At 63.3% G+C, this 228,238-nt stretch carries 202 protein-coding genes, 5 tRNA genes, 3 rRNA genes and 2 pseudogenes (1 of these 212 cut by a window edge); 89 read left to right on the top strand and 123 right to left on the bottom strand.

The genetic code is table 11. The features are described from left to right. Positions 1-590 precede the first annotated feature (590 nt). Positions 591-1,928: a 3-phosphoshikimate 1-carboxyvinyltransferase gene (aroA, locus tag Q0718_RS07000; protein ID WP_298915493.1), complete on the bottom strand. Its 1,338-nt coding sequence runs from the start codon at positions 1,926-1,928 to the stop codon at positions 591-593. A gap of 176 nt (positions 1,929-2,104) precedes the next feature. Between aroA and Q0718_RS06995 the strand changes: the two genes are divergently transcribed. From Q0718_RS06995 to Q0718_RS06985, 3 genes are all read left to right on the top strand, one after another. Beyond that, positions 2,105-2,602, top strand: coding sequence for a TIGR02300 family protein (locus Q0718_RS06995; RefSeq protein WP_298915491.1), 498 nt, complete (start codon positions 2,105-2,107; stop codon positions 2,600-2,602). Between the two features lie 158 nt (positions 2,603-2,760). Next, positions 2,761-2,836 (top strand) — tRNA-Ala (locus tag Q0718_RS06990). A 291-nt stretch (positions 2,837-3,127) separates the two neighbouring features. Next, positions 3,128-3,532, top strand: a complete 405-nt coding sequence (locus Q0718_RS06985; protein WP_298915488.1) for a hypothetical protein — start codon at positions 3,128-3,130, stop codon at positions 3,530-3,532. A gap of 25 nt (positions 3,533-3,557) precedes the next feature. Here Q0718_RS06985 and Q0718_RS06980 read toward each other — a convergent pair whose 3' ends face one another. The 5 genes from Q0718_RS06980 to Q0718_RS06960 form a co-directional block, all read right to left on the bottom strand. Then, complete coding sequence (locus tag Q0718_RS06980) at positions 3,558-4,424, bottom strand: hypothetical protein (RefSeq protein ID WP_298915486.1); 867 nt, start codon at positions 4,422-4,424, stop codon at positions 3,558-3,560. Beyond that, positions 4,421-6,889, bottom strand: coding sequence for a hypothetical protein (locus Q0718_RS06975; protein WP_298915483.1), 2,469 nt, complete (start codon positions 6,887-6,889; stop codon positions 4,421-4,423). The genes Q0718_RS06980 and Q0718_RS06975 overlap by 4 nt, the downstream gene beginning before the upstream one ends. A 40-nt stretch (positions 6,890-6,929) precedes the next feature. After that, positions 6,930-7,649 (bottom strand): fimbria/pilus periplasmic chaperone, encoded by a 720-nt coding sequence (locus Q0718_RS06970; protein ID WP_298915480.1) that lies wholly within the window; start codon positions 7,647-7,649, stop codon positions 6,930-6,932. Between the two features lie 86 nt (positions 7,650-7,735). After that, positions 7,736-8,221 (bottom strand): hypothetical protein, encoded by a 486-nt coding sequence (locus Q0718_RS06965; protein ID WP_298915477.1) that lies wholly within the window; start codon positions 8,219-8,221, stop codon positions 7,736-7,738. Between the two features lie 139 nt (positions 8,222-8,360). Then, positions 8,361-8,912, bottom strand: a complete 552-nt coding sequence (locus Q0718_RS06960) for a hypothetical protein (protein ID WP_298915475.1) — start codon at positions 8,910-8,912, stop codon at positions 8,361-8,363. A gap of 898 nt (positions 8,913-9,810) precedes the next feature. On the opposite strand from Q0718_RS06960, the gene Q0718_RS06955 reads away from it, so the two are divergent. Genes Q0718_RS06955 through Q0718_RS06945 form a run of 3 tightly spaced genes read left to right on the top strand, consistent with a single transcriptional unit; the run spans position 9,811 to position 15,438 of the window. Beyond that, positions 9,811-10,866: an efflux RND transporter periplasmic adaptor subunit gene (locus Q0718_RS06955; protein WP_298915473.1), complete on the top strand. Its 1,056-nt coding sequence runs from the start codon at positions 9,811-9,813 to the stop codon at positions 10,864-10,866. A 2-nt stretch (positions 10,867-10,868) separates the two neighbouring features. Beyond that, positions 10,869-14,009, top strand: coding sequence for an efflux RND transporter permease subunit (locus Q0718_RS06950; RefSeq protein WP_298915470.1), 3,141 nt, complete (start codon positions 10,869-10,871; stop codon positions 14,007-14,009). Between the two features lie 4 nt (positions 14,010-14,013). Then, positions 14,014-15,438, top strand: a complete 1,425-nt coding sequence (locus Q0718_RS06945; RefSeq protein ID WP_298915468.1) for a TolC family protein — start codon at positions 14,014-14,016, stop codon at positions 15,436-15,438. Positions 15,439-15,834: 396 nt separating this feature from the next. On the opposite strand, the gene Q0718_RS06940 is transcribed toward Q0718_RS06945, so the two are convergent. From Q0718_RS06940 to Q0718_RS06930, 3 genes are all read right to left on the bottom strand, one after another. After that, a complete protein-coding gene (locus Q0718_RS06940) occupies positions 15,835-18,345 on the bottom strand; it encodes a DUF305 domain-containing protein (protein ID WP_298915465.1) in 2,511 nt (836 codons plus the stop codon). A gap of 62 nt (positions 18,346-18,407) precedes the next feature. Then, on the bottom strand, positions 18,408-19,901 hold the full coding sequence (locus Q0718_RS06935; RefSeq protein WP_298915462.1) for a CoA-acylating methylmalonate-semialdehyde dehydrogenase: 1,494 nt from the start codon (positions 19,899-19,901) through the stop codon (positions 18,408-18,410). A gap of 189 nt (positions 19,902-20,090) precedes the next feature. After that, on the bottom strand, positions 20,091-20,513 hold the full coding sequence (locus Q0718_RS06930) for a hypothetical protein (RefSeq protein ID WP_298915460.1): 423 nt from the start codon (positions 20,511-20,513) through the stop codon (positions 20,091-20,093). A 185-nt stretch (positions 20,514-20,698) separates the two neighbouring features. Here Q0718_RS06930 and Q0718_RS06925 point away from each other — a divergent pair, with 185 nt between their 5' ends. Then, on the top strand, positions 20,699-21,859 hold the full coding sequence (locus Q0718_RS06925; protein ID WP_298915457.1) for a DNA repair exonuclease: 1,161 nt from the start codon (positions 20,699-20,701) through the stop codon (positions 21,857-21,859). After that, positions 21,856-24,468, top strand: coding sequence for an AAA family ATPase (locus tag Q0718_RS06920; protein ID WP_298915454.1), 2,613 nt, complete (start codon positions 21,856-21,858; stop codon positions 24,466-24,468). The genes Q0718_RS06925 and Q0718_RS06920 overlap by 4 nt, the downstream gene beginning before the upstream one ends. A 38-nt stretch (positions 24,469-24,506) precedes the next feature. Here the strand turns inward: Q0718_RS06920 and Q0718_RS06915 are convergent, their stop codons facing one another. After that, complete coding sequence (locus tag Q0718_RS06915) at positions 24,507-25,385, bottom strand: hypothetical protein (RefSeq protein WP_298915452.1); 879 nt, start codon at positions 25,383-25,385, stop codon at positions 24,507-24,509. Positions 25,386-25,433: 48 nt separating this feature from the next. Continuing rightward, entirely contained in the window at positions 25,434-25,889 is a 456-nt protein-coding gene (locus Q0718_RS06910) for an Lrp/AsnC family transcriptional regulator (protein WP_298915449.1), read from the bottom strand. Positions 25,890-26,028: 139 nt separating this feature from the next. On the opposite strand from Q0718_RS06910, the gene ald reads away from it, so the two are divergent. The 4 genes from ald to Q0718_RS06890 all read left to right on the top strand — a co-directional run bounded on the left by ald (position 26,029) and on the right by Q0718_RS06890 (position 29,634). Next, on the top strand, positions 26,029-27,141 hold the full coding sequence (gene ald / locus Q0718_RS06905) for an alanine dehydrogenase (RefSeq protein WP_298915446.1): 1,113 nt from the start codon (positions 26,029-26,031) through the stop codon (positions 27,139-27,141). 74 nt (positions 27,142-27,215) lie between these two features. Continuing rightward, entirely contained in the window at positions 27,216-28,286 is a 1,071-nt protein-coding gene (locus Q0718_RS06900; protein ID WP_298915443.1) for a dihydrofolate reductase family protein, read from the top strand. After that, positions 28,283-29,059, top strand: a complete 777-nt coding sequence (gene kdsB, locus Q0718_RS06895; protein ID WP_298915440.1) for a 3-deoxy-manno-octulosonate cytidylyltransferase — start codon at positions 28,283-28,285, stop codon at positions 29,057-29,059. Before Q0718_RS06900 ends, kdsB begins: the two co-directional genes overlap by 4 nt. Continuing rightward, a complete protein-coding gene (locus Q0718_RS06890) occupies positions 29,056-29,634 on the top strand; it encodes a histidine phosphatase family protein (protein WP_298915437.1) in 579 nt (192 codons plus the stop codon). Before kdsB ends, Q0718_RS06890 begins: the two co-directional genes overlap by 4 nt. On the opposite strand, the gene Q0718_RS06885 is transcribed toward Q0718_RS06890, so the two are convergent. From Q0718_RS06885 to Q0718_RS06875, 3 genes are all read right to left on the bottom strand, one after another. Continuing rightward, on the bottom strand, positions 29,631-30,605 hold the full coding sequence (locus Q0718_RS06885; RefSeq protein ID WP_298915434.1) for a KpsF/GutQ family sugar-phosphate isomerase: 975 nt from the start codon (positions 30,603-30,605) through the stop codon (positions 29,631-29,633). The two genes, Q0718_RS06890 and Q0718_RS06885, sit on opposite strands and share 4 nt — an antisense overlap. 730 nt (positions 30,606-31,335) lie before the next feature. Next, positions 31,336-32,532, bottom strand: coding sequence for an aspartate aminotransferase family protein (locus tag Q0718_RS06880; RefSeq protein WP_298915431.1), 1,197 nt, complete (start codon positions 32,530-32,532; stop codon positions 31,336-31,338). A 32-nt stretch (positions 32,533-32,564) separates the two neighbouring features. Next, positions 32,565-33,404, bottom strand: a complete 840-nt coding sequence (locus Q0718_RS06875; protein ID WP_298915427.1) for an ABC transporter permease — start codon at positions 33,402-33,404, stop codon at positions 32,565-32,567. Positions 33,405-33,660: 256 nt separating this feature from the next. Here Q0718_RS06875 and Q0718_RS06870 point away from each other — a divergent pair, with 256 nt between their 5' ends. The 3 genes from Q0718_RS06870 to Q0718_RS06860 all read left to right on the top strand — a co-directional run bounded on the left by Q0718_RS06870 (position 33,661) and on the right by Q0718_RS06860 (position 36,275). Next, positions 33,661-34,200 carry a GcrA family cell cycle regulator gene (locus tag Q0718_RS06870; RefSeq protein WP_298915424.1) on the top strand — a complete coding sequence of 180 codons (540 nt, stop codon included), beginning with the start codon at positions 33,661-33,663 and terminating at the stop codon, positions 34,198-34,200. Positions 34,201-34,269: 69 nt separating this feature from the next. Then, a complete protein-coding gene (locus Q0718_RS06865) occupies positions 34,270-35,670 on the top strand; it encodes a HAMP domain-containing sensor histidine kinase (protein WP_298915421.1) in 1,401 nt (466 codons plus the stop codon). A 53-nt stretch (positions 35,671-35,723) separates the two neighbouring features. Beyond that, on the top strand, positions 35,724-36,275 hold the full coding sequence (locus Q0718_RS06860; RefSeq protein WP_298915418.1) for a YetF domain-containing protein: 552 nt from the start codon (positions 35,724-35,726) through the stop codon (positions 36,273-36,275). Positions 36,276-36,299: 24 nt separating this feature from the next. Here the strand turns inward: Q0718_RS06860 and ggt are convergent, their stop codons facing one another. The 18 genes from ggt to Q0718_RS06770 all read right to left on the bottom strand — a co-directional run bounded on the left by ggt (position 36,300) and on the right by Q0718_RS06770 (position 52,678). After that, on the bottom strand, positions 36,300-38,129 hold the full coding sequence (gene ggt / locus Q0718_RS06855) for a gamma-glutamyltransferase (RefSeq protein WP_298915415.1): 1,830 nt from the start codon (positions 38,127-38,129) through the stop codon (positions 36,300-36,302). A gap of 73 nt (positions 38,130-38,202) precedes the next feature. Beyond that, positions 38,203-39,123 (bottom strand): ornithine carbamoyltransferase, encoded by a 921-nt coding sequence (gene argF, locus Q0718_RS06850; RefSeq protein WP_298915412.1) that lies wholly within the window; start codon positions 39,121-39,123, stop codon positions 38,203-38,205. 151 nt (positions 39,124-39,274) lie between these two features. Continuing rightward, on the bottom strand, positions 39,275-40,039 hold the full coding sequence (locus Q0718_RS06845; protein WP_298915408.1) for a hypothetical protein: 765 nt from the start codon (positions 40,037-40,039) through the stop codon (positions 39,275-39,277). A 2-nt stretch (positions 40,040-40,041) separates the two neighbouring features. Then, complete coding sequence (locus Q0718_RS06840) at positions 40,042-40,734, bottom strand: hypothetical protein (protein WP_298915405.1); 693 nt, start codon at positions 40,732-40,734, stop codon at positions 40,042-40,044. Further along, the gene (locus tag Q0718_RS06835; RefSeq protein ID WP_298915402.1) at positions 40,689-41,204 is read right to left on the bottom strand and encodes a hypothetical protein; all 516 of its coding nucleotides are present in this window, start codon (positions 41,202-41,204) and stop codon (positions 40,689-40,691) included. Before Q0718_RS06835 ends, Q0718_RS06840 begins: the two co-directional genes overlap by 46 nt. 134 nt (positions 41,205-41,338) lie before the next feature. Beyond that, positions 41,339-41,415, bottom strand: a tRNA-Met gene (locus Q0718_RS06830). Between the two features lie 77 nt (positions 41,416-41,492). Further along, positions 41,493-42,353, bottom strand: coding sequence for a hypothetical protein (locus Q0718_RS06825; RefSeq protein WP_298915399.1), 861 nt, complete (start codon positions 42,351-42,353; stop codon positions 41,493-41,495). A 216-nt stretch (positions 42,354-42,569) separates the two neighbouring features. Further along, on the bottom strand, positions 42,570-42,743 hold the full coding sequence (locus tag Q0718_RS06820) for a hypothetical protein (RefSeq protein ID WP_298915396.1): 174 nt from the start codon (positions 42,741-42,743) through the stop codon (positions 42,570-42,572). Beyond that, positions 42,740-42,979, bottom strand: a complete 240-nt coding sequence (locus Q0718_RS06815; RefSeq protein ID WP_298915393.1) for a hypothetical protein — start codon at positions 42,977-42,979, stop codon at positions 42,740-42,742. Before Q0718_RS06815 ends, Q0718_RS06820 begins: the two co-directional genes overlap by 4 nt. A gap of 305 nt (positions 42,980-43,284) precedes the next feature. Further along, positions 43,285-43,399: ribosomal RNA gene (gene rrf, locus Q0718_RS06810) — 5S ribosomal RNA — on the bottom strand. A gap of 109 nt (positions 43,400-43,508) precedes the next feature. Then, a 23S ribosomal RNA gene (locus Q0718_RS06805) occupies positions 43,509-46,296 on the bottom strand. A 299-nt stretch (positions 46,297-46,595) separates the two neighbouring features. Then, a tRNA-Ala gene (locus Q0718_RS06800) sits at positions 46,596-46,671 on the bottom strand. A gap of 45 nt (positions 46,672-46,716) precedes the next feature. After that, a tRNA-Ile gene (locus Q0718_RS06795) sits at positions 46,717-46,793 on the bottom strand. Between the two features lie 219 nt (positions 46,794-47,012). Continuing rightward, positions 47,013-48,493: ribosomal RNA gene (locus Q0718_RS06790) — 16S ribosomal RNA — on the bottom strand. Together the 16S, 23S and 5S rRNA genes with 2 tRNA genes alongside form the textbook arrangement of a ribosomal RNA operon. 709 nt (positions 48,494-49,202) lie before the next feature. Then, entirely contained in the window at positions 49,203-50,297 is a 1,095-nt protein-coding gene (locus Q0718_RS06785) for an FAD-dependent oxidoreductase (protein ID WP_298915390.1), read from the bottom strand. Positions 50,298-50,306: 9 nt separating this feature from the next. After that, positions 50,307-51,281 (bottom strand): alpha/beta hydrolase, encoded by a 975-nt coding sequence (locus Q0718_RS06780; RefSeq protein ID WP_298915387.1) that lies wholly within the window; start codon positions 51,279-51,281, stop codon positions 50,307-50,309. 59 nt (positions 51,282-51,340) lie between these two features. Continuing rightward, entirely contained in the window at positions 51,341-51,637 is a 297-nt protein-coding gene (locus Q0718_RS06775; RefSeq protein WP_298915384.1) for an SCP2 sterol-binding domain-containing protein, read from the bottom strand. A 153-nt stretch (positions 51,638-51,790) separates the two neighbouring features. After that, complete coding sequence (locus Q0718_RS06770; RefSeq protein ID WP_298915381.1) at positions 51,791-52,678, bottom strand: methyltransferase domain-containing protein; 888 nt, start codon at positions 52,676-52,678, stop codon at positions 51,791-51,793. Between the two features lie 207 nt (positions 52,679-52,885). Between Q0718_RS06770 and Q0718_RS06765 the strand changes: the two genes are divergently transcribed. Next, the gene (locus Q0718_RS06765) at positions 52,886-53,398 is read left to right on the top strand and encodes an Hsp20 family protein (RefSeq protein WP_298915378.1); all 513 of its coding nucleotides are present in this window, start codon (positions 52,886-52,888) and stop codon (positions 53,396-53,398) included. A gap of 111 nt (positions 53,399-53,509) precedes the next feature. On the opposite strand, the gene Q0718_RS06760 is transcribed toward Q0718_RS06765, so the two are convergent. Beyond that, positions 53,510-54,511: a 2-dehydropantoate 2-reductase gene (locus Q0718_RS06760; protein WP_298915375.1), complete on the bottom strand. Its 1,002-nt coding sequence runs from the start codon at positions 54,509-54,511 to the stop codon at positions 53,510-53,512. Continuing rightward, entirely contained in the window at positions 54,508-55,128 is a 621-nt protein-coding gene (locus Q0718_RS06755) for a 2-hydroxychromene-2-carboxylate isomerase (protein ID WP_298915372.1), read from the bottom strand. The genes Q0718_RS06760 and Q0718_RS06755 overlap by 4 nt, the downstream gene beginning before the upstream one ends. A gap of 131 nt (positions 55,129-55,259) precedes the next feature. On the opposite strand from Q0718_RS06755, the gene Q0718_RS06750 reads away from it, so the two are divergent. After that, the gene (locus Q0718_RS06750) at positions 55,260-56,039 is read left to right on the top strand and encodes a thioesterase family protein (protein ID WP_298915370.1); all 780 of its coding nucleotides are present in this window, start codon (positions 55,260-55,262) and stop codon (positions 56,037-56,039) included. A 39-nt stretch (positions 56,040-56,078) separates the two neighbouring features. Here Q0718_RS06750 and Q0718_RS06745 read toward each other — a convergent pair whose 3' ends face one another. The 3 genes from Q0718_RS06745 to Q0718_RS06735 form a co-directional block, all read right to left on the bottom strand. Continuing rightward, a complete protein-coding gene (locus Q0718_RS06745) occupies positions 56,079-57,134 on the bottom strand; it encodes a lysylphosphatidylglycerol synthase transmembrane domain-containing protein (RefSeq protein ID WP_298915367.1) in 1,056 nt (351 codons plus the stop codon). Between the two features lies 1 nt (position 57,135). After that, entirely contained in the window at positions 57,136-57,366 is a 231-nt protein-coding gene (locus Q0718_RS06740; RefSeq protein ID WP_298915364.1) for a hypothetical protein, read from the bottom strand. Between the two features lie 73 nt (positions 57,367-57,439). Further along, positions 57,440-59,134 (bottom strand): hypothetical protein, encoded by a 1,695-nt coding sequence (locus Q0718_RS06735; RefSeq protein WP_298915360.1) that lies wholly within the window; start codon positions 59,132-59,134, stop codon positions 57,440-57,442. 74 nt (positions 59,135-59,208) lie between these two features. On the opposite strand from Q0718_RS06735, the gene Q0718_RS06730 reads away from it, so the two are divergent. After that, complete coding sequence (locus Q0718_RS06730; RefSeq protein ID WP_298915357.1) at positions 59,209-60,204, top strand: polysaccharide deacetylase family protein; 996 nt, start codon at positions 59,209-59,211, stop codon at positions 60,202-60,204. On the opposite strand, the gene Q0718_RS06725 is transcribed toward Q0718_RS06730, so the two are convergent. After that, on the bottom strand, positions 60,201-61,073 hold the full coding sequence (locus Q0718_RS06725) for a tetratricopeptide repeat protein (protein WP_298915354.1): 873 nt from the start codon (positions 61,071-61,073) through the stop codon (positions 60,201-60,203). The genes Q0718_RS06730 and Q0718_RS06725 overlap by 4 nt on opposite strands. A 58-nt stretch (positions 61,074-61,131) precedes the next feature. Beyond that, positions 61,132-61,257 carry a type B 50S ribosomal protein L36 gene (gene ykgO / locus Q0718_RS06720; protein ID WP_284373277.1) on the bottom strand — a complete coding sequence of 42 codons (126 nt, stop codon included), beginning with the start codon at positions 61,255-61,257 and terminating at the stop codon, positions 61,132-61,134. Positions 61,258-61,476: 219 nt separating this feature from the next. Between ykgO and Q0718_RS06715 the strand changes: the two genes are divergently transcribed. Continuing rightward, positions 61,477-62,754: a lytic murein transglycosylase gene (locus Q0718_RS06715; protein ID WP_298915342.1), complete on the top strand. Its 1,278-nt coding sequence runs from the start codon at positions 61,477-61,479 to the stop codon at positions 62,752-62,754. A 43-nt stretch (positions 62,755-62,797) separates the two neighbouring features. Continuing rightward, a complete protein-coding gene (mnmD, locus tag Q0718_RS06710; protein WP_298915339.1) occupies positions 62,798-64,471 on the top strand; it encodes a tRNA (5-methylaminomethyl-2-thiouridine)(34)-methyltransferase MnmD in 1,674 nt (557 codons plus the stop codon). On the opposite strand, the gene Q0718_RS06705 is transcribed toward mnmD, so the two are convergent. The 7 genes from Q0718_RS06705 to Q0718_RS06675 form a co-directional block, all read right to left on the bottom strand. Then, positions 64,452-65,348 (bottom strand): DUF2807 domain-containing protein, encoded by an 897-nt coding sequence (locus Q0718_RS06705; RefSeq protein WP_298915337.1) that lies wholly within the window; start codon positions 65,346-65,348, stop codon positions 64,452-64,454. The two genes, mnmD and Q0718_RS06705, sit on opposite strands and share 20 nt — an antisense overlap. Beyond that, positions 65,345-65,572: a hypothetical protein gene (locus Q0718_RS06700; protein ID WP_298915334.1), complete on the bottom strand. Its 228-nt coding sequence runs from the start codon at positions 65,570-65,572 to the stop codon at positions 65,345-65,347. The genes Q0718_RS06705 and Q0718_RS06700 overlap by 4 nt, the downstream gene beginning before the upstream one ends. A 71-nt stretch (positions 65,573-65,643) precedes the next feature. Next, positions 65,644-66,126 (bottom strand): PspC domain-containing protein, encoded by a 483-nt coding sequence (locus tag Q0718_RS06695; RefSeq protein ID WP_298915332.1) that lies wholly within the window; start codon positions 66,124-66,126, stop codon positions 65,644-65,646. Then, complete coding sequence (locus tag Q0718_RS06690; protein WP_298915329.1) at positions 66,123-66,371, bottom strand: envelope stress response membrane protein PspB; 249 nt, start codon at positions 66,369-66,371, stop codon at positions 66,123-66,125. Before Q0718_RS06690 ends, Q0718_RS06695 begins: the two co-directional genes overlap by 4 nt. A gap of 139 nt (positions 66,372-66,510) precedes the next feature. Next, entirely contained in the window at positions 66,511-67,218 is a 708-nt protein-coding gene (gene pspA, locus Q0718_RS06685) for a phage shock protein PspA (protein ID WP_298915326.1), read from the bottom strand. Between the two features lie 43 nt (positions 67,219-67,261). After that, positions 67,262-67,396 carry a hypothetical protein gene (locus tag Q0718_RS06680; protein ID WP_298915323.1) on the bottom strand — a complete coding sequence of 45 codons (135 nt, stop codon included), beginning with the start codon at positions 67,394-67,396 and terminating at the stop codon, positions 67,262-67,264. Continuing rightward, entirely contained in the window at positions 67,396-67,575 is a 180-nt protein-coding gene (locus tag Q0718_RS06675; RefSeq protein ID WP_298915321.1) for a hypothetical protein, read from the bottom strand. The genes Q0718_RS06680 and Q0718_RS06675 overlap by 1 nt, the downstream gene beginning before the upstream one ends. A gap of 244 nt (positions 67,576-67,819) precedes the next feature. Between Q0718_RS06675 and Q0718_RS06670 the strand changes: the two genes are divergently transcribed. From Q0718_RS06670 to Q0718_RS06660, 3 genes are all read left to right on the top strand, one after another. Continuing rightward, a complete protein-coding gene (locus Q0718_RS06670; RefSeq protein WP_298915318.1) occupies positions 67,820-68,863 on the top strand; it encodes a sigma 54-interacting transcriptional regulator in 1,044 nt (347 codons plus the stop codon). Between the two features lie 363 nt (positions 68,864-69,226). Beyond that, positions 69,227-71,410, top strand: a complete 2,184-nt coding sequence (katG, locus tag Q0718_RS06665) for a catalase/peroxidase HPI (RefSeq protein WP_298915315.1) — start codon at positions 69,227-69,229, stop codon at positions 71,408-71,410. 174 nt (positions 71,411-71,584) lie between these two features. Beyond that, positions 71,585-71,914: a hypothetical protein gene (locus Q0718_RS06660; protein WP_298915312.1), complete on the top strand. Its 330-nt coding sequence runs from the start codon at positions 71,585-71,587 to the stop codon at positions 71,912-71,914. Positions 71,915-71,916: 2 nt separating this feature from the next. Here Q0718_RS06660 and Q0718_RS06655 read toward each other — a convergent pair whose 3' ends face one another. Then, a complete protein-coding gene (locus Q0718_RS06655; RefSeq protein ID WP_298915309.1) occupies positions 71,917-73,362 on the bottom strand; it encodes a S41 family peptidase in 1,446 nt (481 codons plus the stop codon). Between the two features lie 207 nt (positions 73,363-73,569). On the opposite strand from Q0718_RS06655, the gene Q0718_RS06650 reads away from it, so the two are divergent. Then, positions 73,570-74,871 carry a tetratricopeptide repeat protein gene (locus Q0718_RS06650; protein ID WP_298915306.1) on the top strand — a complete coding sequence of 434 codons (1,302 nt, stop codon included), beginning with the start codon at positions 73,570-73,572 and terminating at the stop codon, positions 74,869-74,871. 15 nt (positions 74,872-74,886) lie between these two features. Here the strand turns inward: Q0718_RS06650 and Q0718_RS06645 are convergent, their stop codons facing one another. The 4 genes from Q0718_RS06645 to Q0718_RS06630 form a co-directional block, all read right to left on the bottom strand. After that, entirely contained in the window at positions 74,887-76,122 is a 1,236-nt protein-coding gene (locus Q0718_RS06645; protein ID WP_298915303.1) for an HlyD family efflux transporter periplasmic adaptor subunit, read from the bottom strand. Further along, positions 76,119-78,269, bottom strand: coding sequence for a peptidase domain-containing ABC transporter (locus Q0718_RS06640; RefSeq protein ID WP_298915301.1), 2,151 nt, complete (start codon positions 78,267-78,269; stop codon positions 76,119-76,121). The genes Q0718_RS06645 and Q0718_RS06640 overlap by 4 nt, the downstream gene beginning before the upstream one ends. 1,106 nt (positions 78,270-79,375) lie before the next feature. Then, the gene (locus Q0718_RS06635) at positions 79,376-80,509 is read right to left on the bottom strand and encodes an MBL fold metallo-hydrolase (RefSeq protein WP_298915299.1); all 1,134 of its coding nucleotides are present in this window, start codon (positions 80,507-80,509) and stop codon (positions 79,376-79,378) included. 65 nt (positions 80,510-80,574) lie between these two features. Then, positions 80,575-80,805 carry a hypothetical protein gene (locus Q0718_RS06630; RefSeq protein ID WP_298915297.1) on the bottom strand — a complete coding sequence of 77 codons (231 nt, stop codon included), beginning with the start codon at positions 80,803-80,805 and terminating at the stop codon, positions 80,575-80,577. Positions 80,806-80,919: 114 nt separating this feature from the next. Between Q0718_RS06630 and Q0718_RS06625 the strand changes: the two genes are divergently transcribed. After that, a complete protein-coding gene (locus Q0718_RS06625) occupies positions 80,920-82,512 on the top strand; it encodes a carboxyl transferase domain-containing protein (protein WP_366523839.1) in 1,593 nt (530 codons plus the stop codon). Between the two features lie 231 nt (positions 82,513-82,743). Continuing rightward, positions 82,744-84,561: an acetyl/propionyl/methylcrotonyl-CoA carboxylase subunit alpha gene (locus tag Q0718_RS06620; protein ID WP_298915292.1), complete on the top strand. Its 1,818-nt coding sequence runs from the start codon at positions 82,744-82,746 to the stop codon at positions 84,559-84,561. Between the two features lie 282 nt (positions 84,562-84,843). Here the strand turns inward: Q0718_RS06620 and Q0718_RS06615 are convergent, their stop codons facing one another. Genes Q0718_RS06615 through Q0718_RS06605 form a run of 3 tightly spaced genes read right to left on the bottom strand, consistent with a single transcriptional unit; the run spans position 84,844 to position 87,973 of the window. Next, the gene (locus Q0718_RS06615; RefSeq protein ID WP_298915289.1) at positions 84,844-86,673 is read right to left on the bottom strand and encodes a hypothetical protein; all 1,830 of its coding nucleotides are present in this window, start codon (positions 86,671-86,673) and stop codon (positions 84,844-84,846) included. Positions 86,674-86,676: 3 nt separating this feature from the next. Further along, a complete protein-coding gene (gene nth / locus Q0718_RS06610) occupies positions 86,677-87,360 on the bottom strand; it encodes an endonuclease III (protein WP_298915286.1) in 684 nt (227 codons plus the stop codon). Between the two features lie 10 nt (positions 87,361-87,370). Beyond that, entirely contained in the window at positions 87,371-87,973 is a 603-nt protein-coding gene (locus tag Q0718_RS06605; RefSeq protein WP_298915283.1) for an NADPH-dependent FMN reductase, read from the bottom strand. Positions 87,974-88,018: 45 nt separating this feature from the next. Between Q0718_RS06605 and Q0718_RS06600 the strand changes: the two genes are divergently transcribed. Continuing rightward, positions 88,019-88,528, top strand: a complete 510-nt coding sequence (locus Q0718_RS06600; RefSeq protein ID WP_298915280.1) for a hypothetical protein — start codon at positions 88,019-88,021, stop codon at positions 88,526-88,528. Here the strand turns inward: Q0718_RS06600 and dapB are convergent. Then, positions 88,503-89,228, bottom strand: coding sequence for a 4-hydroxy-tetrahydrodipicolinate reductase (gene dapB, locus Q0718_RS06595; RefSeq protein ID WP_298915277.1), 726 nt, complete (start codon positions 89,226-89,228; stop codon positions 88,503-88,505). The two genes, Q0718_RS06600 and dapB, sit on opposite strands and share 26 nt — an antisense overlap. 87 nt (positions 89,229-89,315) lie before the next feature. On the opposite strand from dapB, the gene Q0718_RS06590 reads away from it, so the two are divergent. Further along, positions 89,316-90,002: an outer membrane lipoprotein carrier protein LolA gene (locus Q0718_RS06590; protein ID WP_298915274.1), complete on the top strand. Its 687-nt coding sequence runs from the start codon at positions 89,316-89,318 to the stop codon at positions 90,000-90,002. A 12-nt stretch (positions 90,003-90,014) separates the two neighbouring features. Here the strand turns inward: Q0718_RS06590 and Q0718_RS06585 are convergent, their stop codons facing one another. After that, positions 90,015-90,308: a hypothetical protein gene (locus tag Q0718_RS06585; RefSeq protein ID WP_298915271.1), complete on the bottom strand. Its 294-nt coding sequence runs from the start codon at positions 90,306-90,308 to the stop codon at positions 90,015-90,017. Between the two features lie 62 nt (positions 90,309-90,370). Between Q0718_RS06585 and Q0718_RS06580 the strand changes: the two genes are divergently transcribed. Next, positions 90,371-91,222: an exodeoxyribonuclease III gene (locus Q0718_RS06580; RefSeq protein WP_298915268.1), complete on the top strand. Its 852-nt coding sequence runs from the start codon at positions 90,371-90,373 to the stop codon at positions 91,220-91,222. 81 nt (positions 91,223-91,303) lie between these two features. Here Q0718_RS06580 and Q0718_RS06575 read toward each other — a convergent pair whose 3' ends face one another. Beyond that, positions 91,304-92,185 carry a bacteriorhodopsin gene (locus Q0718_RS06575; protein ID WP_298915266.1) on the bottom strand — a complete coding sequence of 294 codons (882 nt, stop codon included), beginning with the start codon at positions 92,183-92,185 and terminating at the stop codon, positions 91,304-91,306. Positions 92,186-92,364: 179 nt separating this feature from the next. Here Q0718_RS06575 and Q0718_RS06570 point away from each other — a divergent pair, with 179 nt between their 5' ends. Further along, positions 92,365-93,264, top strand: a complete 900-nt coding sequence (locus tag Q0718_RS06570; RefSeq protein WP_298915263.1) for a Brp/Blh family beta-carotene 15,15'-dioxygenase — start codon at positions 92,365-92,367, stop codon at positions 93,262-93,264. Between the two features lie 9 nt (positions 93,265-93,273). On the opposite strand, the gene Q0718_RS06565 is transcribed toward Q0718_RS06570, so the two are convergent. Beyond that, positions 93,274-94,515: a cation:dicarboxylase symporter family transporter gene (locus Q0718_RS06565; RefSeq protein ID WP_298915261.1), complete on the bottom strand. Its 1,242-nt coding sequence runs from the start codon at positions 94,513-94,515 to the stop codon at positions 93,274-93,276. A 180-nt stretch (positions 94,516-94,695) separates the two neighbouring features. After that, positions 94,696-95,472 (bottom strand): YebC/PmpR family DNA-binding transcriptional regulator, encoded by a 777-nt coding sequence (locus tag Q0718_RS06560; RefSeq protein ID WP_298915259.1) that lies wholly within the window; start codon positions 95,470-95,472, stop codon positions 94,696-94,698. Positions 95,473-95,593: 121 nt separating this feature from the next. Here Q0718_RS06560 and Q0718_RS06555 point away from each other — a divergent pair, with 121 nt between their 5' ends. Genes Q0718_RS06555 through Q0718_RS06545 form a run of 3 tightly spaced genes read left to right on the top strand, consistent with a single transcriptional unit; the run spans position 95,594 to position 96,893 of the window. Beyond that, on the top strand, positions 95,594-95,755 hold the full coding sequence (locus tag Q0718_RS06555; RefSeq protein ID WP_298915257.1) for a hypothetical protein: 162 nt from the start codon (positions 95,594-95,596) through the stop codon (positions 95,753-95,755). After that, positions 95,752-96,396, top strand: coding sequence for a TetR/AcrR family transcriptional regulator (locus Q0718_RS06550; RefSeq protein WP_298915255.1), 645 nt, complete (start codon positions 95,752-95,754; stop codon positions 96,394-96,396). Before Q0718_RS06555 ends, Q0718_RS06550 begins: the two co-directional genes overlap by 4 nt. Before the next feature lie 11 nt (positions 96,397-96,407). After that, positions 96,408-96,893 carry a hypothetical protein gene (locus Q0718_RS06545; protein WP_298915252.1) on the top strand — a complete coding sequence of 162 codons (486 nt, stop codon included), beginning with the start codon at positions 96,408-96,410 and terminating at the stop codon, positions 96,891-96,893. Here the strand turns inward: Q0718_RS06545 and Q0718_RS06540 are convergent. The 5 genes and pseudogenes from Q0718_RS06540 to Q0718_RS06525 all read right to left on the bottom strand — a co-directional run bounded on the left by Q0718_RS06540 (position 96,862) and on the right by Q0718_RS06525 (position 100,698). Continuing rightward, positions 96,862-97,668 carry a hypothetical protein gene (locus tag Q0718_RS06540; RefSeq protein WP_298915249.1) on the bottom strand — a complete coding sequence of 269 codons (807 nt, stop codon included), beginning with the start codon at positions 97,666-97,668 and terminating at the stop codon, positions 96,862-96,864. The genes Q0718_RS06545 and Q0718_RS06540 overlap by 32 nt on opposite strands. A 91-nt stretch (positions 97,669-97,759) precedes the next feature. After that, on the bottom strand, positions 97,760-98,569 hold the full coding sequence (locus Q0718_RS06535; RefSeq protein ID WP_298915246.1) for a TIGR00282 family metallophosphoesterase: 810 nt from the start codon (positions 98,567-98,569) through the stop codon (positions 97,760-97,762). Beyond that, positions 98,566-99,621 (bottom strand): PhoH family protein, encoded by a 1,056-nt coding sequence (locus Q0718_RS06530; RefSeq protein WP_298915219.1) that lies wholly within the window; start codon positions 99,619-99,621, stop codon positions 98,566-98,568. The genes Q0718_RS06535 and Q0718_RS06530 overlap by 4 nt, the downstream gene beginning before the upstream one ends. A gap of 63 nt (positions 99,622-99,684) precedes the next feature. After that, positions 99,685-100,125 (bottom strand): annotated as a pseudogene (locus Q0718_RS13680) (restriction endonuclease). Positions 100,126-100,179: 54 nt separating this feature from the next. Next, positions 100,180-100,698: a hypothetical protein gene (locus tag Q0718_RS06525; protein ID WP_298915216.1), complete on the bottom strand. Its 519-nt coding sequence runs from the start codon at positions 100,696-100,698 to the stop codon at positions 100,180-100,182. A 113-nt stretch (positions 100,699-100,811) separates the two neighbouring features. Here Q0718_RS06525 and Q0718_RS06520 point away from each other — a divergent pair, with 113 nt between their 5' ends. The 4 genes and pseudogenes from Q0718_RS06520 (at position 100,812) to Q0718_RS06505 (ending at position 104,675) form a co-directional block, all read left to right on the top strand. Further along, the gene (locus tag Q0718_RS06520) at positions 100,812-102,443 is read left to right on the top strand and encodes an AbgT family transporter (protein ID WP_298915213.1); all 1,632 of its coding nucleotides are present in this window, start codon (positions 100,812-100,814) and stop codon (positions 102,441-102,443) included. Between the two features lie 105 nt (positions 102,444-102,548). Further along, positions 102,549-103,006 (top strand): annotated as a pseudogene (locus Q0718_RS06515) (hypothetical protein); the annotation flags it as partial. A 69-nt stretch (positions 103,007-103,075) separates the two neighbouring features. Beyond that, positions 103,076-103,642: an NnrU family protein gene (locus tag Q0718_RS06510; protein ID WP_298915506.1), complete on the top strand. Its 567-nt coding sequence runs from the start codon at positions 103,076-103,078 to the stop codon at positions 103,640-103,642. A gap of 76 nt (positions 103,643-103,718) precedes the next feature. Continuing rightward, positions 103,719-104,675, top strand: a complete 957-nt coding sequence (locus Q0718_RS06505) for a hypothetical protein (RefSeq protein WP_298915211.1) — start codon at positions 103,719-103,721, stop codon at positions 104,673-104,675. 60 nt (positions 104,676-104,735) lie between these two features. Here Q0718_RS06505 and Q0718_RS06500 read toward each other — a convergent pair whose 3' ends face one another. After that, the gene (locus Q0718_RS06500; protein WP_298915209.1) at positions 104,736-104,990 is read right to left on the bottom strand and encodes a GlsB/YeaQ/YmgE family stress response membrane protein; all 255 of its coding nucleotides are present in this window, start codon (positions 104,988-104,990) and stop codon (positions 104,736-104,738) included. 122 nt (positions 104,991-105,112) lie between these two features. On the opposite strand from Q0718_RS06500, the gene Q0718_RS06495 reads away from it, so the two are divergent. Then, positions 105,113-105,304 carry a type II toxin-antitoxin system VapB family antitoxin gene (locus Q0718_RS06495; protein WP_298915207.1) on the top strand — a complete coding sequence of 64 codons (192 nt, stop codon included), beginning with the start codon at positions 105,113-105,115 and terminating at the stop codon, positions 105,302-105,304. Further along, positions 105,301-105,654 carry a PIN domain-containing protein gene (locus tag Q0718_RS06490; RefSeq protein WP_298915206.1) on the top strand — a complete coding sequence of 118 codons (354 nt, stop codon included), beginning with the start codon at positions 105,301-105,303 and terminating at the stop codon, positions 105,652-105,654. Before Q0718_RS06495 ends, Q0718_RS06490 begins: the two co-directional genes overlap by 4 nt. Here the strand turns inward: Q0718_RS06490 and miaB are convergent. From miaB to Q0718_RS06475, 3 genes are read right to left on the bottom strand one after another with little or no spacing between them, the layout of a single operon-like run. Continuing rightward, entirely contained in the window at positions 105,646-107,148 is a 1,503-nt protein-coding gene (gene miaB, locus Q0718_RS06485; protein WP_298915203.1) for a tRNA (N6-isopentenyl adenosine(37)-C2)-methylthiotransferase MiaB, read from the bottom strand. The two genes, Q0718_RS06490 and miaB, sit on opposite strands and share 9 nt — an antisense overlap. 32 nt (positions 107,149-107,180) lie before the next feature. After that, positions 107,181-108,104: a hypothetical protein gene (locus tag Q0718_RS06480; RefSeq protein WP_298915200.1), complete on the bottom strand. Its 924-nt coding sequence runs from the start codon at positions 108,102-108,104 to the stop codon at positions 107,181-107,183. Between the two features lie 55 nt (positions 108,105-108,159). After that, the gene (locus Q0718_RS06475) at positions 108,160-109,230 is read right to left on the bottom strand and encodes a serine hydrolase (protein ID WP_298915198.1); all 1,071 of its coding nucleotides are present in this window, start codon (positions 109,228-109,230) and stop codon (positions 108,160-108,162) included. A gap of 237 nt (positions 109,231-109,467) precedes the next feature. On the opposite strand from Q0718_RS06475, the gene Q0718_RS06470 reads away from it, so the two are divergent. Together Q0718_RS06470 and rpoN are read left to right on the top strand one after the other, a co-directional pair. Further along, positions 109,468-110,499, top strand: a complete 1,032-nt coding sequence (locus tag Q0718_RS06470; protein ID WP_298915195.1) for an adenosine kinase — start codon at positions 109,468-109,470, stop codon at positions 110,497-110,499. Positions 110,500-110,640: 141 nt separating this feature from the next. Next, positions 110,641-112,152 (top strand): RNA polymerase factor sigma-54, encoded by a 1,512-nt coding sequence (rpoN, locus tag Q0718_RS06465; protein ID WP_298915192.1) that lies wholly within the window; start codon positions 110,641-110,643, stop codon positions 112,150-112,152. A 197-nt stretch (positions 112,153-112,349) separates the two neighbouring features. On the opposite strand, the gene Q0718_RS06460 is transcribed toward rpoN, so the two are convergent. After that, positions 112,350-113,108 carry a sterol desaturase family protein gene (locus tag Q0718_RS06460; RefSeq protein ID WP_298915189.1) on the bottom strand — a complete coding sequence of 253 codons (759 nt, stop codon included), beginning with the start codon at positions 113,106-113,108 and terminating at the stop codon, positions 112,350-112,352. Positions 113,109-113,223: 115 nt separating this feature from the next. Here Q0718_RS06460 and glpK point away from each other — a divergent pair, with 115 nt between their 5' ends. Then, a complete protein-coding gene (glpK, locus tag Q0718_RS06455) occupies positions 113,224-114,711 on the top strand; it encodes a glycerol kinase GlpK (RefSeq protein ID WP_298915187.1) in 1,488 nt (495 codons plus the stop codon). A 17-nt stretch (positions 114,712-114,728) separates the two neighbouring features. Beyond that, positions 114,729-114,802 (top strand) — tRNA-Ile (locus tag Q0718_RS06450). Between the two features lie 42 nt (positions 114,803-114,844). On the opposite strand, the gene Q0718_RS06445 is transcribed toward Q0718_RS06450, so the two are convergent. Both Q0718_RS06445 and Q0718_RS06440 read right to left on the bottom strand, forming a co-directional pair. Beyond that, complete coding sequence (locus Q0718_RS06445) at positions 114,845-115,336, bottom strand: hypothetical protein (RefSeq protein WP_298915184.1); 492 nt, start codon at positions 115,334-115,336, stop codon at positions 114,845-114,847. A gap of 118 nt (positions 115,337-115,454) precedes the next feature. Next, on the bottom strand, positions 115,455-116,045 hold the full coding sequence (locus Q0718_RS06440) for a YqgE/AlgH family protein (RefSeq protein WP_298915182.1): 591 nt from the start codon (positions 116,043-116,045) through the stop codon (positions 115,455-115,457). Between the two features lie 112 nt (positions 116,046-116,157). Between Q0718_RS06440 and Q0718_RS06435 the strand changes: the two genes are divergently transcribed. The 3 genes from Q0718_RS06435 to Q0718_RS06425 are packed head-to-tail and all read left to right on the top strand — an operon-like array spanning position 116,158 to position 118,073. Continuing rightward, positions 116,158-116,637 (top strand): peroxiredoxin, encoded by a 480-nt coding sequence (locus tag Q0718_RS06435; RefSeq protein ID WP_298915180.1) that lies wholly within the window; start codon positions 116,158-116,160, stop codon positions 116,635-116,637. A 41-nt stretch (positions 116,638-116,678) separates the two neighbouring features. Beyond that, a complete protein-coding gene (locus Q0718_RS06430; protein WP_298915179.1) occupies positions 116,679-117,605 on the top strand; it encodes an SPFH domain-containing protein in 927 nt (308 codons plus the stop codon). A 3-nt stretch (positions 117,606-117,608) separates the two neighbouring features. Then, positions 117,609-118,073, top strand: a complete 465-nt coding sequence (locus Q0718_RS06425) for an NfeD family protein (protein WP_298915176.1) — start codon at positions 117,609-117,611, stop codon at positions 118,071-118,073. 8 nt (positions 118,074-118,081) lie between these two features. On the opposite strand, the gene Q0718_RS06420 is transcribed toward Q0718_RS06425, so the two are convergent. Next, positions 118,082-118,840, bottom strand: a complete 759-nt coding sequence (locus Q0718_RS06420; RefSeq protein WP_298915173.1) for a hypothetical protein — start codon at positions 118,838-118,840, stop codon at positions 118,082-118,084. A 94-nt stretch (positions 118,841-118,934) separates the two neighbouring features. On the opposite strand from Q0718_RS06420, the gene Q0718_RS06415 reads away from it, so the two are divergent. From Q0718_RS06415 to Q0718_RS06405, 3 genes are all read left to right on the top strand, one after another. After that, positions 118,935-119,216, top strand: a complete 282-nt coding sequence (locus tag Q0718_RS06415; RefSeq protein WP_298915169.1) for a lipoprotein — start codon at positions 118,935-118,937, stop codon at positions 119,214-119,216. 42 nt (positions 119,217-119,258) lie between these two features. After that, a complete protein-coding gene (lysA, locus tag Q0718_RS06410) occupies positions 119,259-120,527 on the top strand; it encodes a diaminopimelate decarboxylase (protein WP_298915166.1) in 1,269 nt (422 codons plus the stop codon). 554 nt (positions 120,528-121,081) lie between these two features. Beyond that, entirely contained in the window at positions 121,082-122,311 is a 1,230-nt protein-coding gene (locus Q0718_RS06405) for an argininosuccinate synthase (protein WP_298915164.1), read from the top strand. Here the strand turns inward: Q0718_RS06405 and Q0718_RS06400 are convergent. Beyond that, entirely contained in the window at positions 122,308-122,892 is a 585-nt protein-coding gene (locus Q0718_RS06400) for a hypothetical protein (RefSeq protein WP_298915162.1), read from the bottom strand. The two genes, Q0718_RS06405 and Q0718_RS06400, sit on opposite strands and share 4 nt — an antisense overlap. 327 nt (positions 122,893-123,219) lie before the next feature. Between Q0718_RS06400 and Q0718_RS06395 the strand changes: the two genes are divergently transcribed. Further along, positions 123,220-124,653 (top strand): Glu/Leu/Phe/Val dehydrogenase dimerization domain-containing protein, encoded by a 1,434-nt coding sequence (locus Q0718_RS06395; RefSeq protein ID WP_298915159.1) that lies wholly within the window; start codon positions 123,220-123,222, stop codon positions 124,651-124,653. A 194-nt stretch (positions 124,654-124,847) separates the two neighbouring features. Continuing rightward, positions 124,848-126,905 (top strand): S9 family peptidase, encoded by a 2,058-nt coding sequence (locus Q0718_RS06390; RefSeq protein ID WP_298915157.1) that lies wholly within the window; start codon positions 124,848-124,850, stop codon positions 126,903-126,905. Between the two features lie 48 nt (positions 126,906-126,953). Here the strand turns inward: Q0718_RS06390 and Q0718_RS06385 are convergent, their stop codons facing one another. Then, positions 126,954-128,261, bottom strand: coding sequence for an NADH:flavin oxidoreductase/NADH oxidase family protein (locus Q0718_RS06385; protein ID WP_298915154.1), 1,308 nt, complete (start codon positions 128,259-128,261; stop codon positions 126,954-126,956). Between the two features lie 110 nt (positions 128,262-128,371). Between Q0718_RS06385 and Q0718_RS06380 the strand changes: the two genes are divergently transcribed. Then, a complete protein-coding gene (locus tag Q0718_RS06380) occupies positions 128,372-129,196 on the top strand; it encodes a hypothetical protein (RefSeq protein WP_298915152.1) in 825 nt (274 codons plus the stop codon). Between the two features lie 9 nt (positions 129,197-129,205). Here Q0718_RS06380 and Q0718_RS06375 read toward each other — a convergent pair whose 3' ends face one another. Beyond that, positions 129,206-129,727, bottom strand: coding sequence for a pyridoxamine 5'-phosphate oxidase family protein (locus Q0718_RS06375; RefSeq protein WP_298915149.1), 522 nt, complete (start codon positions 129,725-129,727; stop codon positions 129,206-129,208). Positions 129,728-129,780: 53 nt separating this feature from the next. Further along, positions 129,781-130,029, bottom strand: a complete 249-nt coding sequence (locus Q0718_RS06370; protein WP_298915146.1) for a hypothetical protein — start codon at positions 130,027-130,029, stop codon at positions 129,781-129,783. 75 nt (positions 130,030-130,104) lie between these two features. On the opposite strand from Q0718_RS06370, the gene Q0718_RS06365 reads away from it, so the two are divergent. Beyond that, on the top strand, positions 130,105-131,046 hold the full coding sequence (locus tag Q0718_RS06365; RefSeq protein ID WP_298915144.1) for a hypothetical protein: 942 nt from the start codon (positions 130,105-130,107) through the stop codon (positions 131,044-131,046). A gap of 3 nt (positions 131,047-131,049) precedes the next feature. Here Q0718_RS06365 and Q0718_RS06360 read toward each other — a convergent pair whose 3' ends face one another. Then, on the bottom strand, positions 131,050-131,682 hold the full coding sequence (locus Q0718_RS06360; protein WP_298915141.1) for an alpha-ketoglutarate-dependent dioxygenase AlkB: 633 nt from the start codon (positions 131,680-131,682) through the stop codon (positions 131,050-131,052). A gap of 287 nt (positions 131,683-131,969) precedes the next feature. Here Q0718_RS06360 and Q0718_RS06355 point away from each other — a divergent pair, with 287 nt between their 5' ends. The 6 genes from Q0718_RS06355 (at position 131,970) to Q0718_RS06330 (ending at position 138,289) form a co-directional block, all read left to right on the top strand. After that, positions 131,970-132,428, top strand: coding sequence for a hypothetical protein (locus Q0718_RS06355; protein WP_298915137.1), 459 nt, complete (start codon positions 131,970-131,972; stop codon positions 132,426-132,428). Positions 132,429-133,002: 574 nt separating this feature from the next. Next, positions 133,003-134,928 (top strand): molecular chaperone DnaK, encoded by a 1,926-nt coding sequence (dnaK, locus tag Q0718_RS06350; protein WP_298915135.1) that lies wholly within the window; start codon positions 133,003-133,005, stop codon positions 134,926-134,928. 84 nt (positions 134,929-135,012) lie between these two features. Next, entirely contained in the window at positions 135,013-135,858 is an 846-nt protein-coding gene (locus Q0718_RS06345) for an FkbM family methyltransferase (protein ID WP_298915132.1), read from the top strand. Continuing rightward, entirely contained in the window at positions 135,845-137,026 is a 1,182-nt protein-coding gene (gene dnaJ / locus Q0718_RS06340; RefSeq protein WP_298915130.1) for a molecular chaperone DnaJ, read from the top strand. Before Q0718_RS06345 ends, dnaJ begins: the two co-directional genes overlap by 14 nt. Next, the gene (locus Q0718_RS06335; RefSeq protein WP_298915129.1) at positions 137,023-137,535 is read left to right on the top strand and encodes a hypothetical protein; all 513 of its coding nucleotides are present in this window, start codon (positions 137,023-137,025) and stop codon (positions 137,533-137,535) included. Before dnaJ ends, Q0718_RS06335 begins: the two co-directional genes overlap by 4 nt. Positions 137,536-137,566: 31 nt before the next feature. Continuing rightward, positions 137,567-138,289 (top strand): flavodoxin family protein, encoded by a 723-nt coding sequence (locus Q0718_RS06330; RefSeq protein ID WP_298915127.1) that lies wholly within the window; start codon positions 137,567-137,569, stop codon positions 138,287-138,289. Here Q0718_RS06330 and Q0718_RS06325 read toward each other — a convergent pair. Next, the gene (locus Q0718_RS06325) at positions 138,286-138,720 is read right to left on the bottom strand and encodes an avidin/streptavidin family protein (protein ID WP_298915125.1); all 435 of its coding nucleotides are present in this window, start codon (positions 138,718-138,720) and stop codon (positions 138,286-138,288) included. The genes Q0718_RS06330 and Q0718_RS06325 overlap by 4 nt on opposite strands. Further along, positions 138,713-140,167, bottom strand: a complete 1,455-nt coding sequence (locus tag Q0718_RS06320) for a Na+/H+ antiporter NhaC family protein (RefSeq protein WP_298915123.1) — start codon at positions 140,165-140,167, stop codon at positions 138,713-138,715. The genes Q0718_RS06325 and Q0718_RS06320 overlap by 8 nt, the downstream gene beginning before the upstream one ends. An 83-nt stretch (positions 140,168-140,250) precedes the next feature. Between Q0718_RS06320 and Q0718_RS06315 the strand changes: the two genes are divergently transcribed. The 3 genes from Q0718_RS06315 (at position 140,251) to Q0718_RS06305 (ending at position 145,058) form a co-directional block, all read left to right on the top strand. After that, on the top strand, positions 140,251-140,442 hold the full coding sequence (locus tag Q0718_RS06315) for a hypothetical protein (RefSeq protein WP_298915121.1): 192 nt from the start codon (positions 140,251-140,253) through the stop codon (positions 140,440-140,442). Next, positions 140,435-142,507, top strand: coding sequence for a peptidase domain-containing ABC transporter (locus tag Q0718_RS06310; RefSeq protein WP_298915119.1), 2,073 nt, complete (start codon positions 140,435-140,437; stop codon positions 142,505-142,507). The genes Q0718_RS06315 and Q0718_RS06310 overlap by 8 nt, the downstream gene beginning before the upstream one ends. 385 nt (positions 142,508-142,892) lie before the next feature. After that, positions 142,893-145,058 carry an ATP-binding protein gene (locus Q0718_RS06305; protein ID WP_298915117.1) on the top strand — a complete coding sequence of 722 codons (2,166 nt, stop codon included), beginning with the start codon at positions 142,893-142,895 and terminating at the stop codon, positions 145,056-145,058. Here the strand turns inward: Q0718_RS06305 and Q0718_RS06300 are convergent. Beyond that, entirely contained in the window at positions 145,055-145,507 is a 453-nt protein-coding gene (locus Q0718_RS06300) for a hypothetical protein (RefSeq protein WP_298915115.1), read from the bottom strand. The two genes, Q0718_RS06305 and Q0718_RS06300, sit on opposite strands and share 4 nt — an antisense overlap. Before the next feature lie 112 nt (positions 145,508-145,619). On the opposite strand from Q0718_RS06300, the gene Q0718_RS06295 reads away from it, so the two are divergent. After that, positions 145,620-146,777 (top strand): PQQ-dependent sugar dehydrogenase, encoded by a 1,158-nt coding sequence (locus tag Q0718_RS06295; RefSeq protein WP_298915114.1) that lies wholly within the window; start codon positions 145,620-145,622, stop codon positions 146,775-146,777. A 10-nt stretch (positions 146,778-146,787) separates the two neighbouring features. Here Q0718_RS06295 and Q0718_RS06290 read toward each other — a convergent pair whose 3' ends face one another. The 5 genes from Q0718_RS06290 to truB form a co-directional block, all read right to left on the bottom strand. Beyond that, the gene (locus tag Q0718_RS06290; protein WP_298915112.1) at positions 146,788-147,078 is read right to left on the bottom strand and encodes a hypothetical protein; all 291 of its coding nucleotides are present in this window, start codon (positions 147,076-147,078) and stop codon (positions 146,788-146,790) included. Next, a complete protein-coding gene (locus Q0718_RS06285) occupies positions 147,078-147,365 on the bottom strand; it encodes a helix-turn-helix transcriptional regulator (RefSeq protein WP_298915110.1) in 288 nt (95 codons plus the stop codon). The genes Q0718_RS06290 and Q0718_RS06285 overlap by 1 nt, the downstream gene beginning before the upstream one ends. A gap of 306 nt (positions 147,366-147,671) precedes the next feature. Continuing rightward, positions 147,672-149,891 carry a polyribonucleotide nucleotidyltransferase gene (gene pnp, locus Q0718_RS06280; RefSeq protein WP_298915108.1) on the bottom strand — a complete coding sequence of 740 codons (2,220 nt, stop codon included), beginning with the start codon at positions 149,889-149,891 and terminating at the stop codon, positions 147,672-147,674. Between the two features lie 177 nt (positions 149,892-150,068). Then, entirely contained in the window at positions 150,069-150,338 is a 270-nt protein-coding gene (rpsO, locus tag Q0718_RS06275; protein ID WP_298915106.1) for a 30S ribosomal protein S15, read from the bottom strand. 18 nt (positions 150,339-150,356) lie between these two features. After that, positions 150,357-151,286: a tRNA pseudouridine(55) synthase TruB gene (truB, locus tag Q0718_RS06270; RefSeq protein ID WP_366523838.1), complete on the bottom strand. Its 930-nt coding sequence runs from the start codon at positions 151,284-151,286 to the stop codon at positions 150,357-150,359. A 218-nt stretch (positions 151,287-151,504) separates the two neighbouring features. Here truB and Q0718_RS06265 point away from each other — a divergent pair, with 218 nt between their 5' ends. Together Q0718_RS06265 and Q0718_RS06260 are read left to right on the top strand one after the other, a co-directional pair. Further along, positions 151,505-152,143 carry an OmpW family protein gene (locus tag Q0718_RS06265; protein ID WP_298915102.1) on the top strand — a complete coding sequence of 213 codons (639 nt, stop codon included), beginning with the start codon at positions 151,505-151,507 and terminating at the stop codon, positions 152,141-152,143. 145 nt (positions 152,144-152,288) lie between these two features. Further along, positions 152,289-152,735: a PEGA domain-containing protein gene (locus Q0718_RS06260; protein ID WP_298915100.1), complete on the top strand. Its 447-nt coding sequence runs from the start codon at positions 152,289-152,291 to the stop codon at positions 152,733-152,735. A gap of 22 nt (positions 152,736-152,757) precedes the next feature. Here Q0718_RS06260 and Q0718_RS06255 read toward each other — a convergent pair whose 3' ends face one another. The 6 genes from Q0718_RS06255 to rimP form a co-directional block, all read right to left on the bottom strand. Then, positions 152,758-153,405, bottom strand: a complete 648-nt coding sequence (locus Q0718_RS06255) for a hypothetical protein (protein ID WP_298915098.1) — start codon at positions 153,403-153,405, stop codon at positions 152,758-152,760. Between the two features lie 116 nt (positions 153,406-153,521). Further along, complete coding sequence (gene rbfA, locus Q0718_RS06250) at positions 153,522-153,911, bottom strand: 30S ribosome-binding factor RbfA (protein WP_298915096.1); 390 nt, start codon at positions 153,909-153,911, stop codon at positions 153,522-153,524. Positions 153,912-154,648: 737 nt separating this feature from the next. Next, positions 154,649-157,519, bottom strand: a complete 2,871-nt coding sequence (infB, locus tag Q0718_RS06245) for a translation initiation factor IF-2 (RefSeq protein WP_298915094.1) — start codon at positions 157,517-157,519, stop codon at positions 154,649-154,651. A 228-nt stretch (positions 157,520-157,747) separates the two neighbouring features. Further along, positions 157,748-158,476: an RNA-binding protein gene (locus Q0718_RS06240; protein ID WP_298915092.1), complete on the bottom strand. Its 729-nt coding sequence runs from the start codon at positions 158,474-158,476 to the stop codon at positions 157,748-157,750. A gap of 20 nt (positions 158,477-158,496) precedes the next feature. Next, a complete protein-coding gene (gene nusA / locus Q0718_RS06235; protein ID WP_298915090.1) occupies positions 158,497-160,242 on the bottom strand; it encodes a transcription termination factor NusA in 1,746 nt (581 codons plus the stop codon). A 4-nt stretch (positions 160,243-160,246) separates the two neighbouring features. Next, entirely contained in the window at positions 160,247-160,816 is a 570-nt protein-coding gene (rimP, locus tag Q0718_RS06230) for a ribosome maturation factor RimP (protein ID WP_298915088.1), read from the bottom strand. 225 nt (positions 160,817-161,041) lie between these two features. Here rimP and Q0718_RS06225 point away from each other — a divergent pair, with 225 nt between their 5' ends. After that, positions 161,042-162,322 (top strand): hypothetical protein, encoded by a 1,281-nt coding sequence (locus tag Q0718_RS06225; RefSeq protein ID WP_298915086.1) that lies wholly within the window; start codon positions 161,042-161,044, stop codon positions 162,320-162,322. On the opposite strand, the gene Q0718_RS06220 is transcribed toward Q0718_RS06225, so the two are convergent. Beyond that, complete coding sequence (locus Q0718_RS06220) at positions 162,319-162,828, bottom strand: L,D-transpeptidase family protein (protein ID WP_298915084.1); 510 nt, start codon at positions 162,826-162,828, stop codon at positions 162,319-162,321. The two genes, Q0718_RS06225 and Q0718_RS06220, sit on opposite strands and share 4 nt — an antisense overlap. 79 nt (positions 162,829-162,907) lie before the next feature. Between Q0718_RS06220 and Q0718_RS06215 the strand changes: the two genes are divergently transcribed. The 4 genes from Q0718_RS06215 (at position 162,908) to Q0718_RS06200 (ending at position 167,713) form a co-directional block, all read left to right on the top strand. Next, the gene (locus Q0718_RS06215) at positions 162,908-163,615 is read left to right on the top strand and encodes a response regulator transcription factor (protein WP_298915082.1); all 708 of its coding nucleotides are present in this window, start codon (positions 162,908-162,910) and stop codon (positions 163,613-163,615) included. Between the two features lie 533 nt (positions 163,616-164,148). Beyond that, a complete protein-coding gene (locus Q0718_RS06210) occupies positions 164,149-166,737 on the top strand; it encodes a ligase-associated DNA damage response DEXH box helicase (RefSeq protein ID WP_298915503.1) in 2,589 nt (862 codons plus the stop codon). Beyond that, on the top strand, positions 166,724-167,398 hold the full coding sequence (pdeM, locus tag Q0718_RS06205; RefSeq protein ID WP_298915080.1) for a ligase-associated DNA damage response endonuclease PdeM: 675 nt from the start codon (positions 166,724-166,726) through the stop codon (positions 167,396-167,398). Before Q0718_RS06210 ends, pdeM begins: the two co-directional genes overlap by 14 nt. A 66-nt stretch (positions 167,399-167,464) precedes the next feature. Continuing rightward, positions 167,465-167,713, top strand: a complete 249-nt coding sequence (locus tag Q0718_RS06200) for a GlsB/YeaQ/YmgE family stress response membrane protein (protein ID WP_298915078.1) — start codon at positions 167,465-167,467, stop codon at positions 167,711-167,713. A gap of 17 nt (positions 167,714-167,730) precedes the next feature. On the opposite strand, the gene Q0718_RS06195 is transcribed toward Q0718_RS06200, so the two are convergent. Genes Q0718_RS06195 through Q0718_RS06185 form a run of 3 tightly spaced genes read right to left on the bottom strand, consistent with a single transcriptional unit; the run spans position 167,731 to position 170,383 of the window. Further along, positions 167,731-168,186, bottom strand: a complete 456-nt coding sequence (locus tag Q0718_RS06195) for a (deoxy)nucleoside triphosphate pyrophosphohydrolase (protein WP_298915076.1) — start codon at positions 168,184-168,186, stop codon at positions 167,731-167,733. Next, positions 168,183-169,421, bottom strand: coding sequence for a bifunctional glutamate N-acetyltransferase/amino-acid acetyltransferase ArgJ (argJ, locus tag Q0718_RS06190; protein WP_298915074.1), 1,239 nt, complete (start codon positions 169,419-169,421; stop codon positions 168,183-168,185). Before argJ ends, Q0718_RS06195 begins: the two co-directional genes overlap by 4 nt. Further along, positions 169,418-170,383 (bottom strand): peptidylprolyl isomerase, encoded by a 966-nt coding sequence (locus Q0718_RS06185; RefSeq protein WP_298915072.1) that lies wholly within the window; start codon positions 170,381-170,383, stop codon positions 169,418-169,420. The genes argJ and Q0718_RS06185 overlap by 4 nt, the downstream gene beginning before the upstream one ends. A gap of 148 nt (positions 170,384-170,531) precedes the next feature. Here Q0718_RS06185 and secA point away from each other — a divergent pair, with 148 nt between their 5' ends. Both secA and Q0718_RS06175 read left to right on the top strand, forming a co-directional pair. Next, positions 170,532-173,312, top strand: coding sequence for a preprotein translocase subunit SecA (secA, locus tag Q0718_RS06180; RefSeq protein WP_366523837.1), 2,781 nt, complete (start codon positions 170,532-170,534; stop codon positions 173,310-173,312). A gap of 185 nt (positions 173,313-173,497) precedes the next feature. Continuing rightward, positions 173,498-174,232, top strand: a complete 735-nt coding sequence (locus Q0718_RS06175) for a TorF family putative porin (protein ID WP_298915068.1) — start codon at positions 173,498-173,500, stop codon at positions 174,230-174,232. Positions 174,233-174,323: 91 nt separating this feature from the next. Here Q0718_RS06175 and Q0718_RS06170 read toward each other — a convergent pair whose 3' ends face one another. From Q0718_RS06170 to Q0718_RS06150, 5 genes are all read right to left on the bottom strand, one after another. Then, positions 174,324-175,268 carry an acetyl-CoA carboxylase carboxyltransferase subunit alpha gene (locus Q0718_RS06170; protein WP_298915066.1) on the bottom strand — a complete coding sequence of 315 codons (945 nt, stop codon included), beginning with the start codon at positions 175,266-175,268 and terminating at the stop codon, positions 174,324-174,326. Between the two features lie 68 nt (positions 175,269-175,336). Further along, entirely contained in the window at positions 175,337-175,609 is a 273-nt protein-coding gene (locus Q0718_RS06165; protein ID WP_298915064.1) for a hypothetical protein, read from the bottom strand. Positions 175,610-175,619: 10 nt separating this feature from the next. Next, entirely contained in the window at positions 175,620-176,543 is a 924-nt protein-coding gene (locus tag Q0718_RS06160) for a site-specific tyrosine recombinase XerD (protein WP_298915062.1), read from the bottom strand. Between the two features lie 7 nt (positions 176,544-176,550). Further along, positions 176,551-178,050: a hypothetical protein gene (locus Q0718_RS06155; RefSeq protein ID WP_298915060.1), complete on the bottom strand. Its 1,500-nt coding sequence runs from the start codon at positions 178,048-178,050 to the stop codon at positions 176,551-176,553. Then, on the bottom strand, positions 178,040-178,180 hold the full coding sequence (locus tag Q0718_RS06150; RefSeq protein WP_298915057.1) for a hypothetical protein: 141 nt from the start codon (positions 178,178-178,180) through the stop codon (positions 178,040-178,042). The genes Q0718_RS06155 and Q0718_RS06150 overlap by 11 nt, the downstream gene beginning before the upstream one ends. Positions 178,181-178,285: 105 nt before the next feature. On the opposite strand from Q0718_RS06150, the gene Q0718_RS06145 reads away from it, so the two are divergent. The 4 genes from Q0718_RS06145 to Q0718_RS06130 are packed head-to-tail and all read left to right on the top strand — an operon-like array spanning position 178,286 to position 183,013. Next, positions 178,286-178,900, top strand: coding sequence for a shikimate kinase (locus Q0718_RS06145; RefSeq protein WP_298915054.1), 615 nt, complete (start codon positions 178,286-178,288; stop codon positions 178,898-178,900). Then, positions 178,897-180,018, top strand: coding sequence for a 3-dehydroquinate synthase (gene aroB / locus Q0718_RS06140; protein ID WP_298915051.1), 1,122 nt, complete (start codon positions 178,897-178,899; stop codon positions 180,016-180,018). Before Q0718_RS06145 ends, aroB begins: the two co-directional genes overlap by 4 nt. Continuing rightward, positions 180,015-181,313, top strand: a complete 1,299-nt coding sequence (locus Q0718_RS06135; protein ID WP_298915048.1) for an HlyC/CorC family transporter — start codon at positions 180,015-180,017, stop codon at positions 181,311-181,313. The genes aroB and Q0718_RS06135 overlap by 4 nt, the downstream gene beginning before the upstream one ends. Next, complete coding sequence (locus Q0718_RS06130; protein ID WP_298915045.1) at positions 181,310-183,013, top strand: amidohydrolase; 1,704 nt, start codon at positions 181,310-181,312, stop codon at positions 183,011-183,013. The genes Q0718_RS06135 and Q0718_RS06130 overlap by 4 nt, the downstream gene beginning before the upstream one ends. On the opposite strand, the gene Q0718_RS06125 is transcribed toward Q0718_RS06130, so the two are convergent. After that, positions 182,997-183,278 carry a BolA family protein gene (locus Q0718_RS06125; RefSeq protein WP_298915042.1) on the bottom strand — a complete coding sequence of 94 codons (282 nt, stop codon included), beginning with the start codon at positions 183,276-183,278 and terminating at the stop codon, positions 182,997-182,999. The genes Q0718_RS06130 and Q0718_RS06125 overlap by 17 nt on opposite strands. A gap of 123 nt (positions 183,279-183,401) precedes the next feature. Here Q0718_RS06125 and Q0718_RS06120 point away from each other — a divergent pair, with 123 nt between their 5' ends. Both Q0718_RS06120 and cobS read left to right on the top strand, forming a co-directional pair. Beyond that, complete coding sequence (locus Q0718_RS06120) at positions 183,402-184,013, top strand: J domain-containing protein (RefSeq protein WP_298915039.1); 612 nt, start codon at positions 183,402-183,404, stop codon at positions 184,011-184,013. 106 nt (positions 184,014-184,119) lie between these two features. Then, a complete protein-coding gene (cobS, locus tag Q0718_RS06115) occupies positions 184,120-185,106 on the top strand; it encodes a cobaltochelatase subunit CobS (protein WP_298915035.1) in 987 nt (328 codons plus the stop codon). A gap of 10 nt (positions 185,107-185,116) precedes the next feature. Here cobS and Q0718_RS06110 read toward each other — a convergent pair whose 3' ends face one another. The 3 genes from Q0718_RS06110 to Q0718_RS06100 all read right to left on the bottom strand — a co-directional run bounded on the left by Q0718_RS06110 (position 185,117) and on the right by Q0718_RS06100 (position 191,605). Beyond that, positions 185,117-187,171: a S9 family peptidase gene (locus Q0718_RS06110; RefSeq protein WP_298915032.1), complete on the bottom strand. Its 2,055-nt coding sequence runs from the start codon at positions 187,169-187,171 to the stop codon at positions 185,117-185,119. 17 nt (positions 187,172-187,188) lie between these two features. After that, on the bottom strand, positions 187,189-188,475 hold the full coding sequence (locus Q0718_RS06105) for a M20/M25/M40 family metallo-hydrolase (RefSeq protein ID WP_298915029.1): 1,287 nt from the start codon (positions 188,473-188,475) through the stop codon (positions 187,189-187,191). 85 nt (positions 188,476-188,560) lie between these two features. Next, positions 188,561-191,605, bottom strand: coding sequence for a TonB-dependent receptor (locus Q0718_RS06100; RefSeq protein WP_298915026.1), 3,045 nt, complete (start codon positions 191,603-191,605; stop codon positions 188,561-188,563). An 85-nt stretch (positions 191,606-191,690) separates the two neighbouring features. Here Q0718_RS06100 and Q0718_RS06095 point away from each other — a divergent pair, with 85 nt between their 5' ends. Further along, the gene (locus Q0718_RS06095; protein WP_298915023.1) at positions 191,691-192,641 is read left to right on the top strand and encodes a LysR family transcriptional regulator; all 951 of its coding nucleotides are present in this window, start codon (positions 191,691-191,693) and stop codon (positions 192,639-192,641) included. 20 nt (positions 192,642-192,661) lie between these two features. On the opposite strand, the gene Q0718_RS06090 is transcribed toward Q0718_RS06095, so the two are convergent. Next, positions 192,662-193,267, bottom strand: coding sequence for a DUF6445 family protein (locus Q0718_RS06090; protein ID WP_298915021.1), 606 nt, complete (start codon positions 193,265-193,267; stop codon positions 192,662-192,664). Positions 193,268-193,800: 533 nt separating this feature from the next. Next, a complete protein-coding gene (locus Q0718_RS06085) occupies positions 193,801-197,187 on the bottom strand; it encodes an autotransporter domain-containing protein (protein ID WP_298915016.1) in 3,387 nt (1,128 codons plus the stop codon). A 229-nt stretch (positions 197,188-197,416) separates the two neighbouring features. Between Q0718_RS06085 and Q0718_RS06080 the strand changes: the two genes are divergently transcribed. The 4 genes from Q0718_RS06080 to Q0718_RS06065 all read left to right on the top strand — a co-directional run bounded on the left by Q0718_RS06080 (position 197,417) and on the right by Q0718_RS06065 (position 203,502). Further along, a complete protein-coding gene (locus tag Q0718_RS06080) occupies positions 197,417-198,610 on the top strand; it encodes an FAD-dependent monooxygenase (RefSeq protein ID WP_298915013.1) in 1,194 nt (397 codons plus the stop codon). Positions 198,611-198,802: 192 nt separating this feature from the next. Beyond that, on the top strand, positions 198,803-201,898 hold the full coding sequence (locus Q0718_RS06075; protein WP_298915010.1) for a methyl-accepting chemotaxis protein: 3,096 nt from the start codon (positions 198,803-198,805) through the stop codon (positions 201,896-201,898). Further along, positions 201,899-202,960, top strand: a complete 1,062-nt coding sequence (locus Q0718_RS06070; RefSeq protein WP_298915007.1) for a chemotaxis response regulator protein-glutamate methylesterase — start codon at positions 201,899-201,901, stop codon at positions 202,958-202,960. Further along, positions 202,957-203,502 carry a chemotaxis protein CheD gene (locus tag Q0718_RS06065; protein ID WP_298915004.1) on the top strand — a complete coding sequence of 182 codons (546 nt, stop codon included), beginning with the start codon at positions 202,957-202,959 and terminating at the stop codon, positions 203,500-203,502. Before Q0718_RS06070 ends, Q0718_RS06065 begins: the two co-directional genes overlap by 4 nt. Positions 203,503-203,512: 10 nt before the next feature. On the opposite strand, the gene Q0718_RS06060 is transcribed toward Q0718_RS06065, so the two are convergent. From Q0718_RS06060 to Q0718_RS06020, 9 genes are all read right to left on the bottom strand, one after another. Further along, complete coding sequence (locus tag Q0718_RS06060) at positions 203,513-203,917, bottom strand: hypothetical protein (RefSeq protein ID WP_298915001.1); 405 nt, start codon at positions 203,915-203,917, stop codon at positions 203,513-203,515. A 6-nt stretch (positions 203,918-203,923) separates the two neighbouring features. After that, entirely contained in the window at positions 203,924-204,310 is a 387-nt protein-coding gene (locus tag Q0718_RS06055) for a response regulator (RefSeq protein WP_298914998.1), read from the bottom strand. Positions 204,311-204,353: 43 nt separating this feature from the next. After that, positions 204,354-205,232, bottom strand: coding sequence for a protein-glutamate O-methyltransferase CheR (locus tag Q0718_RS06050; RefSeq protein WP_298914995.1), 879 nt, complete (start codon positions 205,230-205,232; stop codon positions 204,354-204,356). Continuing rightward, a complete protein-coding gene (locus Q0718_RS06045) occupies positions 205,229-205,690 on the bottom strand; it encodes a chemotaxis protein CheW (protein WP_298914993.1) in 462 nt (153 codons plus the stop codon). The genes Q0718_RS06050 and Q0718_RS06045 overlap by 4 nt, the downstream gene beginning before the upstream one ends. Further along, positions 205,683-207,977 carry a chemotaxis protein CheA gene (locus tag Q0718_RS06040; protein ID WP_298914991.1) on the bottom strand — a complete coding sequence of 765 codons (2,295 nt, stop codon included), beginning with the start codon at positions 207,975-207,977 and terminating at the stop codon, positions 205,683-205,685. Before Q0718_RS06040 ends, Q0718_RS06045 begins: the two co-directional genes overlap by 8 nt. Positions 207,978-207,981: 4 nt before the next feature. Continuing rightward, a complete protein-coding gene (locus Q0718_RS06035; RefSeq protein ID WP_298914988.1) occupies positions 207,982-208,347 on the bottom strand; it encodes a response regulator in 366 nt (121 codons plus the stop codon). After that, positions 208,344-208,625: a hypothetical protein gene (locus tag Q0718_RS06030; RefSeq protein ID WP_298914985.1), complete on the bottom strand. Its 282-nt coding sequence runs from the start codon at positions 208,623-208,625 to the stop codon at positions 208,344-208,346. The genes Q0718_RS06035 and Q0718_RS06030 overlap by 4 nt, the downstream gene beginning before the upstream one ends. A gap of 186 nt (positions 208,626-208,811) precedes the next feature. Further along, a complete protein-coding gene (gene acs, locus Q0718_RS06025) occupies positions 208,812-210,794 on the bottom strand; it encodes an acetate--CoA ligase (protein WP_298915500.1) in 1,983 nt (660 codons plus the stop codon). Positions 210,795-210,815: 21 nt separating this feature from the next. Further along, on the bottom strand, positions 210,816-212,156 hold the full coding sequence (locus tag Q0718_RS06020; protein WP_298914981.1) for a porin: 1,341 nt from the start codon (positions 212,154-212,156) through the stop codon (positions 210,816-210,818). 157 nt (positions 212,157-212,313) lie between these two features. Between Q0718_RS06020 and Q0718_RS06015 the strand changes: the two genes are divergently transcribed. After that, complete coding sequence (locus Q0718_RS06015) at positions 212,314-212,961, top strand: response regulator transcription factor (protein WP_298914978.1); 648 nt, start codon at positions 212,314-212,316, stop codon at positions 212,959-212,961. Here the strand turns inward: Q0718_RS06015 and Q0718_RS06010 are convergent. Next, the gene (locus tag Q0718_RS06010) at positions 212,958-216,395 is read right to left on the bottom strand and encodes a PAS-domain containing protein (RefSeq protein WP_298914975.1); all 3,438 of its coding nucleotides are present in this window, start codon (positions 216,393-216,395) and stop codon (positions 212,958-212,960) included. The genes Q0718_RS06015 and Q0718_RS06010 overlap by 4 nt on opposite strands. 218 nt (positions 216,396-216,613) lie before the next feature. On the opposite strand from Q0718_RS06010, the gene Q0718_RS06005 reads away from it, so the two are divergent. Genes Q0718_RS06005 through Q0718_RS05995 form a run of 3 tightly spaced genes read left to right on the top strand, consistent with a single transcriptional unit; the run spans position 216,614 to position 218,072 of the window. After that, positions 216,614-217,063 carry a hypothetical protein gene (locus Q0718_RS06005; protein ID WP_298914972.1) on the top strand — a complete coding sequence of 150 codons (450 nt, stop codon included), beginning with the start codon at positions 216,614-216,616 and terminating at the stop codon, positions 217,061-217,063. Next, positions 217,060-217,467, top strand: coding sequence for a hypothetical protein (locus Q0718_RS06000; RefSeq protein WP_298914970.1), 408 nt, complete (start codon positions 217,060-217,062; stop codon positions 217,465-217,467). Before Q0718_RS06005 ends, Q0718_RS06000 begins: the two co-directional genes overlap by 4 nt. Next, positions 217,434-218,072: a hypothetical protein gene (locus Q0718_RS05995; RefSeq protein WP_298914967.1), complete on the top strand. Its 639-nt coding sequence runs from the start codon at positions 217,434-217,436 to the stop codon at positions 218,070-218,072. The genes Q0718_RS06000 and Q0718_RS05995 overlap by 34 nt, the downstream gene beginning before the upstream one ends. Before the next feature lie 340 nt (positions 218,073-218,412). Here Q0718_RS05995 and Q0718_RS05990 read toward each other — a convergent pair whose 3' ends face one another. The 4 genes from Q0718_RS05990 to Q0718_RS05975 all read right to left on the bottom strand — a co-directional run bounded on the left by Q0718_RS05990 (position 218,413) and on the right by Q0718_RS05975 (position 221,939). After that, the gene (locus tag Q0718_RS05990) at positions 218,413-220,221 is read right to left on the bottom strand and encodes a sodium:solute symporter family protein (protein ID WP_298914965.1); all 1,809 of its coding nucleotides are present in this window, start codon (positions 220,219-220,221) and stop codon (positions 218,413-218,415) included. A gap of 4 nt (positions 220,222-220,225) precedes the next feature. After that, positions 220,226-220,507, bottom strand: a complete 282-nt coding sequence (locus tag Q0718_RS05985) for a DUF4212 domain-containing protein (protein WP_298914962.1) — start codon at positions 220,505-220,507, stop codon at positions 220,226-220,228. A 143-nt stretch (positions 220,508-220,650) separates the two neighbouring features. Beyond that, complete coding sequence (locus Q0718_RS05980) at positions 220,651-220,797, bottom strand: hypothetical protein (protein ID WP_298914959.1); 147 nt, start codon at positions 220,795-220,797, stop codon at positions 220,651-220,653. 113 nt (positions 220,798-220,910) lie between these two features. After that, complete coding sequence (locus Q0718_RS05975; RefSeq protein WP_298914956.1) at positions 220,911-221,939, bottom strand: FUSC family protein; 1,029 nt, start codon at positions 221,937-221,939, stop codon at positions 220,911-220,913. 265 nt (positions 221,940-222,204) lie between these two features. On the opposite strand from Q0718_RS05975, the gene lptD reads away from it, so the two are divergent. Further along, positions 222,205-224,544 carry an LPS assembly protein LptD gene (gene lptD, locus Q0718_RS05970; protein WP_298914953.1) on the top strand — a complete coding sequence of 780 codons (2,340 nt, stop codon included), beginning with the start codon at positions 222,205-222,207 and terminating at the stop codon, positions 224,542-224,544. Positions 224,545-224,552: 8 nt separating this feature from the next. Here the strand turns inward: lptD and kdsA are convergent, their stop codons facing one another. The 3 genes from kdsA to gmd form a co-directional block, all read right to left on the bottom strand. Next, positions 224,553-225,416 (bottom strand): 3-deoxy-8-phosphooctulonate synthase, encoded by an 864-nt coding sequence (gene kdsA, locus Q0718_RS05965; RefSeq protein WP_298914951.1) that lies wholly within the window; start codon positions 225,414-225,416, stop codon positions 224,553-224,555. Between the two features lie 89 nt (positions 225,417-225,505). Beyond that, a complete protein-coding gene (locus tag Q0718_RS05960; RefSeq protein WP_298914948.1) occupies positions 225,506-226,465 on the bottom strand; it encodes a GDP-L-fucose synthase in 960 nt (319 codons plus the stop codon). Further along, the gene (gene gmd / locus Q0718_RS05955; RefSeq protein WP_298914946.1) at positions 226,458-227,513 is read right to left on the bottom strand and encodes a GDP-mannose 4,6-dehydratase; all 1,056 of its coding nucleotides are present in this window, start codon (positions 227,511-227,513) and stop codon (positions 226,458-226,460) included. The genes Q0718_RS05960 and gmd overlap by 8 nt, the downstream gene beginning before the upstream one ends. A 188-nt stretch (positions 227,514-227,701) precedes the next feature. On the opposite strand from gmd, the gene Q0718_RS05950 reads away from it, so the two are divergent. Continuing rightward, on the top strand, positions 227,702-228,238 hold the 5' portion of the coding sequence (locus tag Q0718_RS05950; RefSeq protein WP_298914943.1) for a phosphomannomutase/phosphoglucomutase. The gene runs 984 nt beyond the window's last position; only the first 537 of its 1,521 coding nucleotides appear in the window; the start codon lies at positions 227,702-227,704; its stop codon lies off the right edge, out of view.

Here is a 228,238-nt window from a genome sequence, read left to right as displayed (position 1 = left end):
CGGGCCCTGCCTTCGTGAAAATGGTTCTTGTTTTCCCTTCCCCGTCACGGGGCAGGGCCCGCGCCTCGTGTCATCCGGCACGAACCAGGACGCGACACACACCCCGCCGTGGCCCCGATGCCCGGTCGCACGTGGAGGCGTGCGCGATGATCGGAGGCCAGAGGCCATGGACCACGCATGACGCACCTTGCACGACATCCGCCCCGATCTCACACATCCCCACAGCCCTCTCACCCATCCCCGTTGGCTTTCAACTCGGACATCCCACCAGCCCTCACCCCGGACTCGACCCGGGGTCCATCGCCCGACCCTTGCAGCCAGACGAGACGGCAGGAGATGGATCCCGGATCAAGTCCGGGATGAGGGAGAGAGGGCGAGACAGAGACAGGAGAGGGAGCCCGGGTCGAGCCTCGGATGAGGAAGAAAGGAAAGGAGGTCCCCGGCACTCATGGCCGGTGATCAAATAAAGGAACTTGTAAGATGTCGGGAACGCGTCCGGGCGGACGGTCTGGCATTTTCATGATCGCGTCGAAGTCCCGCAGGATGCGGCGTGTGCCCTTCCATCCGGCTGAGAAGACGCGCCTGGGCCTCTACCCGATCTCCGCCCCGAGCGTGCGCATGTGATCGAAGAAATCAGGATAGCTGGTGTCGACCATGGCGGCGTCGTCCACCGCGACGGGCGCTTGCGCGACGAGGCCGAGCACGAGGGCGCTCATGGCGATGCGGTGATCGTGACGGGTGGCGACCGTGCCGCCGCCCGGCACCGTCCCCGCGTCCCTGCTCAAGCGCGGACCCAGCCCGTGCACGGTCAGGCCGTCTTCGCGCTCGTCCACCCGGACGCCGTTGCCGCGCAACAGAGCGACGGTGGCGGCGATGCGGTCGCTTTCCTTGACGCGGAGTTCGTGGATGCCGTCCATGACGGTCGGCCCGGTCGCAACGGAGGCCGCGACGGCCAGAACCGGATATTCGTCGATCATGTCGGCGGCCCGGTCCGGATCGACGACGATCCCGGCAAGGCGTGAATGGCGGACGTGTATGTCGGCCACGCGCGCGCCGCCCCCGACCGTGCGGTCGTTTTCGAACGACAGATCCGCACCCATGGCGGCCAGCGCATCGAACAGCGCCGTGCGGCGCGGATTGAGCATCACGCCCGCCACGACCAGATCCGAACCCGGCACGATCAGCCCCGCCACGACGGCGAAGGCCGCGCTGCTCGGATCGCCGGGCACCTCGACATGGGTCGCGCGCAGGTCGGCCGGGCCGTCCAGCGACACGGCGGACCCCTCGCGCCGCACAGGCACGCCGAAGGCCGCGAGCATGTCTTCCGTGTGGTCGCGGGTGGGGCGGATTTCGCGCACGGTCGTGCGGCCCGCCGCGCGCAGGCCCGCCAGCAGGACGCAGCTCTTGACCTGCGCGGACGCTTTGGGCGGACTATAGTCGATCGGGGCCGGTGCGCCGTCCGAGCGGATCGTGCACGGCAATCGTCCGCCTTGCGCCGCGTCCGCCTTTGCGCCCATGAGGCGCAGCGGGTCCAGCACCCGGTTCATCGGGCGCGACCGCAGGCTCGCATCGCCGGTGAACGTCGCGGACAGCGCATAGCCCGCGGCCGCCCCCATGATGAGGCGCACGCCCGTGCCCGCATTGCCGCAGTCGATCTCGCCCTCCGGCGAGCGCAGTCCGGCCGCGCCGACGCCGTCCACGGTCCAGGCGCCCGGATCGGTGCGGGTGACCGTCGCGCCGAGCGCGCGCATCGCATCCGCGGTCGCCAGGATGTCCGCACCCTCCAGCAGGCCCGTCACGGTCGTGCGGCCGTGCGCCAGCCCGCCCAGGATGATCGCGCGGTGGGAGACCGATTTGTCGCCCGGCGCCGTGATGCGTCCGCTCAAGGGCGCGGCGCGGCGGCTGACGGCAGGTCTGGCTGGTTTCACGCTGCGATCCCGATGGCTGGCCGAGGCCCAAGGCGCGGCATGGGCGTGTTGACAGGGTGTGCCGGGCCGTTAAAGACCCGCCAATTCAATCCAAGGCAGGGCCGTAGGCCCGACGCGTCCGGACTGCAAGACGGTTGCGAACGTCCCACCCTAGAAATTTCAAGGCCCGTCGATCCATGGCTGCAGCGAAAACCAAAAAAGAAAAGCGCGCCGAGAAGCTCGGCACCAAGCGCATCTGTCCCGAATGCGGGTCGAAATTCTACGATCTGAACAACGATCCGATCATCTGTCCGGTCTGCAAGACGCAGTTCGATCCGGCCGATCTGGACCAGCAGGGTCTGGTTCCGGCGTCCGAGATGAAATCCTCGAAGCCGGATCCGGAAGACGAGGACGAAGAAGAAAACGCCGAAGCCGCGGTCGACGAAGAGGATATCGACGAGGAAGAGGCCGAGGCCAAGGAGCTTGAACTCGACGGCGACGATGCGGCCATCATCGGCGGCGGGGACGGCGACGACGAGGAAAATCCCGACCTCGAAAACATCGACGACGACGAGGACGAAGATGCCGCGCTGGTCAGCGACGACGATGCGGACGATCTTCCGCCCGGATCCGGGGACGATGACGACGACGATGATGACGACGACGAAGACGGGGACATCGACCTCAACACCTGATCGGTCGCCGCCAGGCAAAGCGGTACGAAAACGCAGCAGGAAAAGCGGCGCAAGCCGCTTGACCATCCCGGCGGCGCAGTCCTATGACGCGCCGCCCGCCGCATGCGCGTCCCGGCCGGGACCGCGCGGCACACAGGACTGACCCGTCACACCGGCACGGGGCCATAGCTCAGTTGGTAGAGCGCTTGCATGGCATGCAAGAGGTCAGGGGTTCGACTCCCCTTGGCTCCACCAGTCCTCGGACCGGACATCCGGCACAACCATGACGCGTTACGTTGATCGAAGGATGGCAGTCTCCAAAGGGCTGGAGGATGCGGTCCAGCCGACCGTCCAAGTCGATCACATGCATGATTATCAAGTTCGGCGACCCGTGTAACAAAAGGCAAAGTCACCGGCTTTTTCCGCAATCCAACCAGAGGTTTAAGAAACGGGCTTAATGTTCCCGCACCGTTCGACGTCCGGGCGAAGGCTTCGTCAACCATAGTTACGCAGGAAACCTTATCGAGTGCCCGCTATTGATTAGGGGTGAACAAGACCGTTCAATATCAGGCGTTTATCGCATTGGGTCTCCTGATCCTGAGCGGTGGGACAGCCATGGCCTTCGATTCGGCCGACCGGTTCCAGTTCCGGTTGAAGGCGAAAGTGTCCGTCGCCTGCAGCGTTGCCGATGTCAGGGCATCGCCGACCGGGCAGGCCACGCGGCTCATCATCAGTTCGTCCTGCAACGCCGATAATTTCAGAATAAACCTGAACGCGTCGTCCGACCTGGATGTCGATTTCGCCTTTCTCATGTCCGGGGGTTCCGCGAATGCGGTCGGGCAGACCGTCATCATCAATCCGGCCAGACCGGGCCATCAGATCCTGGTGGTCTACATAGACGAGCCGTATGGAAACCTTGGCAGCTTGAACGTCTCGATGAGCGCCATGTAACCGCTCGGCCCGGGAGTTGGATCCTTTAGAAGGCCGAGAAACTCAATGTCAGTACGTCGCGGTAGTCGCCCGTATACAATCCCGATGTCTTGCCGAGCACGACGATCAACTGGCCTGACTCAGGGCCGTTCGTGGTCGGCACGATCCGGATCCGGCTGTTGCCACTCACATCGAGACGCTTGCCCATGACCCTGACCTTGTAGGGCACGGCACCGAAAGACCGCCCGTCCTCATGTACCAGATACCCGCCATTGTCGGATTTTGCCGTGATCGTCATGTTGGCGTTGGTCTGGTAGAAGAACCGGGTGCTGCGTCTCAAGCCCCGTTCCAGTTCGCCGAATTCGATCGTCCCGGTACCGGATGCGGACTGCCCCACCAACTTCACGCCGGCCTGCACGGACAGGACCAACTCGGTTCTGTCCTGGCGGATGCCATCGACCCAAACGTCGACGAAGTTCGCATAGCGGCCGGGTGTCGGAAAGCGTCCGGGCGGCAACTCGACGATTTCGAGATCCAGCCTGCCATTGGCGACCAGTTCCGCCCGGCCTGCGGGCGTGAGTACCAGCCTTTCCCTGACACGGGCAAAGGGTTTGGCGGCATCCGAGCCGACACCCGTGAAGCGCGACCGGCCGGAAATGAAATTCCGGATATCGCCGGACCGACTGCTTATTTCGACCGGGAGGCGCCGACAGGATTGCGGCAGGGCGGCCGGGTTCGTCACCAGCGATATGCTCACGATGCCGGGCAGATCGTCTTCCGGCGCATAGGTCGTGTGGCCGTTCTGGTAGATGGAGATATCGTAGCCGGGACAGGCCGCGGCCTGCGCAGGCAGGAACAGGCCTGCCGCAGCAAGCCACAGGATCGACAGGACTGGTTTCATCAGGGTCTTCATCGGTCCAACTCCACCGTTCCCATGTCTATATAGGCTTCGGAGTTTTCGGAAATGGCGAATCGGTATTCCAACTGCTCATTTGGCAGGTCCAGCCTGTAGGATCCCGGCGTCAGATCCGTGAAGATCATCCGGCCGGACCTGTTGGAAAACGCGGTGGACCGTTCCCCGGTCTGCTGGTTTTCCAGCACGCCGGACACCAGCGAAAGCGGCTCGCCGAGATAGGTCAGCGTTACGAGACGGCTGCGGTAGGCGGCGTCGCCGACGACGATGTCGAACCCCGACAGCGCTCCCGGAAGCGTTGCGTAGCGTCCTTCGCCGATATCGTATCCGATCGGTGCGTCGGATACGCGGATCTGGATGACTTCGGGTCGGTAAGGCGAGAGCGTCGGCGCCACGGCCGGTCCGAGACGGCTGGTTCTGGCGCGGACATTGTCGAGCGTTCCGCTCGAAACTTCGGCTTGAGCGTCGCCCAGGCTCGGATGACGGCGGACGGCATAAAAGCCGCTGCCGGGATTGCGGCCGATGGCGAAGGTCCCGTCTGCAAAGGCCAGTCCGGTCTGGACCCTGAGCGTCCCCGTCGTGTCGCCGTCTAGGAACCCGCCGGCCGATCCCTGCCGGAGTTCCGCGCGGCCTCTCCAGCGATTGGCCAGATAGTCGGCCCGCGCGTCTAGTCCGGACCCGTCGTCCGATACGCGGCCGATCATGTCGTAGGACAAGGCGCCCAACCGGTTGGCCTGGAACTTGCGGGCTTCGATCGTGGCCGTGCCGGACAGGCTGTCATAGCTGCCGCCCACGGATACGCGGTCTCCGAGCTTCCGGGTCAGCGACAGGAACACGCCCACATCAGCGTCTTCGAATTCGGTGTCGATGAAGCGCACACTGCCGTTCACGATGGTTTTCGACAAGCGATAGCTCATCCCGGCCGAAGCGAGCAGCGAGCCTTCGCTCCGGTCGTGATCGCGCCGCCAGGATCCGCTGACGAAGCCCGTCAGTTTCTGTGTGAAATCGTGGCGGTAGGCGCCGGTGACGTCCCATTCCACCTGCTGTCCGATCAGGCTTCCGGCCGGGGCGAAATCCCTGGACTGGTGTTCGACCCGGACATCGAAGGACCGGCCGCGACCGAATTGGTTGAACCGGTCGGTCCGGTAGCCGAACGTCGCCGCATAGCCGTTGCCGGATGCGGAACTGTCGGAAACCGCGCCCTCCAAGGCTGCGATACCGCCCAGCAAGGCGAAGGCGCCATCGGCCCCCGCCAGCCACGCGTCCCTGCTCGCATAGACGTTGGCGCCTGCAGTGACCGAAGAGGAGATGCCTTTCCTGTAGCGGCCCGCCAAAGCCCATTCGTCCGTATAGTCGAAGCCCGGTCGGGTCAGGTCCCGCACCACGCCTGCCGCGACATCGAATTCTTCCAGGCCGTCTTCCAGAAGCGCGATGTCCGTGGCCAGCCTGAAATCGTCGAGGACGCGTTCGCCCAGTTCGTCCTCGACGACGATCCGCACATTGTTGGATATGTCGACCAATGGGATGTCGTTGAGGTTGACCGCCCCAGCGGGGGCGGCGAAGCGCGTGACCCTCTGGCCGTTAACGAAGACCGAAACCTCGCCGGGGCGATCGAGGATGAAGGAGCGATTACCCAGCGGTCTGATGGCGCGGTTCGGCTGCAATTGGGAATAGTCGCGCGACCAGGACAGGCCGAGCATGTCGGTCGCCCCCGTCAAAGGCGAGAGATTGGTGAAGACATCGCCAAGAGACCACCGCGTCGCCTTGTCGGGATTGTCACGGAATGCGACGATGCGGTTGCGGCGGAAATTGTCGCCATTGCCGCCTTCGATCGTGAAGTCGCCCCCGTAGGCGACATATGTGCCGTCCAGCCCACCCACATTCAGGAAGCCCGACGCGCGGCCTCCGATGGAGCGACGGTCGGTGTCGGAAAAATTCTGGGTGAGCGAAAACTCCGTCGTGATTCCGGCCGCCAGTTCCGCAGGCCTGATGAACGCCTGTCCGGAACTGAACGCATTGGCCTGCAAGGTCACGTCCAGCGGACCCGAGACCGCGGCCGGACCTTCGATGACGATGCTGAGCGTCGCCATGTCCAGAGACGCAGTAATCGAAAGCGCCGCCAGGTCCTCGACCGTGATGAACGGCGTATCGACATCCGCGAGACCGGCGATAACGGCCGGATCCAACGCGCCGTCGAGACTGTCGGCCAATTGCAGCGGGCTGACTTCCAACAGCGCCTGCGTGGTGATCCTGACCGGCACGGAAGGATAGGAACGCCCGCCAAAGACGACGGGCAGGTCTATCAGTGTCGCCGGAAAATCTTGATCGTCAGCCTGGTTCTGCGCTGCGGAAGAAGGGGATGGATCGGCCGCCGGATCCTGCGACAGGGCGATCGGCGCATGCCAGATCGCAGCCGCGACCAGCAGGCCCGACACGAACCACGGTCTTGCATGACGGATGGTCATCATCGGCTCTTTTCGGGACCATCGGATCAATCCCGGCGGATCAGTCCCGGGTCTCGCGAAGCCTGATGTCGACCGGTCCGTCCGGCAGGTCCAGATCGGACACATCCAGGCGGACGGTGCGGCTCATAGCCGGAGGGATCATCGGGTTTTCGAGCCGGGACATCAGCGTGTCGCCTTCGAGTACGGTGACGTCTTTTCCGTCGCGCGTTTTCAAGTCGAGACGATCATTGGTGAGACGGCCGAAGTAACGGCCGTCATTCCTGAATTTCACCATGAGGACATCATCCGCCACGGTCGCATTCTCGATGGTCAGGTCCGACTCCGCCTTGTCGGCCCTGACATAGACGGCGACGCCGAAATTGTAGACGAACCTGAAACCGCTGAACCCGTCGAGCTCGACCGGGATCTCCCGCACGTCCAGCACGTAGCCGCGGCTGACCGGATCTTCGATGTCGCCTAGATATTGGAACCTCACGGCCTGCGACTGTCCAGGCTCGATGAGGGCTTGCGGCGGAAAGACGACGAATTCCGAATCGTCCTCAACGAGCGTCTGCTCGCCCTCGTCGTCATAGGTGCGCCGCATGACCACGATCTCGACCGGCAAAGGCTCCGATCGTGTGTTCGTGATCGTAATCAAACCCGTATTGACGCCGCGCGACGGCTCGATCACCTGTCGCATGGGCGAGACTTCATAGGCGGACGCGCCACTAGCAGCCGATAGCGCCATCAACAGGACCGACAGGATTGCGAAGATTTTCATGCCACTTCCTTGTGGGACCGCGTCAGTGTCGGGGGTGTCTAAGATGCAAGACCTGCGACAATTGCCGCGCGCGACGCGTGAGAAGCTTAGTTCGCGACGAGCGAAATCGTCACGACATCGGAATAATCACCGGCAAAAGCCGTGACCGTGTCGGAACCCTGAGGCCCCGTTCCCTGGCTGAGGACGCCTTTTATCTTGAAGCTGATATCGGCTCTGCGGCCCCGTGTGGAGCGGCGCCTTGCCGGAACGCTTCGAACGATCGGGGAGGCGAGCGACCCATCCCTGACGCGAAGCCGGGATCCGCCCGTCGAGTTGATCGTGTAGTCGATCTGGTTGCCGACGCCGCCGGACGTTCCAGTCCTCACCAGCCTGCCGCCGTTCAGGGACGTGATCGTCGTGGTGAACCCGTCCGGATCGTTGCAGACATATCTTATCGCCCCGCGCGGATTGACCGTGATCTCCTGATTGACCGGCACCAACGCCAGATCGCCGAAATCGACGACAGTCTCGTTATTGCGTGTCGGCTGGATGCCGCAGGACGGCGAGACCGTTCCGGACAGCGTCAAGTCCATGGATTGAGCTCCGGCATGGACAGGTTTCGTGCCGAACAGGCAAGCGAACACTACCGCACCAATGAAGAAGCTGTTTTTTGACATGTTGCGCAGGATCAGATCGATCGGGCGCCCAATTCCGGGCGCCCGCTTTGGACGTCTAGTTCGCTGTGACGGATATCGTGACCGTATCCGTGTAGTCGCCGGCGAAGACCTGGATCTGGTCGGATCCTTGCGGCCCCGTACCGGCACTCAGGACGCCGTTCACCTTGAAACTGATGTTCGTGTTCTGACCGGTCAGGAAGTTAGATCCGCTGAAGGAATTGGAAACCGGCGATGTCAGCGACTGATCCGTAAAGCCGAAGCCACCCGACGACGTCATGGTGTAAGGAATCTCGTTGCCCTGGCCGCCACTCGAACCCGTGCGAACGAGAACGCCGGCATTGGCCGACGTAACCGTACGTGTGAAACCGTCCGGATCGTTACAAACATATGCGATCGAACCTTGCGGATCGACACTGTTGGTCGCGGTGGTTGCCAAAGTCGACAAATCGCCGAAATCCACATCCGTCAACGTCGATCCAGCAGCGGAAGCAACGCCGCAATAGTCGCCGACCGTGGCCTGAAGGTTGTAGTCGATCGAGGGGTCGACGGCGTGAGCCGAGGTCGCGACAGCCATCATGGCGGCCGCCGATAGTGCAATCTTTTTCATTTATGTCTCCGATGGGGCGAGGCCCAGAATCATGTTCGAGCAGGTCCGCCCTGCCTTTGAAGCCATCCAAAACCGAGCATTAACCGGTTCTGAACAGAGGCGCATGAATCGACCGAGCCGAGATCCGAAACGACAGGACGTCAGTTTCATGGCGAATTGTAAAACGCTGTGATGGATTGGCACGATGCATGTCATGCGTCGATGAATCAGTATTTAACCACTACTTAAGCATGTGTCCACCCCAGCATGACGTTTTTATTGCGACATTTTGTCTTTGACACAAAGCATTGTAATCAAACACCTATTCTGCAACCGGCCTTTACAGATACCTATTTAAGATATGTTATAATGAATGGATGCCAAGCTACATTGCTCCATTTTGGCACAACATGTTTCACAATCATGGCACCCTTTGAGTCTCGTAACCCCAAACCGTGAAACTCCTTCTGCAAATCGACGTCCAAACCCAGATATGCACGGGTCCCAGGCATGCACGGGTCCGGCCAGGACAAGTCGCTTCATGAAGTTATGGGGTTTCGCGGAAGCGGCCAGATGGAAAAACCCATCGAACTGGTATGATTGCGGCAAAGCGTCGCCGCTCAAAAGCTTTGGTTGCGTTGATACGGCCGGAAATCGGGAGTTTCGGGGGACACGCTATCTCGTGCAACGTCGAGTCCGGACGCGGACTGACGCACTGTTCATTTCATTGTGATGGCAGTGTTCGGCACCACCATGTTAGCGCGTCTCGGTTTTCGGTCATCCAGTCTCGACAAATGTCGGGTCCCGGCGATCGAAACATTCGCCGAGTCAAGGATGCCTCATGCCCTTCGTCAATAGCGCCTTACCCGGATACGCCACTTCCCGAACGAACAGGCTTGTGAATAAAGCAAGCACGATCATGGCCTGGGTCTCCCTAATCGTCTTCTTGTCGACCTGCCCGGGAATGGCTCAATCGGACGCACCGGCCGTTGTCGTCGAACCCGTGCAGCAATCCACATTCGCCGACACGCTGGAAGCGGTCGGAACGTTGCGGGCGGCGGAAACCGTCGTGATCAGCTCGACCGTGACCGAGCAGGTGGAGCGGATCGGTTTCGACGACGGCGATCGGGTGACACGCGGACAGATGCTGATCCGGTTCGAGGCACGCGAAGAAGAAGCGCGCTTCGACGAAGCCGAAGCCACGATCGGGATTGCGCGGGAAGAGATGGAACGCGCCCGACGCCTGTTCGACCGCGGCGCCTTGTCGGAAAGCGAATTACTGTCGCGGCAGCGCGATCTCGCCTTGGCAGAAGCCCAGATACAGAGTTCGCGCGTGCAACGCTCGGACAGGGTCATCCGGGCACCGTTCGACGGGGTCGTCGGTCTGCGCCAGATCAGTGTCGGGGCGATCGTGCGGCCGGGCGACCCCATCGTTCGCATCGACCAGACCGATACGCTGAACCTTGATTTTCCCATGCCGGCGACCCGCCTGTCCGCATTGGCGCCAGGCCAGACGGTAACCGCGCGCGCATCCGCGCGTCCGGACCGGGTTTTCAGTGGCGAGGTCACGACGCTGGACAGTTTCATCGACCCGGTCACGCGGTCCGTTCTGGTTCGCGCCGAATTGGACAATCAAGACGGGCTTCTGAAGCCGGGCATGCTGATGACGGTCGAAGTCGCATCCGCGCCGCGAGAGGCGTTGCTGGTGGATGAGAGCGCGGTCGTGCCGTTCGGACGCGACGTGTCGGTCTACAGGATCGTGGAGCGCGACGGCGAACAGGTCGTTCTGCAAACACCCGTCACGCTTGGCAACCGCAGGCCCGGACAGGTCGAGATCCTGTCGGGCTTGTCCGTCGGCGATCTCGTCGTCACTCACGGCACGCTGAAGGTCAGACCCGGTCAGACCGTTGAGCCGATCCGGGTCGATCCGGGCGAAGATGCACTGGCGCGCTATCTCGAAATCCAGGGAGGGTAGGCGTGCTTCTCTCCGAATTTTCGGTCAAGCGCCCCATGGTCGCCGCCGTCATGTCGCTGCTGCTCGTTGCAGGCGGGATCGTCGCGTTCCTGCAACTTCCCTTGCGCCAATATCCGGACATAGACCCGCCGGTCGTGTCTATCGAAACCGTTTATCCCGGCGCGGCGGCCGATATCGTGGAGACCCGCGTGACGGAAATCCTCGAAGAGCGGATCGCGGGTGTCGAAGGCATCGAGACGATTTCCGCGACCAGCGAGGACGGTCGCTCCAATATCGATCTGACCTTCTATATTTCGCGCGATGTGGACGCAGCCGCAAACGATGTGCGCGACAGGGTGTCAGGCATCCTGGACGACCTGCCGGTCGAGGCCGATCCGCCGGAAATATCCAAGGTCGATTCCAACCAGGATGTCATCACTTGGCTCAATCTGGTCGGCGAAGGCCGGACGGTGCCGGAACTGACGGATTATGCCGAACGCTTTCTGGTGGACCGGTTTTCCGCCATAGACGGCGTGGCGCGCGTACGCGTCGGCGGCGCCCAGAGCTATGCCGTGCGCATCTGGCTCGACCGCGCCGAAATGGCGGCACGTGGTGTCACGGCAGGCGATGTGGAAGCGCGTTTGCGAGCCGAGAACGTCGAATTTCCGGCCGGGTCGATCGAATCGGTCAATCGCCAATTCACCGTTCGCGTCGACCGGGCCTTTACCGACATGACCGACTTTGCGGGGCTGGGTATTCTCGAAACACCGGAGGGATTTCAGGCGCGTCTGGGCGACATCGCTCGCGTGGAGTTCGGCGTCGAAGAAGAACGAAATGTTTTTCGCGGCAATACCATACCTCAGATCGGGCTGGGCATCGTGCGTCAGAGCACGGCCAATACGGTCGAAGTCGCGCGCGACGCCCAAGCCGAAGCGGCACGCATCAATGAAAGCCTGCCGGAAGGCATGCGGATTTTCGAGAGCTTCGACACATCCGTCTTCATCAGTGGGGCGATCAACGAGGTCTACAAGACCCTCGGTCTCGCCGCCTTCCTCGTGACGCTCGTCATCTATCTGTTTCTCGGCAGTCTGAGGGCCGCCTTCGTTCCCGCCCTGACCTTGCCGGTCGCGTTGATCGGCGCATTCCTGGCCATCTGGGTGCTGGGGTTTTCGATCAACCTTCTGACACTGCTCGCACTCGTCCTCGCCATCGGCTTGGTCGTGGACGACGCCATCGTGGTGTTGGAAAACATCTTCCGGCGTATGGACGAATATGGCGAAAGCCCTCTGCTCGCCGCTTACCGCGGCGCAGGTCAGGTCGGTTTCGCTGTGATCGCGACGACGATCGTGCTGGTTTCCGTCTTCGTGCCCATCGCCTTCCTGCAAGGCGACGTCGGAAGACTGTTCTCGGAATTCGCCCTGACAATCGCCGCAGCGGTCGTGATATCCAGTTTCGTGGCGCTCACCCTGACGCCCGCGCTGGCGTCCAAGGCACTGAGGCCGACTTCGTCGAGCAATCAATTGCAGCGCGCGCTGGACAATGGCTTCAAACGTGTGCGCGGCGGCTATGCCCGCCTACTCGACCTCGTCCTGCGGGCTCCCCTGGTCGGGCTGGTTCTGATCGGTCTCGGCGCGGCGGGGAGCGTCTGGTCCTTTTCGCAGCTCCCCCAAGCCTTTGCTCCGGCGGAGGATCGCGGCGCCTTTTTCGTCATCGTGCGCGGTCCGGAAGGGGCAAGCCATGATTACATGACGGGGTACATGGACGAGATCGAACGGCGGATGATGCCGCTGGTCGAAGCGGGCGAAGTGCAACGGCTCTTGCTCCGCACACCGGCGGGTTTCGGCAATGTCGAGAATTTCAACACCGGCATCGTCATTACCGTGCTGACCGATTGGAGCCAGCGCCGCAACGGGTTCGAAATCATGAACCAGGTGCGCACCGATCTATCGGACCTGCCAGGCGTCCGCGCCTTTCCCGTCATGCGGCAGGGCTTCGGCGGCGGCGCAGCGCAAAAACCGCTCCAGATCACGTTGGGCGGCGGCAGCTGGGAGGAATTGAGCGAATGGCGCGCGACCCTCTTCGAGGCCATGGCGGATCGCGGGCTCGACTATCCCGGCCTCGATTGGGATTACAAGGAAACCCAGCCGCAAGTCAGGGTCCAGATCGATTATGACAGGGCCAATGCGCTCGGCGTGCGCGTTGCGGAGATCGGACGCACTCTGGAAACCATGCTGGGATCGCGCCGGGTGACGACTTTCCTGCAAGAAGGCGAAGAATACGATGTCCTGTTGGAGGGTGAGCAATCCGATCAGCGCACACCGCTCGACATGACGAACATTTTCGTCCGTTCCGACGATTCGGGACGCCTCATTCCCTTGGCCAACGTCATCACCTTGCGCGAAACGGGCGGATCGCGTGTCCTGTCACGCTATAATCGCGTGCGCGCCATCACGGTCGAAGCCAACCTGCCCGAAGGCGTGTCGCTGGGCGATGCGCTCGCCGATGTGGAGTCCGTCATCCGCGACGTCCTGCCGGAGCAGGTCATCGTGGACTATAAGGGCGAGTCTCTCGATTTGCGGCAGACTGGATCGTCTGTCATGCTCGTTTTCGCCGCAGGCATCGGCATCGTCTTCCTTGTGCTGGCCGCACAGTTCGAAAGCGTTCGCCATCCTCTGGTCATCATGTTGTCCGTGCCGGTCGCAACCGTCGGTGGATTGATCGCCTTGCAGATGGCCGGGCAGTCGCTCAACCTTTATAGCCAGATCGGCTTGATCATGCTGGTCGGATTGGCCGCCAAGAACGGCATTCTCATTGTGGAATTCGCCAACCAGTTGCGCGACGAGGGACAGGAATTCCTCGCGGCCTTGAGCGAAGCCTCGCTGACGCGTTTCCGGCCGATCGTGATGACTGGCGTGACGACGATTGCGGGGGCGACGCCCCTCGTCATCGCCAGCGGCGCCGGAGCGGAAACGCGCTACGTCATCGGCCTGGTCATCGTCGGCGGCGTGTTGACGTCAACGATCGTCAGCCTGTTGACGGTTCCCGCAGCCTACGCGTTGATCGCACGCGGCAGCGGCTCGCCAGGCGACACGGCGCGCCAGCTGGAAGTCGAATCCGAGCGCCACGCGCGAGGCGGTCTCCCTGCGACCGAGCCAGCCGAGTAAAATCATGCCTTTACGCCGGACCTTGCCATTGTCGTGCGCCGCTGCCGTCCTGCTCACGGCCTGTATCAGCGTTACCGAACCTTATGCACCGCCGCAGCGTGCGAACCCGGACAATGCGGCCTTTTCCCTGGATGCGGCGCTATCTCCGGCGCCGCAAGAGCCCGCTCACGATTGGTGGGGCGCTTTTGGCGATCCGGCGCTCGAAGCGCTTGTGGAGACGGCCTTTGCGTCGAACCTCGACCTGGACGTAGCGCGCGCCAATCTGCGCGCAGCCCGGGTGGCGCTCGGATTGCAGCTTACCGCCCAGCGGCCGACCGGCAGTTTGACCGCCGATGGCGACTACGGCCAACCGGCTCTCGCCGGCGGTCCGGTCCAGGTCGATGTGGATCCGCAATCCGTCATCACGCTGGGAGGGTCCACGCTGTGGGAGATCGACCTGTTCGGTCGGCTCGACGCGCTGGAGGCAGCGGCGCTGGCAGATGTCAAGACGCAGGACTGGACGCGCCGCGACATCCAGGCGGCTCTCGCCGCCAATGTGGCTAGGGCCTGGCTGGACTTGAGAACGGCGGAAGATGCGTTGGCGCTCACGCGCGCCAACATCGCCATACAGGACGATACGCTGAGGCTGACCCAGATCCGTCTGGAGGAGGGTTTTGCGACCCGGCTGGAAACCTCTTTGGCGGCTTCTCAGCTTCGTACGACGCGTGCTCTGGTGCCCCCACTCCAAGCAGATCGGACGGCCGCGCTGAACCGTTTGTCGCGTTTGACGGCGCAAACGGTCGAAACGATCGAAACCCTCATAGACGATACGGCGGCATATGGCCTGCCTGACGAATTGCCCGGCGAGTTACCGCTGGGAGACGTTGCCGGACTGATACGCCGCCGTGCCGACATCCGTGCGGCCGAACAGGCTTATGCCGCCGCTTTCTACCGGACCGAAGCGACGCGCACCGACTTTTTCCCCAGACTGTCCTTGAACGGGCGGTTTTCGGTCGTCGGCACGTCGGTTGGAAATCTGACGGGTCCGAACTCCTTCGGGTTCGGAATGGGGCCGCAGCTGATCTGGGAGGGGCTCGACCGTCCGCGGGTCCAGGCACGGCTGGATGCGGCGGATGCGACGACAGAGGCCGCCTTGGCCACCTACCAGATCGCGATCCTGGACGCCCTGGAGGAGACGCAAACGCAATTCTCCGCTTTCTCGCGCCAGCGCGAACGCCTGGCCCTGTTGGGCGAAGCTGAGACGGACGTGGATGTGGCCGTTCAACTGTCCCGCATTCGCTATGAGGAGGGCGAAGACGACTTCCTTACCGTTCTGGATGCCGAAGCGCGCCTGCTGGAAGTCAGCCGATCGACGCTCGATGCCAGACGCGCGATCTATACCAGCGCTATTTCGGTCTATCAGGCACTCGGTGCCGGTTGGGCCGGATAGCCGCTCAATGAAAGCGCAAGACCGGACCTGGCAGCTTGTGAGGTGCGCTTCTCCGAGAACGGTTTTCGAGTAGCGGCGCTGAGAAACCAGAAATACGGACTATCCGTTTCGTGATTTGTACAATCGAAGCGCGGAGTTTCGCGCGTATCCATCACCTGCGTCGCAAGTCCAGCCGTCATCATTGCAGTTATATTCATGCCGGTCGCCGCCTATCATCTAGCGCCGCGAGCGAGACTTCGGCCAGCTCAGCCAAGACGAAGATCGAGCTGATGTGCAAACGGCATGGACCGGGGTCGGCGGGACGAAATAACCCGCAAACATTGTAACGCGCGGCGCATAGGGACGCGCGTTACGGATAGACAACTTCCACGGACGGTGCCGCGATACCCGCCGCCTTTACGTCCGGCGCAAACGCGCGGCCATGGCTGTCAGTGCATTGCGGAGATCCGTGACGCGAGCGGCCGACGCCGTGTCGGTCGTGTCGAGACCGGACGCGAGAGCGGCAAGCTGTGTCGCCAGCGCATCGCTGCGCGCGTTACGGTCGATCGCCTCTCCGGCTTGGCCAACGGCTGTGCGCAGCGCGGTGAGCCGGTTGCCATCCAGGGCTCCGGCCCGCTCCAGCTGATCGACGAAAGCAAGCGCGACAGCGGGTTCGGCATCAGGCCAGGTCACTTCGAACTGCTGTTGCGGATTGAACAGCTCGCCCTGGTCGGCTGCGAGAGCCGCTTCGATCTCGGCTTCGCTGACATGCGCGCTGGGTTTCAGTTCGAACACATCCAGACCGCGCACGATCTCGGTGCCGTAGATCCGGCCGTCATACCAGTAAGTGGACCAATAGCCGCCAAGTACGAGCTTGTCCTCATGGACGGGGCCGCGGTCGAAATAGGCGATCTCGGTCGGGTTGGAGCTGTCTGTGAAGTCGATCAGCGACAATCCGCCCTGATACCAGGCTTGCGCGAAGATATCGCGGCCGGGAATCGGCACGATGGAGCCGTTATGGGCGACGCAGTTCTCCGCTTCGCTCTGCGGCGCGGGGATCTTGTAGTAGCTGCGGAATTCCAGCTTGCCGTCCACGATGTCGTAGATCGCGTTGGCGCCCCAATCCTTGGGATCGGACGGACGGCAGCGCGGACGGCTGCCGCCGCCCCATTCGTCGGTGAACAGCACCTTGGTGCCGTCATTGTTGAAGGTGGCGGAGTGCCAATAGGCGAACTTCTGATCGACGACCGCATCGATGCGCTTGGGTTTGTAGGGATCGGAGATGTCGAAGATTACGCCATTGCCCGAACATGCCCCGGCCGCGAGTTTCTTGGACGGGAAGACCGTGATGTCATGGCAATGATCCGTCCGGTTGGTGCGTTGCGTGTCCTCGCCGTGATCGCCGCCCTGCCACAGGCCGGAGATATTGCCGGTTTCTTCGTCGGCGAAGACGGCCGGGCTATCGACGATGCGTGCCTTGGAGGGGTCATCGACGGGGATTTCGATCACGTCGATGCGGAACAGCGCCGTGCGGTTGTCGCCCGCCACCGCGCCGACGCAGCCGTCCAGTTCCTCGCCGTCTCGGATCGAGGCCGTGCCGGAATTGTAGACGACGATCTTGCCGCCTTCGTTCGAGACGACCGAATGGGTGTGCGAGCCGCGACAGGTCTGGACCTGCCCGACCTGGCGCACGCGGGCCAGATCCTTGATGTCGAAAATGCGCAGTCCGCGGAAACGCGCCTCGCTGACATCTTCCGACACGCCCTCGCGACCGCAATCGACGCGGCCGCGCGTCTGTTCGACGCTCATGATCAACAGGTCGCCGACGATGGACACGTCGCCCTGCCCGCCCGGGCAGACGACGGAACCGACCAGTTTGGGCGCAGCATCGTCTGACAGATCGTAGATGTTGAAGCCGTGATAGTTGCCGACCACCAGGCGGTCACCGGAAAAGGCCATGTCGGTATTGGAGAAGCTGAGCTGTGGCGAACGTTCGCCCCATTCCGTTTCCTCATTGGACTGCTCGTCATCGCGCTCCGGATCGAGGGCTGCGCTGGCGGCCCTTTGCCTCGCGTCATGGTCCGCGCCGTGACCGGCATGATCCATGGCGGGACCCTCCGCCTCCTCCTCCTCATCATCGGGTTCGATAATGGGCGGCAGGCCGGACGGATTGGCCGGATCGAAGAAGCCGCGCGGCTTGGGCAGGCTTGCCACCTTGACCAGATTGGAGATCGCCTCCCCCGCATCCGCAAAGCCGGCGGACAGGGCCGCGCGCGGATCGGGCGACAAATCTTCCAGCAGACCGTTCATGCGCTTGATTTCGGCGGTCTGATCGTTGGTGATGTCGTTGACGAATTCGTAGAGTACGGGATCATAGGCCGAACCGGGCTGGCCCAGCAGATCTTCGACCATGTCCACCGCACCTTCGTGATGGCGGATCATCAGGGTCAGGAACATTTCGTCGAAGGCGGTGCCTTGCAATGTCGCCAGCTCCGCCATCTGGGCCGGTGTCGCCATGCCCATGTCTGCATGCGACATGTGCGTGCCGTGATGGGCGTGTGCACCTGGAAGCGCCTCTCCGCGTGTCCGCAGCCAATTGCGCATGAACTCGATCTCGTCGGCCTGGGAGGCATCGATCCGCCCGCCAATATCGACCACGTCCTCATTGTTGCTGCGCGCCTCGATCAGCGCGACCATCTCTACGGCTTGCGAATGATGCGGGATCATGTCCTGCATGAAGCGGACATCGTCGCGCGAATAGCTGTTCTTGGCGATCGTCGCCGCCTGTTGCGTGTTGAGAACCTGGCTCGGCTGTCCCGGTGCACCGGGCTGGACGATGACGACGTCCTGAGCGTGAGCCGCCCCGAAACCGAGAACGAGAAGTCCAAGTGCCGATGAAGCGACAAGGCGGTTTCTGTAATGGGTCATGGACGACGCTCCTGCAAGATAAACTGTGACTTTATAACCAAGATTGACGCGGTCAAGCCGCTCTAGAATGTCGGTATGATGAACGCGCTATCTTCCGTTTCGCCTTCCGGCCAGCGCTGGGTGACCGTCTTGACCTTGGTATAGAAGCGCAGTCCTTCCATGCCGTACTGGTTGGCCGACCCGAAGGCGGAACGTTTCCAGCCGCCGAAGCTGTGGTAGGACACGGGCACGGGGATCGGCACGTTGATCCCGACCATGCCGACTTCGACCCGGTCGGCGAACTCGCGCGCGACGCGGCCATTGGCGGTGAAGATGGCGACGCCGTTGCCGTATTGATGCTCGGACGGCAGGCGCAGCGCCGCTTCGAAATCCTTGGCTCGCACGATCTGCAGGACGGGACCGAAGATCTCCTCGTGATAGGTCTGCATGTCGGGCGTGACATCGTCCAGCAGCGTCGGACCGACGAAGAATCCGTCTTCATGTCCCTGCAGGATGAAGCCCCGCCCGTCTCGTACGACCGTCGCACCTTCCTCGACGGCACGGTCGATGTCGGCTTCGATGCTTTCCTTATGGGCCTGGGTCACGACAGGACCGTAATCGGCGTCCGGGTCCGTCGAAGTCCCGACCGTCATGGCGTCGATCTTGGGCAGGAGCGCATCGAGGAAGCGCTCCGCCGTGCCTTCGCCGACCGGCACCACGACAGGCAGCGCCATGCATCGCTCTCCCGCCGAGCCATAGGCCGCGCCGAGAATGTCCTTGGCGGCCTGGTCCATATTGGCATCGGGCATGATGATGCCGTGGTTCTTCGCTCCGCCCATGCACTGGGCGCGCTTGCCGTTGGCGGTGGCTCGGGAATAGACATATTGCGCGATGTCGGAACTGCCCACGAAGGACACGGCCTTGATCGTTTCGTGGTCGCAGATCGCGTCCACGATCTCCTTGTCGCCATTGACGCATTGCAACAGCCCGGCCGGGCCGCCGGCTTCCACGAACAGTTCACACAGGCGCATCGGCACGGACGGGTCTTTTTCCGACGGTTTGAGAATCACCGCATTGCCCGCCGCGATCGCCATGCCGAACATCCACATCGGGATCATGGCCGGAAAGTTGAACGGGGTGATCCCAGCCACCACGCCTAGCGGCTTGCGCATGGAATAGACGTCGATCTCCGGGCCCGCCCCGTAAGTGTGCTCGCCTTTCTGGGCGTGCGGCACGCCGCAAGCGAATTCGATCACGTCCAGGCCGCGGATCACGTCGCCGCGGCTGTCGGCCAGCACCTTGCCGTGTTCGCGGCTGAGCAGGTCGGCCAGTTCGTCCATATGCTGATCGACCAGCGCCTTGTAGGCGAACAGCACGCGCGAGCGGCGTTGCGGGTTGGTGTTGGCCCAGGCCATTTGCGCCGCGGCGGCAGACGCGACGGCGGCATCCAGCTCGGCCGGGGTCGCCATGGCGACACGCGCTTGTACGGCGCCCGTATTGGGATCGTAGATGTCCTTGAACCGCCCGGAGCGCCCGTCCACGCGTTTGCCGTCAATGAAATGACCGATCGTCTTCATGAAATATGTCTCGTCGTGCAAATGTTACGGAGTCTAATCCTATCTCGGTCGCACGCCGGACGAAACCGTGCAATCGCTTCGAATCCGCATGCCAAAGGCAGGCTTTGCCCCGTCACCCACGAAGGGGAGGTAAGAGTTGCGAGTCGGGAGAGACGACGCCCTGCTCGGGCCAGCCGTGAAGTGAAGGCCTTAGACGAATTCGCCGCCGAGGCCTTCGAAGCGTTCCATCATGGTCAGGACGAGGGTTTCGACCGGGAAGAGGCGGCGGCGTTCCCGACCCATCGGCCCGTTCCAGACGCAATCGGCCATCTCCAACCCATCTTTGGCCCGCAGGTTGCGCACCGTCATGACAGGACCGCGGGAGCGCAACCGGACTTCCATGCCTTTGACGATGTCGCGTTCGGGCGCAGGGCGGGGAAAGACATCGATCGTGTTGACCGGATGACGGCCGTAACGCAGGCAATCTTCCGTATCGAACCAGATGCAGTCCAGCACGACGCCGAATGTTTCGAGCCGCGCGGATTCGACCGTCATGAGGTCGATCCGGTCCTGCAGAGTGACGACATCACCGGTTGTGACTGTTCCGTCGAGAGATCGTTTCGTTACGTTCACGCGTTGCGCTTTCGTGCGACCCGCGCCATGATCGGCATGAGGGTCAGACCTTTCCTGGTCATTCGACTTTGGAAAGGTTGTCCTCACATATTACAAACGCCTAAGTCTGTCCAGTTCTCAGGCCAGGTTCCCACATGCGACAAATGGTCAAGAACCGAAAAGAATCAGTTTGATAACATAGGTTAGTGGCCATCCGTTTCATCCATACCGCCGATTGGCAATTGGGCAAGCGCTTCGGCCGGTTCGAAGACCGCCTGTCAGGCCGCCTGACGGCCGAGCGGCAAGAAGCGGTCGCACGCATCGCGCACGCCGCCCGGTCTCACGGCGCGGCGCACGTGATCGTCGCCGGAGACGCTTGGGACAATGCCAACCCGAACGATTCCGTCCTGCGCCAGCCCTTGGAGATCATGGGGGAATCCGCCGACGTGACGTGGTGGCTCCTGCCCGGCAATCACGATCCCGACGGGGCGGAGGGGCTCTGGGACCGTATCTCGGACGCTGCACCGGACAATGTCCAGCTGCTGCGAACGGCGGAGCCAGTCGAGATGACCGAAAACGCCTGGCTGCTGCCCGCGCCCTGGCAACGCCTGCATCATGGCCGCGATCTGACGGCGTGGATGGACACGGCCCCGACCCCGGAGGGCGACATTCGCATCGGCGTGGCGCATGGTTCGATCCGCACCTTCGGCACGAAGCTGGACGGGCGCGACGACGGTGACAGCGACGCCGTCATCCCGCCCGACCGGGCAGCGCGCGCCCGGCTCGATTATCTCGCCTTGGGCGACTGGCATGCCCGCACGGCCGTCAATGCGCGCACCCATTATCCCGGTACGCCGGAGCCGGACCGCTTCAAGCCTGGACGACGGGGCCAGGTGCTGCTGGTGGAGATCGAAGCCGCCGGCGCCGAACCCGTCATCACCGATTTGCCGACCGCCGCCTATGACTGGCCCGTCATCGAAGCCGCATTGCGCGTGGACGGGCTCGACGAGGCGGTGCAGAGAATCGGCCACATCGTCGGCGAAGGCCGCGCCGCACGTCATACGCTGGCCGAGATCCGTGTTTCGGGCGAAACCACCCTTCAGGAGTGGAGCGAGTTCGAGTGGTTCATCGACACGCTGACCGATCGCTGCGCCCATATCGATTTGCGCGGTGGATCGTCGGTTGCCCTGAAGGTCGTGGCCGAGGACATGGACGCCCTGGATGCGCAAGGCTCCGTCCGGCGCGCGGCCGAAACGCTGAAGGCACGCCGCGAGGACGGGGCACTCAGCCAGGCCGACCGGGAGACCGCCTCCGAAGCGCTGCGGCTGCTCTTTTCCTTCGCCGCGATCGATGAGGCGTCGTCGTGAAGCTCGATGCGTTCCGCTTCCGCCATGTCGGCCCGTTCGGAGCGGACGGCATCGCCGTGAGCGGGCTGCAGCCGGGCCTGAACGTGGTGGCCGAGCATAATGAGCGCGGCAAGTCGAGCCTGCTCACAGCTCTGGAGACCGTTCTGTTCCTGCCGCATACGAGCTGGCGGGGCGATGCCAAGCGGCTGCAACGCGACGGCGGCACACCGGTCGGCGAGGTCGATTTCACCCATGCGGGCCGCGCCTACCGATTGAAGAAAAGCTTCGTCAAAAGCCGCGACGCGCAGCTGGCCGACCGCGAGACGGGCGCCGTGATCGCGACCAAGCGCGAAGCCGAGGAAAAGCTCGCGGACATGCTCGGTCTGGGTCCTGCGCGCGCGCGCGGTCCCTCCGGACTGCTCTGGGTCCGCCAAGGCGACAGCATGGCGCGCGCCGAAGATGACGGCCAGGTTGCCTCGAAGTTGGAAACCGAATTGTCCACCCTAGTCGGCGGTGAACGCGCTCGTGCCTATTTGGACCGGACGGAAACGGATCTCGGCGAATTATTGACCCCGACGGGCCGGGTCAGGACCGGCGGGCCGCTGGCCTTGGCCGAAGACGCTCTGGCCGCCACCGAAGCCGCTCTGGAGGCGGCCCGCACCGCCAAAGCCGCCACGCACCGGATGAGCCTAGACCTGTCGCGCGTGCGCGAGCGCATCGCCGCGACCCGGGCCCAAGGCGACCCCGAAGCCGAGGCGGATGAGCTGGCCGAGGCGCAAGCGGCGCTCGACCGCGCCAAGGTCGCCCGCAGCGAGCTGGACCGTAAGCGAGAAAAGCTCGCCCGTCTTGAAGCCGAGCGCGAGCGCGCCGCCGAGAAGCTCGCGGCGCATATGAGCGCCGTCCAGGCCCTGGACGAAGCACAGGCGGAGATCGCCGCGCTCGAAGTGCAACGCGCCGGTCTTGCGGAGCGCCGCGCTGGTGTGGCGCGCACGCTGGATCAGCTTGACGAAACGCTGATTGGTTACGAGCGCGACCGCGACACCTTGGCCGCGCTGGACTCCCGCCGGGCCGCGCGCGGCCGTCTGGCCGACCGAAACGCCGCCTTGCAAGCTATCACCGCCAATCTGGAGGCGTTGGACGGCGAACTGGACCGACGGGCCGGCCTGGTCGCCGAACGCGATGTTTTGCCGTCCGTCACCCGTGACGTCGTCGATGAAATGGACCGGCGATCGCGCGACGTGCAACAGGCCGATGTCGCTCTGGCGGGCATGGATGCGGTGCTGCTCCTGACCTTGGAGTCGGGCCACAAGGCGCGATTGGACGGCCACCCCGTCGGAACCGGACAGGTCAGACTGGATGCATCGCGCACTTTGACGATCGACGGTGTCGGCACGATCCGGCTCGATGCGCCGGAGGCGGAGACGCTGCGCCGCCAGAGAGACGAAGCCGAAACAGCATTGTCCGACATTCAGGACGAATACAGCGTCGAGTCGCAGGAGGAGGCCCTGCGCATCCTGCGGGACCGGAAGGCGCTGTCCGACAATATCGCCGTGATCGACCGCCAGATCACGCTGATCGCGCCCGATGGCCGCGACGCCTTGCTGGACGCACGGGAACGATTGCACGCCGATATTGAGCGGCTCCGGATCCAGCTCGAGGACGAACCGCGCGACGAGACCCCGATCGACGCCGACGCCTTGCGAGACCGCCTGTCGCAAACCCGGGGCGAGCGCAACGCGGCGCGGTCCCAGCTGACCGAAATCGACCTGGAGCTGGCCAGAACCGGCGAGCGCCTGTCGGCCCGGCGACGTGCACTCGCGGCGGCGCCCCTGACAGCGGCGTCCGACCGGCGCGGCGCGGCTTACGGAACGCTGGCGGCGCAGGCGGCGACCCTGGCCTCGCAGATCGACACCGCCGAAGCCGCCCTCTCGCAGGCCGAAGCGCAGGCACCGACCGACCCGGCCCTGATCGAAGCGCGCATCAAGCGTCTCGGCGACATTGCGCGGACACGCACCGAAACCCTGTCGCAGCTGCGCATGGAGGAAGCCGAACTGTCGGCCCGGAGACGCGAAAGTTTCGAACAGCGCGATCCGGACGCCGAAGTCGCACGATTGGAGGCCCGCGCCGCCCGCCTGCACGAGGATTTGGAGCGTCATCGCCGCAGGGCCGACGCCCTGAGCCTGTTGCGCGACACGCTGCGCGAGTCCCAGGCAACGCTGCAGGAACGCTACACCGACCCTGTCCGGCAGGAGCTGCAGCCGCTATTGCGCATGGTGATCGACGGGGCTGACGTCTCGCTGGACGAAACGCTGGGGGCCCAGGGACTGATCCGCGACGGGCGTCAGGACGATCTGGAGCAGCTGTCCGGCGGCACACGCGAGCAGATCGCGATCCTGACCCGCTTTGCCTATGCCCGGATGCTGGGCCGCCAGGGACAACCCTCACCCGTCATCCTGGACGATGCGCTCGTCTATGCCGACGACCAGCGGCGGGCGCGCATGTTCGACGTCATGCATTACGTCACCAGCGGGTCCGATCCGCTGCAGCTGCTCTATCTGTCCTGCCATGAGGCCAACGCCGTGCAGCTGGGCGGCCATCGCCTGACGATGCGGCCTTGGCCGGAAAACTAGGGCCGGAAGACTAGGCCCGGAAGACTAGGGCCTGAAAGCTAGCGGGGCGACAGGACCAGCGCTTCCAGCGCCGTCCCGATCCGGCGCAAGGCCGGTTCCAGCGCGCCGACCGGCATGGACAGGACCGGCATGCAGGTCTTGTTCACGTCCACGATGTAGGGCCGCCCTGCATCAGGATAATCGCGCACCACATCGACGGAGCCGAAATCCAAACCGATCCCGTCGCAGAAACGCGCGATCTTGGACAGCTCTTCGGTACTGAAACAATCCTGCGCCTCGCGCACTGTGGTTCCGAGATAGGCTGTGCCGAAACGCGCGGCCGCCGCCTTCTCCTTGCGGAACACCAGGACGAGCCGGCCGCCGACGCAAATACAGCGCAGATCTTCTGTCACGCCGTCGCGCACCGTGCTGTCGGCCAAGCGCTGATAGAGGCAACCGGGCCGCGGTGCCGTCAGCGGCCCCTGGACGATGCGCCCGTCATGCACGCCGTTCTCCTCGGATTTCTCGACCATGACCCCCGCATGCCGCACCGGATCGACCGTCACCGGATAACCGAACACGGTTTCGAACACATCGCCGACATGGCTTTTGGAAATATCGGTCGCGCGGGCGTTCAGAAGGCGTGCATCCGTATCCGGCAGGGCGACCGTCGTTTCGGTCCGGTCGTCGAAGATCATCACCGCATCCGCCGCGCGCAAGTCCCGCGTTTCGCGCAACGATGTGCTGCACAGGGCCAGCGGCATGGTGTACCAGGGCGCGCCCGGTTGCGGCCAGTAGGCGATCGTGCCGCGCTGGGCCGGACGGCCGCGTCGCCCGCGCCAGTGCAGCCACGGCACGGTCCACGCGCCGCGCAGCAGGCTGCGGTCCCATGTGATGCGCCCGGACACGGCGCGCCAGTAATCGACCCATCGGCTCATGCCGCGCCCCTACCCGGCCCGGTCTTTACGGTCGAGGCATGGAATATTTCAAACCGGATAGCCGCGCCAGCGCTTGACCGTCTTCATGACCAAGCTGCTCTGGATGCGGATGACGTGCGGCAAGCCGGAAATGACGCGGCGGTGTATGCGCTCATAGTCTTCCGTGTCACGCGCCGCGACGCGCAGCACATAATCCGCCGGCCCGGTCGTCAGGTGGCATTCCAGCACCTCGTCGCGGGCCAGGGCCGCCCGTTCGAAATCGCCCAGCACGGTCTCGCTCTGCCCTTCCAGCGTGACTTCGACGAAAAAGCTCATCGCGTAGCCGAGCGCGTCGGCGTTCAACCGCGCGCCATAGCCCTCGATCAGGCCGCGCTCCTCGAGCAATCGGATGCGGCGGTGGCAGGCCGAAGCCGACAGGCCGACGAGCTCGCCGATGGTCGCGGCGGATCGGCGGCTGTCCTGCTGCAATTCCCGGAGGATCTTGCGGTCCGTCGCTTCGATCATCGAAAACATCCCGTTGCTGAACGATATCGTCGGACATTAACGCGCAAGACCGGATGCGGAAAAGCAAAATTCGTGACTTTTCGAGGAACGAGCTATCTATGAGGCGCCCAATCCATTCGCTCTTCGCCGGAGAACCCCCATGCGCATCGGTGTCCCCAAGGAAATCAAGAACCACGAATACCGCGTCGGCCTGACGCCGGAGTCAGTGGCCGAGCTGGTCGCCGACGGCCACGACGTCTGGGTCGAAACCCAGGCCGGGTCCGGCATCGGATCGGACGACGCCGAATACGAAGCCGCCGGGGCGGCCATCAAACCCGATGCCGCCAGCGTGTTCGAAGGCTGCGAGATGATCGTCAAGGTCAAGGAGCCGCAGGCGGTGGAGCGCGCCATGCTGCGCCCCGGCCAGATTCTCTACACCTATCTCCACCTCGCCCCCGATCCCGATCAGACGCGCGAACTGATCGAGAGCGGCGCGGTCGCCATCGCCTACGAAACCGTCACATCCGACCGGGGCGGCTTGCCTCTGCTCAAGCCGATGAGCCAGGTCGCCGGGCGGCTGTCGATCCAGGCCGGCGCGAACGCGCTGCAGAAGGAAAACGGCGGACGCGGCGTGTTGCTGGGCGGCGTGCCGGGCGTGAACAGCGGCAAGGTTCTGGTGATCGGCGGCGGCGATGTGGGCTACAATGCCGCGCTGATGGCGGTCGGGATACAAGCCGACGTGACCATCCTCGAACGCTCCAACACGGTCATGGAGAAACTCTCCTACGAATTCGGCGTACGCGCCAACATCGAACGCTCCACCCCGGCCGTGCTGGAAGCCCGCTTGGCCGAAGCCGACATGGTCATCGGCGCCGTGCTGATCCCCGGCGCTGCCGCTCCCAAGCTGGTCACGCGCGACATGCTCGGCGGGATGAAGGAGGGCGCCGTGCTGGTCGACGTCGCCATCGACCAGGGCGGTTGTTTCGAAACGTCCCGTCCGACCACCCATGCCGACCCGATCTTCGTCGTGGACGGCATCGTGCATTACTGCGTCGCCAACATGCCCGGCGCCGTGCCGCGCACCTCGACCTACGCGCTCAACGCCGCGACCATCCATCATGCCAAGCGCATCGCCCGGCTGGGCTGGAAGGATGCGATGCGCGAGGATCCGCATCTGCTTGCCGGGCTGAACGTCTGCGAGGGCCGGCTGACCCTCGAAGCCGTCGCCGAAGCGCAAAGGCTGGACTGGGTCCCGGCGAAGAGCGTTCTTTAGATCGTCCACTCCCATTTTCGTCCCCGGCAATAAATGCCGGGGACAACGCGTCGGTAGGTGCTACTAGTCCGACCGTGCCCACGCTCCATCTCTCCTGCGCCGTCTCCGCAGACGGCTATCTCGACGATACGTCGCCCCAGCGCGCCGTGCTGTCTTCGCCCGAAGACCTCGATGCCGTGCTGGCCTTGCGCGCCCGCATGGACATGATCGTGATCGGGGCGGAGACGCTGCGCCGGGACGATCCTTCGCTGGCCACGCGCGGAGCGGCGCACATTGCCGCGCGAGCCGCGGCAGGGCGCGCGCCCGACCCAATCAAGGTCGTCATCACCCGGTCCGGCGACATACCGCATGACCGCGCCTTCTTTCGCACCGGGACCGCAGAAACGATCGTGCTGAGCGCGAGTCCGACCCACGCGCCCCCCGATCGTGCGAAAGCCACGGTCGAACATTTCATGGGCGACCCGATCGAGGCCGTTCTAGGGATCGCGACCGCGCGCGGTCTGTCCGACATATTGATCGAAGGCGGCGCGCAAATGCTCCGCCTCGCCCTGCCCCGCGCGCGCCGATTACGCCTCGCGGTCAGCCCGCGCGCATTCGGCGATGCTGGGCACGCGCGCCTGTTCGGCGATCTCGACGCGTTTCTCGCCCCGCTCCATATCGCCAGCACCGAACGGCTCGGCGACACGACCGTTCACCATATCGATCTGCTATTGTCGCGCGCCCGGCCCCTCATGGGGCGGGCGTTCGACCTGTCCGCCCAATGCCCGCCCAGCGCCACCGCCTTCGCCGTCGGGGCCGTGGCCTGCAGCGAGGACCTGTCTGTCCTCGCGACCGGCTATAGCCGCGAAACCGGGCCCACGGACCATGCCGAGGAAGCGCTGCTATCCAAGCTAGACGGCTCTGCTCATACCGTCATCTGCACGCTGGAACCCTGCCTGACCCGCGCCTCCAAGCCGACCGGCTGCGCGGAACGCCTGGTCGCATCCGGCCTTCGCCGCCTCATCTACGCCGTGGCCGAAGACGAGACCTTCACCCGCCAGACCGGCCTCGCCTTCCTGCGCAATCACGGCGTGGACGTGCTGCATCTGCCCGGCTACGAATCCCGGTTCCGTGCGCTCAATGCGCCTGTATACGCCGCCTCATGACCGCCCTCATCGTGATCCCTGCGCGTTACGCCTCCACCCGCTTTCCCGGCAAGCCGCTGGCCGAGATCGGCGGGGTGGCGATGTTGGCGCGCACGGCGTCCGTCGCCGCGCAGATCGGCGACTATGTCGTGGCGACGGACGACGTTCGCATCGCGGAGTTCTGCGACGCCGAGGGCCTGCCCGTCATCATGACCGACCCGGACCTGCCGAGCGGATCGGACCGGGCGAAGGCGGCGGCCGACCTGTTCGCGCCGGACGCGGACATCGTCGTCAATTTGCAAGGCGATGCGCCGTTCACTCCGCCGGACTACGTCCGAGCTTGCCTCGACGCGCTGGCCGCCGACCCGGACGCCGACATCGCCACGCCCGTCGTCCCGCTGTCCTGGACCGCGTTGGACGAACTGCGCGTGGCCAAGCGCACCACGCCGTTTTCCGGCACGACGGCGATCGTCGGAACGGACGGGCGCGCCCTCTGGTTCTCCAAGGCGGTCATTCCGGCCATCCGCAAGAAAGCCCGGTCCGAAACCGACATGTCGCCCGTGCTGCAGCATGTCGGCCTCTACGCTTATCGCCGCGCAGCGCTCGCAGACTTTGTCGCCCTGCCGCCCTCGCCCTATGAACGGATCGAGGGGCTGGAGCAGCTGCGCGCGCTGGAAGCGGGTCTGAGCATCACCTGCGCGCGCGTCGCGGCCCATCCGATGAGCCAGGCCGGGATCGACACGCCCGAAGACCTGGCCCGCGCCGAAGCCAGGCTGGCGGAGCTAAGCCGATGAGGCAGATCGTCATCGTCCGACACGGCAACACATTCGATCCGGGCGAGACCGTGCGCCGCGTCGGGCGCGGCACGGATCTGCCGCTATCCTCTTCGGGCCGGACACAGGCCGCCGCGCTGGCCGCGCATTTCACCGGCACGGCGTTCGACCGCATCGTCAGCTCGCCTTTGCGGCGGACCCGCCAGACCGCGCAACTCATCGCGGCGGAAATGACCGGGCCTGACATCCTCTTCGACGACCGGTTGCTGGAAATCGACTACGGCCCGGACGAGGGCCAGCCGGAAGCCGCCGTGATCGCCCGTCTCGGCGCGGACGCCATCGCCCGCTGGGACGAGAACGCCGTGCCGCCGCGCGACTGGCTGGTCGATCCGGAAACGATCCGCACCGACTGGGCCGATCTGCTCGCCCAATCCGTCGGCCGGACGCTGATCGTGACCAGCAACGGCATCGCCCGCTTCGCGCTCGACGTCGCCCGCCATGACGGGGCGGAACGCAAGCTCAAGACCGGCGCTTACGGCATCATCGACGAGACTCCGGATCACTGGCGCGTGACGGAGTGGAACATCAGGCCCTAGACGACCCCCTCTCCGAGGAAGTCGTGGACGTGCAGCAACCCGACCGGCGCGCCGTCCCGCACCACGAATAGTGCCTGGATCTGCTTGCGGTTGAGCAGGCCGAGCGCGTCGGCGGCCAGCGTGTCGGGCTCCACCGTCACCGGCCCCGGCGTCATGATGTCGGACGCGCGCAAGTCCGTCATGTCGCGGCCGAAATTGCGGCGCAGATCGCCGTCCGTGACCACGCCCACCAAGCGTCCGTCCTCCACGATCCCGGCCGTGCCCGCCCCGCCTTGCGTGATGAGGGCGACCAGATCGTCGATCGGCGTGTCCGGGCCGGTCAGCGGCATCGGCCCGTCGCGCATCACGTCCCCGACCCGCCGGAACGCCGCGCCCAGCTTGCCGCCCGGATGGTAGGTGCGGAAATCGTCCGGCCCGAAGCCGCGTCCGCGCAGCAGCGCCACGGCCAGCGCGTCGCCCAGCGCCATCATCAGCGTCGTCGAGGTCGTCGGCGCGCGCGTGACCGCGCAGGCCTCGGCCGCATTGGGCAGCAGCAGCAAATGATCGGCCGCGCGCCCCAGAGTGCTGCCCGCGACCGAGGTCATCGCGACCAGCGGGATGTCGAAGCGGGCGCAATAGTTGACCATGTCGGAGAGCTCGCGCGTCTCGCCCGAATTGGACAGGGCCAGCACCAGATCGTCGCGGTCGATCATGCCCAGATCGCCGTGACTGGCTTCGGCCGGATGGACGAAGCTGGCGCGCGTGCCCGTGCTGGCCAAGGTCGCGGCGATCTTGCGCGCGACATGGCCGGACTTGCCCATGCCCGACACGACGACCCGGCCCGGCGCGGTGCGGATCGCCGCGACCGTCGCCAGAACCGCCTCGCCCAGCGGCGTGCCGGGCGTCAGCGCACCGACCAGCGCGTCCAGCCCGTCGCGCTCGATCGCGACCGCCCCTCGTGCGAGGTCCAACGTGTCGGGCGCGGAAGTCATGAAGCGGGTCCGGTCGGCATGGCTCCGGACCTAGCCCGCACCCGATGGGGCGTAAAGCCGGTTCGTGTCCGTAAGAGGTCCCACGTTCTGCGTTCTGGTCCGGCTGGCACGGTCGGGTGAGGGAACGTTGATCTTCGCGCGCGCTTCTTCGTATAACCGGATGTCCTGATCCGGCGGAGAGTGCAGTCTGTGCCTTGGCTCCGTTGGGCAGTGGCACGAGGCGCGGGCTTCGGTCCCGCGAGGCACCGAAAGAGAGGTTACCGTTTCACGCAAGGGCGAAGCCCGCGCGTCCGGCCGGCGCACCGGTCGTCAGCGCCGTGATCCGAACGAGGATCGGTTTGCGTTTTTGCAAGCGACTGAAAGGGCCGGACGTTCCAGATGGACAAGGAATGCATTCTAAAGGAGTCCGAAACAGACATGCCCGAAACCCGTGCGAGGCCTTCCTGGTCTTGCCTTAGCTACCTTCATAGTTTCACCCCCGGGCAGGGGCACGATGGCGCGGTCCCGTGGGGTCCATCACGGGACGGCTGGGCTGGGCGGAACCGTTGGGAGATGGATCCCGGGTCGAGCCCGGGATGAGGAGAGGCAGGCCGACAGGGCGCCGTCCGGGCTTGCGGGGCGGCGTTCCCTTCGCGTCCTTTGGGACGCGTGTTCCTGCGGAACAAGGTTTGCGACGATTGCCGGTGGCAATCTTAGATCCGCACGCGGGACGCAAACCTGTGGGGCCAGGTTAGAGGTGGGGACGCATCTCCGACAGCACGGTGCGGAGCGTCTCCATCGCTTCTCGCACTTCGGTTTCGCCGATGATCAAGGGTGGGGCCATGCGCAGCACGTTGTCGCCGGCGGTTCCGACCATCATCTTGTGGTCGAGCAGGCGCGTCTTGGCCTTGAGGTGATCGCCTTCGACGGCCATTTTCAGGCCGATCAGCAGGCCCTTGCCGCGCACTTCGGCGATCAGGTCGGGGAATTCGTCTCTCAGGCCTTCGAGCGATTGGCGGAAGGCGTTGGAGACGTCGCGGACGTTTTCGAGGAAGGCCGGGTCGCTGATGCGCTCATGCACGGCGATGCCCGCCGCCATGGCCAGCGGATTGCCGCCATAGGTCGTGCCGTGCGTGCCGGGCACCATGTGCTTGGCGGCCTCGGCGCTGGCGATGACCGCGCCGAGCGGGAAGCCCCCGCCGACGCCCTTGGCGACCGCCATGATGTCGGGATGGCCGCCGTCGACCCACTGATGCGCCCAGAGCCGGCCGGTCCGGGCCGCACCGCACTGCACTTCGTCATAGATCAGCAGGGCGCCGTGTTCATCGCACAGCTCCCGCAGCCCCCGCAGGCATTCGGGCGGAAGCGCCCGCACGCCGCCTTCGCCCTGGACCGGCTCGACCAAGACGGCGGCCGTCGTCTCGCCGACCGCATCCTTCAACGCATCATGATCGCCGAAGGGCAGATTGACGAAGCCAGGCAGCCTCGGCCCGAAGCCTTCCAGATATTTCGGATTCCCGGCCGCATTGACGGCGGCGAAGGTGCGTCCGTGAAAGGCACCGCCGAAACCGATGATGTCGTACTTCTCCGGGCGCCCTTCGCCGTACTGATAGCGACGCGCCGTCTTCATGGCGAGTTCGAGGGATTCCGTGCCGGAGTTCTGGAAGAACACCTTGTCGGCCCAAGGCAAGTCGTCGCAATAACGGCGCGACAGTTCGATCTGGCCCGGCACCTTGAACATGTTGGACAGATGCCAGACCTTGCCCATCTGCGCGGTGACGGCCTCGGCCACGTCGGCAGGCGCGTGGCCGAGCGAATTGACCGCGATGCCGGCGATGAAGTCGAGATAGCGCTCGCCCTGGTCCGTCCAGAGATAGGCGCCTTCCCCGCGTTCGAACACGATGTTCGGCGGATTGTAACAGTCAAAGAGGTGGTTTCCCTCGGCCATGGTTCACTCCATTCCCCGCATTCCGGGGGGCCTTAGCTTTTGATCCGCCAGCCTGCGCGCAGCACCAACCAGACGGCCAGGAAGAGAGCGATATTCAAGGCGGCGATGAATACAACCCCGAACAGGAGATTGGCGTCGGTTTCGCCCGTGAATCCGTAGCGGAAGCCGTCGATCAGGTAGAAGAGCGGGTTGCCCTGGATCAGCGTCTGGAAGATCGGCGGCAGGACGTCGATGCGGTAGAAGGTGCCCGACAGGAAGGAGAGCGGCAGGATGATGAACTGGTTGACCACGGCGAGTTGGTCGAACTTCTCCGCCCAGATGCCCGACAGCACGCCGATCATCGCCATCATGACCGAGGCGGAAAGCCCGAAATAAAGCACCGCCCAAAGATGCATCGGGATGAGGGGCGTGAAGAACGACAGGGCGATGGCCGTGACGATGGCGACGAGCACGCCGCGCGTGGCTGCCCCGCCGATCCAGCCCAGCGCCAGTTCCGTGTGCGACAAAGGCGGCATCAGCACGTCGGTGATCGATCCCATCATCTTTCCGGTCATGATCGAGGAACTGCTGTTCGCGGCCGCATTGTTCAGAATGCCCAGCATGACGAGACCGGGCGCGAGAAACGCCATGAACGCCGACGGGTCGGGCCGGAGCGCGGCGAAGGCGAGCACGAAGACCGTCATGTAGAGCAGGTTGGAGATGATCGGCGCGAGCAGGGTCTGCGGCGCGACCCGCATGAAGCGCTTGACCTCCTTCTTATAGAGCGTCGCCAGGCCCATCCAGTTGACGGGGCCCAGAGACCGTATTTCGGGAGAGCGCGCGGCCATTTCGGGAGCCTGCGCGACGAGGGTTGATTTCGGGATGTGGGACATGGTCCCGCCATAGTCCCGCGCCGGAGGACTGTGCAACACCGCATCCCGCCTGAAAGCGCTATGGAACTTCGGGGACTCTCGCGGATTCAATCAGGCGACGGCCTGTGGATGAAGATGCCACAATATCTTGATTGCTGTGGATAGGCAGCCACCCATATTTTGTGGCTCGCCGCTCGCTTGCTACAAGATTTTCGTCAGGGAAAACAATATATGGTGTGCGGGCTCCCGGTCCGCGCCCGCCGATAGGAGATCGTCCATGGCTTGGACCGAAGACCGCGTCGCAACCTTAAGCAAACTCTGGGCGGACGGCCTGTCCGCCTCCCAGATCGCCAAGCAACTCGGCGGGGTGACACGCAATGCGGTGATCGGCAAGGTCCACCGCCTCGGCCTGTCCGGACGCGCCAAGCCCAGCCGTCCCAAGCCGGCCGCCAAGGACAAGGCGGCGCGCATGGCGGCCAAACCCAAACCCGCCGCGAAAGCCAAGCCGGCGGCCGCGGCCAAGCCCAAGGCCGTTCCGGCGCAATTGCCCGTGCCGACGCAGGCGCCGCTCGATGCCAAGCCCCTGAAGGACGGCAACTACGCCACCATCCTGACCCTGACCGATCACATGTGCAAATGGCCGATCGGCGATCCGGGCGGGAACGAATTCCGTTTCTGCGGCCGCAAGACCGATCCGGACGAACCCTATTGCACGGCGCATTCCATGGTCGCCTACCAGCCGTCGCGCCGCCGCAACAGTTCCGGCAAGATGATCAGCATCGGACCGGCTCCCACGTCGCGCAAGCGCTTGCGCTAGGATCGGTCGCACATCACGATTTTTGGGGCGCGTCTTGCCGGACGCGCCTTTTTCTTTCATCGGTCGCGAGTGCACCGCTTCCTGTCCCGATCCCTGTCGGCCCGATTGCTGCTGCTGACCGTCGGCTTCGTGCTGGCGGCGGAAATGCTGCTGTTCCTGCCGTCCATCGCCTATTTCCGCCAGGAGGGGCTGGAAATGCGCGCCAAGTCGGCCGGGCTGGTCGCCGAAGCGCTGATGAGCGAGCAGGCCGGGCAGCATTCGCGCGAAGCTTCCGACATGCTGGCCCGCCAATTCATGAAGCAAACCGATGCGCGGCTGCTTGCCGCCTTCCAGGACGGACAGACCTTCCTGATCCTGGGCGAGCCGCCCCTGGCCGACATCGTCGCGGTCGAGGATCTGCGCACGGATACGCGTTTCCCCGACTTCGTCGCCACCGGCATGGATTTCTTCGCCCGCGGCGATGGGTACCTACGGCTGATCGCTCCCTCGCCCATCGCCGGGCAGGATCGGCTGGAATTGCTGGTGCCCTGCGCGGCGATCGGGGCGGAACTGCGCGCCTATGCCGGACGGATATTGCTGCTGAGCATCCTGATCGCGGCGTTCGTCGGCGCGTTGATCTATCTGTCCATGCTGCGCCTGATCGTGCGGCCCGTCCAGAAACTCGCCGACGACATGACCGCTTTCCGCGAAGCGCCGGAGCGGCGGCGGCGCTTTGCACCAGCATCCGAGCGGCGCGACGAGATCGGCCAGTTGCAGCGCGAATTCCACGCCATGAAGCAGTCGCTGCGGTCTGCCTTCCGCCAGCGCGAACGGCTCGCCTCGCTCGGCCTGTCGGTGACCAAGATCAACCACGATCTGCGCAACGTGCTGTCCACCGCCCTGCTGATGGCCGACCGCCTGTCCGCCAATCCCGATCCGGCGCTGGCGGAGATGGGTGAACGTCTGGCCCGCACGGTCGAACGCGGCGTCGGGCTGACGGACGAGGTGCTGGAATATTCCAGCGCCCGCGAGCCGGAGCCGGTCTTCGAGACCGTCCAGTTGGGCCGCATCGTCGCCGACGTGCAGATGGATATGCGCACCGCCTTTCCCAGAGTCTGGATCGCCAACCGGATCGGGCGCGATGTGCGCGTGACGGCCGACCCGGAGCAGCTGCACCGCATCCTGAGCAATCTGCTGCGCAATGCCGCGCAAGCCATGAGCGGACGGGACAAACCCGCCATCGATGTGTCCGCCGACCTGGTCGCGGATACGGTCATCACCCGCATTTCCGACAACGGTCCCGGCCTGCCGGAATCGGTCGAGGACCGGTTGTTCCTGCCGTTCACCCGCGGCACCAGCGAAGGCAGCACCGGGCTCGGCCTGTCGATTTCCAAGGAACTGGCCGAAGGAATGGGCGGATCGCTGGAACTGCTGGAGACCGGGCCGGACGGCACGACTTTCATTCTGGGGCTGGCGCGCGCTGCAGACTGACGCCTGCCTGCGGCATTTTGTCGGAACGAAGCGCGCAGGCAGGGATACGGTCAATGATGGACTGGTTGACCGATCTCCCTTTGCTGCCGCGCGTGCTGATCGCCACGACCGCCACCTATCTGTTCGTGATCGCGCTCATGCGGATATCCGGCAAGCGCACGGTGGCGCGGATGAACAGCTTCGACTGGATCCTGAACGTCGCCATGGGCAGCTTGGCGGCCAGCGCGATCCTGACGCCGCACGACCTGCCCGCCTCCCTGCTCGGCATGGCGGCCATGGTCGGGCTTCAATGGATCCTGACCGCGCTAACCTTCCGTTTTCCGCGTTTTTCCAAATGGATCAAGGAAGAGCCGGTGCTGGTCATCAGTAACGGCGTCATGGATAAACGCGCCATGGCGCGCGCGCGCATCAACGAAGACGAAATCATGGGCGCCGTCCGCATGGCCGGACTGGACGACATAGGCGATGTCGGCGCGATGACGTTCGAGCCGAACGGCACGATCACCGTCATCGAGTCGGACGGCCATCTGCCGCGCGAGGCCATCCCCCGGGCGAACGAGAATGACGGCTTCACCATGCATGGGGATGCAGGCGGCGACGCCTGATCTGCGGCACCCAATCTGCGACGCCTAATCCGTGTCAACGGAGTCCAGGTCCACGGCGATGGCCACGCCCTCGCGGCGAGGATCGGCGCCGCCCTGTAGCGTGCCGTCCGGCAGAACCCGGATGATGTGCAGGCCGCTGATCTCTCCGCGCGAGCGCACCACCTCGTGGCCCATCGCTTCCAGACCCTCGATGATATCCGAATCCAAACCGAATTCCTCGGCCGGACCGGCGCGCTGGACCTCGTCCGTGTCCTCGTCCGGCAAGTCCTTGGCCTCCAGTCGCACCGTGCCGTTCCGCGCGATGACGTTGGGCAGCTCGATGGCGGCTTGCGCGGACAGGTCCCAATCGATGAGCCCGACGATGGATTTGGCCGTATAGGCGAGGATGGCGTTGCCGCCAGGCGAGCCGGTCGTGAACGCCAGCGCGCCGTCGGGGCCGAAGACGATATGCGGCGCCATGGAAGACCGCGGCCGCTTGCCCGGTTCGACCCGGTTGGCGATCGGACGCCCCTGATCGTCCTCGGGCCTGAAGGAGAAATCCGTCAGTTCGTTGTTCAGCATGAACCCGCCGACCATGCGCTGGCTGCCGAACGGTGCTTCGACGGTGGTGGTCATCGAAACGACAAGCCCGTCCGCATCCACGATGGTGAAATGCGACGTTCCCGGCACCTCGCCGGTCGCGTCCGTACCCGCATCGCCCAGATCACCCGCAGCGTAGCGGGTCAGCGCCGCATCCCTGTGGATCAGGTCGGCCCGGCCCGCCAGATAGCCTTTGTCGAGCAGATCGTCGACCGGGACGTCCACGTAGTCCGGATCGGCGACGTAGCGGTCCCGGTCGGCATAGGCGAGCTGGCTGGCTTCGACGAAGAGGTGCCAGCCCTCCAGGCTCGGTCCGGCCTGCGCCATGTCGAACTCTTCCAGCAATCCCAGGATCGCCTGCACCCCGACCCCGCCCGACGAGGGCGGCGGCGCGGAACAGAGGCGGTGATCGCGATAGGACGAACAGAGCGCGCTTTTCTTGATCGGGCGGTAATCCGCCATGTCGTCCAGGCTGAGCGTTCCGGGCCGTGGGGCTTCGCGCGTCTTGTCGATGATGGCTTGGGCGATGGGACCGTGCAGGAGCGCGCGCGGATCCGCCTGCAAGGCGCGCAAGGTCTGGGCGTAGGCGGGATTGTCGCGCGTGAAACCGGCCGGAATGGGCCGCTCCGGATCGCCGTCCACGAAGAAATAGGCCCGCGCATCGTCGTCGCGCGGCAGCACATAGGCCCCCATCCGTTCCACCAGCTCCGCCATTCGCGGACTGACCACGAAACCCTCTTCCGCCAAGGCGATCGCCGGATCGAGCGTGTCGGCCCATGGCAGCGTGCCGTAATCTTCATGCGCCATGCCGAGCATGGCGACCGCGCCTGGCACACCGGTGGACCGGCCCGAGGCGATGGCATCGAAATAGCGCAGGGGCTTACCGTCATCGCCCAGGAACAGCGCGGAGGTCGCCGCCGAGGGTGCGGTCTCGCGTCCGTCATAGGTCCAGGTTTCGGTCGTGCGGGGATCGTGCAGGACGAGGAAGGCCCCGCCGCCCAAGCCGGAGCTTTGCGGTTCGACCAAGCCCAGCACCGCCTGAACGGCGACGGCCGCATCCACGGCCGAGCCGCCCGCGCGCAGGATTTCCGCACCCGCCTCGGCCGCGTAGGGATTGGCGGCGGCGACCATGGCTTGCCGGGGCGGAGCGACCATGACCTCGGACTGGGCGACTGGATCGTCGGTCCTCGGATTGGTCGGCTCGGGCGTTTCGCCGGAGGGTTGGCACGCCGCGAGGACGGCAGCGGAAAGAACAGGCAGGGCGCGTAAGGACATGGACCCGGCTTTCGCGCGTCCCGGCGGCGCGCGCAAGATGCATGGTCCAAACCGCATTGTCGGCTGGACCGCGTCAGTCCATCAGGCACCAGCTCAGGATCGCCTTTTGCGCATGCAGGCGGTTTTCCGCTTCGTCCCAGACCGCCGATTGCGGCCCTTCGATCACGCCGTCCGTGATCTCCTGGCCGCGATAGGCGGGCAGGCAATGCAGCACGGTTGCGCCCGTCGCGGCCTTGGCGAGCCGGTCTTCGTCCAGCGCGAAAGGCGACAGGGCGGCGACGCGTTCTTCGTAATCCAGATCGCCCATCGACACGAAACAGTCCGTGACGAGGGCGTCGGCCCCGGCCGCGGCGGCGTCGGGATCGTCCACGATTTCGATCGCCGCCCCGGCTTCGCGCGCGCGCGCCACGTCGGCCTCCGGCAAGCGGTAACCCTTGGGGCTGGCCACGACCAGCGTGTAGCCCGCCAGCGCGGCCGCATTGACGAAGCTCATCGCGACATTGTTGCCGTCGCCGATCCAGGCCAGCCGGGCGCCTTCCAGGGTCAGCCCGCGTTCTTCCAGCGTCATCAGGTCGGCCACGATCTGGCACGGATGGTTGTAGTCCGACAGGCCGTTGACGATGGGCACGGTCGCATGTTCCGCGAATTCGGCCAGCGTGTCGTGCGAATTGACGCGCAGCAGGACCGCATCGACGTAGCGCGACAGCACACGCGCCGTGTCCTTGACGGGTTCGCCCCGGCCCAGCTGCATCTGGTCGGCCGTCGCGACGATCGCGCTGCCGCCCAGCTGTCGCATGGCTTGCTCGAATGAAAAGCGCGTACGCGTCGAGGATTTCTCGAAGATCATGGCGAGCGTGTGACCGGCCAGCGCCGCATCGTCGTCCGGCGCGCCTTTGGGACGTCCGGCGCGTGCCGTCTTGCGCGCATGGGCGGCGTCGAGAAGAGCGCGCAGATCGGCCGCGGACAGATCGGACAGGGTCAGGAAATGTTTCATGGACTGTGCATGGCGCAGCGCAGGCGCGGTTTCAACGCTCCGTGAAGAGACACACCGCCAAACCCGTTGCCAAGACGTCTCCGATCCCTTGTTCGCCGATCCCTTTTCCAGTGAAGAACCAAGCAAGTCGGGGGGTCTGATGCCGGGTGCTTTACACGGTGTGGCGGACCCGTTCGGGGATCCGGCGGGACGGAACGCCAAACCGAGCGACGCGGCGTTTCTGCGCGGCACGGCCTGTTGGACAGAGGCCGCTCAACGGGCAGGATTCGCAAAGTGGCGTGTCGTGACGGCAATAGGTCTGGCCTAGCCGCTTATAACGGCGGTGATGGTCGTCAATGTCCTCCGCCGACCATTCCGACGGCAGAAGCGGCATGATCGTGTCATAGGCGCGGACCGTGTCGCAGCCCGGTCCGATCAGACCGAGGCGGCGCAAGGCGCGCAGATGATGCGTGTCCAGAACCAGGGCGCGTCTTTGCAGCACGCTGGCATTCAGGACCGAGGCGGAGGCCTTGCGTCCCACGCCGGGCAGGCGTTCCAGCCATGCCATGCCGTCCCGGACGCTCCAGCACGCGAGGAAGGACAGGTCGATCCGACCGCGCTCGCGCTTGATCTGCCGCAGGCTGGCACGGACGTACGGGGCTTTGGCTTCGGAAAAAGTCACGGCGCTGATATAGCGTTCGATCTCGCCGATGGGCGTGTCGCACAGGCGCTCCCAAGAACCGAGACCCTCCTTGAGATGGTGCAGGGCCGCTCCGGCGACTTCGCTGCGCGTACGACCGCCTATGATGCCCTTGACCAATTGGCCGACCGGATCGTGGCGGGTGGTGATGACATGCAGGGCGAAGCGGGCACGAAGGCGCGCATCGATTCGAAGCAGGGCATCCGCGCGCGGATCGATTTCCAGCGTCAGTTGCACGGCTAGCCGAACGCGCCGTCGGCCGCCGCGCTCGGGCAGAGATCGTTGAGAGGGCAACGGTGGCAATGCCCGACGGAATGACGACAGGTCACCTGCCCCAGCCGCTTGAACAGCATGTGATGCGTGTCGATCCGCATGGGACCCCAATCCTGTGGCACGAGCGGCATGATCGTCCGATAGGCCTCGACGAAATTCGCATTGCGTTTCAACAACCGCAACCGTTCCAGAATGCGGATGTGATGGGTGTCGATGACCAGCGAGCGCCGGCGAAGCGTGCTCGTGTTCAATACTGCTGCAGCCGTTTTCGGCCCGATCCCGTTGATCGCTTCAAGCCGGCGATGGCCTTCTTCGACCGTGAGATCCGAAAGCCAGTCGAGATCGGGGGTCCCGTCATCGTCCGTGAAAGCGCGCAGAGCCCGTTGGAGTCGTTCGGCCTTCTTCTTCCAATGCGTCACGGGCCGGATAATGGCTTCTATATCGCCGATCGGCGCGTCGCGGACATCCGACCAGTTGTCGTATGTGGCGACAAGGCGAGCGTGAGCCGCACGCGAAACCGGACCGAAGGTCTTCCCGCCAAGCAGGCTCATGACCAGTTGGCTGACCGGATCGAGCAACCGGTAGCGGGGCGGAAAGCCGGTGAAGTGTCGCCTCAACCTCGCATCGACCCGGCGAAGCAGGCTCTCGCGATCATCCATGTCGAATGTGAACTGCATGCATGGATTGAAGCCGATGCACGAGAACAAATCAAGAACATATTCCTAACGACCTGTGGATGGCGCGCTTGGAAGGTCGCGATCCGATGGCCTTCGTCCAGCAAGAGCCGGAACGCCAAATGCCCTTTGAAGCCGGCCAGCAAAGGCACGTCCGCCTCTTCGAGCGCGTCCATCACCCCATAGGCTTTGGTACATTCGCGGCAGGTGCCGTGCATCGCGGTTTTCGATTCCATCCAGGCCCGGTGGAGGCGGTGGGCCGGGGCGAGGATCTTCGACAGGGATTTCGCGCCGCTGGCGTCGAAGATGAGCCGGACGTCGTCTCCGGCCGTGAGCAGTTCCTCGGCGAAATTGAGCGCCCTGAAATTGGTCGACAGGCCGGGCCCGTTCAGCCCGAACAGATGACGATGCCGATCTTGTGCATGGCGAAGGCTTCGGCAGTGTCGGACATCCATAACACGGACCCAGTCATGCCCGAGGCACATCGTCGTGAGTTCTGCGAGAGACCGTCCGGACCGGCGCGGCAATCGTTCGCGCAAACCTTTGTCCAGAAACGACAAATCCCGCCGGAAAGGCGGGATCGCGGTCTTGGTTGCGGGGGTAGGATTTGAACCTACGACCTTCAGGTTATGAGCCTGACGAGCTACCGGGCTGCTCCACCCCGCGCCAAGAGAGCTGGCATATATGGAAGAGAGTGCGGGCTTGCAAGCGTCCTGTCGCAAAAATGACAGACTGGCCGGGCATCAGACGCTGCCGACGCAAGGCTCCATCGGGCCGTCCGGTTCCGGGATCAGGGTGCCGTCTTCACTGACCAGCCGGAACATCATTTTCGTCTCCATGTCCCGAACCTCGCGAGGCGTTCCGTATCGCAGTTCAGGATGATAGATGAAATGGCGGACCGCTTTCGCAGAGGGGTCGCAGAATATCTGTTCCGTGCACTCCCGCGATCGGACATCCACGGTATCGCCGTCTTCCGCGACCGTGAATGCCACGACGCAATGTCCACTGCGTTCGGCTTCCGGCGGCATCATGGGTGGCACACGAACACAGTTGCTGGCCTCCCGGCTGGCGACCGATTGGCGGATAACCTCGAACTCGGCCCGGCATTTCTCCCGCACGAGCTGATGATCCACCTCGTTGAAAGGCAAATAGATCGGATGAGGGTCATTGGCCTCGTGATAGGATTCGGCCGTTACATGAATGGGATCGGATCCGAAGCGGTACAATTGGACGATCAGACCGCGCTGGAGCGGCGCGTCTAGGGAACAGGGTGCGGCACAATTCGCGATCGGCCGGCCCGTTTGAGTCTCATGCAATGTCACGATGAAGGGTGGAGAATTTCTTCGGGACGCGCTCAGCTTGTCCTCATCCGAGAGATCGAACCGCAACGGATATGTCTGCTCTTCTATTGGTGGAAAGGTTTCCAGCGTTCTGACGAGACGGAATTCCGGCACCATGTCTTGTATCATCGCCTCGTAATCCTGCTCGACTCCGAGGATCCGATTCTGGGTTCGCTCGGTGAGGCCGTAGCCATCATCGGTCTGCGCCAACGCCAGCGTGACCGGAAGGATGAAGAAAAGACAGGTCAGTATGCCACGGATCATGGCCGCAGGATACACGTCAAAAGCGATCCGGCAATAGAGCGGCTTTCGCCGTCGTCCGACGGGCATCAGAATGCAGGAAGCGCCGAACGTCCGCCGTTTCGGCCGCGCTGAGGTCGATATAGACTTGGCGGGCCTGGTGCGCCCTGATCAATCGGCCCTTCAGTCCCGTGACATCATAGAGAGGGCGGCCCTGGCCCGTCGGACCGGCGGGGAGTATCAGACGTGCTTGCCTAAGAAGACGCAAGCCGGTCGCCCGAAGGTCCGCGCCATCGGGTCGCTTTCGAAAACCAGCCCGTCTCGCAAGGATCCCGCGTCGCGGTTCAGAATGTCTTGGCGCGTGTCGATCAGAACCGTTCCGTCGGGCCGCAAGGGGTCATCGATCATCATCATGCGCAGACCGAGCGACAGACAAAAAAACCGATCAGCAGCACGAGGCGCAGGAGCAGCGTGCCGACCCGGCCGTTCCAGCGCGCGGCGATGACGGTGAGTGCGTAGAGCGCCGAAAGGCAGGAGCACAAGAACAGGAGGGGCCAGGCGGTCTGTCCCGCGAGCCAGCCCGAACCGATCGCTCCGAACGCGGCGATCTGTTCCGCGCAGGCCGCCGAGGAGACGGAGTAGACTAACAATATGCGGTTTCAGACCAGGCCGAGACAAGTCAGCAGGACGAGCAAGACGTAATCCTCGACCGCTAGACCTGTCGTGTCCGCCCTGTCCCGGAAGCCCGGCTTCATGCGAGACGACGAGACCTTGACTGCTTCGCTTCCGTCATCCCTTGCCAAGAGAGCGTGTATCATTCTGAACCCGCAAAACAAACGCAAGGGTCGGCCAGTATAGTGGGATCCAAACGCAAAACGCCCCAGGCGCGAGCCGAGGGCGTTGAATGTTTCTTGTGTAATCGGAGGATGAACCGCTGTGATCGTGGCCTGGATAAACCGGGCGGTGACCTACTCTCCCGTGCCTTGAGACAAAGTACCATCGGCGCTGAGAGGCTTAACGACCGAGTTCGGAATGGGATCGGGTGGGGACCTCTCGCAATAACCACCCGGTTAATGCAGGCCACGAAAAGCGGTATAATCTGAATAGTAAAGATATCGTCTGACGATGCGTCACACACGGGCTGGCAAGCCACGCGCATGAGCGCCTTCGAGATCGAGTTGAATCAAGCCAATCGAGTTATTAGTACTGGTAAGCTTCACGTGTTGCCACGCTTCCACACCCAGCCTATCAACGTCCTAGTCTTGAACGACTCTCAAGGGAGCTCTCGTATTGAGGTTGGTTTCCCGCTTAGATGCTTTCAGCGGTTATCCGTTCCATTCATAGCTACGCTGCAATGCCGCTGGCGCGACAACAGCTCCACCAGAGGAATGTCCACCCCGGTCCTCTCGTACTAAGGGCAGATCCTCTCAAAACTCCTACTCCCACGGTAGATAGGGACCGAACTGTCTCACGACGTTCTAAACCCAGCTCACGTACCGCTTTAAATGGCGAACAGCCATACCCTTGGGACCTTCTCCAGCCCCAGGATGCGATGAGCCGACATCGAGGTGCCAAACAACGCCGTCGATATGGACTCTTGGGCGTCATCAGCCTGTTATCCCCAGAGTACCTTTTATCCGTTGAGCGATGGCCCTTCCATGCGGGACCACCGGATCACTATGACCGACTTTCGTCTCTGCTCGAGTTGTCACTCTCGCAGTCAGGCTGGCTTATGCCATTGCACTCAACGACCGATTTCCGACCGGTCTGAGCCAACCATCGCGCGCCTCCGTTACTCTTTAGGAGGCGACCGCCCCAGTCAAACTACCCACCAGACAATGTTCCGGACCCGGATAACGGGCCGCGGTTAGACATCCATAAGAACAAGGGCGGTATTTCAAGGACGACTCCACGTGAGCTGGCGCCCACGCTTCAAAGTCTCCCGCCTATCCTACACAAATTCTTACAAATGCCACTGTCAAGCTGTAGTAAAGGTTCATGGGGTCTTTCCGTCTAGCCGCGGGTACCTCGCATCTTCACGAGGAATTCAATTTCACTGAGTCTCTGCTGGAGACAGTGGGGAAGTCGTTACGCCATTCGTGCAGGTCGGAACTTACCCGACAAGGAATTTCGCTACCTTAGGACCGTTATAGTTACGGCCGCCGTTTACTGGGGCTTCAATTCGTGGCTTGCACCACTCCTTTTAACCTTCCAGCACCGGGCAGGCGTCAGACCCTATACGTCGTTTTGCAACTTCGCAGAGCCCTATGTTTTTAATAAACAGTCGCCACCCCCTGGTCTGTGCCCCTTACCGATGGTTGCCCATTGGCAAGGCCTCCTTCTCCCGAAGTTACGGAGGTAATTTGCCGAGTTCCTTCAGCAGAGTTCTCTCAAGCGCCTTGGTATTCTCTACCTGATCACCTGTGTCGGTTTGGGGTACGGTCATACATGGGAGCTATTTCCAGGGACTGCTTCGCTGCCCATCCAATCCAATAAGGATGAACAACACACGCAATCCGTCACTACCCAATGGCCCAGTAATATTAAACTGGTTCCCATCGCCTACGCGTTTCCGCCTCGGCTTAGGGGCCGGCTAACCCTGCGCTGATTAGCATTGCGCAGGAAACCTTGATCTTTCGGCGAAGGGGTCTCTCACCCCTTTTATCGTTACTCATGTCAGCATTCTCACTTCCGATACCTCCAGCCGACCTCGCAGTCGACCTTCACAGGCTTACGGAACGCTCCGCTACCACGCATATAAATATGCGTCCGTGTCTTCGGTAAATCACTTGAGCCCCGGTACATTTTCGACGCAGGAGCGCTTGACCAGTGAGCTGTTACGCTATCTTTAAAGGATGGCTGCTTCTAAGCCAACCTCCTGGTTGTCTAAGCACTCTCACATTCTTTACCACTTAGTGATTATTTAGGGACCTTAGACGACGGTCAGGGCTGTTTCCCTTTCCACTACGGACCTTAGCACCCGCAGTGTGTCTGCCTGATAGTACTCCTGGGTATTCGGAGTTTGGTTAGGTTTGGTAAGACGGTGAGTCCCCCTAGCCCATCCAGTGCTCTACCCCCCAGGGTATTCATCAGACGCTCTACCTAAATAGATTTCGCGGAGAACCAGCTATCTCCAGGTTTGATTGGCCTTTCACCCCTAGCCACATGTCATCCCGTCATTTTTCAACATAAGTGGGTTCGGTCCTCCAGTGCGTGTTACCGCACCTTCAACCTGCACATGGCTAGATCACCTGGTTTCGGGTCTGATCCTACGAACTCATTCGCGCTATTAACACTCGCTTTCGCTACGCCTACACCTAACGGTTTAAGCTTGCTCGTAAGACCAAGTCGCTGACCCATTATACAAAAGGTACGCCGTCGCGGGGCAAGCCCGCTTCGACAGCTTGTAGATTTCCAGTTTCAGGGACTGTTTCACACCCCTCGTCGGGGGACTTTTCACCTTTCCCTCACGGTACTTGTTCACTATCGGTCGCACAGGAGTACTTAGGCTTGGAGGATGGTCCCCCCATATTCAGACAGGATTTCACGTGTCCCGCCCTACTCTAGGACTAAAACAATCAACACACCTACGGGACTGTCACCCACTTTGGTCGTGCTTCCCAACACATTCGGTTTAGATTGTCATAGCCACTGGCCTGATCCGCGTTCGCTCGCCACTACTAACGGAGTCTCGGTTGATGTCCTTTCCTCCGGGTACTGAGATGTTTCAGTTCCCCGGGTTCGCTTTTTTAACCTATGTATTCAGTTAAAAATAACTCGACCAATATCCGATGCGAACATGACCAAGGTCATGAAAGCATCAGAATTGGTAAAGTTGGGTTTCCCCATTCAGAAATTCCGGGGTCAAAGGTTGTTCGCACCTCACCCGGACTTATCGCAGCGTACCACGTCTTTCATCGCCTCTGTGCGCCAAGGCATCCACTAGAAACCCTTGTAACGCTTGATTCTTCGATCTCGAGAGGGCCGCAACGCCAGAAGATGTTGCGGCCTCAATGTTTGGCGCTCATGCGCGAGGATTGCCGGCTCGATGTGGGCCGACGCTCGCGTCTGAGCATGCCAGACGATATCTTTACTATTCAAAGCTCATCCTAAGAGAATGTATGTACCAGCTTCCTCCCGGCTAAGGGAGTTGAATGAAGCCGGAGTTCTGGGCGGATGAGCCCTCCGTTTACGATGTCAAAAACCTGCCGGCTTGCAATGTGCAGCGGCAATTCTTTCTTCATTGTCGAGACAGTGATGAAGTCCTGGTGGAGCCTATCGGATTCGAACCGATGACCCTCTGCTTGCAAAGCAGATGCTCTACCAACTGAGCTAAGGCCCCTAGGACGTTTCCGCGAGGAAGGTCGGGAACCAGGAAAGCTGCGGTTGGTAGGCCGAAGAAGACTTGAACTTCCGACCTCGCCCTTATCAGGGGCGCGCTCTAACCAGCTGAGCTACCGGCCTCCAGTTGCAACCGTCTCAACAGCCAACGCCTGTAACAAGCCATATTGCTTGAGGTCGACGATGACCAAATGGGAAGAGAAACGAAGACAGCGTCTGACCGCTAATGATCCAATGCTGAACGAACAGCTTGGGCGTGAGCCCTTGGACCTAAGTTTATTCCAGGCTTCCGAAAGGATGCGTGATGGACAAGCCATCGAAGATCCTCAGGGAAATCCTTAGAAAGGAGGTGATCCAGCCGCAGGTTCCCCTACGGCTACCTTGTTACGACTTCACCCCAGTCGCTGACCCTACCGTGGTCGCCTGCCTCCGGAAAACCGGTTAGCGCAGCGCCTTCGGGTAGAACCAACTCCCATGGTGTGACGGGCGGTGTGTACAAGGCCCGGGAACGTATTCACCGTGGCATGCTGATCCACGATTACTAGCGATTCCAACTTCATGTCTTCGAGTTGCAGAAGACAATCCGAACTGAGACGCCTTTTAGGGATTAACCCTCTGTCAGCGCCATTGTAGCACGTGTGTAGCCCTACCCGTAAGGGCCATGAGGACTTGACGTCATCCCCACCTTCCTCCGGCTTAGCACCGGCAGTTCTTCTAGAGTGCCCAACTAAATGCTGGCAACTAAAAGTGAGGGTTGCGCTCGTTGCGGGACTTAACCCAACATCTCACGACACGAGCTGACGACAGCCATGCAGCACCTGTGCACGGTCCAACCGAATTGACGAAATCCATCTCTGGAAATCTCGACCGGCATGTCAAGGGTAGGTAAGGTTCTGCGCGTTGCTTCGAATTAAACCACATGCTCCACCGCTTGTGCGGGCCCCCGTCAATTTCTTTGAGTTTTAATCTTGCGACCGTACTCCCCAGGCGGAGAGCTTAATGCGTTAGCTGCGTCACCTACAAGCATGCTTGCAGACAACTAGCTCTCATCGTTTACGGTGTGGACTACCAGGGTATCTAATCCTGTTTGCTCCCCACACTTTCGTGCCTCAGCGTCAGTATCTGTCCAGTAAGCCGCCTTCGCCTCTGGTGTTCCTCCTAATATCTACGAATTTCACCTCTACACTAGGAATTCCACTTACCTCTCCAGAACTCTAGATCGACAGTTTCAAATGCAGTTCCAGGGTTGAGCCCTGGGATTTCACATCTGACTTTCCGATCCGCCTACGCACGCTTTACGCCCAGTAATTCCGAACAACGCTAGCCCCCTCCGTATTACCGCGGCTGCTGGCACGGAGTTAGCCGGGGCTTCTTTACCAGGTACAGTCATTATCTTCCCTGGCGAAAGAATTTTACAACCCTAAGGCCTTCATCATTCACGCGGCGTTGCTGGATCAGGCTTGCGCCCATTGTCCAATATTCCCTACTGCTGCCTCCCGTAGGAGTCTGGGCCGTGTCTCAGTCCCAGTGTGGCGGATCATCCTCTCAGACCCGCTATAGATCGTCGCCTTGGTAGGCCTTTACCCCACCAACAAGCTAATCTAACGCGGCCCCATCCATCGGCGATGAATCTTTCTCCCGGAGGACGTATGGGGTATTAGCAGTCGTTTCCAACTGTTGTCCCCCACCGAAGGGTAGGTTGCCACGCGTTACTCACCCGTCTGCCACTGTCCCCAGGAGCAAGCTCCTGGTTCTCGTTCGACTTGCATGTATTAAGCACGCCGCCAGCGTTCGTTCTGAGCCAGAATCAAACTCTCAGGTTGAGAGCGTCTGACCGTCACATTCTATCACTGACGTTGTAAGACCGAAGCCTCACAGCGTTTGTGCGTTTCAAAGAAATCACGAGTGCTCTAATCTTTCCCTCGCTAGAAGGATCGATCAAGCGATCGTAACTTCATGAAAAGAAACGTCTTGTGACGTTCGACTAGTGTGCAGCTTGTTACCAAGTCTGCGCGCCGCCAAACGCCGCCTGCGTCTCTCTTCCCAATATTCACGATGTCAAACAACCCGGACAGAGACGAGGTCTCCATCCAAAACAAAAGGTCTCTCGAAGGAGACCCCCTCGCTGTGGCTTTCGCCGTGAAGACTTGTTCGTCTTCAGCGAGGCGCGCTACTTAGAAAACCGAAATTCTCTTTGCAACACCTTTTTTGCATCGATCTGCAGTTTGTTGCGTTGGCAACTTGCTGCGGATTTCCGCGAAACCGGCATGCTTCACGAGGGAAGCGTTAGTGCCTGTTTCCCGCCCCAATGTCAACACCTTAATCGGCGAGAAGAGTTCAGCGCGCCGGAGCGGCCTGCGTCGTTCTTGAGACTGTGGGGCGACCGAGCTGCGAGCCTTGTGAGCGTCGCCGTTCGATGAGCGCTAAGTAGGGTCATCCGCTGGGAACGCAAGCGCGATCTTCACATTTCCGCAGAACCGTCCCGCCGACAAGTGTGGACGACCCTGTGGATATCGCCATCAAGACCCGCTTTCATTGGGTTTTCCGCGCGCCGGACCTGGCCTGCGCATCAAACGAGAAAACCTGCGGATCCGCGCCGCCCAAAAGGATGTCGGCCAGAAGTTCGCCCGATCCGGCACATAAGGTCCAGCCCATGTGGCCGTGTCCGGCATTGACGAACAGGCCGGGGTGGGGCGTCGGACCTATCACCGGGCCGCCGCGCGCGGACACGGGCCGCAAGCTCGACCGGATCCGGTTCGGCCCTGTCTCGCTCAGAACACCGCGGGGCAGAATGTCGGACCAACGCGAGAGCAGCCGGTCCGGCGACGCGTCCCCCCATGTTCCCGATAGCCGCAAGGTTCCACTCAAAAGGGTGAGCGCCGAGCGCGTTGCGGCGTCCATGACGGGTTGTGGCGGAAGATCATGATCCGGCGGCACGTCGAAATCCGCCGACCAGCCGCGAACCCCCTCAATGCAGGAGCCGAGACCGACATGACGCAGGAGCGTCGTCGTCTGCGCCCCGCAAGCCAGCACGACGGCATCGGAATCCAGTGGTTCGCCGTCGATGAGGGCGCGCACGCGCGCGCCGCCCGCATCCAGAGAAACGTCACGGCCCAACCGGATCGTCCCGCCTCGCACGCGAACCGAATCGGCCAACGCCAGACCGTAGGCATATGCGTCGGCGGAACGGTCCTGCGCAAAGAACAGACCCGGCCGGCCGAAAGTCGCGGGTCCGGGCGCCACGCCACGCACGTCGATCCCGCGTAGGGACAGGCGGTCACAGGCCGCTTGCGCCTGTGCGGCATCGTCGAAAATCTGGTAACAGCCGGCCGGCCGGTCGCGCAGGTCCGGCAGGCCGAGCTCGGTCATGTTTCGTTCCAGTAGACCGACCGAGTGAAGCGCCAGGCCATGGACGGCGGCGTCCATGGCCGGGTCGTTGGCCGGGCCGGACCAACTGCAGGCCTGCGACGGATGGATCATCCCGGAATTGGCGAAGCTGGCCCCGCGCATGACCGCGCCACCGCGTTCGAGCAGCGTCACGCGCGCCCCGCGCCGCAACAGCGCATCCGCGCTCGACAGGCCGATCAGCCCGGCGCCGAGGATGACGATGTGAGGAGACGGCGCCACCGCAGCGCGTCAGAGCGCCTGGTCTTCGAGGAAGCGATCGATGATGTCGAAGAATTCGTCGCGCATCGGGTCGCGTTCGAGGAACAGTTCGTGCTTGGCGCCCGGAACGACGCGGTACTCGCTACCGGCCCGTTGGGCGAACCGTTCGACCGCGGCCGGATCCACGATCTGGTCGCCGCCCGCCGCCACCATGAGGCCCGGAATGCCGAGGCGCGCCGCATTGCGATTGACGAAGGCCATGGACGACAGCGCGGCCGCGATCCAGCCGAAGGTCGGCTCGCCCACGCGCAGGCGCGGCGAGTTCTGGAAGAAGGACGCCCAGCGCTTGTAGCGCTCCCGGTCCGAGGTCAGCTTGTTGTCGGCGAACGCGACCGGCAGGCCGCCCCGCTGTTTCTGGAACGGCAGGTTGCGCCGGGACAGGCCGAGCGCCGACAGGCCGCGGATCGCCGCGCGCATGAATTCGTTGTCGATATCGAGCAATCCCAGCATCGGCGCCGAGGTGATGACGGCCGACGGGCTCAGCACGCCGGACAGGATCGCGTGCAGCACGATGGTCCCGCCCATGGAATGACCCATGGCGACGACCGGTTTGGGGCAATGCGGCGCGAGCGTATCGCAGACCCAGCCCAGATCGTCGGCGTAATCTTGGAAGGTTGCGACATAGGAGCGGACCCGGTCGTCCAGCATCCGCTCCGACAGGCCCTGCCCGCGCGGATCGACGATGACGACGCAGAAACCGCGCCGGGTCAGATCGTCGATCGACTCCAGATATTTCTCGATGAATTCGGTGCGGCCCGGCGAAAAAAGGATCGTTCCGCGGGCTTCGTCGCGAGCCGGCATGGCCAGGGCGACGCGCAATCGTTGGGCCGGGCCGTGATCGCCTCCGGGACGGTCGAGGAAATAGAGCGACAGCCGTCCCTGCAATCCGTCGGGGACGGCGTGGCCGCTCGGCTGGACCAGCTCCGCCTGTTCGTAATCCAGCATGGCGGCGAAATGGTGCGGACGCCCCGGCTATGCAAGCGCAGGGACGCCCGCCAAGGCGACTACATGTTGGAGAAGATGGACTGGAGACCCATGGCGACGCTCATGTCGCCGGCCACTTTCAGCTTGCCGGACATGAACGCCATCATCGGATCGAGATTGCCTTCGGCCAGGGCGATGAAATCGTCCTTGTCCACGCTGATCGTGCAGTCGGCTTCCTTGTCGGACCCGACTTCGGTCTCTGTCCCGTGGGCGTAGACGGAGCCGTCGCCCCCGAAATCGAACTTGACGGACTTGTCCAGACCGCCGGCCTGTTCCAGCGCGCTCTTCATGCGGGTGGCGATCGTTTCGTTGTCCATGGGTCTCTCCGGAAAAAAGTGGGGGTTCGTGTCCGGGCTATATGGGGCGACGGGCCGGGCGCGCCAAGGGAAAATTCCCGGGCTGCGCCCATGCGCGAACGTCGATCGAGCCATGCGCCGGTGCGGATTGGAACGCCTCGCTCAAGCCCTGTCCTATTCCGGCTTGCGGAATTTCAGCGTGGCGCGGTCGGACTCGCCGATGTTGCGATAGAGTTCGGCGTCGAACCCGTTGGCCTCCGGCGTTCCGTCTTCCGGCACGCGCGAGCGCGGCGGCAGGGTCCAGACACCGAGCGGATGGTCGGCCGTGTCCAGCGGATTGGCGTTGACTTCGGAGCTTGCCACGAATTCGAACCCGGCTTCCTCCGCCAGAGCCTTCATGTAGCTTTCCTGGACATAGCCCGTCGCGCCATTCGGGTCCTGCGTGCGCGTTTCGGGCAGGCGGTGTTCGACCACGCCGAGCATGCCGCCGGGCTTCAGCGTGCGGTAGAATTCGGCGAAGGCGTCTTCCGCATAACCGCCGCCCATCCAGTTATGGACATTGCGGAATGTCAGGATCGTATCGACGGACCCCGTCTCGAGCGATAGGCCCGTATCGCCGGAGAAGGTGCCGTAGGCGATGTCGCCGAATTCGTCCGTGTCGGCGAAACGCTCGCGGAAGGCGGCGTTGCGTTCGGCTATTCGCTCGCTGACGTCGTCGGGGAACAGCACCGCGACATAGGCACCGTCATTGTCGGCCAAGTAGGGGGCCAGGATCGGCGTGTACCAGCCGGGCCAGATCTCGGCCACGGTCTGGCCGGGGCCGATATCGAAGAAGTCCAGCGTCGCCGCCGGATTGCGGTATTCGTCGCGCGCCGCATCGTCGCCGCGGCGCGGATGAGCGATGACGTCCGCCAGCGTGAGCGTGGCCGCCGCCGTTTCGGTCGCAGTCGCCGGGGCCTCCACAGTGTCGTCGGGCGGGGTGGCCGTGTCCGGCGTCTCGCCGTTGCAAGCCGCTAGGGCGAGTGCGAAAGGAAGGAGGAGTGGTATCAGAAAACGTTTCATGACCCCGTTGTAACGCCGAATCCGCAGGCGTGAACCTAATTGTTTCGTAATCCGGGACGGGCCGGAGCTCGGGTTTGCATGGCCGCATGAAGGCGCGGAGGCGACCTCTTGATATCAAGGAATAGATTCCTACATATACTCTTGCACGGTGCCGCAACGGGCCGTGCATTCCATCATCAACTGCATTGCTTGAAACGAGGATGTATCATGAGAGCTACAACGAACCGGGCGTACGACCTGTCGCCCCTCTACCGGTCCTTCGTCGGTCTGGACCGCATGGCCGGCCTGATCGACGCGGCCAGCACGCAGGCCCAGAACGCCGCGACCTATCCCCCCTACAATATCGTCCGCCTGTCGGAGGACGCCTACCGCATCGAGCTGGCCGTCGCCGGTTTCTCGCATGACGACCTGAGCATCGAATCCGAGCAGAACCGCCTGACGATCACGGGCCGCATCGAGGACAAGAGCGCCAATGACGAGGCGGACTATCTGCACCGCGGCATCGCGGAGCGCGGGTTCGAACGCCGCTTCCAGCTGGCCGACCATGTCGTCGTGGATACGGCCGACCTGGCGAACGGCCTTTTGTCGATCTCGCTGCGGCGCGAACTGCCCGAAGCGCTGAAGCCGCGGACAATCGCGATCGGCGGCAGCACTGGCGCGGCTGCAAGTGGCGAAAAGTTAATTGCTCCGAAAACTGGCGGAAAGAAGAAAGCCGCCTAAATATGTCGTCGCGGACCCGGCTCCCCTTTCCTCCCCCTTGAGGCGCGCCGGACGCAACGACGCGGCACCGTGCGATACCCCCTCCCAGTCGCGCGGTGCCGCCATCGTCTTTCACGACAGGAACAGCCGTTCCATGTCCGCCCCGCTCAGCCTGGGCGTTTTCCTTTGCGCGAACGCGTCCTGCGTCGCGCACATCACGGCCCGGTTGACGGGGGCGCCGATCCCGTGCGCCTCGGCCCGCCGCACGATCTCTCCTTGCAGGTAATCCAGCTCCGGCCCGCGTCCCGCCTCCAGATCGTCCAGCATGGAGGACCGTGCCGTGCGGTCGATCTTCGCGATCCGGTCCATGACGATCCGGTACAGCCAGTCGGGCCGTGCCATCAGCCGGATCAGCGTTTTGGGGTGGCGGCCATTGAATGTCGCCACGTCCACATCTTCGGCAGCCGCAACCGCCAGGCCTTCCTCGATCATGGCGATCAGCACGCGGCGATAGCCGCGTTGCAGCAGCCCGTCGCGCAACGGCCCGCCCGACAGGGCGTTCAGCGCATTGTTCAGATTGACCAGCAGCTTGGCCCAGAGATAGGCGTCGATGTCATCCACGATCCGCACGCCGACCCCGGCGGCGCGCAGCGCACCGCTCACGATCTCCGGCGCGCCCGGTCCGATGACGAGACCGCCGTCCGTGCCGCGGTGGAACCGCCCCGGCCCGGGCGATGTCACATTGAACGGCACGACCGCACCGCCGATGACGGCATCCGGCACGCCGTCGCGCAAGGTCGCCAGATTGGAGATCCCGTTCTGGAACGACACGATCCAGGCGGTCGGCGCATGCTGGCGGATCAGCGCGGCCGCGTCGGCCGTGTCCTGGCTCTTGACGCAGAGCGCGACGATGTCCGAGCCCGCCAGCGCCACCGGGTCGCTGGCGAAATCCACCTCGTCCAGATGGATCGTCGCGCGCCCGTGCGCGCTGAGCGTCAAACCCTTCTGCGCCATGACCTTCGCCAGCCGCTCTCGGCCGAGCAAGGTCACCGCCGCGCCGCCTTGCATCATCCGGCCACCGAGATAGCAGCCGATCGACCCGGCGCCCAATACGGTGATGCGCGGCTTGTTCATGAAGCGGGCGCGTGCGGAAGCGACCCGGTCGGCGCCGCGCCGAACATCCAGCAATTCTCCTTGCCGAAATACAGGTCCGTGCCGCCTTGCACGAACCAGCTCGGCAGGCCGAACAGGCCGCGATCGACGGCGGCTTGCGTCGCGTCCGCCAACGATTGCTTGACTGCAGGCTCCGACGTGCGGGCAACCATCTCCGGTCCCGGCAAACCGGCTTCGTCCAATACATCGGCGAGGATTCCGGGATCGGCGATGTCGCGCCCCGTCTCCCACATCGCCGCCTGCACCGCCGGAACGAAGGCGTCAGCGACACCCTCTTCATGCGCGATCATGGCGGTGCGCATCGCCAGCAGCGTATTGACCGGGAAATGCGGGTTCATCCGGAAGCCGGACAGGCCGTACAGTTCCGCGAACCGGTCGATCTCCACCATCATGTAGCGCATCTTGGCCGGGACGCCGGAAAAGGCCGTCCAGGGCGGGAGGTTATTGGCGCTCTTGAAAAGGCCGCCGATCAGAACGGGCTTGAGATCCAGCGCCAGCCCGTCCACCTGCGACAGCGCCTTCCAGGCCAGATAGACATTCGGGCTGCCGACATCATAGTAGAAATCGAGGGTCGTCACGGGCTCCACTCCATCAAGTCGCGCTTCGTCACTGGAGGAGCCGCCCGCCCGGCACAAGCGGTTCATTCCCGCACGCCGCCCAAGCTCGATTGGGTCTGGCACGGCCCGGCCCGGCGGATTAGCCGGATGGGATGGACCCGACTTTTTCCGCGCTCGCCGACCAAGCCGCAACCGGATCCCCGGACATTCCGGAGACTTGGAAACAAGGCCGGACGGCGTATGGCGGTCTCAGCGCCGCCTTGCTGCTGGCGCGCGTGCGCGGCGAGCATGACGAACTGCCGCCGCTGCGCTCCGCCCTGGTCAATTTCACCGGACCGGTCGCGGACGCACCTGACATGACGACGGAGTTGCTGCGGCGCGGCCGCAACGTCACGACGGTGCAGGCCCGCGCCGACCTGGGTGGACGCGCCGCCTGCACGGCGGTCTTCTCCTTCGGCGGGGCGCGCGACAGCCATGTGCGCGTGGATCGTCCCGCGCCCGGCACGCCGCCGCCGGACCGGTGCGAACCGTTTACGAAAACGGAGTCGCCGTTCATTCCGGCATTCCTGCGGAACTACGACGTCAAGCTGATCGAAGGCACCCGCCCGATAGAAGGCGGCACGCGCGGATATCTGCGGTGCTGGGCCCGCCATTCCGATCCGGCGGCCCGGTCCGGAGAGATCGCCCTGCTGGGCCTGGCCGACATCCTGCCGCCCGCCACCTTCCCGATCATGACGCAGATGGGACCCGTCAGTTCGATGAGCTGGATCTGCAACATATTGCGCGACACGGACACGACCGACGGCTGGTACATGGTCGAATCGGAGCTGAGCGCCGCGCATGACGGCTATTGTTCGCAGGTCATGCGCATCTGGAACCGCGACGGCGCGCTCATCGTGGACGGGATGCAGTCGATCGCGGTTTTCGTCTAGCTTGGCCATTTGTCCAGCCTGGCCATTCGTCTAACTTGGCTAGGGGCCCGTCAGCTTCGCAGCCATTCCCGTTACCAGCAACCCCAACCCGGCGCCCGCGACCATGCAGGCGCGGAACAGCAACGCCCCGATGGCGGCGGGCGCGACGGCGATGCCCAGGCCCGCCAACACGCCGACCATGCCGCCCTCGCGCAGACCGACATTGCCGGTCGGGCTGGGTACGGAACTGGCCAGATTGCCCGCGGCCAGCGCGGCCAAAGCCGCTAGCCAGCTCACATCGATTTCCATCGCCAGCAGGCAGAACCAGGCGATCGTCGCGCGCAAGCCATAGAGGGCGAGCGTGTAGCCCAGGACCCGCAGCATCTGCGCGCGGGTCAGGTCGGCCGCCTCGCGGAACACATGGCGGATCAGGCGCGCGGCCAGCGATATGAACCGTCCCCAGCGTCCGGAGCCCGTATCGTCCGCCCGCGCCACAAGACGGCCGACGAAAGCAGGCGGGTTTTGCGACGAGGCCAGCAGCCAGAGGATCACGGCGGCGAGCAGCGGTCCGATCAGGGGCCAGACACTGTCCAGCACATAGACGCCCGCCAGCCCGGCCAGCGTCAAAGTCGTCGAAAAGCCGATCATGCGGATCAGGAAGGTCGCCGCAGTCGCGTCCTTGGGGTCGGCGCCGCATTCCTCCAGGCGCATGACGCGGTAGAGATCGCCGCCGACCGTGCCGACAGGCAATTGGGCGACGCAGGCCATGCCGTAGACGATCCGGGCGTGGCGCAGACGACTGTCGCGAACGCAGGGCACGAGCTGTTCCATGCGGCCGACCTTGAGCAGCTCATGAGCGAGAACCAGCGCGACGGCGGGAACCAGCCAGAGCGGGTCGGCCTCCGCAAAGGCGCGCTTCCACTCCGGCCAGGGCGCGACTTGGAACAGCGCCCAGACGAGCGCCGCGCCCATCAGGGCGATCACCCACGGGCTGCGGAGCCAGCCCTGGACCTTGCGGAATAGCGCCGTGCGCCGTCGCGTCGCGGAGGCGCCCGGCATATCGCCATGCGGGGTGGGAACCGGCCCCGGCACGTCGGGCCCGGCCAGATCCGTCATGCTACGCTTCGAGTTCCGCGCCGGCCATGTCGGCACAGGATGCACAGCAGAAAGTGCGGTCGTCGACGGTTTCACGGCCATGCCCGATGATGCGGCAGCCGCATTGCGCGCAGGACGGAGCCATCTTGGCGATGGCGCATTCGAAACTGTCGAACGTGCCCGTTTGGCCGTCATGCAAGGTCACGGTGAAGGCGCGGTCGTAGTCGTTTCCGCATTGGTTGCACTGAGCCATGATCGTCTCTCCGGGTCGTCTGACCGTTATGTGACGCATGGATGACACATCGGGTTCCGACCCGATTGCCCTCTCAACCGGACGGATCGGTGCCGTTTGAGAGATCGTAGAGGTCGGCCATGACGGATTCGGTCGTCGGCCAGCGGCCCGCGCCCTTGCCGCGGATGACGTAGCGGTCGCCATCCGTGAAATCGAACACGGCATGGGCGTCCTCGCCGTCGGCCTGGGCCAGGAAATTGTTGGGCGACAGGGCGCGCAGGCGCAGATCGGCGACGATCTCGCCCGTATCGCCCGACACGCGCGCGACCCGTTTCAGAACCGTGCCGGGTTCCTGCTGGCCGGTCATGTCGGACAGCGAGTCGCGCGGAATGTCGGCCGGATCCAATTCTTCGCCGAAGCCGAGCAGGCTGACGAGGCGGATCTTGGCGGCCGCGTCGTGGCCGTCCACATCGGCGGTCGGATCGGCTTCGGCATAGCCGCGGTCCTGGGCAATCTTCAACGCGTCGTCATAGGACAGACCACCCTCCATTTCGCCCAGCATGAAATTGGTCGTGCCGTTGAGCAGCGCTTCGACACGCGCAATTCTCCCGCGTTCGCGTACACACATTTCCAGCATCGGCATGCCGCCGCCCGCCGCGCTGGAGAAGAGCAGCCGCGCGTCCGACCTTCTTGCATGGTCGAGCAGCGCCTGCCCGCCCGCCGCGACGGCCTGCTTGTTGGCCGACACGACATCCACGCCGCGCGCCAGCATGTCGCGCGTCAGGGGCAGCGCCGGTTCGATCGGACCGGAGACGTCGATGAAGATGTCGGGCTCCGCCGCTAGCAGGTCTTCGGCCTTCGTCGTCAGCAGATCTTCCGGATAGCCCTGGTCGATATATTTGTCCGGGTTGCGGACCATGACGCGCACGATCTCGAAGCGGTCGGGATGTTCGGCCACGCGCCGCCAGACCCCGCCGCCGACAATGCCGAGCCCCATCATGGCGATACGCAGCTTGGGCGGCATCGCGGTTTCTTCGGGCAGGCCGGACACATCGCCGACGAGGGTCGATCCGGCCACGCCGGGTTTGCCGATGCGGAAGCGCTGGCCCGTGCTTTCGGCGTAATCGATCGCGCGGTCCGCGATCAGCGGCCCGGCCTTGCGGCGCAGATCGGCATAGGACACCCGGGCGTAACGTCGCGGCGGCGTGTCGGACGCCTCTTTCGGATCGCGGTCATAGACCCCGTCCACATCCTTGAGCAGCAGCGCGGGCGCGCCGAGTTGGTCGGCGACGTAGAGCGCGGTGTAGTCCGCCCCGCCCTGGCCAAGCAGAACGGCGCGGTCCTTTTCGCCGATGGCCACGAAACCCGGCATGACGACGATGTCGTGATCCTTGAGGTCCTGCATCAGCTGCCCGGTGTCGAGGCCCGTCAGTTCAGCGCTCATCGGATCGCCCTGGGCCGTCAGGCCCAGACCGCGCGCCTGGCGCACGAAGGCGGGCGCGCCGATCCGTTCCAAGGCCAGCGCCAGCAGCGCGGCCGACCGGCGTTCGCCCAGTTGCAGCAGTTCCGGAAGGTTGCGCGCGCCGCCACCGTCCGAGGCTCCTTCGGGCCCGATGCGCCGCGCTTCGGCCAGCAGCACATCCGTCTGGTCGCCTTGCGCCGATGTCACGGCGACGATGTTCCGGCCCGTGCGGTAGTGGCGGTAGATCTCGGAAGCGGCTTCCGTATAGTCGGACAGCGAGCGCAGGACGGAATGGCCGAAATTCAGGACGAGCGTAGGAACGGGCATGGGACGGGCCTGTAGCGGGTCGGCGCGCCGGTGCAAGCCTGTTGGCGCGGCCCGGAAATGGGCTATGGGACCGCATGCGCATCATTTGGACGATCCTATTGCTCTTTCTAGGCGGCGGCATCGCCGCTTCGGCCCAAACCGGAATGGCTCAGACCGAACCGGATCCGGGGTCCAAGCGGATCGCTTTGACCTATGACGACGCTCCGCGCGGCGATGGCCGTCTTTTCACCGGGGCGGACCGGACCGAAGCGCTGCTGGACCAGTGGGACAAGGCAGGAACCGGGCCGGTCGCCATCTTCGCCACGACGCGCGGACTGGACCGGGACGGCCGCGCACGGTTGCAGGCCTACGGACAGGCCGGACACCGGATCGCCAACCATACCGACACCCATCCCTGGGCGAGCCGGACGTCCGTGGGTGAATTCATCGCCGATACCGACCGGGCGGAAACGCTGCTGGAGGGTTTGCCGAACCGCCGACCCTGGTTCCGGTTCCCGTATCTGGACGAAGGCGGCTACGGCGAAGACAGGATCGCGGCGCGGGCCAAACGCGAAGCCTTGCGCCAAGCGCTGTCGGAGCGCGGACTCCGCAACGGTTATGTCACGGTCGATACCTATGACTGGCACCTCGACTCGTTGCTGCAACAGGCGTTGAAGGACGGTCGGGCCGTGGATGAGGATGCGCTCGGCCGGGTCTATGCCGACATGGTCGTCGACGCGGCCGCGCATTACGACCGCATGGCGATGGACGTTCTGGGCGCGCGGCCGGCGCAAGTGCTTCTGCTGCACGAAAACGACATCGCCGCTCTGGCGACGCACCGGATGGTCGCCGCCCTGCGTCGGGCCGGATGGACGATCATCGACCCGGACGAGGCCTATGCGGATCCCGCCTTGCAGGCGGCCCCGGATACGCTGTTTTCCGGCATGGGGCGCCTTGCGGCGATCGCCCGCGAGTCCGGGCGCGCCGGGGCGGACGATTTCGATCACTGGTCGGCGGACGAAGCCGGGATCGAAGCGCGGGTCGCGGCGGAAAAGGCGTTCGGCGAGCAAGGCCGGGACGCCGCGCCCTAGAGAATGCTGCCGTCCAGTTGCACTTCGAGCGCGTCGATCCGTTCACCAACGGATCCGAGCGTCGGGTGCAGGCGCGCGGCTTCGCGGTAGGCATCCAGCGCCTCTTCCTGGCGACCGAGCCGTTCCAGCACATTGCCCAGCGTCTGCATGGCATAGAAGTGGCGCGGCTCCAGCGTCAGGGCGCGCATCGCCTCGGACACGGCACGGGCGAAGTCGCGCTCTTCCAGCGCCAGCCGCGACGAGCGCGCCCAGCCCTCGGCATAGTCCGGTTGCAAGGCGGTGACGTGATCGAACATCAGCCGCGCCGTCGCAGTGTCGCCCAGGCCTTGCGCGGCCGCGCCGCGCCGCAGGATGAGGTCCGACGATGGGCTGCCGCTGTTCAGCCAGACGGCCCAGATTTCCTCGGCGACCAGATTGCCGGCCGTCTCGGACTCGGCCTCCGAGAGGCGGACGAACATCGCGTCCAGGCGCGCGGCGCGTTCCTCGGCCGCGGACAGGCGCGAATAGTCCGGCGCGGCGTCGGGCGTCGGCGACGTGGAAACGGTCTCGTCAGCGCCGGAGGCGTCGGGCGGATCCGCGACGTCGGGGGGCAGGTCGGGGGCGGGCAGCAACTCGACCGGCGGTTCGATGATGATGCGCGCACCATCGTCATTGGGGGGCGTGTCGCCTTGCGGTGTCTCTGGTGTGGTTTCGGGCGGTATGGTTTCAGGCGGTATGGTTTGAGACGGCACGGTTTGAGGCGGCACATCCGGCACAAGCTCCACCTGCGCGGCGGCCGGGGTCGCGAGCAGGAAAAGCAGAATGGGCGGGAAAGCTCTCACCCGCGCAAAATGAAGCCCCTCGCCCGGCAAGGCAAGAGGCCGTTCCATGACTTTGCCTTTATATTGGGCAGTCATGCCGGCGCGCCGTGCGACGCGCCGTTTCGTATCAGCCCTGGCGGGCCTTGAAGCGGGGATCCGTCTTGTTGATGACGTAGAGGCGGCCCTTGCGGCGCACGACCTGGCAGTCCCGGTGACGGTTCTTCAGCGATTTCAGTGAGCTGCGGACTTTCATGACCTCAGGTCCTCTAGGATAGAATTTCGGCGCATTTTCAGCGGAAGCGGGCATATATGGACGACGTCCGGCGAAGTCAATGCGCGGATGGCAGATGCGACAGGCTTGTCGACTCACCCGTTTCCCAACCCGGATCCTATTGCAACCGAAGACAAAGTCTGGCCAATCCGTCATGAAAGCGCCCTATCGCGGGCCTTGCCGGACTGTTAGAGTCCGTCCATGCGATTGTTCCTGCTTTCTTCCGTCTTGCCCGTTTTCCTGCTGTCGGCCTGCGCGTCCGTCGCGGCGCCCGACCCTGTTCCGGCGGCCGAACCCCAGGTTCAGACACCCGTGGTGCAAGCGCCGGTCACGCAATCCGCGCCGGCCGTCCAGCGACCGACGTTCGAGGCCTATCGCGACGGTTTGGCGAGACGCGCCATCGCGCGGGGCCACGATGCGGCCCTCGTGGCGCGCACGATCGGGGCGGCCGAATATTACGAGCGCACGCTGAAGCGCGACGCCAACCAGCCCGAGTTCACCAAGCCCGTCTGGGACTATATCCGGGGCGCCGCCTCTGCGGACCGGATCGATCGCGGCCGCGCGGAGATGGCCGAACATGCCGATACGCTGGCCGCCGTGGAGCGCGCCTACGGCGTTCCGGCCCACATCTTGGCCGGTATCTGGGGCCTGGAGACCAGCTATGGCCGGATCATGGGCGATTTTGACCTGTTCACCACCCTCACGACCTTGGGCTATGACGGCCGGCGGCGCGATTGGGCGGAAGAGCAGGTCTTCGCCGCGCTGGAGCTGATCCGCTCCGGCGACGTGCGGCCCGAACAGCTGCGCGGCGCCTGGGCGGGCGCGATGGGCATGACGCAGTTCATTCCGACGACCTTCCGCGACTATGCCGTGGATTTCGACGGCGACGGCAACAAGGACCTGTGGGGCAATGAAGGCGATGCGCTGGCCAGTGCCGCCAACTATCTGACCCGGTCGGGCTGGACGCCGGGCGTGCCGGTCGCGGGCGAAGTGGTCCTGCCCGACGGGTTCGACTATTCCGTGTCGGAAGTGGAAACGATGAGCGTCGCCGATTGGGCGCGGCTCGGCGTGCGTCCGGCGAACGGGGCGGACTGGACGCCCGGCGACGCCCGGCTGCAGGCGCGCCTACTCGCTCCGGCGGGATATCGCGGGCCGAAGCTGCTCGCCTTCGACAATTTCGACGTGCTGATGCGCTACAATCCGGCCAGCGCCTATGTGATGGGCATCGCCAGCCTCGGCGAGGCGCTGCGCGGCGGCCAGCTCGTGACGGCCGGTTGGCCCGAAGGCGACATGGGGCTGAACAAGCCGCAGAAGGAAGCGTTGCAGCAAGCGCTGACCGCGCAAGGCTACGACACGAAGGGCGTGGACGGCCTGATCGGCCCCGCCACGCGCGCCGCCATCCGCGCCTGGCAGCGCGACAACGGCTTGCCCGCCGACGGCTATGTGGAGCAGACCCTGTACCGGCGGATCGTGGGTTAGGACCGGCCTTCCACTCCCCGTGGGGGGATAGCGAGGCGTCACCATGCACCGGCCTCTCACCCGCACGCCCGCCCCTTCGCTCGACTTTTCCCGCCCTGGCACGCCAGCGGCGCGGGATTTCGGCGACATCTATTTCTCGACCGACGGCGGGCTGGCGGAAACGCGCGCCGTCTTCCTGGAAGGTTGCGGACTGCCGGACGGGTGGAGGGGCCGGCCTGTCTTCACGGTCGCGGAGCTGGGCTTCGGGTCGGGGCTGAACTTCCTCGCCACCTGGAAGGCCTGGCGCGACAGCGGGGCGGCGGGACGGCTGCACTATATCTCCGTCGAGGGTCATCCGTTCGAGCGCGCCGAACTGGCCCGCGCTCTGTCGGCCTTTCCGGACCTGGCCGACCTCGCCGCTCCGCTGCTTGACAGCTGGCCTGGCCCCGTGCGCGGCGTGCACCGCCGCCATTTCGGCGCGGTGACCCTGACGCTCGTTCATGACGATGTCGTTTCCGCTCTGGCCGGGCAGGACTTCCATGCCGATGCCTGGTTCCTAGACGGCTTTTCGCCCGCCAAGAACCCGGACATGTGGTCGCAGGACGTCATGGCCGAGGTCGCCCGCCTGTCGGCGCCCGGCGCGCGTCTGGCGACGTTCACCGTCGCGGGCGCGGTGCGGCTGGCGCTGGGAGCGGCCGGATTCGAGGTGGAGCGCAAAGAGGGCTTCGGCCGCAAGCGCCACCGGCTGGAAGCGCGGTTGCCCGGATCGCCGTCCCGTTGTCCTTCGGTCCGGATGCCGACGATCGTGGGGGCGGGCATTGCCGGGGCGTCGGTCGCCCGCGCCTTCCGACGCCGCGGTCTTTCGCCGACCGTGCTGTCGGACCCGGACCATGTGGCCGCGTCGGGCAATCCGGCCGCGCTGGTCAAGCCGAGGCTCGACCTGCAGGACCGGTCCGAGTCGCGTTTCTTCCTGTCGAGTTTCCTCTACGCCCGCGCGGCCTATCGCGGCCTTGTCCTGCAGGCGGGCGTGACGCACCGCCCGAAGGACGACACGCAAGCCGACCGGCTGCGGCGGATCGCGCGGAACGAACCGCTTGGGCCCGGTCATCTGCGCTGGGAGGCGGGCGCGCTGGAGATAAACAGCGCCGTCGTGATCGATCCGGAAGCGGTGCGCCGCGACTTTCTGGCAGGCTGCGAGCTTCAGGAGCGACGCCTCTTCGATCCGTCGGAAATAGACGGCCCGGTCATCCTCGCCGCCGGTTACGGCATCCGCGATCTATGGCCGAAGACGGCGTTCCGCTTTTCGCGCGGGCAGTTGAGCTGGGCGGACGGCACGCTCGAGCGTGCGCTGACCTATGGCGGCTATGCGATCGGGCTGGACGGCCGACTGCTGCTGGGCGCGACGCATGACCGGATCGTGGACCATGCGGACGCCTTCGAACTCCGTCCTGAAGACGACGCCCGAAACACCGCGCAGGCCCGCGACCAAGGGCTCGATCTCGGCGATCCGGTAACGTCCTGCCGCGCCAGCGTCCGGGTCAACGCGCCGGATACGTTGCCGCGCCTGATGCGTCTGGAATCGGAAACCGGACAGGAGGTCTGGATCCTGTCCGGTCTGGGATCGCGAGGGTTCGTGTTCGGCCCGCTTCTGGGCGAGGCGCTGGCGTCGGCCTATCTGGGCGAGCCGTCTCCGCTGGAGACGGGGTTCGCCGAGCGGATCAGTCTGTGTCCCAATTGATGTCGGCGGATCCCGACGCTCTTTGATCGATCGACCCGGTCAGGCGTCCCAGCGTCACGTCGCCCGCGCCCGAAGCCCTGACATAGGCATTGCCGACGGTCGCGGCGATGTCCACATCGCCGGACCCGCTATTGCGGACCACTAGATTGGGGATTTCCCCGCCGTCGATGACGACGTCGCCGGAGCCGGACTTCTCGACCTCGAAATCGCCGTCGACCTCCACGATCTCGATATTTCCGGACCCGGATTTCTCGATGTCGGCGCGACCCGTGATCAAGTCGATCTCGACGTCGCCGGAGCCGGACTGTTCGAGGTCGAACCGTCCGACGCGTTTCAGCTCGATATCGCCTGAACCGGATTTCTCGGCCGTAAACGTGCCGACATTGGCCGCCGTGAAGTCGCCGGAGCCGGATTTGTCCAGGCGCACCGCTGTCGTATCGGCGAGGGCAACGTCGAAACATCCCGAGAGATCCAGTTCCGCGCGGTCCAACGCCACGTCCGTTTCAAGCCGCACGGCGCTGCTTTCGATGGTGAGGTCGGACCCGGACGGGACGCCGATCCGCAATTTGGGATAGTCGGCCAGCCGGGTGTCCCCCGCATAGTCTCTGCCGTTCCAGTCCAGGTCGAAGGACACGCCGCGGCCCTTGCAGGCGTCGTTACGGGCCCGGTTGTCCATGCCGCCATCGACGACGATCCCCGACGGGGAGTCTCTGAAATCGACATCGCCCTTGCGGCCCTGTTCGATCAGTTCGACCCCGTCCGAACCTTCGACCAGCATGACCGTGCCAACGAAGTCGCGAATCGTGACGTCCGTCGCGAAGGCCGGGGCGGCGCTCAGTGCGGCGGCCGCGCCCATCAGGAGAGCGGCGCGCCTCACAGCCGCACTCGGATCGGGGCGGCGGACTTCAAGCGCAGTTCCAGTGTAAAGTCGGTCGTGTTCGCGGCCTTGGTTTCCAGGCCGTCCGCGTCGAGGCCAATCTGCATCCCGGCGACGCAGACGCTCACCCCGTCGATCGGGTTGGCGATATCGGGCTTCGGGACAAGGCCCGCCGGCAGGATGGCGATCGTTCCCGCCAATAAGGTGGTGGCTATGATATTCATTGTTCTTGTCTCCCTCTTCTATCGTGGTGTCCGGACGTTGGACCGTCCGGACTTTTCTTATGTCTGCGGGCCTAGCTTTCCAGGTCCCGGAAATCGCGGCGCAACCGCCATTCGCGCGAGGTCACGGACCGTTCCAGATCCTGCAGCCGGACTTCCAGCGAACGGAACTTGGACCGGACGTCCGAATAGCGCGGCGCATCGACCGGTCCGGCGTCCGGCAAGCCGTGACGGCGGGCCTTGCGATGGGCGCGCCGCTGTTCGCGGCGTTCGCGGACGTAAGGCGCTCGCTTGTCCGACGGGATGAACATCCACATCAGGAAGTAGATCAGCACCGGGAAGCCCAGGAAGATCACGGCCAGGACGAAGAAGATCCGCATCGGCCCGTGATCGATGCCGAGCCAGTCGCCGAGACCGGAGCAGACTCCGCCCAGAATGCCGTCGATCTTGTTGCGGCGCAGCTTGGGGCGTTGACCGTAGTCGCCGCTTTCGCGCGATTCCCACGTACCGTGATCGTCTTCCCAGCGTTCTTCATATTCGTAGCGGCGCTTTTTCATGATTTCTCCCTCCAGTTCGGTATCTCGTCGTCCAGAATGTTCTCCAGCACCTTGACGCGCTGGTCGAGGATGTCGGCGATGCGCGACATCTGTTCGAGTTCGGCGCGGTGGGCGCCGTTTTCCGGCGTGCCGCCTCCGCCCATGCGCTCTTTATGCTCGTAGTGGGTCTTCAGCATCGAGGATGCGATTCCCATGACGATGGCGACGATGGGGATCATGAAGACCAGGACTTCGGGTCTCAACATTGGTGTCTCTCTTTTCGTCTTGCGTTGATCGGTCGGGTGGTACGCCCGGAAGGACGGGAACCGGCACGAAGGGTTGGCCAGCCATGATATCCCGCATAATCCTCCCGGACGTGTCTGTCAGCCTTGCGGCCGATTCCGATCAGCTCGCTTTCTTGGACGGCTTTTCGGACTTGTTGGCGGCCTTTTTCGGCTTGCTCATCCGGGCCTTCAGCGCGGCCAGCTCGTCTTCCAGCTCGTCGTCGGTTTCCAGGGCGGCGAACTGGCTCTCCAGGCTTTCGCCTTCGCCGAGATCGAACGCCTCGACATGGGCTTCCAGCTCGTCGACCTTGCGCTCCATCCGCTCGTAACGGGACAGGGCGTCGTCGACGCGGGTGTCCACGATCTTGGACCGCATCTTGACCTGGCTGCGGGCGACCGTGCTGCGCATGGTCAGCGCCTTGTGCTTGGCCTTGGCCTCGTCGAGCTTGGTCTGCAACTTGGACAGGTCGCCGTCCGCTTTCGCGATGGCTTCGTCCAGCACCTCGATCTCCTTGCCGACCACGTCGGCCATGTCCTCGGCCTGGCGCTTGGCCTGCAGCGCTCCGCGGGCCAGGTCTTCCCGGTCCTTGGTGATGGCCAGTTCGGCCTTGTTCGCCCAGTCGTCGGCGCGCTTGCGATAATCGTCCTCGCGGCGCGTCAGCTCCTTGCGCTCGGCAATGTGACGGGCGGCGTCGGTGCGGACCTCGACCAGCGTGTCTTCCATCTCCTGGATGATCAGGCGGGCGATCTTTTCAGGATCTTCGGCCGCCTCGATCATGGCGTTGAGGTTGGAATTGATGATGTCGCCCATGCGGGAAAAAATACCCATTGTGTCTCGTCTCCTTTGAGAATGGTTGGATGGTCCTGGCGCCTTACGCCAGGATCGCGGCGATCAGGAAACCTGCGGCGAAGAAGCCCCAACATTCCTTGTCGCGGGTGGTGATGTATTGGACGAAGCGAGCGCCTTTGACGCGCCAGCCGTCCGGTCCTGTGTAGCGCGGATCCATCAGAGAATTTCCTCGTAGGTGTCCACGGAGCCGTGCATCGGCATATAGCCGTAGCTGCCGGTGGTGCGCACGCTCATCGCGGCGTAGCCGCGGCGGCGGCGGGCCCGGCGAACGGAGCGCGACGGCGCTGCGTGTCCGGTGATGGCGTTCAGATCATTGTCGATGGTGCGGTAGGTCATCATCGTCTCCTTTCGTCTCTCTCTATTCGTCCCGGCGAGGCGGGCTCTGGTGGGTCGGACGCTTCCGGTCCGTTTCGATGATTTGAAGATGATGAGTCCGGCGCCTTTTGTCACGAAAAACTAAATCTTTGAAAAAATTGTGTTTTCTATCTTTCTTACCGACAAACGGTAAATGGATTGGTCTATTTTCCACATGGTTTGGCTGGATTAGTCATCAAGTCTGGCCTATTTGGCCAACATGCCCATGCGTTCTCAACCGATCGGATCGAGTCCCTCCTTCATGGCGCTGATGGACCGCGTCTCCGACTATGCCTCGACCGACCGGCCCGCGCTGATCGTCGGCGAGCGCGGCACCGGCAAGGAGCTGATCGCGTCGCGCGTTCACTTCCTGTCGCCGCGCTGGGAGAAGATCTTCGTGCGGGTGAACTGCGCCGCCTTCGATGACGACGCGCTGGACCGCGAACTGTTCGGCCAGACCTTCATGGATGGACGCGCGGACACGAACGGCCGGTTCTTCGAAGCCGATGGCGGAACGCTCTTCCTGGACGGGATCGAGCACATGCCGGTCCACCTCCAGGAAAAGCTGATGCAGACGATCGAGCACGGCCGGGTCCAGGCGACGGGCGAGCTCTACGCGGAAGAGGTGGACGTGCGGGTCGTGGCCGCGACCGACGCCGACCTGCCCGGCGCGGCCAGGCGCGGCGATTTCCGCGCCGACCTGCTCGACCGGATCGCTTTCCACGTCATCACCCTGCCGCCCTTGCGCGCCCGCCCCGACGACCTGCCCGCCCTGATCGAGCATTTCGGACGGGTGGTGGTCAGCCAGCTCGGCGCGGACGCTTTCCCAGGCCTGACGGCCGAAGCCCACGAACGGCTGCGCAATCATCCCTTTCCCGGCAATGTGCGCGAGCTCAAGGGCCTGATCGAGCGCAGCACGGTCCGGGCTTTCCTGGCGGACGAGGCCTTGGGCGAGCCCATCGCGGATCTCGACCTCGACCCGTTCGACAGTCCGCACCGCATAGTCGGAGGGCCTGGGCCGGAGACCCCGCACCAAAAAGCCATGCCACGCGTGCAAGCCGCCCCGCACTTGCAAGCTGGCAAGGATGAAGACACGGAACCCGGCGACGCCCCGACCGATTTTCCCGGCCGCGTGCGCGCCTTCGAACGCGGCCTGATCGACGAAGCGCTACGCGCGACGAACGATCATCAGGGCAAGGCGGCGGAGCGGCTAGGCCTGAGCTATCATCAGCTGCGGGGCTTGCTGCGCAAACATGGTCTGAAGAAATAGAGGTCCGAAAACCCGGTTTTCCGATTACGGAAAACCGGGTCCGGGCGTTTGACGGCCAAAGGAGCCGGTCACCCCCGCGACCGGCATGTCCGCCGTCCGCCCGTCGGCCGGAGCGTTCGGAAACGAACCGCCCCGGCCACCCTCCTTCTGGCGCGGCGACACTGAACCATCACTGAACGGCTGGCTCCAACTCTGGCTGGCCCCAACTCTGGAAAACATAGGCACCGCCGATCAAAATTGACGGAAGCAACGATTGGACGAATGTAACTGTCGCGTCTAGAGATTGAGAGAACCGCCAAGAAGAGCGGCCAGAAACACCTGCAAAAGCTCTCCCGGCCCCACCGACCCGCACAAGGATCCCCCATGAACGAGATGTCTCCCCCCATCGGCAAATGCCCCGTCATGCATGGCGGCGCGACCAACCGCGCCAGCACGTCGACCAAGGATTGGTGGCCCAACGGTCTGAACGTCGAAATCCTGCACCAGCACGGCGCCCGCACCAATCCGATGGATCCGGATTTCGACTATCAGGAAGCCGTCAAGACGCTCGATTTCGACGCGCTCAAATCCGACATCAACGCCCTGTTGACCGACAGTCAGGAATGGTGGCCGGCCGACTGGGGCCATTATGGCGGCCTGTTCATCCGCATGTCCTGGCACGCGGCCGGCACCTACCGCACCCATGACGGGCGCGGCGGCGGCTCGACCGGCAACCTGCGTTTCGCGCCGCTCAACAGCTGGCCCGACAATGGCAATCTGGACAAGGCGCGCCGCCTGCTTTGGCCGATCAAGAAAAAATACGGCAACGCCCTGTCCTGGGCCGACCTGATGCTGCTGGCCGGCACGGTCGCCTATGAGAACATGGGTCTGGAGACGTTCGGCTTCGGCTTCGGCCGCGAGGACATTTGGGGCCCCGAGATCGACGTGAACTGGGGCGAGGAGAAGGAATGGCTCGCGCCAAGCGAGGAACGCTACGCCAATCTGGAAGACGCCATGACGCTCGGCCCCAATCTGGCGGCCGTCCATATGGGTCTGATCTACGTCAACCCGGAAGGGGTGAACGGCAATCCGGACCCGGCCCGCACCGCCCAGCATATCCGCGTCACCTTCGCCCGCATGGCGATGGACGATGAGGAAACGGCGGCCCTGACCGCCGGTGGCCACACGGTCGGCAAGGCGCACGGCAATGGCAATGCGGACGCGCTCAGCCCCGAACCCGAAGCCGGCGACCTCGCCTTCCAAGGCTTTGGCTGGATGAACCCGGATGCGGACGGCAAGGCGTCGAGCCACATCACCTCGGGCATCGAGGGCGCGTGGACGACCGAGCCGACCCAGTTCGACATGGGCTATTTCGACATGCTGTTCGGCCATGAGTGGGAGCTGACGACTTCGCCCGCCGGCGCCAAGCAGTGGAAGCCGGTCGACATCGAGGACATCGACATGCCGCGCGATCCGGATGACGGCTCCACCAAGACCATGCCCGTCATGACCGATGCCGACATGGCCATGAAGGTGGACCCGATCTACCGGGAAATCTGCGAGCGCTTCATGGCGGACGAAGCCTATTTCCGCGACACGTTCGCCCGTGCCTGGTTCAAACTGACCCACCGCGATATGGGCCCCAAGGTCAACTATCTCGGCCCCTGGGTGCCGAGCGAAGACCTGATCTGGCAGGACCCGGTTCCCGAAGGGCCGACCGCCTACGATGTCTCCGCGCTGAAATCGGCTATCGCCGAGAGCGGTTTGAGCCAGGCCGACATGATCGCGACGGCCTGGGACAGCGCGCGGACCTTTCGCAGTTCCGACAAGCGCGGCGGCGCCAACGGCGCGCGCATCCGGCTAGAGCCGCAAGTCAACTGGGACGCCAACGAGCCGGAGCGCCTGCAACGCGTCTTGGCCGTGCTGGAGCCCATCGCGGCCGAGCACGGCGCATCGGTGGCCGACACGATCGTCCTGGCGGGCAATGTCGGCATCGAAATGTCGGCCAGGAAAGGCGGCCTCGACGTGGACGTGCCGTTTTCCCCGGGCCGCGGCGACGCGACCGAGGAGCAGACCGACGCGGAGAGTTTCGAGCCGCTCGAGCCGAAGGCGGACGGATTCCGCAACTTCCGCCGGGACGACGTGCCGACATCGGGTGTCGAGGAAATGCTGCTCGACCGGGCGCAGCTGCTGGGCCTGACGGGTCAGGAACTGACCGTGCTGATCGGCGGGTTGCGCGTCCTGGACATCAACCATTCGGGATTGGAACACGGCGTGTTCACCGACACTCCCGGTACGTTGTCCAACGACTATTTCGTCAACCTGACCGATATGGGCTTCAGCTGGGAAACGACGGACACGGACGGCCTGTTCGAACTGCATGAGCGTGGCTCCGGCACGAAGCGGTTTTCCGCCACCCGCGCCGACCTCGTCTTCGGGTCGAACTCGATCCTGCGGGCCTATGCGGAAGTCTATGCCCAGGACGACAACAAACAGAAGTTCGCCGACGACTTCGTGGCCGCCTGGACCAAGGTCATGAACGCCGACCGGTTCGATCTGGTCGACTAGGCGGACCCGTTCTCGAACGAAATTGGCCGCGCGGGAAGGAGACCTTCCGCGCGGCCTTTTTCATGCCGGCCCGCGCATATCTGCATGACAGTTGCGCGGCTCCCCGGAGCGGACGGCCCTTTCCGGACCAGGATTGTCCCTGTAGGCTGCGTAAGCAAGGAGGTCGCCTGGATCATGCCTGAAAGAATGACGGAGTCCGCCCGATCACGCGCCGCCGCAGCGGAGCGGCGTCGCGAGGCCAAAGCCAAGTTCAAGCGCTACGCCTTGTGGTACGTCGCCATATCCCTGCCGATCTGCCTGCTTCTGATGTTCTGGCCCATGGCCGAAAACGTCACCATCCATGGGAAGCTCGCCCACTACGTCGCCATCCCGCTCGCCTTCCTCAGCGGCCTGTTCTTCATGGGCGTCATCTTCTTCTCCAGCCACAGCGGCGCCGACGAACAGCCCAACTACGTCAAGATGATGGAAGAGCAGGAACGGCGGAAGCGCGAAGGATCTTCATAGAATCACCCTTGCTCGATGTGACGGAGGAGGGCGTCCAGCATCGAATCGCCTTGTCCTGAGCCGAGAGGTCCAGAAAGAGCAAGATCCGGATAGACGGGTCCAGGCGTGGTATCGCCGTTCGGTCGGACGATCAGCGATTTCGGGAATCCGACCGTGAAACCGGATTCCGGCAGGGTGAAGGTTTCCATCGAGCCATAGGTCGTCGCGAAATCCGTCGTCGCCTCGCCCGCCAAGGTCGCCCACCCATAGTCCTTCAAGATGCTCGCCACATTGACCGCGTTGGAATAGCTGTTGCGGTTGATCAGGGCATAGACAGGTCCGGAAAATCTCTGGCCGTCACGGGGCTGTGCCATGGGCAGGTCGAAGTCGAAAGTTTCGCCATGAGGCGTTTCCGCATAGAGCCTGGCGAACTCCACGCTCGGACCCTCGGTCGCACCGGAGGCTTCGAGCCGCGCGGCATTGGACGCTTCGGCCTGCGCGCTGGACCGGACCCGGAACTCCGAATAGAAGCGGAAGGGTTCGTCCGCGATCCAAGCCAGCATCGGATCGCTGAAGCTGTTGTCGCCGCCGGGATTGTCGCGCAAATCGAGGATCAGCGTCGTCGCGCCTGCATCCAAAAATGTCTCAAAAGCAGTGTCGATGAACGTCACGAAGTCGCCATTGTCCCAGGATCGGGACAGGTCTTCGGCATTGTAGAACGGTCCCGGCTTCAGATAGGCGGTTGTCCCGATAAGGCGCGACTCGCGCAAGGACGCGCCGGCCGAGCCGCCTTCATCGCCTTCGGCATTGGCAGCCTGTTCCACCGTCGTCAGGGTCGGCACATCGATAGTGCGGACCGTACCATCGGCTGTTTCCACCCGCACCGAATGGGACGGACGCTCGCCCGTCAGCGTCCAGAGATCGCGCGGAAAGGTGAATTCCATGAGCGAAGTCGCGATGTCCCGCGTATCCGCGGAAATGTAGCGCGACATTCGGTCGACCCAATCGCCGGTCGGAACGCCGTCGATAGCGATCAACCGGTCGCCTTCGCCGATTTCGTCCAGACCCGACATGTTCGAACCGACATAGACCGCTTTACCTTCGATGCGCGGATAGAGCGGTAAGGCGCGGCCGCCCCGGTCGCGATAGGCGCTCCAGAGTTCGGACGGAAAGTCGATCCGTGCATGGGCGACATCCCCGAACGCCGCAAAGCGTTGCAACGTCTTGAACAGGTCGAACCGGCTGACCGGTTCGGACAGCGCCGCGTCCAGTTCGGCGAACAAGGCGTCATGTTCGGCTTCGCTGCGATTGGCGAAGAGATCGAAATGCGCCTCGCGCAGGCCCTCATAGAGCGCGCGCAGATCGGCTTGGGCGGCGGCGGGATCGATCGTCTCGCGCCAATAGAGTTCGGTCTCGGACAGCGCGCTGGAGAGCGGAGCGTCGTCCGTCACTGAGTTTTGCGTACCCACCGGCTCGGCCTCAATCGATGGGAGGACGCTCCCGGGCTGCGGCGCGCAGGCGAGAAGGGCCGAACTGGCAGCTAGCAGTGTGAGAACATGACGTTTCATCTTGAATGTCCATATGGCAATAAGGTGTGTGTTTGCTTCCAACTCTGACGACCGGTCGTCTGCGTGACCATGACCGAACCCTCCTTTTATCCTCCCGAAACCCTCTCCATGCCCCGACCAGATACCCATAGCGAGACCGCCCCGCCCCGCTTCCGACTGGGTCGCTGGAACGTCGATGCCTCGCGCGGCACGTTGCGCAGCGGCGCAGAGGTCAGATCGCTCGAACCCAAGGTGATGGATCTGCTCATCCGGCTCGCCGGCGATCCGGGACAAGTCGTGACGCGCGAGGCACTGGACGCCGCGCTCTGGCCCGGCGTCATCGTCGGCGAAGACGTTCTGTCCCGCACCCTGTCGAAACTGCGCAAGGCGCTCGGCGACAGCGCGTCCGATCCCATCTTCATCGAGACAATCCCCAAGCGGGGCTACCGTCTGCTCGTCCCTGTCCGTCCCATCGAACCGTCTGAAGCGCAAGCCGCGCGTCCAAGACGGCAGCGCTTGCTTTTATGGATCGGTTCGGCAGCCCTGATTCTGATCGCGATCGCCGGAATCGTCCGGATCGGAGGCGATGCGCCGTCCCTCCCGCCAGACGCCGGAACGCCGGTCGCTTCGGATATGGCTGAGGCCGAACGGCTGACCCGCCGCGCCGACGATCTCTACATGAATTTCACCCGTGCCGACAACGAAGCCGCGATCAGCCTGTATGAACGCGCCGTCGCGGCCGATCCGGCCTATGCGCCCGCGCAGGCGGGTCTGGCCAACGCGTTGGTGCAACGCGTCGTGCGCTGGAGCGGCCGTCCGGGCTCGGGCATGGCCGCCGACTCCCTGACCGAGGCAATGCGGACCGGGATCACCTCGACCGCCGAAGCGCGCGCGGCGCTGGACCGCGCCGTGCGGTTGGGCGAACGCGCCGTGCGCGACAGCCCCCGTGACGCCGACACCCACAAAGCGCTGGGCTTCGCCCTATCCGCGTCGGGACGCCTAGACGACGCTGAACGAGCGTTCGACGCCGCCATCGCGGCCGACCCCGAAGCCTGGGAGGCGATGGTCAATCTGGGCGAGATCCGGGGCATGCGCGTGCCCGGCAGCGGTCTGGCGCACTATATGCGCGCTCATGCGGCGATGCGGCGGGCCTATTCCGGCTCACCGCACACGATCGGACCGTGGCTTGCGCCGATGGGGGTGATGATCGGCGATGCCCACGCCGCACAAGGCAGACCCGAGGAGGCGGAACGCTGGTATCGCCGCGTGCTCGACGACACGCCGTTCGAACCGGAAGCCACGGCCCGTTTGGCCCGTCTGCGCCTGGATACGGGCGACGCCGTTCTCGCGCGCGAACTCTGCCGCACGCTCGCGGATCGCATCGGTCCGACCCCCGCCTGCCAAAGCGTTCTTAAAGATGCGGGTAGTTAGTGCGTCGTGGGACGGCTAAGTCCGTCGCAATGAAAACAGCGGGTCGAACATCCATTCCAGCAAGGACCGCCGGTCGGTGATGACGTCGCCTTGCAAGGTCATTCCCGGCTTGAGATCGATTCGTTCGCCATATGCCGTGATGCTCTGGTCCTCTAACGCGACTCTCAACTGATAAACGGACTGATCGTACGGTATCGGGCTTTCGATTTCCCCCGGACGGAACGGCGTGGCGGAGATTTGCGAAACACGACCCCGATGCGCGCCGAATTTTTGGTAGGGAAAGGCGTCGAGAAGGATGTTTACGGGCTGACCGACATCCGTGAAACCGACAGCTGAAGAGGGCACCAGCAAGCGCGCTTCGAGAATGGCGTCTTCTGGCACGATCACGGCGATCGCAACGGCAGGGTCCACCACGCGGCCCAGCCTTGCCTGGAGTCCGGACACGGTTCCGCTGCGTGGGGCGCGGACAATATAGAGGCTCTGGGCTTCGATGGACGTTCGTGTGTCCTGCAAAGCAGAAATTTCCTGTCGCAACTGCGACATTTCCTGCTCACGTTGCTTTGGCAAATTCCTAATTTGAAACCGCGTATCTTCAAGACTGGAGCGGCGCGCAATGAGTTGCTGTTCTATTGCCTGCAGAGCGATGCGAGCTTGCAGCTCTTGGGATTCGACCTGCTCGTATTCGAGTTGCGAGACTGTGTCGTCGGCTAACAACTGCTCGAACTTTTCCAGCCGCATCCGGGCAAGATTGGCAACGACCTGTTCCAGATCGCGCCGTTCGGACAGCGCCCCGACTTCCAGCTGAAGATTCTGGATCGCCGCATTCAGCCGTCGCCGTTCCGCTTCTGAGCGAGCCTCGATCCGTGCCTCGCGGTTGTTGAGTTCCGCGATCCGTTCGTCCGTCGATGCCAGACGACGTTCGGACACGAACCCCGCATCGGTTTCGATATCGACACGGCTTTCGAACAACGGATCGCCCTGCCGGACCGCGTCCCCTTCGGAGACGAAGACATCCGTGATCATTCCGCCCCGGTCGGCCCGTACCGTGGTCAGCCCTGTCGTCGGCGCGATGAAGCCGACCGCAGTTTCCTTGCGCGTATAGTCACGCGACGCCGCATAGATGACACCCGACAAGACGATGGTGAAAAAAAGCCCTGCCATGACGTAGAAACGCACCGGCTGAACGAGAATGACGTCACCGTGCAGCTTACGCCGCTTATTGTCGATGGCTTCCTGACGAAACAGGCTCATATATCTGCCTCCGCAACCGTTTCCAGCTCGACCACCTGCCCATTATCAATCCTGAAGACACGGGTGCAATGACGGACGGCAGCCGGACGATGCGCGACGATGATCTGCGTGATCGGCAGTTGGGACAATGTTTCGACGATGGCGGCTTCCGCATGCGGGTCAAGATTGGCCGTGCCTTCGTCGAGAAACAGGATGCGCGGATTGGCATAGAGCGCCCGCGCCAGTAATAGACGTTGCACCTGCCCGCCCGACAGCGACGACCCCATATCGCCGACCAGGCTGTGATAGCCCATCGGCATGGCCATGATATCCGCGTGCACATGCGCGGCCATGGCACAGGCTTCGACGCGCGCCACATCGATCTCCGGATCGAAGAAGCTGATATTGTCGTAGAGTGATCCGGTCAGCAATCGGTCGTCCTGCATGACCACGCCGAGCTGGCTGCGGATGGAGCGAATGCCCGTCGCCTCGATCGGCCGACCATCATAGAGCACGTCTCCTTCGACCGGATTGTGCAGGCCAATCAGGATCTTCAGCAAAGTCGTCTTGCCACCACCGGACGGCCCGGTCAGCGCGACACGATCGCCCGGCGCGATCTTCAGGTCCACGTCCCGTACGATCCAGGGATCGGCATCGCCGTACCGGAAAGACAGGTTCCGCGCCTCGACTGCGCCCGTCAACGGCGCGCCTGCCCCGACTGGCGCATCGAGACCGGGCTCCGGCTCGGAATAGATGATATCCGCCAGGCGCTCCAGATGCAGCCCGACCGTGCGGAATTGGAAGAACAGATCGATCAGCGAATTGATCCGGTCCGCAAACTGCCCCCGGTAGCTCTGGAAGGCGAAGAACATGCCGAGCGTCAGCTCGCCATTGATGACCAGCATGGCACCCAGGAAGTAGATACCCAGCTCCAGCAGCCCGAACACGCCGCGATTGGCCGCGCCGGACAGGATGGTGAAGCGTTGCAGCCGCAGATCGACATTGATCGTGTCGGCATAGGAATTCTGCCAGTGGGCATGGCGTTCGCGTTCGCGCCCGAAAATCTTGATGGCGCGGATGCCGCGCACCGTTTCCAGCGAGATGGTCTCCAGCTCTGCATCCTTCTGAATGCTTTCTTCCTCGAGCCGCAGCACATGCGGAAAGGTCGCCAACCGCACGAGAAAGGAGAGAAACACGACCCCGATCACGACACCGGCTAGTAGCGGGGAGTATAGAAACATCACGACCAGCGTGACGACTGCCATGAGGCCGTCGAGGAGTACGGTCACGAAGGACTGGGTGAACAGATCCTGCACGGGCTTTAGGCTGCCCATCCGGCTCATGATGTCGCCGATGTGGCGCTTCTCAAAGAATTCCGCCTCCAGCCGCATGACGTGGCGCAGCATGTTGGACCGCATCTGGTAATTCAGCAGCGTGCCGAAATACATCGACACCCATTCGCGCAATAGCTCCACCAGCGTGCGCGCGACCAGCAACAGGGCGAAGCCCAGGATCACGACCTGCAGGAAGTTCGTGTCGCTCTTGGCGATGGCCTCGTCCACCACGAGTTGGTTCACCAAGGGCGCGACGATGGCGAAGACCTGCAGGACGAGCGACAGGGCGATGATCTGCAGGATGATCGGAATGAACCCCGTCATCTTGTTCCACAGATCGAAGATTCGGACCCGCTCCTTGGTCGGCTTCTTGGCGAAATCGGGCGTCGGCGTCAGTTCCAGCGCGACGCCGGTGAAATGCTTCGACACCTCGGCCAGCTGCAGGGTCCGTTTGCCACGTGCCGGATCGTGGATCACGACCTTCCCGCGCCGCACGGCCTTCAGCACGACGAAATGGTTCAAATCCCAATGCAGGATGCAGGGCATGCGCAGCTTGGATAGTTCGTCCAGTTCCAGCCGGAGCGCGCGGGAGGAGAAGCCCAGCCGGTCGGCCACCTCCGACAGGCCCTGCAGGTTCACGCCCTTGATGGACACGGAAAAACGCCGCCGCAACTCGTTGAGCGAGGCCGAATGACCGTAATGACCGGCAATCATGGCCAGACAGGCCAGGCCGCATTCGGCGGCTTCGCTCTGCAGGATCAGAGGCAGCCGCGACCGCCCGGACAAACGGATGGCGTTCAAGGCATCGCGGTCCGCAGCCATACTCTGCGTCAAGGCTTAGCTTTTCCTGCAGTGTTCGCCAACGTCAACAAGCCCCATCCATTGCCCCGCGACCATTGCGCATCGCACCATAGACAAGGTCTGGCATAGGGTTCCATAAAATTCTTCTATAAATTGTATAGTATCTTTGTTCGACATGTGCAGGTGCATTTCATGTAAATGCTCGCGACAAACGATGACAATGAAATGCAAGCTGGGAGGCAATATCGATCAGGCCCGTGTTCTTCCGAAAGAGGTGAGGGTGCGTCTCGCGAGTGCAGCCGGAGCCCACCCTCACCTGCCAACAGGCCTCTCCGATTTAAGGCGTTCATGCCCGCCCTTCAAGCCCGCACCCCATTCCGGTGAAAGCCGGAATAACCCCGGTCATCCCGACCGGACCACGGCGTCCAAGCCCTGCAGCCGGAGCCGCCGTGGATTGCTAACAGGTCGCCGCTAACTCTGCGGCTACCGCATCAATATGGAGTACATGATGCGTGAATTAACAACGGATGAAATGCATAAAACAGGCGGCGCAATCTGGGCCAATGTTGCTGGCGGCGCATTGGGCGCATTTGGTGGCGGGGTTTCAGCTGCGGTCGCAGGCGGCGGTCCAAGAGCTGTTTTTTGGGGAACAGTTGGTGGAGGAGCGGCTGGAGCTATGAACCCTATCCGAGGGGGAACTTCTGCTGTTAGAGGCATCTACAGTAGCCTAGCCCTGATTAGCGCTGCCACAGTAGCTGGAGCCTAGCATAAGTTTGGCTAAAGCCAGATAATATAATTAGAGTGGGCCTACTTAAAGGCCCACTCAGCCAACATACAAAATGGAGAAGTGATTATTTATGATTAAAACTAAACATATTAACTTAATCCTAATGATGTTAATGTTTGCATTTATATATGCGATGGCGTCCGCAGGGTTTGATCTCAGCTCTAATAAAAACTTTGTACTCTATGGGCTGGCCCATTTAGGATTTTTGGTGTTTCTCCAGCTTGCAAAACACATCCTTCTGCAAAAGCTTAAAACTCAAGAATAACTTTCCAATTAAACCTAAAATGTAAACCAGTAGTAGTTAATTTTAGACTTTGAACAAGCTTCAAAGCTTCTAGTAAGGAAGATAGCTTTAAATACAGCTTTTGTTTGCGCTAGCTTCGCGGCTCTTATAAGTAAACTGTCCCGCATCGTTGAGCCGACGCGTTACCTGACCCCGCCCTTTCAGACAGTTCAGATGCGCCACGCTTTCGCCGACGGCCATGATGCGATTGCGGTCGTCGATTTCGCGGCGGAACAGGACGGGATAGACCTCGGTCGCCATTTTCGGCTCGCGGCAGAAGTCGTAGAGGCGGTCGAGGGCCTTTTCATGGTGTTCGATCAGCTTGTTGAGCCGTTTGTGAGCACCGCGGAACGGGATGCCGTGGGCCGGAGCGATGAGCGTGTCTTCCGGCAATTCCTGGATCAATTTGTGGCAGGAGCTGATCCAGTCCTCCAACGGGTTGCCTTCCGGTTCGGTCGGCCAGACGGAGACGTTGGACGAAATGTTCGGCAGGAGTTGGTCACCCGTCAGGCACAGGCCCAGTTCCTCGCAATAGAGGCAGGCATGTTCGGGACTATGGCCGGATCCGATGATGATGCGCCAGGTGCGCCCGCCGATCTTCCCCCATTCACCGTCCGTCAGCCGGTCATAGGCGTGCGGCAGGGCGCTGACCGCCTTGCCGAAGCCGCCGAAGCGTTGCTTGTAGAGCTCGATCTGCTCCGGCGTGAAGCCCGCCTTCCGATAGAACTTGATTCCCGCCTGCGGCGCGGGATGGCCCGTATCGGCGACCAGCAAGCGGCACAGCATGTATTCGCCGCGCGTCATCAGCAGCGGTGCGCCGAACTTGCGGCAGATCCAGCCGGCAAGTCCCGTATGGTCCGGATGGAGATGGGTGCAGATGACCCGGTTGACGGGCCGCCCGCCCATGAGCTCCCGAAAATGGCTTTCCCACTGCCGTTTGCTTTGTGCCATCGCGATGCCCGTATCGACCACGACCCAGCCGTCCCCGTCCCGCAGCGCATAGAGATTGATGTGGTTCAGCCCCGCCATCGGCAGGGAAAAGCGCAACCAGAATACGCCGTCGGCCAGTTCCCGCACCTCGCCAGGCTCCGGCGCGTCGTCGGTGACGAAGTCGAGCAGGCGCGAGCTTGTGTCGCGCGGCAATAGCGACGCATCGTGCGGACTGCGCGGGCTTTTCTTTTTCAGGATAGCGGGCGTCTTCATTCCGCCCCCTTACGCGGCCGCACGGCAGGCGTCCAATGACGCCCGCGCCTGGCCGCCATGCGGCCTCATTCTTCCTCGTCGCCCAGCCGCGGATCGCCGCCATTCTCCATCGCGCGCTGCTCTTCATATTGCGGTGCGTCCATGCCCTGGCCTTGATATCCCTGGCTGGCGAAACCGGGATTTTCCGGGTTGAGGCCCGCTTTCACGCGCGGATCGACTTCGGTGAAGCCTTGGTCGGGATAGGCGTCGGTCAGAGTCTTCGGCGCTTCGGAGTCGTTCGGTTTGATATTGGCCATGATATAGTCCTTGCAAAGCCCTGCCCCCTAATCACTCTCCAGGCCGCGCTTGGTTCCCACAGGAGCCGCCAATCGCGCATTGCCTTGCCCGGATCACCGCCCTACTCAGCGCCCATGCCCGTCCTGCCCAGCGCCATCGATACGACCTCTGTGGAATTCGCGCAGAACCGCGCGGCGATGGACGCGCTGACGGAAGACCTGCACAAGCTCGTCGCGCACTACGCCCAGGGCGGCTCCGAGCGCGCCCGCGACAAGCATGTCTCGCGCGGCAAGCTGCTGCCCAGGGAACGCGTGGAGCGCCTGCTCGATCCCGGCTCGCCTTTCCTGGAACTCTCCCAGCTGGCCGGGCACGGCATGTATGAATTCGAAGTTCCCGGCGCAGGCATCATCACGGGCATCGGCCGCGTGTCCGAGAGGGAATGCATCGTCATTTGCAACGACCCGACCGTGAAGGGCGGCACCTACTTTTCCATGACCGGCAAGAAGCAGCAGCGCGCCCAGGAGATCGCGTTGGAGAACCGCCTGCCTTGCATTTATCTCGTGGACTCCGGCGGGGGCTACCTGCCTCGCCAGGCCGAAATGTTCGCCGACAAGACCCATTTCGGACGCAGCTTCTTCAATCAGGCCAACATGTCGCGCCTCGGCATCGCCCAGATCGCCTGCGTCATGGGCAGTTGCACGGCGGGCGGCGCCTATGTTCCCGCCATGGCGGACGAAGCGGTGATCGTCGCCAATCAAGGGACAATTTTCCTAGGCGGGCCACCGCTGGTCAAGGCCGCGACCGGCGAGGAGATCGACGCGGAAAGTCTGGGCGGCGGCATGCTCCATGCCAGCCAGTCCGGCGTCGTCGATCACCTGGCTGCCGACGACGACCATGCGCTGGCCATCGTGCGAGACATCGTCGCCACGCTGGAACCAAGCGAGCCGCACTTCCTGCCCACGGGCCAGGGCGACGATCCGCTTTACCCGGCGCATGAACTGGGCGGCGTCGTGCCCGCCGACATTCGCAAGCCCTATGATTGCCGAGAGATCATCGCGCGCATCGTGGACGGCTCGCGCTTTTCGGAATTCAAGAAACTCTACGGGCCGACGCTGGTCACGGGATTCGCTGAGATCCACGGTTATCCGGTCGGCATTCTGGGCAATAACGGCGTGCTTTTCTCGGAGTCCGCCATGAAGGGCGCGCATTTCATCGAATTGTGCTGCCAGCGCAAAATCCCGCTCCTGTTCCTGCAGAACATCACCGGTTTCATGGTCGGGTCAAAGGCCGAAGCCGGCGGCATCGCCAAGCACGGCGCGAAGATGGTCCACGCCGTGGCCAACGCTCAAGTGCCGAAATTCACCGTCGTGGTCGGCGGCTCCTACGGGGCTGGAAACTACGGCATGTGCGGCCGCGCCTACGAGCCGCGCCTGATGTTCATGTGGCCGAATTCGCGTATCTCCGTGATGGGCGGTGAGCAGGCGGCCAATGTGCTGGCCGACGTGGCCAACGGATCGGACGACTGGAGCGAGCATGAGCGCGAAGCCTTCATGAAACCGATCCGCGACAAGTACGAAAAAGAGGGCCATCCCTATTACGCCTCCGCCCGCGTCTGGGACGACGGCATCATTGCGCCGGAGGATACGCGCCGGGTATTGGGGTTGGGGCTGGCGATGAGCGCCAATGCACCGGTGCCGGAAATGGATTTTGGCGTGTTTAGGATGTGAGGCGAGAATTCAATCTGGGAGACCGAATTTTCGCCGAACCGCGCATCCGCGCGGCAAGAGATTCAAAACCGAAAGGCCCGCGACACCGCCAAATCCAAGACCCTTCCTCACGCTCATCCCGAACCCGATTTGGGATCCAGACAATGAGAGAAGCCGATATTGGTCCGGATCTGGAACGCGCTTGTGCGGTTTCGTCGCTGGGATGAGCGGATAGTTTGAGGGAAGATAGACATGCCGGACATCACCAAGATCCTCATCGCCAACCGGGGCGAGATTGCCTGCCGCGTGATCCGCACGGCCCGTCGCATGGGCATCGCCACGGTCGCCGTCTATTCCGACGCCGACCGCGACGCTTTGCATGTTCGCATGGCGGATGAGGCTGTCCATATCGGCCCGGCACCCGCCAACGAATCCTACCTTCTCGCCGACAGGATCATCGAGGCCGCCCGGCAAACCGGCGCCGACGCGATCCATCCGGGCTACGGCTTCCTGTCCGAAAATCCCGCCTTCGTGCGGGCCTGTGAAGCCGCCGGGATCGTTTTCATCGGCCCGTCGGCCTCCGCCATGGAGGCCATGGGCCTAAAGGACGCGGCCAAGGCGCTGATGAGCGAGGCGGGCGTTCCCGTCACGCCGGGCTATCAGGGCGAGAACCAGGACCCGGACCATCTGCAGAGCCAAGCCGGCGAGATCGGCTATCCCGTTCTGATCAAGGCGGTCGCGGGCGGCGGCGGCAAGGGCATGCGCAAGGTCGAGAATGCAAAGGACTTCAAGAACGCCCTCGGCTCCGCCCAGCGCGAGTCTCAGTCCGCCTTCGGCAACGACCATGTGCTGATCGAGAAGTTCATCTCCTCGCCCCGTCATATCGAGGTGCAAATTTTCGGCGACCGCTCCGGCCACGTCGTCCATCTGTTCGAACGCGACTGCTCCATCCAGCGCCGCCACCAGAAAGTCATCGAGGAAGCTCCCGCCCCCGGCATGACGGACGCGGTGCGCGACGCGATGACGGACGCCGCCATTCGCGCCGCCCAGGCCGTGGACTATGTCGGCGCGGGCACGGTCGAATTCATCGTGGACGGATCCGGCGCGCTCAAGACCGACGGCTTCTGGTTCATGGAAATGAACACTCGCCTGCAAGTCGAACATCCCGTGACCGAAGAGATCACCGGCCTCGACCTGGTCGAATGGCAAATCCGCGTCGCGCGCGGCGAGAGCCTGCCCGACCAGGCCGAGATCGAGATGGACGGCCATGCGATCGAGGCGCGCCTCTATGCCGAGGATCCCGACACCGATTTCACGCCCAGCGTCGGGCGTCTGCACCATTTCCGCTATCCGGACGATCTGCGCGTCGATACGGGCTTCGAAACGGGCGACCATGTGTCCCGCCATTACGATCCGATGATCGCAAAGCTGATCGTCCATGCCGCGACGCGCGACCAGGCGATCGACGCGTTGCGTCGTGCGGCGGCCAAGACATCCACCCATCCGGTCAAGACCAACGCCGCCTTCCTGCAAGCCATTCTGAAGACGCAAGCGTTCCGCGCCGGCGACGTGGATACGGGCTTCATCGCCGCGCACGACCTGGCCGGCCGCGCGCTGCGCCTGGAGAAGTTGGCCAAGCGCATCGGCCCGCGCCCCGGCCCGGGGCCGTTCGGCGATGTATCGGGCTGGCGCCTCAACGGCCCGCCGCGCCGCGTCATGCATGCCTATCTGGACGGCGAACTGACCGAGCTGCCGCTGAGCGCGGGTAAGGGCAAGCACGGCATCGTGCGCGTAGGCGGTCAGGCTGTGCGCATCGGCGTGCCGTCCGACCTGCTGGACGCCGCGCTGGGCGCCGACACGGTGAGAGCTCCCATGCCCGGCAAGGTCATCTCCATCTTGGTCACCCAGGGCGACACGGTCACCGCCGACCAACCCCTCGTCATCCTCGAAGCCATGAAAATGGAAATGACCCTGAAGTCCCCGCGCGACGGCATGATCGCCGCAGTGAACGCGGAGGTTGGAGCACTGGTCGATGACGGGGAAGCCTTGGTCGAACTGCAATCTGATTAGATCAGTTTCCCAGTCCGCGGTCCGGCTCGCAGTTTTGCGTTCCCAGCTCTAAATTGGCCTCTTTTAGGTTTGCGTCCCACGTGAGGGTCTAAGATTGCCTAAGGCAATCGTCGCAAACCTCGGCGGCTTGCACGTCTATTTCCCCGCACCCTTATCCTAAGCTTGATCCGGGATGACGACTAGGAAGGAGTTCGTCCCCCGCATTGATACCAAGGAACGAAGACAGGGCTTGAAACGGTGAAGATGTGCCGGAAGCTAATGAAAGCCCGGGATAGCCTTCGCCTATGTCCGATGCGTTGCGTCGATCCGGCGGCGCAAGGCTTGCGTCACCAGACGCGGGCGCGCCAGATGGAGCAGCGAGCCGGTCTCGGGCACCATCTCGTAGGTGAAGTCCGCATGACGCTCGGCGTGACGGCGCGGCCAGTCCTCGCCCGTCGCCAGATACTCGTCCCCGACCAGCGCGTGGATCGGCAGGTGCGTCAGGCGGTCCATCCAGTCATAGGGCGAAATCTCCAGATTGAGGTCTTCGACATAGGCGTCCAGCGTTTCGCCGCGGCAGCGTTCGGTATTCTCGCGCAGGGCTTCGATCAGGCCCGGGCGGGCGAGCAGGTCGAGATCGCGCGGGCTGTCGCGATAGACGCTGCGGATATGTTCTTCGTCGAAGCCCGCATCCATCTTGGCGAAGGCGAAACGGACATAGGCGTCCAGCAAGGGCCGGGCATAGCGGCCCAGCACGAAATAGGAGCGGGTGGACGGCGATATATGGAGCATGTCGCGCATGCGCCGGACCGCAAAGGATGGCGAGGCCCAGATCAGGGAGGTGACGTCGGGGGCGCCCTCGCCGCGCCGCCGGAGCGCGTCGATCGTCGCCATGGCGTGGATGCCGCCCATATTGTCGGCCAGCGCCGGTAACGCGTCGATGCCGCGCCTCACCAGCAATTCGGCGATGTCGGCCGCATAGAGATCGTGATCGATGGAACCTCTGGGCCTGAGATGGGCGGGATGCGGGTCGGACATCGCCCAGCCGGGCCGCCACGGCATGATCAGCCGGATGTTGTCCGCCCTCAGCGCCCGGTCCAGTTCGGGCGTGATCGTGTGACCGGTGACGATGGCGTGGAAGAACAGGACCGGATCGCCCGACGCCGGTCCGGCCTGATCCACATGCAGCCGCCGTCCGTCGGGGCGCCGGAACAATTGTGGGCTGAGGTGCGCCGGGACCGGGTCCGACCCCGCATCGCCCGGCGCACCCGCAGCGTATCGCGACAGCTGCGCATAGCCCGAATAGAGCGAAGCGAGCTGGACCTGCGACCCGACGCCGGTGCGCGCATAGACCTGCTTGAGCTGGTTGCGCACCGTGGACAGCTTGCGGCCGCGCGCCTCCGCCAGCGCTTGCAGAGACTGCCCGGTCACGACGGCGCGGGTCACGGCCCGCTGCGCGTCCGACAGGCCTAGCGCGGTTTGGAAGCGGGCGCCGACGGCTTCGTCCCAGTCGATCGACACGACGCCCAGCCGTCCCAGCGCGCGGCCGTCTTCGTCGGAGACGCGCACCAACGACAGATGGAAGGTCGCCGCATCGGGATCGTCCGGCTCGGTGGCCAGCAGAGTAGCGGGAAGAGTGGCGACCATCTGGCCGACCAGCGTGTCGGCCAGGGCCGCGCAGCCCTTGCGCAATTGCTCCAGGCCTGCGCGGGAGAAGACATGGCTGTCCGAAGGGCGCAGCGGCAGGTCCCATCCGCCCTTCAGTCCGAGCCCGTCTTCGGCGGCTTCGTTGGCCAGCACGACCAGCCCGGTCGTGTCGAGCAAGGCGGCGGGTTGTCGGTCGCCGAGCACGGAACGGCGCGAGGCGAGCCCGTCCCCGCTGCGCCCGCCGCGCGCTTCCAGCATGTCGCGCGCATGGGTCAGATGCGTTTCGATGCGCTGGATGCGGCGGAAGGCCCGGTCCTCCACCTCGTAATCGTCGAACTCCGCATCCTCGATTTCCGTGCGCACATGGGTCTCGATGGCTTCGAGTAGCCTGTGCAGGTTGGACGGGTCCATCGCCGTGGAATAGGCGAGGCGGATGATGTCCGCCTCGAGAGCCGCGCTGGCGTCTGTCGGGCCGGGTCCGGGCACCGTTCAAGCCGGCGGCGGGGTTTTCGGCCGGTAGCGGCACAGATCGGCGATGACGCAGTCATAGCATTTGGGCGTGCGGGCGACGCAAGTGTAGCGGCCGTGCAGCAATATCCAGTGATGCGCGCCCATGCGGTAGGCGTCCGGCGTGACGCGCAACAGGTTCAGTTCGACTTCGACCGGGTCCTTGCCGGGCGCCATGCCGGTGCGATTGGCGACGCGGAAGATGTGCGTATCGACCGCCATGGTCGGCTGGCCGAAGGCTTCGTTCAGCACGACGTTGGCGGTCTTGCGACCCACGCCAGGCAGTTTGACGAGGTCGTCGCGCGTCGTCGGCACCGCACCGCCGAACTCCTCCAGGATCATGGCCGACAGCTTGATGACGTTCTTGGCCTTGTTGCGATACAGCCCGATCGTCTTGACATGGTCGCGCACCGCGTCCTCGCCGAGGTCGAGCATGGCTTGCGGATTGTCGGCGCGCTCGAACAAGGCGCGCGTGGCGCGGTTGACACCCACATCGGTGGCCTGCGCCGACAGGGCGACGGCGACGACCAGCGTGTAGGGATTGGAATAGTTCAGTTCGGTGCGGGGTTCGGGGTTTTCCCGGCGCAGCCGTTCGTAGATTTCCGCGATGTCCGCCCGGTTCAGTTTGGGGCGCGGAAGATCCTTGTAGAGCTTTTCCTTCGCCATGCGGCCGGCGCTATTCTTCCTCGCCGCCATCGGGCTCGCCGCCGTCGGAATCCGGCGCAGCGTGCTTGCGCCGCGCCATGCCGATAACGGAAGACAGCATCTGGTCGGCGAAGTCCGAGCTCGGCTGGGCGCTAAGGCGGCCGTCACCGTCGAATGCGTTCGCCGCATTGCCGACGCCGACCTGCGTGGGCACCACATCGCCGCCGAGCCGGCGCAGCAGGAAGGCGAGCTCGCGCAGGCACATGATCCCGCTCATCGGGCCGGGCGTGCAGGACGCGATCCCGAACGTCTGGTCCTTGATCCAGCGCGTGGATACGGTCGAGGTCCAGTCCACGGCGTTCTTGAGCACCGGCGGCAGCGAGCCGTTATATTCCGGCGTGACGATGACGATGCCGTCATAGCCCGCCAGCGTGTCGATCAGGGCCGGAACGGTCGCAGGCGTTTCCAGATCGCCGTGATAGATCGGCATGTCGTAATCGGACAGGCTGACCGCTTCGGCCGTGCCGCCATGGCTTGCGACCCGGTGCATCAGGGCGACCTCCAGCTTGCGGTTGATCGAACCGTCGCGCAAGGAACCGCAAACGAATGCGAGTTTGGGGGTGAAGTCGGTCATGGCGGCGGCCTATGCGAGAGGAAGAGTGACTGCAAGCGGGTTGAAGTGCGCCCTGTATACGTCATATCGGACGGCATGGTTTATGCCGATATCGTTCTCTGGGCCGTCTTCGGTCCCGTCGCGCTGGTCGCCCTCGCTTTCACGGTTCGGGCCGTGATCGGATGGATGGGTCTGGCCCGCGAAGCCGAAGAGGATTTCGCCTATCGCCGCGACCAGGCCATGATCCCGGCCGACATCGAACGCGACGCGTTCGTCTCCACCTATCGCCGCGTCAACGCCCCGCGCACCTCCACATATGCGGCGGCCACCTTGTGGGGCGTGCTGCTTGCCACGCCGGTGATCGCCAAGATCATGGAAGTGCTGCTGGACGGGCTGTGGCAGGTGACGGGTCGGCCGCGTGCGATCGAGCCGGGCTATCTGGTCTGGGCGTTCCTGATCTTTTTCGGCCTGTTCGGCGCCTGGGCGGGGATCGCCTATCTCGCGGCCCGCCGCTACCACCGCCGCGCGCCGGGTCGGCTGGAGGACGAGCTTAAAGCCCTGTCAGGTCGCTCATAGAATAGAGTCCGGGCCCGCGCCCTATCAGCCAGTCGGCGGCCGCCAGCGCGCCATGCGCGAACACGTCGCGGTTCAGCGCCTGGTGGCCCAACACGATCATCTCCGACTCGGACGCGATCCGCACTTCGTGCATCCCGTAGACCCCGCCGCCGCGCAGCACGGCGAAGCCGATATCGCCGTCGCGCCGCGCGCCCGTGCGGTCATGCGCGGCTTTGTCCTCCAATGAGACATCGCGTCCTTGCGCTACCGCGTCCCCCAGCATGAGCGCCGTGCCGGACGGCGCGTCCGTTTTGTGCCGATGGTGCATTTCCAGGATGTCCACGTCCCAGCCGTCGCCCAGCGTCGCGGCGGCTTGGCGGGCCAGCGAGGACAGGACGGCGATGCCGAGCGAGAAATTGCCGGAGCGCAGGATCGGCAGGCGCGTCGCGGCGTCCGCGACGGCGTCTTCTTCCGCCTCGCTCAGGCCGGTCGTGCCGGAGACGAGCGCTGTACCGTCGCGCAGATGCGCCAGCGCGGACGTCAGCGCCGGTCCGGAGGAAAAGTCGATCACGACGTCGCAGTCCGACAGGCTCGCTGGATCGGGGTCGTCCAGCGTCACGCGCCCGGCGATGTCGTAGCGGCCTTCGGCCCCTGCCGCGACGGCCCGACCCATGCGCCCGTCCGCGCCGATCAATCCCAAGCTCTGCGTGTGTCCGGTCATGGGGCTCGCTTAACCCCTTGCCGATGTTTAAGGAAGATGAGGCGCGCGTTCAGTCGCCATTTAGCTGTCTTGCGCTAGAGGGCTCTCATGAAACAGATATCCTTATGCCTGGCCGCATTCCTGCTGGCCTTCGCCGGTCCCACCGGCGCGCTCGCCCAACAGGTCGTCGCGCCGGATCCGGTGGCGCAACCCGCAGCCGGACTGGCGGCCTTCACCCATCCGCAGACCGTGCCGCAGGACCTGGCGCGCGTGGACGACTCGCTCAACCGCACGGGCAGCTTGCAAGGCCGTTTCACACAGTATGGCTCGGACGGCTCCGTCTCGGCCGGAACGGTCCATATCCAGCGGCCCGGCAAGGTCCGGTTCGAATATGACGCGCCCAATCCGCTGCTGATCGTGTCGGACGGGGTGACGCTGGTGCAGCAGGACCGGGCGCTGGAAACGTTCGACCGGGTGCCGCTTTCGGCCACACCGCTGCATTACTTCCTGAAGGAGAATGTACGGCTTCAGGAGGATGCCGAAGTGATCGGCTTCCAGAAACTGCCGGGGCAATGGCGCGTGACGGCCCGCGACGGGTCGGGCGAGATGGCCGGGACGATCACGCTGGTCATCGACCCGGAGACGATGGCGCTGCGCCAATGGGTCATCACGGACGAATTCGGCGGACAGACCCGCGTGGAGCTGTCGGACCTGCGCTACAACGTCCAGATCGATCCGCGCCTGTTCATTCTGCGCGACGAGCGCGAGGACCGGCGCGACCGCCGACGGCGTTAGATCGCAAAAGTCTTAGTGTTTTTTGCGATTAGGTCTTTGTGTAAGCGCAGATCCTGCAGCCGATTTTGCAGATTTGGTCTCATGTTTAGACTTCAGGGTTTTACTAGCCGCTGTTCCGGCAACTTTGCCTGTAACCTTTTTAGTCTTGCTCTGAGCAAGCGCAGAACCTGCAGCTGATTTTGCTGATTTGCTGGCACTTTTGCTTTTCAATGTTTTGGAAGCAGAGCTGGCTGCTTTCTTACCGGTTTTTTCTTTCGACATAATATCAATTCTCCATTGATGGAACAAACCAGAAACACGATTCATTCCGTGTGTAAAGTGAACGGGTTTGAATTGAACTTACCTTTTGTGTTCAATAGGTAAGTTAGATGAAAGTCTCCATCGCCACCTGGAACATCAATTCGGTCCGCCTGCGCGAGAAGACCGTGCTGCGCTTCCTCCAGGAGGAGCAGCCCGACATTCTCTGCCTGCAGGAGATCAAGTGCCAGAACGACCAGTTCCCGACGAAAGCGTTCCGGGCGTTGGGATACGACCATATCGAGGTCGCGGGCATGAAGGCCTATCACGGCGCGGCGACGATCTCGAAGCTGCCGCTGGAACGCCTGCCGACCGTCTTCTGCCCGCTGGACCATGCCCGCCACGTCAGTACGCGCGTGGTCGCGGATGCATCGATGGGCGATGCGGGCGACTTCGAGCTGCACAATTTCTACGTTCCGGCGGGCGGCGACGTGGCGGACCGGGAGGTCAACGACAAGTTCGGCCACAAGCTCGATTTCCTCGAAGCGATGCGCGTCTATTTCGAAGAGCGGTTCACGCAGGGCGATAGGCACCAGGTGATCGTCGGGGACTTCAACATCGCCCCGCACGAGAACGATGTCTGGTCGCACAAGCAACTCTTGAAGGTCGTGAGCCACACGCCGGGCGAGGTCGCGGTGTTGGAGGATCTGCGCAAAAGCCACGACTTTACCGATACGGCGCGCCTGTTCGCGAATGACGACGACAAGCTCTACAGCTGGTGGAGCTACCGCGCCAAGGACGTGATGGCGTCCAATCGCGGCCGCCGTCTCGATCACATCTGGGTCAGCCCTGCCCTCAAGCCCGCAGTCGAAGCCGTGGGACCGGATGGCCACACCATCCATGTCGGCGCCCGCATCTGGGACAAGCCGAGCGACCATGTGCCGGTGGTACAGGTGCTGGATCTGGGCGCGCTCTCGTCATGACAACGAAAAAAGCGCGCAGCCGTTCTTGGCTGCACGCTTGATTTCGGACCGGCCCGCGAGAGCGGACCGGAGCCGGGTCGATCAGACCTTTTCCACGACGACGGCGTCGGCCGTGCGCGGCAGGTCGAGCGCCTGTTCCGGCGTGCCCTGGGCGTAGCGCGGATCCTCGATGGCGGATTGCTGCATCGCCACGCGGGCCAGCAGGATGCCGAACACCGTTTTCGACACGACATCCGCGACCGTGTAGATCACCTGACGGACCACCACGAAGTCGGCCGACTGGTTGATGCCGGGAATGCCCGGGATCAGATAGGCGAAGCCGTAGATGAACCAGGTCACGATTAGCAACTTCCACGCAAAGCCCATGAGAGCGCGCGGACCTTCGGCGAGGCTCATGCGGCCGTCCTTGAAGGCCTTGTTGGCTTCCCAGAGCAGGTAGAAGAAGATCAGCCAGCTGATGATGCCCCAGATCCAGAACGGATTGCCGTCGCCTTCGACGAAGCCCGCGACCTGCGGCTCGTAATACTGGCCGATATAGCCGGTGATGATCATCAGCGCCCCGGCGATGGTCAGCTTGCGCCAGCGCGACCAGAAGACCGCGCCCGCGAAGCCCAGAACCACGAGGAACTGCGTCAGCAGCATCGGCACGTCGATCAGCCAGTTGGCGTAGCGGTAACCGTTGGCGAACACTCTCCCGTCCTGCAGCAGCATCGTACCCGTGGCCGCGTCATAGGCGAACGCGCCGTTCCACATGACCCAGAGGGCGCCGATCTCCAGAAAGGCGGACACCATGACGACGGCGGAGATGTAGGCCGTGTTGCGGTAGCGCGGCAGCACGGACCGGGCCGACATGGCGAAGTAGACTAGGGACGCCGCGAAGACTGCAGCGGTGAAACTGAAGAGATGCCGGATGACTTCATATTGCCAATAGTCGAAGGCGAAAAAGTTTTCGTAATTGATCATGCGGCTGCTCCCGATCTCTCCTGCGGATAAGGATTTTACGCACTGGGAGAGGGCCAGGATTGCGATATGTTAATTGTGCGACAATTCGTCCGGACCCGGGGCCGCCTGCCGCCCGAGAGGCGGTGCATACGTCCAAAGCCCGGTCCCGAACGCATATAGAGAGTGAGACTTGTGCGGACATGGTAGATCGCGCGGCAGCATCCGTCGCCTGGGGCGCGTCGTTGGGAACGATGCTCCAAGGGCTTTTCGCGGACAGGGTCGCGGCCACCTTCACCGCTCTGGCCGCTCTTCTAATCGGGGCGGGCCTCGCCTTTCCGAACGCGTTCGCCAGCGACGCGGCCGGACTTGTCGCCTTGATCCTCATCGCGGTCGTCGGCCTGCCGCACGGGGCGCTCGACATCCATCTGGCGATGCGCAGCCGCCTGCCCCGGATGCAGGCGTTGGGCGTTTACGGCCTCATCGCCCTGGTCGGCGGCATCGCCTGGCTGAGCGTGCCGGTTCTGCTGATCCTGGTCTTTCTGGCCCTGTCGGTCTGGCATTTCGCACAGGACTTCAAGGCGCTCGGGCGGCTGACCGCCTTCGGGGCTGCTCTGTCCGTCCTGCTGATGCCGATCCTCGCCTTCACCGCCGAGACGCAGGCCATCTTCGCCATGCTGATGCCGGAATCGCAGGCCGCGCTGGTGATCGGAACCGCGACGCTGTTCTGGCCGGTCGTCGCGGCGACCGGGGCGGCGCTGGCGCTCAAGAGCCTGAAACGGCCCGGGCTCGCTCTGGCGACGGGTCTGGCCATCATCGCGGGCGCGGTGCTGCCGCCGATCGTCGCCTTCGCGCTCTATTTCTGCGCCTGGCACAGTGCGGGCCATATCCGCGCCGTGTTCGCCGACGCGCCAGTGCGTCGCATCGGCCTTGGCGAAGCGGCGCTCTATGCCGCGATGACGCTCAGCCTGCTCGCGGGCCTGGTCGCCGTCTGGTCCTGGTCCGGCATGGAGGCGCCGATGGTGCGCGCCGTGTTCGGCCTGCTCGTCATCCTGACGCTGCCGCACATGGCCATCGTCGAGCTGTGGCAGCGGCGCGGCTGAGCCGCCGCCCTATTCGGCGACGTCGTCCACCAAAACGCGCGGCTTGCGGTAGTAGAGCTTCAGCCCGTTGGCCGTGCTCATCGAGTCGGACTGCGTGTTCAACACGGTGCGCAACCGGTCGAGGATCAGCGTGTCGATGGTGATGATCAGCGCCGTGACGTAGGTCGCATATTCGCCGGACACGCCCTGGCTGACGAGGATGTCCTGGAGCAACACGACCGATGCGCTGGGCGTACCGGCGGCAGCCGTGGCGAAGACGAGGCTCTGGAAACCCACGACCAGCGCGTCGCCCAGATCGACCTCGATCCCGAAGGCGCTCATCGCATAGAGGCTCATCAGCAGCAGGCCGATCAGCGTGCCGACCATGTTGATGGTGGCGCCGATGGTGAAGAACGGCGTGGCTTCGTCGCCGTTCGCGCCCATGTCGTTGCACGCCTTCTTGGTCGCGACCAGCGTCGCGATGGAGGACGAGGTCGAAAACGCGACCACGGCCTGCGGCAGGACGGCGCGAAGGATGAACCCCGGCCCCCGGCCCTGGATCGTCGAGGTCACGATCAGGATGACCAGCCACGTCAGCACCATGGCCAGCATGTAGGGCTTCAGCAGGTTGGCCAGGTCGACCAGGCTTTCCCACCCATTCGGACGGGCGAGGGCGAGCGTGATCGAACCGAACACGGCCAGCGGGATGGTGTATTGCAAGAATTTGCGGAAACCCGCGATGAACATGTCGGAAATCGCGTCGGCTTCGCGTCCCAGGCCGAGCCGTTTCAGCGCCGCCCCGAAGATCAGGCCGGTATAGATGCAGATCATCAGCGCGCTGGTCAGCACGCCGTAGATCTTTTCCGCGAACGGCGAGGACGCGATGTCCGCTCCGCTGTCGCCGACGATGGAGGGGTCGGGCAGGATGGTCTCGCCCGCGAACAGGAAATAGGCGGCGATCGCGATGGCCATGCCGATGAGGGAGAACATCAGGAAGAAGACCAGAACGCGCACGAATTTCGCGCCCAGCCCGCCGGTCGAAATGGCGATGGAACTGCCGATCGACAGGATGATCAGCGCATACATGAGCGGCCGCAAGGGCACGAACAGCGCGTCCTTGGCCAACCCTGCGACCGACTTGGACAGGAACGTGTCGCCGATCACGATCGGTGCGGCGAGCTCGTCCGCCGCACCCAGTCCCCAGAACCCGAAGGCCGCCGCCGCCGACACGATGACGAGCAGCAGCAGCGGTATGTCGTGAATGGTCTTCATGATGTCCCCGGCGAAGCGTTTCCGACCTGCTTAGCGGGCGGTGGGCGGGGGGCAAGCCTTATAGTTTCACCAGCGGCATCAACCGCGCCGACGTCAGGGATGGCGTCAGGGATGATGCAAGACCTGTCGGCCGCTTCATTTTATTCCCCGGATGAAAGGATTCCGCCATGAGCGGGATCGCTACGCGTCATCCAGCTTCGCCGCCGCTTCCTCGGTCATGTCGAAATTGTGGTAGACGTCGGACACATCGTCCAGATCCTCCAGCGCATCGTTGATCCGCATGACCTGGGCGGCGATGTCCGGATTGTCGATCAGTGTCTGCGCCTTCCACACCAGGTTGACGGATTTGGCTTCGCCGAACTTGGCTTCCAGATTGGCCGCCACGTCGCCCAGATCGTCGCGGGCGGTCCAGATGGTGTGGACGGGTTCGAACTCGTCCCATTGATCCTCGGCCTCGCTGTCATGTTCCACATCGTCGGCGCCGGCTTCGATGGCGGCCTCCATGACCGTGTCCTCGTCGGCGACGGCCAGAGGGTATTCGATCTTTCCGACCTGGTCGAACATGAAGGAGACGGAGCCGGTTTCGCCCATGTTTCCGCCGTTCTTAGAAAAGGCGGTGCGGACTTCCATGGCCGATCGGTTGGTGTTGTCGGTGCTGGCCTCTATCACGAAGCCGATCCCGCCGGGACCGAAGCCCTCATAGCGCATTTCCTCGTAGTCCGCCCCGTCGCCGCCCGCGCCTTTGTCGACAGCGCGCTGGATGTTGTCCTTGGGCATGGATTGGCCCTTGGCGTTGGCGATGGCGAGCCTCAAGCGCGGGTTCATGTCCGGATCGCCACCGCCCATCTTGGCCGCCACAGCGATGTCCTTGGACAGTTTGGCGAACAGTTTGGACCGCAGCTTGTCCTGACGGCCTTTGCGGTGCTGGATGTTCGCCCATTTGGAATGGCCCGCCATGGGTCACCTCGTCAGTTTCGTTAGGATCGGAAAATCGAGCGCCCCTCTAGCGGGCGCGGCGCGGCGCGGCAAGGCACGGACCTCACGCAGGCGTGACGGGTCGTGAACGGACGTTACTGGAATGACCGGTTCACAAGTGCTTTGCAGGATCGGCCGGAACCGAAAGACCGCCATGCCCGACAATCACATATTCTCGCATCTGCTGACCTTCCTGATTTTGGGTGGCGTCCTGATCACATTCGGCTGCCTGATCCTCCATGGCGGTGCGGGGCTCTACGCATGACGGACACGGCCGCCGAAACGATCAAGGACAGACGGCGCGGCCGTCCGGCCCAGTTCGACACAGACCGGGTCGAAGCGGCGATCGCGGACCTGTTCTGGGAACGCGGGTATGACGGCGTGTCGGTGTCGGACATCACGGCCGCCACGGGCCTGTCCAAGTCATCGCTCTACAACAGCTTCGGCGGCAAGGCGGCGCTGTTCGAAGCCGCGCTCGCCCGTTACCATGCGCAGACCGTTCGGACCGGTGCGGACTGGCTCGCCGCCCATGACGGCTCTGACCCGATGGACAAGCTCGACCGGCTTTTCTCCGGTCCGGCGGACGATGTGCACGGCCGGAACGATGCGCGCGGCTGTTTCCTCTGCAACACATCCGCCGACGGCCTGTCTGGAGACAGGAAGGCCCGCGCACCCGATATCGATACGCTGGTCGGCGACGGGTTTCAAATTCTGGAAGACGGGCTATTTGCCTTGTTCAGCCGCTACGCCCCTCAAGCGGGCCGCGACCGCATCCGCGATGCCGCCCGTCTCGCCCTGACCACCTATATCGGCCTGCGGATCCGCAGCCGGACGAAGCCCGCCCGCACCGAGATGGACGCGGTGCGCAACGCGACGGTTCAGGCCGTCCGCCTCATCCTGAAGTGAAAGAGACCCCGATGGCCTTCATCCGCAAATACGGTCCCATCGGCCTGAGCCTGTTCAGCGCCGCCATCTTTCTCGACTCGTTGCGCTTCAAGTTCACCGACGCACCGGAAACGCAGACGATCTTCGGCAAGCTGGACGCGTGGGCCACCGGCTTCGGCGCGGACGGCGTGTTCGACAAGACAGGCCTCTTTTCGCAATATGTCGTCGGCAGCGCCGAACTTGTCGCCTCCGCGCTCTTGCTCGTCGGCTTGGTGCCGCGTTTTCTCAAACTCGGCGTACTGGGCAATCTGATCGCGCTGGGCGTGATGACGGGCGCCGTCGGCTTCCACCTGTTCACTCCGCTGGGCATCGACCCCAACGACGATGGCGGTCTTCTGTTCGTCATGGCCGTGGGAGCTTGGAGCTCCCAGATCGCGATGCTGTGGCTGCGCCGGGACGCGTTGGGAGACTTGATCCGAAGACCGTTCAGCCTTTTTGCGCCGTACCGGCCGGTGTGATCGGCTCCAGGTCGCCGACGGTCAGTTCCATGACGTTGGTGATGTCCTGGCCCAAGGCCTTGACCCGGACGTCCATGGAGAAATCCGACACATAAGCGTGACCGTTGGGCGCGACGGAACATCCCTGTTCCATTTTCATGTCGTGGATCTTGGCGATCAACAGGACCGTCATGGGGCGGGTGATGTTGAACGCGGCCGACCGCATCCGTCCCGTGGGCTTGTCGAACACGATCTCGCCCTCCAGCCGGTCGGACAGTTTCTTCGCCATGGAGCGTTCCTTGCCGTCCAGCTCCCGGTCGCCCGTCTGCATGAACAGCGACACCATGCGCTCGGGCGAAGGGCGCAGCCTCGCCAGATCGGGGCGCTCCTCGATCAGGGTGAAATCATCCGGGCTCGGCACGACGCCGCCTGCATTGCACCAGAAGCTCTGCGCCTGGGCGGCCGGGCTGCGGTCTTCGTCCTCGATCTCCTCGATCATCTCGCGCAAGGCCTTTTCCATCTCGCCGCGCGCCTCGGAACTGCGGTCCAACACGGTCACGCGCTCGCCGGGCGGCTGCGACGGATCGATGCGCAGTTTCGCGCTGAGCGGCTCGTGAACCTCGTCGCCCTTGGATCCGGAGACGGTCACGTCCACCGTGTGCTTGTAGGGCACGTAGTCTGGGGGCTGCGCGGCCTCGGAGGTCTGCGCCAATATGTCGAAGATGCCCTTGGCTTGAGCGGGGGACGACACGGCCAGACCGGCGAGTGCGGAGAGTTTCAGAGCGGCGCGCAACATGAGGGCCTTGTCGGCGCAAGCCGTCCCATCTGCAAGTGAAGATGCAGCCAGACGCGGTTCATCCCGCGCTCAGGTCCTGCTTGGATTTCGCTCAGGCGTCCGGCACCTGCGCCGCCAGCTGCCCGCCGATGCGGATCGGCTCGACGCGTTCGGCCAACCCCTTGGCGTTCGTTTCGACGAAGACGCCGCACAGCGTGCCCGGACCCGTCGCCGGTTCGAACCGGGCCGAGCGCATCCGCGTGGTGAAGCGGCGCAGCGGTTCGTCCACCTCCATCCCGATGATGGAATCATAATCTCCGCACATGCCCGCATCGGTCTGGTAGGCCGTGCCTTGCGGCAGGATACGCGCGTCCGCCGTCGGGATATGCTGGTGCGTACCGACGACGAGGCTCGCCCGCCCGTCGCAGAAATAGCCCATGGCGGTCTTCTCGCTAGTCGCCTCGGCATGCATGTCCACCACAACGATGTCGGCGATCTCGCCCAGTGGCGCGGCGGCCAGTTCGCGTTCGGCGGCGGCGAACGGATCGTCCAGACTGTCCATGAAGACCCGGCCGTGCAGGCTCACCACCAGCATCTGGTAGCCGCCCACATCGTACAGGTTCGCCCCGCGCCCCGGCGTGCCAGGCGGGTAGTTAGCGGGGCGCAGGATCCGGTCGTCGCGCTCGATCAGGCCGATGCCCTGCGGCTGGTCGAAGGAATGGTTGCCCAGCGTCAGCACGTCCGCGCCCGCCTCGAACAGCTGCTCGGCCGTGCCATGCGTGATCCCGAAGCCGCCGGCCGCGTTCTCCGCATTGACGATCACGGCGTCCAGCCCGAGCCGTTTGCGCAGGCCCGGCAGATGATCGGAGACCGCCTTGCGCCCGGACCGCCCGACCACGTCGCCGAAGAAGGCGAGCCTCATTCTTCTTCGGTCGGGTCGGCTTCGGTCGTGGCGGGCGTTGCATCCGCGCCGCGCGCGATCGTCTTGGTCACGCCGTCGCGGGCTTCGGACGCTTTCACGGTGCGGGTCGGAGTGTCCTTTTCATAGGCGTCCACGATCTTGCCGACCAGCGGATGGCGGACGACGTCGGCGCCCTTGAAATGGATCTGGCTGATGCCGCGAATGCCGGTCAGGATGTTGAGCGCATGCGCCAGCCCGGACGGTTGGTGATGAGGCAGGTCGGTCTGGCTGGGATCGCCCGTCACGGCATATTTGGCGCGCTCGCCAAGCCGCGTCAGCACCATCTTCATCTGCGCGACGGTCGCGTTCTGGGCTTCGTCGATCACGACGAAGGCATCCGAGAGCGTGCGCCCGCGCATGAAGGCGAGCGGCGCGACCTCGATGTCGCCGGCTGCGCGGCGGCGGTCCACCTCGTCCCGGCCCAGCACCATGTGCAGCGCGTCCCAGATGGGCTGCATGTAGGGGTCGACCTTTTCGTTCAGATCGCCGGGGAGGAAGCCGAGCTGTTCGCCCGCCTCGACGGCCGGACGGCAGGCGATGAAGCGGTTGACCTCGCCTCTTGCGAGCAGCGACGCGCCGTAGGCCGTAGCCAGGAAGGTCTTGCCCGTCCCGGCCGGACCGACGCCGAAGGTGATCGTGTCGTCGCGCATGGCGTTGATGAAGATTTCCTGCTTGGGCGTCTTGGGCACGATGGGACTGCGGCGCGGAAACGGAATGATCGCCTCGGCGCTGGCCGCCTTGACCTTGCCTTGGCCCATGGCGCGGATCAGCGCGCGGATGTCGCTCGGCCCGCACGGCCAACCGCGTTCCAGCCGCTGGTAGATCTCCTTGACCAGCTCGCCCGCGCGCGCGCGGCTGGGCGTGTCGCCATTGATATGCACCGCACTGCCCGGCGCTTCGATATAGACGTCGAACGCGTCCTCGATCAGCGCCAGGTTCGCATGATTCGGCCCGCACAGCTTGCGCACCAATCCGGCATCGGAAAATTCGAGAATGTCTGTCTGTTTGCTCACGAATGGCAGATAGGGGTTTGAAGAAAGAAAGGCGAGCGTCTTGATGTTTTCATTGGGCCAGAGTTACGTGGTAGGCCAAAAAATCCGCGTCAGAGGAATGAGAGCCTGGGTGCTATTGTCTAGAGCGTCATAGTTTGAAAGGATGATCTCTGTCAGATCTGCCAAGGTCATGAGTTTTACCGGAAATTGGGCGCGGTCCGCTTCGTAGAGGGCATCGCGACTAAATCCTCCTGTACTAACAAAAAGGCATCTGTCTCCGTCGCGCCGTCCGCCAAGGAACGCCCGGATGTCGGGGGCGCTGATTTGTGTTCCAACTCGATGTTTAACTTAAACAACAATCCGTGGATCCTGAAAACCGAATCCATCTGGTGACGCAACAATATCTTTGCCGCGGTCGGACCCTTTTGGGCTGACTTCCGTTTTGTAGCCCATTCCTCTCAAGACACCGGCGACGAGTTCCTGCATTTCATACGGATCGAGCTGTGTCAGACGGTCAGCGATCAATTCTGCGGACTTCTCCTCAATCGATTCGAGGCTGAGTATAGTTTGCTCGACATCTTATTCGTCTTCCGAAGCGGGCTCTGACAATACGGCGTCGTCAGGGTAACCTGCAAGAACACGTTCGAGGTCTGCCTGTGCATGATCGGGAATTTTAAAAAGGGTGCTAATCGCGCCAAGTGAGTTCTTTGTACGTGACCGCAATGCGTCGCGCGGTACGTCGCCATGCCAGCCAACATCCATAATCTGCCCACCATCACTTGAATCGAAATTCACATCTAGGCGATATGATCCATGGGCTGTGCCTATCTTGTAAATACGCCGGGACGGATCATAGGTCACGATCATGTCACCCGGTTGGATGACACGTGCGAAACGGTATAGCTGGCCCGCACCCATAATAATCTTATTAGGGTGCCAAGATGGCCAGATTTTCGAAAATTTCTCTCGGAGCGTCTCTACCGTCTCGTCGGTGGAGACTTCTCCTACTTCGGTCCATCCTACTGTTGCAATACCGTCATCGATAAAGCGGTCAAACAAATGGCCCTTCAACCCGGCGCGAACCATCCATGCAGTCATACATTTCTCCAAACATCTTCTCTGACGAGCCGATTAGTGCGAAACGGTTGTGTCGACCTAATAATTGTCATTAAGACCGCTGGAACGCTTTCACAACGCCGACCGGACTTTTCATGACCGATACGACAATCGCCGCGACTTCCGAACAGAAGGGCATCCTCGCCTGGATCGAACGCACGGGCAACAAGCTGCCGGATCCGGTCTTCCTGTTTTTCTATTTCATCATCGCGCTGGTTATCGTGTCGATTCTCTGTGCTTGGCTGGGTGTCGGCGCGACATTGGACGAGCAGGTCCTGTCCGGCATGCCGGACAGCCAGAAGGCGCGGTTCGGGATCGGACCGGACGGGATCATCACCGCGATGAGCCTGCTTTCGGCGGACAATATCCAGCGCCTCTGGGTCGAGATGCCCAAGACCTTCACCCACTTCCACCCGCTCGGCTATGTGCTGGTCGTGATGCTGGGCGCGGGTGTTGCGGAACGCTCCGGTCTCTTTGCCAGCGCCATGCGCTCTGCCGTGCGCGGTGCGCCTCTGTTCCTGCTGACGCCGGTCGTGGCGCTGGTCGCCATGGTCGGCAACCACGCAGCCGACGCCGCCTATGTCGTGCTGATTCCCTTAGCGGGTGTGCTGTTTGCCTCCGCGGGCCGTCACCCGCTGGCCGGCATCGCCGCCGCCTTCGCTGGCGTATCCGGCGGCTTTTCGGCCAACCTGTTTCCCGGCCAGCTCGACGCGCTGCTCTACGGCATCACCGAAGAGGCTGCCGAAATCCTGAACGCGTCCTATGATGCCAATATCGCCGGGAACTGGTGGTTTATCGCCGTGCTGATGTTCATCTACCTGCCGATCATCTGGTATGTGACCGACCACATCGTGGAGCCGCGCCTGGGTAAATGGAAACCGTCCGAAGGCGCGGACACGGACAGCTATGCCGACGAAGATGCGCCGCTGACACCCGCCCAGAAGAAAGGCCTGCGCCGCGCCGGGCTGGCCGTGCTGGCGGTACTCATCCTGTGGGGTGTGATGACGTTCGGACCCGGCACCCCGCTTTGGATCGACGGGCCAGGCACGGAAGGCCTAGAATGGTATCAACGCGCAGGTCCGCTCTTCCAATCCCTGGTCGGCGGTTTCCTAGTTCTCTTCCTTGCAGCGGGGTGGGCCTACGGCGCGGCCGCAGGCACGATTAGGACCCACAAGGATCTTGTCGCCATGATGGCCGAAGCCATGAAGGACATGGGCTATTATCTGGTCCTATCCTTTGCCGCCGCGCACTTCGTCGCCATGTTCGCCTGGTCTAATCTGGGTCTGATCAGCGCGGTCCATGGCGCCAATGGGATCGAGGCGTCAGGCCTGCCGTTGCCGATCCTGCTCGGCATGATCGTATTGTTTTCCGCCATCATCAACCTGTTCGTCGGCTCGGCCTCGGCCAAGTGGGCGCTCCTAGCCCCGGTCATGGTGCCGATGCTGATGCTGCTCGGCGTGTCGCCGGACGGCGCGACCGCCGTCTACCGCGTCGGCGACAGCGCGACCAACATCATCACGCCGCTCATGGTCTATTTCCCGCTCATCCTCGTCTTCGCGCAGCGCTGGCAGAAGAGTTTCGGGCTCGGCAGCCTGACGGCGATCATGATCCCCTACTCGATCTTCATGCTGATCAGCGGCATCCTGCTGGTCGTCGGTTGGACTTTTCTCGGCTTCGATCTCGGACCGGGCGCGCCGATGAGCTATACACTTCCGGGTGCGGGCTAGCACGGGCGCGAGACGGGCCACGCGCCTCGCACCCCTTAAACCGCGAAAGTTTTCCATGGTGAGCACCGTTCTGCTGGACACCCGTCCTTGCCGTCCGAGTACGATTGCGCGGAGGATTGCGGCTATTGTTCCCAAAGCGCCTTTCACGACACGGGATTGAGCGCATCCCAGCTCGACAGCGAACAGGTCGTGCTGGCCCAAGTCGTGCTAGCCCAGGCCGCGACGGTCAAAGCGGACGGGTCGGAGCGCTTCTGTATGGGCGCGGCTTGGCGCAGCTCCGGAGTCCGTTTCGATCAACGCACTGGTTCCCGTGCCCGGAACGCCGTTTGGTGATAGCGATCCAGTCGAGCCTCTCGACTTCGTGCGCCTGATTGCGGTGGCGCGCATACTGATCCCCGAAAGCCATGTGCGCCTCTCAGCCGGGCGCCAGGAGATGAGCGGCGAGACGCAGGCGCTCTACCTTCATGGCGGGCGCGAACAGCGTGTTCACGGGCGACGCCTTGCTGACCACGCCGAACCAGGCGCCCAGCCGCGACGCGGCATTGTTCGAAACGCTCGGCATCCAAGGGGCGGCTGACCGGCTTGCCAATCCGGGCCGTTTGCGCGAACATCTGACTACAGGAGGGTCGCCTATGACATTGTTCCTGACCGGCCTGGCCGGTTTTTTCGGCACTCATTTCTTCTCGGCTCTGCGGTCGCGTGAGCCGGGGCACGATCTTCGCCAGCGTCTGGGCGAAGCGCGTTATATGGGGGTCTACAGCATCGTTTCGCTCGCCTTTTTCGGGCTGATGCTGGCCGGTTATGGTCGTGCGCCGGACGGGTCGCCGCTCTGGACGGGTCCTGAGGCGGCACGCACCCTGTCCTGGCTGCCCAACGGGCTGGCGCTCATCCTGCTGATCGCGGCCTATGCCCCGACCGGCCGCATCAAGCGCACTGTGCACCATCCGATGATGATCGGTACAGGACTGTGGGCCTTCGCTCACTTGGCGGTCGGCGGAGACCTGTCCAAAATGCTGCTGTTCGGGGCTTTCGCCCTGTATAGCGTGGTGTCCGTCACGGCCGCCTTCGCGCGCGGCGACCGGGTGATGGCGCGTCCGCGCGTGGCGGGAGACCTCATTGCGGTCGCGCTCGGCATCGCCGCGACGCTGGGCCTGTGGTATGGCGGGCATGCCGCCATGTTCGGGGTCGCTCCGGAATAGGCCGGTCTGACGGGATTGCGGTTGCCAATTCCGACGGATGTCGTAAAATAGATGGCCGCTTTGCCGGAGAGAAGCCATGACCTTGTCGTTTTCCACGACGAAAATTCCCGTGCCGAAATCGTCTGTGACCGCACTTCTGCTCGCCGCCTCTCTCGCGGCGTGTAAGGCAGACCCCGAAAATCCAGCCGAAACATCGGGCACGTCCGAAACCGCGATCGAAAGTGTTTCCGCGCCCCAGTCGCTTGTTCTAGCGGAACGCTGGATGCTGGACGGGTTCGACGCCCCGGAAAGCGTGATCCAGACCGCGGACGGCACAGCCTATTACGTGTCCAATGTCGGCGGGGACGGCACGGCGCGGGACAATGATGGCGCGATCTCGCTGATCAGTTCGGACGGGTTGGTCATCGACCGGCACTGGGTCACGGGAACGGGCTCCTTGCCGCTGCATGCGCCCAAGGGCATGGCGTTGCAGGATAACCGCCTGTTCGTCACCGATATCGATCATATCGTCGTGATCGACGTGTCGCAAGGCCGCGTGGTCCAGCGCCTTCCCGCTGCGAATGCGGGCTTTCTCAACGATGCGGCCATCGGGCCGAACGGCACGATCTTAATCAGCGACAGCGCCGCCGCGCGGATCTACCAGCTGGAGAATGACGACATCACCGTCTGGCTCGAAGACGACAGGCTCGGCGGGATCAACGGCTTGCAGATGCAGGACGGCCGCCTCCTGGTGACGACCATGGGCGCGGGCGAATTGCTCTCCATCGACCCCGCCACCAAATCCATCACGGGTCTCGCCACCGGGATGGAGAATGCCGACGGCATTGGGCTGAGATCGGACGGCAGCTATGTCATCAGCAGCTGGCCCGGCCAGCTCTGGCATGTGCGCGACGGCGAAGCCCCGGTTTTGCTGCAGGATACGAGCGGCGAGGAGGGCGCGGTCCTGATGAACGACATCCTGCTGGTGGACGACACCACGCTGATCACGCCGAACTGGCGGCCGGGCACGGTGCGGGCCTACCGGGTGGAGTGAAAACGCCCGCCGGAATGGCGGGCGCGCAGGCTTTGAAGATGCGACGCCGCCGCGAGGCGGTCAGGCCCGCTTGATGAGCCGGGCCAGGAAGATCAGCACGCAGGCGCCGATGAAGGCGGTGACGATGCTGCCCAGGATCCCGCCGAACGCCACGCCCAGCATGCCGAGCAGCCAGCCGCCGACGAAGGCGCCGATGATGCCCAGGACGATGTCGCCGATCAGCCCGTAGGGCCCGGCCGATTTCATTACGACTCCCGCGAGCCAACCCGCGACCGCCCCAATCAGCAGCCAGATGAGAATTGCTTCCAACGTCATGATGTCCTCCGTTCATGCGATGGGATCAGTGTAAGGGTGCGACGGGCTGTCGCACAAGGGAAATCGAGTGAGTCAAGGAGTTTGGCATTGAAACTCGCATCAAATGATGACAGATATGATGCATGAGAACGACCGTGACCCTTGACCAGGAAAAGCTCGAAACGGCTTCGAGCCTGTCTGGAATCTCGAATAGGACCGAATTGATCAACGCAGCTCTCGACGCCTTGATCGCGCATGAAGCCGCGATGCGGCTGGCGCGGCTAGGTGGATCCGAACCTGATTTGGAGCCTGCGCCCCGCCGACGCTTTTCGTGAAACTCTATGACAGTTCGATTTGGATCGACTTCCTACGAAGCGGCGATTCCGAGTTCCACAAGCGATTGGAAGCGAAACAGGTGCTCTGTCATCCATTCGTTAAAGGGGAGATTCTGCTTGGCTCGGTGTCAAACAGAGCCGGGCTGGAAATGCAATTGACGCGTCTGCCAAGATCGATCGAGGCAAGTAATGAAGAGGTGATGCTCTTCATCCGGAACACAGAGGTCTATGGCCGCGGCATCGGCTGGGTGGATGCCCACCTTCTCGTTTCGGCCAAGTTGACGGGCGTACCCTTGGCAACGCGCGACAAGCGTTTGGGTCGCGTGGCTCATGATCTCGGTCTAGCCTAGTTCGCCCACCAGCGAGTTCACGCCCGCGCTCGTGATCCGCACCGGCACGATCTGGCCGATCAGGTCTTCCGGGCCGTCGAAATGCGTGCCCGTTAAATAGGGAGAGCGACCGAACAGGCGACCCGGTTCCTTGGCGTGACCTTCGACCAGAACGTCCAGCGTCTTGCCGATGAGCCCCGCATTCCAGTCTCGTTGTTGCGTGTAGAGCAGCTCTTGCAAGCGCTTGAGCCGTTCGCTCTTGACCGCTTCGGGCACCTGTCGCGGCAGGGTCGCGCCCGGCGTGCCGGGGCGGGTGGAATATTTGAAGCTGAAGGAAGAGGCGTAGCCGATCTCGCGCACGCAGGTCATCGTCGCCTCGAAATCCTCGTCCGTTTCGCCTGGGAAGCCGACGATGAAGTCGCCACTGAGCGCGATGTCGGGCCGGGCCTCGCGCACGCGCGCGATCAGGTCGCGGTAGTGGGCGTAGGTGTGGCCCCGGTTCATGGCGTCAAGCACCCGGTCGCTGCCTGCCTGGATCGGGAGATGGAGGTATGGCATCAGCTTGGGCTCGGACGCCAGCGTTTCGATCAGGGCCTCGTCCATGTCGCGCGGGTGGCTGGTCGTGAAGCGCAGCCGGTCGATCCCGCCGATCTTCGCGACGTGACGGATAAGCTGACCCAGGCCCCATTCCGTGCCGTCAGGCCCATCGGCGTGGTACGCATCGACATTCTGCCCGATCAGCGTGATTTCGCGCACGCCCTGCCTAGCGAGCGAACGGGCCTCCAGCACGATCTGCTCGACCGGGCGGCTGACCTCGGCCCCGCGCGTGTAGGGCACGACGCAGAAGGTGCAGAACTTGTCGCAGCCTTCCTGCACGGTCAGGAAGGCGCTGTAGCCCTTGGCCTGACGTCCGGCGGGCAAAGCATCGAACTTCTCGATCGTGTCGAACTCGGTCTCCAGCACATCGCCCGCCGCGCGGCTGACGCGCGCGATCATTTCGGGCAGCTTGTGATAGGTTTGGGGACCCAGCACCATGTCCACGACCGGCGCGCGGCGGCGGATCTCTGCGCCTTCGGCCTGCGCGACGCAGCCCGCGACGGCGACCTTCATGTCCGACTTGTTCATTTCCTTATGTTTGCGGATGCGGCCCAGTTCCGAATAGACCTTCTCGGCCGCCTTTTCGCGAATGTGGCAGGTGTTGAGGATGACGAGATCGGCCTGGTCCGGCGTGTCCACCGCGGCGTAGCCGATCGGCGCGAGCACGTCGGCCATGCGTTCGCTGTCATAGACGTTCATCTGGCAGCCATAGGTCTTGATGAAGACCGACTTGGTGTTGGCCCCGGCGACGGGACGCGGCGTCGCCACCGTCGGCGCCTCGACATCGTCATGGGTGGACCGGCGAGGCGACGGGGATTTCAGGGTCGTGGCGGCAGGCGCGGGCGGACGTCCGATATCAAGGACCGTCCGGCGGGGCGCGCGGCCGTCACGGGACGCGGTTTTATCGCGCGGTGACATGGCGGAACTCCGAAACTGTGATTGGCGGGCCTTTAGTCGGCCTTTCGGTCTTCCGCAATCCGCGCGATCAGCTCCTCGCCCAACCGCACCGCGCCCTGATTGACGCCGTCCACGACCTCGGCATGGGGCAGGTAGAGATAGGGTTCGATCATCTCCAGCTCGATCAGGGCGAGCTGGCCGTCCAGCCCGCGCAGCAGATCGACGCGCGCATAGAGGGGCGCGTCGTCGAGCGTGGCGAGAATGGCGTCGGCACCGGCGATCTCGTCTGCGCTGGGCTGGTAGGTCGCTTCTGACCCGCCATAGAGGCTCTGGATGCGGTAGTCGCCGGGCTTGGCCGTTTTCAGAAGCGCGTGGCTGAACCGGCCACCGAAATAGAGAAAGCTATACTCGCCTTCGCTTTGCACGCTGGGCAGGAAAGGCTGGATCAGCGCGCCTTCGGGCGGCAGCGCGTCCGCGTCCGGCCAAGGCTCGCCTTTGCCGTAGAGCGCCTGCCGCCATGCGCCGCCCCCGACCTGCGGTTTGATGACGATGCGGTCCGTGCCGAACGCCTTGAAAGCGGCTTGCGCATCGGCGGGCGTGACGCCGTCCACCCGGCGGGTCGGGATCACTTTGGCCCCGCGCCGCGCCATCTCGTCCAGATAAAGCTTGTCCGAATTCCAGCGCAGCAGGTCCGGTGGGTTCAGTACGGGCGTCACTTCCGCAGCGCGCGCCATCGTCGCCAGAAAGCGCGCCTCATGCCCTTCGAAATAGTCCCACACCATGAGCGGCAGCAATGCATCGAAGCCGGGCGCATGGTCATCCGCCTCGTCCCACAGAACCGGGTCGAGCTGCAGACCGAGCGTTTCGAAACCCGACCGCAGGCTCGCCAGCTCCTCGTCGAACTCGAACGCGTCCGCGCGTTTCTCGCCTGCGCCGGGCAGCAGGTTGGCGGAGGCCAGAAGACCGATGCGCATCATGAAGACTTTCTCTGAAAAGGGTCTATTGTGTCTCGGTCCGACCCGCCTCAAGCGGTCAAGGTCGGGCGTCCCGGAACGCGGTCTGGGCCTCGCTCCGGCAGTCGAAGGTCGGATTGTTGGAAAAGCAGGCGGCGGCGAGGCCCAGCTCTGGCGAGGCCAGCATGTAGCTGGTGCCGTCAATATCGCCCCCGGAAAACCACAGGATCGCCGCCCCTTCGAACTCGCTTTTGACGAGGCCGAACGCATCGTTCGCCTTGTCGTGATCATAGCTCCGCGTGGACATCATCACCTCCCAGAACGCGTCGCCGAACACCGCGCCGCTCAGCATTTCGCGCTGCCAGAGCAGCCAGTCCGCCATCGACGTCATGACGCCGCTGCCACCATAATGCGGCGCGTTCCTGCGGATCAGGACCGGCCCGCCCTCCAGGCTGGCCTCGACCCCGACCGAGCGCAATTGTTCGACGAACTCTTTGGTGCGCGGAACCAGCCCCTCGGCGCGGTTGGGAATGATCCGGGTCGTGTCGTCATGGATCAGCGACGCCGTCATGCCCAGCGGATCGAAGATCTTTTCCGCCACCACCTCGCTGAACGGTCGCTCATAGAGACGGGCAATGAGCTCCGCGATCAGCTGGTAGTTGATGTTATTGTAGTCCCACCGCGAACCGGGAGGGAATTTCAGCGTCTTCTGCGCAAGGCTCGTCTCAATGGCGTCTTCGACGGTGAAGTAATGGTGAGTTGTCCACGGTATTCCGCCCGCACGCGGCAGGTCGTAGGCTTCGCTCAGCCCGCTTGTGAAATAGAGCAGATGGCCAACCGTGAGATCTTCGCCCAGATGGCGCGCTTCGGGAAAATGGGTCGCGACCGGGTCGTCCAGCGAAACCCGCTCTTCCAAAATGGCGAAGGCGAGCGCCGCCGCCGTGATCTGCTTGGACAGCGAGGCGATGTGGAACACCGTATCCGCGCCGACTTCCGCCCGGCTTTCGGGGTTCGCAACACCTTGCGCGACCAGGCTCACCCGGTCCGTTCGGTCCGTGGCGGCGACGACATGACCGCCCACGGCATTCTGGCCCCGCGCGGGAGCGGCGGCCGCGAGCAGAAGGACGATCAGCAGGATTATTCGCGTCATGGAAAGTGACCCCCTTTCTGGATTGCGACGCATGCATTGGGCAAGTTCAAGGCAGAGCGAAGCATCCCCGGCCGTCGCGCCATATCAGCTCTGCCGGAGTTTTCCAGCTCAAGCCTTTCGCCCCATCGCAACCCGGATGAAATTTTACGGGACGCGTAACGCAGGCTGCGCTATGTCCGCCGGACTGCGGCGTCGATCGCACGCCCGGAACAGTCTCCCCAAGCAGGATTTTCCACCATGTCAGCTGCTTACGATGTTGTCGGGATCGGCAACGCCATCATGGATGTCATCGCGCCCTTGAACGATGCCTTCCTGTCCGACCACGGCATGATCAAGGGCACGATGGCGCTGATTGACCAGGACCGGGCGTTGGCGCTGACTAAAGCGTTCCGGGCGAACGGCGAGACTCAGACCATCGCCGGCGGGTCCGCCGCCAACACGATGGTCGGGATAGCGGCCATGGGCCTGCGCGCCGCCTATATCGGCAAGGTCGGGCGCGACCGCACCGGCGAGGCGTTGGCGGACGGATACCGCGCGGCGGGACTGGATTTCGCCACCCGTCCGACCGATACGGGCGCGGCCTCGGCGCGCAGCATGATCGCGGTGACGCCCGATGGCGAGCGCACCATGAACACCTTCCTCGGCGCCTCGACGGAGTTCGAGACCGGCGACGTGGTCGATGCCATGATCCGCGCCGCCGACACGCTCTATCTCGAAGGCTATCTGTTCGACAGCGACGCGGCGAAGGCCGCCTACGTCCATGCCGCCGAAGTGGCGCGCGCGTCCGGCGGCAAGGTCGCGATCACCCTGTCCGATCCGTTCTGCGTCGACCGCCACCGCGACAGCTTCCGCCATCTGGTCGATCACCAGACCGACATCGTCTTCGCCAACCGCGACGAATTGCTGACCCTGACCGGCGGCAGCGATCTGGAGGCGGGCCTGGCCGAGCTGGAGCGCGACGATCTTGTCCTGTGCGTGACCTGCAGCGCGGACGGGTCCATCATCAGCGTTGGCGGGGAGCGCCACGACATCCCCGTCGTCTGGGCCGAAACGCTGGTCGACACGACCGGCGCGGGCGACCAGTACGCTGCCGGGGTGCTGGCGGGCCGCGCCATGGGCCTGTCCTGGCCCGATGCGGGCTATCTCGGCTCCATCGCGGCGGCGGAAGTGATCGGTCATTACGGCGCGCGTCCGGAAAGTTCGGTGCATGACATGGCGCTGCGCGTGGCGCCGGAGCTGATGCGCCGCGCAATGTCACCGGTCGCCTAAACCCTTTCCTAACCCTGTCGCGTAAGGCCGTCCTAAGCCTTCCGGCCTATTCCACGTCCCAAACCGGGTGCGGCGGCCGAACTGGCATGCCGCCCGTCCCAGTCAAAGGGCCGGTCCAAGGGAATGGGAGGCAGGTCGAGCATGGCGTTAGCCCCGAACATCGTCGCGCGTCAGACGCAAAGCCTGGCCATGACGCCGCAATTGCAGCAGGCGATCAAACTGCTGCAGCTGTCCAACATCGAACTCGCGGCTTTCGTCGAGGAACAGCTGGAGAAGAACCCGCTGCTGGAACGCGGCACGGGAGACGAGAACCGGCGCGGCGAGGAGGTGTCCGAAACCCCGACTCCCGATATGTCCGCTCATGGCGCCAGCCTGCAGATGGACGCCCCCGGCGCGGCACAGTCCGAAATGGATGCCCCCGAACACAGCGTCAGCGACGACAGTGCGTGCGATTCCGTCGGCACGGCGGCCGACGTGGGCGGAACGCTGGATTTCACCAAGGGCGCAGGTTCCGGTCGGCCCTTGTCGGACGGCTTCGACATCGCCGCCAACGCGGCCGCCGAAGTCACGCTGCAGGACCATCTGCGCAAACAGTTCGCCCATCTGGCCCTGTCGCCCGCCGACCGGCCGGTCGCGGATTATCTGCTCGGCCTGATCGACGATGCGGGTTACCTGCGCGAGGAAACGGAAAGCCTGGCCCTGTCGCTGGGCGTGCCGCCGTCGCGCATCGCCCGCGTGATCGCGCAGTTGCAGACGCTGGAACCGACCGGCGTGTTCGCGCGCAGCCTGGCGGAATGCCTGTCGCTGCAACTGTCCGAGACCGACCGGCTGGACGGGCCCAACCGAACCTTGCTCGACCATCTCGACCTGCTGGCGCGGCACGATCTCCCCCGGCTGACCAAACTGTGCAAGCTCGACCTGAACGAGCTGAAGACGCGCGTTCTGCATCTGCGCACGCTCAGCCCCAAGCCGGGGCTGGCCTATGGCGGAGCCGCCGTGTCGGGGCTGGAACCGGACGTGTTCGTACGCGAAACGCCGCAAGGCGGCTGGGCGGTGGAGCTGAATTCCGACACGCTGCCGCGCGTGCTGGTCAACAAGCGCTACTACCGCGAAATCAAGGCCGCGTCCGGTGACAGCGAGAGCGCGCGCGAGTTTTTGTCCGATTGCCACCAAAGCGCCAGCTGGCTGGTCAAGAGCCTGGACCAGCGCGCCCGGACGATCCTGAAGGTCGCGTCCGAGATCGTCCGCCAGCAGGACGCTTTCTTCGCCTACGGCGTCGATCACATGCGCCCACTCAAGCTCAAGGACGTGTCCGAAGCCATCGAGATGCATGAAAGCACGGTCAGCCGCGTCACGTCCGGCAAGTTCATGGCCACGCCGCGCGGCACAGTGGAACTCAAATTCTTCTTCACCGCCGCCATCGCGTCCACGTCAGGCGGCGAAGGCCACAGCGCCGAAGCCGTGCGCCACCGCATCCAGACCTTGGTCGATGAGGAAACGGATTCGAAAAGCGTCAAGTCCGACGACCGCATCGTCGAACTCCTGCGCGCCCACGGCGTCGAAATCGCCCGCCGCACCGTCGCCAAATACCGCGACGCTCTGGGCATCCCCAGCTCGGTGGAGCGAAGGCGGATCATCCGCAACCGCCTCTAGCCCCCCAGGTTTGCGTCCCGCCATGCGGGTCTGAGACCGGCGACGCCTGTGCAATGATCGGCTGTCTTCCGCCTGCCCGTCCTGTACCTCACGCCGGACCCGATCCGGGATGAGGCGCAAAAAGAAGACGGTGAACGACGGACCGCGCACGCCCGGCCTTGCGCGCGGATGTGGGAGCTGTCCCTGCCCGGCTGTCCCTACTCCGCCGGAACGGCGACGGGGCGACGTTTGGACGCGGCTTCGCCGACCAGCCCCCGGTCCGTGCCGCACACCTTGTCCCAGAACCGGAAGTAGAGGCCGTAATTGCCGGTGAACTTCGTGTGGTGCAGATTGTGATGACTCGCCGTGATGATGTGGCGGCCCAGCCAGCCTTCGATCCAGCGCTTGGGATAGACCTCCCATCCGGCATGGTTGAACACGGCGTTCACCGTCATCAGCATCAGGATCACCAGCGCGGTCGCCCAGTGGATCGGCACGAACAGCGCCATGACCGGCAGCAGCCAGGCCATGCTGGCCGCCTCGACCGGATCGAAGGAGAAGCTCGCCCAGGGCGTGGGCTGCACGCTGCGGTGATGGCCGGCATGAGTATGCTTGAAGAGCTTGGGATGATGCATGACGCGGTGGGAGAAGTAGAACCATGTGTCCTGCGCGAACAGATAGATCGCTGCGCTGGCCGGCAGCCACAGCCATTCGGCCGGACCTTGCGGCAGGCCGCCATAGATGGCTGTCCCGCCCACTTTCCACATCTCCAGCACGATGGCGGCAGGCAAGGCGTAGATGAAGGCGCTGATGACTGAGAGGCGGATTTCGTTGGCGATCGTCGCGCGGGTGGGTTCGCGCCGCGACAGGCGGACCGCCTTGCGCGGCTGGCGTTTCCACAAGGCCCAATGAACCGGCGCGACGATGAGGAAATACCGCGCGATGATGATCGCGGAGAGACCCGTAAAAGTCTCCACGAACCCCCAAAACGGTATCGGCCATCCCTCCATGGCTATCGCGCCTACGCCTTCGCCGGGTCCGCCGCAATGACACGGTGCTTGCCGCATGCATGTCACGCGTTAAGGTTCATCCATGCCGGACGCCATTCTCGCCATCGACCAGGGCACGACCAGTTCCCGCACCCTCGTGGTCGGGACGGACGGGACGATCCTGCACGCGGCACAGGAAGAATTCCCGCAGATCTATCCAGCCGACGGATGGGTCGAACACGATCCCGAAGCGATCTGGGCGACGGTCGAAGCCACTCTCACGGCCTGTCGCGACTGGTGCGCCGCCAACGCATACGCCCCGAAAGCCATCGGCATCACCAATCAGCGCGAGACGACGCTGGTCTGGGACCGCGAAACGGGCGAGTGCCTCTACAACGCCGTCGTCTGGCAGGACCGCCGCACGGCCGAGCGGTGCCGCGCTCTGGCGCGGGCGATGCCGGGACCGCAGCTCCAGGCCAAGACGGGCCTGCTGCATGACCCCTACTTCAGTGCCACCAAGATCGCCTGGATTCTCGACCATGTGGAGGGCGCCCGGACGCGGGCGGAAGCTGGCGAGTTGTGTTTCGGGACGATGGACAGTTTCCTGATCTGGCGGCTGACGGCCCAATCCGGCGGAAAACCGGTCCACGCGACGGATGCGACCAATGCGTCGCGCACCAATCTCTACAATATCCGCGACGGCCGTTGGGACGAGGCGCTGCTCGCCCTGTTCGGCGTGCCGGGTGCGGGCTTGCCCGACGTGCGCGACTGCGTGGACGATTACGGCCGCTGGGCCCCGGATGGCGGTGAGGGCATTCCGATCCGCGGCGTGGCGGGCGACCAGCAAGCGGCCGCCATCGGGCAGCTCTGCATCCGGCCTGGCGACATCAAGTCCACCTACGGAACAGGCTGCTTCGTCATCCTGAATACGGGGGCGGAGTGCCTGTCGTCGGACAACAGGCTGCTCTCCACCATCGCCTACCGGATCGGCGGCCACACGACCTACGCGCTGGAAGGCTCCATCTTCATTGCAGGGGCGGGGGTGCAATGGTTGCGCGACGAGATGGGGCTGGTCGAGACGGCCGAGCAGACGCAAGCGATCTGCGAACGGCTTGATGGAAATCACGGCGTCTATCTGGTGCCCGCCTTCACCGGCCTCGGCGCGCCATATTGGGAGCCGGATGCGCGCGGCGCCCTGTTCGGACTGACGCGCGATACGGGGCGCGACCATGTCGTGCGCGCGACGGTAGAAAGCGTCGTCTACCAGACGCACGACCTGTTCGAGGCCATGGCGAAGGACGGCGCGCATCCGAAGAGCTTGCGCGTGGACGGCGGCATGGTCGCGAACGACTGGATGGTCGGCCATCTGGCCGACGTGCTGGACCTGCCGGTGGAGCGGCCGGTCGTGCTGGAAACCACGGCCATGGGCGCGGCCTATCTGGCCATGATTGGAGCCGGAATGGCGGATGGTCTGGACGATCTCTCGGCGCTCTGGTCGCGCGACCGGCTATTCGAACCCGGCATGTCTGCGGATGGGCGAAAGACCCTCTTGGACGGCTGGGCGGACTGCGTTAGACGGCTGCTCGCCTGACGGCATGCGTGTGTCGTGGGGGGATAGCTCAATTGGTTAGAGCCACCCGCTCATAACGGGTTGGTTGGGGGTTCAAGTCCCTCTCCCCCTACGGTCGCGCATCCCCGCGGTTTCGCGGCGCATGAAAGTCCGCTCACATCATGGCGTGGCGGCGGCTGCGGTCGTATTTGGAGCATTCGGAGTCGCGGAAATGCTCGCACGTATTGCAAACGGTGCGCGCCGACATCTTCATGAACAGGCTGCCGAGGAACTGCATCAGACCAGCCTTTTCGAGGACATGGTCGACTTCCAGTTCGGTCGGGCAGGTCGTCTGCGTCGTTGCCAGGTCGCTCAGCGTCACGGCCAGCTGCGTCGTGCCGCGTAACGTGTTGATGACCGGGATCGTGCGCGGAACCGTCAGGGTCCGCGTCAGCTTGCAATCCAGCACAATGAGGTCGTAGCGCGACGTGGCCAGCTTGACCAAGCCGTCCTCGAAGGTCGTCACCTGTTCGGCCTCGTAGCGCACCGGCACGGACACGGAGAGCGTCCGCCGGACCACTGAGATTTCATTGGGGTCGCTGTCGATCAGCAGAAGCTGGAAGACGCGCGGGTTCTTGGGGATGAAGGCATCGATCTGGAACGTCATGCCGCCATAGAAATATAAATGGATTAACTAGGCGTGAAGATGGGTAATTTTACCAAGTGCAGTTACGGGTTGTGGAGCTTGCGCGGTCCCCGGTCGTGCGTTCGCGGGTTGCTCGGTTTCAGGCACTGCCGCCGAACGCGCTCAGCTGTTCGGGACTGACACCGATGCGGGCCAGCGCCTGCGTCCATTTGCCATTCATGTCGTCGCCGAAGACGAGCGCATCGTCCCCGCCCGCGACCAGCCAGGCATTGTCCGCAATCTCGGCTTCCAGCTGCCCCGGCCCCCAGCCGGCATAGCCGACGGCCAGCATAGCGCGATCCGGCGCCTGGTCGCCGACCAGCGCTTCGAGCGCGTCCTTGGTCGTGGACAGGCCCAGCGTGTCGGAAACCTTGAGCGTTTGGTCGTCCCGGAACCAGTCGGCGGAATGCAGCACGAAGCCCCGGTCGATGTCCACCGGTCCGCCGTCCAGCACGGGCGCGTCCGCGACGCGCACCTGTCCGTCCACGCCGACATGGTCGAGCAGGTCGGAAATGACGAGGCCCAGCTTGGCGCGGTTGACGATCAGCCCCATCGCGCCGGATGCATCATGCGCGCACAGAAAGATGACGGTCTGGGCGAAACGCGGGTCTCCCATGGCGGGCGTGGCGATCAGATACTGGCCGACATAGGTCGGATAATCGGCATTCTCGGAATTGGACGACTGTTCCATCCCCGATATGTGGGGACGTGTCCGAGCATTTTCAAGAATTGCCAGGCTTGGATTGGCGTGGCATTCTTATCGAACAACGATAATCCCATATACGCTTGAGAAAGAGACCGCCATGACCATCGAACCCGGACACACCCTTCCCGACGCCACCTTCATGACCATGGGCGAGGACGGACCTGCGCCGATGAGCGCATCGGAGCTGTTCTCCGGAAAGCGCGTCGTTCTGTTCGCCGTGCCGGGCGCCTATACGCCGACCTGCTCGGCCAAGCACCTGCCGGGCTTCAAGGACAACATGGCCGACCTCAAAGCCAAGGGCGTGGACACGGTCGCCTGCACCTCGGTCAACGACGTCTTCGTGATGGATGCCTGGGGCAAGGAACAGGGCGCGGACGATGTGTTGATGCTGGCGGACGGCAACGGTGCCTTCGCCAAGGAGTTGGGCCTCGAGATGGATGCGAGCCAGTTCGGCATGGGGACGCGGTCGCAGCGCTATGCCATGGTCGTCGATGACGGCAGGGTCGAGCAGCTCTTCGTGGAAGGCCCGGGCGAGTTCAAGGTCAGTTCCGCCGAACATGTCCTGGACAATCTCTAGAACGCAACAGACAACCAGGGACAGACGAGAAGGAGAGATAGATGGAGATAGGTCAGATATTGGTTCTGCTGCTGGTCGGCTTGGTCCTGTTCTTCGTGGTGCGGGCCGTGACGGTCGTGCATCAGGGCTCGGAATATACTGTCGAGCAGTTCGGCCGCTATTCGCGCACGCTCAAGCCCGGCCTGACCTTCCTGATCCCCTTCTACGAACGCATCGGCCACAAGATCAACATGCGCGAACGCGTGATCGACGTGCCGTCCCAGGATGTCATCACCAAGGACAATGCCATGGTCACGGCCGATGCCGTGGTCTTCATCCAGGTGCTGGACCCGCGCAAGGCCGCCTATGAGGTCAACAATCTCGACCACGCGATCCAGAACCTCTGCCTGACCAACGTCCGGACGGTGGTCGGCTCGATGGATCTGGACGAGGTTCTGTCACGCCGCGACGAGATCAACGCCAAGCTGCTGACCGTGATCGACCAGGCGACGGATACGTGGGGGACGAAAGTCACGCGGATCGAGATCAAGGACCTGTCGCCGCCGCACGACATCACCCAGGCGATGAACAAGCAGATGAAAGCGGAGCGCGAGAAGCGCGCCGAAATCCTGGAGGCCGAAGGGCGCAAGCAAAGCCAGATCCTGCGCGCCGAGGGCGAAAAGGAAGCCGCCGTGCGCGAAGCCGAAGGCCGCCGCGAGGCCGCTTTCCTGGACGCCGAAGCGCGCGAACGCGAAGCCCAGGCCGAAGCCAAGGCGACGCAGATGGTCAGCGAGGCCATCGCGGCGGGCGACGTCAATGCGATCAATTATTTCGTGGCGCAGGATTACGTCAAGGCGTTCGAGAAACTGGCGACCGCGCCCAACCAGAAGACATTGATCGTCCCCGCGGAGCTCGGCGCCTTGGCCGGCAGCGTGGCCGGGCTGAAGGCGCTGATCGAGAGCGGCCAAGGGGAAAGAGGAAAGGAATAAGGCATGATCGAACTCCTCTCCCAGCTCACCGCCTGGCACTGGCTGGCGCTCGGCATCGTCCTGCTCGGGGTCGAGCTGCTGACCGGCTCGACCTACATCCTGTGGCCCGCCGTCTCGGCTTTGTTCGTCGGGGTGCTGATGTTCATCGCGCCGGGACTGGGATGGGAAATGCAGCTATTGCTGTTCTTCCTGCTGTCGGTCGCGACGCTGGTGCTGGGCCGGACCCATCTGCAGCGCTTGGTCAAGGGCGGGGAGCCGTCCGACCTCAACGATCCGGGCCAGGCCATGGTCGGCCGCCAGGTCCGGGCGGTGGGCGATTTCGACGGCACGGAAGGCCGGGTCGAACTCGGCGGTACGCAATGGGCGGCCCGGCTGGACGGCGCGTCGCTCCCGGTTCCGGATGTAAAGACGGGCGACCTGTTGCGCATCCGCACCGTGCAGGGCGCCACCCTGATCGTGGAGCGCTAGACCGGAAATCAGTCCTCGCCGCCGCTGAATTTGGCGACCGTCTCGGCGTCCGGGCTCGGCGACAGGCGATAATAGCCGTCCGCGATGCGAATGCCGTCTGCGCCCATTGCTTCCAGAACGTCAACATCGACCAGGCGCGCTCCGTCATAGAGCGTGAAGGCGGGTTCGCCGATATCCGCGCCGTCCGCGGTCGCCCAGAGGCGCGGCGGGTTGTCTTCGTCGCGGCCCGCCACGGCCACGTGATCGAACTTCGGCACCATGAACCCCATCGCGCCGGCCATCTTCTTGTAATGGGATCGTCCGTCCTTCAGCCCGTCTTCGATCTCGGCCAGCCCATGCGTGCCCGGCGTGCGCAGGAACCGGATGCCCAAACCCATATTCAGCCTGTAGCCCATATCCATCGGACGCCGGCCTGCCCGGGCAGGATCGACGATGCACAGTTCGGCGGCGTCCGATGCAGCCGCCAACATCGGCGTCAGACCGGTGCTGCGATGATGCGCGTCGAAGGCGATCGGGGTGACGGCGGTGCCGTCGCGCAGTTCGGCGCGTTCCGGCAGTGCTTCGCCGTCCTGCAGATCGAAGCCGAGCGCGAACTCGGCGCCGACCGTGTCGCGCTTTCGGTCCTTCAGCCCATCGAACTTCCGCAGCATCGCGGTCATGTCCGCCGTCTCGAAGCAATAATCCCGGCCCAGCGGTTCAGGCGCGTCCTGGGCCAGAACGGGGGCGACGAAAGCGGCCAGCAGTGCGATGGCGAACGGAATTTTCATGCGATCCGTCTTGGAGGGGCGTCCGGAGGCGCAAAAGTGAAACCTTCGCCATATTCGGCATATGCCGATCCCGCCGCTCATGCCGGAGCCCCCAATGCACCTGGTCGCTATCGCGCCATTGCGACTCGACGCCGGAGCGGGGCCGCTCTATGGGCAAGACATGCCCGTCCGTATCTCGCGTCAGACCTCCCGCCTCGCCGCTCTCCTGCTGATCGCTGCCTCGCTTTCGGCCTGCGGCATCCGCGGCAGCCTGCAGACCGCGCCGCCGCTCTGGGGCGAGGGGGCGGAGAAACCCGTCGAGACGCCTGAACCTACGGAAGAAGAAGACATCATGCCTCTGCCGCAATACGGCGTGGAAGAGGTCGGGCAGCCCTGACGCCGCCTGCGCGTCCGGTCCGCTTCTCCTGTCGATTCCGCCATGCGCCACTTCGATCACCGCGACGGCGAACTCCATGCCGAGGATGTGCCTCTGTCGCGTATCGCGGCCGAGGTCGGCACGCCCGTCTATGTCTATTCCTCCGCCACGCTGGAACGCCACTACCGTGTTTTCGCAGACAGCTTCGGCGGGCTGGACACGCTGGTGGCCTATTCGGTCAAGGCCAATAGCAATATCGCCGTGCTGCAGACTCTGGCCCGGCTGGGTGCAGGCGCGGACGTGGTATCGGGCGGAGAACTGGCCCGCGCGCTGATCGCAGGCATTCCAGGCGAGCGGATCGTCTTTTCCGGCGTCGGCAAGACGCGGGACGAAATGTCCGCCGCGCTGGAGGCGGACATTCATGTCTTCAACGTCGAAAGCCTGCCGGAACTGCGCGTGCTGGACGACGTCGCCCAGTCCATGGGACGCCGCGCGCCCGTCGCCTTCCGCGTCAATCCGGATGTCAGCGCCGGCGGGCACGAAAAGATCAGCACTGGCAAGAAGGAGAACAAGTTCGGCATCGCTTGGGACCGGGCCGAGTCCGCCTATGCCGAAGCGGCCTGCTTGCCGGGGATCGAGGTGGTCGGGGTGGACGTCCACATCGGCAGCCAGATCGACGACCTGGCCCCGTTCGAAGCCGCCATCCGCAAGGTGCGCGGCCTGATCGAACGGCTGCGCACCCAAGGCCACGACATCCGCCTGTTCGATATCGGCGGCGGCCTGGGGATTCATTATGGCGACGACAACCGCATGCCCCCGCCACCGTCCGATTATGGCCAGCTGGTCCGGCGGCTGACCGCGGATCTGGGCGTGCAGATGGTATTCGAACCGGGCCGCATGATCGCGGGAAACAGCGGCGTGCTGCTGACCGAAGTGCTCTATGTCAAGGGCGGCGGCGACCGCGAATTCCTGATCGTCGATGCCGCCATGAACGACTTGCTGCGCCCTGCCCTCTACGACGCCTGGCACGCGGTCGAACCCGTGCGCCTGCCCGAACCGGACCAGGCGTCCGCGACCTACGACATCGTCGGCCCGATCTGCGAATCCGGCGACACTTTCGCCAAGGACCGAATGATGCCCGCCGTCCGTGCGGGCGACCTCGTCGTCTTCCACTCCGCCGGGGCCTACGGCGCCGCACAGAGCAGCCAATACAATACCCGCCCCCTCGTCCCCGAAGTCATGGTCCGCGGCGGCCAGTACCGCCTCATCCGCAAACGCCCCAGCGTAGAGGAGATGCTGGAACGGGAGAGATTGGTGGACTGGTCGAACTGACTAACCTGGCCCCACAGGTTTGCGTCCCGCCATGCGGGTCTAAGAACGGCGAAGCCGTTCGTCGCAAACCTTGTTCCGCAGGAACACGCGTCCCAAAGGACGCGAAGGAAACGCCGCCCCGCAAGCCCAAACGGCGTCTTGTCCAGCCATTTCCCCACCCCCTCATCCCGGGGTCAACCCGGGATCCATCTCCCAACCGTTCCAGCTGGCCCAGCCGTACCGTGATGGACCCCACGGGACCGCGCGAGCGAGTCCCTGCCCGGGGGTGAGGCTATGAAGGCAGCTAAGGCAAGACCAGAAGGCCTCGCACGGGTTTCGGGCTTGTCTGTTTCGGACTCTTCTAGAAAGCATTCCTTGTCCATCTGGAACGTCCGGCTCTTTCAGTCGCTTGCAAAAACGCAAACCGGTCCTCGTTCGGATCACGACGCTGACGACCGGTGCGCCGGCCGGACGCGCGGATTTCGTGTCTTGCGTGAGACGGCAACCTCTTTTCCTTCCCCCCTTGCCTCCGTCGCGCTAAGCCGCGCACGAAAACCACCAAGAGGCCGCTCCCGATGTCCGATCCGAAAAAAGTCGTCCTCGCCTATTCCGGCGGGCTCGACACCTCGATCATCCTGAAATGGCTGCAGGAGGAAAAGGGCTGCGAGGTGGTGACTTTCACCGCCGATCTGGGGCAGGGCGAGGAGTTGGAACCCGCGCGGCAGAAGGCGCTGGATGCGGGCGTGAAGCCGGAGAACATATATATCGACGATCTGCGCGAGGAATTCGTGCGCGATTTCGTCTTTCCGATGTTCCGCGCCAATACGGTCTATGAAGGTCTTTACCTACTCGGCACGTCGATCGCGCGGCCGCTCATCTCCAAGCGCCAGATCGAGATCGCGCACGAAGTCGGCGCGGACGCGGTCTGTCACGGCGCGACCGGCAAGGGCAATGATCAGGTCCGCTTCGAACTGGGCTATTACGCGCTCGACCCGGATATCAAGGTGATCGCCCCGTGGCGCGAATGGGATCTGAACAGCCGCAACAAGCTGATCGAATATGCCGAGAAGCACGGCATCGAGATCGCCACCGACAAGCGCGGCGAAGCGCCGTTTTCCGTCGATGCGAACCTGCTGCACACCAGCTCCGAAGGCAAGGTGCTGGAAGACCCGAACGACGAAGCGCCGAGCTATGTCTATCAGCGCACGGTCAGTCCCGAAGATGCGCCGGACACGGCGACCATCATCGAGGTCGGCTTCGAGCGCGGCGATGCCGTGTCGATCGACGGCGAGACGATGAGCCCGGCGACCTTGCTGACGCGGCTCAACGAGCTGGGCGGCGAGAACGGGATCGGCCGCCTCGACCTGCTGGAAAACCGTTTCGTCGGCATGAAGTCGCGCGGCGTCTACGAGACGCCCGGCGGGACAATCCTTCTCATGGCGCATCGCGGTATCGAACAGATCACGATGGACAAGGGCGCGGCGCATCTGAAGGACGAGTTGATGCCGCGCTATGCCGAGCTGATCTATAACGGTTTCTGGTTCAGCCCCGAGCGCGAAATGCTCCAGGCCGCGATCGACGCCTCGCAGGAACTGGTCACCGGCACGGTCCGGCTGAAGCTCTACAAGGGCAATGTCGACATCATCGGGCGCGCGAGCGACTATTCGCTCTACAGCCAGGAACATGTCACCTTCGAGGAAGACGATGTCTATGATCAGGCCGACGCTGGCGGGTTCATCAAGATCAACGCCCTGCGCCTGCGCCTGCTCAAGGCGCGCGACCGCAAGGCGGGTCTGAACCGCTAGGGGTCGTCGGCCGCCTCCGGACGCGGAGACGGCGTCGCCGTTTCGAACTCTGCGACACGGTCCAGGAAGGCGACGGCTTGCGGTTCGGTCGCGGCAGGCACGACGGTGGTCGTCGCTGTGCCAAAGGCGTAGCCCGGTGCGGGCTGGGCGGCGCGGAAGACCAGTCCGAGCAGTAGCATCAGTACGATGCCGCTCAGCACGCCCATCAGAAATGGCTTGCGATTGCCCGGTTGCAGCCTGCCTTCGGCTTGACCCAGCGCACGGATGCGGCCGATCAGCGAGGCGCGATCCGGTTCGGCGATTTCTGCGGCGTGCGGGTGCGGCGTCTGGGCGCTAGGCTCGGGACGGACCTGTCCGAACGGCGCGGAACCGCCCGGGTGGCCGGGCATTGGTGCTGCGCGAAACCGGGCATAGGCATCCGGGTGAGTCTGGCCGCCGACAGCGCAACGTGGATCGAAAGTCTGCACCGGCCGCGCAGGCGCGGATTGTGGTGGATGCGGTTGCCAGACGACCGGTCCGTCCGGCTGCTGCACAAGGTCTTCGAACGACGGCTGTTCGTGCCGGGGGATGGACGCGGTCATGTTCGGGGCTTTTTATCCTCGGCGGTTGGGGCACGGCGGGGTCGCGCTCTACCGGCACCGCAATACGACCATCCCATCCAAGCACGGCCGCCCCTAAGGCCGGGTTAAGCCGGACAACGGAAACAACGGCTCCCGGATCCGGAAACCTTGCGTCAACCCTCTTGTGTCACGCACTGGGACCATCGGCAGAAGCGCAGTCGAAAAATTTGTGCGTTTTTGCCGGGGACAGGGTGGCTCCACTCCTATATGGGGCTGCCGTCATCGACCGGGGCGATTCCCGTTTCGCGATTACCGCCCCGCCCGCCGGGGCCTGCGCAGGAGGCCCGCATGGCCAAGCACCGCACCCCCAAATCCCCGTCGGGCGAGCTGGGTTTCCGCGAATCCGTCGAACTCATGTTCAACCGGGCCGCGTCCTTCATGGACCTGTCGCCCGCCCTGATCGAGAAGATCCGCGTCTGCAACGCGACCTATATCGTGCGCTTCGGCGTGAAGTTGCGCGGCGAGGTCAAGACTTTCGTCGGCTACCGGTCCGTCCACTCCGAGCACCGCGAGCCGGTCAAGGGCGGCATCCGCTATTCCTCCCACGTCAATCAGGACGAAGTCGAGGCGCTGGCCGCGCTGATGACCTATAAATGCGCGCTGGTCGAAGTGCCGTTCGGCGGCTCCAAGGGGGGGCTCTGCATCAATCCGGGCGATTGGGAAGAGAACGAGCTAGAGCGCATCACGCGCCGTTTCACCTTCGAACTCGCCCGGCGCGACCTGATCCATCCTTCGCTCAACGTGCCTGCGCCCGACATGGGCACGGGCGAGCGCGAGATGAGCTGGATGATGGACGAGTACCGCCGCCTCAACAACACCAACATGGACAATATGGCCTGCGTGACCGGCAAACCCGTCCATCTTGGCGGAATCGAAGGCCGGGTCGAGGCGACGGGCCGCGGCGTGCAATACGCGTTGCGCGAATTCTTCCGCCATCCGGAAGATGTGGAAGGCGCAGGCCTGCGCGGCGATCTGCAGGACAAGACGGTGGTGGTCCAGGGCCTCGGCAATGTCGGCTACCACGCCGCCAAGTTCGTGTCCGAAGAGGACGGCGCCAAGATCACGGCCGTGATCGAACGCGACGGGGTGATCCGCAATCCGGACGGCCTCGCCATCGAAGCACTGAAACTGCATTTGTTGGCTGGGCGACATCTGTCGGAATTTGACGGCGGCGAATTCGACGAGGACGGCCGCGCGGCACTGTCTGACCGCTGCGACATCCTGATCCCGGCCGCGCTGGAAGGCCAGATCAATCTCGACAACGCCTATTCGGTCAAGGCCAAGCTGATCATCGAGGCCGCCAACGGCCCCGTTACGGCGAAAGCGGACAAGATTCTGCGCGACCGCGGCGTGGTCATCATCCCGGACATGTACGCCAATGCGGGCGGCGTGACCGTATCCTATTTCGAATGGGTCAAGAACATCAGCCACATCCGCTTCGGCCGGATGCAGCGCCGCAATGAGGAATCCCGCAACCGCCACCTGATCGAAGCGCTGGAGGAGAACGGCATCAAGTTCACCGACGACTTCAAGGCCGAATGGATGGAAGGCGCCGACGAGCTCGACCTGGTCCGCGCGGGCCTCGACGATACGATGCGCCTCGCCTATCAGAACATCCGCGCCGCATTGAAGGAAAAGCCGGAACTGGAAGATCTGCGCACGGCGGCGTTCTACGTGGCGATCAGCGATATTGCGCTGCACTACCAAAGCATCGGATTATAGGGCAGGCCTGGCCGTTGATGAAAACGCCCGCGCCGCAGGCGCGGTGAGCGGCAGCGAAAGCCCGCTCTCATCCTGTCTTACATCCTGGCTGGCTGAAAGCGCCTCCGAACTCGAAACTTATAATCGGTATAAGTTTACCCCCCGGCCTTCCATCGGCTAAGAGGTCCCGACCGACCTCTGATCAAGGACATGCCATGACACCGACCCGCCTGCTTGCCGGATTCGCTTCCTCGCTCGCCCTGGCCCTTTCGGCCGCACCCGCCATCGCCGCACCGATGGAAATCGAGGACATCGCTCATATCCAGAATGCGGGGAACCTGACGGTCGCGCCCGACGGTGCGACGATCGCCTACACGGTTTCGAAATATCCGGACCTGCATGCCGGAGAAGAGGATGGCGGCTCCGTCAGCCAGCTTTACATCAAGCGCGCCGACCGGGCCCCGACCCTGTTCACGACTGCGAAAGGCAGTATTTCACGCCCGCATTTTAGCCCGGATGGCCGCACCGTCTATTTCGTCACCAAGCGCGGCGACGACGACCATAATGCGCTCTACGGCATTTCCCTGGTCGGCGGCGAGGCCGGCAAGGTGTTCGAGCACGAAACCGGAATCGGCGACTATACCGTGTCGCCGGATGGCGGCACGCTCTATTTCGTCGCGGGCGAAAAGGACGAAGACGACGAGACCTTGGCCGACAAGGGCTTCGACGCCTACGCCTATGAGGAAGACCAGGACATGAATGCGTTGTGGTCGGTGTCCTTACGCAGCGGCGTGGACGCGCAAGCGCGCAAGCTGTTCGACGCCAAGCACGTCACCGGGCTGGAACTGTCGGCCGACGGACGGACCCTCGTCGCTTCGGCCGTGCCGACGGCCCTGATCGACGATTTCTACATGAAGTCGCGCCTGCATGTGATCGACGCCCGCACGGGCGGCTTGCGCGCCGAAGTCGCGACGCCCGGCAAGCTCGGCGGCTTCAGGATTTCGCCGGATAGTCGGCGCATCGCCTTCCAGGCCGGGACGGATATCGGCGACACGTCGGACGGCGTGCTGATGGTCGCCGACATTGCGGACGGCCGCTTCACGCAGCTGACCAAGGACGCGTTGCAACATGTGATGGACGTGGAATGGCTCGACGACGACTCGATCCTCGCTGTGGCCCATCGCGGCGTGGAGAGCGCGCTCGTCGCCTACGACCTGTCGGGCGGTGAGGAACGGACGATCCCGACCTCCGAGACCCTCGTCGTGCGGAATGCCGAAGTGGGCCGCGACGGCCGGATCTTCTTCACCGCCGATAGCCCAGCCCATCCAACTGAAGTCTTCGCCAGTCGTGGCAATAGCGCGCAGAAGCTGACCAATCACAATGATTGGTTGGCCGGCAAGACACTGTTCCCGCAGACCACCTTCACCTATGATGCGCGCGACGGACGCGAGATCGAAGGCCTGCTGATCACGCCGACCGGCGCGAAACCGGCCGGGGGGTGGCCGCTGATCCTGACGGTCCATGGCGGGCCGGAAGCGCATTATTCCGACGGCTGGCTGACGGCCTACAGCTTGGCCGGGCAGTTCGGCGCGGGCGACGGCTACGCCGTCTTCTATCCCAACTATCGCGGCTCCACGGGCCGCGGCGTCGCTTTCGCCAAGGAACATCAAAACGATTATGCCGGCAAGGAGTTCGACGATCTGGTCGACGGCGTGCAGGCGCTGGTCGAGGCGGGCATCGTCGATGAGGACCGGGTCGGCATCACCGGCGGCTCCTATGGCGGCTACGCATCGATGTGGGGCGCGACCGCGCAGAGCGAACATTTCGCCGCCGCCGTGCCGTTCGTCGGCATTTCCAACCAGGTATCGAAGTTCGGCACCAGCGACATCCCCAACGAGATGCATCTCGTCCATTCGCTAAAATGGCCGTGGGAGGACAATTGGATGAACCTGCTGGAACGCTCGCCCATCTTCCATGCGGGCAAGTCCACCACCCCGACCCTGATCCTGCACGGCGAGCGCGACACGCGCGTCCATCCCAGCCAGTCGATGGAACTCTACCGCTCCATGAAGGTGCGAACCGACACGCCGGTGCGGCTCGTCTTCTATCCACGCGAAGGCCATGGCAACCGCAAGGCGGCGTCCCGCCTCGACTACGCCTACCGCCTGATGCGCTGGATGGACACCTATCTGGCGCCGAACGCCACCCGCGACGACCCGATGCCGGAGTTCGATCTGGGACTGGAAGAGAAGTTGGGCTGGGACAAGAATTAGGACCGCAATCGGCACCTGGGCCTGACGGCCCGGATCGAAAGCCCCGCATCAGCGATCAAAGCCTTCAAGCCAGCGCTTGTAGCGCCGCGTCTGCAGCGCCTGGTTCTTCTGCTGCACGAGGCTTGCCAGCACTGGATTGATCTTGCGTTTGGGCGCTTGGCCCCGGCTCATGCGGCGCAGATTGGCCTTGGCTAGCGCCATGTTGGCGAGGCTGCGCAGGGCGGCATTCTTCCAGCCCACGGTCTGGACCGGTCCGGCAATGTCCTCTCCAGCCTGCCAGCGCGCGGGCAGGTCTGGCGTGACGATCAGAGCCCGCGCCAGGCCGACCAGCTCGATGCCGTCCGTTCCCACAACGCGTTCGGCCGTGTCGCGCCGCGTGATGCCGCCCGTCACCATCAGGGGCATGGTCGCGGTCGCTGCGATGTCTTTGGCGAATTCCAGGAAGAAGGCTTCGCGTTCGACCGTGCTCTGCGAAATCCGCCCGTCCTGGCTGTCGCCCATCATGGCGGCGGACTCATAGGTGCCGCCGCTGATCTCCACGAAATCGACGGCCTCCGCTCCGAGCCAGTTCACGACCTGGACCGCGTCGCTCACGTCAAAGCCACCCGTCTGGAAGTCCGCGCTATTGAGTTTCACCGCGACGATGAAGTCCGTTCCGACCCGGTCGCGCACGGCCCGAACGATCTCCAGCAACAGGCGGGCACGGTTCTCCAGCGGCCCGCCCCACTCGTCTTCGCGCCGGTTGGTCAGCGGCGACAGGAATTGCGCCAGCAGGTAACCATGCGCGGCGTGGATCTCGACCCCGTCGAATCCGGCGGACCGGGCCGCCAGCGCCGTCTCGGCGAAGCGCCTTATGATGCCGCGGATTTCGTCACCGCTCAAAGCGCGCGCGGGGGCGAACAGTTTGGACAGGGTCTCGCTGCCCATGTCGAGGCGGGAGTCGGACGCGCTGACCGCTTCCACACCTTGCGCGGCGTAGAGTTGCCGCCCTGGATGGCTGATCTGCATGAGGAGCGTCGTGCCGTTGCGCTTGCCCGCCTGCGCCCAGCGTTCGAACCGCTCTCGCACATCCGGTTCGTCCAGCGTACCCTGGCGCAACACGACGGCGCCCGGGCCGGTCAGCGCGGTCTCGCTGACCATGACGTTGCCGGTGATCAGCATTCCGGCCCCGCCATCGGCCCACTCTGTGTAAAGATTGACCAACCGCTCGCCCGGCACCTGTCCGACACCGTCGGGCAGGTTATTATCGGCGAAAGGAGGCTGGTCCGCCATGTTCTCCTCCATCGCCGCCTTGGCGATCCGGTTGGACAGGACATGGCCGCAAGGCAGGGTCAGGGGCGCGAAGAGATCGGACATAAGTCGGTTCCTAACGTCCCCCAGTCTGAAGAAGAAGCCCTCCCTGCCAACAATAGGTTTGCTCGAAGGCTAGAAAGCGAGCGATAAAGCGGAGCGAAAAGGAGGCCGACATGACAGACCCTTCCAGATTCGGGCGCCCCATTTTGCTGACAGTGTTCGCGACCATCGCCATGGCGGCGTGTACATCGACACCCACGAACATGACCCGTCCCGTTTTGCCCCCGTTCGCGGTGGAGGCGGAGAACGCCGAGGCCCTATTGCGGGATTTTGCACAGGCTTGGCGCGGGTCACGGGAATTTCCCCTGGAAGAGGCCGTGACGCTCGGTCTCTGGATCGACGGCGAGGGGCATACGATCCGGCTATCCGATCAAGGCGGAAGCCACGCGCCCGGAGCGCCGGAGGATTTCGACTGGGGCTTCGAAACCGATGGGGAGACGCTGCGCCGCCTTCACCAAAGATCGCTAAACGCTCTGACCGCCATGGGACAGGCCCGGGCCGACGATCCGACACCTCTGACCCCGCGAACGCCGCCGGATTTCGCCGATGCGGACCGCGTCAGGAGTTTCTACATTCCGTTGACCCTGCATTTCTGGAACCGGGCGTGGCCGGAAACGATCCCGTTCGGCGACGGGGCGACGCGTGAAATACACGGCGCGAACACAAGCGTGCTGATCTACGATACGGGTCTGCGGTCGGCTTGGTACCAGTTGAAACCGGGCATGCATATCAACGCCGACCCCAAGGATCAGGTCAATGAATTCGACACGGCGATCATCGTGACGCGCGGCCGTTTCGGCGGGAAGTTAGACGGAGTGGCGCGCGACTTCCGTGAAGGGGAAACCGTGCTCGTCCCCAAAGGCATGACCCATGAGTTCTTTGCTACGGAAAACCAATATGGCGAGTTCCTCATCCTGATGTATGGCAATGGAGCGTAAAGCCTTGGCTCAGCCGATTTCAGCGCGTGCGCCGACATCCGGTAGCGTATCGGTCAGATTGGCTTTCGCCGTCTCGTAGAGGAATGTGACGAAGTTTGCGTCCGAGGCCCAGACCTGAGCCTGATCCAACGTGAATTTCAGCATCAGCATCTTGGGATCGTCTTGGCCGCTGGGATACCAGCTCGCTGCGATCGGGTTCCAGAACCGCTCGACCAGATCCGGACTGCGCTCCACGTCGAGCGCGCCGGTCGCGCTGACCTGGTAGTCCTTGTCCATGAAGACCAGGCGCACATGGTCGCCAGGGCGTTCCAGCACGGTGCGGCCCAGCTCGGATGTGTTGTCGGAATAGAAATAGACGACGGCGTCCTGCCCGTTCTCCGCATCCTCGATCATGGCGGAATCGACCTGCGGGCTCATCGGCTGGAGTTGCTGTGAGGCATCCGGGCTGCCCAGCATGACGCAGCGTGCGTTTTTGATCTGTTCAAGGAACTGCCTTTGCGGTTCTGTATTCAGCGTTTCGGTATCGGTCATGGGCGCTTTCCTTCCGGAGTCATGGAACTCGCAGGGGAAACTAGCCGGCTTGCTCAAATGTTCCCAGTCTTTCGCCATGCCTTCCACAGGCCGTAAAGACTGATCGCCAGCCAGACGATTTCGATCACGAAGCTGGCCAGATTGAAGGTGTGGAACAGCGACACCATGATCAGTACGGCCCCGATGCCGTTGACGGCCGAAAAGCGCCAGTCTTCGGACGCCAGCCGCTCCGTCTGCAGCGCCCAATAGGCGAACAGCACGCAGGCCACGCCAAGCAGGCCGATCAGGTCGGGGAGTGTCATGACTGGGATCATGATGGAGCGTGTAGAGTGTCGGTCCAGTTTTGTCAGGCCGGACTTTGTGGTAAGGAGGTGATGATGAAACGGCTTTGGCTCCTTCCTGCTCTGACAATCCTCATCGCGGCCGGTCCTGTCGAGAACGACTTCGACAGGATGGCTGGCGGCTTGGGGGACGGCACCGTCATCGCTTTCGTGGGCGAAGAGGTTTTTACCCGAAGCGCGCCTGAAACGCCCTCCGCGGCTGAGTTTGATCCCGTGACCGGAGAGGAATCGATCGTCATTAGCATGGATACGGAATGGGAATCCCGCTTTCGCATTCTGAACTTGGTGTCTGGCACCCATGATCGCGACACGATCGATTTCACCGCTTTCGATCATTACGGTACGCCGCGTTACAGCGACCAGAACGGTCCCGTTCTGCTTTTCGTTCACGATCTGGATAGCGGGCGCTATCACGACAAGTACAATTTCAAACCCGTCGGCAGAACCGCCTCGGGCGGATGGGCGATCTGCGGCTCTCCCTATGCGGATGACGCAGAGAAAGAATATTTTCCCTACAATGTCGAGGGAACGGAGGCGCCGCCCCGGGCCATGCCCGTCACGTTCGACCCCCCTTTCGTGGTCGATGTCGATGAAAGACTGACGGCGCTTCCGATCGACGCGGACGAAACGATGAGCGTGAGCGAGCGGAAAGAGCTGCAGGCCGAGATCGACCTGGACAATGCCGAAATCGAAGCCTCCTTTCAGCCCCCCGTCTATGAACGCGATGGCAGACAGGCCCGCTGTGTGCAGGGCATTCCAGTCGATGTCGCCGTCCAGCACGAACTCGGAACGACATTTCGCTATTATGAGGTGGAGCGGCATTGCAAGGCTCAACTCGCCCACGCCAAGCCCGACGGTCACAGAGGGACGGGCGTTGAAAGCCTCGAAGAGCATAAGGCTCGCCGGAAACCCTATGAAGAGGCGCTGAAGACCTGTTTCGAGCGTCTTTATCCGTCCGGTTGGCCCTTCACGGATTGACGCTCAGTCCGGCGTTCCGACGACCCGCATCGTCAGATTGATCCGCCCGCCTTTGGGCACCAGCGCGCTCTGGCCATAATAGACCTTCGTCACGGCATGGTGGCAGCGCCGCGCCTTGCCCGCCAGCACAACGACGTCCCCAGACATCAGCTTGATCCCGCTCGTCTGGCCGCCCCGCTCTGGCCCACCGATCCGGTAGAGCGCCGGATCGCCGAGACTGACCGACACGACCGGCGCGTTCAGATCCCGTTCGTCATTATCGACATGATAGCCCATCCTCGCGCCTTTGCCGTCCTGTGCCTCCGCCCGGTACCAATTGATCAGACAGGCTTCGGGCCGGTCCGGCCAGTCGGTCACCTGGTCCCAGAGGTCCAGCAGGATCGGCGGCATATCCGGCCAAGGCGCGCCCGTCACCGGATGGCGGTCCTGATAACGGTACCCGCCCACCCGGTCCGTCACCCAGCCCAATGGTCCGAAATTGCTCATCACGACGGAGAGCGGCGCGCCGGTGCGCGGCATTGTGGGCTGAAAGAAGGGCGCTCGGGCGAGCCCTTCAGAGACGGCCTCGATCAGCGTCGCCTGTTCGGGCGGGCTGAAATAGAGCGGTGCGTGGAGAAATCCGGGAGGGAAAGACATATCTATGAACTTTATCCTCTTATGCGATATTTCTCGTACAAATGCATAATTTCCCTACATTCGAGACCATGGGCGCCATTCGCAATCCCTTCGTTCCCGGAGCCGGCGCGCCCCGCCCGAACTTGTCGGTCGCGATACCATCCTGCGCGATATCGACGTATCTTTGCGCTAGGTCGGCCAAGCCGGAGCCATATGTTGCTGGGTCTGCGCGGCACAGGCAAGACGGTTCTTCTCAATCACATCGCCGAAAGCGCGGAAGCGCTCACGATTGGAGCGCCTGGACCGCCATGATCGAAGCGCCGGAAGGCGGCGACCTGCCAAAGCTGACCTACCCGCTCCTGCGCGGCGTTCTACGCAAACTTTCGGCGGTCGATGCCGCCAAGGCGGGGGCGCACGACGCGATGAAGGCCCTGCGGAGTTTCGCCTCGGCCTTTCGGCTGGAATATGGCGGCGCGAGCCTGACGGTCGATCCGGAACCCGGCGTAGCCGATAGCGGCGATCTGACCATGGATCTGACGGATCTCTTCGTCAGGGTCGGTCAGGCCGCGCGCGATGCGGGCGGCGTCTTCCTCCTGCTGATCGACGAAGTTCAATATCTGAACGGCGACGAGCTCGGGGCGCTGATCACGGCGCTGCACAAATGCGCCCAGAAGACCCTGCCGGTCGTCTTTATCGGGGCCGGACTGCCGCAGGTCGCAAGCTTGGCCGGAAACGCGAAATCCAACGCCGAACGCCTGTTCCAATAACACACGATCAGACCGCTGGACGCGGATGAAGCCCGCCGCGCGGTCGAGGATCCCGTCCGGGACGAAGGCGAGGATATCGAGGAGGCCGCCCTGTCCGAAATCGTCGCCGACACGAATGGTTATCCCTACTTCCTGCAGGAATGGGCCTATCATGCCTGGAATATCGCGCCGGAGTCTCCGATCACGCATGACCATGCCGAGGCTGCCCGCCAAGCTGTCGTGGCGCGCCTGCCCGGCCCCGGCCCTTTCGGTCGGGCGATATTGCCGAACAGCTGGGCGAGTCGACACAGCGTCTCGGCCCGCGTCACTCCACCATTATCCGCAAGGGTATGATCTACAGCCCCGACCATGGCGACACGGCGTTCACCTTCCGGACTTCGCCGACTATCTGCGCCGCACCGGCTACGAGGACGCGGAGTAGATTTTCTCCCACCCCACCCCTTGAGACTCCAATTCTGTGTCCCATATCGGCCTAGAACGCTTCCGGCGGGCCTCTTTGGGGACGTGCGGAAACTCGCAATATATTGATTTCATTGGATGCTGCGAAGCGCAGGTCCGACAAGAGGAGAAACCCATGTCCAAAGTCATCGGCATCGATCTCGGCACCACCAATTCGTGCGTCGCCGTCATGGACGGCGACAAGCCGCGCGTCATCGAAAACTCCGAAGGTGCGCGCACGACCCCGTCCGTCGTTGCCTTCACCGAGGACGGCGAGCGGTTGATCGGCCAGACCGCGCGCCGCCAGGCCGTCACTAACCCCGAGAACACCTATTATGCCGTCAAGCGCCTGATCGGCCGCCCCTTCACGGACAAGGCCGTCAAGAAGGACGCCAAACTGGTTCCCTACAAGATCGTCAAGGGACCGAGCGGCGACGCTTACGTCCAAGGCCGCGACAAGGAATACAGCCCGGCGGAAGTCTCCGCCATGATTCTGACCAAGATGAAGGAAACGGCCGAGGACTATCTCGGCACGCCCGTGACGCAGGCCGTCATCACGGTCCCTGCCTACTTCAACGACGCCCAGCGCCAGGCGACCAAGGATGCGGGCAAGATCGCCGGTCTCGAAGTGCTGCGCATCATCAACGAGCCGACGGCGGCCGCGCTGGCCTACGGTCTGGCCAAGGATGAGGGCAAGACGATCGCGGTCTACGATCTGGGCGGCGGCACGTTCGACGTGTCCATTCTGGAGATCGGCGACGGCGTGTTCGAGGTGAAAGCCACCAACGGCGACACCTTCTTGGGCGGCGAGGACTTCGACATGCGCATCGTCGAATATTTCGCCGACGAATTCAAGAAAGAGCAAGGCATCGACTTGAAGGCCGACAAGCTGGCGCTTCAGCGCCTTCGCGAGGAGGCCGAGAAGGCCAAGAAGGAGTTGTCCACGGCGTCGACCTACGAGGTCAACCTGCCCTTCATCACGGCGGACGCGACCGGTCCGAAACACCTGAACATGAAGCTGACGCGCGCCAAGCTGGAAAGCCTGGTTGCGGACCTGATCAAGCGCACGATCGAGCCGATCAAGAAGGCATTGGCCGACGCTGGTCTGAAGGCGTCCGACGTCGATGATGTCGTGCTGGTCGGTGGCATGACCCGCATGCCCGCCGTGCAGAAGGCCGTGACCGACTATTTCGGCAAGGAGCCGCACAAAGGCGTGAACCCGGACGAAGTCGTCGCCATGGGCGCCGCCATCCAGGCCGGCGTTCTACAAGGCGACGTCAAGGACGTGCTGCTGCTCGACGTGACGCCTCTATCCCTCGGCATTGAGACCGAAGGCGGGGTCTTCACCCGCATGATCGACCGCAACACGACCATCCCGACCAAGAAGTCCCAGGTCTTCTCCACCGCCGCCGACAACCAGTCGGCCGTGACGATCAAGGTCGCGCAAGGCGAGCGCGAGATGGCCAACGACAACAAGCTGCTAGGCCAGTTCGATCTGGTCGGCATTCCGCCCGCCCCCAGAGGCATGCCGCAGATCGAGGTCACCTTCGACATCGATGCCAACGGCATCGTCAACGTCTCGGCCAAGGATAGCGCGACCGGCAAGGAGCAGCAGATCCGCATCCAGGCGTCGGGCGGTTTGAACGACGACGATATCGAGGCGATGATCAAGGACGCCGAGGCCAATGCCGAGGACGACAAGAAGCGCCGCGACATGGCCGAGGCCCGCAACCAGGCCGAAGCCATCGTCCACAAGGCCGAGTCCGATCTGGCGGAACATGGCGAGAAGATCGATGCGGAGACCAAGGAATCCATCGAAACGGCCTTGGCCGAGGTCAAGGAAACGGTCGCCGACGAGAACGCCGATGCGGCCGGGATCACCGACAAGGTGCAGGTCCTGACCGCCGCCTTGATGAAGATGGGCGAAGCGATCTACGCCAATGCGGCCGCCGACGAGGAACAGGCCGCCAAGGACGCGACCAAGCCCGGCGACGATGTCCCGGAAGACGACGATATCGTCGATGCCGAGTTCGAAGACGTCGACGACGAAAACGCGGCCTAAGGCGCCGACGCGAACAGGCCTCGCCGGGAACGGCGAGGCCTTTTGCATGACGGCGCACGATAGTGACGACGCGCCGGCTGCATGATGGGGACCACCACACACGATCAGCCGTTCGGGCATTCGGCCTTGCCGCCGACCCGCGAACGCATCCGCCTGCGCGCGGGCGCTTGCGCGGATACGCGGCTGGGCCGCTGGTTGATTAGCGCCCGGCGCAAACGCGCCATCCGCGGCCTGTCTGAGCCGTTCGACGTGGTCGTCGCCCCCAACGTGAAGGCCCGCCTCTATCCGTCCGGCAATCGCTGCGAGAAACGCGCTTTGGCAGGCGTCCAGATCTGGGACGCGGCGGAGCGGGGCGCCTTGCGGGAGGCCATCGGCACCGGCGCGGACCCGTTCGTCTTTCTCGATATCGGGGCCAATGCCGGGCTCTATTCGTTGTTCGTCAACGCCTATGCGCGCGCCGCATCCCGAGCCGTCCGTCTGATCGCCGTGGAACCGAGCGCCACTATGGCGGGGCGGCTGGCCTTCAATGCAAAGGCATCCCGAGCCGAAATCGAACTCGTTCGTTCCGCCGTTTCGGACGCGCCCGGACAGGCGCATCTGTCGGACGGCGGCGGCAATCGCGGCGAAGCGCAATTGGGCGGAACGGGTGAAATCGTGCTGGTCGAGACCCTTTACGGTCTATGCGACCGGTTGGGCGTCACGCGCATCGACGCCATGAAGGTCGATATCGAAGGCCATGACAAACGCGCCCTGCGCGCCTTCTTTCGCGACGCGCCCGAGACTTTGCACCCGCGCTTGCTGATCCTGGAACTGTCTGCGGAAAGTCGCTCGCCCCTCGTTGAACTGGCGTGCGCGCAAAACTACCTTCTGTCGGACGACACGGCGATGAATGCCGTCTTCAAGAAAAAGATCGATCATGTCCAAACGTGACTATTACGACGTGCTCGGCGTCTCCCGCGACGCCGATGCCAAAACGTTGAAATCCGCCTTCCGCAAGAAGGCGATGGAATGCCACCCCGACCGCCATCCGGACGATGCGGAGGCAGAAGGCCGTTTCAAGGAACTCAACGAAGCCTACGGCATCCTCTCGGACGACCAGAAGCGCGCCGCCTACGACCGGATGGGCCATGCCGCCTTCCAGGGCGGCGGCCCGTTCGGAGGCGGCGGCAGCGGCGGCTTCCAGGACTTCGGCGACATTTTCAGCCAGATCTTCGGCCAAGCCGGTGCCGGTGGCGGCGCGGGCGGGTTCGCCGACATGTTCGGCGGCAGGGCGGGCGGCCGCGCCCAGACGGTCAGCCGCGGCAACGACCTTCGCTACGAGATGGAGATCACGCTGGAAGAGGCGTTCCGCGGCAAGGATGTCGATATCGAAGTGCCGATCGCGGAAGATTGCGAACGCTGCGACGGTGAAGGCGCCGAACCGGGCGCCTCGGTCGAAACCTGCGGCACATGCGGCGGTGCGGGCCGCGTCCGCACGCAGCAGGGTTTCTTCACCATGGAACGACCGTGCCCGACCTGCGGCGGTCAGGGCGAATATGTCAGCGATCCGTGCCGCGAATGCGACGGCCAAGGCCTGGTGCGCCAGCCGACCGAACTGGACGTCTCCATCCCGGCCGGGGTCGAGGACGGCACCCGCATCCGCCTCTCCGGACAGGGCGACCAGGCCTCCAAACGCGGCGCGACCAACCGCCAGCGCGGGGACCTCTACCTGTTCGTCTCGGTCAAACCGCACGCGATCTTCGAACGCGAAGGCGCGAACCTGTTCCTGCACGCCCCCGTTCCGATGACGGTCGCTGCGCTGGGCGGGGAGATCGAGATCCCGACCATCGATGGCGGCCGTTCCAAGATCAAGGTGGAGGCCGGTAGCCAGTCCGGCCGCCGCCTGCGCCTGCGCGGCAAGGGTATGAGCGTGCTGCGCTCCAATGCGCGCGGCGACATGTATGTGGAACTGGCCGTGGAAACCCCGTCGCGTCTGAGTGCGCGCCAGCGCGAACTGCTCGAGCAATTCGCCCGCGAAGGCGGCGATGCAGTCAGCCCCGAGAGCACGGGCTTTCTCGACAAGGCCAAGCGTTTCTGGGAAGAACTGGTCGATCAGTGAAGCGCGCCTGGCCGCTCGCCCCGGCGGCATTGCGAAACAGGGCCGGTTACACGGCTTGCGCCTTTGTCGGGGCGATCCTGATGGCTGTCTCCGGCCGGTATATCGCACTATTGGCGACAGGGGGGTGGCACATGCCGTCCACCTCGTTCATCCCGGCCTTGGCACTGTCGGCCGGGTTGTTCGCCTTTCTGTCATGGCCGCGCAATGGCCGCACACAGGAGCGCATGATGTGGCGCGGCGTCGTTGTCGTCGGCCTGGCCGGCGTTACGGCGGCGGCGAGCCACACCGTTCCGCGCGCGATCAGCCTGGTTCGAAGCCTGCCGCACGGGCCGTCGCCTTGGCCGGAGAGTAGCGCGTCGGACATCGTGCTGGCGGCGATGGGAAATACGGCGATGCTGGTTCTGCTCGCCTCGTTCTGGAGCTTCTTCCTGCCTTACATCGTCGCCGGAGCGGTTTCGGCGTGTTTCCGCGATCCACCCGATCTTCGGATAGAAAGCGCAGAGAATTGACGGCAGGACATGGCCAGGGAATGATGGGCGGATGACCGACGTAAAGCCTGATTATTCCGGCCTGAAGGCCATCTTCTTCAATTGCTCGCTTAAGCCCGACAATTCGGACAGCCACACGCAGACGCTGATGAATGCCTCCATCGCCCTGATGGAAGGCGCAAGCGTGGCGGTCGAGACGGTCCATGTGCGCGATCATGAGCTTGCTTTCGGCGTGCAGCCCGACATGACGGATCAGGGTGCCGCGCGTGACGATTGGCCGGACGTGTGGGACAAGGTGCGGACGGCCGACATCCTCGTCATCGGCACGCCGATCTGGCTGGGCGAGCCGTCATCGGTCTGCCGCCTGCTGATCGAACGGCTCTATGCCATGTCGGGCCAGCTGAACGACAAGGGTCAATCGATCTATTACGGCAAGGTCGGCGGCGTGGTCGCGACGGGAAACGAGGACGGGGTGAAGCAATGCGCCACCTCGATTCTCTACGCCCTGTCACATCTGGGCTGCACGATCCCGCCGCAGGCCGATTGCGGCTGGATCGGTCCGATCGGGCCGGGGCCGAGCTATGGCGACAAACGCGACGACGGATCGATCGTTGGGGCGGATAACATGTTCACGCAGAAGAACACGACCATCATGTCATGGAACCTGATGCATTTGGCCGCGATGTTGAAAGACGGGATACCGAGCTATGGCAATGACCGCGACGCATGGAAGGACGGCAACCGCTTTGGCTTCGAAAACCCGGAATATCGCTAGTCCTGGGTAATCTCGACATCCGCCCCGACCCGCCGGAACGTCGCCGCGCCGGCCGTGATGGAGCGCCAGAGATGGTCGGCTTCGTCCTCTTCGACGATGTCGCGCGTATGGTGCCACAGCGTGCGGATGAAATCGCCGTCCTCGTCCTCGGAGAGCTGGCCCGACCAGCTGGTTATCGAATCGTAGCCGGTGAAGCTGACGGTGAATGCGATCACGTCGCCCTGCACCCAGCCGATCAGGGTGAAGGGCGCGTCCGCGTCGGGCTTGCCGAGCTCGGTTCGGTAATGGCCGGACACCGTCCCGCCTTCGGAGACGTTCAGCTCCACCGCAGACCCGGCTTCGTTGACCCAAAGACCGTTAAGATCGTGGGCGTGAGCCAGATCCGGGGCGGAGACGGCGAGCAGGGATGCGCCCAGAACGAATCTACGCATGGATGACTCCCAGGACGAGATAGATCGCGACCGTCAGCCCGCCTGCGATGAGCGCATAGGGAAGCTGCGTGCGGATATGGTCGATATGGTCCGAGCCCGTCGCCATTGAGGCGATGATAGAGGTGTCGGAGGTCGGGCTGCAATGATCGCCGAACACGCCGCCGCCGATGGCCGCCGCGATGGCCAGCGACGGATCGAGGCCGTAGCTGGCGGCCAGCGGCACGGCGATCGGGATCATGATGGCGAACGTGCCCCAGCTGGTGCCGGTCGAAAAGGCCACGAAACAGCTGATGAGGAAGACCAGGGCGGGCATCAGGGCGGGACTGAGGAACTGGCTGGTCACGTCTGCCGTGAACATGCCCGTGCCGAGATCGCGGCACAGGCTGCCCAGCGCGAATGCCAGCAGCATCAGGATGGCGAGCGGCAACATTCCGCCCATGCCCTTGAGTGCTGTGTCGGCGCTCTCCCGCACGCCCAGAATGCCCTGGATCTTGTAGAGAAGGATGGCGAACGCCACGGCGAGAGACGTCGCATATAGCACGGCGGACGACCCCGAGCCATCCTGCATCCGGGACAACCAGTCTTCGCCCTCGCCCGTCATGATCAGGAAGGCGGGCACCAACACGACCATGCTCAGGATGGGGACGATCATATTCAACGCTCGCGGCGTCGCGCGGGCAATGGGTGGAATGTCGGCAGCCTCATCGGCGATCATCGGCACGGCGCCGTCCCGCAGCGGCGTGCCGCGCGCTTCGGCTATGCGCATCTCGCCCACGTCGCGGCGGGTCAGGATGACGATCAGCAGAATGACGATGATCAGCATCGGATAGACGTTGAGCAGGGCGGCCTCGATCAGCTGGCCGAAAGGCCGGTCCAGCCCCTGCGCCGCGATCAGTCCCATCAGATAGGCGCCCCATGCATTGAACGGGATCAGCACGCAGGACGGCGCGCTGCCCGTATCCGCGATCAGGGCGAGCTTCTCGCGCGGCATGTTCAACCGGTCGGCGACCGGCCGGAACAATGTCCCGACTGTCAGGATGGATATGTTGCTTTCGATGAACAGCAGAAGCCCCGTGCCCAGCGCCAGCAATTCGACGATGACGCGCTGGTCCTTCGCTTCCGCTGTCTCGGTGCGCCGGTCGAGCCAGGCCAGCAGCCGCGCAATGAAACCCGCTACCCCGCCCGACCGCTGGATCAGGGCGATCAGCGCGCCGACGACCAGGGTGAACAAGATGATGCGCGTATTGCCAGCATCGGCGAACACGGCCACGGCGGCATCGATCGTGTCGAACGTCGCCGCGACCGGATCGCCGCCCGCCAGGATGAGGTAGCCCGCCGCGATGCCGAGCCCAAGCGACAGATAGACCTGCCGCGACCACAGCGCGAGACCGATGGCGAGAACGGGCGGCAGCAGCGACCACCACCCGGCTGTCTGTGATACATCCATAAGCGCACGCCTTGCCCGTCCGTCTGCGTCTTTACAAGCGCGAGACAGGCGGTAGGCGTCCTAGCTGCAAAGGGGGGTCTTCCATGAGCCAGCTGTTCCGCAAGGAAGCGATGGCGCGCCGCTCGCGCGCCTTGTTCGGAGAGGTCGTGCTGCGCGGTCCGCTGCCCGTGTGGGCGGTCGGAGTTCTGGTGCTCGGCGCCGTCCTGACGGTCGCGCTGATCCTGTTCGGGATCCAGGTGGACGGTGCAAGCGTCTGGAGCTGGTTGCGTGGATAATCCATTCGCGCCGCGCCTGCCGGTCATCCTGCAGACGGAGATGACGGAATGCGGGTTGGCCTGCCTGGCCATGGTCGCGCGCTATCACGGCCACGACGTCGATTTGAATTCCTTGCGCGAGAAATACCTGCTGTCGATGCGCGGCACCTCACTGAAGCAGATCATCAAGATCGCGGGCACGCTGTCCCTGTCGCCGCGCGCCTTGCGCGTCGATCTGAACCAGCTGCACAAGCTGGCCACGCCCGCCATCCTGCACTGGGACTTGAACCATTTCGTCGTGCTGAAATGCGTGCGCGAGGACCGGGTGGAGATCATCGATCCGGGCATCGGGGCGCGCACGATGACGCTGTCCAAAGTGTCCGGTCATTTCACCGGTGTCGCGCTGGAACTGACCCCGGCGGAAGACTTCCAGCCCGTGAGCGACCGCATCCGGCCGCGACTGACGGACCTGTGGTCGTCGCTGGTCGGGGCGAAACGGGCGGTGGGGCAGACGCTGGCCCTGTCCGTCGCGCTGTTGGCGACGATCCTGGTCGCGCCCTTCCTGTTCCAATTGGCGGTGGATGCAGTGCTGCCGGATGGGGATCGGGGGCTTTTGCTCGCGCTGGCCGTCGGCTTCGGCGGACTGGCCGTGATGCGCGCCTTGGTCGAGGCCGCACGCGGCTACACGATCGTCACGTTCGGGGCGCAGCTGTCGCGCCAGATGGTCGGCAACATCTTCCGCCATCTGGTGCGTCTGCCCGTGCGATATTTCGAACGCCGCCATGTCGGCGACATCATCAGCCGGATGAACTCCACCCAGCCGATCCAGGAAGCGCTCAGCCAGTCCGTCGTGTCCGTTCTGATCGACGGAGCGATGGCGGCCATCATGCTGGTGGTGATGTTTCTCTTCTCGCCGCTGCTGGCGGGGATCGTGGTCGGCACGACGGCGCTGCTGGTCGCCGCGACGCTGTTGATCTATCCGCGCCTGCGCGCCACGCAGGAGGAGGCGATCTATGCCCGCGCGCTGGAGAACAGCCATGTGATCGAAAGCATCCGCGCCTCGACGACCGTGAAGCTGTTCGGGCGCGAAGCCGAACGCGAAGCCAGCTGGGCCAACCTGTTCACCGATTTCGTCAATGCCGATGTCGGCCACCAGCGCTGGCAGGTGGCGCAGACCTTCGCCCAGACGCTTGTCATAGGACTGCAGGTGGTGGCCGTCGTGGTCGCGGCCGCCTGGATCATGACGGGCGAAGACAGCACCTTCACCGTCGGCATGCTCGTCGCCTTCCTGATCTACCGGCAGTATTTCTCCGACGCGGTGGTGCAGCTCGTGACCAAGGGCAATGAGTTCCGGCTGCTCTCGCTGCATCTCGACCGGCTGGCGGACATCGTCCATGCCGCGCCGGAACTTGCGGCGGACGGCCATGCGCCGCTTGGCGAGCTGGACGGTCGCATCGTGCTGGACGGCGTGACTTTCGCCTATTCGCCGGAAGACCCGGTGGTGGTCGAGGATTTCAGCCTCGACATCGCCGCCGGCGAGATGGTGACGCTGACTGGCCCGTCCGGAGGGGGCAAGACGACCCTGATGAAATTGATGCTGGGGCTCTACGCCCCGGACGCCGGCACGGTGCGCGTGGACGGGCGCGACCTTGCCACGATCGATCCGGGCGACTGGCGCGCGCGCGTCGGAGTCGTCATGCAGGACGACCGGCTCTTGTCCGGCACGATCGCGGACAATATCGCCTTCTTCGATCCGGAAATCGACATGCAACGTGTGATGCGGGCGGCCAGCGCGGCACACATCCATGATACTATCGCGGCGATCCCGATGAATTACCTGGCCGTGATCGGCGACATGGGGTCGATCCTGTCCGGCGGGCAGAAACAGCGCCTCCTGCTGGCCCGCGCGCTCTACCAGGAGCCGGACGTGCTGTTCCTGGATGAAGGCACGGCCAATCTGGATGTGGAAACGGAAAAAACCGTCGTGGACCTCGTCGCCAGGCTCGACATGACCCGCATCGTCGTCGCCCATCGTCCGGCCTTCTTGGAAGCCAGCGACCGGGTCATCGAAGTGTCGCAGTCATGATTGACAAAATTGTTTTTGCAATCTTGACATGAGTGATTTGACTTCTTGCCTCTGATGCGTCAAGAAAGATGAATTAACAACGTGTTAACCCTGTTTTGTTCAACTATGACACATATTTAGCTTGAACGCTTGGTACGCACTTTGCTTATGTCCGAGTGCGGTCGGATGTCCCGACCACACAACCCCCAAAGAGAGGACTCAACACAATGCGTGAACTGACTGTTGAAGAACTTGACGTTGTCGTTGGTGGATACCCCATCATTGTCGACTTTTAGAGTTAACTAAAAACCTTTATCATGTGGACCCAAACCCGTTTCTAAGATACGGGTTTCTTTTGCTGCTATAGCTAAATTTTAAACCTTTGTAGCCGACTTACCTGGTTACAATGCGTTTTCTGATCTTCATATCGTCTTTTTTTGTAAGCGTCATAGCCTTTTCTGATCATACTTACGCTCAGGATTTGGCTACAGACACAATTTCCTTTTTCGACAGCGCCAACTCACCTCAACAGCATCACGTTGTTACGGGGTCTGCAATCGAGCACGACGCCATCAAGTTCCGGTACGCTCTAGACGATGTAATCAGCCTTGGTGACAAGCAGAAACTAGTAGTGCTTCTCGATGAAGAGTATTCCGCACTTCGCTCAACGCATCCCAAGCTGGTAGAGCTTAGCAAAGTTTTTATTGAGTCCTTTGGAGATGAACAGCTGGATCAAGAACGATTGATCCAATCCCTTAAGCAATTCGATTACGAAAACGACTGGTATGCAGGGGTTTATACCAACTCTGCTCTATCAATATTGCATATCAGGCAGATGGAGCTTCTCCTAGCTAGCCAATATGCTCAATCTGCTCTCGATCTGATTCCAACCGAGATATCTATTTTGGTGACAGATGCCCAACTGATCTTAGCAAAGCAGTTGACCATGCTTTACGGAGTTAGCGCTGACCCAAATCGCATGCTCGAAGTCAGCCATACTTCACGCGAACTCCATCAAAAACTCGGGCTTCATTTCGATCGCTATGAAGCCATGACCAATTTCTTGTTAGCGTTCAATTGGAAGCGCGATCATAACGGTGCAAAAGCCATTGCGGACATGCTCAGCGACGAGCCCCGGCCGGAGGCAACGGTCGAAGGCCTTGCCGAAGTATATATGGCTGATTTGTATAATGAGATTGGAGAGCATTCCAAAGCGCTTCATTATGCAACTTCGGCTCAATTAGCTTCCGATCCTCTTATCCAGCGTCGTTCTCACGGAGAAGCCATGATCGCCTATGCGGGTCTCGGGCAACGCGACGCGGCATTGAGGGAAATGGAAAAGCTAGGTCTCTGGAACGAAAACGGGGCAACGCCAAAGGCGGATCGTAGCGAAGGCGGTCTGCATGCCCGGGCCTTGCTGGCAGCTTCGTCCGGCGATGCCGAATCTGCCGTTTCACTCATGAACCGGCGTCTCGATTTGATGATCGGCAAGATGTACGATGCCAGTGCCGCCGATACGGCATCCATGCTCAGCCATCTCGAAAACACCCGCGAACGCCAGGTCGAGCGTGAGGCGGCCTTGCAGCGCGAGGCGGAGCTCAAGGCGGTGCAGCTTGAGCAGAAGAACCGGCTCAACCGGCTGTTATGGGTCCTGATCGGGGGGCTGACGCTGGCGTTCAACCTGTTGCTGGCTTTCCTGCGCTACCGGGAGAAGTCGAACACCAAGATGCAGGCGTTGCAGGAAGAGGCGCTCACGGCGGAAAAGATGAAGACCGAATTCCTGGGGGTCGTCAATCACGAGCTGCGCACTCCGCTGAACGGAATCATCGGCATCAGCGACGCCATGATCCACCATGCCGACGACCCCGTGCTGCGCGAACAGGCGCGCACCGTGCAGCAAAGCGGCCAGACGTTGCAGGACCTGCTGGAAAGCCTCATCACCATGTCCACCATTGAGGCGGGCCACCTGTCGCTGGAGCACGAACCGATGCGCCTGACCGATGCGATCATGCCGGAGGTGTGCAAATGGGAAGTCGCTGCGAGCGAAAAGGGACTGGCCTTCACCCACTTCGTCGCGCCGGACCTGGACCGGACCGTTCTGGGGGATGCGGCGCGCCTGCAGACATGTCTGCGCTTCCTGCTGGGCAATGCGGTGCGCTACACGCAAAAGGGCCGCGTCCACCTGCATGCGACCGGGGAAAGGGACGGATCGGGCTGCCTGCGCGTGACGCTGGTCGTGGCCGATACGGGCCAAGGGATCAGCGACGCGGTGCAATCACGTCTGTTCAGGCCGTTTCTGCAGGCCGACGCCAGCACGACGCGCAAACATGGCGGCGCCGGGCTGAGCCTCGCCATCGCGCGCAAGCTCGCCCGGATGATGCATGGCGACCTGGTCGTCAATTCGCGCGAAGGCCGCGGCTCGGAATTCACTCTGACCCTGCGCCTGCCGCTCGCGGACGAAGCAGCCACGACGGCCGACCTGCAGGACGATACGGTCATCGACCTGATGCGCGACCATCCGCTGTTCGAGAACCGCACCGGCCCCGCCGCGGCCGAGCGCTCGGCCGTCTAGGCGCGTCGACGCGCGGGACGCGTCAGGCCGGCGAAAACCAGCCCGCCAAGCGCGCCTGCCAGCATCTGGAACCCGATCCCGGCCACATCGCGCGCGCCCGCGATCAGATGCACGCCGAAAAAGGCCTGCTTCATCAGCATCAGCATGACGAAAAGGGCGACCGCTCCGGCGACGGCAAAGACGACCCAACGCCCGAAACTCGCCAACCGGTATACCAACAGGCCCGCCAGATAGGCGACGAGCGTCGCGATGCCGACAAAGAGGATGTAGAGCGAGCCGAGACGGAGCAGGTCGTAGGCGCTCATCGACAGGCGCTCGCTCCAGCCGATATCCGCGCCGATCCCGTTCAGTCGCGCGATGACGTTCTGCGTCTGGAACAAGACGCCCAGCGCCGTCGTCGCCACCGCTGCGGCGATCCAGCCGCCCAGAAATGTCAGAAACGTTTTCATCCCGCCTCCTTGCCCTTCCCGCCCGGAAGATGCCTTGCGTGAGCCGTTGCTACGCCTAGTGTGACAGGCGGGTCAAACGGTCAAACGCGCCGTGCGGATCAAAGGATGTGCGATGAAACAATGGGTTCCGGGTCTGTCCTGTCTTGCCCTGATCGGCCTTGCAGCCTGTCTGGAAGCTCAGCCGGCCCCTGACCGGCCCGAACGCCCCCTGTCCGATTTCCGGATTGAGACGGTCGCGGACAGCCTGCCCGCGCCCTGGGCGGCGGCGGCCCTGCCACAGGGCGGCTATCTGGTGACGGGCAAGCTCGGGCGGCTCTGGATCGTCCGGGACGGCAACAGGCAGGAGATCACGGGCCTGCCCCGGGAGATCATAGCGCTGGCGAACAACCGCATCGCGACCGACGGCCAGGGCGGGCTGCTCGATGTCGCGCTGGCCCCAGACTTTGCGCAAACCGGCACGATCTACCTGTCCTATTCCTATGGCGACTGGGATGCCAACGGCACGGCGCTGTTGCGCGCCACGCTGGACGGGGACCGTCTGCGCGATCCGGTGACGATCTTCCGCGCCGGTCCGGCCAAGGAAGCGGGCAGCCATTATGGCGGCAAGATCGCCTTTCCGGGCGACGGCACCTTGCTGCTGAGCTTGGGCGACGGGTTTTCCTTGCGAGAAGAGGCGCAGAAAACGGATTCGCATCTGGGATCGGTTGTGCGCCTGATGCCGGACGGCGGCACGCCGACGGACAATCCGGACTTCGGAGACGGCGCGAAGTTGCAACTCTTCTCCATCGGCCACCGCAATGTCCAGGGGCTGGCGATCGACCCGGATACCGGCGCGATCTGGCAGCACGAACACGGGCCGCGCGGCGGGGACGAACTGAACCGGCTGGAAGCGGGCGCCAACCATGGCTGGCCGATCGCAACCCATGGGCGTGACTATCAGGGCGCGCGGATCAGCCCGACCGAGGACCATGCGGGGTTCACCGCACCGGTCCATGTATGGACGCCGTCCATCGCGCCGTCGGGCCTGGCGATCTATCGCGGCGATCTGTTTCCGGACTGGCAGGGCCACGCACTCGTCGGCGGATTGGCGTCCGGAGACCTGCGCCGCGTCGATCCGATCTCGGGCGAGGAGACGATCCTGCTGTCGGACGCGAAGACGGATGACGACCCGTTTCGCGTGCGCGACGTGGATGTCGAGGCGGACGGATCGGTGCTGGTGCTGGTCGAGGATGCCAAGACCGGACACCTGCTGCGCCTGCGGCCGCGCTAGCGCATCCGGATCAGCTCTTGCGGGGTTGGGAAGGTTTCAACAGCGCCGCCCGGGCGATTTCCTTCAAGGCGTGGCGCAGGACCGGGCGGGCCATCTTGGCCTGTTGCGGATCGGCCAGCGCGTCCAAAACGTCATCCATCAGGGAGATGTCGTCGGGGCAGCTGAGCGGTTTGCGGGCGTCGGGTTCCAATCCCAGACGAACCGCATCCATGTCGCTGACCGTGTAAAGGTCGCGGATCTCGTCGGTCCAGGCCACCGGATCGGACGACGCCCCGCGCCACGGGCGTATGACGTTGCTCATCACGACCTCCCGAAGCGGCCGGGCACGAAGTTGCGGTGGCTGGACGCGTTACGGTCCATCGTGTCGAAAAGCTCGATCGGCCGGATGTCCATCGCCACGCACATGTCGCGCAGCATCAGCGGGCTGATCCGTTCCTGTCCGGCCTCATATTTGCGCAACTGGCGCGGCATGACGCCGAGCATCGCCGCCATATCCGTCTGGGTCAGGCCGGCCGCCTTCCGGTGCAGGCGCACCATTCGGCCGACATGCTGATCGACCACGTTCAATTCAATATCCGATATGTTCATGCCAGCTCCCCTTTGGCTTGATGAGCTGTGGATAACACAAGGCATGATTGAGATCAAAGTGATTAAAGCAGTTGCCTCAGCCAACTGATTCACATCATTTTTTGCGCGACGTTTTGATGACTTGACAGTTGCAAGCGCAACTTTTCAAGCACGAAACACGCATAGGTTGATATTTCGGACTGCATCCGCCCTGATTGCCGACCGTATAACGTTACGCATCATCCTGCGCGCGCCGCCCAATAAAAAACCCGGCCGAAGCCGGGTTTCTGGATTGATATCCGAACCGCGCCTAATCGGCGCGCCCCCTTAATCTTCGTCTTTGCGGGGTGAGCGGCGGCGGTGAGGGCGGCGAGGCTTGTCGTCGCCGCCGTCCTCATCTTCGTCGTCGCGCTTGGACCGCTTGCGCTCCTCGACTTCGATCTCTTCACCGCTGTCCTGATCGACATGTTTCATGCTCAGGCGGACCTTGCCGCGATCATCGAAGCCCATCAGCTTGACCCAGACCTCCTGGCCCTCTTCCAGAAAGTCGGACGGATGGTTCACCCGCTCCGGCTTGATCATGGAGACGTGGACCAGACCGTCCTTCTTGCCGAAGAAGTTCACGAAGGCGCCGAAATCGACAACCTTCACGACCTTGCCCTTGTAGATGGCACCGGCTTCGGGTTCCTCGGTCAGGGACGAGATCCATTCCTTGGCGGCGTCGATCGACTTCTGGTCGTTGGACGCGATCTTGATGGAGCCGTCATCCTCGACGCTGACGCGGGCACCGGTCGTGTCCACGATTTCGCGGATGACCTTGCCGCCCGAACCGATCACGTCGCGGATCTTGTCGACGGGGATCTGCATCTGCTCGATGCGCGGGGCGAATTCGCCGACGCTCTCGCGGCTTTCCGTCAGCGCGTCGTTCATGCGGTCGAGAATGTGCAGGCGGCCGTCATGGGCCTGGGCCAGCGCCTCTTCCATGATCTCTTCGGTGATGCCGGCGATCTTGATGTCCATCTGCAGGGACGTGATGCCCTCGGACGTGCCGGCGACCTTGAAGTCCATGTCGCCCAAGTGATCTTCGTCGCCCAGAATGTCGGACAGAACGGCGACGCCGTTATCGTCCTTGATCAGGCCCATCGCGATACCGGAAACGGGGCGCTTGATCGGCACGCCCGCATCCATCATGGCCAATGAACAACCGCACACCGTCGCCATGGAGGACGAACCGTTGGACTCGGTGATCTCCGAGACGAGACGGATCGTGTAGGGGAAGTCTTCCGCCGTCGGCAGGACGGCTTGAAGCGCGCGCCAGGCGAGCTTGCCGTGGCCCATCTCGCGGCGCGACGTGCCGCCCATGCGACCGGTTTCCCCGACCGAATAGGGCGGGAAGTTGTAGTGCAGCATGAACTTGTTTTTGATCGTGCCGGTCAGCTGGTCCATGAACTGCTCGTCCTCGGACGTGCCGAGCGTGGCGACGCAGATGGCCTGCGTTTCGCCGCGCGTGAACAGGGCGGAGCCGTGCGTGCGGGGCAGAAGGCCCGCCATCGCTTCGATCGGGCGGACTTCGTCGGTCTTGCGACCGTCGATGCGCTTCTTGGTCTTGATGACGCTCTGGCGGACTGTTTCGGACTCGACCGATTTGAAGACATCGCTGAAGACAGCGTCGGTCATGCCGTGCGGGTTTTCATCTGAGACGACCAGCTTGGCCTTGGCATCGTCCTTGGCGGCGCGAAGCGCGTCCTGGCGTTCCAGCTTGTCCTTCTTCTTGTAGGCCGCCTTTATGCCTTTCTCGGCGATCTTCTTGACCTCTTTCTTCTCGTCTTCGAGATCCGGCACGACATAGTCGTAGGCGGGCTTGGCGCCGGCCTTCTTGACCAGATCGTGGATCGCTTCGATCACGTCCTGGCAGGCTTCGTGGGCGAACATGACCGCGCCGAGCATCTGCTCCTCGGTCAGTTCCTTGGCTTCGGATTCGACCATCATGATGGCCTCTTCCGTCCCGGCGACGACGAGGTCGAGCTCGGACTCTTCCATTTCGTCGAGCATCGGGTTCAGCACATAGTCCCCGTCGATCAGGCCGACGCGCGCGGCGCCGATCGGACCGGCAAACGGCGCGCCTGACAGGGCCAGAGCCGCGGAAGCCGCGACCATGCCGATGATGTCGGGTTCGTTTTCGAGATCGTGCTGCAGGACCGTGATGACGACCTGCACTTCGTTGCGGAAGCCCTTGGGGAAGAGCGGGCGGATCGGACGGTCGGTCAGGCGGGAGATCAGCGTCTCGCGCTCGGTCGGACGGCCTTCGCGTTTGAAGTAACCGCCCGGCACTTTGCCGGCGGCGTAGAATTTTTCCATGTAGTTGACGGTCAGCGGGAAGAAGTGCTGACCCGGGCGTGCATCCTTGGCGAAGCAGGCGGTGGCGAGCAGTTTGGTGTCGCCGTAAGTGGCGAGCACCGCCCCATCGGCTTGGCGGGCGACGCGGCCCGTTTCCAGGGTGAGCTCTCGGCCCGCCCAGTCAATCGTGACGGATTGCGTATCGAACATAAGTCTGTCTTTCATCGTACGGACTTGCACCCGGCTGTGTGTCTTTCGGGAGCCTCATTGCTCCCGGCGGATGCAAATTTCAGTGTTCCGCAGGGTTGCGGAACGCGGGTGTGCTTGAATGCACGAAAGCCGCCGGAGCCCTCTCCGGCGGCTTTGTCGTTGTGTGTCGGGGGCGGCCTAGCGGCGCAGCTCCAGACGTTTGATGAGGTCCTGGTAGCGGTCCTCGGACTTGCCCTTCAGATAGTCGAGCAGGCGACGGCGTTGCGTCACCATGGCGAGCAGACCGCGACGGGAATGGTTGTCCTTGGCGTTGGTCTTGAAATGCTCGGTCAGGTTCCGGATGCGTTCCGTCAGGATCGCGACCTGGACTTCGGGGGAGCCGGTATCGCCCGGCTTCGTCGCGTATTCGGTAATCAGTTCCGCCTTACGCTTGGCTGTAATCGACATCGGGTTTCTCCATCATAGCTAGATATTGAAAACCCGCTTGGGCCAGAGCCGGCCGTCGCGGGGTTGGCACAACGCAACCGGCGAACCCTCAGCCTCGGCCAATATCCATTCCCGATCGTGCGGGGCGGACGTTTGGAGAGATTGCGGGGCGGCGATGGCGCGGCCCTGCTTCAGATGGATCGCTTGCGGGTCGGTCACGGCCAGCACCGGGATGTCGTCCAGCGCGGTCGAGAGCGGCAAGCACCCCTCATCGGCGCGCGCGCCATCGCATAGTTCCGCCAGCGCGTCCAGCGTCAATGACTGCGCCAGTCCGAACGGTCCGACCCGCGTCCGGCGCAGGCGCGAGATATGGCCTTCGGCTCCCGTTGCGACGCAGATGTCGCGCGCCAGCGACCGGACATAGGTGCCCTTGCCGCAATCGACCAACAAAGAGACGCCGTCGCCATCATGCGAAACCAGGCGCAGGGCGTCGATGCGGACGGTCCGCGTCTTCATCTCGACCGCCGCACCCGCCCGCGCCAGGTCGTAGGCGCGCTTGCCGTCGATCCTGATGGCGGAATATTTGGGCGGGACCTGTTCGACCGCGCCGACGAAGCGCGGCAGCACCGCTTCGATCTGCGCGCGCGTCGGCCGCACGTCGGACGCACCCGTCACGGCCCCTTCGGCGTCCAGCGTTTCGGTGCTGGTGCCGAAAGCGATGTCGAAGTCGTAGGATTTGGGCGCGTCCATCAGGAACGGCACGGTCTTGGTCGCCTCGCCCAGTGCGATGGGCAGAAGGCCGGTCGCCAGCGGATCCAAAGTTCCGGCATGGCCCGCTTTCTGCGCGTCCATCAACCGCCGGACAGCGGCAACGGCTTTTGTGCTGCCCAGGCCCAGCGGCTTGTCCAGAACGACCCAGCCATGAATGGGCCGTCCGCGTTTGCGCCGATTGCGTCCGTTGGGATCCATGGGCAGGGCGGCTACGCCATTCCGGCCTGGAACGGAAGCCGGACGAAGTCCAGCCATGCTGAATCGCCGGAGCCGGTCTGCACTTATAGCCGTGCTCGCGTGACCCGCGTCACGCCCCCAGGCGGTCTCGATATCCATCATGGAACAAATATCGTCGCGGCCCGCCCAGGAGGGGCGGCTGGTCCCGTGGCGGTCGGAGTGCCAATCGGGAGATGCACATGTTCAAGACCACTTTCGCCGTCATGATGGGCGCCGCCGCCATGACCGTCCTGCCCGCCGCCAACGCCGCCGCGTCCGATGTGGACGATCCTTGGTTGGTGCGCGTGCGCGCCATCTCGGTCATGCCCGAAGAGGACGGCACGATCCGGCCGATCGGCGGGACGGTCGATATCGGCGACCAGATCGTTCCGGAACTCGACATCTCCTACTTCGTGTCCGAGAACATCGCGTTCGAACTGATCCTCGGCGTGACCAATCACGACGTGAACGCCAACGCCACCTCCGTGGGGGATGTCGATCTGGGCGACGTCTGGCTGTTGCCGCCGACGGTGACGGCGCAGTACCATTTCAACCCGCGCGGGGGGTTCCGGCCCTATGTCGGGGCGGGCGTGAACTACACCGTCTTCTTCGGCGAGGACGAAGGCGACGTCACCTCGATCGACTATAGCAACGAATTCGGTTTCGCCCTGCAGGCGGGCGCCGACATTCCGATCAACGACACCTGGTTCTTCAACGCCGACGTCAAGAAACTGTGGCTGAGCACGGACGTGAAAGTCGATGCCGGCGGCGTGGCCGTCGAGGCCGACGCCGACATCAACCCCTGGATCGTCGGGATCGGCTTGGGAAGGCGGTTCTAGAGTCACAGAACATATCGGCGGATTGACTGCCGCCGAGCCCGCCTCCGGTTTTCTTGATGTCTGGCGAATCCGATATATATGATCGGTTGAAGCCGGTTGGCGCCTCGAATGACGAGGGTCGTCGGTCACTGTTGGGAGGGCGAACATGCATCCAAGACATGCCGCTTTGTACGGCCTGGTTATCGCACTCGGAGGCTGCGCGACGATCGTTGCGGGCCAGAACGAGACTGTGACCATCGTCAGCGAACCCACGGGGGCCACCGTGACGTTCCGCGACGCGGCACGAAAACTCAATGACGTCGAATGCGTCACACCTTGCGAGATAGAGCTGCCGCGATCGACATACCGGACCACGGTGGAGATGGCTGGCTATTCGCCGTTCACCTATCAAATCACGCCGAGAACGACCCTAGGCCGCTCCATTTTGAGTGCCGGTTCGAGTTATGCGGCCATAATAGACAGCGATAGCGGCGCCGATAAGGCGCTTCTTCCACGGTCCGTAACCGTCGATCTCGCCCCGGCCGGAGGCCGTTCAACGGCCACCGACGAAAAGGGCGATCTGATGAGAACCCTGGATTACGGCGCGTCCTGAAAGCGGTGGCAACAGGCCGGTATCACAGGGTCGAACGGATTTTCTTGGCGACGCCCTTGTTGACCTCGGCCCCCGTCATGATCTGAGACACTTCCTCGGCCACAGCGAACACCATCTGTTCGAGATCCTTGATATGGGTGCCGGATCCAGTCCGTGCCGCCATTCCGAGCAAGCCGCTGCTTAAAACCGAGCTGCGTTCCACGAACGGATTGGATGGCTCTACAAGGTCGATCAAGACGGCGTTCGTGGCTGCATCCGTGACGTCCATGTCATAGTTTATGCCTTTGACTTCGCCGATCAACAACATGGTCGCCGCATTCGGCGTGGCGATCTTCTCTATATCGATGGTGACGTCGACGTCTCGCTCCCCGGTCAGATTGCCGCGAAGGCGGGCGGCGACTTCCTCCGCGATCCGGTATTCGAGATAGCGCTCGCCGAGCTGGTCGTCTTCGGCCCCGCGTCCGCCATTTGCATTGATATAATCGGAAAATGCCGACCGGACGATGACCGAATCGGCGTCGGCATCGAGAAGAGCGGCGACAGCCTTGTCGTAGACTCCCGGTACGGCGCGGTCTTCGGCAAAGGATACGGTGACATCACCGAGACGCAGACTGTCTTGGAAAACCGTACTGTCGATCGGCGAACTCGTGGTCGTTGCGCATGCGGTCAACGAAAGAGCGAAAGCTCCGAGAATTGCCTTTTTCATGATGAATATATCCCCCTTGTCAGATGTCCGCTAGCGGTTGATCGGTCTTGTGTAAAATGCACATCCTTGTGCTGATGTCCTCAATCGTCCGCTTCCAGATCCCGCACCACCTCCGGCCGGGACAGCAGGCGCGCCATGTCGTCGGCCGTATCGAAGGTCGTGTCGAGGCGGAAGACGAGGCGCGGCGTGCTTTTCATTTCCAGTTCGCGGCCCAGCCGTCCGCGCAGGAAACGGCCGCAGCGCTGCAACCCGGCGATGACGGCCTCGCCGTCGGCGTCGGGACCGAGCGGAGCGGCAAACACTGTCGCGACTTTCAGGTCCGGGGCGGCGCGCACCTCGGCGATGGTCACGCTGACCCCGGACAGGGCCGGGTCGCGCAGGTCTTCGCGGTTGATGATCTCCGCCAGAGCGCGGCGGATCACTTCGCCGGTCTTCAGCTGGCGTTGGGAGGGGGGTCTGTTACGGGCCATGCGGCGCTAGATAGGAGCGCTTGGACGCAAATGAAAGCGTGAGGCGTTTCGGGGTGGTGCGATTATCTTGCCTTCCGGCAAAGCGCGTCTGGGACGCAGAAACGGCAAACATAGCCGGCGGTTTTCGACCCTTCCTGGCGGTCGGGACCGGCTATTTCAAAAACCGTCCGTGATAATTCCTTGAATTCCGTCAATTCTTTCAGCGGCTTCCAGATAAATCGCCGAATAGATCCGCGACACCCCGAGCCCGTGCCATATTACTCGCGCACCAACCGGATGGCGGAGGCGGGCGGGACTCCGACGCTCCGAATATCTGGTGGGTCGCTGCGTTCGGCGGGTTCCGCGTCTTTGGCAAGACGCGGCCCGCCCGGTTTCTGCGCCCCACAAAGGCGAAGGAAACCGGCATCGTTGCAGGTCGCACACCCCCGGCGCGGCGCGGACCCGAAAGGTCTGGTAGCGCCACAACGTGTGATGACATGTGACAACATGTATCGTGCGACCCGCGGGCCTTCCCTGCCACTCTTTTCTCTCGCCAGGCCGCGAGGGCGCGGATCCGCCTGCGCGCATGACAGGTCCCGCAGATCTTCGGCCCCGGCAATGAATGCCGAGGCCGAGCCTTTTGGAGACAAGTGGCGTTCCTTTCGCCCTCCTTCGAGAAGGCGGCAAGGCATGGCAGGTGGGCGGCGCTTCGCGATTCCCGTTCCGCCCGGACCAAGGATTTTCCCTTCGGGAAAAACCTATGCGTCTTCGCTTTCGTCCTGGCTCGGGGCGACGGCACTCTCCGCTTCCATGTCGGACAGGGCCACGTCCTCGAGCGAGCGGTCGACCATTTCGACCGTGAAGCACTCGATCTGGTCGCCCTTGCGAAGATCCTCGTAGTTCTCGAAGGCCATGCCGCATTCCATACCGCTCTGGACCTTCTCGACTTCGTCCTTGAAGCGCTTGAGCGTCTTGAGCGTGCCTTCGTGGATGACGACATCGTCGCGCAGCAGGCGTACGCCCGAGCCGCGCTCCACACGTCCGTCCGTGACGCGGCAGCCCGCGATCTTGCCCAGCTTGGAGATGTTGAAGACCTCCAGGATTTCCGCGTAGCCGATGAAGGTCTCGCGGCGCTCCGGCTTGATCATGCCGGTCAGGATGCCCTCGATATATTCGATCAGCTCGTAGATGATCGAATAGTAGCGGATCTCCACGCCTTCGCGGTCGGCCAGTTCCTTGGCCTGCTTGTTCGGACGGACGTTGAAGGCGATGATCGGCGCACCGGCCGTCATGGCCATCTGCACGTCGCTCTCCGAGATGCCCCCGGCGGCTGCGTAGATGACGTTGGCCTTGACCTCCGAGTTGGACAGGCCCTCCAGCGAGGACTTGATCGCCTCGGCGGAACCCTGGACATCGGCCTTGACCAGCAAGGGAAGCTCGCTGACTTCCTTGTTCTGCAGTTTCGCCATCATCTGTTCCATCGACGCCAGAGCGGATGGCTGCGCGGCGGCGGCCTTCTTCTTCTGACGCTGGCGGTATTCGACGATTTCGCGGGCCTTCTGCTCGCCGTCGACGACGGCGAACGGCTCGCCCGGCATCGGCGCGCCGTCCAAGCCCATGACTTCCACAGGGGTGGACGGGCCGGACTGCTTCACCTGCTTGCCGCGCTCGTCCATCATGGCCTTGACCTTGCCCATATATTCGTCGGCCACGATCATGTCGCCGCGCTTGAGCGTGCCGCGCTTGATCAGGAGCGTCGTCACCGCACCCCGGCCCTTCTCGAACCGGCTCTCGATGACCAGCCCGTCCGGATTACGCTTCGGATTGGCTTTCAGCTCCATCAGCTCGGCCTGCAGCGTGATCGCTTCGGCCAGCGCGTCCAGTCCCGTGCCTTCCTTGGCCGACACCGGGATGGCCTGCACATCGCCAGACATGCTCTCGGTGATGACTTCGTATTGCAGCAGGTCGGTTTCGACCTTCTTGGGGTCGGCATCGTATTTGTCGATCTTGTTGATCGCCACGATGATCGGCTTGCCGGCCGCCTTGGCGTAGCGGATCGACTCGATCGTCTGCGGCTTCACGCCGTCATCGGCCGCCACCACGAGGATGACGATGTCCACGGCTTCCGCCCCGCGCGTGCGCATGTCCGCGAAGGCCGCGTGGCCGGGCGTGTCGAGCACGGTGATCTTGTCGCCGGACTTCAGTTGCAGCTGGTAGGCGCCGATATGCTGGGTGATGCCCCCGGCTTCGCCCGCCGCCACGTCGGTCGCGCGCAGCGCGTCCAGCAGCGAGGTCTTGCCGTGATCGACATGGCCCATGATGGCGATGACGGGCGGCCGCGGCTTGCGGTCCTTTTCCTGGCTCGGCGTATCGTCGATCAGGAAATCGTCCTCGACATCGGCTTCGGACACACGCTTCACCGTATGGCCGAAATCCTCGACGATCAGCTGTGCCGTATCGGCATCAATCACGTCGTTCAGCGTGGACATGGTGCCCTGCTGCATGAGGTATTTCACGACATCCGCACCGCGTTCCGCCATGCGGTTGGCCAGAGCGGCGATGGTAATGGTTTCGGGCACCGTGACTTCGCGTTGCACCTTCTCGCGGGATCCGGAACCGCCGGCGCGGCGCTGGCGTTCGCGTTCGCGCTTGCGTTTCACGGCGGCGAGCGAACGCTGGCGTTCGTCGTTGCCGGACAGGGCCGAAACGATGGTCAGCTTGCCGCGGCGGCGTTTCTGTTCGCCCTTGGACCGGGTCGGCGGCGGGGTGTTGCGCTTCTTCTTGATGCGTCCGCCGGCCTTTTCCAGCTCCGACATTTCGGCTTCGGACTTGCCGCGCTCCAGCGGCGAGCCGACCGATTTGCGCTGCAGCCGTTCCTGTTCTTCCTTGTCCTGCTGGCGCTTGGCGGTTTCCTCTTCCTCGATGCGCTTCAGCTCGGCTTCTTCCTCAGCCTTCTTCTTGGCTTCGAGCAGTTCCTGCTCCTCGCGCATGCGGGCCTGGCGGGCTTCGGCCTCGGCGGCCTTCTTGGCGGCGCGCTCGGCCGCCTGGGCCTGCGCTTTCTGCAGGGCGACCATCCGGACCTTGAATTCGGCGACGGACAGGCCCTGTTCCCGGGCGGCGGCGGCGATCTGCGCATCCGTCAGCGCCGCCGGCTTGGTCGGTTTGGGCGCTGCTCTGGGCGTGGATGAAGGCTTGGCTTCGGCAGCCGTCTTGATCGGCGGGGCCAAGGTCGGCGCCTTGGTAGCCGGCGCAGCCTTCACGGGCGTGGCGGCTTGGGGGCCGCTGGACGCCGCACCGTCGGGTTTGGGAATCTGAACCGCTTTGGGCTGGCTTTCGGGCGTGGCTTGCGGCTGGGGCTCGGCCTTGGCGGTCGTCGCCGGTTGGGCCGCAGCGGGAGTAGGCTTCGGCGCAGCCGGGCTCGCGCCCGCGCCGGTGCGGGGCTTGAGCTGGATCTTCGGCTTGGCCCCGGTCGCACCGGAACCGCCCGCGCCCGGCTTGACCAGGCGTTTCTTCTTCTTCTCGACCACCACGGCGGAAGACCGGGACGTCGTGCGCCGCGGCCCGCGGGTCGGTCCCCCTGGGCGTCCGCCAACAGGGCGGCGGGGTCGGTTGTCGTTATTGTCGCTCATCATCTTCTTTCAGTTCGTCATTTCGCGGGGCGAAGGTCCGGCCGTGTGGCGGCCGGGTTGCCGTTCATTCATCAATGGGTCGCGGCCCCGTCTCGTGACGAGGCGCAATCTAGCGGCAAATGCGCCTTTTTCAACCGCTGCCTGCTTTCGGCGGCTGTCTTCTTGAACGCTTGCCGGACTCAAACACTTGCAAGACTCAATGCTTGCCAACTTCAATCTTGGCCTTCTTCAACTTTCACCGGGCGGCGGTTCCAGACGGATCTCGTGACGTGCATCGGACCAGTCCGGCGGCACCAGCGGCTCGAAACCCGCCAGACGGCGCGCGCCGGCCATGATGTCCGCCACCATCGGACCCGCCAGCAAGGCGGCATGGACGACCGGATCGCGTCCCAGCGCCGCGCCGATCTCTTCGGCGGTGAAACAGCCCACGACCGGCGGGTCGGGTCGGCGCAGGCCCTGTTCGCTCAGCTCGCGCGCCGTGGCCAGGCTCAGCGTGCGCAGCTTGCCGCGCCCGTCGGCGGCCCCGTCGGACGCTTCGATGCGCAGGGCGACATCGCCGCGTGCGGCCGGTTCGCGCACGCCCGCTTCGCCGAAGACCAGCCGCCCGGCCTTGCGGGCCATGGTCAGCTGCCCCAGCAGGCGCCGGCGCAATTGCGTGCGGGTCTGCGCGACCAGCGCGTCGGCGTCTGCACGGACCTTGGCCTTGAAGCCGCGGTTGAAACCGCCCTTTTGCACAGCGGTGCGCACGGGCTCTTCCGCGGCCGTGACCCAGGCCCCGCGCCCGGGCAGCTTGCCATACACGTCCGCGACGACGTCGCCGTCCGGCGACAGAACATAGCGCACCATCGCCGACGGATCGCGCACGGCGCCACTGGCGACGCAGCGACGCTCGCTCGGCTTGTGGCCGCGCCTGTCCGCCGGGGCGGGCTCTTCAACGATGTCGGACTCGGCGCTCAACCGGTCAGGTCAAAGGCGCATTATGCGCCTTGTCCTTCTGGTTCTGCGTCGGCCGCATCCGTTTGCGCGCCGGCCGTGTCCGCATTGGCGCCCTCGCTGCTGAACAGCGCCTCGGCCGCGTCGATGGGGCGTTCCGGGGCGACATAGGCATCCGGGTCGACCGTCTCGCCTTCGCTCTCTTCCTCGGCGTCGGCATAGAGGTCTTCCTCGCTGATCCAGCCGGCATGGACGCGCGCGCGCATGATCAGGTCGGTCGCCTCCTCGGCGGAATATTTCATGCCGTCGAACAGACCCGGCTCGCGGACGCGCTCGCCGTCCTTGAACTCGGTGTAGCCGGTCAGATCGTCCGGAACGAGCCCAGCCACGTCCTCGACCGTGAAAATCTCGTTCTCGCCGAAGATCACGGCCATGGGCAGGGTCAGCCCGTCGATTTCCAGCACGCCGTCCTCGACGCCGAGCTCGGTGCGTCTGGCGTTCTGTTCCTCGGCGATCTTCTCCAGATATTCGCGCGCGCGGGTCTGCAGCTCCTGTGCCGTCTCGTCGTCGAACCCTTCGATGGAGGACAGCTCGTCCAGTTCGACATAGCCGACCTCTTCCATCGTCTCGAACCCTTCGGAAACGAGCAGCTGGGCGACCATTTCGTCCACGTCCAGGCCAGTCATGAACAGCTCGGAGCGTTCGCGGAACTCCTGCTGGCGGCGTTCGCTCTCCTGCTCTTCGGTCAGGATGTCCAGCGCCCAACCGGACAGCTGGCTGGCGAGGCGGACATTCTGGCCGCGACGGCCGATGGCGAGCGACAGCTGCTCTTCGGGCACGACGACTTCGATGCGCTCGTCTTCTTCGTGGATGACGACCTTGGCGACTTCCGCCGGCTGCAGGCCGTTGACGATGAAGGTGCCGAGATCCTCGGTATAGGGGATGATGTCGATGCGTTCGCCTTGCAGCTCGTTGACCACGGCTTGCACGCGCGACCCGCGCATGCCGACGCAGGCGCCGACGGGATCGATCGAGCTGTCGTTGGAATAGACGGCGATCTTGGCGCGCGATCCGGGATCGCGAGCCACGGCGACGATCTGGATCGTGCCTTCATAGACTTCCGGCACTTCCTGGGCGAACAGTTGCGCCATGAATTGCGGGTGCGCGCGGGACAGGAAGATCTGGCTGCCGCGCGGCTCTTCGCGCACATCCATGATGTAGGCGCGGATGCGGTCGCCCGGCTTGACGTTTTCGCGCGGCAGGGCCTGGTCGCGGCGGATGACGGCTTCGGCGCGGCCGAGGTCCACGATGATGTGGCCATATTCGACGCGCTTGACGATGCCGTTGATGATCTCTCCGACACGGTCCTTGAATTCCTCATACTGGCGGGCGCGCTCGGCTTCGCGGGTCTTCTGCGTGATGACCTGTTTGGCGAGGTGCGTCTGCACGCGCGACGGCTCGATCATGGGCAGCGCCGTGGAGATTTCCGTGCCGAGTTCGGCCGTGTCGTCGTCCAGTTTCGCCGCGCTGAGCCCCACTTGCGCCTGCGGCTCCATGACCTCTTCGTCGGGCACGACCGTCATGACGCGGCGCAAGGACATTTCGCCCGTTTCCGGATGCAGGTGCGCACGGATATCCAGCTCCGCGCCGTAGCGCATCTTGGCGGCGCGTTCGAACGCCTCCTCGATCGCGCGCAGCACGATCTGCTTGTCGATCGACTTCTCCTCGGCGACCGCCTTCGCGATCTGAAGCCATTCCAGTTTGTTTGCGGAAACGCCGGCGATGCCCATGGCTCTATTCCTCTTCTTCGTTCTTGTTGGCCGCCGCTTTGGCCGCCTCTTTTTTCTTCTGGCCTTCGGCGACCAGTTCATCGGTGATCAGCAGTTTGGCTTCGGCGATCCAGTCGAACGGGACGGACGCCGTATTCTCGTCGTCGCCGTCCAGATTGATGTCCACATGACCGTTCTCCACGCCTGCCAGAACGCCGCGGAACCGTTTGCGCCCTTCGACCATGCGGTCGAGTTCCAGCCGGGCGAGATAGCCTTCATAGGCCGTGAAGTCCTCGAACGCCGTCAGCGGCCGGTCGATGCCGGGGCTCGACACTTCCAGGACATAGGCATCGTCCAGCGGATCTTCCACTTCCATCGTGGCCGACAATTCGCGGGACAGGGCCTCGCAATTCTCGATGCCCATCAGGCCGTCGCTCTTGCGTTCGGCCATGATCTGCACGGTGCGGCGCTTGCCCGCCATGACGCGCACGCGCACGATGCGCAGGCCCAGATCCTCGGCGATCGGATCGGCGAGTTCCAGAATGCGGTCGTCGATATGCGTCTTGGTTTTCAGCGCAAAAGCCCTTCGGTCCAATAAAAAAACGGCCCGCCGTTCCCGGAGGGCCGCCTGGCTGGCAACTGCCAGAACCGGCGATGTCGAAAGGGGGATATAGAGGCGAGCGATCATATTGGCAAGAGCAGTGGTGCGCTTCGGGCATTGCGGGCGCTGAACCCCTCCGAAGCGCCCGGGGGGCAAAGCGTTCCGGCAGGATTTGACGAAGGATCCGGGAAGTTACGCTGCGGCTTTGCGGAGCTGGCCATGCGAGTTTTCGCCCTCACATTGGCGTCTTTCATCGTCGCGGCCTGCAGCGATCCCGGAAGCGATGAGGATCGCGAAAAGACCCTGCCCAATGTCAGCATGGCCAATGTCAGCGTGGACTCGTCGGAACGAGCCGCTGATGCAGTGGACACGACGGACGGGCCGAACGAAGCCGGTTTGGCGGACACTGTGTCCGATGCGATGTTTCAGGACGATTTCGCGCGCGCGGCCCGACTCATGCAGACCGAAACGGATGAATACGGACTGTTCCCGCAGCACTATCCCTTCATGGGGCGAAGCCTGGCGGACATCGATCCGGCATCCGCTCGGACACCGAAAACTTGCGCCGATGCGCATGTCGAGACGTTGCGGGACGGCGCGGTGGAGGCCGTGCTGGAAGCTGCCCGCGACCACCGCATCCTCATCGTCAACGAAGACCATGCCGTGCCGCAGCACCGCGCTTTCATCCGCCGTTTGCTACCGGGGCTGCGCGATACCGGGTACACCCACTACGCTGCGGAGACCTTCAGCCGGTTGGAGGATGAAAAGCCTATCGAGCACGAGGCATGGCAGGCGGCCGTCACGGCGCGCGGTCACCTCAGGCCCGAAGATGGATATTACACGCGCGATCCTGTCTTTGCCCGAACGGTCGCGGATGCACTGTCGCAAGGTTGGGTTCCGGTCGCCTATGAGAGCGAGGCGCAGGCTCCCGAGGGGACGAGATCGGCAGACCGGATCGCATTGCGCGAGACTGAACAAGCCCGCAATTTGTGGGAGCGCGTGCTGCAGGACCCCACCGCGAAGGTTCTGATCCATGTCGGCCACAGCCATGCCCGCGAGACACCGGATTTAAGAGGCAATGTCTGGATGGCGCAGCGGCTGAACGAAGACTATGGGCTGGATCCGTTCACGATCGCGCAGACCGGATGCGCCGATCCAGAGGATGCGCCGGGTTGGCGCTACAGCGTGCCCGCCGCGCAGAGCGGTTTCGACCTGCTCGTCCATTCCCGGCCGGAGACCTTTGATGATGGTCGGCAGCGCTGGCTGGACGGCGACGATACGCGCCGGGTCGCCAGCGACAGCTTCATTCCCCAATCGTCGCGCGACGATTGGGTCGTGATCGAAGCGGCGGCGCGCGGTGAGCCCGGAAACCTGGTCGACCGCGTGCTCGTCAGGCCAAACGAAACCGTCGATCTGATCCTGCCACACGGGCCGTTGTACATAACGGTTTATGGAGAGGGGCGGACGGTTCTGGCGGAAACGCAATATCCACCCGACTAGATGACCGCCACGCCCATCCCGGCCCGCAGCCGCGGCAACAGGGCCGCCATGTCCGGCGCGGCCAGCGCCAGGCAGCCCAATGTGGGGCGGTGGTCGGGCTGGCGGCAGTGGACGAAGATGGCGGAGCCGCGTCCGGGGATCGGCGGGTCATCGTTGTGGCTCAGGACCAGCACGACATCGTAGGCGCCGTCCGCGCGCCAGAGGCGCTCATGGCTGGCCGGGTAAGGCAGGGCGACGAAGCGGTTGTAGGCTGCATCGTCCGGAGCATCGCACCACCCATCGTCCGTGCGGATCGCATGCATCGTCAGGGCGGTGCTCGGTTCGGGCAGGCGATCGGCCCGGTAGAAGCCGAACCGCAAATGGTAGGGGCCAAGCGGGGTTTTGGCGTCGCCTTCATGGCCTTCGGCCGCCGGGACGGTGCCTTCGCGTCCGAAACCGAACGGGGCCGTCCAGTCGTCCAAGGTCGCCAGACCCGCTTGAGTATCGAACTGGACCGACCGGTTCACAACAACGTCACCTGCGTTTTACTCTCGCTCACTATTCCATGATTGGCGCATCGGCGGGCTCTGGTCTAGAGACGCCGCCATGTCTGTGAAAAAACGTATTCTAATTGTCGACGACGACGACGCGCTGCGCGAGGAGCTGACCTCCCAATTCGCCTTTTTCGATGAATTCGAGACCATCTCCGTGGCCAATGCGACCGACGGCATACAAGCCGCTGAGACCGGCAATTTCGACGCCATCGTGCTCGATATCGACCTGCCGGACATGCAAGGAACCGACGCGTGCGCCGTGATGCGCAAGCACGGCGTCGCCGCGCCGATCATCATGCTGACGGGCAATACGGGCGAGGCCAGCGAAATCCTCGGCCTGAACAGCGGCGCCAACGACTATGTCACCAAGCCGTTCCGCCTCTCCGTCCTGATCGCACGTATCCGGGCGCATCTGCGCAGCTTCGAGCAATCCGAGGACGCGACCTTCCGCATCGGCCCCTACACCTTCAAGCCGTCCGCCAAGCGCCTGACCCCGCCGCAGCCCGAAGACGGCAAAACCGTGCGCGACATCCGCCTGACGGAGAAGGAGACCAACATCCTGAAATATCTCTACCGCGCCGGCGGCAAGCCGGTCGGGCGGGACGAGTTGCTCGAAGAGGTCTGGGGCTACAATTCCGGCGTCACCACCCATACGCTGGAAACCCATGTCTACCGTCTGCGCCAGAAGATCGAACCGGTGAAGGGCCAGGCGTCGATCCTGCTGACGGAAGCGGGCGGCTACAGCTTGGCGCACGAATGAGCTCCAGCCGATAGGTTTGGGGCCCGCAAGCCTAAACAGCGTCCTGTCCGCGCGCCCCCACCTCATCCCGGGCTCGACCCGGACTCCATCTCCCAACTATTCCGGCCAGCCCAGCCACCCCGTGATGGACCCCCATGGGACCGCGCAATCGCGTCCCTGCCCGGATTGAGGGTAGTCAGTAACTTTATCAAATAATCCTGTGAACGAAAGGAAGCCGCGGACTTCAAGCGATGTGTCACACACCAGGCGGCGTCGGGCTGGACTCTCCGCGCGGCTTTTCGCCTTTGTGTCCAAGACGTGTTGTTTCCCTTCCCCGTCACGGGGAAGGGCGCGCGCCTCGTGTCGCCCGACACGAACAAGATGCGACAACCCCGTCATGGCCCGATGTCCGATGGTGCCGAAAGGGGTGCGCGCAAACCGGTCCATGCCCGAGACCGAAACACACGACCCGGGCGAGACACATATCAACCTTTTATCATTTGCAGCCCGGCGATTCGGAGCGAGTCCGGCCTCTGGCACGTATCAACAGGGTGATGCCGATCCCCGACAGACAGACCGCCCGAAACCCGGGCCTGATTCCGGATCGCATCGACGCTTGGTTCGAGGATCAGGGCTGGACCATCCGCGACTATCAGCGGACCATGGTGGAGCGGTTTGCAAGCGGAACCGATACGCTGCTGATCGCGCCGACCGGAGGCGGGAAGACGCTGGCGGGATTCCTGCCGTCTCTGTGCGACCTGGCCGACAAACCCAAGGACGCCCCGCACGCCCTGCACACGCTCTACATCAGCCCGCTGCGCGCGCTGACCAACGATATCGAACGCAATCTCATGCGGCCTGTGAGCGACTTGGACCTGCCCATCGAGATCGGCGTTCGAACAGGCGACACCAAGACCTATCAGCGCAAGCGCCAGCAGACCAAACCGCCGGATCTGTTGCTGACCACGCCCGAAAGCCTGATGCTGCTGCTGTCCTATGACAATGCGCCCGACTATTTCGCGTCGCTGCGATGCGTCGTGATCGACGAGATGCACAGCTTCACGACGGGTAAGCGCGGCGATTTCACGGCACTGGCGCTGGCGCGGCTGAAAAGCCTCGCGCTGGATCACGTCCGCTTCGGCCTGTCCGCCACGGTCGCCCAGCCCGACAAGGCCGCCGCCTGGCTCGGCCCGACGGGGCGGCCGGCGGACCGGATCGAAGTGTCGGGCGACACGCCGCCGCTGGTCACGATCATCGAGCCGGAAGGACGCTTTCCGCTGGGTGGCCACAGCCCGCGTTTTGCGGTCCGGGACATTTACGAGATCATCCGCGACCACCGCACCTCCATCGTCTTCGTCAATACGCGCGCCCAGGCCGAAGTGCTGTTCCAGCAGCTGTGGGAGGTCAACGAGGACGGCCTGCCCATCGGGGTCTATCACGGCAGCCTCGCGCGCGACCGGCGGCAGAAGACGGAGGCGCTCATATCCTCCGGCCAGATGCGGGCGGTCGTGTCGACCTCCGCATTGGAAATGGGCATCGACTGGGGCGATGTGGATGTGATCGTCCAGGTCGGCGCGCCCAAAGGCGTGTCGCGCCTGTTGCAACGGATCGGACGAAGCAATCATCGCATCGACGAAGCGTCCAAGGCCATTCTGGTCCCGACCAACCCGCTGGAAGTGGTCGAATGCGACGTCGCCATCCAGGCCATCAAGGACGGCCACCGCGACGGCGAGGACTATTCCGCCGGATCGATGGATGTGGTGGTGCAATATCTGGTCAACCGCGCTTGCGGCGGGCCGTTGAAGAAGCGTGAGGCGCTCCAGGAAATCCGTTCGGCCTGGCCGTACCGCGATCTGAAGAAGGCCGACTTCGACGCGATCCTTTCCTTTGCCGTGGACGGAGGCTACGCGCTGAAAAGCTATGAGCGGTTCCGTCGCCTGAAGAAAACCTCTCGCGGCTACACCATCGCCAGCCAGCCGCAAGCGCGCCGCCACCGCATGAATATCGGCACCATCGTCGAATATGCCAAGCTGAAGGTTCGGCGCATCCCCTCGCCCAAATCCAAGCGCGGCCGCGTCGTCGGCGAGATCGAGGAACGCTTCGTGATGAACCTCAACCGAGGCGACACGTTTGCCTTTGCGGGCGAAACGCTGCGCTATGAAGGCATTCGCGAAATGGCGGTGGAAGCCGTTCCGGCGCCGAAGGCGCGGCCCAAGATCCCGGCCTATGCGGGCGGGATGATGCCGCTGTCGAGCTATCTGGCGGAAGGGGTGCGCGCGGTGGTGGCCGATCCGGGCCAATGGCACCGCTTGCCCGACCAGGTGGAGCAATGGCTGACGCTGCAATCGCTGTTTTCTAACCTACCCGGCAAGAGCGGCCTGTTGGTCGAGAGCTTCTTCGACCGCAACGACCACATCCTGCTGGTCCACACCTTCGAGGGGCGCAAGGTCAACAATGCGCTGGGCTTCCTGCTGACCAAACGGATGGAGAAGCGCGGTCTGGCGCCGATCAATTTCACCATCACCGACTACGCGCTGACCATCACATCGCTGGAACCCGTCAACAGCCTCGATGGATTGCTCGATGCCGATATCCTGGAGGACGATCTGGACGACTGGATCGTCAATTCGCCGATGATCAAACGGTCCTTCCGCAAGATCGCGACCATAGCCGGACTGACCGAGCAGCGCCTGCCGGGTCAGCAGCGCACGATGAAGCAAGTGACGTTTTCGACCGACCTGATCTATGACGTGCTGCTGAAATACGAACCGGATCATATCCTGCTGCGGATCGCGCGGCAGGAAGCGGAGGGCGACCTGCTGGACGTCGAGCGGCTGCGCGGCTTTCTGCACGATGTGCGGCACGACACTGTATTTCGCACTTTGCCCCATGCCAGCCCCCTGTCTATCCCCGCCATGATGCAGGTCGGACGCGAACAGATTCGCGGCGACGCGCAAAACAGGCTGGTCGCCGAAGCCGGGCAAAGAGCCGGCAGCCACGTTCAGGATTACATGAACGGGATCGGCGACAGCCTGCTGGATCAGGTGAGGGATTATGTGGACAGGCGGGGGACATCGCTATCGGAAGACGCGGGAGTGGAGCACGCCTCCGCCGGTTCGGCAGGCGCCCGTGGAGCGGCTTGAATTCGCCGCGCGTTGCGGCCCCATCGTCTTCGACCACCGCAAGGGAGCGTTCCTGCCGGATTGCGAAACGCTGCTGGTCGCGGACCTGCACTTCGAGAAGGGCAGCTATCTGCAGGCGATCGGCCACGCACCGCTGCCGACTTACGACACACCCGACACGCTGGAACGGCTCTGCGCCCTGGTCGAGACGTTCCGGCCCAGACATGTCGCGGCGCTGGGCGACAGTTTCCACGACACGAAAGCGGGCGAGCGGATGAGTGCGGCCGACCTCGCGGCGATGAACGCGCTGGTCGCGCGCGTGCCCCGCTTCACTTGGATACTGGGAAATCACGATCCGGACATTCCGGACGGCTTGGACGGCGACCAGGAGGATCACATCGAATGTGGCGGCTTCCTGCTGACGCACCTCCCGACGGCGCCCTTGAAAAACGACGGCGTGAATGTCTGTGGTCACCTGCACCCCAAAGTGCGGATCTCCACGCGGCGGGCGAACGTCCCTGCCCCGTGCTGGGCCGTCAGCCGGGAGCGCATCATCATGCCGAGTTTCGGGACGTTCACAGGCGGGCTGGACGTGCGTCACCCGGCCATCGCGGACGAACTGCCGGGCGCCCGCGCTTATTTCGCGACGACCGGAAAGAGCGTGGTCGCGCTGGCGGGCTGATCGCCGTTTTCAAGGGCGGGCTGGTGCGCTAGGGGGCAGTCACATCGGGAATGAAAGGACATCTCCATGAGCATATTCGGTCTCATCATACTGGGCGCTGTCGCGGGCTTTCTCGCGAAATTGCTGTTGAGCAAGAGCAAGGAACCGCGCGGCTTCTTCGGCACCATCCTGACCGGTATCGCGGGCGCCTTCGCCTTCACCTATATCGGCGAGATGTTGGGCCTCTACACTGAAGGCGAGTTCGCAGGCTGGATCGGGGCGACCGTCGGCGCCGTGCTGGTCAGCCTGGTCTGGGCGGCGGTCACGCGGCGCTAATCACGTTAGGAAACGAGTCACGTCAGGAAACGCCGCCCCTTGGGCAGGCGCGCCGCCAGCTGCTGGGCGAGTGGTATGTCGGCCGGCACGAGCGGCAAGCGGGCGATGTCCGCCGCCCAGCCCCATTTGGTCGCCTGGCCTTCGGTCGGGCGGACCACCCCGTCCCATTGGCGACAGACATAGGTCGGCATGACGAGCTGGAACGTGTCGTAGGCGTGGCTGGCGAAGGTGAGCGGCTCCAGGCAGTCGAGACAGGGCTCGACGGACAGTTCCTCATGGAGTTCGCGCACGATCGTCTCTTCGGGCCGCTCTCCCGGTTCGATCTTGCCGCCGGGAAATTCCCACAATCCCGCATGATCCTTGCCGGGGGGCCGCTGCGTGACCAGCACACGGCCATCCGCATCGATCAGCGCGCAGGCGGCGACCCAGACGACGGGCCCGCGAAACCTCCCCGAGGCGGCTTTGTCGTTCACGAGCGGTAATCCGCATTGATGTCGATATAGCGGTGCGTCAGGTCCGACGCCCAGACGGTCGCCGCACCGTCGCCCAGCCCGAGGTCGATGGAGAATTCGATCTCGGAATTCCGCATATAGCTCGCGCCCAGTTCCTCGCGGTAGTCCGGATCGGGCTGTCCCTGCCTCGCCAACCGGTGCGGGCCGACATGGATGCTCAACCGATCGCGCTCGGCCGGTTCGCCCGCCTTGCCGACCGCCATGACGATGCGGCCCCAATTGGCGTCTTCGCCCGCCACAGCCGTCTTGACCAGCGGCGAATTGGCGACCGACTTGGCGATGGTCGCGGCGCTGTCGTCCGACACGGCACCGGTGACCTGAACCGTCATCAGCTTGGAGATGCCCTCCCCGTCGCGCACGATCTGCTGGGCGAGGTCGTGCATCACGGCCCGCAGCGCCAGCCGGAACGCGGCCAGGACGGGATCGTCGGCGCCCAGGACGCGCGGATGCTCCGCCTGTCCGCTCGCCAGCAGGAGCATCGTATCCGACGTGGAGGTGTCGCTGTCGACCGTCACGGCATTGAAGGTGGGGCCGGTATAGTCCGCCAGCAGCGCCTGGAGCACGTCTTGCGGCAGGTCCGCATCGGTCGCGACATAGGCCAGCATGGTCGCCATGTCCGGCGCGATCATGCCCGATCCCTTGGCGATGCCGTTGAGCGTGACGACCGTGTCGCCGATCAGCGCGGTCTGGGTCGCGCCCTTGGGATAGGTGTCGGTCGTCATGATGGCACGCGCCGCCGCCTCCCAGCCGTCGGGACGCATACGTCCTGCCATGTCCGGGAACTGCGCGACCAATTTGGAGGCGTCCAGCGCGACGCCGATCACGCCGGTCGAGGCGACCTGGACGGCCTCGGCTTCGGCACCGAACGCGTCCGCCGCACCTTTTGCCGTCTCCAGCACGGCATCCTTCCCGGCTTGCCCCGTGAACACGTTGGCCGTTCCGCTGTTGACGACGACGAGGCGCGGACCGTGCGTCGGTGCGTCCAGCGCGGCGCGCGACCAGTCCACCGGCGCGCCGGGACAGCGGTTCTGCGTGAACACGCCCGCAATCTGCGTCCCCGGGTCGCCGCGCAACACCCAGAGGTCTCTCCGGCCGCGATATTTCACGCCGGCTTCGGCCGTTGCCATGGTGAAACCGGCAACAGGCGGCAGGTCCGGGAAAGCGTCCGGCGCGAACGGGCTGACGATGTCGCTCATTCGCCGTCGGTCGCCTCACCAGCATCGACGGGAGCCGTCTCTTCCGGAGCCGTTTCTTCGGCATCCGCAACGTCGTCAGCCATGTTCTCGTAGAGCCGCTCCACATCGGCCCGGTCGCGCAGCCGGGAGACCAGCGCTTCGACCGCCTCGAACGTCATGAAGCGGGCGATTTCCTCGCGGGTCTGCTCGAAGGAGCGCGAATTGGGCGTGCGCGTGTCCAGCACTTCCAGCACGACCCAGTCCTCGCCCGAACGGACCGGGCCGGACCGGCCGCCGACCGGTGCGGAGAAAGCCGCGTCGGCGACCTCCTCCGGCAGCACCTTACGGCTGACCCAGCCGCGTTCTCCGCCCGCCTCGCGAGACTCCGCATCGGTCGAATGCTCGCGCGCCAATTGCTCAAAATCTTCCTCGTCATTGAGGCGGCGGACGATGTCCGTGGCCAGCGCTTCGTTCCCGACCACGATCTGGCGGATGCGGCGTTCCTCGCCCTGGCCGGCCAGTTCGCGCTGGGCGTCGTAGAGCTTGCGCACGGCCGCGTCGGTCACGGTCTCGTCCAGATGGGCTTCGACCCGGTAATTGCCCAGTATGCGTTCGCGCGCGGAGGCGAGCCGTCGCTGGACTTCCTGCGTCTGCGCCACCCCGGTCCGCACCGCATCGAGCGACAGCAGGCGCTGGTCGATCAGTTCGTTCACGGCCACGGTGAAGACGGGATCGCCGGTCGTGAGCGGGTCGTCTTCACCGATCAGCCCTTGCGCCTGGGCCGCGCGGCGCACATCCGTGCGGTAGATCGGCGTGCCTTCGACGCGCGCGACGACCACGTCGCCTGCACGGTCCAGCTTCGCCTCCGCGCCGTCCATGGGCGCGCTGGGCGGCGAACAGGCCGCCAAGGCCACCAGCAAGACGGACATCAGGGCGCTTGCCCCCATCCATTGCGCCGCTCGACCGGCAAAACGACCGTTCATCTACCTATTCCTTTCGATTCATCCTGCCCCGCTTCGTTGACTTAAGGGAGGGCCGTTCCTAAGTCACGCCAAAGCAAAAACGGCTCGCCGCCTGGACGGCAACGTGATTTTCCGACGAGCCTTTCCTGACGCCTTCAAGGACCGCCTCATGCTCGGCATCGCCAAGACGCTTTTCGGCTCGGAGAACGACCGCAAGCTCAAGAAGCTCCGCCCCATCGTGACACGCATAAACGCGCTGGAGCCCCGAATGGAGGCGATGAGCGACGCGGATCTCAAGCACCAGACGGTGCTGTTCCGCGAACGGCTGCAAAAAGGCGAAACTTTGGACAGCCTGTTGGAAGAAGCGTTCGCCACAGTGCGCGAAGCGGCCAAACGCACGCTCGGCCAGCGCCATTACGACGTGCAGCTGATCGGCGGCATCACGCTGCACCGCGGCGAAATCGCGGAGATGCGCACCGGCGAAGGCAAGACGCTGGTCTCGACCTTGGCAGCCTACCTGAATGCTTTGACGGGCCGCGGCGTCCACATCGTGACGGTCAACGACTATCTGGCCCGGCGCGACGCGGAATGGATGGGGCAGATCTACAACTTTCTCGGAATCACGGTCGATTGCGTGAACAATCACGATCCCTACGGACCGGGCCGCAAGGCCGCCTACGCCGCCGACATCACCTACGGCACCAACAACGAATACGGCTTCGATTACCTGCGCGACAACATGAAGCTGTCCACGGACGAGATGAGCCAGCGCGGCCATGTCTACGCCATCATCGACGAGATCGATTCCATCCTGATCGACGAGGCGCGCACGCCGCTGATCATTTCCGGGCCGACCGAAGATCGGGCCGAATTGTACCGCACGCTGGACGGGATCATCCCGCTGATCCCGGAGACAGGCTACGAGGTCGATGAAAAGGCCCGGTCCGCCACCTTCAACGAGGAAGGCAACGAGCAGCTGGAACAGATACTGCGCGAGCGCGAGTTGCTGGAAGGCGAGAGCCTCTACGACATCGAGAACGTCACCATCGTCCATCACGCCAATCAGGCGCTCAAGGCGCACCGCCTCTACACCGCCAACAAGGACTATATCGTCAAGGACGGCGAAGTGGTGCTGATCGACGAATTCACCGGCCGGATGATGCAGGGCCGCCGCCTGTCCGAAGGTCTGCACCAGGCGATCGAGGCCAAGGAAGGCGTCGACATCCAGGCCGAGAACCAGACCATGGCGAGCGTGACGCTGCAGAACTATTTCCGCCTCTACGAGAAACTGTCCGGCATGACCGGCACGGCGGAGACCGAAGCGGGCGAATTCGCCGAGATCTACAAGCTCGACGTTCTGGTCATCCCGACCAACCGCCCGATTCAGCGCATCGACATCGACGATGTCATCTACCGCACCGAGGACGAGAAGTTCGCCGCCATCGTGGACGAGATCGCGGAGGCCAAGAAGAAAGGCCAGCCCATGCTGGTCGGCACGGTCTCGATCGAGAAATCCGAGAAGCTGTCGCGCTTCCTGTCCGAGAAGGACGTGGAGCATCGCGTGCTGAACGCCCGCCACCACGAGCAGGAAGCCGAGATCGTCGCCCAGGCCGGTGTGCCGGGGGCCGTGACCATCGCCACCAACATGGCGGGACGCGGCACGGACATCCAGCTGGGCGGCAATCCGGACATGCGGATCGAAGCCGAGACCGAAGGCGTCGAGGATGAGGCCGAACGCGAGCGCATCGCGGAAAACGTCCGCAGCGAAGTCGCGGCCCTGAAGAAGACCGCCCTGGAAGCCGGCGGCCTCTATGTGCTGGGCACGGAACGGCATGAAAGCCGCCGCATCGACAATCAGTTGCGCGGCCGGACCGGCCGCCAGGGCGATCCGGGCACGTCGAAGTTCTATCTGTCGACCGAGGACGACCTGATGCGCATCTTCGGCGGCGAGCGGCTGAAATCCATGATGGGCAAGATGGGCTGGGAGGAAGGCGAGGAGCTGACCAACCGCTTCATGTCCAAGGCGGTGGAGCGCGCGCAAGGCAAGGTCGAAGCCCGCAACTTCGACATCCGCAAGAACCTCCTGAAGTTCGACGACGTGATGAACGACCAGCGCAAGACCATCTTCGAACAGCGCATGGAATTCATGACCGACGACGACGTGTCGGACGTCATCCAGGACTTCCGCCATCAGCTGTGCGAAGACCTGATCGAAAAACATGTGCCCAAGAAGGCCTATGCCGAGCAGTGGGACATCACCGGTTTGACGGATGCGGCGCGCCAGGCGATGAACATCGAATTCCCGTTTGGCGAATGGGCGGCCGAGGAAGGCATTGCCGACGAAGAAATGCTGGCACGGTTCAAGGAAGCCGCCGACCGGGTCGCGACCGAACTTTCGGCCGGCATTCCGGAAGACGAGATGCATCGCGTGGAAAAGCAAGTTCTGCTGCAGGTCATCGACCGCAACTGGCGCGAACATCTGCAGCAGCTCGATGCGCTGAAATCCGTGATCGGCATGCGCGCCTACGGCCAGCGCGATCCGCTCAACGAATACAAGTCCGAAGCCTTCACCCTGTTCGACAAGCTGCTCATCAGTCTGCGCGAAGACGTGACGGCGGCGATGTTCCGCCTGCTGCTCAACACGCAGGTCCAACGCCAGCAGCAACAGGCCCAGCAAAGCCAGCAACGGCAGGCCGACGCCATGGAAGCGGCACGGCAAGGCACGGAACGACTGAAGGCGCAAACCGCAACCTCGCCTGCAGGCGCACCCGCTCGGTCGCCCATGGAACTGATGGGCGCGGCCGCCGGCGTGGCCGAAGTCCAGGCCCGGAGCGGTGCGGACAACAGTCCCGCCTTGCAACCGAACGAGCTGGCGAAACTGTCGCGCAACGCCCCTTGTCCATGTGGGTCGGGCAAGAAGGTCAAGCAGTGCCACGGCAAGGTGGTCTGACGCAGCGCGACCGCTCATGCGCCGTCGCCGCTTGCGTCGGGTGCGCACTCAATCGGGCAAGACGCTTAACTTAATGCACATTTAACAGGCGTGTCTCATACGGCGTCGGGTCGATGTCTTGTGAAGTTCGCTTTCCAACCGGGCGATGCCTTTAAGTCGGCAAAGACTTGAGCAGGGAGCCCGTCATGAAACCATTCCAACTTTTAGCCGGCACCTTGTCTGCCGCTGCCGCGCTGATGTCCGTGCCGTCGGATGCGCAGGCCGATGATGTCGGCTGGTCCGTCGGCCTCGACTACGTCACCGACTATGTCTTTCGCGGCGCCAGCCTGGGTGCCGATTCGATCCAGCCTTACGTGGAAATCTCGTCCGGCGGTTTCACCGGCGGCATCTGGGCCTCGACCGGCGTCGGCGAAGGCTCGCAGGCTGCTGCCGACGAAATCGACTTCTATGGCGGCTACAGCGTTCCGCTGGACGGCTCGATCTCACTCGATCTCGGTGTGACCTACTATCACTATCCGCAAAGCGGCGACCTGCTGGAAACCGAAGACGGCGCAGCTGGATCGTACGAAGTGTCCGCTGCGCTCGGCTTCGGCGACGTCATGTTCGCCCCGTCCGTCGCCGCCTATTACGATTTTACGCTGGAAAACTTCACACTGGAAGGCGCGATCGGCCACAAGACTGGGTTCGATGAGAAAAACGCCGTGGATTTCGGCCTGACGGTCGGGCTCGTGGACGGCGACGGCACCTCCTACGAATGGGCGACGGCGACCGCCGCGCTCAGCCACGCGATCACGGAGGCGGCCTCCGTCTATGTCGGGGCGAACTATACGGTCAATTCCGAGAACGCGCTGGACTTCAACGCGCTGAACCGGCGCGACGAACTGCTCTGGTTCGGAACGGGAATTTCGACCCGCTTCTAGAGGTCTCTTCCAAGGGCAGACGGAAGGGACGGGCCGGACGGTTCGCCCGACCGGATCATTTTTTCCGTCCACATCCTATTTCGCGCCGCGCCTATTTCGCGCCGGGAAGCGTCCGGCCGATGTCGAGGAATTTCCCGCGGCGGCGCTCTCTCAGCGCTTGCGGATCGAGCGCCGACAATTCTTCCAGCCGGGAAAGGATCATCTTGCCGACCCGTTTGACGGCCTCTTCCGGCGCGCGGTGGGCGCCGCCGACCGGCTCCTTGACGATGCCGTCGATCACGCCCAGCCGTTTCAGGTCCTGCGCCGTGATCTTCATCGCCTTGGCCGCATCCTCGGCACGCGCGCCGTCGCGCCACAGAATCGAGGCGCAGCCTTCGGGCGAGATCACCGAATAGACGGAATGTTCTAGCATCAGCACATGGTCGGCCGTCGCGATGGCCACCGCCCCGCCCGAGCCCCCTTCTCCGGTGATGACGGAGACGAACGGCACGGACAGGGACAGGCCGCGGTCGATGGACCGCGCAATGGCTTCGGCCTGTCCGCGCTCTTCGGCACCCCGGCCCGGATAGGCCCCCGCCGTATCCACGAAACTGACGACCGGCAGGCGGAACCGTTCGGCCAGATCCATCAGGCGCACCGCCTTGCGGTAGCCTTCGGGCCGCGCCATGCCGAAATTGTGTTTCAGTCGGGTATCGAGATCCTTGCCCTTCTCGTGTCCCATGACGATCACGGAACGCCCGCCCAGTTTGCCCGGACCGCCGAGCAGGGCATGGTCGTCGCCGAACTGCCGGTCCCCGGCCAACGGCGTGAAGTCCGTGACAAGCTGCGCGACGTAATCGCTGAAATGCGGGCGACCGGGATGGCGGGCGACGTGCGCCTTCTCCCATGGGCCCAGCTTGGCATAGAGCTTCTTGAGCTCCTTCGCCGCGCGTCCGCCGATCTCCTTCGCCGCGGTCGGGTCGGATTCAGCCAGCGCGTCCGCCTGCTTGTCGAGTTCCGCCACGCTGCGTTCGAAATCGAGATAGGTCCGGGACATTCGGGCCTCTTAGCGTGCCGGGCGGGAAGGTCCAGCCCGCAAGCGTCCGCCCGCAATCGTCGGCAGGTTCATGGCCGGTAGTCGCGCCGCGTGATGCTGTGGCCGTAACGTTGCACGAAGCGGCGCTTGATGCGCCGGTCCCAGCTGGCCCGGTTGCCGGGCAGTTCGGCTTCCGCGTCCAGAACCGTATCCGTGAACCGTTTCGACGTCAGTGGTTTGGCGCCCTGGACTAGATCTTCGCCGCGCACGCCGGCACAGAAATCCCATTCCGCGCAGAGCGCGTCCAGCAACAGGTCGAGATCGCGGATCAGGTCCGGGTCGCGCGGGTCCTTTTTGCTCATTACGGGTGCCTCATGACGATACCGCCTCGCCGGACGTTTCCGACAGCGGATGGGCGGCTTCGACCAGCGCCTTGAGGCGTTCGTCAAGAATGTGCGTATAGATCTGGGTCGTGGAGATGTCGGCATGGCCGAGCAGGGTCTGCACCGCCCGAAGATCAGCGCCGCCTTCGAGCAGGTGCGTCGCGAAAGCGTGGCGCAGAACGTGCGGACTGATCCGGGACGGTTGCAGCCCGGCGTCGCGCGCCAGATCCTTGAGCATCTGAGCGAAGCGTTCACGCGTCAGGTGGCCGCGTGTGCCGCCGGACGGAAAGAGATAGGGCGCGGCGCGGTCGCGGGTCCCGGACGCCTTGGGCAGGGTCGCATCGCGCGCCTCGGTCCAGGCTGCCAGGGCTTGCAGCGCAGGCGGGGTCAGCGGCACCAGCCGTTCGCGCCCGCCCTTGCCCCGGATCATCAGGCAGCCATCCCGGCGGCGGGTCTGCACGACTTTCAGCGAGACGAGTTCGGAGACGCGCAAACCCGCAGAATAGAGGATTTCCAGCATGGCGGTCAGTCGCAATCCCTTGGGCGTTGTGTCCGACGCGGCTTGGTCCAGCAGGCGGTCCACATCCTCGCGGCTCAGCCGCTTGGGCAAGGGCTTTGCCGCCTTGGGGGCGCGCAGGCGGTGGGCAGGGTTATCGGGGCGCAATCCTTCGGTTTGGGCGAACAGGCAGTATTGCTTCATGGCCGAGAGTTTTCGCGCGGCGGTCGACGCGCCCAATCCAGCCTCCGCCCAGCCCGACAGGACGCCTTCCAGATGGCCGGTCGACGCGTCCAGAAGACCGCGCGGCGCGAGCGCGGCCGACCAGTCGCGCAGGTCGCGCCGATAGGCGGACAGCGTATTGGCGGCCGCGCCGCGTTCGGCGCTCATCATCTCCAGGAATGTGTCGATGCTCACGGCCGGCTCACGCGCCGCCGAGACCGCGCAGATATTCGAACGCGGCGAGCTGTCCGGCCGTATCGGCGAACCCGGCCTCGCGCAGGCTGCGAAGAACGCGGTAGAGCGCCGCTTCGTCGCCCGTTCCCGCATCGTTGAGGATATCCGCCAGCCGCAGCAGGCTTTCGGCTTTTGCGGCCCGGTCGACCGCGTGGTCCACGGCGACCCAGTCGAGAACCGGCGCGCCCTCGCCTGCGGCCATTCCGGCCTCGCGCAACCGGGTTTCGACGGGTTCCGTCAGGTCCGCGCCGAGCGCGAGCGCAAGCATCACGTCCTTGACCGCTCCGTCGCGGCCGTCGCTGAGAGCCGCGTCCAGCCCGTCGCCCAAGGGACGTCCGATGAACCCGCCGCCCAGTGCGTCGGACGCTAGCGCCAGACGCTCTTTCGCTCGCACATCGTCCGCGCTTTCGAACAGGGACCGGATCAGATCGATATCGCGGCTGATCACGGCATAGCGCGCGAACAGCGGCAAATCGGCCGCGACCATGCCCGCCGGGTCCAGAACGGCCGGAATGCGCGGCAGCACCGCGTACGGGTTCAGCCCGTCGGCCTCAGCGCGGCGCACGAAGGCTGCGGCCGCGCGCGCATTGCCGTCCCGGCCGAGCACGAACAAGCGCGCCGTGCCGATTTCGGACCGGTCGGCGATCGCGTCGGTCAAATCGTAGAGGGGGGCTGGGTCGGGGTCGGCCGCCGGGAAGAGCGGCGTGGGCCGTAACGCGGGGTCGTTGCCGGCGAGCCCGTCATCGGCGGACTGGACGCTTCCGCCATCTTGACCGTCAGGACCCAGGGCGAGCGCCGTCATCATGGCGTCCAGCCCGACCGCGTCCTGGGCGAGCGCCTCGGCCCAGAAACCGGACGGCGGATCGGGGATGACCAGTTCCGTCTCCTCGCCACGGTCGCGCAGGATATCGCGCGCCAGATCGGCGGAAGACGTTTCGCCGCGTAGCGTATGGCAGCCCGCCCGCAGGCGCACCCAGAAGGTCTCGCCCCGGCCTCGCTGCACCGTGTCGGATATATCGCAGGCCGCGGCCAGATCGCCTTGGGTGATGTGGGCTTCGGCGCGCAGGCGTGGATCGCGCGCGGCCGGATTGCGCGCGGCGAAGCGCGCATACTCGTCGGGATTGGCCAGGTCGCGTGCCGCCGCGATCCGGCTGCGCTCGAACGCGTCCGCCGCACCTTGGGGCGGAACGAGGCCGGACAATACGACCCGGCGCAACATGTCGCGCACGACGGGATGGTCGGTGTCGGCCGGCATGGCTTCGAGCAACCGCACGGCGCGCGCGGCCGAGGTTCCAGCCCAGGCGTCGGCCGCCAATTCGTCGGCAATGTCGATGCCGGGCGCGAACGCCTTGGGCGCGTCCAGTTCTTCGGTCTTTATGGATTGCGCGTGCGCGACCACCGCCGGCACCAAGGGAAGGGACAAGGTCGCCAGAACCGCGGCGACGGAAATGCGGGCTCTAATTCCCATAGCTATCGGGCAGGTCGATGGAACGAACATCCTTCGGCGCGGTTTCTGGTCCGACGGATCCGGCCAGCCAGACCATGAGGCCCAGCACCAGAACGAGGACAACCCCGCCTATGATCATCAATTTCTTCATGACGGTCCTTATCCCGTTTGAAAGTTGAGTCCGGGTTGATATGCCCATACTCTCCAATGACACCTACCACACACTGCGGCGCAGTCCGCAGCATAGAGAGAGACTTTGACAGACCTCCGGGCCGCAGCAGACATAGGGGCCTTATCCCCCAATGAGAGCCCCGACGGCAAGGGCTTGCAACCGTTCCGTTACCGCCCGCTTGCGCTTGTCGGGCTGATGGGCGTCGGAAAGACGACCGTGGGGCGACGGCTGGCCAAAGTCATGAGCCGGAATTTCCGCGATTCCGACGAAGAGATCGAACGCGCGTCGGGCCGCACCGTGGCGGGCTATTTCCGCGATCACGGCGAGGCCGCTTTCCGTGACGGCGAACGCCGTGTCGTCGCCCGGTTGCTGGAGGAGAGCGCGCTCGTCCTCGCTACAGGCGGCGGTGCCTTCATCCATCCGCCGACGCGCAAACTGCTGCTGGAACGCGCGCTGGTGATCTGGTTGCAAGGCGATTTCGAAACCATCATGGAGCGCGTCTCGCGCAAGAATACGCGCCCCTTGCTGCACGTGCCCGATCCACGGGCCCGCATGCGCGCCCTGATGATCGAGCGCGAACCGCTCTACGCGCAAGCGCATATCACCGTGCCCGTGTCCAAGGGCCCGCACATGCGCACGGTCGGGCGCATCGAGAAAGCGCTGGACATGTTCCTCTCCGCGGAAGGGAAGCCGGCATGACGGCGGACACCGTGCAAGTCGAGCTGGGACCCCGGAGCTACGACATCGTCATCGGGGCGGGCACGCTATCGCGGCTGGGCGATCATCTGCGCGCGACGACCGGATCGGACCGCGTCGCCGTCGTCACGGACGAAACCGTCCACGCCCTTCACGGTGCATCCATCGCCAGCGCCCTGTCGGATTTCCGCACTCATGTGATCGTGCGTCCCGAAGGCGAGGCGCAGAAAAGCATGGAGGGTTTGGACGCTGTGCTGGATTCGCTGTTCCGCGCGGGATTCGACAGATCGGATACGATCCTGGCTTTCGGCGGCGGCGTGATCGGCGATCTGACCGGATTCGCCGCCAGCGTCTTCAAGCGCGGTGCGACTTTCGTGCAGGTCCCGACCACGTTGCTGGCGCAGGTGGACAGTTCGGTCGGCGGCAAGACGGCAATCAACAATGCCTATGGCAAGAACCTGGTCGGCGCCTTCCATCAGCCCCGGCTCGTGCTGATCGACACGGACCTGCTGCAGACGTTGCCCGAACGGCAAGTCAAGGCGGGTTATGCCGAAATCGTCAAATACGGCCTGATCGACCGGCCGGAATTCTTCATGGCGCTGGATGACGAGCTGGGCGCGGATGTGCTGGCACTCGAACCGGCAGCCCTGCGCGAGGCGATTTCCGTCTCCTGCACGGCCAAGGCGGCGGTCGTGGCGCAGGACGAACGCGAAAGCGGTACCCGCGCCCTGCTCAATCTCGGACATACCTTTGCGCACGCCCTGGAATTGCAGGCCGGTTACGACGGCGGCCTGCTCCACGGAGAAGCCGTCAGCGCAGGCATGGACATGGCGTTCGAGTTTTCGCACCGGCTCGGTCTCTGCCCGGCGCAGGAGGCGTCGCGGATCCATCGCCATCTGTCGCGGCTCGGCATGCCCACCCGCGCCGACATGGGGCTGTTCCTGTCGGACCCTGCCGCGTTGATCGACCATATGAGGCAGGACAAGAAGAATGAAGGCGGGCGATTGACGCTCATCCTCGCACGCGGCATCGGACAGAGCTTCATCGACCGGTCCGTATCCGAACCCGACCTGCTCGACTATTTGAAGGATATCGCCGCCCCCATGGACATCCGATCGTGAGCGCCTTTCTGGAACCTCAGAACTTGATCCTGGTCGGGGTGATCCTGACGCTGCTCGTCTGTTCGGGGTTCTTTTCGTCATCCGAGACCGCGCTGACGGCTGCATCGCGCGTGCGCATGCACGCGGCGGAAAAAGACGGCGACAAACGCGCCACCATCGTGTCGCGCCTGATCAATATGCGCGAAAGGCTGCTGGGCGGCATCCTGTTGGGCAACAATCTGGTCAACATTCTGGCGTCCGTCCTGACCACGACCTTGTTCACCAACATCTTCGGCGACAGCGCCTTGGCGCTGGCGATGGCGACCGCCGTCATGACGGCGTTGATCCTGATCTTCGCCGAGGTCCTGCCCAAGACATACGCCATTTCGCAGCCCGACAAACTGGCCCTGATCGTCTCCCGGCCGATCAGCCTGATCGTGCGCATATTGGGACCGATCGTGTCGCTGGTGCAGTTGATCGTGAACGGGGTGCTGCGTCTGTTCGGCATCGACACGGATGCCAGCGCCTGGACGGCGGCCGACGAAATCAAAGGCGCGGTCGACCTGCACCTGCAGGAAGGCGGCGTGGCCAAGCGGGCCCGCGACCAGATCTACGGCGTGCTGGAAATCGGCGAACTGACGGTCGAGGATGTGATGATCCACCGCTCCAGCCTGTCCATGGTCGATCTGGAAACGCCCAACAACGAAGTGCTGAAAGAGGTCCTCGCCTCGGGCCATTCACGCCTGCCCGTCTATTCGGGCGACAGCGACAATGTGGTCGGCGTCATCCACGTCAAGGACCTGCTGGCGGCGCTGGCCAGAACCGGCGAATTGTCCGGATTGGAGGTGAAGAAGCTGCTGCGCGATGCCTGGTTCGTGCCGGAGACGACATCCGTGGTGAAACAGCTGCGCGCCTTCCAGAGCAAGCGCGAACATTTCGCGCTGGTCGTGGACGAATACGGCGCGCTGATGGGCGTGGTCACGTTGGAAGACATTCTCGAAGAGATCGTCGGCGACATCCAGGACGAATATGACGAGGAACTGGAAGGCGTGTCGCGATTGAAAGACGGCGGGGCCGTGGTGCGCGGCGATGTCGCGATCCGCGACCTGAACCGAGCCATGGACTGGAAGCTGCCGGACGACGAAGCGGTCACCATCGCCGGGCTGGTCATTCATGAATCGCAGACCATCCCGACGGCCGGGCAGACCTTCGCCTATCATGGCTACCGCTTCGAGATCCTGACCCGCGAACGCAACCAGATCCAGTCTCTGCGCGTGCGCAAGACATTCGAACCGGACCAGAGGAAGGACGGGTGAGACGCGCAGCCATTGCGGCACTCGCACTTCTGTTGACCGGCGGTTGCGGCACGGGCGTGCTGACGCCCGACACCCGCATAATCGTCGGTGCGACCTTCGTGACGATGGAAGACGGGCCCGCGCCCGAAGCCATGCTGATCGAAGACGGTCGCATTGCGGCGCTGGGCTCGGCCGACGCTCTGCGCGCTCGCAATCCCGGCGCGGTTCTGACCGACCTGACGGGCCGGACGGTCATTCCCGGCATCGTGGACAGCCATGCCCATGTCGCGGAACTGGGGCTCGATGCCGCCAAGGTCGATCTAGTCGGCGTCGCCACAGTCGAAGGCATGGTCGCGCGTATCCGCGCCCAACGGCCCGAAGCGGACCCCGGCGCATGGATCCTGGGTCAGGGCTGGGACGAAGGAGCCTTCGCCGATGCGGACGGCCCCGGCGGCTATCCGACGACGGAGGCTTTGACCACCGCTTTCCCAGACACGCCGGTCGTGCTGGAATCGTTGCATGGGTTTGCCCTGATGGCCAATGCGGCCGCGTTGGCGAAGGCAGGCATCACCGCCGCCACACCCGACCCCGAAGGCGGCACCATCCTGCGCGACGAGGACGGCCAGCCGACCGGCGTGCTGCTGGCGCTCGCGCAGAAGGCCGCGCTCGACGCCGTGCCCAAGCCTGAGCCGGACAGGGTCGAAGCGGCCATTCTGGACGGGTTGCAACGGCTGGCGGCGGCCGGCGTCACGTCTGTTCATGAGGTCGGAATGGACGACATGTCGGTCGCGGCCTTTACTGCACTGGCCGAAGCGAGCGATCTTCCGATCCGGGTTTACGGTCTGCTGGACGGCAATGATGCGACCCTGATGGAAGACTGGTTCGCGCGCGGACCGCTGGACGATCCTGACGACCGGTTGGACATTCGCGGCATCAAGATATTCTACGATGGCAGCCTGGGCTCGCGTACCGCCCTGATGGAAGCGCCCTACACGGACAGGCCTGAGGCCGCGCGGCCGGTGGCGCGCATTTCCATGGCCCGTGTGGAAGAACTGAGCAAACGGGCGCGCGACACGGGTTTCCAGATGGCGGTCCACGCCATCGGCGATGCGGCGACCGACAATGTCCTGCGCAGTTATGAACGCCGTCTGGCCACGGAAGACGGCCAGGTTGCGGATCATCGTTGGCGCATCGAACATGCGCAGGTTTTCCGGCCCGATTTCCCGGAGCGGGCGAAAGCTTTGGGCGTGATCGCCTCCATGCAGCCGAGCCACGCGCTCGGCGACAGCAACTGGGCTGAGGACCGGATCGGCTCCCGACGGATCCGCCGCGCCTATGCCTGGCGGACCTTGCACGAGGCGGGCGTCCCGCTGATCCTGAACTCCGATCTGCCGGGCGAGCCCTGGATGCCGATGCAGACCCTGCATTTCGCCACGACCCGGACGCGTTTGGACGGCACACCCGAAGGCGGATGGTATCTGGGCCAGGCATTGGACCCGGAGACCGTCTTGCGCGCCATGACCTTCGAAGGCGCTCGCGCCGCCTTCCAGGAGGAAGCGATCGGCAGCCTGGCCCTGGGCAAGTGGGCGGACTTCGTCGTTCTCAGCGGTAATCCGCTGACGCAGGATCCGCGGACGATCACGATCGAAGCCACCTATGTCGCAGGCCGGACTGTGTTCGACCGCAATGCGGCCGGTGAAAGCGCTATCCAGGCGCGCTGATGGTCAGGCGCAGCGCATGCAGCTGCGCGACTTCGTCGTCGATCACCTCCATCACGGCCCGGTGCCGGGCCAGACGCGACAATCCGGCGAAATCCTGCGCTTCGATCGCTATGTGGACATGGCTCGGCCCATCGCCGAACTCTGCCGCATGTTCGGCTGCGCCGCCATGTCCGGCATGCAGATGGGATTCGTTTTCAACCGCGAGCTGAGACAGCGTGAAAGCGTGGCGCAATTTCGCTTCGATACTGTCGAGAACATCTGTCATACGGGGCCTCTAATCTATCCCGGCGATGCTGGCGAGCCGCCATCCTCTCTTGATTTCACCCGGCTTCATCGCCATGTTGCGCCGTTCCGAATTCCACCTTCACGCGACAGACCGGAGTATTCCTTGGCTTCCTGGAAATCCAAAGGCATAGACATCAGCGCCGCCAAGGCGAAGAAAAAGAAGAAGCCCACCGAAGAGCCTTGCGATTGGGCAGGCTGCGACAAATTGGGGGGATGCAAGGCGCCGAAATCGCCGGACCGTCTGCGCGAGTACCATAATTTCTGCCAGGCGCATGCGCGCGAATACAACAAGAACTGGAATTTCTTCCAAGGCATGTCCGACGCCGACATCACGGAATGGCAGGTCGGTGCGCGCCACGGCCACCGCCCGACCTGGGACGTGCGCAAGAACACCGCCGAACGCGCCCAAGCGAACAAGCGCCGCAAGGCGGGTGCGACGGCGGCGACCGCCGAAGGCTACACCATATTCGGGGACGGCGTCGATCCGGGCAGCGTCGACAACGCGCCGCGCCGGTCCGTCTCCAAAATGGCGCTCAAAGCCCTGCACGATCTCGGTCTGGACGAAGGCGCCACCTCGGACGAGGTGCGCAAGCGCTACACCAAGCTGGTCAAGCAGTTCCATCCGGACGCCAACCAGGGCAAGCGCGACGCGGAGGAAAGTTTCCAGCGTGTGCTGAAAGCCTGGAAGATCCTCAAGAACGCCAATCTCGGCTGACCATTCCCTTATGTGATAATGCGCCGCTGCCGCATCGCCATGCTTGGATTGTGCGTAAGCAGAGGCTAGAGCGCCCCGCGCACCCTCCAGACCGGACATATGTTTCATGAGCACCGACCAGTTCCCCCTGTTCCAGCCGGATACCGAAGTCTCCGCGCGCGAAACGTTCGGCGTGGATTTCGACATGACGGTGCCGGCCTTTTCAGATGCGAGCGAATTCGTCCCGCCGATCGATGAGGCCTACCGCTTCGACGGGCCGACGACGCAAGCCATTCTGGCCGGTTTCGCCTTTGATCGCCGGGTGATGATCCAGGGCTATCACGGCACCGGAAAATCCACTCACATCGAGCAGGTCGCCGCGCGGCTGAACTGGCCCTTGGTCCGCATCAACCTCGACAGCCATGTGTCGCGGATCGATCTGGTCGGCAAGGACGCGATCGTTCTGAAGGACGGCAAGCAGATCACGGAATTTCGCGAAGGCTTGCTGCCTTGGGCGTTGCAGAACCCGGTCGCGCTGACGTTCGATGAATATGACGCCGGTCGTCCGGATGTGATGTTCGTGATCCAGCGTGTGCTGGAAGCGCAAGGCCGCCTGACGCTGCTGGACCAGAACAAGGTCATCACGCCGCATAAGGCTTTCCGCCTGTTCGCGACGACCAATACGGTCGGCCTCGGCGACACGTCCGGCCTGTATCACGGCACGCAACAGATCAATCAGGGCCAGATGGACCGCTGGTCCATCGTGGTGCAGCTCAATTACCTGCCGCATGACGAGGAAGAGAAGATCGTGCTGGCCAAATCGCCGTCCTACGACACGGCTGAAGGCCGCGACATGATCGCGTCTATGGTGCGGGTCGCCGACATGACCCGCAACGCCTTCATCAATGGCGACATCAGCACGGTGATGAGTCCGCGCACCGTCATGAACTGGGCCGAGAACGCCCGGATCTTCGATGGCGATCTGGCCCAAGCCTTCCGCCTGACCTTCTTGAACAAATGCGACGAGCTGGAACGCCCCGTCATCAGCGAATTCTATCAACGCGCCTTCGGCGAAGACCTGCCGGAGAGCGCGGCGAGCGTGATGGTCGCTTAGCGGTCATCGCCTAACGACCGTCCGGCATGACCGGTTCGGGGATGGGACGTCCCAGATGCTCCGCGAACCAGGCCAGATCGGTATTGACCTTGAAGAGCTGGAAACCGGGCTTGCGGAAGCCGTGCGGCTGTCCCGGCGCAAGATAGAGCCGCGTCGGCGTTCCCGTCGCCTGGACGGCCCGGTACATCATGATGCTTTGTGTCGGCGGCACCCGGACATCCCGGGCTCCGTTGTAGAAAAGGGTCGGCGTGGTCACGCGCGCGCTGAACGTCAGCGGCGAATGTTCGCGGAACACATCCAGATCGGCATCCGCGTCCCAGGGCGACGCCCCGAACCAGGGCGTGCGATTGTGCCTGATGTCGCTTTCGCCGTACATGGAGATCCAGTCGGCGGCGCCAGCGCCCGACGCGGCTGCCTTGAAACGGTCTGTCTGCGTGATCAGCCAATTGGTCATGTGCCCGCCGGCGCTCCAGCCCATTTTGATAAGTGCATCCGGATCGGCCAGCCCGGCCGCGATCGCCGCATCGATGCCGCGCATCGTGTCGTGCCCGGCATTGGTGAAATAGCCGCCGACCATGTCGCGGACGAAATCATCGCCATAACCCGTTCCGCCCCGATGGTTGGGAAGGAGAACGCCATATCCTTGGCCTGCCAGCACCGGAACGCCGCGCGACGTGTTCCACGACCCGAATTGCGACGAGCTGCGCGGGCCGCCATGCGTGACCGTGACTAGCGGAAAACGCAGGCCGGGTCTGTAGTCGACGGGATAGACGAGCAGCCCTTCGATCGGCACCCCGTCTCGGCCGGTCCAGGCAAACGGCTCCTGCTTCGGCAGACGGTAGCGCGACGGCCAGTCCGCATATTCATTCGTCAGACGCTGCACGCCGCGGTCGGTGTCTAGCGTGTAGACTTCGCCCGGGCTTTCCGCATCCTGGCGCACGAAAGCGTGCACCCCGCTTTGAGGAACGAAATGCCAGTCTTTCACCACATGGTCGCCCAATGTCAGTGGCGTGAGCGCCCCGGACCGGACATCGTAGCGGTAAAGCTGTGTGCGAAGACCCTTGTTTCCCAGCAGAAAGATGGTTTCTGCGTCCGCGCCCCAGGCCACATCCACCACTTCCATGGGCAAGTCCGGCAGGGCAAGCGTCGGCTTGACCTCTCCGATTCTGTGGATGAACAGATTGTCTTCGTAATAGCCCTCACCGGCCGCGTTGACGGTGGCGATGTAGGCAAAGGATCGGTTATCCGGCGAAAGCCGAGCCGAATTCTCGGCATGGGTATTTCGCGTCAGCTGGCGGGACGCCCCACTAGCCACGTCTTGCACCCAGAGCTCGCCGTCATGGCGCGCATCGCCCGTCGGCGCGGGCGCCCGCATGTGCAGGATTTGCGACCCGTCTTCCGACAGGTCGTAGCCGCGCGTGTAGAAGTCGCCGCTGATGATCTTCCGCGAAGCACGCGTCTCCAGATCGAAGAACCAGACTTCGAACGGCCGCTCGCTTTCATAGGGACGAATGGCGAAATCGTCGTCGAGCGCGGTTTGCAGGACACGGTCGCGCGGTTTGCGGGCCGTGAAGTAAAATCCACTCCCGTCCGGCGCGACCTGTACGTTGCCGATATCGGTCGGGTGCGCGGTCAGGCGCTCCAGCCTGTGAGTGCCGATGTCGTAGATCCACGCCTGTTCATCCGACAGGCCCTCTTTTTCCTCTTTCTCGTCGCCGGACGTCTCGATTTCGCGTTCCAGTACGACGATGAAGCGGCGTGAGTCGGGCATCCAATCCGGTGCGGACATGTCTTCCGTCTCTTCGCTCGGTGCAAAGATGGGCAATGCCCGCCCGGTCGTGCGGTCCATCAGCACAATCCGGTCGAATATGTCGTTCTCCGACCAATCGGTTTGCGAGCGGAGATAGGCCACATAGCGCCCGTCCGGCGACGGCACGGGATCGGACAGTCGCGGCATCTCGATGAAGTCGACGGGCGACATCGGAACCGGGCTTGTTTCAGCCAAAGCGGATGCTGGCAAAACGACAAGGCCGAGAAGGTATTGGAGCCAGGGTTTGGCCATCATGTCAGATCCCTTGAAATCTAGTTGGCGATTCCGGCTTCCATCAACGTCAACAATAGCGCCTGCTGAACGCCGAGATGCGCATCCACATCCTCCCAGGTCTCGTCGAGAGAATGAGCGCCGGACGATCGTCCGCCGCGCGCAATGGTCACGGCCGGCAAGCCCATCGAGATCGGGATGTTGGAGTCGGTCGAGGAAATGCCTGGTTCAGGCTCGACACCCATGACGCGCATCGCCGCCATTGCATTCTGGACGATCGGCATGTCCAGTGGCAGCAGCCCGGCCGGACGCTCGCCGACCTGGTCGATCTCGACATTCAGTTCGGGGCCGCGCGTGCGGGTTTCGTTCTCAACCGCCAACCCTTGCTGTACGGCTGCGCGAAAGACGGCGTCCAGCTCGCCGAGCTTCCCGATATTGCCGGACCGCATATCGACCTCCATCCAGCTTTCATAGGCGATGGAATTGATCGACGTTCCGCCGCCGATCCGCCCGACACTGAAGCTGCTCTTCGGCCCGGTCTCCGTGACCGGCAAGGCCGTCTGCGCGAAAGTCTCGATGGCCCGCGCCAGTGCGTGATGGGGATTGGCGCGCCCGAAATGACCCCAGCTGTGGCCGCCCGGCCCTTGATAGGTGATCCGGTAGCGGTTCGATCCGACTGCCCCGTGGACCAATCCGTCGAGTCGGCCGCCGTCGATCGCGATGAAACTATCCGGATGGTCGGCCCCATCGCGATAGAGATGCTTGACGCCTTTCAGGTCGCCCAGCCCTTCCTCGCCGATCAATCCGGCGAATATCACATCGTCTTCGGTCTCGATGCCGCCCGCATCCATGGCGCGTGCCAGGCTGAGCAAGGCGATGAGCCCACGCGTATTGTCGCCAATGCCGGGTGCGATGAACAGATCGCCGTCGCGGCGCACCGTCACGTCCGTTTCGATCGGAAAGACCGTATCGATATGGGCACCGAGCACGACTGTTTCCGCACCCGTCCAGCCCGGTCGGCGTGCGATCACATTGCCGACGTCGTCGAGGCTGACGTCCAAGGACAGCTCTCGAAACATGGCTGCAAGCCGTGCCGCCCGCTGCGCTTCGCCAAAAGGCGGCGCGGGGATCTCGTTAAGCTCGATCATCTCCCGATTGTTGCGTGCGCGGTCCGCTTCGATCTGGCGGAAGGCACGCCGGACATCGTCTCGGCTATGCAGACTCTGCGCCGTCAAGAGCGCAGACGGTAAAACGCCCAGATCGGAAGGTTTCGGCGGGATTTTCGTATCGGCACTGGTTTGGCATCCTGCCAAGATGGAAGTGGCCAATGCCGCTCCGCCTATTACTATACGCAACGTCATGGCCGCCCCCTCACGCAGAAAGAAGCGCCCATAGGGGCGCTTCCAGCCAGCTCTAGAACAGCACGCGGGCTCCGGCATAGAACTCACGCCCTGCAAGCCTGTTCAAATCGCTGACGATGTTCAGCGAGCTGCCATTATCGAGACCGCTCGGCACCAACGGACCGAAATTGTCGAAGATGTTGTTCACACCGCCAAAGACCCGGAATCTATCGTCCTCACCGAAGGTATAGGATGCAAAGATGCGGTGGAATGTTTCGTCTCCCAACTCGAAATATCGCTCATTGAAATATGCGGGATCATTCACGAGGTCGTCGACTCCGCCCTCCTCGAACACCATCGTATAACGAAGGCGGAGTCCGTCATTCCGCCAGCCCAGGGAAGCTCTGAACTCGTTCCGGGCATTGTTTATTTCACCAAGGTTCGTGCTCAGTAATTCAACGCCGCCAAGGCCCTCGAACACGACTTCCTGTTTGAAATAATGTGTGTAGCGCAGATCCAGATCCCAACGGCCCGGCACAGCCCCAACGTCGAAATTGTAATCAAGCGAAGCGTCCACACCTTCGACGAGCTCGTTGTTGAGGTTTTCCTGGAAGTTGATGACTTCCTCCACTGCTCCGTCAACCGGGTTCCTTGTTATGACATTGCAGAACCTATTGTCGGGGAAACCTGCCGAGGCATAACATAGATCTACTGTATTCTGCGTCGTGACCGATGTAATTGCATCGCTGATGTCGATTTTATAATAGTCGACAATAAAGGTCAGGTTTTCGACAAATGCTGGTTGGAAAATCGCGCCGACCGTGAATGTGTCTGCCGTTTCTTCCTGCAGGTTGGGATTGCCTGCGTTTGGACCTTGGACGGCACCCGGTGCGTCGAAGGCGAGCACATTTCCGTCTCCATCCACATTTTCAGGATTTGCAAAATAGGCTAGGACGCCGGGTTCAGTCAGACAGTTAGCGGATACAACGGCCGGATCGATCGGACCCAGATCGGTCCTGAAGCTCCGGCTGCCTTCATAAGCGCCGTTTGGCAACAAGCCCTCGCAAGGATCGAACAGAGGGTCGGAATCGGGGCGCGGCAGCGAAAAGAACTCTGTCAGGTTCGGCGCCCGTTGCGAGCGTGAATACTGTCCGCGGATAGCAAATTGCTCGCTCGGCCGCCAAACTGTACCAATGTTGTAGCTCGTGATGGCGCCGACAGTGGTGTAGTCTCCAATCCGACCAGCAGCCTGAAGACTCAAATCGTCGGTCAATGGTATATCGACTTCTGCGAAAGCTTCGATGACATCGAAACTGGCCTTCAGATCCGGGAACGTAGCCAATGTAGTGACATCCACATCCGGGGTCGCCGGATCGCCATCTAGGCCGCCGATCAAATCTCCATCGGGATCACCATTAGTCTCTTGTTCTTCGCGGCGGAATTCAACACCGAAAACGCCTTGAATATCCCGGTCGCGGAATTCCATGACGTCGCCCGACACATAACCGCCGGCCGAATACTGTGTGCGGGACTGGGAGGCGGAGCCGTTATAACGGATATAGTCTGCCGCTGCCTGTGTGATTGTCCCTGCACCGAAAGGGTTGAGGGGAACGCAACCATCTGCCCGTGCGGCAACATTGACACACTGGAAGCCGCCATTGCCGTCGGCTTCAATGTCGAGTGCGAATTGGGCTTTTTGAATGTTGTACTCGTTCGGGTTGGTCTGATTCTGCTCGAAATGGCCGAACGTGCCGTAAATTTCCCAATTGAAGCCGTTGTCGAACGTGCCCCCCAAGTCTCCGATCAGACGAATAGTCTCTCGGTCATTGATCCGCTGTTGTTCCCCTAACTCGACTAGACGCCTGCCAAAAGAAACACTGCCAGAACGCGTTTCTTCGACTTCAGGGGGAATAAAGGGATGATTTGCCGCTATATTCCCCAAAGTCTGGCCGTCTCCGAAGGAATCCGAGTTGTTCAGTGTTTCGAACCCGCCCGCCGTGACCGTATCAACTTGATTGTAGAGAGCCAACAGAGAACCCGTCATGGCACTCGTAAAATCATATTCGATATAAGTGCCGACATTGTAGATGTCGCGGGAACCTCGCAAGGTCCGACCTGTCCGGAAGTCAAAACCATCCACATCGCTAAAGAAGTCAGAATTGGGTGCGTCGGGATTGCCGGCTCTGTCTGCTGGTTGTAGCGACTGGTCATTGAACCAGCGCCCATCAACGAACCAGGCATCCCCGCCTTCGAAAACGCCACCAGGTGTAAAGGAGCTGCGATTGCCGAGGAAACAGTGAAAATCATTGCCCTCCGGCAAAGGGCGACAACCTGGCTGGTTTGGCTGGTCCGCAAAGAAGTCATTGGCCGCAAAAGACGGATCGTCGAAACTGATGTTGGCGACGGAGAGCGGCCGCGTGCTATCCGCGCGGATCATCTGACGTTCGTCGTAGTCGGCCGCCACCATGATATAGCCGCGATCCTGGTTGAACCTCAGGCCATATTGGCCTTCAATACGGAATTCCTCGCCGCCAGAAGCTTCTGGCGTCTCGTATCGCATCTGGACAAGACCGCCCTCGAAATCATCCTCGATCAGAAAGTTCGCAACACCAGCGATAGCGTCTGACCCGTAAATGGCGGATGCGCCACCCGTCGTGATCTCCGTGCGCTCCACGAGCCCCGCTGGAATGGTTGAAACGCTAACCCGGTCCGAATTGCCAGAGTTCGACACGGCGCGTTTGCCATTGATCAAGACGAGCGTCCGGTCGTCGCCGAGACGGCGCAAACTGACTGTCGAAAGCCCAGACGTCTGGATGAGGTTGTTGCTGTTTTCCGGCGAGATGCTTTCCGACACGCCCGGAATCTCGACCAGCGCTTCGGCCAGATCGGTCGTGCCGATCTCGTCGAAAGCCACGCTGCTGAAAACCTGTAACGGTACAGCCGAGCTGGCATTGCTGTCACGCCTGATACGCGAGCCCGTGACCACGATCTCGTCTTCAGTCGGCGCAATCTCGGGATCCGGCGCTTGCGCGTAGGCGAACTGCGTCTCCACAGCCAACATAAGAGCCGTCATTCCCGCACAGGCCAGCAGCTTACTCAACTTGATATCAGAGTGCATGGCTTTCTCCCCCATTCTCATATTGATTAACGGCCTGTAAGACGGGGGCGGGTTTTGCATTCCAGTTCATAATGTGCGACAGCCAATGCATAAATCGCAATGCATTGAAAAGGCGTTTGTTTTGGAGCTTAAGTGGGTTGAGGATTTTATCACTGTTGCAGAAAAGGGACACTTTGCCCGGGCATCTGCTGAAAGATTCATCACACAGTCCGCTCTCAGCCGACGCATACAATCGCTGGAAACGTGGCTTGGGGCCGAACTGTTCGACCGTTCGAGCCATCCTATCCGGCTGACTTCGGCGGGAGAAGTCTTCATGCCGACTGCCCGCCAAGTTGTCGCGAAAGCCTACGAAGCGCAGGCCATGACCAGCGAACTGGCGCGGCTCGGCGACAGAAGCGTCACGATTGCCAGCCTCCATACGCTGACACTGAGCTATGTGCCTTCACTTATATCCCGCTTGCAGGAGCAAACCGATCACTTTTCCGCATCCATTATCGCAGATCTGCGGTCGGTTGAAGATTACCTGATTAGCTTAGCCAACGGCAATAGCGACTTCTTTATCTGCTACGACCATCCATCCGTTCCGATGGGGATCGACCATAACGATTTCCCGAAACTCGAACTTAGCCGACACTGGATACATCCGTATCAGAGCCTGTCCCTACAAGACCCGGAATTGGAAAGGTCTATCGGACGTGATATCGATTATCTGGATTATGCTCCGGCAACTTATATGGCTCGCGTCGTGGATCATTGCCTGTCGCGCGCGCCATTTAGAAAAAGGCTTAAACCTGTTTACCGAGCTTCACTGGCTGAAAGTGTCTTTACGGCCGCACAACACGGCCTCGGTCTGGCATTTTTGCCGGAAACCGTCGCGCCTGGAACGGCTTCGGACTATGGTCTCGTGAAGATGAGCGAGAACTATTCGACTTCTGTCACGATTTGCATTTACCGCTCGTCCCGCAACAAGAACCCGATCGCGCAGACGATTTGGACGTTACTGAAAAATTCGGTCATGCCGGTTCGGGAATCCTGACGGATAGCCGCCATGTGCTGTCATTTCGCGGCGAAAAACAAGAGGCAGACCAATCGTCCCGTTTCCGGTGTCCGTCCGAAACCCGGGCCGGAATTGTGAAACATCCAGGGATTGAATAGAATAAGACGATTGAAGCGCATCGGGGCTCTGAGTGTCCGCTCCCACTTACTTGGTTGTTTTGTATCCTTGTTGACGACGTCCTCGATAAGAAGATTCGGATCCGAATAGCCGCTGGCCATTAACTTTGTCGTCGTAGCTGGTACGGCTTCGAGGCCGGTTCGCCGATGGCGGAAGAAGTCCGTGCCGCCGCGGCAATGTTCCGGCAGGCTTAGGTACAGAATGCCTGAATAATAACAGGGGTCGACATGAACGCCGCTGCGCCCTTTTTCGCCTGCAAGCGTGAGGCGGCAATGTCCGTGAGACGTACCAGGTGCGTTCACCAAATCTATCCCCATGACCTCTGACACAGTCTGTTCGATCGGCTCTACGCCGAGTGGCGATGCCGAGAGCAGACCCGGATAGTTTCCTTTTTTAAGTGCGGGGTCGTAATCGAGTTGCAAAGCCTGCTTTCGAACGTCCAGAGGGTTCGAAAGGAAATCATCGATGATCAAGAAGTCAGGGCGCATCGCGCTGTATCAGTCCGAGTCCGGTACAGGGAGGGTTATGGGCTCCGGACCTGACTCGTAGCGTGGCTGCACGAGGGGTCGTTCAGGCTCGGTCCGACTGAAACATGACAGATCGACCCATTCATCCCGTTCAGGGTGAATGCGACCATACCGGCCCTGTCGTTCATAGACGACTACACGCGTTTGCAATCGCAAAGTCCGCGTCTGTGTTTTCTCACCATTATAGACAGGTAAGTTCAATTCCTCGGCCCAGTAGACAGTCTGATTGATAATATCTTCTTCGATTATGGCCTCCTTTTCCAACTCAGGATCTATAACTTCGATATCAGTCCGATTTTGTGGAACAGACACATCAATGGACCTATCGGCAGAGGGCAGTCGCGCGCAGGAAGCGATAAGAACCGCTGTGATGATAAACCCTGCTTGGGTGGACAGCGTGGCAAAAAAACTCATGCCGAACTTTCTGCGAAACGAAGAGGGGCGCTAGCGGACCAGCACCTCTTCTTTCGTTTCAGGGTTCGCGAAGATGTCACTTAAAATGTGTAACTTACGCTTGCCCTATAGGACTGGGCATCAATGTCCGAGCGGTCGACCGTCGTATCGGCGGAAAGCGAGATCCGCGTTTGACCAAGATCGAAGCCGACTGATGCGCCGAGTTCGAACCAATCTTGGTCTGTTGCGACAATTGGAAACAGAGCGTTGACGGAACCGTTCGTTGCGGCGAACCCTGCCGTGAAGTCGTCATCGCGATCTTCGAGTTCCGCCACGAAATCACCCGTGAGCTGAAAACTGTATTGCAATGTCGGCTTCGATCCGACAGCAAGGCCGAGCCTGGCTTGCGTGCTATGGAACTTGTCGCGGTCGATATCCAAAGCGAGAGCGCCGCCTTCTTCTCGAATATCATCGAAATCAATGATTGTATTGCGAAGACCGAAGCGCGGAGACACGATGACTGCCTCCATTTCGATCGGACGAGACACGAGCAAGTCGGCTGTGAAAGCCAAGCTGCTGTCATCGGATGTCAGCGTATTGGTTCCAAGACCTGGCGCCGTGACAATGCGCGACGTCTCGGTTCCGTACGATCCCAAACTAACTAAGCCGTCCAGGACCATGCCAACCGATGATCGGAGTTGTCCGTAAACCGCCCCGGCGAAGTAATCGCTATCCGCCACATTGCCGACAGGACTGTCTGCATCCAGCGTTGTATAGTTTAACGACGCGCCGACACTCACTAGGTCGGACATTTTGCGTTCGATGCCGGCGGCGACCGACCAACCGTCGAAGTCGTCTTCCGGATTTGCGGCTTGTCCGGTCGAAAGAGTCTCTGCATCGCCGTCGATGAAGGCGCCTGACAAGAAGACTTCGTAGTCGTCCGGAATATTGGCGGTCTGACGTATGGACCCCCCATTGGCGGCGGCCATCAAAGTCTCTCCGGATACGGCGCTTAGGGCGTCCGCATTGGAAGCCAACATGATGGGGCTGCCCATGACGGTGACTTTTCCTCCCCAATTTCCGCCATTGAATCTGCTCATGCGACCCCGATGGAAGTTCGCCTGAAAATCGAGGCTTGCCTTGGCGAGGCTACGGTTTGTCGTCTCCGATACGGGCGCCCAGCTTTGTAATGTGGATTGGATCGTTTCTGCCGTTGCCAAGTCGAGCGCAGCGAATAGCGGATCCAGGGCGTCCGCCCCCCGTGATGCATCCAAGAGCTGCGCGTAACCGGACTGAACAGAACTGTTCGAGGCAATCACGTCGAGATAGTCGCCTGCTTCGATCCGCGCCATGACCGAGTTTTCACCATAGCTGAGTACGGATCGCAGAATTGCACTGACTTGATCAGTCTCGAACGTTCCGGCTTGCGTACCTCCTGTCGTCAAGAAGGTGTAGCTGTTGCCTGCGCGTACGTCAGCGTTCGGGGCGAAAACCACCCGGCCGCCGAGACTGGAGTCTCCCGTCACGAAGAGCCGGTCGTTGACGCCGTCCGCCCCGATGTCGATGATCAAGGTGGATGCGGATGCAAGCACGGCACTGCCGTCAATGGTCAAGGTGCCGATTCCACCCATTGTGCCGGGCGCGATCGCCCCCATGACATTCGTCAGAAACGGCGTCTGCACCGTACCGGATCCGGTAAGCATGCCGCTCATCAGAAGATAGTCGCCCACGCTGGACAGAGTCCCGCCGACACTCACCAATCCCGCAGTTTGTTTCACATCCATCAGGCTGGTCAACGAGCCATCGGGCGCGATGGTCAGCCCCGCATTCGCGCCGCTGACCGTCAAACGGTCGATCGTTACCGTGCTATTGAGTGTCGTCGTGCCATCGGCCGACAAGGTGACATCGAAGTAGCGGCCGTTGACACCAGCGGCCGCATCCGGGTTGCGGTTATCTGGAACGAAGTCTGTGGCACCGGCCAACCCATTGTCAATCGTGGGGGCGGGAAGATCGGCCGAGGGCGCAGCCTGTGCAACGGATGCAGAATCCACTTCCAGGTTTACGGCCCGCTGCTGATAGCGATACTCGCTGACAATACCGTCGCTGGCGATGTTTATAACGTCATCGAGGGTGATGTCACCGGGCAGAGAAGCCTCAAGCCCTTCGACAAGACCACTGGACGTTCCGGCACCCTCGACGACTCCAGTGGCGGCTTGTGCATCAGACGGTCCGGGAGGATTGTCCGTCGTGAAGTCTTCACCGGTGGACATATCGCGGCAGTTCCCGGGTTGTGACCGGTCGAACTGGACGCAAGTCGCTCCGAAGTCGCCGTCCGTGGCATTGACGCCCTGTTCCGGCACATCGGGAAAGCCGTTCACGACAGCGCCGTTTTCATCGATGATGTAGTAGTTCGGATCAAGATTCGTCACCCAGTGGGATTGATCTTCCCAATTGCCGTCGCCGGCACGCGCGCCCACATATTTGTACGGATTGTTTGCGGCAATATATTCGTAGAATGCATAAAGCGGCTGATAGAGGGTCGTGGAGCCATAGCTTGAACCTGGTTGTCCATTGAGAAATGTGGAGCCGCCGGAGAGGACGCCGATTACGATGTCCATATCGGTAATGGCGTTATTGGCCGCATCGAGAATGAGCGGGCCGCCAGAATCACCTGATGCGGTTGTGCCTTCATTGGGCAGAGCATTGTCGAGATGGACATTGAAATCAGTGCCGGAATTCTGGTTCGGGTCGTCGAAATCCGTGATGTAGAGGTTCTGCGGCAAGCCTCTATCGCCATTACCAAATAGAAATTCACTTCTCTGGTTAAGAGACGTCAAAGCGCCGATATAGTTTTCGGCGGCACGGCGACGGAAATCTACGGGCGTCGACGAACCGGTCGTCCCGCTTCCGGTTCGTCCGTAGCCCGTTATGTTAACGTGATAACCGGTTCCGCTTTCGATGGTCAGGGCGTCCGGAACAGGCAGAGCAGAGAATAGCATGGCCCAAGCCGGTACGTTGGCTGCCGGCGTGTCGAGAGTCGCCAGAGCGATGTCGGCTTCCAGAAAACCGCGGGCGGCTGGATTGTCGAGCGACCGCGGATCGTAGGATATCCGATTAATGTTGTAGACGAACAGATCAGGATTGCTGGCAAATCCGTTCTGGATCCAGTTTAGCAAACCTGGTAACGCATCTACGTCGAATGCAAACGCCGCAGCCCTCGTTGATCCATAGGCATTTTCAGGCCGATCATTAACGCAATGGGCCGCAAACAAAACCGTTCTCGGATTGATCAGAGTTCCCGTGCAGCTGCCGCCACTGAAAAACATGCCGACTCCGTTTACTCCGCCTTCCGTGTCGACGATTTCCTCGGAATTCGTATTGTCGTTCGGCACGACCGCATTCGCCAAAGGCGCGTGGATCAGGCTCGCTAGAACGAACGTTGCGGCGCCATTGGCCAGAAACTTACTGTGGCTTTTCTTAGTCGGCATCAGAATTAAACCCCTTCAATGTGACACTAAACTGAAGTTTTAGTAACCTGAAGGTTCGCAACTTGTCTATGTATTACGTCACATTGGAATTCGAAATCCTTGATGGATGCTTTACCAAAGCGGATCACCTTGACCGACAAGCACTTTTCCCTCGATAGCAGGCACCTGCCATTGGTCACATTGACTTTTCTGGGCTTCTTTCGATGTAAACTTTATGGTGCTTACAACCATGAAAATCCTGATTGCCGGCGGCGGGATCGGGGGTTTGACGGCTGCGTTGAGCTTGGTCGAGCATGGTTACACCGTGAGGGTCGTCGAACGGGCGCCGGAGATCGGTGAAGTCGGCGCGGGGATACAGCTCAGCCCCAATGCCATGCAGGTCATGAAAGCGCTCCGCCTCGACCCCGCGTTGACCGTGCGCGGTGTCGAACCCGAAGCCATCGAATTGCGCATGGGCGTCAGCGGCCTGCGATTGATCCGAACGGAACTCGGCGAGGCGGCGCGGCAACGCTGGGGCGCGCCCTACCTTCACATCCACCGGGCCGACCTGATCGAAACGCTCCAGTCCGCGCTCGACGAGCGCGCACCCGGTTCGATTCAGCTCGGGGCCAGCGTAGAAAGCTATCAATGCGATGAAAGCGGTATTCGCGCCCGTCTCCAGGACGGCAGCGAGATCGCTGGAGACGTCCTGATCGGCGCCGACGGCATCCATTCGGCCATCCGGGCACAGATGATCGGTCCGGACGCGCCTGTTTTCACGGGGAATGTCGCGTGGCGAACGGTCGTTCCCGTATCCCGCCTTGGAAGCAATGCACCGGATAGGGTCGCCTGCGCCTGGATGGGCCGCGGCCGGCATGCTGTGACATATCTGCTCAAAGGCGGCACCCATGCCAACTTCGTCGGCGTCGTCGAACAGCGCACTTGGACGGAGGAAAGCTGGAGCCAGACTGGCGACAGGAAAAGCGCCCTGGCGGACTTCGAAGGTTGGCATCCCCGGATCACGCAATTGATCGAACAGAGCGACGCCTTGTTCCGGTGGGCCTTGTTCGACCGACCGCCCTTGCCGCGCTGGACCGATGGCCGGGTCGCCCTTCTGGGAGATGCTGCCCATCCGATGCTCCCTTTCATAGCCCAGGGCGCGGCCATGGCGATCGAAGACGGCTGGACGCTCGCCCGGTGTCTGACGGAGGGTCGGGACCAGGGCGATGCGGTTGCCGTCGCGCTGCAACGTTACCAAAACCGGCGATTGGCGCGCGCGACAGCCATGCAGTCACGGTCGCGCGTCAATGCCGGATTGTTTCATCGGCGAAACACGCTGTCGCAGTTGGCGACATATGCGCCGATCTGGACAGTGGGACGGGTTCGACCGGAAACGGCGCTTCGCCGTTTCGACCCGATCTATGGGCATGACGTCACGGCTTGAGATGAAGCTCCTCGGAAAAGTGCGCCTTGAAAATCTTCGCTCGGAAATTGCTTTCTTCGGCTGTCTGGGAATCTAAAGGGCCTTGTAAGTCTTTTATTTACAATAAAGTCGGACATGTCCGCCTGTCAGGCATGTTGTCCGGCCGCCATGGGGGATGGTCGGACCGATATGCGAAAGAATCGGGCAGGGGCCATGAAAACGATCAAATTGAACAGCCTTTCGAACCGCATCACGCTTGCAGTGACGGCCTTCGGCCTCATCACCGCATGCGTCATGGCGAGTTTCAGCTACTACCAGGCCAAGTCGAGCCTCGAACAGGCCTCCAAGAACAAACTGGAAGCGGTTCTGGAGGCGAAGTCGGTCGCCATGAACGACCTGTTCGGCGAAATCGACCGCGACATCCAGACCCAGGCCCAGAATCCTGCCGTCAGGTCGGCGATCCGCGATTTCAGTCAGGCCTGGTCGGATCTCGAATCCGGTCAGACGCAGACACTGCAGTCCATCTACATCAGCGGCAATCCGCATCCGGTGGGTCAGAAAGACATGCTGGATGCCGGAAATGACGGGTCGGCCTATAGCGACGTCCACGCCGCATATCATCCCTTCTTCAGAGCGCTGCTGAAGGACAAGGGTTATCACGACGTCTTCCTGTTCGGCATGAACGGCGACTTGATCTATTCGGTCTACAAGGAATCCGATTTCGCGACCAATTTCGAAGGGGGCGCCTATGCATCATCGGACCTCGGCCGCGCTTTCCGCGAAGCCGTCAAAATGTCCGAAGGCACGGCGGTGTTCGATTTCGCTCCTTACGCACCGAGCGCGGACGCCCCTGCCGGCTTCCTCTCGACGCCGGTGAAGAACGAGGCCGGACGCACGATCGGCGTGCTGGCCTATCAGATGCCGATCGACCGCGTAAATGCGATCATGTTGCCGGGAATGGGTCTCGGCGAAACCGGTCTGATCTATGCCGTCGGCCCGAACCAGCACATGCGCTCCGGCCATATCGCTGGAGACACGGCATCCATTCTGGCGAAAAAGGTCGATACGGTTCCGGCCGCACGCGCCCTCGGCGGAGATTCCGGGTCCGGCATCCATACGGATTTCAACGGCGTCGAAACGGTCTCAGCCTTCCGACCGTTTCAGACGAATGGGTTGGAATGGGGTCTGATCGCGCAACAGGACCAGTCGGAGATCTTTGCCAACATCACGAAACTCCGCAACTATGTCGTGATCGTACTCGGTGTGTCGGCACTGATCCTGATCATTGGCGGCATTCTCTTGGGTCGCAGCATCTCTGGACCGATCTTGAAGATCAACGAGCGCATGAAGTCTCTGGCCGATGGCGATATCAAGACCTTGGTTCCCGGCGGCAAGCGCAAGGATGAGATCGGCGATATGGCGAACTCGCTGGGTGAGTTCCGGGCGACGTTTGAAAAAGACCAGGAATTCAACGAAATCATGCTGTTCAAGGGCGCAGTGTTCGACTCGACCAATAACCCCATGATGATCGTCAACCGTGACCTCGAAATCACCTATGCCAATACGGCCACGATGGAACTTTTCGACGAAAACATCGATGTTTTCCGCAAGGAATGGCCTAAATTCAATCCGGAGAAGATCGTCGGAACGAGTATCGACACCTTCCACAAGGATCCATCTCATCAACGTCGCATTCTCGAAAATCCAGCCAATTTGCCCTTCGAAACGGACATCCTTGTTGGTCAGCTCACCTTCCATTTGAGCATAACCGGTGTGTTTGACACCAAAGGCGAATATATCGGCAACATTCTGCAATGGGACAATGTGACAGGAGACCGGTTGAATGCCGGCATTCTCAACGCCATCGAACATTCCCAAGCCATGATCGAATTCCAAGCCAACGGCACGATCATCTCGGCAAACCAGAACTTTCTGGCCGCCACAGGCTACTCGCTCGACGAAATTGTCGGCAAGCATCACCGGATTTTCATGCCGCCCAAGCATGTCAACACGCCGGAATATGCTAAGTTCTGGAACGATCTGGCAGAAGGCCACACGATTCAGGACACGTTCGAGCGCCGCAACAAGGCCGGCGACGAGCTTTGGCTCGATGCGACGTATAATGCCGTCAAGAACTCGGCCGGAAAGACCTACAAGGTCGTCAAGATCGCCAGCGATGTCACGGAAGTCCGTAAATCGCGCGAGGCCCAGGAGCGCGAACTGGCGCGTCGTTCCGAGGTGCAGAGCCTCGTGGTCACGGAACTTGCGCGCGGTTTGAAGTCATTGGCCAACGGCGACCTGACGCAAACCATCGATAAGGAATTCGACGCGGACTATGAAGGGTTGCGGTCCGACTTCAACGCGACCGTGCAGCAACTGTCCAGCACGGTGAGCCAGATCTCCGGCGCGACCGTGAACATCAAGACCGGGTCGGTCGAGCTGAGCCGTGCTTCGGACAATCTGTCCAAGCGCACGGAGAACCAGGCCGCTTCGCTGGAAGAAACGGCTGCAGCCTTGAACGAGATCACGACGACCGTGCAGCAGAGCGCCAGCGCGGCCGAAGAGGCCCGGAGCGTGGTCTCGGAAGCCAAGTCTGACGCGGAAGCGGGCGGCGACGTCGTCCAGTCCACGGTGGACGCCATGGGATCCATCAAGGAATCGTCCGAGAAGATCTCCCAGATCATCGGCGTCATCGACGAAATCGCCTTCCAGACCAATCTTTTGGCCCTCAATGCCGGCGTGGAAGCCGCCCGGGCCGGAGAAGCCGGTCGCGGCTTCGCCGTCGTGGCCTCCGAAGTGCGGGCTCTTGCGCAACGATCTTCTGACGCCGCAAAGGACATCAAGGACTTGATTTCCGCCAGCTCGCACCATGTCGAATCCGGCGTCTCGCTCGTCGACAAGACCGGCGAAGCGCTGCAAAAGATCGTGGAGCAGGTCATCAGCATCGATGCGCTCGTCAGCGACATCACCACGTCGGCGAAGGAACAGGCTACGGGCCTGGCCGAGGTCAACACGGCCGTCACCGACATGGACCGCGTGACGCAACGCAACGCGGCCATGGTGGAAGAATCGACCGCGGCCTGCCATGCGCTGAGCAGCGAGACCGAGAATCTGAGCGCCCTGGTCGCGAAGTTCCGGATCGACGCATCGCAGGTCGCAGAGACACAGGCCGCACCGGTCGCCGCCAATAACGGGGCGAACCCGGTGCATGCGCAGCAGGAACGGGCCAAGGCCTATTTTTCCAGCGGGTCCGCGGCCGTGAAGGTCGACCCCGACTTTGACGGCGACCAGGACTGGCAGGAGTTCTAATTGTCTTCCGTCTCGCTGCTGATCGTCGATGATTCGGCGACCCTGAGAGCCGTTGTCAAATCCGTCGTCCGCCAGGATCCGTCCATACGGGTCGTTGGCGAGGCGGCGGATGCGATGGAGGCTCGCCGCCTCATCAAGGAACTCGATCCGGATGTCATCACGCTGGACATCGAGATGCCCGGCATGAACGGGCTCGACTTCCTCGACAAGATCATGACGCTCCGCCCCATGCCGGTCATCATGCTGTCCAGTTCGACCGCCGAAGGCAGCGACAGCGCCGTGACGGCGTTGAGCAACGGTGCATTCCACTGTCTGCAGAAACCGTCCAGTGGCAACATCATCGAGGCCCTGTCCGATCTGCCGGGTCTGGTTCGGGCCGCGGCCGCATCGTCGATCGCAGCCCGCAAACCCAGAACGTCCGGTTCGGCCGCGTCAGGCCAGGCCGCCTCCGCCCATCTGTTCAAGCGCAACGCCTTGATCGCGATCGGATCCTCGACAGGCGGGGTGGACGCGCTGTGCGAACTTCTGGCGGATTTTCCCGCAAACTGCCCCCCCGTTGTCATTGCCCAGCACATGCCGGCCGCCTTCATCCAGTCCTTCGCCGATCGGCTGGACCGCACCATCGCACCGGACGTCAAGGTGGCACGCGAAGGCGAAACCCTTCAGCCCGGACAGATCCGTTTCGCGCCGGGCGGCGATCTCGATATGGCTCTGTCCCCACGCACGGCCCATCGCATCCGTCTTGTCACGCGGTCGCCAGACCGAGCGCATTGTCCTTCCGTGGACGTCCTGTTGAGTTCAGTCGCGGCCGCCATCGGAAAAAGGGCCGTCGGCACTATCCTGACGGGCATGGGCCGTGACGGTGCGGCCGGACTGCTGGAGATGCGCGAAAGCGGCGCCCGCACCTTTGGCCAGGACCGGGCATCATCCACAGTCTACGGCATGCCCAAGGTAGCGTTCGAACTCGGCGCCGTCGGCGAGCAACTTCCCCTATCCGACCTCGCCGATGCCATGCTGGACGCCTGCTCCAGACTGGCGTCGCCACCACAGGCCGCCCCATGAGTTGGAACACGGATGGCCAGTCGCTCCGTACGGTTCACCTGACGCAAGGCGAGGTGAAGGTCAGCGACGAGTCCGGTGTCGTCATGACGACGCTGGTGGGATCCTGTGTCTCGGCCTGCATTTTCGATCCCGTCGCCCGTGTCGGCGGCATGAACCATTTCCTCTTGCCGGACGATCCGAATGCGGGCGAACAGACAGCGCTCTACGGCATCAACCAGATGGAATTGCTCATCAACCGCTTGCTGGGCATCGGCGCGCGTAAGAGTCGGCTACAGGCGAAGCTGTTCGGCGGGAATTGCCTGACCAAAGGGTTGAGCGACATCGGCGCCAAGAACGCGCAACTTGCCGAAGGATTCCTGATCAGCGAAGCCATTCCCTGCATCGGCAATGCGCTGCGCGGCACCAAAGCCCAAAGAATCCAATTCCAGCCCGCAACGGGCAAGGCGCGCGTGAAGCGGATCGCCGATAGCGCCGACGCGATTGCCAAGAGACCGGCCCCGGCTCCGATTCCGGCGCAAACGGGTGAAGTCGAGCTTTTCTAGGCCGCTATTCTCAGAACAGATCGATTTCTCCGGCAACGGGCGTGCCGCTTTCCGGTGCGACCGCGTCGATGCGGCCGATCCTTTGGCCCAGCCTTTGACGTAACTCGCCCAGGGTCAAAGCATCCATCAGTTCATCCGCGCGGTCGACAGTCTCGCATCCCGTTCGATCGGACAATAGTCCGACGAGACGCGACAGGTTTTCCGCCTTCTGCGTGACCAGGTCCAGAGCCTGGAATTCGGCCGGGCTCTTGCGCATCGCGTCCTGCGCGACATCGGCCAATGTGGCTTGCAGATTTCCTATCGTGTTCCGGACCCCGGCGAGCTCATCGGACAACCAGTCGAGAATGTCGCGCAAGTCAGGGCTTTCCGGCTGGCAGGGTCCCGACGGTACGGATTTTAGTCTGGGTTCGGACATTGTGGGTCAGAGTTTCCCGACGACGCGTTCCAGGCACGCTTTCATCTGCGCCGTCGTGAACGGCTTCGTCAGATAGTTGTTCAATCCGATCTGTACGCCTTGCTGCAGGACTTTCGGGTCCGGACTCCCGGTTACGAGAATGAAACCGGTCTTGGCCGTCGGTGTGTAGTTGCGCACCGAGTGAAGGAGCTGCAGCCCGGTCATTCCGGGCATGTTCTGGTCCGACACGATCAAATGCACGGGTTGGTTCTGCAAGCTGCGGAAAGCCGCGTCGCCGTCTCGCTCCCAGGACACTTTCTTGATGCCGATATCGGTCAAGGCCTGGATGATCAGGCCGCGACTCGTCGCCATGTCATCGACCACGAGAACGGTCAGCGCGTCTTTCAAGCTCATTTTCGGACCTCTTTCGGCATTGGCTTCGGTGACGCGCGTCGCGTCACACAGCTTGGAAAATCGTTGTGCCGACTCGTTTGAACGATTTTTCGGCAGGTCCGGACAGGCGCTCGGAATGTCCGAGATAGAGATGACCGCCCGGTTTCATTATGTCGCGGTAGCGTTTCAGGATCCGGCTCTGCCGGTCGTCGTCAAAATAGATCAGCGTGTTACGGCAGAAGATCATGTCGAATTTGCCGCGCATGGGCCAGCTGGACGCATTCAGGTTCAGTTTGCGGAAGGCGATCAGGCGACGGACCTCGTCATTGACGCGGTAACCGGGCGCATCTTCGCTGCCGCCGGCGGCGAAGAATTTCTGCAAGAGCGGGTCCGGCACGCCTTTCATGCGTTCCTGCGAATATTCTCCGTTGAACGCCGTGCGCAGAACGCTGGAGTCGATATCCGTCGCCAGGATGCGGGCGTTGCGGTCAAAAGCCTGCGGAAAGACCGACAGGAGCATCATCGCGATGCAGAACGGTTCTTCGCCGGTGGAGCACCCTGACGACCAGATGCGCAGTTTCCGACCGGATTTCAGCTCGGGCAGCATAGGCTGAACGGCCTCTTCGACGAAATGCTTGAAATGATGCGACTCGCGGAAGAAGCTCGTCAGATTCGTCGTCAGCGCGTTGACGAAATGCGTCTGCTCCACCTGCCCTTCGGGTCGTTCCAGAAGATCGCAATAGTCGCGGAATCCCGGCAAGGCCAATGCCCGGATGCGCCGCTGCAATCGGGAATGGACCAGCGTGCGCTTGTCGGCGCCCATCGTGATCCCCGTCATGTTTTCCAGACGGGCGACGATGCGCTGGTATTCCGACACTTCCAAAGGGAAGTGATTGGGCCGGGCCTGCGCAGCGTCGGGCGGTATGGCCAGTGCCGCGCTCATGCCGCGACCAGTGCCTGATGTCCGACGACGTCGGGCAGAGAAACCAGACCGATCATTTCATCGTCACGGGCGACGAGCCCTGCAACGTACATGCTGCGCGAATCTTCCTTGTAGTTCGGCGCGGCCTGGACCTCGGACGGATCGATCGTGATGATGTCCGACACGCTGTCGGCCAACAGGCCGGCCAGCTTGCCGTCGACATTGGTGATCATGATGATGCTGCGTGCGTTCGGCTCTGCGCCCGGCAATCCGAACCGTTCGGCCAGATCGATGATCGGCAGGACCGTGCCGCGCAGATTGACGACACCCAGCACGTAGTCGGGCGTGTCGGGCAGCGGCGTCGCCGGGCTCCAGCCGCGGATCTCGCGCAGCGACATGATGTCGATGCAGAACCTCTGCTCGCCAACCGTGAATGTCACGAATTCGGCGCGGTTCGTCTCTTCGCCTGTCTCACCCATGGGCCAGCTCCTTCTTGGGTTCTGTCGATGGCTGCTCCGTCAGGCGCGAGACCATCAGATCCGACAATTGTTCCGTGTCGATGATGAGGGCGAGCCGTCCGTCGCCCAGGATCGTGGCGGCGGAAATGGAATCCACATGGCCGAAATTCTCTTCCAGGCTCTTGATGACGACCTGGCGCTGATCGATGATCGCATCGACCTGCAAGGCGCACCAGCGTTGACCGTCGGCCTCCACGATGACGACGACCGTGGGCGCATCGGCCGCCCGGTCCGTTTCGAAACCCAGTTGACCCGCCAGGTCGATCAGCGGCAATAGAGATCCGCGCACATCGACCATGCGCCCTCCCGTTCCCATGCCGTGAATCGATTTCGGCGATACCAGGATCGTCTCGACGATAGACGTCAAGGGAAGAACCAGCGTTTCCTTGCCGACGCGTACCAGCATCCCGTCCAGGATGGCGAGTGTCAGAGGCAAGGTGATGGTGATGCAGGATCCTTCGCCGGGCGTCGAGCGGATGACGACCTTGCCGCCAATGTCCTGGATCGAGCGTTTGACGACATCCATGCCGACGCCGCGACCCGACAGGGTCGAGACGCTGTCGGCCGTGGAAAAGCCCGGCATGAACAGGATGTTGTCGATCTCGGCGTCGCTCATGATCGATCCGGGCTCGATCAAGCCCTTTTCTTCGGCGATGGACCGGACCTTCTCGCGATTGACGCCGGCGCCGTCATCGGCCACTTCGATCACGACCTTGCCGCCGCGGTGAGCCGCACTCAGACGGACTTCGCCGACCTCGCTCTTGCCGACTTCGGCGCGACGATCGGGTTTCTCCAATCCGTGATCGACGGCATTGCGCAGCATGTGCGTCAGCGGATCGCCCAAGCTTTCGATGATGGTATTGTCCACTTCCGTGAACTCGCCGTCCAGGACGAGCTTGGCGTTCTTGCCGACCTTCTGTGCGGATTCGCGCACGACCCGGCCCATGCGCTGGAACAGCGAACGGATCGGCTGAGCGCGGATGGCCATGACCGATTCCTGGATGTCGATGGTCAATTGCCGGAAGTCATTGATCGTGGACATGACCGTCGGGTCGCGTTCCAGTCCGGCTTCGGTGATGGTTTCGTCTAGCATGGCTTGGGTGATGACCAATTCGCCGACCTGGTTGATCAAACGATCGATCTTGTCGAGCACGACACGGATCGTCGCGGGCGGCGCCTTGCGAGTGGACGCGGCCGCCGCCTTTTTGGTGGCATCGTCGGCTTTCTCCGCTTTGACCTCATCCCCTTCGGAAGGCTCGCCGCCATTCGCCGGTTGATCCGCTTCGGATTGCGCAGTCCCGGTTTCGCCAGTCTCTTTTCCTTCCGGGTCATCAACCGGATCACCGAGCGAAGGAAGATCTGGGACGGAAATCTCGGCCTCTGTCACAGCTTCTGCTGCAGCCCCTGTCACGGCCTCTGAAAGGTCGGGCAGAGGCAGATCAGGCAAAGGGGGCGGTGCCGCGGGCAATGCCTCCTCTGTGAATTCCAGTTCGCATTTGTCGGCCGCGAAAAACAGCAGGTCCTCGACCGTACTGCGCGCGACATCCGGCGGGAACCGCATGGTCCAATAAAGGTACACTTCCTGCGGATCGAACGCATCCCGGTCGGGAAGGCCGTCGTCATGGAGCTGCAGATCCTGCGCCCCCGCCTCCATCAGGTCTTCCAACAGCCGGAACGCGTTCAGCCCCGCCTTGTAGAGCGCCGCACTCGGCGCGAATTTCAAAGTCAGGCCCGCCGTCGGCGTTGGTTCCAAGGGCAAGCCGAGATCCGGAAGATCGATCGGACCTGGCCCGCCAATATCCAAGGCCATGGGAGCGAAGACGAAGTCTTCGATCTCCGCGTCCGCATCGTCATCGCTTTTCTTGCTGCTCTCATAGGCTTCCAGCGCACTCAGCGTGGGTTTGTAGCTGTCGGGATCGATCTCGGTGCCGCTTTGCGACCATTCCACGAGGTCAGTCAGAATATCCGCCGATTGCAGCAGCAGTTCCGTAACCTCGTCGTCGATCTCCGCCTTGCCGGACCGCAGAAGGTCCAGCACGTTTTCGAAGATGTGGGCGAAGCCGACGAGGTCGGGCAAGTCGAACGATCCCGCCCCGCCCTTGATGGAATGGACCGCACGGAAGACCGCGTTCAGATCCTCGACATCGCTTGCCCCGCCTTGAATGTCCGCAAGCTTGCCGTTCAATTCGGCTAGCAAGTCCGCGCATTCCAGGAAGAAGATGTCCCTGATTTCGTCCCCCAACTCCATCAGATCACCCCGCAACCCGGTTTATGGCACCGACGAGCCTGTCCCGGTCGAACGGCTTGACGATCCAGCCCGTCGCGCCGGCATCCCGTGCCCGCGTCTTGAGTTCCGTCGAGCTCTCGGTGGTCAGCACGAGAACCGGACAGCTGCCGTGGACCGGATGGTTACGCACCCCGTCGATGACGCCGAACCCGTCGAGATTGGGCATGTTCAGATCGGTGATGATGACGTCGGGCGCAAAATCTTCCATTTTGGCCAGGCCGTCCACGCCGTCCTCGGCAATGCAGGAATCGAAGCCCGCATCGGTGAGGGTCGCGTTCATTAACGACCGGATCGTTCGTGAATCGTCGATGGCTAGGACTTTGATGGTCATGACACTTCCGCATCGCTGAGTGAGGATTTGGTAAACCGTTCGCCGAGGATCGCCTGCTGAGCCGGGCTCAGACCGTCGACGGCGACACCGATATCGTTGCTGCGGGCAAGCCTTTCGATCTGGATCAGCGCTTGCAGGTCCAGCGTGCCGAAATCGCGGTGATGAGCGGTGTCGATGACCAATCCGGACAGACTGCCGTCCGTGACCGATTGCATCAAATCCGTGAACAAGGGAACCAGGCCAGTGGCATCCAGCTCCACAGTTTTTACGTCAGCCATCCGGTCTGATTCTCCGCTCCACCCCACGGTCGCGGCTGCCCCCCGCGTTTACCCGTTCTTGAACTTCGCTTGGTGTCACCGAATAGTTAACAGGCTCTTTTCAAAATGGTTTAATATCTCAGATTGTAGAAATCGGTCACGACAGGCTGACGCGGACTAGCCTGCTGTGCCGTTTTCGCGGCCTTTTTACCGGTTCACGCGTCCGTCGATCAGCTTGTCCACCACGGCGGGTTCGGCCAGCGTGCTGGTGTCGCCCAGCCGGTCGAATTCGTTGGCGGCGATCTTCCTGAGAATTCTGCGCATGATCTTGCCCGACCGCGTCTTGGGCAGGCCGCCATCGGTCCGGGGCGTGAACTGGATCAGGTCCGGCGACGCGATCGGTCCGATTTCCTTTCGCACATGCTTGACCAGATCGCGCTTGAGTTCGTCGCTTTCTTCCGCACCGGACGTCGTGGTGACATAGGCGTAGATGCCCTGGCCCTTGATGTCGTGGGGGTAGCCGACGACCGCGCTCTCCGCGACGGCCGGATGGCTTCCCAGCGCGGCCTCGACCTCGGCCGTGCCCATGCGGTGGCCCGACACGTTGATGACGTCGTCCACGCGTCCGGTGATCCAGATCGTGCCGTCGGCGTCCCGGCGCGCGCCGTCGCCCGTGAAATAGGTGCCGGGATAGGTCGAGAAGTAGGTCTGCTCGAAGCGGGCGTGGTCGCCATAGACGGTGCGCATCTGGCCCGGCCAGGAGGCGGTGATGACGAGGTTGCCTTCCGTTGCGCCGTGCAGAACCTGCCCTTCGGCATCCAACAGCTGCGGTTCGATCCCGAACATGGGAAACGTCCCGGCCCCCGGTTTCATGTCCACCGTGCCGGGCAGCGGCACGATCATCGCCCCGCCGGTTTCCGTTTGCCACCAGGTATCGACGATGGGACAGCGCCCCTCGCCGACCGTGTGGAAATACCATTCCCATGCTTCGGGGTTGATCGGCTCGCCGACCGTGCCCAGCACTCGCAGCGACGAGCGGTCCGTGGCCCGGACGGGGCCGTCGCCGTCGCGCATCAGCGCACGGATCGCCGTAGGAGCGGTGTAGAACAGCGAGACCTGGTGATCGTCGCAGACCTGCCAGAAGCGCGACGCGTCCGGATAGGTCGGCGTGCCTTCGAACATGACGGTCGTCGCGCCGTTGGCCAGCGGTCCGTAGACGATATAGGTATGGCCCGTGACCCAGCCGACATCGGCCGTGCACCAATAGACGTCGTCCTCCTTCAGATCGAACACATAGTCGTGGGTCAGCGAAGCCCAGACCAGATATCCGCCGCAAGTGTGCAGCACGCCCTTGGGCTGTCCCGTCGAACCGGATGTGTAGAGAATGAAGAGCGGGTCTTCGGCGCTCATCGGTTCGGCCGGACAATCGTCCGGCACGTTCGCCATCGCCTCATGCAGCCAGACGTCCCGGCCTTCGGTCCAGCCTATATCGGCGTCTGTGCGCCGTACGACGATCTGGGTCTTTACCGGAACGCCCGCCTTGGCGGCAATGTCGCAAGCCGCGTCGGCATTGACCTTCAGCGGAACGGTGCGTCCGCCGCGCACGCCTTCGTCCGCCGTGATGAGCACATGGCTGTCGCAATCGACGATCCGCCCGGCCAGCGCGTCGGGCGAGAAACCGCCGAACACGACCGAATGGACCGCCCCGATGCGCGCACAGGCCAGCATGGCGAAAGCGGCTTCCGGAATCATCGGCATGTAGAGGGTGATGCGGTCGCCTTTTTTCGCCCCGTTCGCTTTCAATACATTGGCGAAGCGGCAGACTTCGGCATGGACTTCGCGGTATGTTAAGGACTTCGACTCGCCCGGTTCGTCGCCCTCGAACAGGATCGCCGTCTTGTCGCCGCGCGTCTTAAGATGGCGGTCGAGGCAGCTTTCGGTCACGTTGAGCACGCCGTCGCGGTACCATTCGATCTTGACCGGCGCGGTGAAGGACCAGTCGCAGACATGGCTTGGCTGTTCCATCCATTTCACGCGGTCCGCCTGTTCGCGGAAGAAACCCTCCCGGTCGGTGACGGATCGTTCGTAGAGCGAGCGATAACCCTCCGGCGTGAGGTTGCTTGCGCGCGCGAAGTCCTGCGGGGCCGGATAGGCCGGTGTCGATGTGCTCATGTCGGGTGCCTCTGCCATGTCGTTCACGTGCGTGCCTTCCTAGAAGCCGTATTTCGTCGAGAAGGTAAAGCGCCGAACCGCGCCGCTGGTCTCGTTCTCTAACGTCCTGATACCCCAAAGGCCCTCGACGCCGACCGTCACCTTGGGCGCGATGTCCCATAGCAGCGCGGCATAGGCGGACTGGACGGACTGGGTCGTCGCCGGGTTCAGCGTGGTCAGGAAATCGGGGTTGTCGGCGAACAGGGCGGAATAGCCGAGATTGAACCGCGTCGTCTCGCCCATCGGATGGCGCCAGGCGACCAGCCCGCCATAGGACGGGATCGCTTCCAGTTCGCCCGTGGCCGGGTCGAGCGCCGCGCTGTTGATCGCGTTCAGCCCGACATAGCGGCCCATCCCTTCGCCCGCGACCGCGTTGAAGCGGATGTCGTCGCGCGCGCCGATCTTGATGCGGCCCGATGCACTGAGCCCGAAGCCGAACGTGCTTTCATCCAGCGCGCCCGTTTCCAGACGCAATTGGCGTCCGATGCCGGACAGGGAGATATTGCCGAAATCGCCGGCCCAGTCGTACCGGGCGATCACGTCCGGAATCAGGTTGCCGTCCGCCTCGATCCGTCCCAGTCCCATGGCGGGCGTGAGAGTGGCGTTGCCGGATTCCAGGGCCAGCTGGAAGTTCCCTGTCGTGTAGCGGATCATGGGCTGGCGGATGAAGCTCATCCCGTCCGACAGGACGAGGAAGCTCGCGCTTTCCGGGATGGCCGACGTGTTCTGAAAGGTCGTCCAGTCCTGACCGACGCGCAGGCCCTTATAATCGAGAAAGGCCCGGCGCAGGCGCAGCGCGTAGGAGTTGGACACCCGCTCATTGCCCTGCAGCGATCCGAGGAAGTCCATCTCGATGAAACCCAGTGCCCGGTCTTCGTCCGTCCCGCGTTCGGCGGAAAAGGACAGACGCGACGCCTGCGCCGTCAGGTCGGTGACCGTCGTGCCGTCTCCGGCGCCGACCGGCGTGACACTGGGAATGTAGAAGTCGCGCGCGATCGATCCGGATCCGACCGATCCGTCGGTGAAGCGCGTCACATGCGCATCCAGATCGACGAACCCGCCAATCTTGAATGTCGTTTCGCCCAATGTGAACCCTTCGCTTTTGGGCGTGGTCTGGCTGCCCTTGTCCTCGGGCGGAATGGCTGCAATGCGCGATTGCAACAGGACCGGCATCTCGTCGGCGATGTCCCGGACCTCTTGCAGCTCCGTCCTGACCTCGGCCAGCCTCAGCTCCAGTTGCGCGATCCGCGCCTCCAGATCGGCGGTCGGGCTCTGCCCGAAGGCCGGGCTGGCGACCATGAGAACGAACAGGGCGCAGCCCGTGCGACGCAATGCGGTCATGTGTATCTCCCCATATCTTGTCCGCGTTCCTTCTTCCGGCCAGGCCGGCGAGGGCGGTTTGCAACGATTACTGGAGGGGACGGCGCCACCCGGCTATTAGCCATAGGTGTTACGACCTTGGTCGCATAAGGAGAGAGGCTCGAAAGGAGAGAGGAAAATGGGCGAAGCGGAGCGGCAGGACGGACCCGGCGATGCGACCCTGCTCGTGATCGACGATCATCCGCTGGTGCGCGACGCGCTTTGCGCCAATCTCGCCCGCGCGGGTTTCGACACGGTGCGGACCGCCTCGACCCTGTCCGAAGGCCTGCCCCTGATCGCGGACGGGCGACCCGATCTCGTCCTGCTCGATCTGGAACTGGGCGATGCCAGCGGGCTGGAAGGATTGTCGCGACTGCAGGGCACTGTCCCGGACCTGCCGGTCATGATCGTATCCAGCCATGACGACCCCTCGCTCATCGCCCGGGCCCGGGCGCTCGGCGCGAAGGGGTTCCTGACCAAGAACGAACCGGGCGAGGCGATCGCGGCGGCCGTCCGGACCGTACTGGAAGGCGGCGAGGCCTTTCCGGAAGCCCTCACGCCTGAACGCGCGGAGGATAGTCCGGCCCAGCGCCTGACCACCCTCACCCCGGCGCAGCGTCGCGTGACCGGCTTTCTGGCGGAAGGATTGCTCAACAAGCAGATCGCTTTCGAGATGGGCATCTCCGAAGCGACGGTGAAGGCGCATATGACGGCGATCTTCCGCAAGCTCGGCGTGAACAACCGCACACAGGCGCTGCTTGTACTGAACGCGGCGCTGAAAGCCTAGCGCGTCTCGCCGAGCCAACGGGCCAATCGGTCCGGATCGACCGGCTTGGGCAGGAGCGGCACATCCATCCGCGCGGCTCGCGCCAGAACGTCGGCGTCCTGCACGGCGGAGACGAGTGCGTAGCGCGTCGACGCGGGCAAGCGCGCGCGCAGATCCGCGATGACGTCCAACCCGTCGCCGTTGTTGCCCAGATCGTAATCCACCAGCACCGTGTCGGGAACATCCGACAGTTCCGCAGGTAGGTCGTCCGGACCGGCGAAGCTTCGCACCGTTGCCGACCACCGCGCCAACAGGGCTTCCATGCCTTCGCGCACCGGCAGTTCGTCATCGACGATCCAGATCGTCCGGCCCGACAGCACGGCTGGCGCGGTCGTCGCCTCCACACTGTCGCGGGAGTTCATGCTCGGCGCACCGGCGATGCGCGGCAGGCGGATGGAAAACACGCTGCCGTGCCCGACGACGGACCGCAGCACGACGTCCGTTCCCATCAGCCGGGCCATGCGGCGCGCGACGGGCAGGCCCAGTCCGCCCCCACGCGCGCCGAGATTGTCCAGTGCCGCATCGCGTTCGAATTCTTCGAACACGGCTTCGCGACGCTCCGGCGCGATGCCCGGACCCGTATCCCAGACTTCCACCCGGACATGGTCGGGACCGTCCCGCCGCGCGCCGATCAACACGCCGCCTTCGCGTGTGTAGCGACGCGCATTGGAGAGCAGGTTGCGCAGCACGGATTGCAGGAAATCGGCGTCGGCACGGACTGCGAGCCGGGTCGGCACGTGGCGCAGCGACAGGCCGGCCTGCGCCGCCATCGGTGCGGCCTCATCGACCAGGTCGGCGAACAGGGCGCCGAGCGCGATCCCGGTTTCCTTGAGCTGCACGGTCGCATGGTCGAGCCGGGAAATGTCGAGCAATCCCTTGAGCAGCATGTCGGCGGACGCGATCGCCTGATCGGCCTTGCCCAGCAGCGCGGTGTCGGGCGCGTCCGGATCGACCGCGCCGACGAACAGGCGCGCCGCATTGAGCGGTTGCAGCAGATCGTGGCTGGCGGCGGCGAGGAATCGTGTCTTGGATGCATTGGCGGCATCCGCATCCTCGCGCGCGCGTCGCAGCGTTTCCGCCATATCTTCGAGCGCCTGCGTACGGTCCGCGACGCGCTGCTCCAGCCGGTCGTTGGCGTCGCGCAAGGCTTCTTCGCGTTGCCGGTCCCGGGTGATGTCGGTGAAAGTGGTGACATAGCCGCCGCCGGGCGTCGGGCTGCCTTCGATGCGGAAGGTCCGCCCGTCCGGATTGGCGCGCTCATAGATATGGGGCCGTCCGGCGCGCATATGCGCCACGCGCCGCCGGGCCTGGTCGCGCGGGTCGCCGCCCGTGATCCAGCCTTCGCCAATATTGTGCTCGATCAGATCCGCCACGGGGCGGCCACGTTGCAGCAGTTCCTTCGGATAATCGAAGATGTCGGCATAGGCGCCGTTCCAGGCGACGAGGCGTTGCTGGCTGTCCACGACGGACAGGCCCTGCGGGATCGTTTCCAGCGTCGACTGCAGGAGATGGTCGTCGAAGCGCTCCGCCGGAGCACGCTGGTCGAACAGGGTGATGACATCGTCCAGGTTCATGTCCAGGTCGGACACGGCGGACGCCATGATGACCCGCGCGGACGACGCCCCGATCGCGCGGGCGAGGAGCTTTTCGGTGAACTGCACCAGCCGCCAGTCCGCCGATCCGTTGCCGATTACGGCTATGCCGGGCGTCTGTGCGGCGAACCTCTCGAACGCATGTCGTACGGCCGTGCGGTCGAGAAAGCGCGCAGCCAGGGCGGACAGCCCGTCCGGCGACATCGACGCGCTCTGTGCCGGCAGGCGGCCTTGCGGCGCCTGCCGCGGCTCCGCCCTGGCGGTGAAGACCGCGCCCTGCACCCGGTCGCGCAGGCGTTCCGACGCACTGAGCGACAGCAGGACAAAAAGCAGCATGTTGACGCCGAGGCTCCAGATCGTGCCATGCGCCAGAGGATCGCCGAAATCCTGGCCCAGCAGCGCATGAGGCTGGAGCCATCCGGAGACGACGTCCGCCATGACGTCCGGGCCGAACAGGCCGGGCAGCAGCAGCGTATAAGCCCACACCGCGAAGCCCGCGCCCAACCCCGCCAGCGCGCCCTTCCGGTTGGCGCGGCGCCAGATCACCGCGCCGATCAGGGCCGGACCGAACTGCGCGGCCGCCGCAAAGGATAGCAGGCCAGTCTGCGCCAGCGCGGCGCTGTCCCCGCCCATGCGGTAGAAACCGTAGGCCAACAGCAACAGCCCGATGATGACGCCGCGCCGGATTCGCAGCAGGGCGACGCGGCCCGCCTTGCCCGGTCCGAACCGTCCATCCAGCAGGTTGGGCACGATCAAATCGTTCGTCACCATGGCCGACAGGGTGATGGTCGCGACGATCACCATGCCTGTCGCCGCCGAGAATCCGCCGAGGAAGACGAACAGGCCCAGCGTTTCGGAACCCACTGCAAGCGGGAGTTCCAGCACGAACAGATCCGGCGATACGCTCCCTGGCAGGACCGCCAGCCCCGCCACGGTGATGGGGATGACGACCAGGCTCGTCGCCAGCAGGTAGAGAGGGAAAAGCCAGCGCGCCCATGAGACGTCGCGGCGGTGCGTGCGTTCGATCATGGCGACATGAAACTGGCGGGGCAGGCAGAAAATGGCCGCCATGGACAAAAGCAGGATCGCGGTGGGGCGGAGTCCGTCACTACTGCGCCCCGTCAGATCCCGCACGGCTTGAGCCAGATCGACGCCGTTTTCCCGGATCAGGCTCAAGGAAAGAAGGCAGACCGCTATCAGCGCGGCGAGCTTCACCAAGGCCTCGAATTGCAGCACGCGCATCAAACCGGGATTGCGGCGGGTCGCGTCAGACGCGCGCGCGCCGAACAGGATGGCGAAGGCCGACATGGCCAGCGCCGTGCCGAGCACCAGCCCATTGGCGTCGCGCGCAGGCGCGCCGACCAGCGTGGCGAGGCTGAGCCCCACCGATTTCAGTTGCAAGGCGATATAGGGCAGGCTGCCCGTGACGGCGCAGAGCGTGGCCAGCGCCGCGACGCCGCGGCTCTTGCCGTAGCGTGCGGCCAGGAAATCCGAGAGGGTCGAGATGCTCTCGCGCTGGGTGATGTCGCCGATGCGCCCGATCAGGCCGGACCAGAACAGCAAAACGAAGGCCGGGCCGAGCAGGATCCAGACATAGTCCATTCCGGCAGACGCCGCCGTGCCGACCGCGCCGAAATAGGTCCAGGAAGTGCAGTAGACACTCAGGGCGAGCCCGTAGCCGATGCCCGAACGCCATCCGGAGACATCCTTCGTCCTGACGGCGCGCCGGTCCGCTGTCCAGGCGATGGCGAACAGACCGGCGACATAGATGGCCGTGACGGCGAATACCAACCAGAGCGGCATCTCTTCCCTCCCGAAAAGAAGGTTAGGCCGAGGCCGGATGACTGGCAAGCAGGCTCCGGACGAACCACAACCTGAAAGGGCAATAGATGGTTTTAAACCATATTAACCGATTTGCAATTTTCTGCCTTTTTATTCGGTTCGAATGTTTGTCGGGGTTGAAGGGGGATAGGATGACATACGGGCCGAAAGCCGTCATTGTAGGCGCCATTCTTGGAGTCATGTTGCTTCGGCCCGGAACCGGCCGGGCCGACACGATCGACCAGGCCATGAGTTTCACGGGCGAGATCACGGCCAGCTGTGTCATCAACGTCATGACCAGCGGCCAGCTCGGTGTTTCGGCCGACCATCTGAAGATGTCGAGCAAGGAAATCGGCGGCGTCAGCGGCGTGGCCGAGATCACGACCAACATCACCGGTTCTCAGATCCAGATCGTCAATCCCAGCGCTTTCACCGTCGCCCCCAGTGGGGCCGATACGGGCAGCCTCTTCTCCACAGAATACACACTGACCGGTGTGACGATGGGAACAATGGCCGACGGCGCGGTCGCCACGACGCTTCTTCCGGGTGTCACGGCCATGACGCTGAATGTCGAGGCCGCGCGCAGCGATACGCTCTATCCGGTCGGCAATTACACGCTGAGCCCGACGGTTCGCTGCATCACGCCATGACGTATCGCTCTCCATTCTGGATCGTCACGGCCGCGCTGCTCGCGGCCTTTCCGATGACGGCTTCGGCACAAGCGTTGACACCCATGAAGCAGGTCGTTCCGGCGGACACCGACGTCTTCAAGATCGGAGTCGATGTGAGCAATCCCTACGCGCAACCACAGCGCAGCCGGATCATCGTGCGCGATACGGCGATGCTGCCTATATTGCGCGTCGCCCTGACGGCCGACGACTTCGTTCTGGGGCCCGGCCAGAAACGCCGCATCGGCGTGCTGGTCGATTTCGAACCCGGCAAACGCACGCGGATCGTCTATGTCTGTCACGCCATGCAACCCCGTATCGCGGGGGTCGGCGCATCCTATAAGGGGGAAGTATGCGGCAAGGTCTCCGCCTTTCGGTCGCGCTGATCGCAGCGCTCGCGGCGACGGGACCGGCCGCGCCGGTTCTGGCCCGTCAGGTTCCGGCGGAAGCCGACACCCGCGCGATCCTGATCCCGTCCAATCTCAGCGCCTATAATCAGCAGGGTTTCAACCTGCCCGCCGTGCCGCGCGCCACAGGTCAGGACAGCGTGCGCGGCGCGGGCGGCATCTCCTGCCAATCCTCGGTCAGCACGAGCGGTCCCGTGTTCGACGCCGGGGTGATCGGCACCAACGACGTCTATGCGCGCGATGCGGCGGCTTTATACGGGCGCATCACGATACCGCTGGGCCGCAAGCCCAAGCGCATCGACTGCACCAAGCTGTACAATCTGGAGGTCGAGCGCCTGAAGCTGGAGATCCAAATGCTGCGCATCAGCCAGGCGCGCGGCAGCGTCATGAACGAGGACCACATGCTGCAAGCCGCTTTCGAGGCTGCACGGGCGGCCGAGGCCGGACCTCGCGCGCCCATCGTGGCGACCATGTTGCCGGAGCAGCCGATCCAGATCGACGCCGCCCCGGTACCCTTGACGGTCCATCCCGAGAGCTGGTCGCCCTTAGAAGCGGACGGCGCGAAACGCTTCCTGTTCCGCTAGAACAAAAAAAGCCGCCCAGAAGGGCGGCTTCGACAAAGCGAACTTTCACTTTTTCATACAGTTTAGGCGCAGAAGGGCACATTGTGCTCATTGTCGTAATATCCTGTTCCATCATCTGTCACCTCGCCCGGCATCAGAATCGCCAATAAGATTAGGAAACCTCCTGAGACGTCTCTCATTTCTTCGGTTTTGAGTTCTCGCATTTTTTCCTCCTATTTTGCGATACACCAAATCTACCATTTGGTGTGTTTGAAGCAACAACTATAAATGCGGGCTTTCTTAGACATTGGTCTAAAAAAGCCGCCTCGACGGGCGGCTTCTGTTTTGACGTATTTCAGATCTACTCCGCTGAGTCCGGCACCAGACCCGGCATGTCGGGGGTCATGCCTACGTCCGCGATGCCGTGCGGACGTCGCGTTCCGGGGATGCGGATATCCGCAACCAGATCCTGGATGTCCTGCGGCGGCGGCGCGGTGACGAGGGACACACCGATTCCGACCACCAGCGACAGCCACATGAACACGAAGCCTATACCTTCCGGCGAGACCCCAAAGAGCCAGAGCGACGGATCCTCATTCACGAACTTGAAGTAGTAGATGTAGCTGAAGGTCGTGATCAGACCTACCAGCATGGCAGAGATCGCGCCTTCCTTGTTCATGCGCTTCCAGAAGATGCCCAGGAAGATCACGGGGAACAGCGACGCGGCCGCCAGCCCGAAGGCGAACGCCACGACCTGCGCGACGAAGGGCAGGCTGGACGCGAAGGCTCCCAGCGTGGCCGAGGCGACCACTGCCACGGCGGCAGCCGTCCGGGCGGCGAACATCTCCTGCTTCTCCGACATGTTCGGCGTGAAAGTCCGCTTCATGAGATCATGCGAGACCGCTGAACTGATCACCATCAGCAAGCCCGCCGCCGTCGAGAGCGCGGCGGCGAGACCGCCCGCCACGACCAGACCGATCACCCAGCCGGGCAGGTTGGCGATCTGCGGATTGGCCAGCACGAAGATGTCGTTGTTCGGCACGACCTCGTTGGCGACGCCGTCGGGGGCTGCGGGACCGCGATATTGCATGACGCCGTCACCGTTCAGATCGTCATAGGCGAGCAGGCCCGTGGTTTCCCACGTTTTGTACCATTCCGGCACCGGCTTGCCGCCCTCTGCGAGGATTTCGGCGGAACGGGCGTCGTAGTTCTCGTCGTCAGAAATGTAGGTCGCCTCGTTGACCGTCTCGATGAAATTGATCCGCGCAAACGCCCCGACCGCCGGCGCGACCGTGTAGAGCAATGCGATAAACATCAGCGCCCATCCGGCGGATTTCCTCGCGGCCCGGGCTGAACTGACGGTAAAGAAGCGGATGATGACATGCGGCAGTCCGGCCGTGCCGAACATCAGCGCCGCCGTGATGCAGAACACGTCGATCTTGGCCTTGGTCGTTCCGGTATATTCGGTGAAGCCGAGATCCGTGACGAGCGTGTTCAGCTTCTCCAGCATCGGCGTGTCCGTCCCCGCCGCATTGCCGATGAAACCGAGCTGCGGGATGAAATTGCCCGTGATGGCCAGGCTGATGAAGATGGCCGGGACCGTATAAGCGAAGATCAGAACGACATATTGCGCCACTTGCGTATAGGTGATGCCTTTCATGCCACCCAGCACCGCGTAGAAGAACACGATGGCCGAGCCGATGAAGATGCCGACATTGAAGTTCACGCCGAGGAAGCTTGAGAACGCCACGCCGACGCCCTTCATCTGTCCGGCGATATAGGTGAACGACACCATCAATGCGCAGATCACGGCGATGACCCGCGCGACCTTGGAATAGTACCGGTCGCCGACGAAATCCGGCACGGTGAACTTGCCGAATTCGCGCATGAAGGGCGCGAGCAGCAGCGCCAGCAGAACGTAGCCGCCCGTCCAGCCCATCAGATAGACCGAGCCGCCATAGCCGAGAAAGGCGATGAGCCCCGCCATGGAGAGGAAGGACGCCGCACTCATCCAGTCCGCGCCCGTGGCCATGCCGTTGAGCGCCGGATGGATGTCGTGGCCCGCCACGTAGAAGTCTTCGGTCGACCCGGCCTTCGCCCAGATGGCGATGCCGATATAGAGCCCGAAGGTCAGGATGACGAAGAAGTAGGTCCAGAAGGTCTGATCCATCGCTCTAGCCTCCCAGCCCGTAGCGGCGCTCCAGCCGGGTCATCTGAATGCAGTAGATCACGATCAGCAGCAGGAAGATGTAGATGGCTCCGTTCTGGGCGAACCAGAAGCCGAGCGGGGCGCCGCCGATCGAGAAACTGTCCAACGCCTCTCGGAACAATATGCCCGCACCATAGGAAGCGGCGAACCAGACGCATAGAAGCCCCAAGGTCAGCCGCTTGGCCGAGCGCCAATAGGCAGCTTTCGCCGCCTCGCCCGGTTCGTGTGTCACATCGATTTCGGCCATGGCCGTTCTCCCCCGTCTCATTGCACGGCCCTGTTGGTCGGGCTCAGCGACTTGCTGTGCCGCGAAGGCACGGGAGAAGGAAGACAGACTTTGGTCTTAGTCGGGATCAGGCCTGATGGAGGAGTTCGGGCTAAAGCGGCGGCCTAAAGCCCGGGCAGACCCGTCCGCCAAGCCATCCAGAGCGGGATCCAGATGAAGGTCGTCGTCATCAAGCCCTTGACGGTCTGGTAGGCGATCCAGCCCCAGAACAGCTTTTCCTTGCTGGGCTTGGCGATGGAAAACGCTTTCATGGACCGGCTCCGTCTGGCCTTGCGTCCGAATGACGAACGATGGGCGGGTCCGGTCATGATTGCGAATGCCGCCCAACCCGGCCGTGACGGGCGTCACATGGATGGGGCGTCCGTCAGCCCAATCCCGGCAAGGCTTGCGCGAGCTTGCCGCCTTTGTCGCGCTTGCGCTCCCGCATGTGGAAATCCTTCATGCAGCGCTCCATTTCGCGCAGGCCGAAGACGACCGATCCGGCATGCTGGGTCGAATCGTCCTGGATGTCCCGGCCTTTCAAACCTTCTTCGACCGCATCCACGGCTTGCGAAAAGTCTTCCATCCCTGCTTGTTCATCCGCACCGTCGTCGGTCAGCGCCCGGATCGCGGCCTGTCCGGCATCGACCAGATCGGACCGGTCGATCGCGGCCTCGTCGAAGTAGGAAAGCGGGCTGTCCACCCGGTCGATCAGGATGACCGAATTGTAGAGCTCCTCCAACGCGTCGAAAGTGCTGTGCAGGCCTTTCGGATCCGATGTCTTGGCCTTGCCTATCACCTCCCGCCCCGAAGACAGTGCGCCGTGGAACGCGCGGCGTGCCGCATCCGCGCCGTCACCGTCCTTTTCGTCGCGCAGGGCGGCCGCGTAGCGTTTGGCCACGGCGTCCAGCGCATTACGGCGATGGCGGCGTCCGCGCTTGACGGCGCTTTCGGGCCAGACGATCAGGCTCACGGCGATGCCGACCGCGATGCCGATGCCGATCGCGACGGCGCGCGCTTGGGCGACATCGACATCGCCGGACGTGTCCGCCAGCGCCAGCGCGACGGCGGCGACCACGCCGTAACGCCAGTTGGACCGGAAACCCGCCACGAAGTTCATGGTGAACATCACGACGGCGAGCGCGATGCCGACGCCGTAACCGCCGGGAAGCAGGAACAGACAGGCCAGACCGATGCCGCTGCCCACCAAGGTCGCGAGCAGACGTTCCCAACCTGCCGAGATGGTCCGACCGATACTGGGTTGCACGATGAGGACGGCCGACAGGACCGCGACGAAAGCTTCGTCCGAGCCGATCATCTGGATGATCGTGTAGCAGGCGACCGCAGCGACGGCGGATTGCATTCCGAGGCGGAACGCGTCGCGCAAAGTCTGTCTGTCGAGATCGAAAGGCATGTCGGGCGTCCTGGAAACGGGATGGGCGGACGGTGCAATGAGCGGCGCCGCAAAAAGTGCCGGATAAAGGCGGCTGCCCCCTCACATCTTCGCCGTCACCCTCAACATTACGGATTTTTGCGAAGCCCGGCGTGGACCCGGTTGGGAAGTCGGTCTAAGTGCACGGAATCTGCATGCCGGTCTCCATAGGGAAGCCGTCATTCGAAAGGGGATTGTCAGAGCGAACATGTCGTGTCCTGGGCCATTCAGAACTGCCTGTGCGTCCTTGGCCGGCCGCGTCTCTCTGGCGTCGCTGCTGTGGATCGGCGTATCCGGCACGGCATGGGCACAACCCGACGTTCCGGATGCAGCCGCGCCGCGCGTCGCGACGATCGACCCCGACAGCCCGTTCCAGGATCCCGATCTGATCTATCTGGAAGCCGACGAGGTCGTGAACGACGAAGCCAGCCGCGTGATCACGGCGATCGGCGAAGTCGAAGGCCGCTATGAGGACCGGACCCTGCGCGCGAGTCGCGTCGATTACAATCTCGACACGGGCGTCGTCGTGGCGACCGGCGACGTCGTCATCATCGACGGCCAAGGCAATGTGCAATATTCCGACAAGGTCGAACTGTCCGACCGGTTGGAGACCGGGACGGCGGCCAACTACCAAGCCCGCCTGGCCACCGGTCCGACGACCGCCGCCCGTCTGGTCACGCGGGGCGAGTCGGGCGAGTTCGAGCTCTACAACGTCACCTACACGGCGTGCGAATTGTGCGAGAACAGCGACGGCGACGTCAAGAAACCGACGTGGCGCATCCGGGCCCGCCGCGTGGTCCAGGACGAGGAGTCCCGGAGCATCCGTTACAAGGATGCCGTCATAGAGGTTTTCGGCCTGCCGGTTTTCTATACGCCCTATCTGTCGCACCCGGATCCGACCAAGGACCGCGCTTCGGGTTTCCTCTTCCCGATGCCCAGCATTTCCGACAGCCGCGGCATCAGCTACGCCCAACCCTATTACTGGGCGATCGACGAATATTCCGAAGCCACGATCACGCCGCGCATCTATTCCAAGGTCAATCCGTTGCTGGGCGTGAAAGCGCGCCGCAAGTTCCATACGGGCGATCTGCGTTTCGACGGTTCGATCACCTATGAGACCGCTTTTGACGACGAAGGTCGCGCATTGGATAATCCCGCGCTGTTTCGCGATCCATCCCAGGTAGAGCAAGGCCCCGAGCTTTCCAGCCATTTCTTTGCAGACGGGTATTTCAGGCCATCGACCGAGCTAAGCTACGGCTATACGGTCATGCTTCAAAGTGACGACAATTACAGGGAGCGCTACGGGCTGACATCGCGGTTCAAGTCCAGCGGACTCTTCCAGAATGTCGTCAGAAGCAACACGTCGCAGGCCTTCATCGCCGCGCAAGGCGACAATTACCGCATTTCCGGCACCGTTGCGGCATTCCAGGGTCTTTTCGACGCATTCCTGCGAAACCAGGAAACCAACCTGATCGTCGCGTCCCGTAGGGATGATGGCTTCCTGCCCATCATCGGGCCCAAGGTCGAAGGAGAGTATTTCGTCGAAGATCCGCTGGTCGGCGGACGACTGCGCCTTTACGGGGATATGAACTACGCGCATCGCGAGACCGGAAACGATTACGGCCGCGTTACGCTGGGAGCGGACTATTCCAAAACCTGGATCGCGCCGATGGGACTGGAGGTCAAGCCGTTTGCCTGGGCCCGGTTCGACCAGTACGACATCACGACGCCAACAGACACGAAGATCGACTTCAGTCGGCCAATCGGACAGGCTGGCGTCGATGTGCGCTACCCTTTCATACGTCACGGGGAAGGTGTGGACCTTGTCATCGAACCGCGCGTGCAATTCACGGAGAGCTTCGGAGACGCCAAGCTTGATCGGTTCATCGACGCGCAGACCGGTCTGTCGGCGATCGAGGAAGGGGCGACGCCCAATCTCGATGCCGAGCTTCTGTTCGAGCCCAACAAGGCGGACGGCTTCGACTTTTTCGAAGAAGGACGCCGTCTGGATGTGGGCACGAAAGTCGCCGCGCAATGGGACATGTGGAACCGGGACAGCGAAGTCTCCTTGTTCGCCGGCCGCAGCTTCTCCGACGGCGTCGAGAACCGTTTCGGCCTGTCTTCGGGACTGTCCGGGACATCGTCCGAATATGTCGCGGAGGTCAAAGTCGACCTGTCGCGCTATCTGGTCGGCAGCACTCTGGTCCGGTTCGACCCCGAACGCGACACGTTCTCGCGTATCGATTCGTCCCTGTCCGTGAACACCGAATATCTGCGCCTTCGCGCCAAATACTACCGATTGGACGATCTGCCTCAGACATTGCTCAATGGCAGGGCGCCGGGGGAATTCCTCACCAGCAACGTGATCGTCGGCCCTGTCAAGAACTGGTCTGTCGGCTATTATACCAATGTCGATCTGAGCGAGAACATCGTGCGGTCGCATCGCGCAACGCTCAGCTACCGAGACGATTGCACATTGCTCGAACTCTATTTCCTGAAACGGAATTCCAGAAACATCATCGTCAACGACACGGAAATCGGCTTCCGGATTTCGTTAAATACGCTTGCGAGCTTTGGTAGCGGATAAGGCGGAATTCATCGGTGCGCCGGAGTTGAGGAAACGCAGTCGCGCAGGGCTTTGAGCTGAGTAATCAGGCCGCGCGCCAGCGTGATCGGCAGGCAGCTCGGCCCGTCGCAAAGCGCCGCATCCGGGTCACGGTGAAATTCCAGGAAGACCCCGTCCGCCCCGGCCGCCACGGCCGCGCGCGCAATGACGGGCACACCCTCGCGCCGTCCGCCCGTGGATGCGCCCTGGGTGCGCGGATCGGCCCCCGGCAGCTGCACGGCATGGGTCGCGTCGATGGTCACCGGCACGCCGAGCGACTGCATGAGCCCGATGCCCAGCATGTCGACCACGAGATTGTTGTAGCCGAAGCTGCTGCCGCGTTCGCACATGACGATCGGCAGATCCGGAGCGGCCTCGCGCGCCTTCGTGATGATGTTGTGTACATCCAATGGCGCGAGGAACTGCGCCTTCTTGACGTGCAGGATGCCGCCCGCCGTCCCGACGGCTTCGGCCGTGGCCACGACCAGGTCGGTCTGGCGGCAGAGAAAGGCGGGCAATTGCACGATGTCGGCCACGGCCGCAACGGCCACGGCCTGTTCGGGCGCGTGCAGATCGGTGCAGATCGGCACGTCCAGTTCCGCCTTGACCTTGGCCAAGATCTCCAAGCCCGCGTCCAGCCCTGGGCCGCGGAAGGATTTTATCGAGGACCGGTTGGCCTTGTCGAAGCTGGCCTTGAAGGCATAGGACAGGCCCAGCTCCGCACAGATGGATTTCAGCTCTGTTCCGATGTCGAGCGCCAGATCGATGTCTTCGAGAACATTCAGCCCCGCAATCACGGCCAAAGGGTGAGCGCCGCCGATCTTGAAGCGGGGATGGTTCAGGGCTGGACTCATGTGAGCGTGTCCGTTCGTGGATGGATGTGGCGGCGCGGCTTCGGTCGGATGCCGTCGTCATAAAGGCCGCCAAGCCGGCTCACAAGGCATTAGCCTTGCCGCGAGAAAGCGTCCGCATAGGTGCGTTTCAGACCTTGCTGCAACGGTATCGACGCCGTCCAGCCGGCTTTCGCCAAGGTCGAGACGTCCATGACCTTGCGCGGCGTGCCGTCCGGCTTGCTTGCATCCTTGGTCAGCGTTCCGTCGAATCCGACCGACTGCATGACCGCGCGGGCGAGCGCCTCGATGGTGATGTCCTCGCCTGTCCCGAGATTGATCGGCGCAGCCCGGCTCATCCGTTTGAGGATGAAAACGCAGCCATCGGCGCAGTCGTCCACGTGCAGGAATTCGCGCCGCGGCGTGCCGCTGCCCCAAAGGGTCATGCTGGGAGCGCCGGACAGCTTCGCCTCGTGTGCCTTGCGCATGAGGGCGGGAATGACGTGCGAGCTTTCAAGATCGAAATTGTCGCCGGGGCCGTAGAGGTTGGTCGGCATGGCGGAGACGAAATCCGCGCCGTGCTGCGCCCGGTAGGCCTGGCACAGCTTTACACCCGCGATCTTCGCGATGGCATAGGCTTCGTTGGTTGGTTCCAACGGGCCGCTCAGAAGAGCGTCTTCCGCAATCGGCTGCGGCGCCATTTTGGGATAGATGCAGGATGAACCGAGGAAGAGCAGCTTCTCCACCCCCGCCGCATGAGCCGAAGCGATGACGTTCTGTGCCATGGCCAGATTGTCGTAGAGGAAATCCGCCGGATAGCGGCTGTTCGCCAGAATGCCGCCGACGCGCCCGGCCGCATGGATGACGGCATGGGGCCGGTTTGCAGACATCCAGCGTTCGACATCGGCTTGGCGGGTCAGATCGAGTTCGTCGCGGCCAGCCGTGAGGATCCCGGCAACGGGTTCGCGCTCCAGTCGCCGCAGCAACGCGCTGCCGACCATGCCGCGATGGCCCGTCACGAAGACGCGTTTTCCCGTCAGGTCGTAAGGCAGGCTGACGGTCGGTTCACTCACCCGCCGCCTCCAACGCCATGACCTTCAGGTCTTCGACCACCATTTCCGACACCAGATCGGCGAAAGGCACCGTATGCGTCCAGCCGAGAACGTCGCGCGCCTTGCGCGGATCGGCGAGCAGCTGCTCCACTTCGGTCGGGCGGAAATAGGAGGGATCGATGCGTACCAGCACCTGCCCGCTATCCGCGTCGCGGCCGGTCTCGTTCACGCCTTCGCCGCCCCACACCACGCTGCGCCCGACTTCGGAGAAGGCCCGTTCGACGAATTCACGCACGCTGTGCATCTGTCCCGTGCCGAGGACGAAATCGTCGCCCGTCTCGTGCTGGACGACCCGCCACATGCCTTCGACGTAGTCGCGGGCATGGCCCCAATCGCGGCGGGCATCGAGATTGCCGAGATAGAGCGTGTCCTGCAGACCCAGATGGATGGCGGCCACGGCCCGGGTGATCTTGCGGGTCACGAATGTCTCGCCACGGCGCGGACTCTCATGATTGAACAGGATGCCGTTGCTGGCGTGGATGCCGTAGGCTTCGCGGTAATTCACCGTGATCCAGTAGGCGTAGAGCTTCGCGGCGCCGTAGGGGCTGCGCGGATAGAAGGGCGTGGTCTCGCTCTGCGGCACGTTCCGGACATGGCCGTAGAGTTCCGACGTCGACGCCTGATAGAAGCGCGTCTTCTCCGTCAGGCCGAGGATCCGGATCGCCTCGAGCAGGCGCAGCGTTCCGACCGCATCGGAATTGGCCGTGTATTCAGGCGTCTCGAAACTGACCATGACGTGACTCTGGGCGCCGAGATTGTAGATCTCGTCGGGCTGCACTTCCTGGACCAGGCGGATCAGATTGGTCGAGTCCGTCAGATCGCCGTAATGCAGGATGAAGCGCGGATCCGCTTCGTGCGGATCCTGGTAGAGATGATCGATCCGCGACGTATTGAAGGACGAGGACCGGCGCTTCATGCCGTGCACGACGTAACCCTTGGCGAGCAGCAGCTCGGCCAGATAGGATCCGTCCTGTCCGGTGATGCCGGTGATGAGCGCGGTTTTGGTCATGGGGCGGACCCGTAAGGCTTGGCGTCGGTTCGCGCTCTCCATGTTCCCAACCATGGGTTTGTGCAAGCGTCCTAGTCGGACGCCTGCGAGAAAGCGTTTGTATGGGTGCGGCCGTCCCGGCATATCGATGCCGACCACATCCCACACGTCCGGAAGACCGGGCCGTCACATTGCCGGAGCGTCCAGACATGGCCCGCAAACCGCAGGCGCAGATCGCGCCCAACAGTTACGCTTTCGAAACGCGGCCGCTCGTCAAGCCGACGGGCTTCCGCGAATATGATGCGCGCTGGTGGTTCGGGATCCCGGGCCATGAGAAAGACCCGGAGTTGAATCTCTACGGCGTTCGCGCCTTGGGCGAAGGCCTAGGCACGCTGATGTATGAACGCGGAGTCGACCCGGTCATCGCAGTCGGTCACGACTTTCGGCACTACAGCTTGGCCATCAAGATGGCGCTCGTCAACGGGCTGATGAGCGCCGGGGTCAAGGTGATGGATATCGGGCTGGCTCTGTCACCGATGGCCTATTTCGCTCAGTTCCATCTGAATGCCGCCGGGGTGGCGATGGTCACCGCTTCGCATAACTCCAATGGCTGGACAGGCGTGAAAATGGGGATCGAGCCGCCCCTGACCTTCGGCCCCGACGAGATGGCGCGTTTGAAATCCATCGTTCTGAACGCAGAGAGCCAAGCGCGACCCGGCGGGTCCTACGGCTATGTGGACGGGGTG

It is taken from the genome of uncultured Algimonas sp. (assembly GCF_947498175.1).
GTDB lineage: Bacteria > Pseudomonadota > Alphaproteobacteria > Caulobacterales > Maricaulaceae > Litorimonas.
The sequence above is the reverse complement of the archived record's forward strand: the minus strand, read 5'-3'. Positions and strand labels throughout refer to the sequence as shown.

Excerpts from the sequence above, each read along its gene's own strand:
- Q0718_RS06395 (WP_298915159.1), top strand. The coding sequence starts at position 123,220 with ATGGCCAAGCACCGCACCCCCAAATCCCCGTCGGGCGAGCTGGGTTTC.
- Q0718_RS06625 (WP_366523839.1), top strand. The coding sequence starts at position 80,920 with ATGCCCGTCCTGCCCAGCGCCATCGATACGACCTCTGTGGAATTCGCG.
- Q0718_RS06590 (WP_298915274.1), top strand. The coding sequence starts at position 89,316 with ATGAAACAGATATCCTTATGCCTGGCCGCATTCCTGCTGGCCTTCGCC.
- Q0718_RS06475 (WP_298915198.1), bottom strand. The coding sequence starts at position 109,230 with ATGACGCGAATAATCCTGCTGATCGTCCTTCTGCTCGCGGCCGCCGCT.
- Q0718_RS06500 (WP_298915209.1), bottom strand. The coding sequence starts at position 104,990 with ATGACGTTGGAAGCAATTCTCATCTGGCTGCTGATTGGGGCGGTCGCG.
- infB (WP_298915094.1), bottom strand. The coding sequence starts at position 157,519 with ATGAGCGACAATAACGACAACCGACCCCGCCGCCCTGTTGGCGGACGC.
- Q0718_RS06100 (WP_298915026.1), bottom strand. The coding sequence starts at position 191,605 with ATGCACTCTGATATCAAGTTGAGTAAGCTGCTGGCCTGTGCGGGAATG.
- Q0718_RS06045 (WP_298914993.1), bottom strand. The coding sequence starts at position 205,690 with ATGGGTGAGACAGGCGAAGAGACGAACCGCGCCGAATTCGTGACATTC.
- Q0718_RS06265 (WP_298915102.1), top strand. The coding sequence starts at position 151,505 with ATGTTCAAGACCACTTTCGCCGTCATGATGGGCGCCGCCGCCATGACC.
- Q0718_RS06510 (WP_298915506.1), top strand. The coding sequence starts at position 103,076 with ATGACATTGTTCCTGACCGGCCTGGCCGGTTTTTTCGGCACTCATTTC.
- Q0718_RS06980 (WP_298915486.1), bottom strand. The coding sequence starts at position 4,424 with ATGAAGACCCTGATGAAACCAGTCCTGTCGATCCTGTGGCTTGCTGCG.
- Q0718_RS06870 (WP_298915424.1), top strand. The coding sequence starts at position 33,661 with ATGGCTTGGACCGAAGACCGCGTCGCAACCTTAAGCAAACTCTGGGCG.
- Q0718_RS06435 (WP_298915180.1), top strand. The coding sequence starts at position 116,158 with ATGACCATCGAACCCGGACACACCCTTCCCGACGCCACCTTCATGACC.
- Q0718_RS06585 (WP_298915271.1), bottom strand. The coding sequence starts at position 90,308 with ATGAATCGTGTTTCTGGTTTGTTCCATCAATGGAGAATTGATATTATG.
- Q0718_RS06030 (WP_298914985.1), bottom strand. The coding sequence starts at position 208,625 with ATGGCTGACGTAAAAACTGTGGAGCTGGATGCCACTGGCCTGGTTCCC.
- Q0718_RS06380 (WP_298915152.1), top strand. The coding sequence starts at position 128,372 with ATGACAGACCCTTCCAGATTCGGGCGCCCCATTTTGCTGACAGTGTTC.
- Q0718_RS06375 (WP_298915149.1), bottom strand. The coding sequence starts at position 129,727 with ATGACCGATACCGAAACGCTGAATACAGAACCGCAAAGGCAGTTCCTT.
- ykgO (WP_284373277.1), bottom strand. The coding sequence starts at position 61,257 with ATGAAAGTCCGCAGCTCACTGAAATCGCTGAAGAACCGTCACCGGGAC.
- Q0718_RS06735 (WP_298915360.1), bottom strand. The coding sequence starts at position 59,134 with ATGCCCGTTCCTACGCTCGTCCTGAATTTCGGCCATTCCGTCCTGCGC.
- Q0718_RS06015 (WP_298914978.1), top strand. The coding sequence starts at position 212,314 with ATGGGCGAAGCGGAGCGGCAGGACGGACCCGGCGATGCGACCCTGCTC.
- Q0718_RS06400 (WP_298915162.1), bottom strand. The coding sequence starts at position 122,892 with ATGACCGCGTCCATCCCCCGGCACGAACAGCCGTCGTTCGAAGACCTT.
- secA (WP_366523837.1), top strand. The coding sequence starts at position 170,532 with ATGCTCGGCATCGCCAAGACGCTTTTCGGCTCGGAGAACGACCGCAAG.
- Q0718_RS06090 (WP_298915021.1), bottom strand. The coding sequence starts at position 193,267 with ATGCGCCCTGACTTCTTGATCATCGATGATTTCCTTTCGAACCCTCTG.
- Q0718_RS06940 (WP_298915465.1), bottom strand. The coding sequence starts at position 18,345 with ATGACCCATTACAGAAACCGCCTTGTCGCTTCATCGGCACTTGGACTT.
- Q0718_RS06495 (WP_298915207.1), top strand. The coding sequence starts at position 105,113 with ATGAGAACGACCGTGACCCTTGACCAGGAAAAGCTCGAAACGGCTTCG.
- lysA (WP_298915166.1), top strand. The coding sequence starts at position 119,259 with ATGCGCCACTTCGATCACCGCGACGGCGAACTCCATGCCGAGGATGTG.
- Q0718_RS06910 (WP_298915449.1), bottom strand. The coding sequence starts at position 25,889 with ATGATCGAAGCGACGGACCGCAAGATCCTCCGGGAATTGCAGCAGGAC.
- dapB (WP_298915277.1), bottom strand. The coding sequence starts at position 89,228 with ATGACCGGACACACGCAGAGCTTGGGATTGATCGGCGCGGACGGGCGC.
- Q0718_RS06885 (WP_298915434.1), bottom strand. The coding sequence starts at position 30,605 with ATGACTTCCGCGCCCGACACGTTGGACCTCGCACGAGGGGCGGTCGCG.
- Q0718_RS06840 (WP_298915405.1), bottom strand. The coding sequence starts at position 40,734 with ATGGATGATCGCGAGAGCCTGCTTCGCCGGGTCGATGCGAGGTTGAGG.
- Q0718_RS06430 (WP_298915179.1), top strand. The coding sequence starts at position 116,679 with ATGGAGATAGGTCAGATATTGGTTCTGCTGCTGGTCGGCTTGGTCCTG.
- Q0718_RS06445 (WP_298915184.1), bottom strand. The coding sequence starts at position 115,336 with ATGACGTTCCAGATCGATGCCTTCATCCCCAAGAACCCGCGCGTCTTC.
- Q0718_RS06520 (WP_298915213.1), top strand. The coding sequence starts at position 100,812 with ATGACCGATACGACAATCGCCGCGACTTCCGAACAGAAGGGCATCCTC.
- ggt (WP_298915415.1), bottom strand. The coding sequence starts at position 38,129 with ATGTCCTTACGCGCCCTGCCTGTTCTTTCCGCTGCCGTCCTCGCGGCG.
- gmd (WP_298914946.1), bottom strand. The coding sequence starts at position 227,513 with ATGACCAAAACCGCGCTCATCACCGGCATCACCGGACAGGACGGATCC.
- Q0718_RS06000 (WP_298914970.1), top strand. The coding sequence starts at position 217,060 with ATGACGTATCGCTCTCCATTCTGGATCGTCACGGCCGCGCTGCTCGCG.
- Q0718_RS06690 (WP_298915329.1), bottom strand. The coding sequence starts at position 66,371 with ATGTTGAGACCCGAAGTCCTGGTCTTCATGATCCCCATCGTCGCCATC.
- Q0718_RS06650 (WP_298915306.1), top strand. The coding sequence starts at position 73,570 with ATGCCCCGACCAGATACCCATAGCGAGACCGCCCCGCCCCGCTTCCGA.
- Q0718_RS06165 (WP_298915064.1), bottom strand. The coding sequence starts at position 175,609 with ATGAGCAAAAAGGACCCGCGCGACCCGGACCTGATCCGCGATCTCGAC.
- Q0718_RS05990 (WP_298914965.1), bottom strand. The coding sequence starts at position 220,221 with ATGGATCAGACCTTCTGGACCTACTTCTTCGTCATCCTGACCTTCGGG.
- Q0718_RS06345 (WP_298915132.1), top strand. The coding sequence starts at position 135,013 with ATGGGGACCACCACACACGATCAGCCGTTCGGGCATTCGGCCTTGCCG.
- Q0718_RS06085 (WP_298915016.1), bottom strand. The coding sequence starts at position 197,187 with ATGCCGACTAAGAAAAGCCACAGTAAGTTTCTGGCCAATGGCGCCGCA.
- Q0718_RS06560 (WP_298915259.1), bottom strand. The coding sequence starts at position 95,472 with ATGGCGGGCCATTCCAAATGGGCGAACATCCAGCACCGCAAAGGCCGT.
- Q0718_RS06680 (WP_298915323.1), bottom strand. The coding sequence starts at position 67,396 with ATGGATCCGCGCTACACAGGACCGGACGGCTGGCGCGTCAAAGGCGCT.
- argJ (WP_298915074.1), bottom strand. The coding sequence starts at position 169,421 with ATGAGCGACATCGTCAGCCCGTTCGCGCCGGACGCTTTCCCGGACCTG.
- Q0718_RS06385 (WP_298915154.1), bottom strand. The coding sequence starts at position 128,261 with ATGTCCGATCTCTTCGCGCCCCTGACCCTGCCTTGCGGCCATGTCCTG.
- Q0718_RS06580 (WP_298915268.1), top strand. The coding sequence starts at position 90,371 with ATGAAAGTCTCCATCGCCACCTGGAACATCAATTCGGTCCGCCTGCGC.
- Q0718_RS06315 (WP_298915121.1), top strand. The coding sequence starts at position 140,251 with ATGAGCCAGCTGTTCCGCAAGGAAGCGATGGCGCGCCGCTCGCGCGCC.
- Q0718_RS06405 (WP_298915164.1), top strand. The coding sequence starts at position 121,082 with ATGTCCGATCCGAAAAAAGTCGTCCTCGCCTATTCCGGCGGGCTCGAC.
- katG (WP_298915315.1), top strand. The coding sequence starts at position 69,227 with ATGAACGAGATGTCTCCCCCCATCGGCAAATGCCCCGTCATGCATGGC.
- Q0718_RS06010 (WP_298914975.1), bottom strand. The coding sequence starts at position 216,395 with ATGCCGCTCTGGTTGGTATTCGCCGTCACGGCCATCTATGTCGCCGGT.
- Q0718_RS06320 (WP_298915123.1), bottom strand. The coding sequence starts at position 140,167 with ATGGATGTATCACAGACAGCCGGGTGGTGGTCGCTGCTGCCGCCCGTT.
- Q0718_RS06200 (WP_298915078.1), top strand. The coding sequence starts at position 167,465 with ATGAGCATATTCGGTCTCATCATACTGGGCGCTGTCGCGGGCTTTCTC.
- Q0718_RS06750 (WP_298915370.1), top strand. The coding sequence starts at position 55,260 with ATGGACCCGACTTTTTCCGCGCTCGCCGACCAAGCCGCAACCGGATCC.
- Q0718_RS05975 (WP_298914956.1), bottom strand. The coding sequence starts at position 221,939 with ATGCCTTTCGATCTCGACAGACAGACTTTGCGCGACGCGTTCCGCCTC.
- Q0718_RS06260 (WP_298915100.1), top strand. The coding sequence starts at position 152,289 with ATGCATCCAAGACATGCCGCTTTGTACGGCCTGGTTATCGCACTCGGA.
- Q0718_RS06975 (WP_298915483.1), bottom strand. The coding sequence starts at position 6,889 with ATGACCATCCGTCATGCAAGACCGTGGTTCGTGTCGGGCCTGCTGGTC.
- Q0718_RS06620 (WP_298915292.1), top strand. The coding sequence starts at position 82,744 with ATGCCGGACATCACCAAGATCCTCATCGCCAACCGGGGCGAGATTGCC.
- aroB (WP_298915051.1), top strand. The coding sequence starts at position 178,897 with ATGACGGCGGACACCGTGCAAGTCGAGCTGGGACCCCGGAGCTACGAC.
- Q0718_RS06675 (WP_298915321.1), bottom strand. The coding sequence starts at position 67,575 with ATGACCTACCGCACCATCGACAATGATCTGAACGCCATCACCGGACAC.
- Q0718_RS06775 (WP_298915384.1), bottom strand. The coding sequence starts at position 51,637 with ATGGACAACGAAACGATCGCCACCCGCATGAAGAGCGCGCTGGAACAG.
- Q0718_RS06285 (WP_298915110.1), bottom strand. The coding sequence starts at position 147,365 with ATGAACATATCGGATATTGAATTGAACGTGGTCGATCAGCATGTCGGC.
- Q0718_RS06020 (WP_298914981.1), bottom strand. The coding sequence starts at position 212,156 with ATGACCGCATTGCGTCGCACGGGCTGCGCCCTGTTCGTTCTCATGGTC.
- Q0718_RS06545 (WP_298915252.1), top strand. The coding sequence starts at position 96,408 with ATGGCCTTCATCCGCAAATACGGTCCCATCGGCCTGAGCCTGTTCAGC.
- Q0718_RS06880 (WP_298915431.1), bottom strand. The coding sequence starts at position 32,532 with ATGGCCGAGGGAAACCACCTCTTTGACTGTTACAATCCGCCGAACATC.
- Q0718_RS06835 (WP_298915402.1), bottom strand. The coding sequence starts at position 41,204 with ATGGATGTCCGACACTGCCGAAGCCTTCGCCATGCACAAGATCGGCAT.
- Q0718_RS06630 (WP_298915297.1), bottom strand. The coding sequence starts at position 80,805 with ATGGCCAATATCAAACCGAACGACTCCGAAGCGCCGAAGACTCTGACC.
- Q0718_RS06555 (WP_298915257.1), top strand. The coding sequence starts at position 95,594 with ATGACCGGTTCACAAGTGCTTTGCAGGATCGGCCGGAACCGAAAGACC.
- Q0718_RS06935 (WP_298915462.1), bottom strand. The coding sequence starts at position 19,901 with ATGAAGACGATCGGTCATTTCATTGACGGCAAACGCGTGGACGGGCGC.
- Q0718_RS06695 (WP_298915332.1), bottom strand. The coding sequence starts at position 66,126 with ATGAAAAAGCGCCGCTACGAATATGAAGAACGCTGGGAAGACGATCAC.
- Q0718_RS06645 (WP_298915303.1), bottom strand. The coding sequence starts at position 76,122 with ATGAGCCTGTTTCGTCAGGAAGCCATCGACAATAAGCGGCGTAAGCTG.
- Q0718_RS06110 (WP_298915032.1), bottom strand. The coding sequence starts at position 187,171 with ATGATGGCCAAACCCTGGCTCCAATACCTTCTCGGCCTTGTCGTTTTG.
- Q0718_RS06225 (WP_298915086.1), top strand. The coding sequence starts at position 161,042 with ATGCGAGTTTTCGCCCTCACATTGGCGTCTTTCATCGTCGCGGCCTGC.
- Q0718_RS06780 (WP_298915387.1), bottom strand. The coding sequence starts at position 51,281 with ATGCTGGATTACGAACAGGCGGAGCTGGTCCAGCCGAGCGGCCACGCC.
- Q0718_RS06670 (WP_298915318.1), top strand. The coding sequence starts at position 67,820 with ATGCGTTCTCAACCGATCGGATCGAGTCCCTCCTTCATGGCGCTGATG.
- ald (WP_298915446.1), top strand. The coding sequence starts at position 26,029 with ATGCGCATCGGTGTCCCCAAGGAAATCAAGAACCACGAATACCGCGTC.
- Q0718_RS06505 (WP_298915211.1), top strand. The coding sequence starts at position 103,719 with ATGACCTTGTCGTTTTCCACGACGAAAATTCCCGTGCCGAAATCGTCT.
- Q0718_RS06570 (WP_298915263.1), top strand. The coding sequence starts at position 92,365 with ATGGTAGATCGCGCGGCAGCATCCGTCGCCTGGGGCGCGTCGTTGGGA.
- Q0718_RS06355 (WP_298915137.1), top strand. The coding sequence starts at position 131,970 with ATGATCGAAGCGCCGGAAGGCGGCGACCTGCCAAAGCTGACCTACCCG.
- Q0718_RS06825 (WP_298915399.1), bottom strand. The coding sequence starts at position 42,353 with ATGATCCGTGGCATACTGACCTGTCTTTTCTTCATCCTTCCGGTCACG.
- Q0718_RS06550 (WP_298915255.1), top strand. The coding sequence starts at position 95,752 with ATGACGGACACGGCCGCCGAAACGATCAAGGACAGACGGCGCGGCCGT.
- miaB (WP_298915203.1), bottom strand. The coding sequence starts at position 107,148 with ATGTCACCGCGCGATAAAACCGCGTCCCGTGACGGCCGCGCGCCCCGC.
- Q0718_RS06605 (WP_298915283.1), bottom strand. The coding sequence starts at position 87,973 with ATGACCGACTTCACCCCCAAACTCGCATTCGTTTGCGGTTCCTTGCGC.
- Q0718_RS06715 (WP_298915342.1), top strand. The coding sequence starts at position 61,477 with ATGCGATTGTTCCTGCTTTCTTCCGTCTTGCCCGTTTTCCTGCTGTCG.
- Q0718_RS06170 (WP_298915066.1), bottom strand. The coding sequence starts at position 175,268 with ATGTCCCGGACCTATCTCGATTTCGAACGCAGCGTGGCGGAACTCGAC.
- Q0718_RS06290 (WP_298915112.1), bottom strand. The coding sequence starts at position 147,078 with ATGAGCAACGTCATACGCCCGTGGCGCGGGGCGTCGTCCGATCCGGTG.
- Q0718_RS06525 (WP_298915216.1), bottom strand. The coding sequence starts at position 100,698 with ATGACTGCATGGATGGTTCGCGCCGGGTTGAAGGGCCATTTGTTTGAC.
- Q0718_RS06420 (WP_298915173.1), bottom strand. The coding sequence starts at position 118,840 with ATGAAAATTCCGTTCGCCATCGCACTGCTGGCCGCTTTCGTCGCCCCC.
- Q0718_RS06365 (WP_298915144.1), top strand. The coding sequence starts at position 130,105 with ATGAAACGGCTTTGGCTCCTTCCTGCTCTGACAATCCTCATCGCGGCC.
- mnmD (WP_298915339.1), top strand. The coding sequence starts at position 62,798 with ATGCACCGGCCTCTCACCCGCACGCCCGCCCCTTCGCTCGACTTTTCC.
- Q0718_RS06660 (WP_298915312.1), top strand. The coding sequence starts at position 71,585 with ATGCCTGAAAGAATGACGGAGTCCGCCCGATCACGCGCCGCCGCAGCG.
- kdsB (WP_298915440.1), top strand. The coding sequence starts at position 28,283 with ATGACCGCCCTCATCGTGATCCCTGCGCGTTACGCCTCCACCCGCTTT.
- pspA (WP_298915326.1), bottom strand. The coding sequence starts at position 67,218 with ATGGGTATTTTTTCCCGCATGGGCGACATCATCAATTCCAACCTCAAC.
- Q0718_RS06955 (WP_298915473.1), top strand. The coding sequence starts at position 9,811 with ATGGCCTGGGTCTCCCTAATCGTCTTCTTGTCGACCTGCCCGGGAATG.
- Q0718_RS06745 (WP_298915367.1), bottom strand. The coding sequence starts at position 57,134 with ATGACGGATCTGGCCGGGCCCGACGTGCCGGGGCCGGTTCCCACCCCG.
- nusA (WP_298915090.1), bottom strand. The coding sequence starts at position 160,242 with ATGGGCATCGCCGGCGTTTCCGCAAACAAACTGGAATGGCTTCAGATC.
- Q0718_RS06360 (WP_298915141.1), bottom strand. The coding sequence starts at position 131,682 with ATGTCTTTCCCTCCCGGATTTCTCCACGCACCGCTCTATTTCAGCCCG.
- cobS (WP_298915035.1), top strand. The coding sequence starts at position 184,120 with ATGAGCACCGACCAGTTCCCCCTGTTCCAGCCGGATACCGAAGTCTCC.
- acs (WP_298915500.1), bottom strand. The coding sequence starts at position 210,794 with ATGGCAGAGGCACCCGACATGAGCACATCGACACCGGCCTATCCGGCC.
- Q0718_RS06770 (WP_298915381.1), bottom strand. The coding sequence starts at position 52,678 with ATGAAACGTTTTCTGATACCACTCCTCCTTCCTTTCGCACTCGCCCTA.
- Q0718_RS06040 (WP_298914991.1), bottom strand. The coding sequence starts at position 207,977 with ATGGAGTTGGGGGACGAAATCAGGGACATCTTCTTCCTGGAATGCGCG.
- truB (WP_366523838.1), bottom strand. The coding sequence starts at position 151,286 with ATGGATCCCAACGGACGCAATCGGCGCAAACGCGGACGGCCCATTCAT.
- Q0718_RS06300 (WP_298915115.1), bottom strand. The coding sequence starts at position 145,507 with ATGAAAACGTTTCTGACATTTCTGGGCGGCTGGATCGCCGCAGCGGTG.
- kdsA (WP_298914951.1), bottom strand. The coding sequence starts at position 225,416 with ATGAGTCCAGCCCTGAACCATCCCCGCTTCAAGATCGGCGGCGCTCAC.
- Q0718_RS06740 (WP_298915364.1), bottom strand. The coding sequence starts at position 57,366 with ATGGCTCAGTGCAACCAATGCGGAAACGACTACGACCGCGCCTTCACC.
- Q0718_RS06150 (WP_298915057.1), bottom strand. The coding sequence starts at position 178,180 with ATGAAGAAATTGATGATCATAGGCGGGGTTGTCCTCGTTCTGGTGCTG.
- Q0718_RS06995 (WP_298915491.1), top strand. The coding sequence starts at position 2,105 with ATGGCTGCAGCGAAAACCAAAAAAGAAAAGCGCGCCGAGAAGCTCGGC.
- Q0718_RS06185 (WP_298915072.1), bottom strand. The coding sequence starts at position 170,383 with ATGAACGGTCGTTTTGCCGGTCGAGCGGCGCAATGGATGGGGGCAAGC.
- Q0718_RS06080 (WP_298915013.1), top strand. The coding sequence starts at position 197,417 with ATGAAAATCCTGATTGCCGGCGGCGGGATCGGGGGTTTGACGGCTGCG.
- Q0718_RS06065 (WP_298915004.1), top strand. The coding sequence starts at position 202,957 with ATGAGTTGGAACACGGATGGCCAGTCGCTCCGTACGGTTCACCTGACG.
- dnaK (WP_298915135.1), top strand. The coding sequence starts at position 133,003 with ATGTCCAAAGTCATCGGCATCGATCTCGGCACCACCAATTCGTGCGTC.
- Q0718_RS05985 (WP_298914962.1), bottom strand. The coding sequence starts at position 220,507 with ATGGCCGAAATCGATGTGACACACGAACCGGGCGAGGCGGCGAAAGCT.
- Q0718_RS06175 (WP_298915068.1), top strand. The coding sequence starts at position 173,498 with ATGAAACCATTCCAACTTTTAGCCGGCACCTTGTCTGCCGCTGCCGCG.
- Q0718_RS06050 (WP_298914995.1), bottom strand. The coding sequence starts at position 205,232 with ATGAGCGCGGCACTGGCCATACCGCCCGACGCTGCGCAGGCCCGGCCC.
- Q0718_RS06725 (WP_298915354.1), bottom strand. The coding sequence starts at position 61,073 with ATGGAACGGCCTCTTGCCTTGCCGGGCGAGGGGCTTCATTTTGCGCGG.
- Q0718_RS06540 (WP_298915249.1), bottom strand. The coding sequence starts at position 97,668 with ATGTTGCGCGCCGCTCTGAAACTCTCCGCACTCGCCGGTCTGGCCGTG.
- Q0718_RS06295 (WP_298915114.1), top strand. The coding sequence starts at position 145,620 with ATGAAACAATGGGTTCCGGGTCTGTCCTGTCTTGCCCTGATCGGCCTT.
- Q0718_RS06915 (WP_298915452.1), bottom strand. The coding sequence starts at position 25,385 with ATGAGCCGATGGGTCGATTACTGGCGCGCCGTGTCCGGGCGCATCACA.
- Q0718_RS06480 (WP_298915200.1), bottom strand. The coding sequence starts at position 108,104 with ATGATGCGCATCGGTCTTCTGGCCTCCGCCAACCTGCTGCCCGGCGCA.
- Q0718_RS06060 (WP_298915001.1), bottom strand. The coding sequence starts at position 203,917 with ATGTCCGAACCCAGACTAAAATCCGTACCGTCGGGACCCTGCCAGCCG.
- Q0718_RS05980 (WP_298914959.1), bottom strand. The coding sequence starts at position 220,797 with ATGAAAGCGTTTTCCATCGCCAAGCCCAGCAAGGAAAAGCTGTTCTGG.
- Q0718_RS06535 (WP_298915246.1), bottom strand. The coding sequence starts at position 98,569 with ATGAGGCTCGCCTTCTTCGGCGACGTGGTCGGGCGGTCCGGGCGCAAG.
- Q0718_RS06155 (WP_298915060.1), bottom strand. The coding sequence starts at position 178,050 with ATGGGAATTAGAGCCCGCATTTCCGTCGCCGCGGTTCTGGCGACCTTG.
- Q0718_RS06860 (WP_298915418.1), top strand. The coding sequence starts at position 35,724 with ATGATGGACTGGTTGACCGATCTCCCTTTGCTGCCGCGCGTGCTGATC.
- Q0718_RS06095 (WP_298915023.1), top strand. The coding sequence starts at position 191,691 with ATGCATAAATCGCAATGCATTGAAAAGGCGTTTGTTTTGGAGCTTAAG.
- Q0718_RS06055 (WP_298914998.1), bottom strand. The coding sequence starts at position 204,310 with ATGAGCTTGAAAGACGCGCTGACCGTTCTCGTGGTCGATGACATGGCG.
- rpsO (WP_298915106.1), bottom strand. The coding sequence starts at position 150,338 with ATGTCGATTACAGCCAAGCGTAAGGCGGAACTGATTACCGAATACGCG.
- Q0718_RS06370 (WP_298915146.1), bottom strand. The coding sequence starts at position 130,029 with ATGACACTCCCCGACCTGATCGGCCTGCTTGGCGTGGCCTGCGTGCTG.
- Q0718_RS06470 (WP_298915195.1), top strand. The coding sequence starts at position 109,468 with ATGTCAGCTGCTTACGATGTTGTCGGGATCGGCAACGCCATCATGGAT.
- Q0718_RS06325 (WP_298915125.1), bottom strand. The coding sequence starts at position 138,720 with ATGCGTAGATTCGTTCTGGGCGCATCCCTGCTCGCCGTCTCCGCCCCG.
- Q0718_RS06035 (WP_298914988.1), bottom strand. The coding sequence starts at position 208,347 with ATGACCATCAAAGTCCTAGCCATCGACGATTCACGAACGATCCGGTCG.
- rbfA (WP_298915096.1), bottom strand. The coding sequence starts at position 153,911 with ATGGCCCGTAACAGACCCCCCTCCCAACGCCAGCTGAAGACCGGCGAA.
- Q0718_RS06765 (WP_298915378.1), top strand. The coding sequence starts at position 52,886 with ATGAGAGCTACAACGAACCGGGCGTACGACCTGTCGCCCCTCTACCGG.
- Q0718_RS06960 (WP_298915475.1), bottom strand. The coding sequence starts at position 8,912 with ATGAAAAAGATTGCACTATCGGCGGCCGCCATGATGGCTGTCGCGACC.
- pnp (WP_298915108.1), bottom strand. The coding sequence starts at position 149,891 with ATGTTCGATACGCAATCCGTCACGATTGACTGGGCGGGCCGAGAGCTC.
- Q0718_RS06890 (WP_298915437.1), top strand. The coding sequence starts at position 29,056 with ATGAGGCAGATCGTCATCGTCCGACACGGCAACACATTCGATCCGGGC.
- Q0718_RS06390 (WP_298915157.1), top strand. The coding sequence starts at position 124,848 with ATGACACCGACCCGCCTGCTTGCCGGATTCGCTTCCTCGCTCGCCCTG.
- Q0718_RS06075 (WP_298915010.1), top strand. The coding sequence starts at position 198,803 with ATGAAAACGATCAAATTGAACAGCCTTTCGAACCGCATCACGCTTGCA.
- Q0718_RS06210 (WP_298915503.1), top strand. The coding sequence starts at position 164,149 with ATGCCGATCCCCGACAGACAGACCGCCCGAAACCCGGGCCTGATTCCG.
- Q0718_RS06125 (WP_298915042.1), bottom strand. The coding sequence starts at position 183,278 with ATGACAGATGTTCTCGACAGTATCGAAGCGAAATTGCGCCACGCTTTC.
- Q0718_RS06425 (WP_298915176.1), top strand. The coding sequence starts at position 117,609 with ATGATCGAACTCCTCTCCCAGCTCACCGCCTGGCACTGGCTGGCGCTC.
- Q0718_RS06565 (WP_298915261.1), bottom strand. The coding sequence starts at position 94,515 with ATGAAGACCATTCACGACATACCGCTGCTGCTGCTCGTCATCGTGTCG.
- glpK (WP_298915187.1), top strand. The coding sequence starts at position 113,224 with ATGCCGGACGCCATTCTCGCCATCGACCAGGGCACGACCAGTTCCCGC.
- Q0718_RS06415 (WP_298915169.1), top strand. The coding sequence starts at position 118,935 with ATGCACCTGGTCGCTATCGCGCCATTGCGACTCGACGCCGGAGCGGGG.
- rpoN (WP_298915192.1), top strand. The coding sequence starts at position 110,641 with ATGGCGTTAGCCCCGAACATCGTCGCGCGTCAGACGCAAAGCCTGGCC.
- Q0718_RS06635 (WP_298915299.1), bottom strand. The coding sequence starts at position 80,509 with ATGAAGACGCCCGCTATCCTGAAAAAGAAAAGCCCGCGCAGTCCGCAC.
- Q0718_RS06875 (WP_298915427.1), bottom strand. The coding sequence starts at position 33,404 with ATGTCCCACATCCCGAAATCAACCCTCGTCGCGCAGGCTCCCGAAATG.
- Q0718_RS05995 (WP_298914967.1), top strand. The coding sequence starts at position 217,434 with ATGCGGCAAGGTCTCCGCCTTTCGGTCGCGCTGATCGCAGCGCTCGCG.
- Q0718_RS06970 (WP_298915480.1), bottom strand. The coding sequence starts at position 7,649 with ATGAAAATCTTCGCAATCCTGTCGGTCCTGTTGATGGCGCTATCGGCT.
- Q0718_RS06215 (WP_298915082.1), top strand. The coding sequence starts at position 162,908 with ATGTCTGTGAAAAAACGTATTCTAATTGTCGACGACGACGACGCGCTG.
- Q0718_RS06575 (WP_298915266.1), bottom strand. The coding sequence starts at position 92,185 with ATGATCAATTACGAAAACTTTTTCGCCTTCGACTATTGGCAATATGAA.
- dnaJ (WP_298915130.1), top strand. The coding sequence starts at position 135,845 with ATGTCCAAACGTGACTATTACGACGTGCTCGGCGTCTCCCGCGACGCC.
- Q0718_RS06945 (WP_298915468.1), top strand. The coding sequence starts at position 14,014 with ATGCCTTTACGCCGGACCTTGCCATTGTCGTGCGCCGCTGCCGTCCTG.
- Q0718_RS06330 (WP_298915127.1), top strand. The coding sequence starts at position 137,567 with ATGACCGACGTAAAGCCTGATTATTCCGGCCTGAAGGCCATCTTCTTC.
- Q0718_RS06305 (WP_298915117.1), top strand. The coding sequence starts at position 142,893 with ATGCGTTTTCTGATCTTCATATCGTCTTTTTTTGTAAGCGTCATAGCC.
- Q0718_RS06005 (WP_298914972.1), top strand. The coding sequence starts at position 216,614 with ATGTTGCTTCGGCCCGGAACCGGCCGGGCCGACACGATCGACCAGGCC.
- Q0718_RS06730 (WP_298915357.1), top strand. The coding sequence starts at position 59,209 with ATGCGCATCATTTGGACGATCCTATTGCTCTTTCTAGGCGGCGGCATC.
- Q0718_RS06820 (WP_298915396.1), bottom strand. The coding sequence starts at position 42,743 with ATGATGATGATCGATGACCCCTTGCGGCCCGACGGAACGGTTCTGATC.
- Q0718_RS06700 (WP_298915334.1), bottom strand. The coding sequence starts at position 65,572 with ATGAATATCATAGCCACCACCTTATTGGCGGGAACGATCGCCATCCTG.
- argF (WP_298915412.1), bottom strand. The coding sequence starts at position 39,123 with ATGAAACATTTCCTGACCCTGTCCGATCTGTCCGCGGCCGATCTGCGC.
- Q0718_RS06760 (WP_298915375.1), bottom strand. The coding sequence starts at position 54,511 with ATGAACAAGCCGCGCATCACCGTATTGGGCGCCGGGTCGATCGGCTGC.
- Q0718_RS06965 (WP_298915477.1), bottom strand. The coding sequence starts at position 8,221 with ATGGACTTGACGCTGTCCGGAACGGTCTCGCCGTCCTGCGGCATCCAG.
- nth (WP_298915286.1), bottom strand. The coding sequence starts at position 87,360 with ATGGCGAAGGAAAAGCTCTACAAGGATCTTCCGCGCCCCAAACTGAAC.
- Q0718_RS06440 (WP_298915182.1), bottom strand. The coding sequence starts at position 116,045 with ATGGAACAGTCGTCCAATTCCGAGAATGCCGATTATCCGACCTATGTC.